We start from the raw sequence: 178,081 nt of genomic DNA on the forward strand, positions 1-178,081 counted from the left end.
GGGCGGCATCGGCCAGGGTGTGCCCCGAGGCGCGCAGCGCGGCGGAAAGCTGCGCGGCGGACGGGGCCTGCAGGTAAGCGGTAGCGCGCACGGTGCCTTCGCCGGCGCGGGTCAGCGCGGCCAGCGTGGTGGGCGCGCCGAAGCCGGCAAACTCGCTGCGCCAGGCCGCTTCCAGCTGCCCGGAACTGGTTTCCAACTGGGCCAGCCACTGGAGATACCCCGTCATCGGGCGTGATTCGGGCAACCGGCCACCTGCTAGCAGGGTGTCCAGTTCCTCGGTGAGCAGCGAGGTGGACCAGCCATCCACCAGCAGGTGGTGCAGGCAGAGGACAAGTTCCCAAGCAGTGTCCGAGATGCGCAACAATCGTCCGCTGGCCAGCGGCCCGGTGGCCAGGTCCATCGGCTCGGCGCGCAGGGCCTCCTCGACCCGCCCCACCGCTGCGGCCATATCCGGCTCCGACCGCAAATCCTCGGTCTGCAGCGTCCAACGCATCCTATCCAAAATGGCCAGGCGCGGGGCGGGCAGGTCGTGCTGGAAGATCACGCCGCGCAGCTGGGGATGGCGTGCGGCCAGCGTATCCAGTGCGCGGGCGACCTGCTCGTCATCTGGCAACCGGGTTTCATCCGCTGCGGCCAGGCGCCAGCGGGTGGTGGTCTGGTAGGTTCCGTCGGTTTCGCGCTCGTGGTGCAGCACCATGCCCAGCTGGGTGGCGGTCAGCTCCCACACGTCCACCGCGACGGCGCCCAGGCTTGCCGCCCGGTCCGCCAGCACCGCGGAGCGTTCAGTGCCCAGGGCTGCCAGCCGGCCGGCCGCGCCGGTGCCGTCAGGCTCGGTCCCGGCAGCCGCGGGCTCGGGCTGCCGGGCTTCGAGTTCGCGGGCCATGTCCGCCAGCGTTCCGGCGGCCAGCAACTTCGCCACGGAGTAGCCGTAGCCCTCACGGTGCAGCCCGGCGATGACCTGGATCGCGGCGATCGAGTCTCCGCCCAGGGCCATGAATCGCTGCCCCGGGGACGGTTCGTCGGATAGCCCCAGCACCCGGGTGACCACCGCGGTCACCGCGGCCAGCTCGGCCTCCGATGCCCCGGCTACCGCGCCGGATTCCGCTGGCTTGGCCGGGTCAGCGACGCCGAAGTCGGGGGCTGGCAGAGCACGGGAATCCAGCTTGCCGCTGCCGGTCACCGGCAGCGACTCCAGCAGCACCACCGCGGCCGGCACCATGGCGCGCGGCAGCCCGCCGGCGCAGGCGGCGCGCAGCTCGGCGGCCAGCCGCGGATCGCCCACGGCGGACGGGTCGGACGGGTCGGACGGGACCACCCAGGCCACCAGGCGTTCGCCCAGCCGCGGGTCCGTGGCTTTCAGCACCGCGGCACGGCGCACGGTGCACTGTCCGGCCAGGAAGGCTTCGATTTCCCCGGGTTCGATGCGCACGCCGTGCAGGGAGATCTGCGCGTCGGTGCGGCCGAGCAGCGCCAGCTGCCCGTCCGGACGCCAGGCCGCGGCGTCGCCGGTGCGGTACAGGCGCTCCCCCGGGGCGAAGGGGTGGGCGGTGAAACGGGCGGCGGTCAGCGCGCTGCGCGAAAGGTAGCCTTCGGCCAGCTGCGGGCCTGCGAGGTAGAGTTCGCCCACAGTGCCCGGGGCGACGCGGCGCAACTGGGAATCCAGGACCAGCGCGCCGGTGGCGCCGACCGGGCGGCCGACCACCGGTTCCGGCGCGTCAGTCACGGCCGCGGCCAGCGCATCCACGGTGGCTTCGGTAGGGCCATACAGGTTGTAGACGACGGAACCGGATTCCCGGGCCAGCTGCCCCATGCGCTGCCAGAGCGCGGCGGGGAAGCTTTCGCCACCTGCCACGCAGATTTCCGGCAGCCGGGTCATCGCCCCGCTGGAGATCACCGCGTTCCACAGGGTCGGGGTGAAGTCCAGGTAGCCGATGCGGTGCGCGGCGACGTAGTCGGCCAGCGCGAACGGGTCCAGGTACTCGTCCTCGGTCAGCAGGTGCAGGGTATGCCCGGTGAACAACGACAGGAAGGCGTCCCAGTGCGCGTCGAAGTGGAAGGCGGAGGTGTGCGCCACCTGCAGGGTGCGGCCCTCCGGGTAGAGCTCGCGCTGTTGGCGGGCGGCGAGGTGGGCCAGTGCGCGGTGCGGCACGGCCACTGCCTTGGGCTCGCCGGTGGAGCCGGAAGTGAACACGATGCCGGCGGTGTCCGCGGCCTGAGGGGCGATCGGTGTGGGGGCCGGGTGCGATCCGATCCCGGTGGCGCGCAGGCCCTCGCCGTCCCAGACCAGCGCCGGGCTGGTGAGCTGAAGCGCGCGCTCGACGCGGGCGGCGGGCCACCCGTTATCCAGCACCACCAGGGTCACCGCGCTGCGCAGGGCAGCCAGGTGGGCCACCACGATGTCCAGTCCCCGGGGCAGCCGCACGGCCAGACTCCGGTGGCCGGTGGCGGTTGTCAGCAGTCCGGCCAGGCGGTCGGCGGCTTGCTGCGCCAGCACGTCGAGTTCGGCGTAGTTGTAGCTGGTGCCGCCGACGACCAGGGCGGTGGCCTGCGGCGCGGCGGCGACCTGGCGGGCAAAGAGCTCGGGCAGCAGCGGCTAGCTTCCGGCGTAATCGCGGCCGGAGGTCTCGAATCCGTTGACCCGGGCCGGGTCCATGAGCTCGATTGCGGCGATGCGGGACTCCGTATCCAGTGCCAGCGCGGTGAGCCCGCGGACCAAGGCCTCGGCCAAGGTAGCGGCCACGTGCGCGGGGACACGCGCGTCGTAGTCCAGTTCGATCTGCCAGCGCTCGCCGGCCCGCACGTGCACGTTGACCGGGTAGTGGCTGGAGTCGCCGGTGGCCTTCAACGTGGCCTGAAGCCCGTCCAGCGCGAAGCGGTCCGGTGCGCCGCCGGCGTCGAAGCTGAGCAGCGACCACGCCAGCTCGCCGGTGGCGGACAGCGCGCGCTCGATGCCCGGAACACCAAGGTGCTGGTGCTCCAGGCTGCGGTTCCACCACTGCTGCTGGCGCACCACGGAGTCCAGCAGGGAATCCCCGGGCTGGTAGTCGCCGGAGGCGAGCACAGTCTCGGTGAGCATGCCGCAGACGGTGTCGGCGTCCGGGCGGGAGGGATCGCGCAGGGCCACAGGCAGGGCGAAGGCGGTGCCGGTGGTACCGGCCGCGAAGTCCGCGGCCAAGGCCCAGGCGGTCCGCAGCGCGGTGGCCGGCGTGAATCCATGGGTGCGGGCGGCGGCGTTCAGCGCCGTGACGGTGGCTGCAGGCAGTTCGCGGGTTTCGCTCGCCTGGCCGGTGCCGGCCAGCGCGGGTGCGCCGAGGAAGTGCGGGCGCGGCCCGGTGTCGGCATGGGCCAGGGTCTGTGCGAAGAACGCGGCGGCGGCCTCGCGATCAGCGGAGGCGATCCAGCCCAGGTGCTCGGCGTAGCTGCCGGTGGCGGCGGGCAGGTCGGACGGGGCGCGGGTGCCGCGCACGGCGGCCAGCTCCCGCAGCCACTGGCCCAGCAGCAGCGGCATGGACCAGCCGTCGAGGACGAGATGGTGCGCGGTGATGACCAGCTCATGGGCCGATGATGATTCCGAGGCCAGGGCGAAGCGCAGCAGCGGCGGGTCCTGCAGGTCGAACCCGGCCGCGGACTGCGCGCCGGCCAGCGCCTCGACGTCCGGTCCGGTGGTGAACGCCCGGGCCGCCAGCTCCTCGTTCCATGGCTCCACGAAGGAAACCGGGTCACCGGTCTCGTCCAGCAGGAAGCCGGCACGCAGGTTTTCCACCCGGCGCAGCAGGCCCAGCGTGGCGGCGCGGGCCTCGTCAGGGTCAAGCGGACCAGCCAACCGGACACGGGTCTGGCCGACGTACGGGTCGGACGCCTGCTCTTGGTCGTGGAGCATCAGCGTGTGGGCCACCAGACCGCGCTGCAAGGCGGTGGTCGGCCACCAGGCCAGCTGCGCGTCCAGCGGGTCGGGGGCTTGCCCGGTGTCGGGCAGGCCGTGGGAATTTTCGACGTCGTGTCGGGTCAGCTCGGTCATGGGGTCCTTTGGGCTGCGGTTCATAAAGCAACGAAGTCTGAAAGCAATGAAGTCTGAAAATGCGCAGGGGATGGCTGCGCGTTTAGCGGCGGCGACGGGTCAGCATGGCCGAAAGCCGGCTGCGCGCCGCGTCATCCAGCTGCACCAGGTCGGCAGTGCCGGCAGGCGCTGCCGCTGCGGTCGAATCCGCGGCCAGCGCGGTGGTCTTGGCGGCGATTCCCGCGACGGTGCGCTCGGCGAAGACCGACCCCACCGAGGAGGAGTAGCCGGCCTGGCGCAACGCGGAGACCACCGCGATCGCGGTGATCGAGTCCCCGCCTTCGGCGAAGAAATCCGATGCGGCGCCCAGCGCCTGCACCTGGATGCCCAGCGCCGCGGCCATGGCGGCGGCCACCGCCTGTTGGGCCGGTCCGTTCACCGGGGCGCCCCCGGGGACGTTAGCGGGCCGGGGATCTGGCAGCTGGTTTTCATCCAGCTTGCCCGTGGTGCCCAGCGGCAGCCGGTCGATGGTGGTCAGCGCATGCGGAATCATCTGCGGCGGCAAGACCCGGATCAGCGCCGCGCGCCACTGTTCGGCGTCGGCAACCAGCGCGGCTCCCTCGGAATTCGCGGGAACCACCCATGCCAGCAGCTGCGCGGCCCGGGCCCGGACCACGGCGTGGGCAACCCCGGGCAGCGCTGCCAGTGCCGTTTCCACTTCGCCCACGTCGATTCGGTAGCCGCGGATCTTCACCTGGCCGTCATCGCGGCCCAGGAAGCGCAGCAGCCCGTCGTGGCCGAGCACCGCCCGGTCCCCGGTGCGGTACATGCGGGTGCCGTCGCCGGCTGGATCTGCCACGAAACGGGAGGCGGTCAGGGCGCCCTGCCCCAGGTATCCGTGGGCTTCCTGCGGTCCTGACAAATACAGTTCCCCGGGCAGGCCGGGCGGCAGCGGGCGCAGCGCTGGGTCCAGCACCGCGGCCTTCAGCCCGGCCAGCGGGCGGCCGACCACTACGTCGGGGCTCTGCGCCACGTTGGCGACCAGCGCGTCCACGGTGAATTCGGTGGGCCCATAGAGGTTTTCGACCACGAGGCGGCCCAGATCCCGCAATTTCTCCCAGAGCACCTGGCTGCAACCCTCGCCGCCCACGGACAGCCGGCGTACCGGGGTTCCGGGAGCGAACAGTCCCGTATCCAGCAGCGGGGCGGCCAGCGAAGGGGTCATGTCCATCCAGGTCATGGCGTGTTCACGCACCTGGACCGCGAGGGCTTCGGGATCGCGGGCCACTTCGTGACTGATCAGGTGCACATGGTGGCCCAGCGCCACCCCGAGCAAGGTGCACCAGGCGCCGTCGAAGTGCAGCGGCAGCGACTGGGCAATCTTTTCCCCCGCCGTGCCCAGGAAACCTGCATGCCGGTGGTATCCGGCCCAGTGCGCGAAGGCTTCGCGGGAAACCACCACGGCCTTGGGCTCCCCGGTGGAACCGGAAGTATGCAGCAGGTAACTAGGCGTCGAACGGGGGACGTCAGCTACCGGGATCGGGCCGGTCGGCGCGGGCACGGAGGACGGATCCAACACCGGATAGCCGGCCCACCCCTGCGCGTCGGCGGACAGCACGAGCGGGGTGCGCAGATCCTGGCCGGCCAGCCGTGCGGCGATGCGCTGGTTGCGCTGCGCTGGCGCGTTCGGGTCCAGCGGGACACTGGTGGCACCGGCCTTGGCGATGCCGAGGATCGCGGCCACGTAGTCCAGGCCGCGCTCCAGGTCGATCAGCACATAGCGCCCGGTTGCCGCGCCACCATCCTGCGCCAGCACGGCGGCGGCGATCGCGTCGGCCCGGGCTGCCAGCGCCCGGTAGCTGAGCGTGACCCCCTCGCAGGTGATCGCCGCGGCTTCCGGGGCGGCGGCTGTGCTGGCCGCGAACAGTACTTCGAGCACCGGCGGGGCGGTTTCGGCCGCGGCCTCTCCGGCCAGCGGGGCCAGCGCGCTGTCCGGGGCCAGGGAAAATTCGGCGTGCCGGGTGGAAGGGTCCGCCGTGGCGAGCCGTTCCAGCAGCAGCCCGTAGGTTTCCAGCAGCACCACGGCGTCCGCGGCGGCCAGGGTCCCGGCCGGCGCGGTGAGCACGGCGACGACTCCGCCAGTACCGGGCTCCGGCAGCAGATTCAGGCAGATGTCATCCACCGGCCCCTCGCACAGGGCGTGCAGCGACACGGTGCCGCCGGGCACGCTCAGCGGCAAGTCAAAGGCCTTGATGTTGATCTCGGTGCCGGTCAGCGTGGTGTCGGAGCCGACCAGGCGCAGATCGCGCATGAGCTGCTCGGAGCGGTACCTGCCGTGCCGGGACAGCTCGGCGCGGGCGGCGGCCACCGACTCCAGCAGCTGCCCCACGGTGCCAGCGGGGTCCACATCCAGCACCAGCGGCAGCACGTTGATGGTCGGGATCGCGCAGAGGGCCGCGGCCCCGGTGCGGTTCATGGCCGGCAGGCCGATAATTGTGTGGCTGGCGCCGGTCAGCCGAGCAGCCAACAGGGCGTGCGCGGCGATCGCGGCGTCGGCCCAAGTCGCCCGGGAGGCGTCCGAGCCCGTCGGGGCCGTGCCGGAGAAACGGCCCAGGGACAGCGGGCGTCCGGTCAGGCGCAGCCGTACGACGGCGGAGGCGTCCGGACGCTGTCCGGCGGCGCCGAGCAGCCCGGCCAGCCGTGTGGGCCGATGGTCCTGCCCGTCCAGCCGGGCCTGCCAGTAGCCGCGGTCCCTTTCCTCCGCGGCAGACCCGTGGTACCGGGCTTCCGCGGCAAGCACCTGACCCGGTGATGTGAAGGGGGTTTCCGGGACCGGGCTCCCGGCGACCAGGGCGGTGTAGTGCTCGGTCACGCGGCGGGCGAGCAGCGTGATGCCGTAGCCATCGAAAAGCACGTGGTGGGCGGCCAGCACCCACACCGCGACCGGCTGCACGTCAGTATCCAGGCTAGTGAGCAGCAGTTGTTCGCGCAGTAGCCGCGATTCCAGGGTAATGCGCGGCAGATACTCGGCGCGCAGCTGCTCGGCCAGCTGGCGGTCCGAGTTGCCGGTGAGCTCCCCGCGCAGCACCCCCGGAGGCAGCAGCCGCGGCGCGGACGGGACGGCCGGGCCTTCACCAGATACCAGCGCCATGAGCTGCGCATCAAAGCGATATCCGAGCCACGGAATCTCCGCCAGGGTGCGTTGCACCGCCTCGGCCAGGGTGGCGGCGGAGATGCGGCCACGGAAAACCACGGCGTCACCGACGGAAAAGTCCGCGGAGCCGGGGGCGGCGAGTTCTGCGTGGACCATACCGGCCTGGGCGTCGGTCAACGGCACGGTGCGCACGGTGTCGGGGGCGAGAGTCATGATCGGTCCTTCGAAAAGCTGCGGCGGGGAGGTGGGCGTTAACGTACCGGGGCTGCGTCCAGCACGGTCGCGATCAGGGCTTCGATGTTTTCGCTGGCGGCCAGTCGCGGGAAGTCGACATTCGCGCCGGCGGCACGCCAAGTCTCCACCAGGTTCATCAGGCGGATCGAGTCGATGCCCAGGTCCGCCAGGGCATCACCGGGTTCGACCTCTTCCGCCAACAGGCCCGCGCAGGCTGAAAGGTCGGCCAAGATGCGCGCTTCGGTGAGTTCTGCGGTGCTCATGCGTGGGCCTTTCGGTGTTCGGACGGCTGGGCGGTGTCGGTGCCCGCGGCGAGGATGGAGTCGAGAATTTCGCCTGCGCGCACTGCCACGTTGGACAGCAGCGTCGCAGAGATCCCGTGCTGGTGTTCGGTCTGCCCCACCAAGAAGAGCTTCGCGTCGTCAGGCAGGACCGTGTGCGCACTGTAGTCGCGGCGGGCCGTGGGACGCCCGAGGTCGTCCCGCACCAGCATTCCGGCATGGCTGCCCAGCAGCGTGGTCGGGTCCAGGGCGCGGTATCCGGTGGCGAAGATCGCCACATCAACCTCGAGCGTCCCGTCGCCGTCGCCCAGCCCCTCGTCCAGGCCCAGCTGCACCCCGGGGGTCCCGTAGTCTTCGCGCACCGAGTCCACCCGTGCCGCCCGGTGCCAATTCAGCCGCTGCGCACCCAGCCACTTGTCGCGGTACTCCAGATCGTAGAGCGCGGCAATGGTGTTGGGGTTGACCACGGAATTGTTGGTGTTCCGGTGAGCCTCGGTGAGCTCCTGGCGCACCTGGGGGTCTGCCGCATACAGCTCGTCCACGGCCAGCGGATCGAAAATCCGGTTGGCGTAGGCCGACGCGTCCGAGGGAATCAGGCCGAATCGGGAGATCACCGAATGGATCTGCGCTTGCGGGCAGCGGTGGTACATCTGCTCGATGACCTCGGCCGCGCTCTGCCCGCCGCCAATCACCGCGACGGAACGGACGGCCGCGGTATCCAGTACGGCGGCGCGTTCCAGGAACTCGGCGCTGTGCCAGACACGCGCACCGGAGCGCACGCCGGAGGGAAAGACCGGTTGCAGCCCTCCGGCGAGCACCACATGCCGGGCAGCCACCGTGCGCACTCCCGACTCATCGGCGATATCCACTTCATAGCCGGTGATGCGCCCGCCGCTGGTGCGCGGCACCACTCGGACCACTTCGGACGAGTACCGCACGTAGTCCGACAGCTGCTCGGCGGCCCATCGCAGATAGGCCACGAACTCGATGCGCAGCGGTGCCATGGAGCCGCGATTGAAGAAGTCCTCCAGCCGTCCCTGGGTGTGCAAGAAATTCATGAAGGTCAGCTCGCTGGTGGGATTGCGGAAGCTGGCCAGGTCCTTGGCGAATGCCACCTGCATGCTGGCATCCTCGAACAGCAGGTTCTTGTGCCAGCCGGGCTCGCTGGCACGGTCGAGGAACAGTGCTTTCAGACTGGGCTCGGTCCCGACAGCGCGGTTGTGCTCGTGGATGGCGGTGGCCAGGGCCATGTTGCTCGGTCCGAATCCCAGGCCCACAACGTCGTAACTCTGGTCGGCGGTTATCTCGGGGCGGCTCATGCTTCTCCTTGCGATGGGTTGGCGCCGGGGCGCAGGGTATTGCGGCTGATCTTGCCAATATGGGTCTTGGGCAGTTCGTCGACTACGGTGATGACATCCGGTATATGGTGTTCTGCGAGATGCTCGGTGCGCATCCAGGCCCGCAATGTCTTGGCACGGGTAGGGGTGGTATGGTCGCGCGGCACCACGTAGGCGTGCGTTCGTTCGCCCAGCGCCTCGTCCGGTACTCCGATGACCGACACATCGTGCACTGCGGGGTTTCGCAGCAGCACGGCCTCGATCTGCTCCGGGCTGATCTTCTCGCCGCCGCGGTTGATAACGTCCTTGGTCCGTCCCACCACGCTCAGGTAGCCGCGGGCGTCTTTCACCACGATGTCACCGGAGCCGTAGAAGCCGTCCGGGGTGAAGGACTGGGCGTTGGCCTGCGGGTTGTTGTAGTAGCCGCGGAAGGTGTACGGACCGCGCACCCAGAGGTTGCCGGGGGTGCCGTCCGGCACCGGATTCCCCTCGGAGTCAAGCACCAGCACTTCGTCGGCCACGCTCATCGGCTTGCCCTGGGTGGAAACGACGGTCTCCAGGTCGTCGTCCAACCGGGTATAGCAGACCAGGCCCTCCGCCATCCCGAAGACCTGTTGCAGTGCGCAGCCTAGTTCCGGGGTCACTCGTTCGGCGACACCGCGGGCCAGCTTGGCGCCTCCCACCTGCAGCAACTGCCAGCTGGACAGATCGTAGCGATGCTTCTGGGAGGAGTTCAGCCAAGCCAGGGCCAGCGGCGGCACTGCCGCCACCACGGTGACCCGGTGCTCAGCCACGAGGCTGAAAATCCTCTCGGCACTGCCGTCCACGGCGCAGATCACTGTCCCGCCGGTGGCGAATACTCCCATGTAGCCTGGCGAGCTAGCGGCGAAATTGTGGGCCAGCGGAATCCCGGAAAGGTAAACGGTGTCATCGTCCAGGTGGCAGATCTGCGCGGATCGTTCGAAAGAATAGGCGTAGTCGCGGTGTGTTTTCGGGATCAGCTTCGGCCGGCCAGTGGTGCCACCAGACAGTTGCAGGAATGCCACGGCATGCGCGGGGCGGGGGCAGCCCGCGCGTGAGACTTCCCAGCCGTCGGCCAGCAGATCCAGGCCTTGCTCGTACAAGGCCTCAGCGTGCAGGAGCGACAATGAGGGCAGCCGGCTGGTAATCTCTGCGGAGAGTTCCTGCGGATCCATTCCAGGGATTTGCTTGCTGGTGATCAGCATTTGCGCCTGCGAGGAACGGACAAGATGCTCCAACTCGCTCGCGCGGTGCGAGTGCACGGCGAAGACCGGGATGGCCCCCACTGAGATGACCGCGTACACGGCATCAAAGAATTCAAGCACATTGGGCACGTGGATGATGACTCGATCGCCCGCGTTGATTCCCCGGGCAGAGAGCGTGGCCTGCGAAACATCAACGCGACTGATCAGTTCGGCGTAGCTGGCTACTCGTTCCCCGTCGATCACCGCGGGGTGGTCTCCCCTGCGCAGGGCAGTTTCACGCAGCACGCGGTCCAGCGTCCGACCGCCCCAGAAGCCGGCGGCAATATACCGCTCGGCGAAATCGGAAGGGTAGGGAATGACGCCCTGCAGCATCGGATCATCGACGACTAGTGGTTGTTTCATCGGTTGCTTCCTTCGCGGTCAACGCCCAAGGCGCAAAGCATGGTTCGGAATTTCGCTGCTGTTTCGCTGTGTTCATCGAATGGGTCCGAATCCGCGACGATGCCCGCGCCGGCATGCAATTTCGCCCGGTTGCCGGTGAGCATGGCGCTGCGCAGCAGCAACGCCCATTCGCCTTCACCGTCTTGGTTCATCCATCCCACCAATCCGCCGTAAAATCCCCGGTCCTCTGGTTCCAACTCTGAAATCAGTGCTTGGGCGACAGCAGTAGGAGACCCGCAGATGGCAGGCGTCGGATGGATGGCCAGCGCGGCGTCCAGGGATCCGAGCCCTTTATACAGGGAGGCGCGAATCAGGGTGCCGAGGTGCCACATTTGCCCGGTGGGCAGTAGATCCGGGAGGGAAGGCACGATCAAGTCCTTGGCGACGCTGCGCAACGCCTGAGAAATATGTTGAACAACAAACGCGTGTTCCGCCAGATTTTTCGCGGATCCGGCTAGAACTGCCGCAGCCATCTGGTCCTCGGTCCGGTTCGCGAGTCGCGGAGCTGATCCAGCCAACGGATGGCTGGTCAACTGGCCGCGGCGCACTCCCGCGATGAGTTCCGGACTGTTACCGACGATGCTTGTCTCATCCTGAGGCAGGCTGATCGTGAAACTGTGCCCGGCGGGATTCTGCTGGTACAGCTGCTGCCAGACCGCTTCGGGCTTCCAGTCTTCGTCGGCGAAAACTTCCAGCGACCGAGCGAGTACGACTTTTTCCACGCCGCCTGTTTTGATCTGGTCAATGGCAGCGCCAGCTGCGCAGATAAAGGTTGGGTTGTACTCGCCAACGACTTCGGTGACCGTCGACGTGTCATTCCCATAGTGCATTAATCCACGCATCGGCAGGTCTTCCACGTTCTGCGGGACAAAGAGATAAGGGTCGGCAGAGCGGTCGAACGGCACAACCCCTGCCAGGATGCTTCCCTGAGGTTGCTCGGCAAGCAATTGGCGTGCGGCCGGCCCGAGACCCAAGCGTCGTGCCCTCTCAACGTCCAGGATCGCCTTGGTGCCATGACCGATCAAGGCACGGCCGTAGGAGGCAAACCTGAATGTAGCGGCCTCGGTTCGTGGTGCAGGAGCCGACGGATCTTCGTTTGCGATTACTTCGTGATGGCTTTCCAGCAGCTGGGTCTTCATGCTCTTGCGTCCTTGGAGGGTAGAGAAGTTGATTCGTGAAACTGCAGCGGTTCTAGGAAAGTGTTGCTCCGCCATCGACTGTCAGTTCAATTCCAGTCAGGTGCTTGGCATTCGCCGATAGGAGGAATGCCACCGAATCGGCGATATCTTCTGGATCGGCAATCCGGCCGAGCGGGATACCGTTCCTGAATTGAGCCGGATTTCCGGCAACCGATGCCCGGTTCATTTCCGCTTCACCGTTCATGCCGAGCAGCATGGCCGTCCGAGTGGATCCCGGGCTGACAACATTGGCGCGGATGCCGTGGGCAGCAAGTTCCAAGGAGAAACAACGCGTGACCATCGTCGCGGCCGCTTTGGAGGCGCAATACCCAGCCATGCCGTAGCGGGGCGTACGTCCTGCGTTGGAACTGACTGTCACGATACTGCGGCTGTTGCCGGGATCCTGGTCTCGCTGGTCGATCATGAGACGAGCAACCAGCTGTGTCATTCGGAATACCGATTGCGCGTTAACTGATTGCATGTGCTCCCACTGCTCCGGCTGGAGGTCGAGGAGTTTCCCCGGGTGCAGTACCCCAGCCACATTGACCAGGCCTTCCAGAACCTGCCCACGTTCAATCCGGTGTTCGATGGCGGCTTCGAGTTCGCTAATTCCCTCCGGTGAACTGATATCGGCGGTCAATACATCGTCACCGGCCCGGTCGGTGGCAAGCACCGAGTAGCCGGAGTCCCCGAGCTTGGCAGCCACCGCACTTCCAATTCCGCCGGAGGCGCCGGTGACCACGATCAGCGGTTTCGCGACCACGTCGTTCATCGAGTCGCAACCAATGCGGCCTGCATCTGTTTAAGAACCGTCGCCGAGTTGACTACAGAGGCACAACGCCCGTAGCCGTAGTTGATAGCCATTTGATGTTCTTCCAAGGAAAAGTCCGCTTGCGCATCAGCAATGAAAAATGGCTGAATATCGCGCATGAAAGCGTCCAGAGCGGTTGTCAGGCAACCGATATGCGCATACACACCGGTGATAAGCAATTGGTCTCGACCGGCTTGGCGCATCCATTCCTGGAGTTCGGTCTTGGCGAATGCGCTGTAGCGCCATTTCGTGAGGACCAGGTCCCCGGTTCGCGGTGCAAGCTCCTGGGTAATTTCTTCCCGACCGTCATTGGTCAACCCCGTACCCCAAAAATCGGTGAGCAGAGCCCGATCCGCGGGCTTTTGATTCGGCGGCTGAGCTGTGTAGACCACTGGCACGCCAGCATCATCAGCAGCATCGCGAAGAGCCCGAATATTTTTCAGCGTAACTCGGATTTGCGACCGCGGATCTTCGTGGTCGAAAGCCTCGATAAAGTAGCGTTGCATGTCATGAATTAGCAAGACCGCACGTTGCGCGTCCGCCTTCCAAGTCACTCGTGGTTCCGGCAACTGTCCGTCCGGTAGTCGATATCCCGGAATCGTGGGAAGTCCCACTTCGTCACCTTTCGCGTATGTACTCGGTTGTGGTCTGAGCGACCACGATTCGCAACCTTACATGAGGCTAACCTAATTAAGCAACGAGAACGTAACCTATGATCACGTCGATCAAGAATTTCCCATCCCTTGATAGCGCAAAAGTTTCCATTCAAAGTAATGCAATATTCAGTTCTTACTAAGTACATCAACCGACGTTTTGAAAAATATACTGACGATCAATAGTGTGTCGGCGGACTCAATCGGCTACAACAACCCCGAATAGCATTAGGTTGATATGTTGTAATTACTCTACAAAGTCGTGGATTCCGAGATTCTTCAGCGCCTCGGCAACTCGGAGCAGGGGCGCCGAGCACCCGCAAAAGAATGGCTTCGACCCCTACGAAAAACCACGGCCTAGGCGGCGCGCGATCAAGCCCTCGTCAGCCCCGCGGCAACAGGAAGCCCGCCCCGCGACACGCAACACGCGCAACGTGCGACAGCCGGGAATATCTCCCCGCAACAGGGCCGCGCATACGCATACAGTTAGGCCGACCAGGCCTCACCATCACGCGCCGGCATTTCACGCGACCCCTTGCCCAAAAAGCCGCACGGTGGCGCAAGGAGGTTCGGACGCACCGCCGGGAATGCTGAATCATTGAACGGTAGTTAATTTTCTAGAAGCTTGAAATACCCTGATTTATACTAAATGAATGATTAAACTTAGAGGGATCGCAAAAGTCGCAATCGGCGCCGTCGCTGCCGCGGCGCTCACCGTACCGCTTGCCGCTCCAGCCTCAGCCGAAACGCCACCTCCTGAAGCACCGGCCGGCCTGACATGCTTCGCCGACATGACCCGGGCAGACACAGAGTTTCCGGGAACCTTGCGCGGAGTCCAATACGGCTCCTTGCCGGGATCGAGTGCAGGCGGCCCGGGCATCGACGCTTTCGTCAACGTCAATCCGGTGCAGCACACTGGACTTGGCTTCAACCCGAAAGCGATCGTCAAGAAAAACGGTCACGACTCGGTGCTATATGCGACCAGCCCATCCGGCACCCTCTATGTGGTGGACGGGGACGACTCAACCGCGGTCAATAAAACGTGGGGCGGCATCCGCACGATGACCGACGTTGTCGTCACCGACAAGTTCGACACCGCCACCGGCGTCACCTATACCTATGCGATCACCGACCAGGGCGCCCTCATGCGCTACACCCAGTCGAAGGGCGTCGCGAACATGTACGGAACAGTTCAGGTGTCCCCGCGCGGATGGTGGCCGCTCAAGGGCTTCAGCTACTGGATGACGAAGCCTCTATCCAACGGCGACCAGGCAGACGTCTTTCTCGCGAATGCCGCCGACGGCCGCCTGCTGGAGTACACGATCCCCCGGGCGACGCCGACGAAATGGAGCTCAAAGGTAGTCCGATCCGCCACGTGGCAGAACTTCGTATCCTTCTCCACTGGAAACTGCACCGACAAAACGGGCAACCGAATCCGGACCGCCCCGTTGCTCGCAACGACAAAGACCGGCGACGTGTGGCTCTACTATGTCAGCAAGTCGTCCCCGGATGCCCTGCCCACGGTCACCCAGGGCACACGCGTCCTGACCGGATTCACCAACTCCTACTCCGGCTAGGGATTCCCGCAGCTTGCTTCGCAGGAAAAAGCCGGAGCCGTTCCTTCGATGCTTGCGCACCAAGGAAACGACTCCGGCTTCCGTGCAGGCGGACTAGTGTGTCAGCGCCCGCGCTTTATGAAGGCGTTGACGTCGTCGCTGTTGAACAGGTCCGGAACGGTCCAGCCATCCAGGTTGTATTCGCCCATGCACTGTTCGACCATGCCGTTCATCAGGGGGACGGCGCCGGACTGCTTGGCGTGCATCAGCATCTCGATGCGCACGTTCTCGTGGTTGCCCGAGTAGTTGCGCTCGTAGAGCTCGCGGCGGCCGCCGAATTCGGAGCCGGCTAGCGGGAGAGGAAGCCCAGCAGCAGGTCGTTGACCTCCTTGGCATGGGTCCACAGCAGCCCGTGCGGCGCGCCCTCGACCTCGTGGTACTCGGCGGCCGGCAGCGCCGCGGCGAAGCGCCGTCCGGTGACGTCGATCGGCAGGATCTGGTCCGCGGTGCCGTGCACGATCAGCGCCGGCACGTCGATCTTGGGGATGTCTTCGCGGAAGTCGGTGACCCAGGTCAGCTGGGCGGCGACCGAGGCGTAGGGCGAGGCCGCGTAGGCCAGCGCCTTGTTCGCGGCCAGCCCATCCTCGCTCAGCCGGCTGCCCAGGAACGTCTCGGTGTTGAAGAAGTTCTGGAAGAAGCCGGTGAAGAACGCATAGCGGTCCTTCTTCACTGCCTCCAGCATCGGGTCGAAGACCTCCTGCGGCACCCCCTCGGGGTTGTCCGCGGTCTGCAGGATGAACGGTTCCAGCGACCCCAGGAACGCGGCCTTGGCGATGCGCCCGGAACCGTAGGTGGACAGGTAGCGCGCCACCTCGCCGGTGCCCATGGAAAAGCCCACCAGCACGGCATCCTGCACGTCGAGGGTTTCCAGCAGCGTGTTCAGGTCGGCGGCGAAGGTGTCGTAGTCATAACCCGTGGTGGTTTTGGAGCTCTTGCCGAAGCCCCGGCGGTCGTAGGTGATGACCCGGTAGCCGGCACCGAGCAGCGCCGCGGTCTGCAGTTCCCAGGAGGATCCGTCCAGCGGATAGCCGTGGATCAGCACCACCGGCTGCCCGGAACCGTGGTCCTCGTAGTACAGCTCGATGTCGGTGGTGTTCTCTGCTGCCACTTTCACGGTTGCCATGCTGGCCCTTTCGCCGACGGGGTGTGCGGCGGTTTGCCGCGCTGCCTCCCACGCTAGGCATCGGCGGGTCCGGCTGGCAAGGGTTTGGCGCGAAGCGCCAGCGGGGCCTCAGTTCAGATAGGTGCACGCGACGCTGAAGGCGGTGCGCTCCAGCAGCGTCAGCGCGGCAGCGTCAGCTGCCGTCGGCGGGAAGAATCCGAGGAGGCTGATGCCGCTCGGGACCTGGAGGTCTTCGACGACGGGCCGGGCCTGGCCGACAGCGATTCCGTGGTTGAACAAAAATTCGGCGAAGCACTGGAGCAGGCATGAAGCAGCCTGGCCCGGGCAGGGCAGCGACAGGTCCGATGCAACGGGCCGCACCGGGGTGCGGCCCGTTGCAGGCAAGGTCTAGAGCAGCACCGCACCCAGCACCAGCACGGTGCCAAAGGCCGCCGTGCCCTGGATCGCGGTCGCCACGCTCAGGGTCTTGTACGCGGTGATGACCGGAATCCGGCTGAGTTGCGAAACAACCCAGAAGTACGAGTCGTTTGCATGCGAAACAACCATTGCACCGGCACCGACAGCCAGCACGGTAAGCACCATGCCCAGCTGCGAATCCAAGCCAAGCGAACCGAGCATCGGGGCGACCAGAGCAGAAGTGGTCACCATTGAAACGGTGGACGAGCCCTGCGCGGACTTCAGCGCAGCAGCGATCAAGAATGGCACGGCCAGGCCCAAGCCCAGTCCGCTGAGTGAATCGGAAAGGATCGTGGTCAGGTCCGAAGCGGCCAGTACCGCGCCGAAGCCAGCGCCGGCGCCTGTGATCAGCAAGATCGGAGCGGCGGTGCGCACCGCTTCATTCATCTGCTCATTGAAGACCGGCAGCTTGTTGCCACCGCGCAACAGGAAGGTCGCGGCAAACAGGCCGAAGATCAGCGCGATAACCGGAGTACCAAGGAAGGAAAGGATCTCAAGTGCCGTTCCCTCGCCAATAGGGTGCGATGGCAGCTTTGCAATGGAGGCGGCACAGATCAGTACCAGGGGAACAAGGATCGGCATGAATGCCATCGCCGGGCTAGGCAATTTGCCGAAGCTTGCACGCAGCTGCTCGTAGTCGAGTTCGGCGATGTCATTCTCGTCGTCGCTGGGCAGCGGGGTCCACTTGGACTTGTTGAACCGGCTGGCGTAGGCCAAGCCTGCAAGGGCCGAGATCGCGGCAACTGGCAGTCCGACTGCAATGATCAAACCCAGATTCTCGGCAATGCCGATGCTTTCTGCAGCAGCCAACGGGCCCGGAGTTGGCGGCACCATCGTGTGGGTGGCATACAGGCCGGTCATCAGCGCGATAGAAGTCGCCAGCGCCGAGACACCGGTGCGCAAGGTGATGGCTTTGCGAAGGGAGTTGAGGACCACGTAGCCCGAGTCGCAGAAAACCGGAATGGAAACGATGTAGCCGATGATCGACAGGGTCAGGTTGGGGAATCGTGTACCCAGAACCTTGATCAGTGCATCTGCCATGGAGATCGCAGCACCGGATTTCTCCAGAATGACGCCGATCATCGTGCCGAAAAGGATCACCAAGCCGATATTGCCCATGGTGCTGCCGAAGGCCGTGGTGACCGTCGATGCTACTTCAGCCAGCGGGATGCGGTAGGCAAAGGCGGCAAGGATCGCGGCGCCTATGAGGGCAAGGAAGGGGCTGATCTTGAAGCGTGCGGTGACCATCACGATGGCCACTACAAGGATCAGCAGAACAAGTAGTTCATACACGGTAAGTTGGCTCCTTTGCCAATATCGGTAGTTCTCTGCGCCCGGCCCACCTTGGCGCAACCGGCGGATCAGCCCTGTCGGCAAAGCTGCTCAAAGCTTTGCCCATTGGTTTAGATACCGCCGTGCCTCCACGGATTTCAGGCGCAAAAATCGATCATCCTGCCAATATTAGGAAAAACTGTACATAATACCTATGGGCGCAAGACCATATTTTCCCAGAATCGATAGCGGCTGATGTGTGCAAATAGCCCGCTAAGTGCAGTCCAGAGGCCACCACCGCGGTTCTCGGGAACTAGAAAATATGCAGTTGGCCCAAGGCCACTCTCGCGTAAATCGCGTGCTGGACTTTCAGGGACTCGCTGGAATGCCGGATGTCCACACCGCTGACCTGGCTGATCCGTTCCAGCCGCTGCACCAGAGTGTTGCGGTGGATATGCAGATCCTTGGCCGCTTGGCTCATCGACGCAGCCGTCGAAACTACCAAGAGGGTCTTGGCCTGTTCCTCATTTAGCTGTTGGGCTGGAGCAGCCGCATGTTCCAGGCTGCGCGCTGGGGTGCGGGCGATAGCCACCGCTATTTCCCGGCTCCACATCCGGCGTTGGGCCTTGCGCGGCACGAGCGCCGGATAGCCCAGCAGCACGCGCAGCGCTTCGGTCTCGGCCATGAGATCCGCTGCCTTCTCCACCGGCATGGACACGAGGAACCGTTCTCCGTCCATGAGTTCTGCAGCGAAAGCCGGACCTTGGGCTGTGCAAATCCTCCAGTACGCACCGGAAAGGCTGATCCAAGACGTGCGGTGATGTTCCTTGGCTGGTTCTTCAAGCAACGGATTCTCGGAACTTCGCGGGAGCCAGGCTTCGATGCGTTTCGGCCCGCGCAAGCCGTTGGCCGCCAGCGAGCGGTCGATGACTTCGGGGGCAACGCGGCCTGCGATCAGCGCAGAAATGATGTCGCGGGCTTCGGTCTCGCGGCGCGCACTGCGCGAGTGCTCGTAGTCCTGTGCGAAGAGCAATTGCACTGTCAATGCAATCAGGCCGGCCAGCGGCTCCACCTCATGCGGAACACCGGTCACGCCGACAACTCCGCACAGCTGGCCGTTCAGCGTCAGAGGGACATTGACCCCTGGCTGCATTCCAGCGGAACCGTCAGCCAGGCTGACCCGGATGATGCCGTTGCGGCTGATCGCCTCGGCGCTGCCTTCGTGGCGGGTACCGATTCGCGCGGCATCGGTCGAAGCAATGATGACTCCGTGCGCATTCATGATGTTCACGTTGCGGTTGATGGTTGGAGCGATCGTGTCGACGACCTTTTGCGCCAACGCGCTGGCCAGCCGGGGTTGCTCCTTTTGATTCATGACTTCATCCTAGCCGCCGGCTTCAACGCATACGCGGATGCCCAAAACAACTACGAAAGGTCTTAGCCTCCCATACGTCGAGATGCTAGGCTCACTGAAGCAAGTTCTGCCCACGGAAGGTTAATCATGAGTTCAGCTATCAGCTATCTGACCGGAGGATTTTTGGTAGCGCTGCTCGTGACGTTAAATATGACCTGGAGCCAGCAACTGCCCGGCCTACTCGGTTTCGTTGCAGTTCTGCTCAGCTTCCTCGGGCTGGCCAGCTGCATTGCGTATGCAACACGTTTGAGTCCGAATACCAATAATTAAAAAGTAACGCTCGAAACGCGAAATCGCAGGCCACCCTCAAATTCAGAGTCGAGGTGGCCTGCAGATCATGGCTTGCCAATAGAAAGCTACTTGCTGTTCTCGGCCGCCGCGCGCTCTTTCTCTATTGCCTGCACCTGGGCGACCAAGTCAGGGGCAAAGGCATAGAGCTTTCCGTCGGCTTGGTGGACCCAGAATCGTCCGCAGAGATCAGTAGTGCGCTCTTGGGCATTGTCTGGCCACCACTCTGCATCCAGGGTTCTCGTTGTGGATATTTCTTCTGCTTCCAGATCCTTGGTACGCGGGTCGGAAGCGTAGGCCCGAGCCAATTCTTCATCGGTTGGATCTCCGACTTGGCTCAAAGTTGTGCACTGGCCATCGCTGAGTTTGCCTTCATAATCCATTACGAAAATACGTTCGTTGCCTGTGTTGCGTTGCACCAGCTCGATATTGGTTCCGCCGTCTGGAACCCAGTTCGGCAAGAGGCCATTTGCAACAGCTTCGCTGGAGGATTCCGCTGTTCTAGTGGTGGATTCATCCAGCTTGTCCGACAACAGATCGCTGACACTGCATCCAGATAGCAGTAGTGCAGAAATGATGCTCAGTGAGCCAACGGCGAGGTACCTATTCTTGTTCATGATTCAATCGTAGAAATTCACCCGCAACTGAACATCGGCATGCTGGGGTAACTCCGCGCAGCCGGTCTCAACCTCTCGGCTGAGACCTCAGCCAGCGGCATGGTTCCAGAGCCGGGGCATCGGATGGGGTCCAGCGCGCCTAGGCTGGCACTGGCCATTGCACCAGAAGGGAATCGAGCAGCCATGAGATCCACGCCAAGCATTGCAGTCACCGGCTCCAACGGAGCGCTCGGATCCCTGGTGGCCCGGGATCTCGCCCATCTCGGGATCGCCCAGCGCCTGCTGGCGCGCACGCCGTCGAAGGCCCCGGATCTGCCCGATGCCGAGGTACGGCAGTTCGATTATGGCGACCAGTCCGCCAGCGCCGAGGTCCTTGACGGCGTTGAGGTGCTCTTCATGGTCTCCGCCCCCGAGGGCCCGCGGCGGATGGATCTGCACCGTGCCTTCATCGACGCGGCCAGCAAGGCCGGGGTGAAGCATGTTGTCTATACGTCCTTTTCCGCCGCGTCGCCCGATGCGCAGTTCACCCTGGCCCGCGAGCACCACGCCACCGAGCAATATCTGGAGGACTCCGGGGTGCGCTGGACCTTCCTGCGCGACAGCTTCTACCAGGACCTCATGCCGGACCTTGCCGGGCAAGACGGGATCATCCGCGGACCGGCAGGCGAGGGACGCTTCGTCCCGGTCGCCCGGGCCGACGTGGCGCGGACTGCGGCCGCCGTGCTCGCGGATCCGGCGGATCGTGTTCCACAATGAAACCATCGAAGAAGCCTACGCCTCGCGGGCTGCTTTTGGGGCACCGGTCTGGCAGTTGGGCGCCTGGGTCAGCACCTACACGGCCATAGCCAGCAATGCGATGTCAAAGGTGAGCAACCACGTCGAAATCATCACCGGCACCCCGCCAATCTCTCTCGAGGAGTACCTGCGCACCGCCGGCTGATGCTGAACGTACCGGCTACCTCAGGTACGTGCGCGCCACGCTGAATGCGGTGCGCTCCACCAGCGACAAGGTCTGCGCGGAGAGCTCTGCCAGGGTTGCCGGCCCCGGGGCGATGGAATGGGCGGCCAGGATCCCGGACTCCTCCAGCTGCTCGTCCGGCAGGTCCACTGAGCCGGCGACCACGATCACCTCGGCGTTCTCGCCGGCTGCCTGCAGCACCCCGGAGACCACCTTTCCGTCCAGCGACTGCGAATCCAGGCGCCCTTCCCCGGTCAGTACCAGATCCGCGCCCTGCAGGATGTCGTGGGCGCCAAGCACTTTCGCCACCAAATCCCATCCGGGGACCAGATCCACCTGGTAGTAGGATCCGAGGCTGATGGCCAAGCCGCCGGCCGCGCCCATGCCCGGCTGCTCGCGCAGCTTGCGCCCGGTATCGGCCTCCAGCACATCGGCCAGCCGGGCCAGGCCGGCATCCAGGAGCTGCACCTGCTCCTGACTGGCGCCCTTCTGCGGACCGAAAACCGCGGCCGCGCCCTTGGCGCCGAGCAGCGGGTTGGTGACATCGCAGGCGATCTGCCATTGGACGTTCGCCGCCCGTGGGTCAAGCCCCGAAGCGTCGATGGCGGCCAGGTTCTGCAGCGTTCCGCCCCCGACGGGCAGCTTCGCGCCGTCGGCGTCCAGGAAGCTGGCACCGAGGGCAGCGAGCAGCCCGGTGCCGCCGTCGGTGGTGGCCGAGCCGCCCAAGCACAAGATGATCTGCGAAACGCCCAGTTCCAGGGCCCGGGAGACCAGCGCTCCCAGGCCGTAGGTCGTTGCCTCCAGCGGCCGGCGTTCGACGTCGCTGACCTGCGGCAGGCCGGCGGCTTCGGCTGCTTCGACCACGGCGATCTTCCCGTCGGCCGATAGCCCCAGCCTGGACTCGACAGGGCGGCCTAGGGCGTCGGTGGTCTGCACGCTGATTGCTTCGGTGCCCCAGGCATCGATCAACGCTTCGAGGGTGCCTTCTCCGCCATCGGCGAAGGGCACTGCGGTGATCTCGACGTCGCGCTTGCGGCTGGCCGCTCCCTTGGCGAAGCCGTCGGCAAGGGCCGCGGCCACTTCGCTGGCCCGCGCGCTGCCCTTGAAGGAATCAGGCACGATGGCCACGTTCAACGGACGGGTAGCTGCGGGCGCTGGCTTCTGCTTTGGAGTCATGCTTCCCAGCATAGGGAGAACCGGATGGCGAGCCTATGGAGATTTGACCAAATTTCGCTCGGGGCCACCCGTGGATCTATGTGCATTTCGCCCAACCGCGTTCTGTGCGGCCTGCCTGTGCCGAAGCATCGAATATGCGTAGCTGAGCCAAAGGGCCGGCACAGAAACCGCCAGTAGTGTTGTAAACACCTCTTGAAGGTGCGAGTGATGATCGTAGGAGTTCCCGTTGGAGATTGCCCAACGGGAACTTCTCTTTAAGCTATTTTGGCTTCGCTGCACTCTTCGATCGAGCTGTTGAAGCGATTCAGGTACTTGACGAACTGCTCGATGCCCGCAGGGCGCCAATCCCCAGGGTTTGTTCCAGCGAGGCGATGGACAGCGCACGGGAATCCGGCAACCGCTCAGCGCCATGGCGGTCAGACAGATCTTGCGGGCAACATTTCCCTGGGGATCTGCAATGCGTTCCAAATATCCGTCCTTGATGGCCGCAGTCGCTTGGCGCTGCAGGGTTGAATGATCCAGGCGCAGGGCATTGCTCAGTTCACCAGCCGGAGTTGCTGGCTAACAACAAGCATCCTGCCCGATGCATGGCCTACGCGCAGTGCATGCTTATAGCATCCACAGACTGCCGCTCTAGAGTTATAAGTACCTCATGAAGGTGCGAGTGATGACGCGGAAACTGGCACTGTCGGTCTTGCGACAGTGCCAGTTCCTGTATCCAAAACCATTTGCCTGCTTCCGGCAATTCTCGAAACCGCGAACTGCACGAGGGCCGTTGAAATTATTTCCGGCACCCTGCGACCTGCGACTCACGACAAGGAACTCTTCCTGGAGGCAAACGGCAGCACGATCCTCCCCAAATCTGCAGTCGGCGCTCAGCACCGGCATAGCTTTGCCTCCTATATTTGTAAGTACCTCATGAAGGTGCGAGTGATGATCGAGAAATCCCGGCGAAGCAATTCGCCGGGATTTCTAATTTAAAATGGCGCGACTTACTATGCTGGTGCGTATGTTCCTGTACAGAATGGGGGATCCATGCCGCCTCTGAGCAGCATCCTGCCAAGCATCAAGAATCGCCTTAGCCCGAAATATGCAGAGGAACTGTCGGTCTACGTTGTCTATGGCAAACAACCCAGCCCATTTCCAGAGCTGGAACAAATAGAGCCAATAATTGCGGTCGTGGCCAGTGAGCGTGAATGCTTTGAGATCCAGGAAAATTACCCGGAAACTGAAGTCAGCTGGGAAGCCCGAACGGTGAAGAACGCTGAAGGCATGGACGTGGCAACAGGCAGCATTCTGTATCTCACGCACACTACTTTGTTGCCGTACGACGAGGATGTCGATGGGAATCCAGTCTTCGGGATCATGGAGTCTCCGCAGCCTACGGCCCTGTATTGCAGTTGGGACAGCGCTGAACAAGAAGCACCAGATCAATATCTGCACAGAGTCACCGTCGGTGAAATCAACCTTCGCGGCGTCGGAGAGCTTCTGGACACTGGCCACTGACCAATCTCCTCTTCTGCCTACCGGCGAGCGCGTACCTCCCGAATGACGGTCAGCGCCTGCGTCCGATCTGCAGCCCTGAGCCCGATTGGGCGTAGGTGCGATAACGTAGACGGGTTCCCACTTTTCTTTCCCTGGGATACCTGACGAAACGGAGCCCCGGTGAGTGCCGCGATCGCTGAACTGACACCCCTGCAACGACAGTCGGTGCTGCGCACCCTGAAGTCCCCGCGGCTGCTCAAAACCGAGCTGCTTGCCGGCCTGGTGGTCTCCCTGGCGCTGATCCCCGAGGTCATCGCCTTCACCGTGATCGCCGGCGTGGATCCGCGCGTGGGCATCTTCGCCTCGTTCACGATGTCCGTGGTTATCGCCATTACCGGCGGGCGACCGGCGATGATTTCGGCGGCAGCTGGCGCGGTGGCCCTGGTAGTCGCCCCGCTGGTGCGCGCCCACGGCGTGGAGTACCTCTTCGCTACCGTGGTCCTGGCCGGCGTCATCCAGGTGAGTCTGGCGCTGCTGGGCGTGGCCAAGCTGCTGCGCTTCATCCCGCGCCAGGTGATGATCGGCTTCGTCAACGGCCTGGCCATCTCGATCTTCTGGGCGCAGATGCCCGAGCTGCGCAACGTGCCGTGGATGGTCTATCCGCTGGTGATCCTCGGCGTGGCCATCGTCTGCTTCTTCCCGAAGATCACCAAGGCGGTGCCAGCCCCGCTGATCGCCATCGTGGTGCTCACCGCGATCACCATCTTCGCCAAGGTTGCCGTTCCCACCGTGGGAGAGAAGGGCGAACTGCCCGATTCGCTGCCGCTCTTCCACCTACCCGGCGTGCCGCTGGATCTGCAAACCCTCAAGATCATCGCACCCTACGCGATCGCCGTGGCCTTCGTGGGCCTGCTCGAATCGCTGCTGACCGCCAAACTGGTCGATGACATCACCGATACCCCTTCGAGCAAGACCCGCGAGTCCTGGGCGCAGGGCACCGCGAACATCGTCACCGGATTCTTCGGCGGCATCTGCGGCTGCGCGATGATCGGCCAGACCATGGTGGGAGTGAAGGTCTCCGGCGGGCGCACCCGCATCTCCACCGCCTTCGCCGGCATCTTCATGCTGCTGCTGGCGGTGCTGCTCGGCGACATCGTCGCGCAGATTCCGATGGCCGCGCTGGTCGCGGTGATGATCGTGGTTTCGGCGACGACCTTCGATTGGCACTCCATCCGACCGAGCACGCTGAAGATGATGCCCAAGAGCGAAACCTTCGTCATGGCCATCACCGTGCTGCTGACTGTGATCACCAGCAATCTGGCCATCGGCGTGGGCGCGGGCATCCTTTCGGCCATGGTGCTCTTCGCCAATCGCGTGGCCCATCTGGTCACCGTGGAACGGACCCCCGAGGGCGAAACGATGATCTACAAGGTCAACGGCGAGTTGTTCTTCGCCTCCTCCAACGATCTGTACACCCAGTTCGACTACGCGCAGGATCCCGAGCGCGTTGTGATCGACATGTCCGATTCGCACCTCTGGGACGCCTCAACCGTTGCGGCGCTGGATTCGATCCGCATCAAGTACGAGAAGTACGGAAAATCCGTGGAAATCCGCGGCTTGAATGAAGCCAGCCAGAAGATGCAGGACCGCTTGGGCGGCAAGCTGTCCTAGGTGTATTAGCCACGGAGGTTAGGAACACGGTCCGCTGGCGCCAGACCCTTCAGCGAAGCATGTCCACGACGGTGGTTGTAATAGTCTAACCACTGCGGGAATGCAGCCACCCCCTCGGCCTCAGAACGGTAAGGCCGGGCATAAGCCCACTCCTCGATCATGGTGCGATTGAACCGCTCGACCTTGCCATTGGTTTGCGGCCGGTAGGGCCGGGTGCGCTTATGCTTGACCTCCGGACCCAGCGCGTCGGCCAAGGTATGCGAGCGGTAGCAGGATCCGTTATCTGTGAGTACGCGTTTCACGGTGATCCCTGCACCTTGGAAGTAGGCGTTGGCCCGTTCCCAGAATCCTGCGGCGGTTTCCTTCTGATCATCTGAGAGGATTTCGGTGTAGGCCAGCGGCGAGTAGTCATCCACGGCGTTGTGCAGGTACGCGTAGCCCGGACGGCGGTCCTGGGGTGTCTTGGTCTTGTTGCGCCGCCCCGCGGCCCGGTCCATGACCCGGTGCCCGCCACCGTCAGGGATTCGTCCGAGTTTCTTGATGTCCACGTGGATCAGGTCCCCGGGTGCCTCGTGCTCGTAACGGCGGATGACCTGTCCGGTGGCACGGTCCTGCCATGCCAGCCTGGAGAGCCCTACCCGGGAGAGGACCTTGTGCACGGTGGAGGGGTGCAGTCCCAGCAGGAAAGCGATCTGGGCCGGTCCCCATCTGCGGTTTACGCGCACTGCGATGATCCGCCGTTCGGTGCGCACGCTGGTGCGGCGCGGTGAATGGTGTGGCCGGCTGGAGCGGTCCTGCATCCCTGCCTCGCCTTGCACCCGGTAGCGGGAAGCCCAGCGGGAGGCGGTGGACACGGAGACTTGGAACCGCTCGGCGGCGCGGCGCAGTGGCCAGCGGTCTTCCACGATGCACCGTGCCAGCAGCAACCGGCCTTTGGGCGCAAGGATGGCATTAGAATGGGACATGAAGACCTCCGGGATGTCGTAGATGTTGTCGCAAACACCACTTCACTCGGAGGTCTTCTTTTTGTCACTCAGCCACGCCGCATGTTCCTAACGTCCGTGGTTAATACAACTAGCCCACGGGATTGCCAATGCCGGTCTGGAGCTACAGCGACCTAGCTGCATCCTCGCGCAACTGGTTCTTGCGGATTTTGCCGGTCACCGTGGTGGGGAATTCTTCCAGGATCCGCACGTAGGCCGGGACCTTGTAATGCGCCAGCTGCCCGGCGGAATATTCGCGGATCGCATCCACGGTGAGCGGCTGGCGCCCGGCCTTCATGCGGATGCAGGCGCAGACCACTTCTCCGAATTTTGAATCGGGCACGCCGATGACAGAAACATCCTCGATATCAGGGTGCTTATAGAGGAATTCCTCGATTTCCGCGGGGTAGATATTTTCGCCGCCGCGGATCACCATGTCCTTGATGCGCCCGACGATGGTGCAGTAGCCGTCCTCGCGCATCACCGCCAAATCCCCGGTGTGCATCCAGCCCTCGTCGTCGATGGCCGCTCGGGTCTTCTCCTCATCGTTCCAGTAGCCGAGCATCACCGAATAGCCGCGGGTGCAGTATTCGCCGGTTTCCCCGCGTTCCAGGGTTTCGCCGCTGACCGGATCCACCACCTTGATCTCCACATGCGGGTGCACCCGGCCGATGGTGGAGGTGCGGCGCTCGAGATCGTCATCGCTGCGGGTCTGGCAGGAAACCGGGGAGGTTTCGGTCATCCCGTAGGCGATGGACACCGCACTCATGCCCATCTCCTCGACGCAGCGGCGCATCACCTCCACGGGGCAGATGGATCCGGCCATGATGCCGGTGCGCAGCGCGGAGAGGTCGTAGTCCTTGAAATTCGGGTGGTTCTGCATGGCGATGAACATCGTGGGCACCCCATACAAGCCCGTGCAGTGCTCCTCTGCCACCACGCGTAGCGTGGTTTCGGCGTCGAAGCCCGGGGCCGGGATGACGATCGTGGTTCCGCGGCTGGTGCAGCCCAAGTTGCCCATGACCATGCCGAAGCAGTGGTAGAACGGGACCGGGATGCACAGCCGGTCATGCTCGTCCAGGTCGATCATGCCGGTGACCTGGTAGCCGTTGTTCAGGATGTTGCGGTGGCTGAGCACCGCGCCCTTGGGGTAGCCGGTGGTGCCCGAGGTGTACTGGATGTTGATCGGGTCTTCCGGCTTGGTGGCAGCCAAGCGCCGGGCCAGCGCCTCATCGCTGATCCGCTCGCCTTCGGCCAGCAGCTGCGCATAGTCATCGGTGTCCACGTAGGCCACGCGCTCCAGGCCGGGGGTATCGGTGCGCGTTTGCTCGATCATCGCCCGGTAGTTGCTGGTCTTGAATTCGGTGACTGCCAGCAGCAGGCGCATCTGGCTGTGGTTGACCGCATAGGCGTATTCGTGGGTGCGGTAGGCCGGGTTGACATTGACCAGGATGACGCCGATTTTGGCGGTGGCGTACTGGGTAAAAACCCATTCTGCGCAGTTCGGTGCCCAGATGCCTACCCGGTCTCCGGGCTGCAATCCTGCGGCCAGCAGGCCCTTGGCCAGGCGATTGATCTGCGCGTCCAGCTCGTTCCAGCTCCAGCGCCGTCCGGTGGCTGATTCGACCAGGGCTTCTGCCGGGCCGAAGCTGGCTACGGTGCTTTCGAAGTTGGAGCCAATGGTCTCTTCCAGCAGTCGCGGTTCACTCTCGCCCTTGGCATAAGCCTTCATCTGCGCACCCCTTCGTGGATCGCTTCGTCGGAATCTGCGCGGGCATAAAAAGTGTGTCCAGCGCCACATTCACACACTAGCCGTGGACTGACCCGCTGCCAAGCAACGGCGCGACGTGCGCCGCCAGGACTGCAACCGGTCGCTTAATTCGGCGGACAGCTCCGTAAGGTACAGCAAGCTTTTCTCCTCCAGCCCGCCTTTGCTGAATTAATGCACGCCGCAAGAACGTTAGAGACTCGGGTTCATAGCCGCGATCTCATTCATACTTGTAGACTCTCAATCGACCCAGAATAAGTATTTCACCCTCTTGGATTGCCGCGTTAGAGTTGCCAGCAAGCGTCTTCTGCGCATTCGACGCGCGGTCCGACGATCGGAGCACCATGGACACCAGACTAATCCGCTACTTCGTCGCGGTCGCCGAAGAGCGCCACTTCGGCCGCGCGGCGGCGCGCCTGCATATAGCGCAGCCTCCGCTCTCCCAGCAGATCAAGCAGCTCGAGGAGACGCTTAATACCCAGCTGCTGATCCGCACCACCCGCAAGGTGGAACTGACCAACGCCGGAGAGCTGCTGCTGACCCGCGGACGCATCCTGCTCGAAGAGCTCGAACAGCTCTCCCGCGACGTGCGTACCGTGGGCGATGGCGCCCTGGGCGTGCTGCGCCTGGGCTCGACCGGCAGCGCCACCTCGCGCATCATGCCCAAGCTCATCGAGAGCAGCTCGCAGCAGATGCCCGGACTGCAGCTGAATGTGCAAGGCGAAATGCTCACCCCGCAGATGGTCGAAGGCCTGGTCGAAGGCCGGCTGGATCTGGCCATCTTGCGCCCACCGGTGCGCGGCACCGAGGTGGACTACATGCTGCTGGACCGCGACCACCTGGCCGTGGCGCTGCCGCTGGACCACCCGCTGTGCGCCTACGAGGAGCTGGACCTGGAACAGCTGGCTGGCGAGAAGTTCATCTGCTACCCGCCTTCTTCCGCAGTGAACAGCATCATCGTGGATTCCTGCCGCCGCGTGGGCTTCGTCCCGCGGGTCGCGCAGGTGGCCAGCGAGACCTCTACCCTGCTCACCTTCGTCGCCGCTGGACTGGGCATCGGACTGCTGCCGACCACGCACTATCTGCCGCACAGCAACCGGATCACCTTCCGGCCGCTGCGCAATGCCCCTGCCGTCGATCTGGCGATCGCCTGGCGAGCGGGCAACGAATCTGCGCTGGTGCGCAACTTCTTGGAACTTTGCAAAGAACTATTCCCCGCGAAAAATACCGTCGAAGAAAGGCTGGAACCCCTTGAGAATCCAGCGGATTGAATCAATCCCCTACGCCATTCCGTACAACCACCCGCTGCGCTTTGCCAGCGGCGAGGTGCACACCGCGGACCACGTGCTCATCCGCGTGCACACCGATGAGGGCGTGATCGGCACCGCCGACGCGCCACCGCGCCCGTACACCTACGGCGAAACCCAGAAGTCCATCGTCGCGATCGTGCAGGACGTTTTCGCCCCGCAGCTGATCGGCGTGGACATCATGGACCGCGCGAAGATCCGTCAGGTGCTGGATCGGACCATCCACAACCAGGTGGCCAAGGGCGCGCTGGACATCGCCGTCTGGGATGCCATCGGCCAGGCGCTGGGCACCCCGGCGCACAAGCTGCTCGGCGGCTTCACCGACTCGATGCGCGTGAGCCACATGCTCGGCTTCAAGCCGGCCCGGGAACTGCTCGACGAGGCCCTGCGCTTCGGTGAGCAGTACGGCATCACCACCTTCAAGCTCAAGGTCGGCCGCCGCCCGCTCGCCCTGGACATCGAGGCCTGTCGCGTGCTGCGCGAAGGGCTGGGCGAGGACGTGGAGCTCTACCTGGACGCCAACCGCGGCTGGAGCGCGAACGAGTCCATGGAGGTGCTGCGCCAGACCGAGGGCCTGGGCCTGAGCCTGCTCGAAGAGCCGTGCGATGCCAAGGAAGCGATGAGCCGACGCCGTCTGGTCGAACGCTCCCCGATCCCGATCGTCGCCGACGAGTCCGCGCCCACCGCGGGCGATGCCTCGCGCGAGCTGCTCTCCGGCGGCGCCAACGCGATCTGCATCAAGACCGCCCGTTCGGGCTTCACCGAAGCCACCGAGATCCTGGGCCTGTGCACCGGACTGGGCGTGGATGTCACCATGGGCAATCAGATCGACACCCAGGTCGGCTCGCTGGCCACCGTCACCTTCGGCGCCGCCTTCGAAGCCACCAGCCGCCGCGCCGGCGAACTGTCCAACTTCCTGGACATGGCCGATGACCTGCTGGCCGAACCACTGCAGATCGTCAACGGCCGCATTTCGGTACGCACCGTGCCCGGCGTGGGAGCGGCGATCGACGAATCCAAGCTGGCGCGTTACCGCCAGGACCACGTACTTTCCACCTCGAACTAAAGGAGATGCACCATGTTGTTCCTTGCCCGTATGGACGTTGTTTTCCCAGATCACTTGACCGCCGAGCAGGTCGCCGATTTCCAGGCTCGAGAGAAGGAATACTCCGCGAGCCTGCAGCGCAGCGGCAAGATGCAGGGCATCTGGCGCGTGGTCGGCGAGTACGCGAACCACTCGCTGTACAACGTCGAGTCCAACGACGAGCTGCACGAAATCCTCAGCGGATTCCCGATGTATCCATACATGAAGATCAAGGTCACCCCACTGGCCAAGCACCCTAATTCGCTGGTCTAGAACGCATCCAGGGCGCCGGCGCCAGACCGTGTCCCAGCCCACAAGTATTGATATTCAAAACGTGTCAATTGGTGGCAAATAAGTATTTCACTCATCAAGAACACTGCATTACATTGAATATCAATCACCCAAGATGGCGGGGGTCACACTATGGATCCCCGTACGTCACACCACAGAATTTAGGGGAGTCACCATGACCATCGAAACTCCAGCAGACGCAACTGCAGCCAAGTCCGGCAACGCCGCCACCGACAGCTTCCGCAACTCCGGCAAGCTCGCCAAGGTCGATGCTTCAACCGAACGCGTGAACCTGCTTGCTTCCAAGCTCGTCAAGGCCGCCAATGACATCATCCTCGAAGAGCGCGTGAGCTACGACGAGTTCAACGCCCTGAAAGCATGGTTGATCAAGGTCGGCGACGACGGCGAATGGCCACTGTTCCTGGACGTTTGGCTGGAACACTCGGTGGAAGAGGTCGCTACCGACCACCGCGAAGGCAACAAGGGCTCGATCGAAGGCCCTTACTACGTGCCCGAAGCTCCTTCCCAGAACTCCCCTGCCACCATCTCGATGCGCGAAGACGAGAAGGGCACCAACCTGCTCTTCCAGGGCCAGGTCCGCTCGACCGACGGCTCTGCATTGAAGAACGCCAAGATCGAGCTGTGGCACGCAGACGAAGAGGGCTTCTACTCGCAGTTCGCTCCCGGCATCCCGGAGTGGAACCTGCGCGGCACCTTCATCGCCGACGAGGAAGGCAACTTCCAGATCAACACCATGCAGCCAGCTCCGTACCAGATCCCAACCGACGGTGCCTGCGGCCAGCTGATCGCCGCTGCCGGCTGGCACGCATGGCGACCAGCCCATCTGCACCTGAAGGTTTCAGCCGAGGGCCACGAGCTGCTCACCGCCCAGCTGTACTTCCCGGGCGACGAGCACAACGATGACGACATCGCAAGCGCCGTGAAGCCGGAACTGCTGCTGGACGTCCAGCCAGCCGAGTCGGGCAACGGCAAGCAGGTCACCTACGACTTCGTACTTGACCCAGTGAAGTAAATCCGAAGCAGAAGAAGCACCGCATCACGCGCAACGAGGGGCGTGAGGCGGTGCTTGCTTCATTTAATGCCTCGGTTGACCAGCGCGAGGTTAGGCTACTGACATGCGTAAACTTCTAGCCATCAGCGGATTCGCCATAATTGCGGCTTACGCTGTTTATGGCGCCCTGCTCGCGAACAACTGGGCAGTGGAAGCCGCCAGCGGAATTCCTTTGGATGAAACCATCGTGGCGATGTCAGCCGCGGGGCAGGGCTACAGCTCGCGCGGCGGCTGGGTCTTCGCCTGCGCTGGAATCATCCTCGCGATTTCATGGCTACTCGTGACGCTTACCCCGAAATTCCAGCTGCCCGGCTGGGTCGCCGCCGGACTCTGGGGCCTGATTGTCGCGCTAGGAGCACCCACGTACTTCTTCACTGCTTTCGGCAACATAAATTCAGTGGGCGATACCTTTGAGGACTGGAATGCTGGTGCAGCCTTCGCCCTTGAAGCACCGCTATACACTGCCAGCATCCTCGCCGGCGTTCTGCTCGCTACTATGGCGGCCATTGGAACCTGGTCCGCATTTTCCGGTACTTCACGGCCCCTTCGTCCAACCGGCAGCTAGACTTTCAGGCTGCGCCACCTGACTCGAAACGCTGATTTACCCCAAGGCGCCAGCTGAAATTACGGTCGAATAAACTTTCTATGAGTTACCCACAATTCGACTTGAATCAGAACAAAACGTCGGTGCTTAGCAGGAAAATTAACTATGAGTATTCCTGCATATCTAGAAGACCGCGACGGAGAACACCGTCTTCCACTGCGCCCACCGGGCACCCGTGAAGAGTCGCATAGGACTTCCGCTGAGGAGGCCGAACGCGAACACCAAACGTTCTTAGGGACGCTTAAGCAGACCGCCCTTGAGCTTTTCGATGCCGGGCCCATTAACGGCCCTACCGACGCGCTGGAGGCCCTGAAGAAAATCCAGCGGCTGCAGAGCAGTACCGAAGCCGCTATCGCCTACATCATGGCCGACGGAGTGGAACACGTCAGCGAATCGTTCAATGACCTGATATCGACCGAACACCCGCACTCCGCCGATGAAGAAACAGCAGCCGCGAAAAGCGCCGCATGCTACGGCGTGGACCGCGGCAGCGAGCAGATCATCAACTCCAACTTCATCGCCGAATCCTCCGTCGCACTGCGCGAGAGCAACCGCAAGGTATCCAAACGGATGTTCCATGCCAAGGGCTTGCGGCATGTCTGCAAGAACACCCTCGCGGCTCTGGCTGCAGGCGAGATCACCGTCAAGGCGGCCCACGATATCGTCAAATTCTGCCAAGATCTCTCTCCCGAGCAGATCTCGCTCATGGAACAAATTCTGCTGCCCATGGCGAAGACGGCCCCGGATGAAGCCATCTACCAACGGGCTCGACGCCTGCACGACCGCCTTAATCCCGATTCAGCGGAGAACCGGCAGAGGAACGCGTTAGCTGCCCGCAACGTCCGGATGTGGAACGACGAGGATGGCATGGCCACCTTGCAACTTCATCACAGCGCTGATGTCATCCATTCAATCAACAACTCCATCAAACACGTGGCCAGCCAGATCACTGATCCTAAGGACTCACGCACCCAGGCCCAGGTTGAAGCCGATGCTTTCGCGGACGTCTATCTCAATGGTTGGCCCGGAACGGAAGCGATGCCGCTGAAACCACGGGTCTCCATCACTATTCCTGCTTTAGAAATGCTGGCCAATCCCTCTCGCGGCCTTGCTGAATTGGAAGGCTACGGACCGATCCCCCTAGGCGTGGCTCTAAAGATCGCAGCTGATGCTCCGTCATTCCAACGGGTCCTGACAGACCCTTGGACCGGGGCTGCGATTGACGTGGAACCCAAAAGGTACCGACCTTCCCAAGGACTGCGGGATTTGCTGCGCCACCGCGACCAGCATTGCGGCTTCCCCGGATGTCGTCGTCCGGCAGATAGCTCAGAAATTGATCATATAGAAGCGTATGGGCAGGGCGGGCACACCACCCGGCAGAATACGCATCTCTTATGCAAACAGCATCAGATGTTCAAGCACGCTCTGGGCTGGAAGGTCCTTGCTTGTCCTGACGGTTCCAAAACATGGATTTCACCGCATGGCCTGCGTTCAATCACGATTCCTGAGAGCGTGAGCAACGTGGAGAACTTTGACCATCTCAATGATCACTGCCCTCAGCGTCCTGAAGATGAAACAACACCCGTAGTTCGGTTGACTCCGGAAACACGACGAGTTCTGAGCCTCGACCAGGATGAAGATCTTCCCGACACCGGAACCGGATAGCCCCTTCGCGAAGCTTGAATCTTGAGTGACAAATTTTTTCAGTCACTAGAACCACCACACCACCTATAGACCCGACGGAAGCAGCCTCATCGAAGCTACTCGCGTGGCAGGCTACGGCCAGAATCCGGTTCCCGACGCTTAACACTTTTCCCGGTGGTGCTGAATGAAAATAAATTGCAGTCAGAAGCTTCTAACTCCTCCGGATGCGGTTGGCGCGGGCCTGATCGGATTCGCCCACCGGTGCGAAGCAGTAGATGGTGACCTCGGTCTTGTCCACGGCGACCGGGCGGAAGACGCGGATCTGCGAGCCGAACTGGTCCATCAGGTACACGTTCGGGTACAGACACAAGTTGCGGGAGATGCCGATCATCCAGTCGGCCTGGCCTCGCCGTGCTTGGCGACCAGCTCGTCGCGCTTTTCAGCCAGCGGACGGTTGGCCGGGTCCAGCCATTCGGTCCAGAGCAGCAGGTGGCCGTTCTCGAACGAGTAGTAGCCGCCCTTCTGCTTGTCCCAGCCACCGGCGTCCATGATCTTGGTGTCGTTCGAGGATTCGCCGTTGGCGCGGCGGGCCTGGGTGGCGGCGTAGTTCCAGTGGGTTGCAGAGACGTGGTAGCCGTCGGCGCCGTTTTCGGCCTGCAGCTTCCAGTTGCCGTCATAGGTGTAGGTCGAGGCGCCGCGCAGCACTTCCAAGCCTACTTCGGACTGGTCAACCACCATGTCGAGGATCTTGGTGGCCTCGCCCAGGTGCTCCTCCAGGGGCAGCACATCTTCCTTCAGCGAGCCGAAGAGGAAGCCGCGGTAATTCTCGAAGCGGGCGACCTTGGTCAGGTCATGCGAGCCGTCCTTGTTGAACTGCTCGGGCTAGCCGGCACCGCGCGAGTCCTTGACCTTGAGCAGCCTGCCGGAGTATGTTGAAGGTCCAGCCGTGGAACGGGCAGGTGAAGGTGGTGCGGCTATCAGTCTTGCGGCGGCACACCATGGCACCGCGGTGGCTGCAGGCATTGATCAGCGCGTTCAGTTCACCCTGCTAGTTGCGCGAGATGATGATCGGCTGGCGGCCGATGTTGGTGGTGTAGTAGTCACCGATGTTGGGGATCTGGGACTCGTGGGCCAGGTAAACCCAGTTGCCCTCCCAGATGTGCCTCATTTCCATCTCGAAGATCTCTTCATCGGTGAAGATATTTCGATTGGCGCGGAACTCTCCGGTTTCCGGGCTGTCGACCAGTGCGTTATCCAGCAGGCTGGATACCTCATTCAGGGTTTCAGTCATGGCGTGGTGTGCTCCGTCCATTCAAGGCTCGTTTTAAGGGGAAAACCGCTGCAGCCGGTTTGCATGGATTCAACCTTGGCAGAAAGTGAGGGCGGTCACACTAGGGTTATGCCTAGGCTTGGACTAGGCATCTGATCACTATGTTTTCAAGCATCTGAATCCACACCTGTCGCCTATGAATTCGGCGGAGTATCCTTTTGCTACGACCTCCCGCCCACCTTTAGAAGCAGCCTTGCCCATGCGCGAAGAAGAAGCCCCGGACCTTCCCGCGGCCCGCAGCCAGAACCCCGAAGTTCCGCGGCAGGGCCAGCGCTCCTTCCTGCACATCCTGGCCAATACCGCCGTCGCAAACCTCACCACCAGCTACCTGTGGTTCGCGCTGACCTTCTGGGTGTATCTGGAAACCGAAAACGTCATGGCCACCGGCATCATCGGCGGCGCCTTCATGCTGCTGATCGCCGGATTCTCCATGATTTTCGGAACCATCGTGGATAATCACCGCAAGAAGTCGGTGTTCGTGTTCTCCGCACTGGTCACCGCGGTGGCCTTTGCCCTGGCCGGGCTGATCTACCTCTGGCTGCCCACCGAGGACATCTTGAATATCGGCGGCTGGCAGTTCTGGATCTTCTGCCTGGTCATCCTGTTCGGTGCGATCGTTGAGCAGATGCGCGGCATCGCGCTGTCCACCACCGTCACCCTGCTGATCCCGGTGGAGCGCCACGCCAATGCCAACGGACTGGTCGGCACCGTCCAGGGCATCGCTTTCATCATCACCAGCGTGTTTTCCGGGCTGTCCATCGGCCTGCTGGGGATGGGGTGGACACTGGTCATCGCAATTGCGATGGTCGTGATTACATTGCTGCACCTTCTGGGAATTTCCATCCCCGAGCAGGAGCCAGAAAAGGAAGAAGGCCTCACAAAGACCAGCGACCTGCGCCTGGGCTTCACGACGGTCATGGCGATCCCAGGCCTGTTCGCGCTGATCATCTTCTCGATGTTCAACAATTTCATCGGCGGCATCTACATGGCTTTGATGGACCCCTACGGGCTGACCATCATGTCGGTCGAAGCCTGGGGCATCACCTTCGGGTTGGCCTCCACCGGCTTCATCATCGGAGGACTGGCCATTGCCAAATTCGGGCTTGGGCCCAATCCGATCCGCACCATGCTCTTATTGGTGGCCATCATGGGATTCCTCGGAGCGGTCTTCACCATCCGGGAATGGACCTGGCTCTATGTGCTGGGGATCTGGCTCTACATGATGCTCATCCCGGCGGTGGAAGCCTCGGAGCAAACGGTGATCCAGAAGGTGGTCGCCTTCCGCCGCCAGGGCCGGGTGTTCGGCTTCGCCCAGATGATGGAAGCCGCCGCGGCTCCGATTACCGCCTTCCTGGTTGCCCCATTGGCCCAGTACCTGGTCATCCCCTATATGCGCTCGACGCAGGGAGATGAGCGCTTCGGCTGGCTGGTGGGACAGGGGCAGGCACGTGGAATCGCCTTGATCTTCTTGGTCGGCGGGTTGATCATGGTTGTAGCGGCACTGCTAGCCATGGGCACCGGCCAGTACCGCAAGCTTTCTGCAATTTTCCAGGCCGAATCGCCCGCAACGCCCCAGGAGGCATCAGTTGCCAACGAGTCAGAAGACCCTTCCAAATAGCGCGAGCGTTGAGGACTTCATCGAAGCTGCCACCCCGGAAAAACGCCGGATTGACGGGCACGAGCTGGATCGGATATTCCGCGAGGCCACCGGAGAGCAACCGGTGATGTGGGGGCCGAGCATCGTGGGCTACGGCAGCTACACCTACATCTCCCCTGCTAATGCGCGCACTACCGGCATCTGGCCCAAGACCGGCTTCTCGCCTCGCAAGGCCCAGCTCTCACTCTATGGTTTGAAGGACCTTCCCCAAGGAGCGTCGCTGCTGCCCCAGTTGGGAAAGTACACCGAGGGTGCCGGTTGCGTGTACGTGAAGAAGCTGGAGGACATTGATCTGGCGGTGCTGCGCGAGCTGATCGCCATTGCGGCCTCGCGGCAGGATGACCAGCCTCGCTAGTAACTGGGGTTTTCACCCCAGCGTCTAATTCGCAGCGGCAGGCCGGGATTTGGCCAAATGCCTGAAAATTGCACGTCCGCCTGCAACTGGGCCCAACACCATTAGCGTGGCACCGGCGCAGAGCGAAACGGCCACGGGTATCTGCGGGCTGGCGGAATCCGGGAAGGCGTCAAAGAGCAGAAGCGTCCAGAAAAAGCCGGGAATTACACCGACCGCCAAGACAATGAAACTGAAAACCAGCGCGTGCAGCCAGCTCGTAGCTGCGCTGCCCAGCCAGGCCATGGCCCCGGCGACACCCAGCCATGGCAGCAATGGGAAAGCCAATGGCACCCAGAGCCCAGGTTCGGCCCACCATGGGGTTCCCGCGATCAGCGGATCCACGATGAGCATCAGCGCTGCGAAGAGCAGTCCACTGGATGCGGCAAGCCACGTCAATGGCGATCTGTTTTCCCTGCCCACTGCTGATCACCTGTCTGCTGCTGGAGAAGATGCTATTAGGTTGGTGTTGCCCGCAGCGCAATGCAGCTACGGGCAACATCCGCGTTGGCTATTCGGCTTCTTCGAAGAAGGCTTCAACCTCGGAGATACCAGCGGAAATGATCGGGACAAGGCGCTCGTCAATACTGTAGTGCTCGCCGTCCTTGGTGATCAGACCGTAGTCAGCCAGTGAATCCATGGCGAGCTTCGCCTCGGGAAGAACTGCATCGTAGACCTTCGGACCGCAGTTTCGGCGCAGTCCTTCCAAGTCGCCTTCGCGGCCGGTGGATGCGGTAACCAGCAAGTTGCGCAGCACCAGGTAATGGGCCTCATCGCGCAGGGCGACATCGAAGGTCGGGTTCAGGTGCGCCTGCACGCAGCCAACGGCCATTTCGAAGAGCAGCTGCGCACTGGCAGCCTCTTCGCCGGCAACCAGCAGGTCGTAAGCATCCTGGTCGGTGCGCAGGACAGAGCCCTCGGACTCGACAACGGACATGCGCCCGGCACTCCAGATGTAGTTGAAGGCCAGCGGAGCCGGGCCTTCTGGGTCGAAGGTTTGCGCATCCAGGCCAACGGCCTGCATGACCTTGGCGCGCGGCTCCTGCGCTTCTGGGCTGAAGTCTTCCATGTCAACGCCCTCAACCAGCGTCCCAGCGTAGGCCTTGACCTGGGTGAACAGCTTGGTTGCGCGCAGCAGTTCGCACAGTTCCGCATCGCCTTCGGCAAAGCCGTTCAGGGTATCTTCGAGCATCTCGCTCAAAGCTTCGAGATTTTCCTCAGGGCCTTCCCAGAGCTGGCGGTCCTGGGCGAAGCTGAAGAAATCGAGCCACGTGGTGAAGATCGGCTCCGGGGCCAGGGATTCGGGCAGGTTGCCCAGATGCTCGGCAAGGGACTGCCCGAAGACGTCTACGTCCAGGTCGAACAGGTTCGAGCTGCGCGCGTTTTCGGCGTACTGCCCGGCGACCTGGCCGATGACATCCAACTCCATGCCCGCTGCCTGAGCTGCTTGTTCAGGCGAGAACGCTGGAACCTGGTTGGCTACCCAAGCAGTGAAATCATGGCGAAGGGCATCAACCTGCGCTTCAGCTTGGATGCGGAAAACGCTGCGTCCACGCGCCGCTGCCTTGGCAGGGTTGCCTGCGCCTGAGTTCTTTTTTCCTTGACGCTTTTTGCTGGCCATGAGCCGTCCTTTGATTCCGAAATTGATCGCTGGCTTAAAGCCTACGGTGCACCGCGAAGAGCCGACGAATAGCGCGATGCGACTCACCTGCCGGCATGCAGTTGCAGTTAACCACGCCAAACTGAAGACCTTTTGTTCTTCGAGCTGTTCAATTGCTGTTTTCTTGTCTGCTTTCATTGAAAAATGGCTTGAAATCCGACAAGATGAACACCAAAGAGACATGTAGCCTGCGACACATTACCTACGGCACTTTGGGAGGACTGCGCGGTGGCCTATTAATGAACTTGGATTTCCTAGTATTTTTGCCGGGGTCCAAATCATTGGCCACCAAAGCCCGGGATCAATGCGGCTTCCGAGCAGCGCAACCCCAGTCAACAGCTACTCCGATATGAGGGAGAAAATAATGAAGATCGCGGTCCTGATCAAGGAAGTCCCCGACACCGGAGAGGACCGGCTCCTGAATCTGGAGACCGGCCTGGCTGATCGAGCGGCTACGGAAGTGGTGCTCGATGAAATCAGCGAGCGCACCTTGGAAGTAGCACTCAAGCACGCTGATGCGAATCCAGATACGGAGATCACCGTATTGACCATGGGACCGGGTTCGGCCCAAGCCACTTTGCGCAAGGGCCTGGCCATGGGCGCTTCCAGCGCGGTGCACATCAGCGATGAAGAATTGCTTGGCGCCGATCTGGTGCTGACCGCCGAGGTTCTGGCTGCAGCCTTGCGCCGCGGCAACTACGACCTGATTCTTACCGGCAACATGTCCACAGATGGTTCGGCAGGCGTACTGCCGGTAATGCTGGCAGAGCTGCTGGATCTTCCCGCGGCGACTTCCCTGTCCTCGGTAGAAATTTCCGACGGCACGATCAGCGGTTCACGCGAACTCGAAGGCGCCAGCACCAAGGTCAGTGCTCCGCTGCCGGCGATTGCTTCGATTGCCGAGGCGCTGCCGGACGCGCGCTTCCCTAATTTCAAGGGCATTATGGCGGCCAAGAAGAAGCCGATTGAAACTTTGTCGCTGGCGGACTTGGGTGTTGAGCCTCTGCCTGCTGATACCGCGCGTTCCATCATGGTTTCGGTGGCGCAGCGCCCGGCGCGCACCGCCGGAACGGTCGTGACCGATGACGGCGAGGCCGGGAACGCACTGGCCGAATTCCTGATCAAGAACAACCTGGCGTGAGCGGAAAGACGACCATGACTACTTTTGCTACTGACTCAATTCTTGTCTTCCTCGAAACCACGGCAGCCGGCACGCTGGCGAAGAACCACGCCGAACTCCTAGGTGCCGCAGCTGGCGTCGGCACGCCGGTCGCGCTGGTCACCGGCTCTTCGGACGCGCTGGAAGCACTCGCCGCCCAAGCTAGCGAGGCAGGGGCCGCCCAGGTCCTGACCGCCGCCGTGGATTCCCCGGTGCAAACCGCACCGCTGGCGGATGCGCTTCAGGCCGCTTTCGCGCAGGTTCAGCCACAGGCCGTTTTGCTGGGCCACTCGCTGACCTCCCGCGAAGTGGCAGCACGCTTTGCGGTGCGCAGCAAACTGGCATTGAGCGTCGACGCGCTCGAAGTTTCACGCGATGATCAAGGCATCATCGCCACCCACTCGATCTACGGCGGAGCCTACTCAACGCACAGCGCCCCGACTTTCGGAGCACCGGTAATCACCGTGCGCGTGGGAAGCATCGAGGAACGCGCCGAAGCCCAGCCGGCGAACAGCACCGCGCTTGAGGTTGCGCCAAGCGGCAAGCCAGAGGTCGAAGTCAAGGAACTTGTAGCCGCCCAGACGACTTCGACGCGCCCCGAGCTGCGTTCGGCTACCCACGTGGTTTCCGGAGGCCGCGGCCTGGGCAGCGCCGAGCAGTTCGATCTGGTCCACCAGCTGGCTGACGCATTGGGTGCGGCCGTGGGTGCTTCGCGTGCCGCAGTGGATGCCGGCTACATCGAGCATGCCGCCCAGGTGGGGCAGACCGGTGTTGCAGTTTCCCCGCAGCTCTACGTTGCTCTGGGCATCTCCGGGGCAATCCAGCACAAGGCCGGCATGCAAACCGCCAAGACCATCGTCGCGATCAACAAGGACGCGGATGCCCCGATCTTCGAGATCGCCGACTTCGGCGTGGTTGGAGACGTCTTCAAGGTTGTGCCGCAGCTGATCTCCGCACTGGAAGCACGCAAGGCCTAATCACCATGAGCGCACCCAATCAATCCATCCGCCAGGGGCTGCCCCGTGTAGCCGGTGGCGACCCGTGGCCACCGGCGGAACTCTTCGCTGCCGTAGCGGACACGGCCCTCCCGGCTGATCCTGTTGCCGATCACGCCGCCGAGCAGCCCGTACCTGAACAGGCAGCACCTAGCCAGGCACCTGCTAGTGCCGAACCAGAGCCAGCGGCAGTCCACGAAGCGCCGGCCCAAGCAGAGGTTGCCGAAGAAGCAGCAGCTCCGCTCCCGGGCGCCCGTACGCTTCGACAGGGCCTGCCGCGTGTTGCCGGCGGCTCTGCGTGGCCGCCTGCGTCAATTGCTGCTGCCAGCAGTGTTCCGGAAGCAGCGCCAAGTGCTGTTTCCGCGCCGGTTTCTGAACCGGTGCCTGAGCCGGTTATCGCAGCGTCCGCGACTCCCGTTGATTCGGCGAGCGCAGCACCAGAACCGGTGGTTGCCAGTGGCGATGCTCCAGTGGTTCGCCGTGGTCTTCCACGAACTGTTGGAGCTGAAGCTTGGCCGCCGGCCTCGTTCATCGCGACTCCTGCCCTCTTGGTAGCTGCCCCGGCCGTGAAGGCAGCAGTAGCGCCAGCAGAGGCGGAACCAGCTGCGGAACCAGTTGCGGCCAAAACCGCCGCCACTGCCCCGGTGGAAAAACCAGCCCCCGTGGAAAAACCTGTGGAAAAGCCGGCAGAGCAGCCAGCGCCCGCCACAAAGGCGCCAGTTGCGGCCAAAACCGCCGCCACTGCCCCGGTGGAAAAACCAGCCCCCGTGGAAAAACCTGTGGAAAAGCCGGCAGAGCAGCCAGCGCCCGCCACAAAGGCGCCAGTTGCTTCGGCAACCGCAGCAGCCCCTGTCCGCACCCGGATGGGCACGCCGCAACCATCGGCTCCCGCAGCGGCAAATACTGCTTCGAAGGCCAAGCCTGCAACTGCCCCCTCCGCACAGGCGGCCCCATCGGCGGCAAAGACCAAGAAGGAACCGGTCAAGCATGGCCCGCTGACAACCAAGCAGTGGGTGCTGGCGGGAATCCTTGGCGCATTCTGCGCCTTGGGCATCGCCACCGCCGTAGTGCTCGTTGCCCGTGGCATCGCCGGCATCGATGCGGTCGAATCCTTCATGAAACGCTACCCAGGCGAATACCACCTGCCGGACTCGGCACCTATCGGGTTCCCGGCATGGCTGGCCTGGAACCACTTCTTCAACGTCTTCCTCATGGTCCTGATCATTCGTTCGGGCTTGCTGGTCAGGCATCAGAAGAAACCGCCTGCCTACTGGTCCTCGAAGCGCAGCCCGAAGGTGAGCATCAACCTCTGGCTGCATCAGGGCCTTGACCTGCTGTGGGTCATCAATGGCCTGGTGTTCCTCGTGCTGCTGTTCGCCACCGGCCACTGGATGCGCATCGTCCCAACCTCCTGGGAAGTCTTCCCGAACGCGATTTCCGCGGCGTTGCAATACCTGACGCTGGATTGGCCTACGGAAAATGGCTGGGTGAACTACAACTCGCTGCAGCAGCTGGCCTACTTCACGACCGTGTTCATTGCGGCCCCATTGGCTGCGATTACCGGTGTCCGACTCAGCGCCTTCTGGCCAAAGAACATGCCTGCGCTGACCAAGAAGTACCCGATCGAGGTTGCCCGCGCACTGCACTTCCCGACCATGCTGTACTTCGTGCTGTTCATCCTCGTGCATGTGATCTTGGTGTTCTCCACCGGGGCGTTGCGCAACCTGAACCACATGTACGCGGCGCAGGGTTCTACGGATCCGGCGCAATACGCGGACAACTGGGCTGGATTGCTCTTCTTCGCGCTCTCGCTGCTGGTGATTGCCGGCGCTTGGTTCGCCTGCCGTCCGATGATCTTGGCTTCCATTGCCCGGCTCTTCGGCAAGGTCAGCGCGAGGTAGCAGCGCAGTTTTTGCCGCCTGCGCAAATTCGATCGCGCACGGAGCCCGTTCGCCAGTAAGGTCTAAGGCAAAGGCCGTACTGACGAATGGGGAACCCCGAAGATGAGCCACCACCACGAACACGCGCAGGAAGTACTTGACGGCGTTGCCTTCTGGGAAAACCACTACGGCCAGTCCGAACGGGTCTGGTCCGGCAAGGTCAACCAGGTCCTGGAGAACATCGTTGCCCCGCTGGATCCGGGCACTTGTCTGGACATCGGCAGCGGTGAAGGCGGCGACGTCCTCTGGCTGGCCTCCCATGGTTGGAAAGCCACCGGCCTAGACATCTCGCCAACCGCAGTGAAGCGCGCCCAGGAAGAAGCCGCCAAGCATGGGCTGGACGCGGGACAGACCCGCTTCATCGCCTCTGATCTGGCTGCGTGGAACACCGATGAAACCTTTGATCTGGTCACCTTGAGCTTCTTCCAGGCACCCTTCGCATTCCCGCGCGCAGACTTCCTGCGCAAGGCGGCCACCTTGGTAGCACCGGGCGGCCACTTGCTGGTCCTGTCCCATGCCGCCATGCCGTCCTTCGCAGACAAACCCGAACACCAGATGCCTGCATTCCCCACCCCCGAAGAGGAACTGGAAGCGTTGGCCCTGGACCCGGAGCAGTGGGACGTGCTGTGTGCCGAAGTGCGCGAACGCACCATCACCGGTCCGGACGGGAACCCGGCAACTTTAGAAGATGCGGTGGTCTTCGTGCAGCGCAAGGCGCCGTCCCTAGGCTAGCGCTGTAGAACTGACTGAAGCGCACTGAGGATTTCCTTACAGCTTCCTGAAAAGCTGGTCCTCCAGCTGTCGGGACGGAAGCGTCCTTGCTAGGTTGGCAGTCCGACCAACGAAAGGGATGGATTGATGAACGAGAAAAACCCTGAAGCTTTCTTGAACAAGAATGAAGCCGAAGAGCCCGATGTCATTTCCGACCCTGCATTGAATGATGAAGTCGGCCAGGACTGGACCGGCGAGGGCGGTGCAACGCCAAATGGTGCCGCACTAGATAACGAATAGGATCGCTGCCCAAACCTTCAAGATCTAGAACGCCGGTGGGTTAACGAGCATCCATGCTCGTTAACCCACCGGCGTTCTCTATGGCCTTGGCCCAGGCCTAGAACTCAAGATCCAGGTTCGCGTTGATTTCTTCCTTGCTGAAGTAAGCAGGGTCGATTTCCTCGCCATCATCAAGTCCGAAGTCCTCGCACCACTCCGCGACTTCCTCGTATTCAGGATCATCCGGGTCATTCAGAATTTCCAGCTTGGCTTCCCAGCCGCCGATTCCGCCACTGTCTTCCATTGGAGCCATGCGGCGCCCGCCGGTGCAGCGCGGCAGCTGACCGCCGTCAGCGTCCAGGATCTTCTCCACATCGATGCGGACTTCCCAGTTGTCTCCGAAATCATAAACGTAATCCAGGCGGTCTTTTTCCTTCTTCAACACCGAAGAAACCAAGGTTTCCGCTTCATTCTTCTGGTAGTCCATCTCGGCAATTGCCGGACCGTAGGTGGTCCCGCCGAAACCATTTTCGTAGAAGCTGTGCAGATGCCCGTCGTACCAGTCGAAGCTGGCCTGGATGATGTCATGCAGGTCGCCGAGGTTCAGGTCCATCGGAACCAGCACGCGGCGCCAGATGGGCGGCTTGGAGTCCTTGAGCGTCAGCTTCAGCTGCAGTACCTCACCGGTGTACGGTGTTTCGCGCTTCAGGCGCTTGGGCTCATCCACATCGTCCGGACCGAAGATCGCATCGAGCGTCTCATCGTCGAGTTCGTCATCCTCCTCGAAGATGTCGTCGTCGACATCGGTAACCGCCAAGCGCACGATATTGGGCAGCGAGTACGCCTCACCGGATTCAAGCAAACCCAAAACGCGTAGCTCGTGCATTCGCACCTGGGCGGTTTTCCAAACTTCCGAAGACCACTGCTCATCACGCGGGGCAGCGGCATGCTGCGGATTGCCGTCCGCTGCTTCCACGATCCACAAGGCAGCCAAGCCCCAGGCTTCAAGGGCTGCCTGGTCATTTTCGCCAGGCTGCTCCAAAAGCATGTCCAGGCAGGCTTGGATGAAGTAGAAGTTCACATCGAAAGAATCCGCGTCTTCAGGCTCAAGAATGTCTTGGCTTCTCACACCGCGTTCCGGCGCTGCCTGCGGGTTCAGAGTTACGGCATTGACGGCCTCCAAGGCCTGGAGCACGAGCGCAACCGCCAGGCCCTTGCGCGTCTCTTCCAGCCCTGCGGGCAGGTCGTTCTCGACAGCTTTTGCGGCAGTTTCGACGAACTGGTCAATCGGCAGGCTGGTCCAGAGGCTGCTGCCACCGGCAAGCACCCAGGACAGGACCGCTCGACCCATCGTGCTGATCGGCATGGCGGTGATTTCGGCCAAGGCCGCTATCGAGGCTTCCTCTGAATCCAGAATCGCGTCAAGTTCATCGTCTGCTTCGACCTCGTCCTCACCAGCGAACGGATCTTGGGCTTCCAGGGTCTTCTGGAACCAGTCCAGGCTTTCGAACTCGCGCTCCCACTGGTTGGTATCACGCAGGAACTCAACGTAGTCCACCCACGCCATGTAGATCATGGTGCCAAGTTCATTAGAAGCGGCCTCGGGATTTTCGGTTTCTTCGAATTCAATCATCGAGTTAAGCACCGCGAGCAACTTCGGCGGATCAAAATCGGTGACCTTGTTCAGTCCGACTACTTCTGCGTAGACGCCCAGAGTCTCACGCACCGCAGCTAGCACCATTAACGCCAGTTCAGGGTCATCGCGATATTCGGCGTACCACTGCACGAATTGCCCGGTCAGCGCATCCAACCCGCGTCCGACCTTGACGCGATCCATGGAGACTACGCCTTGTTGCAAGCGTGCAGGGTGCCCCTGCTTGGGCTTCTGCTTCTTCTTTTTCTTCGCCACTGGACTGCTTTCCTTGGTCGCTTGTCTTCTACTCCTAGGCTACGTGCCAGCTGGCTGCTGATGGAACAGGCCCCGCGCATGTTCGAAGAGTCGATCCCGGGCATTCCTTCCTACGGGAATCCGCGTCATCCACGGACATAAAAAACTTTTCCCCGTGGCACACATTGGCCCAAGACGCACGCACAAGGCTGGGCGCAAGGCAAGGAGAAGAATCCCATGATCCACATATCAGATTCCGGTGAAGCGCCACTGCCCTTTGGCGACCTCACCTTCAAGTACGCCATGACCGACCTCCGTCACGGGCTTGGCGTGAAGGTTTTCGCTGACACCCGCGCGGAGCTGGTGGCCTACCTCATCACCGGCCGACCCATAGATGACGCTGAGCTGAGCGCAACCCAGTTGCTCCGCTTCGCGGAAATCACGGCGGTTCACTTGCAGGGAGAGTTCCTTGACCAGCTGCTGGGCCCGGCCGATGAACTTCATCTCAGCAAACAGCTCGCTGCGGTTCTGGATGGACAGAACATCCCGCTGCAGCATTCTCTCTGGCCCGATGACGCGCAGGGACCGATAGTTCCACTGAGCGCCAGCTTCGCGCCGCACACCGCGATTCCGGTCCCGGAAGGCGGCAACGTCATCTTGTTGGATCCAACAAATGAAAAGACGCTTCTTGACAGCATGGAACAAGCCGGATTGATCGAAGTCGAAGTCGGCCAAGCACGTCTTGGTGGGAATACTGACTACGACTACACCTATGAAGGTGATGTCTGGGGCAATCCGCTGATCGAGGGGCTGATTGATTGGAGCTGGCTGGATGACACCCAGTGGCTCGACGAGGAATAACGCCAATGGGTTCGCATATGAATCAATTCCTATTCGATATGTATTGCGTAATCCTTATTCTTGAGGACTTCGCGTTGGTAGGGTGGCACCATGATCAACACTGCCCGCTTGCACTCGGACCTCTCACGACTCAGCCGCGAAACCGCGATGATGTCAGCGACGATCGAGACCCTGTCCACCGAGGAACTGGCCGCCGCTTCGCTGTGCGAGGGGTGGAGCCGGTCGCATGTCATCGCGCACCTGGCCTCGAACGGACGCACCCTGGTCAAGCTGATCGACTGGGCCACCACCGGTGAGCCGCAGCAGCTGTATGCGTCGCGTGAAGCCCGCGATGCAGAGATCGACCAGCTGGCCGCGCTGCCGCGCGAAGAATTGGTCAAGGCCTTCAACGAGGCAGCCGCGTTCTTCGCCGAGCAGTGCGACCGGCTATCCGGTGACTTGGCCGTTGAAGAAGTGGACCTGCATGGCAAGGTCATCCCAGCGACCTCCATCGTTGCATTGCGCATTTCAGAGGTAGTCATCCACCACCACGACCTGGATACCGCTTGGACCATCGAGGAAGCCGATCCTGACTCCCAGGAGAACGCCGTCGAGGCCGCGGTGCGCACCATGCGCGCCAAGAACGCTCCGGGCATGACCATCAACAGCGAAGAAGGCGATGAGTGGATCATCGGCGACGGCGCATTGAAGGTGCGTTCGGACCGCGAAGGCCTGATTGAGTGGCTGGCCCGTGGACAGGCACGCCACATCGAAGCCGATGGCCCGATTCCCGAGCTTCCTGTCTGGTAAACCAGCGTCCAGCATGCGTGTCAGCATTCGTTGATACCTGGCGCAACGGGGAGAATGGAAGCGGTCTGCCTGTCGAAGTGAAAAGGAGCCGGCATTGATCCCCGTCATCGTGCTCACCGGTTATCTGGGTGCCGGAAAGACCAGCCTGCTCAACTGCTTGCTGAACCGCCCTGGCACCCGCGTCGGCGTCATCATCAATGACATCGGCAAGGTCAATGTGGATACCGGTCTGATTACCGGGCAGATCGACGCGGCCGAATCCATCGCCGGCGGCTGCGTGTGCTGCCTGTCCGATAGCAGTCCGCTCGATGAACTGCTCGAAAAGCTGGCTCAGCCGCGCCTGTGCCTGGACGCGATCATCGTGGAAGCCAGCGGGGCGGCCGACCCGTTGAACGTGGATCGGCTGCTGCGCTTCGGCAAGGCAGACGGGGTGCGTTTCGGCGGCATTATCGACGTGATCGACGCCGTGGAGCATGAGCACACCGTGGATACCTCGGCGATGGCGCCGGCACGCTTCAACGCCACCAGCATGGTGGTGGTCAACAAGCTGGACCGCATTGCCCCAGAGGACCGTGACATGGTCCTGGCCCGGATCAGCGGACGAATCCGCGAAATCAACCCGCAGGTGGCCATCGTTCCGGCATCGCACGCCGCCATAGATCCCGAGCTGGTCTTCGACATCGCCATGGATGAAGACCCTGTCAACGAGTTGCCCCTGGCCGCCGCCTCGCGCACGCACCATGATCACGCTCATGCTGCGCACGCCAACGCGGTGACGGTGCGCTGCCCCGAAGCAGCAGATGCAGGAGCCGTTTTGGACCTGCTTGAGCACCCGCCGGGCGCGGCCTACCGGATCAAAGGGCATGTGAAGCTTCGCACCGATCGAGGCACGCAACGCTACCTGGTCAACATGGTGGGACGGCAGATCCATTTCGCGGAAGCCACAGCCCACAGCGACCCGGCCGATGACGCGTTGGTCGCCGTCGGCATGGGACTGGATGAAACGGTGGTCGGCGCGGCATTGGCTACGGCCTTGGAACCTGCGCGCCAAGATCCTTCTCCGCGCAATCTCACCCGCTTGGAACGGCGGCTGATTCTAAGCAGCAATGCTGGCGATGAGACCAAAGACAACGAGTTTGCCTAAGGAACTCTTGTCTCCGAGAACAGCCGGATCAAGCTTCTTTCAGCGTGGCGTTCTTCAGCAGCTTCACGACGGCAAACCCAGCCAGAGAAGCTGTTCCGGCCCAAATTGCCAAGCCTTCTTTCAAAGCACTGGGGTCAGGGAATAGTGCAGGCACAGTCAGGATGACGGTTATTGCGCCGAGTACCATCGTGGCGAACGCGGCATAGAAAGCTATTTTCATTTGCCCTTCCTCCAATGCATCTCGAACCTGCTTCCATCCAATCACAGGCTCCGGGCAACACTCTAGTCCCAGGCCTGACCTCGCTTCTTTTCGCGCCATCGCCTACAAAGTGATCTGACGGTTCTGATCCTTGTAGAGCAGGTAGCGGAAGTTCTCCGGACCGCCGGAGTAGCAAGCCTGCGGGCAGAAGACACGCAGGGACATGTAATCCCCCGTCTCGACCTCGACCCAGCGCCATTCATCCGGTACACGCCCTTGTCTGGGTGCGAGGTGTTGCAACGAAGGGCTGGACTCGCTCCACCCTGACACTGTGAGACTTGGTGCAGCTGGTCTGGGACTGGCTGGCAGGATAGGGACTGGCCGTCCCGCCTCGTGATTGTGACTCACCTGACACGTGACCCATTGGTGTCTTTCCTACGACTTGTCCAACCATGGGGCGGCCGGCCGGTACCCGTCCGGCCCACCTCGGTGACTTGATCAGAAGGTTGTCCGCCTCAGGGCGTGGCTCATCACAGTGTTGTTCCGAAGTGACCTCTACCCGGACTGGTATCGGCCGGCAGTGGCCATGCCCATATCCGTGAAGAGGAAAGGAACAATGACCGCCATGTCTATCGTCGCGCATTCACATGCGTTTGTCGTCGGTGTCGACACCCACGCCCGCAACCACGTTTACGCCATCATCACCGCCACGACCGGTGAACTCGTCGATACCCGGGACTTCCCCACGACCGGCGCCGGCATCAACCGAGCCACCGCGTGGGTGGCACGCCGCACGGGTGCTGATCTCGCCGTGCTCTGGGTGATCGAGGGCGCAGCCTCCTACGGGGCCATACTCGCCGGAACCGTGGTTACAAAGGGATACTCGGTTGTCGAGGCAGCACGGATGGACGCCAAATCCCACCACGGCGTAGGCAAATCCGACGTGCTCGATGCCCAACGAATCGCCCGGGCCGTGCTCCCGATGCAGGAGAAGCAACTGCGCCGGCCGCGGCTGAATGAAGGCGTCCGTGCTGCCCTGAGGGTTTTGGTATCTGCGCGTCATTCCATGACCGGGGAGCGGACACGGGCGGTGAACGGGCTGACTGCCTTGGTGCGCGTCAATGAGCTCGGCCTGGACGCCCGCAAGGCCCTGACCGGAGCGCAGATTACCGAGGTCTCCCGGTGGCGTGAGCAGGACGAGGAACTGGCGCTTTCCGTGGCCCGCACCGAAGCGGTCCGGTTGGCCAAGCGGATCGGTGACCTCGACAAAGACGTGGCGGGCAACACCCAGCAGATCACCGAGCTGGTCAAGGTCAGCGAGGCGGCACCGCTCTTGGATGTGAAGGGCTTCGGCGCCATCACGGCCGCCACATGCCTGACAGTCTGGTCCCATCAGGGCCGGGTGCATTCGGAAGCCGCATACGCCTCCCTCGCCGGGGTAAACCCGATCCCGGCCTCATCGGGGAACACCGTCCGTCACCGACTCAACCGCGGCGGCGACCGGTCTCTGAACAGCGCGCTTCACATGGTCGCCATCACGCGGATGACTCACGACGAGGAAACCCGCGAATACGTGCAGAAGCGGGAAGCGGAAGGACTTAGCACGAAGGAAATCCGACGATGCATCAAACGCTATCTCGCCCGGCGCGTCTACCGCATTTTCAACTCACAAGCGGAGGCTTTGATCGCCGGTTGACAGACATAGAAGGGTCGTAGACCGCGTTAGAAGAGTATTTCCGGAAACATCCATCACGGTTCCATGTTCGTCCTGTGACGCCGTCGCCTGCTGGGATTGTCGGGATTAACCTGCCCTCAACGAGGGACGAGACCGTGTTGCAAACGGCTTAGTGACTCCACACAGCTTGACATTCTTCGTAATAGTGAGTGTTGAGACAACTGTCGCCATTCCGTGCATCGACCCGCCTTGTGCCATGCGCAACGATTGAAAAGGAAGTGGTCCAGCAATTTTCAACTGCTGTTAAACAAAGACCGGAACATACCAGAAACGGGTAGGTGCCGAACGACGAGTTAACTCAGTAGGCACGCATTAAAGCGATCCGACTGCCCCTATTCTTATGTAGCAGGGCACTGACGTTCTCCGGACAGAATGCACGCAATGACACGTAGTCGCCGGACTCAACCTCATCCAAGTACCGTTCAACCGCAACACCCCTTGTCTTTCAAAATGTAGAGGCAAACTCCATGATATGAGTTTGAGCGAACGACTCGGAAATGCTCGGGTCGAACGCCACGATGTTTACGTCGAAGCCGAAAGCGACAAAATTAGGGCTCTACTGACTCTTCCGTGGGTCATCCCCGTCCCGGGAGTACCGGTTTCCGGCCTCCGAGGCTGAGCATCGCCAGGCCGATGAGGGCTTCGGGTGCTTTGAATCCGAAGGCCACCCGGGTGATGAGCCTGATTTTGGTATTCATGGATTCGATCCGCCCATTGCTCAATCCGTGCTCGATCGATGCCAGAATGGCTTCGCGGTGCTTGACGATGCTCTTTTGCAGCTTCACGAACGCGGGAATCCGGCAGCGCCTGGCCCAAGAAACCCACTTGTCCAGGGCCACCACCGCGTCCGCATGTGGCAGCCTGAAGATGGTCCGCAGCCCCTCTTTGAGGTAGTACGCGCGGCCCAGCCTCGGGTCGGTCTGAACGATCCAATCGAGCTTCACCTTTTGCTTCACGGTGAGGTCCTCGGGGTTCTTCCAGAGCGCGTAGCGGGAGTTTTTCAGCTTCGTCGCCTTCTGGCTATCGGGCCGTTCCGGGGCATCCTTGGGCGGCCGTCCCCTGCCCCTGGCCGGCTCATTTTCTTCGGCCGCTTTCCGGGCCCGATTCCAGGATGCGCGGCGTTCCTCATCCAGGGCCCCGGTAGCCCATTGGACCACATGGAACGGGTCGGCCACACGGACGGCCTGGGGGCAGCGTTCGGCCACGACGGTGGCGATCCAGTTCGCGGCATCGGCGGAAACATGCGTGATCTGGGCGGATCGTTCCTCCCCGAGTGCGTCAAAGAACTTCCGCAGCGTGGCCTTGTCACGGCCCGGCGAGGCCCAAATCAGGCGGCCCGAATCGTGGTCCACGACCACGGTGATGTACTTGTGTCCGCGTTTGTAGGAGATCTCGTCGATGCCGATCCGCTTGAGGTCCGCGAACGGGTCGAAGGTCTTGGCGGTGTCCTTCCAGACCCGGTTGATGATGGAGCCCACGGTGCGCCAGGCAATGCGCATCAGCACGGTGACCGCGCTCTTGGAGCATTGGGTGGCCAGCCAGGAGACCTGCTGGTCAAAGTCCCGGGTGTGTCCGGCCTGGTGGCGGGCCCAGGGAACGGCGGCGACGATGACTCCGTGCTCCGGGCAGCGCACACGAGGCGCGTGGGCCACGAGATAGGTTTCGGTGGTTCCCAGATCCAGGGTGCGCCACCGTCGGGGGCCTTCACCGCGGTCGTACCGGGAGCACCGCCTGGAGCAGATTCCGCATCTGTTCCGCAAGGACTTGTGCGGTGTCACCCGGGCCAGCAGGACCCCGGTTTCCGGGCAGGTATCCACGTGGTGGACGGTCGTTTTTTCGACACCCAGCAGGGCGGCCCATATGCTTGTTTTCTGCACGCCGTTTTCAGTCCCTAGATTTTTGTACCTTAGTCAGTCAAAAATCCTAGGCAGGAAGCGGCGTGTGGACGTTAAGGCTCGCGGCTCACGCCCACGGATATGTCAGTAGAGCCAAAATTAGGGTTAGGCATACGATTAGTGCGACATTCGCATGGAACCAGGCTCAGCGTCAGGCAGTTTTTTCGGCCGACCCTTCGCCATGCACACCGTGCCTTCCGCCAAACCGGTTAACGATTTCTATGATCCTGTCGACACTTTTATCCGGGAAGAGATCCTCCGGGCCATGCGGAGCAAGATCAGTGTAGGGGCTCTCGTAAAGTGCCCCAGCGTCCATCCTGCCGCCCCGGGTCAGCTGCGCAACAATCATGTTGATCAGTTGAAGCTGACGGGTGTTCAGCGTTGTCTCGGAGATGAACTCGGAGAAAGCTTCCTGCACCGCTTCCGGTTCGAGTCCCACGAGGGAGCGGATGAAGCCGGCAAGGTCACCTTCCGAGGCGCGCTCAAGGTCCTCCTTAGAACCGGCACCCGATTCAAGAAGCAGCCCTTCGAGCGCTTCGAGGTCTTCTTCGGTCAGAGCGCGACCACGGCGCAGGCGCTGGATCGAGATATGGTCAAGATGCCCGCGCAGGTGGATTTCCACACGCTCGCGGAAGTACGAAACATCGAAAATCTGCTCGTGCACGCCACCAAGTGTGACCTCAGAGATGTCCCCCATCGTGTCGACGAAATTGGAGTAGACGATATTTCGTTTCTTCTTTTCGATTAGGGGAATCAGCTCGCGCAGTTTCCGCCTGACAGATTCCAACCACAACGGGTCGGCACTATCCCACGCTCCGGACTCGGTACCCGTCTCCACCACCGATTCGATGAGCGGAAGGTGGGCAGCAATGCGTGGAATGTTGCCTTGTTCTTGCAGTGCTTGAGCGATCTTGACCAGTTGCGCGCCGAGGCGTGAAAGCGCCTGCGTATCGCCGCAGAGCGCGGCAAGTTCCGCTTGCAGCACCAGAAGATCAAATCGTTTGGATTCTTCTTCTCCCTCGCCTGGCGTGACGGATGCCAAGTTGGCAAGCTCCTGCTCGGCTGTCGCAGCGTCTGAGTCGGTAAGGTTCTTCCAAACATCATCGTTTGCGAAACGTTCAACGGCGGCCATGTGAGGCCGGACCAGGAAGTTAGAGCGCGGCAATTCACGCACTCCCCCGCCTAGCCGCGAAACAAGGTCTGTACGGAATCCCTCGTCGTATTGGGACTCAATGGCAGCGCGCAGCAATCGCACCCGGGTAGCGAATGTCCGCGCCGCCAGGGATAGGCCTAGTCGTACGTCACCAGCGTCGAGCCCGGCGTTGAAGTACTCGGCGTTGCCGCACACGTCGAAGATCAGGAAGTCCTCTTTCGGCGCGTCGGGCCCGTACAGATCGGGGCGCAGTCGGGTTCCACGTCCGACCATTTGCCAGAACTTCGACTTGGAGCGCACGGGCTTGAAGAACACCAGGTTCACCACATCCGGCACGTCGATGCCAGTGTCGAGCATGTCGACGCTGACCGCGATGTGTGGTTCCTTGGCCGGGTCGGAAAAGTCGTCGATGAGCTGCTGGGCGTAGTTCACGCTGTGGGTGATGACCCGTGCGAAGCGCCCCGCATATGCCGGATAGTTTGCGTCGAAGCGCTTGGCAATGAAGTCTGCGTGTTCCTGGTTCCTGGCAAAGATGATGGTCTTGCCGAGGCGATCCCCTCCGGCAACCCTATGCCCGCGTTCCATGAGCACGGCCAATACCTTGTCAACGGTGTCCGCGTTGAAGAGCCAGCGGTTAAGCTCGGGAGCTGCGATCTCGTCAGGGATCAGGCCGTCCTCGTCCCAGTCCTTCTCATCCCATTCATCCTGTTCCTCGGGTGTGAGATCGGCATAGCGCACTCCGGTACGCATGAAGCCCACCGGGACATCTATGACCCGGGGCGGTACCAGGTAGCCTTCGGCAACCGCCTCGGAGAGCTCATAGGCGTTAGTGGGGTTGTTGTTCTCGATGTCGAACAGGGCGTAGGTGTTTCGGTCCACTTCGCTGTGCGGGGTCGCTGTGAGCCCAATCAACAAGGAATCGAAGTAGGCGAAGATGTGCCGGTACTTTTGGTACACCGAGCGGTGGGCCTCGTCAACAATGACCAGGTCGTAGTAGCCGACCCCGCGGCGCTCGGCACCGATCAGCGTTCCCTCGCTCGAAGCGTTGATGATGTTCATCATGGTCGGGTAGGTGGCCAGGTGGATGCGGCTGCCGGCAGCGTCGTCGGTTCCCAGCCGGGCCGGGGAGGACCCTGGAATGAGGTTCTTGAAGGCGCGAGCTGCCTGGGTGACCAGCGCGTTGCGGTCCGCGAGGAACAAGACGCGTTTGATCCACCGGTTCTCGCTGAGCATTTTCGTCAAGGCGACAATGGTGCGCGTCTTGCCGGTGCCGGTGGCCATCACCAGCAGTGCGCGGCGGCGGGCCTCGGTATCGAAGGCCTCGGCCACGGCACGGATTGCCTTGTGCTGGTACGGGCGGTCAGCCAAGCCGGCCGGAATAGCCGCCTTGGCCAGCGGTTTGCGCTGGGAGCGCCGGTCAACAAGCAGCTGCAGTTCGTCCCGGCTGTGGAATCCCAGAACCTCACGCTCCGGGTAGCGGGTGTCTTCCCAGAGCCAATGCCGGTACCCGTTGGAGTAATAGATGACCGGCCGTTGCCCGTAAGCACGTTCAAGGCAATCCGCGTAGAGCTTTGCCTGCTGCTTGCCCATGTGCGGATCGTTGCTGCTGCGCTTGGCTTCCAAGACGGCCAGCGGTTTTCCGTCCACACCCCACAGGACGTAATCCACAAAACCGGATCCGGCGAGCGTGCCGGCAAGCGTGGGCATGGTGTGCACCGGGAATTCGCGGACGTGGGGATCCTCGACATTCCAGCCCGCCTCGGTGAGGTACAGGTCGATATAGACGCGGGTCCCGACTTCGGTGTAGTCGTGCTCGTCGGGGATCTTGGCGTTGGCCTTCTTGGCAGCCTCGATCTCTTCCTGCAGGGCACGGATCCGGGCTTCGTAGTCGGATTCCTTTTCGGCGGCGGCCTTGAGCGCGTTGTCCTTGGCCTCCAGATCGGCAGCCAGTTTCTCGGCCTCCGCCTTGCTCAGCCGCACGACACCCGTTGCCGGCTTGGGACCCAGGACTTGCGGATTGAATTTGCTTGTTGGCACCGGGCGCAGGGACGGGTCCTTGGCGTAGAACGTTGCCAGCCAGATGGCGGTGTGGAATAGCTCAGCCAGCGCAAAGAGGGATATCTGCGTGCTGACCGGCTGGTTGCCGTGGACGCCGTTGTTGGACAGCTTGCGGATGACATGCATCTTGTCGCGCACCATCGACGGCACGACGACCTGGAAATCTGCGGTGGTCAGCCGGTTGTTCAGATCGTCCTTGAGCGGCATGCGCAACGACACGTCGGCTTGGTAAAGCCAGTCGACCACCTGTTCCAGGGTGCGCCGGCAATACAGCAGACTCCCGCGCGGATCAAGCAGGGCATAGTCCTCGGCCCTCAGCGCCTCGGCGAAGATGTGGGGCCATTGGGCGGCAAGGAACGCGAAGTTCGACGGACGTTGTGGCGCCTTGTCTGCCTGGACCATGCGCATTTCCCCCTGTGTTAGCCCAACGACTTTCTTACATCCTAGTCAGAGGACGAAGGAACGCGCACGAAATGACTCCGCCACGCACCCTGATGTTCTGAAAGCCTCCTTCTCCCTTGAAGCTTTCGGCCAGCCCCAGAAGCACGTCCTCTTAGCCTTTACCCCTTTGCTTCATTTGTGAAGCCGGTAGTCGGCGCCGGCGATCTTCTTCAACCAAGTGGAAATCAGCTCAATTTCGTAATTACGCTCTGGGTCAGATAGTTCTCTATTCAGTGAAGTCGCATGGTCCTACGATCGATTTTCCGAAGCATGATCCAACATTTGGTGCATATCGGTCTAGGTCGTGAAATGACTCCTGCCAGCGTCCTGCACCTACATGTCTCAACGGGTTGCGGAATGATCAGCACCCGCCTTATACGCCCAGGCTCCTTCACGGCTCGTAGCGCGCTCGGCGACACAATCCGCGGAAAGGTCTCTGGTATCGACTGAGCTCTGGGAGCCGGCGAATTCTGCTGCCGCTGCTGCAAGGCCGTCTACAACTCGGCACGCATGTCCTGTTGGATGCGACGGTCCAGGTCATCAAGTTCGGCCATCACTTCTGCAGCTGCCCAGACGCGGGCCTTTTTCCTCCCGGTAATCTCTTCGATGAAGCCCGCCTTCTCAAGCTGGTCAATCACCCGGTAGGTTTGGCTGGTAGCTCCGGCGCCGGCGGCCCGGTCAACTTCCTGAGTAGACATGACCGGGTGGTCAAGGAACGCGCCGATGAGGCGACTGGCTACTGAGCCGGTGCGAGGACGAAGCTCTGCACTCCACTGCACGGGCATTGACTTCAGGCGCGCAATCGTCTCGCGTGAGGCCAGGGCCGCGGCACGCGCTGACTGCGCGAACAGCAGGATCAACGGGGACGGCTGGCCTTGACGGTAGGACCCAAGTGCAGCGAAATAGTCTTCGCGGCGGGCTAGCAACCCACTGGCGAGTGGGACGACCGCGTTACGAGTGACTCCCCGTCGACGAAGCACCGCAGAAACCAGTGCGCGGCCAATACGTCCGTTCCCGTCCGTGAAGGCGTGAATCGATTCGAATTGGGCATGTCCTATCGCCGCCTGGACCAATACAGGCACATCATCCCTGTTGAGGTAGGTGATCAGGTCATTCATCAGCTCGTTGACTCGCTCGGGAGCCGGGGGCACGTGCAAGGCTCCACGCGGGGAATAATCACTGCCGCCGATCCAGTTCTGCATGTCACGGAAACGTCCGGCATAGTCTGACTCCTCTTGATCGTCGACCATGAGTGCCCGGTGTGCGCTCGTGAATTGATCGATAAGGAACTCGCCTCGCAATCCCACGGCGGTAATCAATTCATGCAACGCCGTAGAGGCAGCGACCATGCTCGTTGCAGAGATGTTGGCCCTGTGCCCTGCCATGGCCTTGGCATAATCACGTGCCGAAGCGCTGATGCGTTCAATCTTCGAAGAAGCCACCGACTCGCTTCGAACCATGAAACGGCTCAGTGCCGCAGAATGGCCTTCGGCATCCGTGTCGGCCTGAGCTACGGTGAGCAGTGCCTGTTCGGAAGCTAGAGTTTCTGGCAAGGACGGGGCGTAGTCCAGCCGCGCGATCAAGGGCGGGATGGTGGTCTCGACGCTGGAAAATATCCGGTCTTCACGGGTTCCGCCACGAACCTTTTGGCTCCACGGCAGCGTCTCAACCCTATGTGCGGGCCACCGGCTCGCTCCCTGATTACTCATACATGCGACTCTACCAACTAAAATTCGCGTTTAAGAACGATAAATGCGAATTTGGTTGGGACGATTCGCGTTCTTCTCACGAGCATCGGTCTATGCAACTTTGCCCTGCGGTTTTTGTACCGCAATGCAGATGAGCGGACCATTTGGGGAGCTGAGTCCATCCATTAATGGGTAGAATCGCGGCCCGGTTTCAGAAAGTGCATCCGTCAGCGACGCCCAAGATACTATCCATCATCATTTGAGCTTTCGTTCTTCCTCAATTGCCAAGATGAGTCTCACCAACTATTCGAAGAAGTCCTCGTCGATGTCCACCACGTCATAGCTCTGCTTGACTTGTACACCGACGCGATACTTGATCATCAAGGACACCAGTCGCTTGCCATCTATCAGCACGATCCTGGTCGGGATGCTTGCAGCATACTCGCGGGCATGCTGGGTAAAGCTGCTGGTGGTGATGAAGACGCCCCTGCTGGCTCCGAATCCATGGAGGGCACCGATGAATGCTTGGATGCTCTCGCGGCCAACAGTGTTGCCTTCGGAATAGCGCTTGGCCTGGACATAGATTTGTTCCAAGCCCAACGCGTCCTGGTCAATGACACCGTCCACTCCGCCGTCGCCGGAGCCGCCAATCCGCCGTCCGCGCTGTTCGGCTCCGCCGTAGCCCATGCCAATCAGCAGCTTGACGACTGCCTCCTCAAAGAAGTCTGGGTGGCTCTCGCGTAGGCGGGCCAGCAAGGTCGCGCCGACCTCTGCCTCTATGCGGTCAATCGCCGCATCAATCATGTCCTGCGGATCTTCCTCAGTGTCGTCGGCTGCCTCGGGCGCAACGACTGTGGCGCCGTCCCTGCGAGCTACTTTGATGGCTTTCTGGTGCGCTCTGTATGCGGGCACTTCGCGTAGCTCGGCCTGCGCCATCCTCTCCGGGTGGCGTTCCAACAGGGCCAGGCCCTCTGCGGTGATCTTGTACAGCGCGCCCTCAGGACGTTCTAGGGCTTGTGCTGCAATGAGATGGGAAATGGCCCACCCTACGCGCCCCTTCGCTTGGCTCCCGCCCGAACGGACCCGCACGTTGCGCTGCTCTTCATTTACCTCGGCAATATCCAAGGCAGATTCGATCAGGTCAGCCCGTGTGCGGGACCGCCCGTCGGCGAGGACACGAAGGATAGGAGTCAGGAATCCGTGCCACTTCGGGATTTCGGCAACTGCGCCCATCACAGTTCCCCCTTGAATGCGCGGTCCTGTAGCGACAGGAAGAGAGCATCAAGGTCGGCAAGTTGGGCCCGGTACGTCATCTTGAGGCTCTCAATAGCGGCCATCCGGTCAGCGAAGGCCTGCTGGCTTTCAATTGGTGGAAGAACCAGCTGAAAATCGAGCAGTTTCGCCTGCGAAATGTTACTGACACCAGCGGCTCCACTGGCAGCGTTAGAAACGTACTTGCGGTAAGTCGTCGATCTGGTTAGGAATCGGAAGTACTCGGCAAGAAGCAATCGAGGGTTAACGACCGCCTTCCAGAGCTTGTCTGGCAAGTATGTTTCACTCGGGACGGAATCAACCAACGTCGCCACACCAATTAAGTCCTTGGTCCCGCTCGCTCTCGTGACGATGAGATCTCCGACCTCAACCCTATGTGCGGCTGGCGGGTCATAGTTCATCGGTAATGGCTTTACTTGGCTTCCATCAAACTCTCCACTCGAAGCTGCGTTGACTTTGAGTACTTTTTTTGTCGGATGAGCATTGACGCCGGTACCCACCATGTTACGGCCACTCACGAAACGAAGAGATGCATCGCGGAGGGTCAAAGCATCTCCTGACAGTCCAGCAAACATCTCGTGAAAAATAGACTGTCCTAGAACATCGAGGTGGGCGATGGCTTTGCGGCGCTTGCCGCGGAGAGCATCAGCTTTGTCAAGGATTCCGGCGATACGACGCTGCTCTTCAAGCTGCGGGAGTGCTATTTCGATAGATTTGAGGTTCTTCACAGAAATGCTTGCTTGATTTACCGCTTGATTGATGAATTTACGCAACTGGGCACGAAACGCCGGTGTGCGGAAATAGCGAACCGCGTAAGAACTATCGACCAAAGACTTGTTTGGCTCAAGTCGCAACAGATTCATTCCATGCACCATCTCGGGCAAGTCATTCGTATAAAGTGCACACTTTCCCACGTGCACTGGGCTGTTGATGTGACTCATCAAGATGTCACCATCACGGAGAATCCATTTCTCATTGTCAGAATGCTCGAGGCCGGCATAGCCAACCCTCGTTGGGTCCACTATCCCCATAGATATGGTCTCAATTCGGGTAATCCTGATACCGCCATCGGTTTCGTTCTGACGAACGTTCTTCCCGTTTGTGATTCGTTCGAAGACATCTCCGAGCGTCGCGCCCCTCACGGCAGGAGCCCCTTCAACTCCGCAAGTCCCGTCGCAATGTCGGCATCCAACTGCTCGATGTCTGCGATGATCTCCGCCGGCGTACGGTGCTCGACTTCTTCGTACTCAATCTCCTTGTACCTATTGATCGACAGGTCGTATCCGTTCTCGGCGATCTCACTCTTCGGCACAACAAAGGACCGCTCTGTGCGCGCCCTTTCAAGTTCTGCCGCAGCGCGTTCCTCGCTCAGTTCTCCGCGCACTGCTTTCCAGCGCTCAAGCACGTCGGGCAGATCTGAGCTTTCCAGCGGGTTGCGCTTGTCATCCAGGCTGAAGCCATCGGCGGTTACATCATAGAACCAGACGTTCTCGGTACCGCCTGAGTTGGTGCGGGTGAAGAACAAGACAGCAGTGGACACTCCGGCGTAGGGCTTGAAGACACCGGAAGGCAGCTTGACGACCGCTTCCAGCTGCTGGTCTTCAACCAACTGCTTGCGCAGGTCTTTATGAGCCTTGGAAGAGCCAAAAAGCACGCCATCAGGCACGATCACCGCTGCGCGGCCACCAGGCTTAAGCAGTCTCAAGAAAAGAGCAAGGAACAGCAGCTCAGTCTTCTTGGTCTTGACAGTCTTGAGCAGTTCTTTGGAGACATTCTCTGAATCCAGGCTGCCGGCGAACGGCGGATTGGCGAGGATGACATCATATTTTTCCTCGTCCGCAGAGTGCAGATCCGCGAGCGAATCGCGGTTCTCAATGACAGGGTTCTCGATGCCGTGCAGCAACAGGTTCATGGCGCCGATGCGCAGCATGGTGGAGTCGAAATCGAACCCATGGAACTGCTGGTTGTTGAAGAACGCCCGCTGTTCCGGATCAAACATTAGTTCCGGGTTGTTGTCTCGGAGGTATTCGCCGGAGGCCATGAGAAAACCGCAAGTACCTGAGGCCGGGTCGCAGATGGCCTCCATCGGCTGCGGGTTGCGCATGGCCACCAGCAGTTCAATGATGTGGCGCGGGGTGCGGAACTGCCCATTGGTGCCGGCCGTGGCGATCTTGGAGAGCATGTACTCATAAAGATCACCCTTGGTGTCCCGGTCATCCATCGGGATCTCATCGATCAGGTCCACTGCCTTCTGCAGGAGGTGATCCTTGGTGATGGTGAAGCGCGCATCCTTCATGTGGTGCGTGTAGGAGGAATCACTGCCGTCGGACTGGCGAGTCAGTTCCTCGCGCAGGAACGGGAAGATGCTCTCGTTGAAGACAGCAAACATTTCGGATTTATCGAAGTTCTTGAACTTCGACCACCGCATGTCCTGGTATGAACGCCCGAACTTGTCGACACCTTCGGGGAACACCGGGTTCTCAAGCGGCTTGCCGATGCGCGAGGCCTTGCGTTCTGCGGCAATCTGGTTGTCGTCAAGCCGCTTGAGGAACAGCAAGTAAGTGATCTGCTCGATAACCTCCAACGGGTTGGAGATGCCTCCGGTCCAAAAAGCATTCCACACGCTGTCTACTTGCGACTTCAATTCCCCGGTAATCATGCTTTCCATCTTAGTGGCGGGAACAGACACCTTGGTTCAGTACCTGCACGGCCGCACTGAAGGATTAGTCCGCCCAGACCCGTCGCAAAAGTTGAAGTAGCTATTCCAACGAACAGTTAGCTATCTGAGCCAAGTTAACCAATCTACGAAGGCTGCATTGCGTCACATCCCTCGAATTCGTGAACAGGCTGGCGTCGGCAATCACTTGGCCGGCCCAATCCAGGAGTTCTCACTACACTCGCACCAACAGCAGGAAGGACTAGAAGGGTTTGTGGGAACTTGCTATGGTCTCAATCCAGCATGCGTGGAAGGAGCCGTACATGAGATAGATCCCAGACGTAAGCGGTCCACTCGACGAATCCGTCGCTGCCGACGTGGTATCGGATCCCGCACTCTCGGACAAGATCGGCTATGACTGGACCGATGAAGGTGGAGCTACGCCTACCGGACCAGCTACGGGAAGCCCCCGGTGATCACATAGGTCCAAGCCAGCCATTGAGCAGTTGCACGACCGAGGTCTGACACACAAGTACGTATCGGTGCGGGGCCCGCGGAAAAGTGGGCCCCGCATCGCGTTGGATACCAAACGTAGCGGTCAATCAATCGGGTCCTGAACGCCTCTATCGCGGTTTGCTGGCTAGGCGGTTAGTCGCTTTGTTCGGGTGAAATCAGAAGATGTCCTCGAAAGCTTCATTGATGAAGTCCCCGCTGAATTCACTAGGATCTGGCCCGTACTCCGGGTCAAGCCCCATGTCCTCCAGCCAGCCACGCACCTCTTCGTGCTCAGGGTGCGTTGGATCTGCCAGGATTTCCAATTTCGACTCCCAGCCATACATGCCGCCGCTGTCTTCTAGCGGTGCCATACGGCGCCCACCGGTGCAGCGTGGCAGGTAGCCACCATCGGCTTCCACAACCTTTTCCACGTCAATTCGCACTCGCCAGTCGTCGCCGAAGTCGTAGCTGTAATCCAGCTTGTCCTTTTCCTTGGACAACACCTCGGAGATCAAGACGTCGCCTTCGAAGTGGTCCACTTCCGAGTAAGGGTTAGCCGGCCCGTATGTGGTCCCCCGACGGCCGCCAGTTCGGAATTCGTGCAGGTGCGCATCGGCCCAGTCAAAGCTGATCTGAATAATCTCGTGCAGGTCGGCCAAGGTCAGGTCCGTGGGGATCAGGACGCGACGCCAAATGGGTGGTTTGCTATCGCGCAGTCCGAGCTTCAGTTGCAGCACTGGCCCGCTGTAAGGCTCGGTGCGATGTGGGCGTTGGTTTTCCTCGTCATTGAGACCGCCGAGCCAATCTAGATCGAGGTCGTCATGGCCATCATTGGTATCGAGGTCTGCGGTCAATAGCGCAGACACCACTTTGGGCAGCGAGTAGCGTTCTCCTTCGTGGACCAGACCCAGTCCACGCAATATCTGCATGTAATGGTGTGCAGTTTCCCATGTATCGGCGTCGAACTCTTCATAACGCGGCGTGTTGACTTCCTCGGAGGCACCGGACAGAGCCCCAACGACCCACAGGTTCACCAACGTCCAGGCCCCGTCAAGTTCTGTGCCCGGGGTACTGGCCGGCGCTAAATACTTCTCGAGAAACGCATCGAGGACATCAAACTGTGCGTCAGCGCTTCCCGCCCCGTCGCTCGCTTGAAATTCCTTGGCGCGAGTTGTTGGCTGCGCGGGTTGGCCGGGCAGCAACTGCACGATCCCACCCTCCTCGAGTGCGACCAGCAACGCGTTAATGAGGCGCGATGCTTGCTCAGCGCTCAAGTTCTCCGGCAGGTCTGCGGCCACCGCAACGCATGCCTGTTCCAAGAAAGCCGAATCCAGCGGCTGGGGCCAGTTCCGGCGTTCCTCGGCCGTGCACCATCCCAACACGCTACGTGCCAGTCGCAAGAACGGCATCTCCAAGAGTTCAAGCTGAAGTTCGCGTCGGAAGATCGCAGGGAAACCCTCGAATCCGTCGTCATTGCGAGCGTCAAAGAGACCCTCAAAAGGGTCATCTTCCAGCAACTGCTCGCGCAGCCGCACCAGTTCTTCCGGATCCTGGGTCCAGCGTCCAGTTTCTTCGAGGAAATCCGTGAAGTCCACCCACGCGGCCGACAAGAAGGTGCGCAACTCCTTCATGTCCTGTGCAGTCACATCAACGTCTTCGGGAACTCCCAAGGATTCTAGGAGTGCAACCAAGATATCCACCTGAATGTCGGAGATCGATTCCAAATCAACCAGTGAGCTGTAGCTGGTCAGCGTATCGCTCACGACTCGCAACACCAGAATCGCCGATTCAAGCTCTCCATGTCCTTCGCCATACCAGCGCGTAAATTCGGGGGTCAGCGCATCTAGGCCCCGCTGAATTTTCACCTGATTCAGGGAAACTACCGATGACTGGTTTCGAGCCGGATGTCCGCTCCTGGGCTTTTCTGCCTTTTTCTTGGCCACGGCCGCTTTCCTCTACGCACGACTTCATTTTCTAGCTCAAGGCTACGCGTCGGACATTTACCGCGAAAGCGCAGTCCCCGCGACGCGTCACAGACCGGCCACTGAGCTATCCCGTCGGTCAAGGCCGATAGGCTTGTAGGCATGTCTGCAGTCTACGCCGCTCTCACCGCTCAGCGGCTCCTAGGCGAAAGTCCTGCGTGGGCGCTGCTGCGCGCCGACAATGCCCCGGTGGCATTCGGGATTCTCGGCGCCAGGTTTTCCCGCCAGCGCCGCCAGGTTCCCGCACCGGAGCTCATGGAAGCAGTTGATGCGGATCTCGACCTGCTGCGCGACCGCGGATTCGACCTGCCCCAATCTGCACAGAATTATGTGCGCACCTGGCTGGCCGGTGGATACCTGGTGCGCCGGCCCGGCGAGGCCCGCGAAGAACTGTACGAACTCAGCGACGGCGCCCTGACGGCGCTGCGTTTCATCGAAGACCTGGCCACCCCGCGCACCTCGGTGACCGAATCACGGCTGGCCACCATCGTGCAGCGCGTGCGCGCATTGAACGTGGACACCGACCCGGATATTTCCCGGCGGGTGGCGGCCTTGACAGCCGAACGCGATGCCATCGATGCCCGCATCCAGGCGCTCACCGCGGGCGAACTCACCGAGGTCGATGAGCAGCGTTCGGTGGATGCGGCCGCGGACATCCTGTCTTTGGCCAGCGCACTGCCCGAAGATTTCGCCCGGGTGCGTGCCGAGCTGGAGATGATCAACCGCTCGCTGCGCAGCCAGCTGATCGAGGAGCCCGAATCCCGCGGCAGCGTGCTAGATGACATCTTCCGCGGCGTGGACCTGCTCTCCGAATCCGATGCCGGGCGGTCCTTCGCCGCCTTCCACGCCCTGCTGCTGGATCCGGAACGGACCGTGGCGGTGGATGACGACATCGACCAGCTGCTCGCCCGGCCCTTCGCGCGCAAGCTGAGGGACTCCCAGCGGCTGTCCCTGCGCGACCTGCTGCCTGACATACAGCGCTCCAGCGCAGACATCAGCGACGTCATGACCGCACTGGGACGCAGCCTGCGCCGCTTCGTCCAATCCGAGGAATTGGCCGAGGAACGCGCGGTGCACCGCCAGCTGCGCGGCACCATGGCCGCGGCCGTCCAGGCGGCGAAAACGCTGCGCCCGTTCACCAAGCTTGATCTGGAACTGGAGCTGACCGGACTGCAGATCGCCTCGCCCAGCGCGATAAAACTGCACAACCCCAGCGAATCGCAGACCGCGCAGCCGCTGCACATCCATGACACCGGGACCGCGGATCTCGCTGCCCTGCGCGAGGCGGTGCGCGCCTCGGAAATCGACTTTGCCGAACTGGGCGAGAACGTCAATGCGGTGCTCGCCCAGCAGGGCGCCGCGACCATTGCCGAGGTTCTGGAAAAGTTTCCCGCCACCCAGGGCATCGCCTCCGTAGTGGGATTGCTGGTGCTCGCCGAAAACCACGGCGTGCGTGCCGGCGGCGAACCCGAACCGGTGCACTGGGCCAGCGACGGGCAGACCCGCCAGGCCACCGTCCCCCGTTTCCTCTTCCAGGAGAAGATTTCATGACCGAGAATCCTGCACCGACGGACCAGGCAGTGGATGACAGCGCCAACCGGGATGCCAGCCTGTGGTCCGGGGACTTGGGCGAACTGGCCGCCGGATCGCGCCGCGTGCTCGTGCAACTGGTCAAGGGGCCCTACCTGTCGGCAGAACGCCACTCGGAGGCCTGGAAAATCCTGCTGACCGACACCGCCGCGCTGCGTTCGCGGTTGGCCGACCTGTTCCTGGACCTGGTGCTCGATGAATCCCTCGGGGTGGCGTTCGTGCGCAATGCCCCGCAGGCAGCGATCGAGGCGCCGCAGGTGGTGCGCACCATGCCGCTGACGTTCATGGATAGCGCCCTGCTATTGTTCCTGCGCCGCGAGCTGCTGCGCGGATCGGGTGCCACGCGCGTGTTCATCGGCCGCGACGAGGTCTACGACCATCTGAACAGCTACCGTGCATCGGACACCACCGACGAGGCAGGGTTCCGCAAGCGCGTGGATTCAGCGTGGACCAAGATGCTCAAGCATTCGCTGCTGGTGCGCACCGACACCGAGGACCGGGTGGAAATCTCGCCCATCCTGCGTCTGGTGTTCTCCACCGAGCAGATCCAGGCTGTGCAGGAGGAATACCAGCGGCTGGCGGGTAACACGCGGGTCATTGCGCAGCTGGAGCAGGACGAGGCTGAGGAGACTAAATGAGCGCGGCGATACACCCAGGGCAGTGGCGCCTGGAACACATTGAACTGGCCAACTGGGGCACCTTTAGCGGGCTGCACTCGGTTCAGGTGCCGCGCAAGGGCTTCTTGCTAACCGGCGAATCCGGCTCCGGCAAGTCCTCGCTGGTCGATGCGATCAGCGCCGTGCTGACCCCGCGCGGCAAGACCCGGTTCAACGCGGCAGCGGCGGACACCGGCACGCGCGGCTCCGACCGTTCGGTGCTCACCTACGTGCGCGGCGCCTGGCGGCGCAGCGCGGATGGCGAAACCGGCGAAATCACCAGCCAGTATCTGCGTCCCAAGGCCACCTGGTCCGGTATCCTGCTGCGCTATGCCAACGGCCGCGGGCAACGTCACACGCTGGTCAAGCTCTTCCACCTGAAAGCCGGGGAAAACACCCCGGCCGACGTCAAGGACCTCTCCCTGCTGACCGGCGCCAGCCTGTCACTGGCCGATCTGGAGCCCTTCGCCGCTAACGGGCTGAAGATGCGCGAGCTGAAGGCCGCGTTCCCGGACGCCACGGTGGATGCAGAACACTCCCGCTTTGCCCGGCGCATCGCCCGCACCCTGGGGCTGACCGGCGAGCGCGCCGCGCTGCTGCTGCACAAGACCCAATCGGCCAAGAACCTCGGTTCGCTCGATGAGCTGTTCCGCAAATTCATGCTGGATGAACCGGAGACCTTCGCCAAGGCCGACGCGGCGGTGGACCAATTCACCGAGCTGAATGCAGCCCACGCCGCGGTGCTGCGTGCACGCCGGCAGGTCGAGCATCTGTCCCCGTTGCGCGATCAGGACCGCGACTATGCCGCGGCTAGCACCCAGGCCGAGCGCACCTCGTTGCTGCTGGAGAGCCTGGATGACTACACCCACGCCCGCCGCCGCGAATTGACAGTGCAGGCGATCAACGAAGCCGAACGGCTGGCCGAAAAGCGCGAACGCGAACTGCGCGAAGCCTCCGAGGCGCTGCACAGCGCCAGGGAACACTCCGAGAACTACCGGGCCGCGGTGGCGCAGCAGGGCGGGGCGCAGCTGGCGCTGATCGAAGCGCAGCTGGACGCCGCCCGCCGGGACCTGAACCGGGTGCAGGCCGACAGCACGGATTTGGAACGCAAGCTGGGCTCGGTGGACTTGGCGATGCCCGCCGATGCCGCCCAGTACGCCGAGCTGGTGCGCGAGTGCACCCGCCTGCTCGAAGGCAACTCATCCGAGCAGCAGCAATTGGAGCTGCAGGCCTCCGCCGCGGCCGAAGACGTGTTGAAGGCGCGCGAAGCGCATACGGAAATCGAGCGCGACATGCAGGCGCTCCAACCTGCCGCGCGACCTGCTGGCCGCGCGTGCGATGATCTGCCAGGACACCGGACTGTCCCCGGACACGCTTCGCTTTGCCGGCGAGCTGCTCCAGGTCGAAGCATCCCACGCCGAATGGACCGGCGCCATCGAACGCGTGCTGCGCCCGCTGGCGCTGGTGATGCTGGTGCCATCCGCGCACACCCTCGCGGTCTCGCGGGCGGTCAACGCCCGCCACCTGAACGCCTCGCTGAAATTCGAGACGATCGGCCCGCAGGCCCCGGCTCAACGCCGCCCCTCGGCGCAGAACTCCCTGGTGTACCGGGTGCAGGTGGCCACCTCGCCCATGCATGACTGGCTGCAGGCGCGTCTGGCCGAACGCTACGACTACGCCTGCGTGAATGACGCTGATCAGTTGGCCCAGGTGGCCCGCGGCGTCACCCTGGCGGGCCAGGTCAAGCGCGGGCCGACCTCTTTTGAGAAGAATGACAAGCGCCGGGTGGATGACCGCCGCCACTGGGTGCTGGGCTTCGACACCGACGCCAAGCTGGAACAGCTCCAGCTGGATCTCAAGTCCGCAGCGTCGCTGCTGGAACGCTGCCAGCGCGCCGATTCCCAGGCCAAGACACAACTGGCGTTGCTGGCCAAGCGCCGCTTCGTGGCCGAAGACCTCATCCGCCTGCCCTGGGAGCACATCGACCTGGCGCGCCAGCAGCGGCGGGTCGCGGACCTTGAAGGCAGCCGGGCCGAATTGTTGGCCGACGACGGGGATTTGCGCGCCGCGCAGCACCAGCTGGAGCTCGCGCTGGGGCGCGAAGCGAGCGCCGATACCGCGCACCAGGCGACCCAAAAAGCCCAGCTCGGTGCCCAAAGCCGGCTCGAAGACCTGCGCGCGGCACTTGAACGCCTGGATGAGCTGCCGGCCTCCCCGGTGCCGGCACCCATCGCGGCCGCGTTGCGCGAGGTCTTCGAAAAGGTCAAAACCCAGCGCACCACCACGCACGAGTCCATCGAGGCCGATGCCCGCAAGGCGCAGAGCTCCCTGTCCAAGTCCAAGGACGAGCTGCGCAATCGCATGGCCGAGTTGCAGCAGCAGATGTTCCAGGCCATCTCCGCGTTCAAGCACTCCTGGCCGGAAGCCTCTGCGGACCTGGCCGAATCCGTGGAGGACCGCGCCGGCTACCTGCGCCTGCTCGGCGCGCTGGAAGCCGACCGGCTTCCCGAATTCGAGAACCGCTTCTTCGAAATGCTGCGGACCCAGACGCAACAGAACATCGCCGCGCTGCGCGAAGTGATCCAGCGGGCGGTGCGCGAGATCCGCCGGCGCATCGAACCGATCAACTCCTCGCTGCTGCGCAGCCAGTACTCCCCCGGCCGCTACCTGCAGATCCGGGTGGAGGATTCCCGTCCCGCAATGGCCACCCAGTTCCTGCGCGATTTGAATACCGTCACCACCGGGGCGCTGGCCCCGGAGGAAGACCGTGCCGAGGCAGAGGCGCGGTTTGCGGTGCTTGCCCGGCTGATGACCCAGCTGGGCTCCTCGGAGGCGGCCCACCGCTCCTGGCGGCAGCAGGTGCTGGATGTGCGCAACCACGTGCGCTTCACCGCCATCGAGGTGGACACCGAACACCAGGTCCTGGACGTCTACGACTCCGGCGCGGGCCGTTCGGGCGGGCAGAAGCAGAAGCTGGTGGTGTTCTGCCTGGCCGCGGCGCTGCGCTACCAGCTGGCCGGCGAGTCCAAGCTGCCGGCCTACGCCTCGATCGTCATGGATGAGGCTTTCGACAAGGCGGACAGCAATTTCACCCGCACCGCGATGGACATCTTCACCGAGTTCGGGTTCCACATGATCCTGGCCACCCCGATGAAGTTGCTGCGCACCCTGGAGGACTATGTGGGCGGGGTGGCGCTGGTGACTTGCGAAGACTCCAAGGCCTCGCATATTGCCCAGGTGCCCTTCGAGCTTGCCGACGGCGAGCAGGAACAGGAGGAGGCCGCACCTGAGCAGAAAGCCGCCCCTGCCGTCGAGGCGTTGTTCGACTTCGGCGCTGAAATCGACGGGTCCCCGGCATGATCACCGTGGCCGAGGCCCGCGAACGCCTGTCCACGCTGTACCGGCGCAAGCTGGCGGCCTGGTCGGTGCGGCCCTTTGACGCCACCTCCCCGGTAGCGCTGGGGCTGAAGCCGCCCACCGATAAGAAAGCCGCCGCCGACATGTCCGCGGTGGCCGGGTGGCTGAAGCAGTGGAGCGCGGTGGCCGTTGACGGGCTGCAGATCGACTGGGAGCAGCGGCGCTGGCCGAACACCGGGACGCAAAGCATCCCCGTCCGGCTGTCCGCACAGTCGCCCGCGGCGCTGGCCCGTTTCCTGAACCGTGGCAAGGAGTGGGAGCTATACCGTGCCCGGGCGTTGCGCCTGCAGTCGCTGGCACCGCGGGATTCCGGGGCACGGGAGGATTTCGACCGTGCCCTGGCCCGGATCATCGGCAAGGCAGCAGCCCTGCCGCACCAGGATTTCGAGCGGGTCTTCCATGTCCTCGCCTGGCTGACCGCACACCCGGACTCGGGTCTTTATCCGCGCCAGCTTCCGGTTCAGGGCATTGACTCCAAGTGGCTCGAACGCCATGCAGATATTGTGCGCACCCTGCACGTTGCCACCGGAGGCGATCCCGGCCTGGGGCTGCTGGCCCCGGCCAAGCTCTACCGCGTCAGGTTCCTGGACCCGCGCTTGGCTCCCGCGGGAATGGGAGAGCTCATGGCAAGCCCGGATACGCTCAGCCGGCTCGATCTGTCGGCCCGGACCGTGCTCATCGTGGAAAACTTGCAGACCCTGCTGTCTCTGCCCGAACTGCCCGGGGTGGTTGCACTGCACGGGGGTGGTTATGACGTGCGCTGGTGCGCGCCGATCCCCTGGGTGGCGGCCGCAAACTTGCTGTATTGGGGCGATCTGGATCTGGATGGGCTGGCAATCCTGGCGTCATTGCGCAGCGTGCGGCCCGATGCCCGCTCGGTGATGATGGACCCTAGCACGCTTCAGCGCTTCGCGCAGCTGGCGGTGCCCCATGCCAAGGGACTAACCCGGGCAGCGCCCTCCGGTTTGCAGCCCAAGGAGGTCGAGGCCTACAAATTATTGCGCGCCCAAGGCGGACTGCGCTTTGAGCAGGAACGCATTCCCTGGGACCACGCGCTGGCTACGCTGCGCACCGAACTGGGGCGTTGAGATGCTCCTCGGGGCTTCCGCCCCTGCGACACAGAAGCGCGAGGCTGAAACTGCAAACCATCTCTCACCGCACTGCACGCACACGTGGCGGCTGATCTTCAGCGGATAGCCGGAACATTGCTTGCTTTGAAGTGGCGAATCGCCGGCCCGGCACGCTTAGACTGGGCAGTGGATAGTCACCACAACAGTGCGTATCACGGTTGGAGTCGTGATCATTGCGGAGCAACATTCAACTGATAACAATTAACTGGCTCGTTTTCAACAATTACGAACGACTACCTTCGATCCCTCGAATCACGCGGATTCTCAGATCGTCGAAGAACTCAACAATTACATATTGCAGTTTCAGCAATTACAAGCAGAGGTTGTTTTTCTCCGATTGCAGGTCCACAAATGGACCATCCGGATGCCCTGTCCACGGACGAACGCTTGGGTCGGGTCATCGATATGGTCGGGCATCAACTCATGATCTCGGCGGAACCGTATCGCCTGCCCGGATTTGCACGAAAAGACGCGAACCCGTATCCACTAACTTTCCTGCGGAAACAACTAAAGTGCTGCCTGCGCTTTTCGGGCTTGATCCCCACTTTGAAATCGACCAACGTTGGTCGATTTCACTCTCCCACGGGTACAGGGTCGCAACCCACTTCCAGATCAACCAACGTTGGTCGATTTGGTGGGGCCCGCGATTTCAGGGGATGGGACCGGTATTGCCGATGTGTGTGATGAAGAGTTCCGAATGATGGTTTAGCCCTCACGAAACAACCCCGGGATTCCAAAGCCGAAGGCCGTATCCCGCGCGACCCTGCCGTCAGCCCACCACGTCCGAGCAAAGGAAACATCACTGGAACATGAAAAGGACACGGTGTGCCGATAATCGGCGGGTCAGCGCGGGGTGCGGCCCCGGCAGTCTCTGGAAATGAACGCTTACAACGCGATCTGGCGGTTCTGGTCCTTGTAGAGCAGGTAGCGGAAGTTCTCCGGGCCACCGGCGTAGCAAGCCTGCGGGCAGAAGGCGCGCAGGGACATGTAATCCCCTGCCTCGACCTCGACCCAGTCGCCATTCATCCGGTACACGCCCTTGCCTTCAAGCACGTACAAGCCGTGCTCCATGACGTGGGTTTCGGCGAACGGAATGGATGCGCCTGGTTCGAAGGTCACGATGTTCACGCCGAAGTCGAAGGCGACGTCGTTGGGATCCAGCATGCGGGTGGTGCGCCACTTGCCATCGGTGCCCGGCATCGGGCCAGGTTCGATATCGCGCTCGTTGCCCACCACGGGAGCCGGTGCGGCCACTCCTTCGAGCGCTTCGTAGCGCTTGCGCAGCCAGTGGAAGCTGGTCAGCTCGGTGCCATCGTTGCGGGCTGACCAGGTGGCGCCGGCTGGCAGGTAGGCGAAACCGCCGTCCACCAGCACATGCTCGGTGCCTTCGATGAGAAGGGTCAGCTGGCCGGTGAGCACGAAGATGAATCCCTGCACCTGAGCCTGCGGTTCCGGCTTGGTGGCGCCGCCACCCGGGGCAACTTCTACAATGGCTTGGGAGAAGGTGGTGGCCGCACCGGCAACCGGACGGTTGAGCACCCAGGCGCGGGTGTTGGTCCACTCGGGGAAGACGCTGGTGACGATGTCGCGCAGCACGCCCTTGGGGATGACGGTGTAGGCCTCGGTGACGATGGCGCGGTCGGTGAGCAGGTCGCTCTGCGGCGGGTGGCCGCCGAAGTTCGAGTAATAGGACGAGGAGTTCTGGATGGCTGGAACAGTCATGGTGCAGTCCTTAGGCGTGGGAGCGGTTCAAGGCGATCGCCTCGAGTTCGGGCAGCGTGATCTGGGCCAGTTCGGTGACCTCGTCGGCGGTGACCGCACCGCAGGCGACCCCGCGGTGGATGTAGCGGGCCAGGGCGCATGCGGTGGCTGGCTCGTCCATGATGGCCGAGTTGATCTGGTGGACGTAGTTGCGCAACCGGGTGCCAGCTGCCTGCAAGCCTTCGCGGAAGAATGCGAAGGTGGCCAGGTAGCGGGTGACCAGCTGGTTCTCGTGCATATCCCAGCCCTGGTAGATGCCGCGGGCCAGATGGCGGGACACCAGACGGGCGTGCAGCTCCCAGACGGCCGCGATGTTCTCCGGGTCGCCGGCCGGGATGATGTTGGTGGAGCCGTCGGACAGTTCCACGCCGGTGCCGGCCACGGCTACCTGCATGACGTCCTTGGCGAAGTCTGCCACCGGGTGCTCCATGGACTGGTAGCCGGCGGCCACGCCCAGCGAGGCGGAGTAGTCGTAGGTGCCGTAGTGCAGCGAGGAGACCCGGCCCTTGCCCGAGGCGATCAGCTGGGCTACCGGATGGGTTCCGTTGGCGGCCAGGATGACCTGCGGGGTTTCCACCTGCACCTCGAAACGGATCCGTCCAGCTTCCAGACCATGGACCCGTTCGACCTGCTCGGCAAGGTGCACCATGGCCTCGACCTGCGCCACCGTGGTGACCTTCGGAAGGGTCAGGCGCAGGCCTTCGGGCAGCGGGCCGTTGGCCAGCAAGCGGCTGAGGAACAGGTCCAAGGTGCGGATGCCCCGGCCCCGGGTCGGGGCTTCGAAGCACTTGAAGCGGATGCCGATGCAGGCCGGGGCCTTGCCGGCGGCCACCGCCGCGGTCACCGAGTCGGCCGCGGCAAGCACTGCGGCGTCCTCCTCGGCATCCGTGCGGTTGCCGTAGCCGTCCTCGAAATCGAGGCGCAGATCTTCGATGGGTTCGCTTGCCAGCTTCGCGGCCACCAGTTCGCCCAGGCGGTCCGGTTCGGCCAGGTTCAACTTGGCTGCCAGCTTGGCCAGCCCGACGGCGTTGCCCGCGGTGGCCAGGGCGTTGGCGCCCCAAGCGGCAGGCAGATCCGCGTTGTACTTGTCCCCTGGGACGTACACGGTGTGGATCGGCTGGCGGGCTCCGGTTTCTCCCGGGTAGGAGTTTTCCAGCAGCCGGTCGGTGGCTGCCAGCTTGGCTTCTATGCTGGCAAGCGTGGACTCATCGAAGGTGTTGCTCATGGCTTGGTCACGTACTCCTTTTCCAAGAGTTCGTAGGCACCGGTGGTGAGGAAGTCTGCGAAGTCCTCGTCCTTGCCGCTGGTCAGTTTCGCGATTAGTTCCGCTGCCGGCTGGTAGTAGGCGTTGAAGTGCTCTTCATTGTCGACCTCCGAGCGCAGGCGTTCAACCTCTTCGGTGAGAATGCCAGCAACCAGTTCGGCGGTGATGGTGTTTCCGGTGTCGGCGGCGACCACCTTGTTGCGGATCTGCTGCCAGATCTGCGAGCGGGAGATCTCCGCGGTGGCGGCATCTTCCATCAGGTTGTGGATGGCGACCGCACCGTTGCCCGAAAGCCACACGGCCACGTAGTTGACCGCCACGTAGAGGTTCGCGCGCACGCCGGCCTCGGTGACATCGCCGGGGGCGCTGGCCACGTCCAGCAGCTGGGCTGCGGTGACCTCGACCTCCGGGCGCTGGCGATCGAGCTGGTTCGGCTTTTCGCCCAGCTTCGCGTCGAAGATCTCCTTGCACAGTTCCACCAGATCCGGGTGTGCCACCCAGGAGCCGTCGAAACCGTCATTGGCCTCGCGGGTCTTGTCCTCGCGGACCTTGTCGAAGGCGGCAGTGGTGACATCCGGTTCGCGGCGGTTCGGGATGAAGGCGGCCATGCCGCCCATGGCGAAGGCCCCGCGCTTGTGGCAGGTCTTGACCAGCAGCTCGGTGTAGGCGCGCATCATCGGCGCGGTCATCGACACGGCCGAGCGGTCCGGCATGATGAATGCTTCGCCGGCTTCGCGGAAGGTCTTGATGATCGAGAACAGGTAGTCCCAGCGTCCGGCGTTCAGGCCCGCGGCGTGATCGCGCAGTTCGTAGAGGAACTCGTCCATCTGGAAGGCCGCCGGAATGGTCTCGATGAGCATGGTGGCGCGCACGGTGCCGTGGGCGATGCCCAGCTCGGCCTGGGCGAAGGTGAAGATCTCGTTCCACAGGCGCGATTCCAGGTAGTGCTCCATTTTGGGCAGGTAGTAGAACGGTCCCTGGCCGGATTCGGCAAGCACCTTCGCGTTATGGAAGAAGTGCAGGCCGAAGTCCACCAATGCGCCAACGGCAGGCTTGCCGTCGATGCGCACATTGTTCTCCGGCAGGTGCCAGCCGCGCGGGCGGACCACGACGACCGCACGTGGCGCGTCGGTGCGCAGCGCGTAGGACTTTCCGCTCTTCGCATCGGTGAAGGCCAAGGTGCCGCGGGCGGCGGCCGAGAGGTTGGAAATCGCGTCGATGACGTTGAACCAGCTCGGGGTCGAGGCATCTTCCAGGTCGGCCAGCCAGACCTTGGCACCGGAGTTCAGCGCGTTGATGGCCATCTTGGCCGGGGAGGCCGGGCCTGTGATCTCCACGCGGCGGTCGCGCAGCGCCTCAGGGGCTTCGGCGACCTTCCAGTCGCCGGTGCGCACGGAATCTGTTTCCGGATCGAAGTCGATGGACTTGGCGGCGGAGAATTGCTGGCGGCGTACAGCTCGGGCGGCGAGCAGCTCGTCGCGGGTGCCGGCGAACTTCTGGTGCAGCTTCTCGATGAACGCCAGGGCTTCGTTCGAGAGGATCTGCTGCGCATCGGCGACGTCGGGGATGGCGGTGATTTCAATACTCATGGATTGCTCCTTGCTTCTTGTGCTCTGTTCCAATGATCGGTGCGTTGACGTGCACCTTGAAGGTCTTGCGCGCGGGGCCTACTTGCCGGCCGCCGCTTCTTGCACCGCTGTAGCGACATCGGCAGCGACCTGTGGGTCGAACACCGACGGGATGATGAATCCAGGGTTCAGCTCTGATGCGCTGACCCGAGCGGCAATGGCATCCGCTGCGGCTAGGAGCATGGCGTCGGTGATCTCGATGACCCCTGCATCCAGCAGCCCGCGGAAAAAACCTGGGAATGCCAGGACGTTGTTGATCTGGTTGGGGAAGTCGCTGCGGCCGGTGGCGACGACCTCCGCATGGCGGCCGGCAATCTCCGGGTCCACCTCGGGATCCGGGTTAGCCATGGCGAACACGATTGCGCGCTCGTTCATGGCGGCAATGTCGTTCTCATCGAGCACATTCGGTGCCGAAACGCCGATGAAGACATCCGCGCCGACCATGGCTTCCTTGAGGGATCCGGTGAAGTTTTCCGGATTGGTGTGCTGCGCCAGCCAGCTGCGATGCGCATCGGCATAGCTTTCGCTGCGGTTGATCGCCCCAGCCCGTCCGCAGGCGATGATGTTCTTCGCCCCGCGGGCCATCAGCAGCTGGATAATCGCGTTGCCGGCGGCGCCCACGCCGGAGACGACGATGCGCAGGTCGGCGATCTTCTTCTCCACGACCTTCACCGCATTGAGCAGGGCAGCCAGGGTAACGATGGCGGTGCCGTGCTGGTCGTCATGGAAGACCGGGATGTCCAGTTCTTCGCGCAGCCGGGCTTCGATCTCGAAGCAGCGCGGTGCGGCGATGTCCTCGAGATTCACCCCTCCGTAGACCGGGGCCAGAGCCTTGACGATCTTCACGATCTCATCGGTGTCCTGGGTGTCCAGGCAGACCGGCCAGGCATCGACGTCGGCGAACTGCTTGAACAGCGCGGCCTTGCCTTCCATGACCGGCAGGGCGGCGGCTGGGCCGATATTTCCCAGGCCAAGGACGGCTGAACCATCGGTGACCACGGCGATGGTGTTGCGCTTGATGGTCAGGTTGCGTGCATCGGCGGGGTTCTCGGCGATGGCCAAGCACACGCGGGCAACACCAGGGGTGTAGGCGCGGGAGAGGTCATCGCGGTTGCGCAGGGCCACCTTGGGGGTGACCGAGAGCTTTCCGCCCAGGTGCATCAGGAAGGTGCGGTCCGAAATGTTGCGCACGGTCACGCCATCGAGCTTGTTCAGCGCATCGCGCACGATTTCGCTGTGGGAGACGTCGGTGGTGTTGCAGGAAACGTCGACCACCATGTGGGTGTGGTGCGATTCAGTGACGTCCAAGGCGGTGATGTGGGCGCCGGCCGAGCCAACAGCACTGGCCAGTTCGCTGGTCGCGGTGATCGAAGCTGGCGTCTGTACGCGAAGCGTCAATGAATACCCCGGGCTTGGTGCTGCCATCAGTTCCTCCTGTAAAAAGTTTCCGTATAGTGGATACTATTATCCTCAAAATGAAAATGCAAGAGTGTCTTGTGGCCCCGGGCACTATTTTTTGCTCGGTTAATTTCGGATCGTGGAAGGAATGGCTGATTTTGCGCTATTCTTGGGACTAGGATTTCGCATTGCAGAAGTAATGCACAGAGCACTTCCAAAAACCAGTGCCTTTATGAGGAGCAAAGATGACGCAGGTTTCCAGCAAGTCCACCACCGGCGGTGTCCAATCCGTCGAACGCGCATTCGAGCTCCTGGAAGTCATCGCCCGCGCCGGCGGCGAGGCTGCGCTCAGTGAACTTGCCGCTGACACTCCCCTGCCATTGCCGACCATCCACCGCCTGCTGCGCACCCTGGTGGGCGTGGGCTACGTGCGACAGTTGCCCAACCGCCGCTATTCGCTGGGCCCGCGGCTGATCCGGCTTGGCGAGGTGGCGAACCGCCAACTGGGCGCCCTTGCTTCCCCTGCCCTGAAGGACCTGGTCTCGAAGCTGGGAGAATCGGCGAATATCGCGGTGCTCGATGGCGATATGGTCACCTACATCGCACAGGTGCAATCAGCCCACTCGATGCGCATGATCACCGAAGTCGGACGCCGCGCCATGCTGCACAATTCCGGGGTCGGCAAGGCAGTGCTCTCGGTGCTCGATGACGAGCGCGTGCAGCGTTTGGTCTCGCAGGCGGGCATGCCTCCGAAGACCGCGAACACCATCACCACCTTGGGCAAGCTGTTCACCGATGTCGAAGCCACCCGCGAACGCGGCTACGCCATCGACGAGGAAGAGCAGGAGCTGGGGGTCCGCTGCATTGCCGTCCCCGTACCCGGCGCCCCGACCCCGATGGCTATTTCGGTCTCCGGGCCGGTCACCCGCGTCGACGAGGCATTCATCGCCAGCGCCGTCCCAGAACTTCAGGAGGCCGCCGAAAAGCTGGGCCGCCAGCTGGTCGCCGCGGTGGACTAGCCCGCCGCAGCCCTACTGGGCGAACTGGGTTTCGTACAGTTCGCTGTAGCGTCCGCCCGAGGCCAGCAATTCGCTGTGCGTTCCGCGTTCGATGATGCGCCCGCCTTCGACCACCAGGATCTGGTTGGCCGAGCGGATGGTGGATAAGCGGTGCGCAATAATCAGCGCCGTACGGTTTTCCAAGGCTTCGCCCAGCGCGGCCTGGACCGCAGCTTCATTGGCCGAGTCCAGCGCGGCGGTGGCTTCATCGAGGATCACTACCTGCGGAGCGGCCAGCAACAGGCGCGCAATGGTCATGCGCTGGCGTTCGCCGCCCGACAGCCGGTAGCCGCGTTCACCCACTACGGTATCCAGGCCGTCGGGCAGCGACTGGATGACCGGCTTGAGCCGGGCACGTTCCAGCGCTTCCCAAATCTGCTCTTCGGTAGCTTCGGGCCTGGCCAAGGTGAGGTTGGAGCGGATGCTCTCGTGGAACAGGTGGCCATCTTGGGTCACCATGGACACCGTGGACCGCAGCGATCCGAGTTTCAGCTGGCGGATATCCACGCCAGCCAATTCCACGCTGCCCGAATCCACGTCATACAGGCGTGCCAGCAGCGAAGCGATGGTGGACTTACCCGCGCCCGAGGAGCCGACCAGCGCAAAGGTCTGCCCGGCAGGAATCTCGAAATTAATGTCGTGCAGCACTTCTTCGCCGCCGCGAGTATCCAAGACCGCCACTTCTTCCAACGAAGCCAGCGAAACCTTATCCGCACTCGGGTAGGAGAAATTGACCTGGTTGAACTTCACGCTGACCGGGCCTGCGTCCAAGGCGCGGGCATTGGGCGCATCGGCAATCAGCGGCTCAAGGTCAAGCACCTCGAAGACGCGGTCGAAGCTGACCAGCGCACTGGTGATTTCCACGCGGGCGTTGGCCAGCGCGGTCAGCGGAGTGTAGAGCCGAGTGAGCAGCATGCCCAGCACCACCACATCGCCGGCGGCCAAATCCCCGCGCACCGCGTACATGCCGCCCAGACCATAGACCAAGGCCAGGGCCAGCGCGGCAACGAGGGTCAGCGCTGCCACGAAGTAGAACTGGCGCATGGCCATCTTCACGCCGATGTCGCGGACCTTGCCCGCACGCAGGGCAAACTGCTCGGACTCGTCCTTGGGGCGGCCGAAGAGTTTGATCAAGGTGGCGCCGGGAGCGGAGAAGCGTTCGGTCATCTGGTTGCCCATGGTTGCATTCAGTTCCGCAGATTCACGGCGAAGCAGTGCCACGGACTTGCCGAAGTGGCGGGCTGGAAGCAAGAAGATCGGCAAGAGCACCAGCGCGATGAGCGTGACCTGCCAGGAGGTGGTGAACATGACCGCCGCGGTGAGAATCAGCGCCACGGTATTGGACACCAAACCCGAAAGTGTTCCGGCGAAAGCGGACTGCGCACCGATGACATCGTTGTTCAAGCGGCTGACCAGTGCACCGGTACGGGTTCTGGAAAAGAATGCGACCGGCATCTTCTGCACATGTTCGAAGACCGCGGTACGCAGGTCGTAGATGATTCCCTCGCCCAATCGCGAAGAGAACCAGCGGACCACCACGGAAACCACTGAGTCCAGGATCGCGATGACCGCCATGATCAGCGCGAGATTGATGATGATCCGAATCCCGGACTGGGCCACGATTTCATCGACTACCCGGCCGGCGAGCACCGGCGTGATGACGGCGAGCACTGCGGCCAGGATGGAGAAGAGCACGAATACCAGCAAGCGTGATTTGTAGCCGGCGGCGAAGCCGAGCACTCGTTTAGGCGTGGTGGACGCGTAGGCCTTGCCCTTGTCACCTGACAGTTTCCAAAGGGAATGCCAAGCGGCACTTTCCATGCTCATTCGTTGGTGCTCTCTATCTTGCTTGGGAACTCGGTGGGATCCACCTCTGATCATAATCCCAGCAAGCCACCTGCGACTTCTAGGTAGGTTCAGCTTACGTGCGCAAGGTACCCGAGCACAGCGATCTTGCCTAGGGCGCAAGATCCGATCATCAACCGTTTGTTCGGCGGACTTTCAGATGCCTCAGGTCATGCCCAGCTGAGGATTCTCAACGGCCTACCACTTTCCCGAACGCCTTGGAAGTACTGCGCTTGCCTCGCTAAGCGTGCAGGATCAGGACTTCACGGCCCACTTGTCGTCAATCATCGCAGCGAAATCGAAGGCCTCATCCAAGACCTCGCGCAGGGTGCGCTGCGGAGAATCAAGCCAGCGTACAAGCGCATGATCGAACAAGGTCAGAGCCAGAAGGGCCGAAGTTTCGGCCAGTCGGTGATTCGCGCAAAAGGGCGAAAGCGCCTGGGCCAAGGACATCTGCTGTTCACGCCGGGATTCCTGCCAGCTGGATCGCAGCGCAGGGGTGCTCCAGACCAATTCGATACGGTCACGCATGCTTTGCGGATCTTGCTCCGCAGCCACGACGGTTGCTTCGAAACTACGGCGCAGCAGTTCGAGCAGGCTTTCACCCGAGACGGAGGACATGGAGGCTACCATGCCGGAAAAGTGGACGTTCATCGAACGCAAGGCAGTTACTACGGCATCTTCCTTCGAGGAGAAGTACCGGAAGAAAGTCGCCCGGGAAATGCCGATTGCCTGGGCGGCCTGCTGTGCGGTCACATTCTCCATGCCGCGTTCGGCGAACACGGCGTATGCCTGTTGCGCCAACTCGGCTTTCATCTTCTCGCGCACCCGATCGCGAACCACATTGCCCATGGGCAAAATTTTACGCTGAGATCATCACACCAAACTGAGACACCGTCTCTTACGCCATGTCAGAAGTTATTCAAGCACGGCGTGTCGCCAGGGTTAATGTTCATGAAGCTAAATAGTTTCGCAGATTAGTGCCATGTGTCCGCCCCTTCGCTAGGCTCGACTTCGGACTGAAATGACAACGAGAAGGATCCTCATGACCAATCAGCAGATCGCAACTCGCATCGACCTCGGCCAAGGGTTGAACGTCAACGCCCAGGGTTTTGGCTGCATGTCGCTGAGCGGACCCTACGGTTCTGCAGATGACCAAGAGTCCTTGCGCACGCTGAACCACGTGTTGGATCGCGGGGTCGCCTTCCTTGATACTGCCAATATCTACGGGGAGGGCCACAACGAGAAACTGCTCTCGCAGGTACTGAAGACCCGATGCGAGGAAGTCACGCTGGCCACCAAAGCGGGAATCATCAGGCCAAAGAATCCGGGTGATCCCCGCGCCAACGGCGATCCGGAATTCATCAAGAACTGCGTTGACGAAAGCCTGCAGCGGTTGGGTACAGAGCACATCGACCTCTACTACTACCACCGGGTGGATTCGCGCGTGCCGATCGAAGACACTGTCGGCGCATACAAGGAATTGGTTGAAGCTGGCAAGATCCGCCATATCGGCTTGTCCGAGGTGACTTCCAATGAACTGCGCCGCGCCCACCAAGTCCACCCGATTACCGCGATCCAGATGGAGTACTCGATCTTCAGCCGCGATATCGAACGCTGGTTGCTGCCGACCGCCAGCGAGCTCGGTGTGGGGCTGGTGTCCTATGCATCGCTAGGTCGCGGATACTTCACCGGCGAAGTGGATTCCCTCGAGCAGCTCGAAGCCCATGACATCCGGAGGAACTTCCCGCGTTTTGAAGCTGCCCGCATGGAGCAGAACGAACCCTTGCGCCAGGTAATCCGTGATGTCGCGCAGCGCGAGCAGATCACTGCCGCACAGGTGTCGCTGGCGTGGGTCTACGAGCAGGCCCGCCAGTATCAGGTCGCCGTTTCCCCGATCCCGGGTACGCGCTTCATTGAGCATTTTGATGAGAATCTGCAGGCCTTGGACATCCGGTTGTCCAACGAATCAATGGGGCAGCTGAATGATCTGGCCGCCAAGGTTGACGGCGAGCGCCAGCAGGATGTCATGTCGGTGTCCAAGGGTCGTGAAGAACAGCAAATGGCCCAAATGTAGCTTCGCGCACCGCTACTGCGTAAAGTCGACAAGTGGGTGCATATCCCCTTATTAGCCGCAGGAAAGGAACCCACCATGAGAATCGCTTTGGCACAGGTGCTTAGCACCGCAGACCCGCAGCGCAATCTGGTGACGGTACGCGACTACGCACGCCAGGCCAAGGAGGTTGGTGCTTCACTGGTGGTCTTCCCCGAGGCGATGCAGGTGTCCTTTGCCCACGATATTTCCAAATACGCCCAGCCGCTGGATGGCCCGTGGGCAACCCTGCTGCGGCAGCAGGCCCGCGAAATCGGCATTACCATCGCGGCAGGAATGTTCACTCCCGGAGTTGATCAGCGGGTACGCAATACCCTGCTGGTTGCCGGCTCGCAGGTAGATACGCACTACGACAAGATCCATCTCTACGATGCGTTCGGCTACCTGGAATCGGACTCGGTAACCCCCGGGGATGCTCCGGTGCAGTTCGAGCATGAGGGCGCGAGCATCGGCCTGGCCACGTGCTACGACCTGCGTTTCCCGCAGCTTTTCGTGCATCATGCCAAGGCCGGAGCTAGTGTATGCATTGTCAGTGCATCGTGGGGTCAGGGCGACGGCAAGGTCCAGCAGTGGACCACGCTGGCCCAGGCCCGCGCCCTGGACTCGACGACGTTCGTGCTGGCGGTAGACCAGGCGGATCCAGAAAGCGTGGGACGCAAGATCAGCGGTGCCGCGCCGCTGGGCGTGGGGCACTCCATCGCAGTGGATCCGCTGGGCCGGGTCATTGCCCAGGCTGGCACGCAGCCCGAGTTGCTGCTGGTTGATCTGGATCTGGATTTGATCGATACCGCGCGCAAGCAACTGCCGGTGCTGGCTAACGCGGTGCAGTTCTAGAAGCTACTGTGCCTTCTGGCTTGCATCCTGCAGCCAGGCAAGAATTTCATCCCATGCTCCGGTGCCGACGCCTCGGCGCATCAGTCCGTGATGGCCGATGCTCTTGACCGAAAGACCTGCCGGCGTATAGGTCTTCCGCTCTACCTTCGCTGCGCTGAGCTGGGCGGTGAGAAGATCCATTTGCCGCGGTGAAGCCCACAGGTCATCGCTGGCCCCTGCGGCGAGAATCGGAACGGTAGTCCGCGCGGCCCGTTGGGCAGCGTTCATGCTCGGATCATCGAAGAAGTAGTTCTTCTTGAGCGCCCACCCAGACCATTCCATCATCGCCGCACGGGGCATGTCCTCGCCCAGTCCCAGCTTGGTACCGGGCATGTAGCCGAATATCGTGCTGAGTACCGGGCCAAGCACTTTCAGCACCATGATGACGCGCAGCCGTTCCTGCCATGGCTTGATGGTGCGGATTGACATGGCTGGAAATGATGGCCGCTGCATCCAGGTGCTCGGTGCCGAAGCCCAGCACCAGCGCGTGTCCGCCGAGGCTGTGCCCGATAGCGTAGTGCGGCAGGTCCGGGTACCGGTCTTTGGCCCAGTGCGCCACCGCCGGCGCGTCCTGCTGGATCCAGTCGCGCATTTTGAAGCGGCTGTTCTGCTTGGGCGGACCCGAGCGCCCGGTACCGCGGTAGTCATAGGTAATGGCCACCAGCCCGTTGGCCGCCGCATGCTGCGCGAAGGCGCGGTAGAAACCCTGCGGGGTGGCGGTGGCCGAGTGCACAACCAGCACCGCCTTGGGAGCAACCGCGGGGGCATAAACCGTGGCTTGGACAGTGTCCTTGGCGGTGATCAGGATGCGCACCATTTCGGCGCTGGAGTACTGGGCCTGCATGCAGCCATCCTAGCCACAAGTTACCGACCGGTAAATAGTTAATCGGCGTTCAAAATCCCCTTTCCCGCAGGGGCTGGCTGAACTAGTCTGAGTAGTAGTCACCCTGCTTTTCCTGCCATCGGAGATCCCCCGTGAGCCTAGCGCTGCCCCAGTCCGTTCTGCCCCATCCTTCTACGGCGCCGGCGCTGAACTGGGGGATCCTGGGGCCAGGCTGGATCGCCTCGCAGTTCGCCACGTCGCTCAAGGAGCTGACCAAGAGCAAGCTTGCCGCCATCGGATCGCGCACCCTGGCACGCTCGGAGGATTTCGCCCGCACCTACGGGGATGATGGCACGCGCGCCTACGGCTCCTACGCCCAGGTGCTCGAAGACCCGGCAGTAGATGTGCTCTACATTGCGGTCCCGCACAGCGGGCATGCAGAACTTGCACTTCAGGCGATCGCGGCGGGCAAGCACGTGCTGGTGGAGAAGCCGTTGAGCCTGAACGCCCAGCAAAGTGCCCAGATCGTCCAGGCCGCCAAGGCCGCTGGGGTGTTTGCCATGGAAGCCATGTGGTCGCGCCTGCTGCCCATCGGCAATGTAGTTTCCCAGGTGATCGCCTCCGGGATGCTGGGGCAGATCATCACCGTGCAAGCCGACTTCGGCGCCAAGTTCCCGGTTGACTACGAGTCACGGATCTACGACCCGGCGCTGGGCGGCGGGGCCTTGCTGGATATGGGCATCTACCCCATCGCCTTCAGCGCCATGGTCTCCCCCGCCAAGCAGCTCCTGCATGCCTCGGGGCGCCTAGCCAAAACCGGCGTTGATGCGTCCTTCACCGCGGTCCTTGCCAATGAAGACGGTTCGACGGCCACCGTGTTCAGCAGCATCGAAACGGAATCGCCGCAGAGCGCATGGATTGCCGGAACCGAGGGAACCTTGGAACTGCAGCGTCCGATTTGCTGCGGATCAGGTTTGGTCCTGCGAAGTGCCGACGGGAATATCGTAGATAGCCGCGAGTTCACCGAAACTTCCCCTGCCGCAGGCCTGGGCTGGGAGGCGGCCCACGTGGCCCAGTGCATTGCCGATGGCCTGGCCGAGTCCCCGGTCATGCCATTGGCTCAGTCTCTGGCCATCGCGCAGACCATGGATGAGATCGCCGCACGGCTGCGCGCCTAGGCCCAAGCAGGGCCCAGACGCGTCAGCCTCGTGCTGGGTGCGTCAGCGGCGGGCCGAAGCCTTCCACGCGCTGTGCACCATCTGCTCAAGGCTATGGCGCATCTTCCAGTCCAGGTCGCGGGCGGCCAATGTGCCATCGGCAACGATGCGCGCCGGATCCCCGGGGCGGCGGGCCTCTTCGAGGGCGCTGAACTCGATGCCGGTCACCTTGGCCACCGCGTCCATGATCTGGCGCACCGAAACGCCATCGCCGGAACCCAGGTTGTAGACCGGCTCCAGCGGCGCATCCGCCTCAAGCTTCTTCGCGGCCTCGACATGGGCCAGCGCGAGGTCTGCCACGTGCACATAATCGCGCACGCAGGTGCCATCGGCAGTGCCGTAGTCGGTGCCGAAGATCTTCGGAGTCTTCCCCGCATTCAATGCCTGGAAGACCAGCGGGAACAGGTTGTGCGGGCTGGCGTCGTAGAGCTCGTCGCTGCCCGAACCGACCACATTGAAGTAGCGCAGCGAGGTGTGCTTCAGCCCGGCGGCAACGCCCTGATCACGAATCAGCCATTCGCCCACCAGCTTGCTCTGCCCGTACGGGGATTCGGGGAAGGTGCCGGTGGCTTCGGTAACCAGGTCCTCATTCGGGGTGCCGTATACGGCGGCCGAAGAAGAGAAGACCATATTGTGCACGCGGGAGCTCTCCATGGCTTCCAGCAGATGCGCGGTGCCCGTGACGTTCTGCTCGAAGGCCAGCAACGGGTGCTTCACCGATTCGCCCGCGTACTTGTAGCCGGCCAGGTGGATGACCCCGGAAACGTCATGGCGCTTCATGATTTCCACGAGCTTTTCGGTCTGCAGGATGTTCAGCTGGTAGAACGGAACCTGATCGGGCACGAAGCCGCGCACGCCACTGGCCATCGAGTCCACGACCACCGGGTCAAGGCCCGCAGCGGACAGCGAGCGAACCACATGCGATCCGATATACCCGGCTCCGCCGGTCACTAGCCAACTCATGCTTTTCCTGCTCCCTCGTCTGCGATCACGGTGAAAATAGCCGGTTCAACATAGCCGGCCTGGTCAAATGCTTCACGCACCGCCTGGCTAACCTTATCGATGTGCTCGCGCTTGATCAATGCGATGGCGCTGCCGCCAAAACCTCCACCGGTCATGCGCGCGCCAATGGCTCCGGCGGCCATCGCAGCTTCCACGGCAACGTCCAGTTCCTCACTGGAGATCTCATAGTCATCGCGCATGGATTCGTGGGACTGGTACAGCAGTTTGCCCACGGCGTCCAGGTCCCCTTCGCGCAGTGCGAAGACGGTGTCCAGCACGCGGCGGTTCTCGGTCACGATGTGCATGGCCCTCCGCTTGGCTACCGGATCCTCGATGGCTTCAAGCTCGGCCACGACGGTGACTTCGCGCAGCGACTGGACTTCCAAGGCGGCGGCGGCCTGCTCGCAGCTGGCTCGCCGGGCGGCGTACCCGCCATCAACATGCGAATGCTCCACCCGGGTGTCCATCACCAGCACCACCGCATCGTGCTGTGCCAGCGGCAGTGGCACCGCCTGGGTTTCCATGGAACGGCAGTCCAGGAACAGGGCGTGCTGGGCGTGGGACATCAGCGAGGCGCTCTGGTCCATGATGCCTGTCGGGGCGCCGACGAACTCATTCTCGGCGCGCTGGGTCAACTGCGCCATCTGCACCTTGGACAGGCCCAACTCGTAGAGGTCATCCAACGCCACGATGGTTGCCACTTCCAGGGCGTGCGAGGAGGACAGTCCCGAACCCACCGGAACATCGGAGTCCACCAGCAGCTGGATCCCGCCGAGTTCCACCCCTTCGAGCTGGTTCAGCGCCCAGAGCACGGCCGCCGGGTACGCTGCCCAGCCGGGAACCGCGCGCGGCACCAGCTCATCGAAGGTGATGGAGGTGATCGGCGGGTGTTCCCCTGACCCGTAGGTAGACGCAAAATCCAGTGTCTGGCGATCCGCGTCAAGCTGCGTCTTGCGGCGCACAGCCACCAGCGCATTCTTGTCGATGGCGAAGGGCAGCACAAAACCCATGTTGTAGTCGGTGTGCTCGCCGATCAGGTTAACCCGTCCCGGGGCGCGCCAGATGCCTTCTGGCTGGTGCCCGTAGATCTTGGCGAACTTCTGGTGCAAAGCGGCCATGCGCTGCGTGGTTTCCTTGGAGTTGCTGATGCTCATGGCATGACCTCGCGCAGTCGTGCCGCGGTCTGCTCGGCTGGAACGTCGTTGATGAATGCACCCATGGCCGCTTCGGAGCCGGCCAGGAACTTGAGCTTGTCGGCGGCCCGGCGCGGGCTGGTCAGCTGCAGGTGCAGGCGGGAAGCTTCACGTTCCTTGCCTGCCACCGGCGCCTGGTGCCAGGCGGAAATGTACGGGGTGGGAGTCTCATAGAGGGCATCGAATCCGCGCAACAGATCGCGGTACATCACGGCCAGCTCGTCTTTCTCCGCCTCATTGAGCGCGGCAAAGTCCGGCACGTGGCGATGCGGCACCAGGTGCGCTTCCAACGGCCAGCGTGCAGCGAAGGGCACGAACACGGAGAAGTGCTCGCCGGCAGCAACCATGCGCGTACCTTCCTTGCGTTCGAAGTCCAGGATCTCGCCCATCAGGGTGCGTCCGGTCTTCTCCAGGTGGCCCACCGCTTGGGCGGCCATCTTGGTGGCGGTCGGGGTCAGGTAGGGGTAGGCGTAGATCTGTCCGTGCGGGTGGTGCAGGGTCACGCCGATATCCTGGCCTCGGTTCTCGAATGGGAACACCTGGGCAATGCCTTCCATCGCCGACAGGGCCGCGGTACGCTGCGCCCACGCGTCGATGACGGTGCGCGCCCGGGCATCATCCAGCGAGGCGAAGGAACCCTCGTGCTCCGGGGTGAACACCACGACTTCGCAGCGGCCATAGGCCGGGGCAGGAACCTGCACCGGAGCAGCGGCCGGGATCCGGCCCAGATCCGGTCCCAGCGAGGGGAAGCGGTTCTCGAAAACCACCACGTGGAAATCCTCGGCCGGAATTTCGCTGTGGCGGCCCTGGGTACTAGGGCACAGCGGGCATTCTTCCTTGGGCGGAAGGTAGGTGCGCGACTGCCGGTGGGCCGCGACGGCTACCCAGTCTCCGGTCAACCGGTCGTAGCGCAGCTGTCCAGGTTCCCCACGCGGATCCAGCGCCCTGGCGTCGGGTGCCGGTTCGGGGGCGATGGCATTGGCATCGGCGAAGAAGATCGCCTCGCGGCCATCGGCCAGGTGATGGACCCGGTGTGATATCAGGCCAGAAGGGATCCTGCCGGTAACGCTCATGATTCGACCACCTTTTCAATTTTCAAGTTCTCGATGTGCTGGCGGAGTTCCTCGACGGCCGTCTCGTCCAAGCCGTCGTCGCTGACGAGTGTGTCGATTTCGTGCAATGGAGCACTGGAGTACAAACCGGCCAAGCACCATTTGCTGGAATCCGCGACGACCACGCGGCTGTCACAGCGTTCCAGGAAAAGTCGATTGACTTCCACCTCGAGCATGTTCGGTGTCGTGATTCCGTCCTGGACGCTGAACCCGTGGACCCCCATGAAGCATCGGTCGACGTGCAGTGTCCGCAGGGCCGCAGTGGCCAGTGGACCGACCAACGCGTCGGATACCGTTCGCAGGCCACCGGTGAGCTGCACGGTCTGGCCTGCAGCCGGGGCATCTTGTAGGAGGTCGGCGATGCGCGGAGAGTTGGTCACAATCGTGAGGCCGGGGACTGCCCGCAGCAGACGGGCCACCTCATAGGTCGTAGTCCCCGACGTAAGGGAGATGGACATTCCTGGTTCAACCATTTGCGCCGCCGCACGGGCAATGGCCGCCTTCTGCGGCAACTGCAGAGTTGACTTGCGCTGGAATCCCGGCTCTTCAGCAGACGCAGATTCCTGGAGCAGTGCGCCTCCGTGGACCTTATGCAATTCGCCGTCCTTGACCAGGCGGTCCAGGTCACGGCGCACTGTCATGTGCGAAACGCCAAATTCCTCAGCCAACTGGGCTACCTTGACGGCACCGTTGGCACGAACTCTATCCAGAATCCGCCGTCGACGCTGGGTTGGGAAGTTCTCGCTCATCGGGACTCCTTGGCAGACAGGTTGAAATAACACGCTTCGTAAAGCGATACATCCCTAATTCAAACACACTCAAACATATTTGAACACATTTGAACATATTTTCAACCAGACCCGTCCACTTGCCGGGCAGCCCGAGAACGTAGATATCAGCCCCGGAAATACTTCGGGACCATCGCTCCGGCGTGCCGCTGCAAGTGCTTCGCCCTGCTTGCGCCAAGTCCGCGCGCAGTGGGGAGCTGGATTTTCGCGCGGCTACGGCGCCCCGGAGCCAATTTCGGCAAACACCCCTCATGATTCAGGCAAAATGACCAGGTCCAGATACGCCTTGAGGGTGCCAGCCATGTCAACATCGTCGGGAGACAAGAGCCACTGCACTTGGATCCCGTCCCACAGGGCCAGCAGCGACGCTCCCGCCACATGCGGGTCCACCCCGGGGCGCAGCCGACCAATGCTCTTCATGAATTCGAATTCAGCGCCGTACTCGCCGCGCAAGCGCTCGAAGCGGGCCTCGAAATACGAGCGCGCCGGATGATCGGAAGTGGTTGATTCCCCGCAAAGGGCTGCGTAGAGCTCGATCAACTCCGCGGCACCCTCGTTGAATTGCGCTTGCTCGACAATGGACTGGGCAAAGCACTCACCAGTGCCCGGCGTGCCGTCGGTGACGGCGTCGCGGCGCTTGAGAGCGGCAATGAGAAGTTCCTGCTTGTTCGGATAGTGGTGCAAAACGCTGGTTTGGCTCATGCCTGCCGCGTCGGCAACATCCTGCACAGTTCCGCCGCGATACCCCCGCGCGCCGAATACCTGGAGGGCAGCCTGGGCGATCTGTTCCCTTCGGGCTGCAGATTTGGCATATGGACCGCGCCGGCGGCGGCCGGATTCATTGCTCGTCACAGTTACTCAGTGTAGGTAGGCCCAGCAGTATTCGAAAATGATGCATCGGCCTAGCAAGCCAGCATGATCGGCAAACAAGAAATTTGACCAAAACTGAGTAATCACTCTATTTTTGCAGTAACCTATTTCACATGCCCTCGTCCCGGGCACCATAAAGAAAACTACTTTTAAGTGAGCACGGATGCCATTGACAACAAGACGCCGCCTTCTCAAGGCCGGCCTGGGCGCCGCCGCCCTGGGCGTAATGACTGCATGCGGCACCGCAGGCCCCCGGTCTGCAGATGCCATGCCAACCATTGCGCCGGCCGCCCCAGGAGAAAAAGTCAGGCTGACATATTGGAGCTGGCTCAAGGATATCCAGCGAGTCGCAGATGCTTTCAACGCCATGCATCCGAATATCCATGTTGAGGCGGTTTGGATCCCCAGTGGAAATCAAGGCGGATACCCAAAGCTCTACTCTGCTCTCGCAGCAGGCGGAGGACCCGATCTGGCCCAAATCGAATTCCGCACCCTCCCGGAGTTCATGCTCGTCAATGGCGTCGTGGATCTCGCGGCGTACGGTGCGCAGCAGTACGCTCACCGATATGATCCGTCACTGTGGGGCCAGGTCAGTTTTCCCAACGGAATATTCGGCATGCCTCAGGATTCCGGGCCGATGGCAATGTTCTACCAGCCAGAAACTCTGGACAAAGTCGGCGCCGTCGCCCCGGAAACATGGGCGCAATGGGCCGAGATCGGGTCAGAACTGCGTCAAGCCAACAGCTACATCGACTGCTTCTCCCTCAGTGATGCCTCCTACTTCGTGTCCTACGCGGCACAAGCAGGAGCCCAATGGCTTCGGCCATCCGACGACGGCTGGGTCATTAATATGACCGACGACGCAACACTGGAAGTCGCCAGGTTCTTCGACCGGGCCATCGACGAAGATGTCGTAACTACCGCGATCTCGCCCTTCAGCCCGTCTTGGTATGCTGCGGCTGCATCCGGCCAGCTCGCCTCTGTCACCAGTGGGAACTGGGCTGATGCGCTTGTCAGCTCTGTCGCTGGCGGACAGGGCAAATGGAGGGTCGCATCGATGCCGAAGTGGACCCCGGGCGGATACGGCTCCAGCTACCTGGGCGGATCGACGGTTGCGGTTCTGGCTAATAGCCGCCATCCGCATGAGGCCTTGGAGTTCGCCGCCTGGATGACGTCCACGGAAGCCGGGATCAGCAACGAAATCGCGCACAGCGGCATTGGCTGGTCACCGGTTCCGGGCATCATCGGCGAGTCGCGCGAAGGCCCCTCCGAATTCTTCGGCGGGCAATCGTACAACAAGCAAGTCATTGTCCCAGCCAGCAAATCGCAGAATCCCAATTGGAGCTGGTGGCCGGTCACCCAGCAATCCTTCAATATCCTTTCCGACGGATTCCGCCGGAAAGCCGCCGGAACCAGCTTGGTCGATTCGGTGGTATCCGCAGAGCAGGAAATCATTGCGGCATTCCGCAACAAGGGCCTGAAGATCCGCAAGGAGGCATCATGAGCACGCCGACCATCACCCGAGGCACCCGGAGAAAACGTGGTCCCTCACCAAGCAGGTTTGAGCTCGCCCCGTGGCTGTTGCTCGCGCCTTTCCTCGCGCTCTTCACCCTGACTTTCATCTTGCCCATCATTGCAGCCATACAAGCCAGCTTCACCCGTATCACACGGCGCGGATTGTTCGGAGAAGCCGGCGTGCACAGCGAATTCGCTGGATTCGGCAATTACGCGCAAGCCCTGGGAGACGAAGCCTTCGTTGCTTCGATTGGCCGCATGATCGTGTTCGGCATCGTGCAGGTTCCCATCATGATCCTTCTTTGCACGGTCCTGGCTCTGCTGCTTGAGTCGGCGAGCGCCAAATGGCCGGCCTTTTTCCGGGCGGCGTACTTCCTGCCCTACGGCGTGCCGGGGGTCATTGCCACTATCCTCTGGTCATTCCTCTATGTTCCCGGCCTGAGCCCGATCATCGATGCCGCCTCAGCCGTCGGCTTGGAAGTCGATTTCCTCGGGCCACAGAGCATCTTGTGGTCCATCGCCAACATCGTGACATGGAGCTACACGGGCTACAACATGCTGATCGTCATCGCGCAGCTCAAGGCAATTCCCGGCGAGATCTACGAAGCCGCACGCTTGGACGGGGCGGGTCCACTGCGTGTGGCATGGCATATCCAGCTGCCGCTCATCAGCCCGGCACTGGTCTTGACCACGGTCTTCTCCATCATTGGCACCTTGCAGCTTTTCGCCGAAGCGCAAGTTCTCATGAGTGTCGCACCCGCCATCGACAGCCAATACACCCCTAACCTTTCCGCCTACACAACCGCGTTCGCCTACAACGACTACAATGTTGCGGCTGCGCAATCCGTTCTCATTGCCTTGGCCGCATTCGCGCTCTCATTCGCCTTCCTGCGCCTGACCAATAGGAAGTCCTCATGACTCTGATCCGCCGCCAGTCCTTCGAAAAGCCCTCCTCTTCAAAACCAGCGGCTCTGATTGTCACGGCCTTGCTGACCATAGCCGCATTGTATTTCCTGGTCCCGGTCTACTGGGTCGTCGTTGCAGCAACGAAAACGACCCAGGACTTGTTTAGCACAAATGGTTTCCTCCTCTCCGGTGACTTCGTCCTATGGAAAAATCTGGGCCAGGTTCTGGCCTATGACGGCGGAATTTTCCTGCGCTGGTTCATGAACTCGTTGCTATACGCGGGGGCAGGGGCGCTGATTGCCGCTTACCTTGCTGCAGCTGGCGGATACGCCCTGGCCAAGTACCGTTTCCGCGGAAGCAATCTGGTCTTCGGTGTGGTCTTGGGAGGCGTTCTCGTGCCTGGAACCGCAACCGCCTTGCCCCTATTCCTGTTGTTCAGCGAAATGGGGCTGTCCAATACCTATTGGAGTGTCCTGCTGCCATCATTGGTGTCCCCGTTCGGCCTGTTCCTCTGCCGCGTTTACGCTTCCAGCACCGTGGATAGCGCGTTACTCGAAGCCGCGCGCCTGGATGGCGCAAGCGAACTGCGGATCTTCCACACGATAGGACTCAGAGTCCTGTCCCCTGCTCTGGTGACGGTATTCCTGTTCCAGCTTGTCGGAATCTGGAATAACTATTTCCTTCCCCTGGTGATGCTGTCCGATTCGGATCTCTATCCAATTACCCTGGGCCTGAACACCTGGCTGGGACAGGTTGACCGCCTGCCAGAATTCTACGAGCTGACCACCGGCGGCGTCTTGCTGTCCACTATTCCCTTGGCCATTGCCATGATCGTCCTGCAGCGCTTCTGGCGCGGGGGCCTGACCGAAGGATCCGTTAAATGACTTCCCCAACAGCCTATCTGTCCGATACCGCCCCGGGCGGAGGCCGGCGCCTGCCGGCAACGTCCTGGACCCACAGTGATGCCCCTGAACTGAGCCTCGATGGACAGTGGAAGTTCCGCTGGCTCCCTGGCGTACCGGGCACGCCCGGAGGGCGCGGACTGCTGCCGGCAGGCGAGCTTCCCGAGTCCATGGCAGATGCTGGCTATGACGACTCGAGCTGGGACAGCATCGCAGTCCCTGGGCACTGGGTATTGCAGGCCGATGGCGCCTACGGACGCCCTTCGTACACGAACGTCCAATTTCCCTTCCCTTGCGACCCGCCCTATCCACCGGATGAGAATCCTACCGGCGACTACCGGCGGACCTTCGAAGTGCCCCAGAGCTGGACTTCTGGAATGGAGCGGCTGGTGCTGCGCTTCGACGGCGTTGAATCCCGATACAAGGTATGGGTCAATGGGCAAATGATTGGCTGGGGTACCGGTAGCCGCCTTGCCCAGGAATTCGATGTGAGCTCGGCCGTAGCCGCCGGTGAAAATACAATCGTTGTCCGCGTGCACCAATTCTCCGCTTCGAGCTACGTCGAGGACCAGGACCAGTGGTGGCTCCCGGGAATTTTCCGATCGGTAACGCTCAAGGCCCGTCCGCACGGCAGCATTGACGACCTCTGGATAAAAACCGGCTATTCCTCCGGTACCGGAATCATTACACCGGAAATCATGGCTGCTGACGATGCGTTCCCGCTACGTTTCGTTGTTCCCGAACTGGAAATCGACGAAGTGTGGCAAAGCCGCGAGGATATCCGAGAGGTGGAAGTGCCCGCCGTTTCCCCATGGAGCGCTGAGCGGCCAAAACTCTATGGAGCAACCGTTTCCAGCACTGGCGAGACCATCAGCCTGCGGCTAGGTTTCCGCACGGTAAGAATTGCAGGCGACCAGTTCTTGGTCAACGATCGCAAAGTGGTCTTCAACGGGGTGAACAGGCATGAAACCCACCCGCTCCTCGGCCGGGCGTTCGATGAGCAATTCGCACGAGAAGACCTGATGCTAATGAAGCGCTTCAATGTCAACGCCATTCGCACCAGCCACTATCCGCCGCATCCGCGGCTCCTGGACTTGGCCGACGAGCTCGGTTTCTGGGTCATACTCGAAAACGATCTGGAAACCCACGGATTTGAACGTCACGGCTGGCAGGGCAATCCCAGTGACGACCCGGCCTGGCGAAGTGCCTATCTTGATCGGATGGAGCGGACTTTCGAACGGGACAAGAACCATCCCTCAATCATCATGTGGTCGCTTGGCAACGAGTCCGGCACCGGGGCCAACCTTGCCGCGATGTCCGCATGGATCCATGCGCGGGATAGCAGCCGCCCGGTGCATTATGAAGGCGACTACACCGGAGAATACACCGATGTGTATTCGCGAATGTACGCTTCGTTCCCCGAAGTGCAGACAATTGGAGAGGACCGGATGACCGCTCCGCTGCTGGGATGCACCACCGCAGAGGCCGCGCGCCAGCGGACCAGGCCCTTCCTGTTGTGCGAGTATGCGCACGCCATGGGCAATGGGCCCGGAGGATTGCAACGGTATGCGGATCTGGTGGACCGCTATCCCCGGTTGCATGGAGGCTTCGTCTGGGAATGGCGTGACCACGGGCTGCAGGCCAGCACACCGGATGGCAAGAGCTTCTATGCTTACGGCGGCGATTTCGGCGAGGAGCTCCACGATGGCACCTTCGTCATGGACGGACTGGTCCTCTCCGATTCCACTGCCTCACCGGGGCTCCATGAGTTCAAGCATGTAGTCGCCCCGATCAAGTTCTCCCTGTCCTCCGTGGACGGGCACCGGGTGCGCTTGGGCATCCGGAATGACCGCCACAGTGCCGACAGCGGCGACCTCGCATTCAGCTGGCGCTTGGAAGCGGCCGGGCGTCCGGTCGCTAGTGCAGAATTCTTGGTATCCGGCTCTGACGACGCGCTGGAAGCTGGCGAAACTGCCACGGTTGAACTCGCCTTGCCGTACCCCCTGCCCGCAGGCGAAAACTGGTTAACCGTGGAGGCGCGGCTGGCCGAGGATGCAGCGTGGGCGGCCGCGGGCCATGAGGTGGCCAGCGCCCAATGGCCGATAGCTGCTCCATCCACCGCAATGCCGGGGCCGCGACCCGCACGGTTGCCCTCTTCGGCTGATGCGGGCGGAGCATCGATCCCTCTGGACAATGGCCGGATGCAGCTTGGTGCCGCAGTTTTTGCCGAGGGCAAGCTCATGGAGTTGGCCGGGCAGCCGGTGCATGGGCCGCGGCTGGAGTTGTTCCGCGCACCCACCGACAATGACCGTGGCGCACACTTCGGCAGCTATAACCATTCTGATCCCTGGCAGGAAGATGAGCACGGAGTCCCGGGCAATGGAGAACCCGGTCCGTCAAATGCGGACCTCTGGACGGCGGCCGGATTGGACCGGCTGAAGGCGCGGGTGCTCAGTGTCGCTACCGGTCCGGGCCGTGTGCAGGTGGCGACCAGGTATTCAGCAGCGGACCAGGCCTGCTCCATCCGAGTCGACGAGCAATGGAGCCTGGACGAGTCCGGCCTGTGGCTTCGCATCGATATGGTTCCAAGCCGAGGCTGGACATCGGTGTGGCCCCGATTCGGCGTGCGTTTCCAGCTGGGCAAGGAGGTCGATTCGGCATCCTGGTACGGCTTGGGCCCGCACGAATCCTACCCGGACAGCCGTCTGGCGGCACGAGTAGGCCGCTACAGTGCAAGCATTGACGATTTGCCGGTCGAATACGCACGTCCGCAGGAAACAGGGCACCGCAGCGATTTGCGCGAATTGGAGCTCGGCGTGGGCGGTGCGCCGTGGCTGCGCATCGAGGCCTGGCCCGACGGATTGGACCGCCGCCCCGGTTTCACGCTCAGCCGCCACACGGCACAGCAGCTTGCCGGCGCTGCCCATCCGCACGAGCTGCCGGAACCAACCAACTCCTGGCTGTACCTGGATGCGGCCCAGCATGGCGTAGGTTCCCGGGCCTGTGGTCCCGATGTCTGGCCGGAAGACGCGCTGCGCCCCGAGGCGCGCTCCTTGCTCCTGCGGATCACCGGATTGACAGGGAACGAAACCTCGCGGAGCGGGTAGCGCCGCGAACTTCCCTGCCGCTCATCGCGGCTGGACCGGGCCAATCAGCCAGCTGGCTTCATGGCTGGCGCCCGGGGCCAGCGCGATGACGTCCTGGCCGGAGTTGAAGCCGCCGGGCGGGCAGGTCATCGGCTCGATGGCCAGCCCGGTGCGGTCAAGCGCCGGATCATCGCGGTCTGCGGTGTGGATCTGGACCCACGGGCAGGCTTCGTCCCAGGTGATCTGCGACCCGAGGCCCTTGGTGTCGGTGATCGACGCGCTGAACAAGCCGTCCGCGCCGGCGGCCAACCCGGTGTAGGCATGATCGATGAAGAGGTCCCCGATCGGCTTCGGGGTGCGGAAATCCAGCTCGGTGCCGGACACCTCCACCACTTCCTTCGGCAGCAGGCGCGCGCCGTCGGTGAGCTGCACCTTGCCGGCTGGCAGGGTGAAAGTCCATTCATCCGCCTTCTTGCCCGGTGCGACCAGGTAGGCGTGCGAACCCCAGGCGAAGGGCGCGGTGCCCTGCCCGAGGTTGGTGGCGGTGGCGATGGTGCGCAGCCCGCCGGCTTCCAGCCGGTAGTCGATCACCAGCTGCACCTCATAGGGGTAGCCGGGGTTCGGGACGATCACGGTGCGCAACTGGGCGGAGCTGCCGCGGCGCCCGGTGATCTCGAAGGCGGTATCGGCCACCATGCCGTGCAGCGCGTGGCCGCGCTCCGGCTCGGTGATCGGCAACTGCAGCTCCTGGCCTTCCCAGTGGTAGGCCCCGTCGATCACCCGGTTGGGCCAGGGGGCCAGGATGGCGCCGGAGAACACCGGGCGCGCGCCATGCGGATCGAAGGCGCGCACCAGCGGGCGGCCACCGTAGTCCAGGGACACCAGTGTGGCGCCCACCGTGGCCAGCTGCGCGGTGAAGCCGTGGGCTCGCAGCGTGAGCACCGTTCCGTTGGCGGTGTCCTGTTGCGGCATTGCTTGGCGATCCATTTCGTTATCCTTCTGCTGTGCTGGGAAACCATCGGGCATGGGCGGGCCCTCCCGCCATCGCGTGCGGGAGGGCCGTGGCAGCAAGCCGCAGGCTAGCTGCCGGCGCCTGCGCGGCGCTTGTTGTAGATGTCGAAGGCCACTGCCAACAGCAGTACGATACCCTTGACGATCTGCTGGGTGGAAGCGCCCACGCCCATCAGCTGCATTCCATTGGAAAGTACCGCCATCACCAGGCCGCCGACAATGGCGCCTGTCACACGGCCCACGCCGCCGGTGGTCGACGCGCCGCCGATGAAGCAGGCCGCGATGGCGTCGAGCTCGAACATGTTGCCCGCACCTGGCTGGGCGCCGTTGGAACGCGAGGAGAAGACCACGCCGGCCACGCCGGAGAGCAGGCCCATGTTGATGAAGATCCACATGTTGATGCGCTTCACGTTCACGCCTGAGAGCTTGGCTGCCGACAGGTTGCCGCCGATGGCGTAGACGTGGCGGCCGAAGACGGTCTTGGTGGTCAGCACGTGGTAGCCCAGGATCAGGGCGGCCAGGATGATCAGCACGATCGGCATGCCTCGGCTGGTGGCGATCTGCCAGAAGAACCAGAGGATGATGATGCCCGTGATGATGTTCTTGGCCAGGAACATGGCCATGGATTCAACGCTCTGGCCGTACTTCGCGCGGCCGGCGCGGTTGCGCCACTGCGAGACGATCAGGCCGGCTACGGCGATCACGCCGATGATCACGGTGAACAGGTCAAAACCGTTGCCGCCCAGCAACCCGTTGAGGAAACCGCCGGCGATCTGGCCGTATTCGCCAGGGAATGGCGAGAGCGAAACGTTGCTCAGCACTTCATAGGTCAGACCGCGGAAGAGCAGCATTCCGGCCAGGGTCACGATGAACGCGGGGATCCCCACGTACGCCACCCAGAAGCCCTGCCACACACCGCACAATGCGCCGGTGGCGATGCCGGCAAGCATGCCGACCCACCAAGGCATGTCGCCCTTGATCACCAGTACCGCGGAGACCGCACCGGTCAGTGCCACCAGCGAGCCAACGGACAAGTCGATATGCCCGGCGACGATCACGATGATCATGCCCAGGGCCAGGATCAGCACGTAGGAGTACTGCAAGATGATGTTGGTGATGTTGATCGGGCTGAGCAGCAACCCGTTGGTCAGGATGGTGAACAGCACCACGATGAGCACGAAGGCAATGTAGATGCCAGAGGTGCGCAGGTTCTTGGTGAAGATATCCTTCAGCTCGTTTGTGATGGTCATCGGGTGCTTTCCTTCTCGATGGTCATGAGTTCCATGAGGCGTTCCTGGGTGGCTTCACTGCTTGGTAGCTGGCCGGTCATCCGGCCGTAGGCCAGGGTGTAGATGCGATCGCAAATACCCAGCAGTTCGGGTAGTTCTGAGGAGATCACCAGGACCGCTTTGCCGGCCGCGGCCAGCTCATTGATGATGGTGTAGATTTCGTATTTGGCGCCGACGTCGATGCCGCGGGTGGGCTCGTCGAGGATCAGCAGCTCCGGAGCGGTGTGCAGCCATTTGCCCAGCACGACCTTCTGCTGGTTGCCGCCCGAGAGGTTTCCGACCTTCGCCATCACATTCGGGGTCTTGATGCGCATGGACTTGCGGTAGTGCTCGGCAATCTGGATTTCCTTGTTGCCGTCCACGAAGCCCTTGGAGGAGATCTTGTCCAGGCCGGCCGCCGTGGTGTTCACGCGGATGTCCTCGATCAGATTCAGGCCGAACTTCTTGCGGTCCTCGGAGACGTAGGCGATGCCGGCGGCAATGGCCTTGCCCACCGTGGAGGTATCCACTGGCTTGCCGTCCATCTTGACGGTGCCGGTGATATTCCGGCCGTAGCTGTGCCCGAACACGCTCATCGCCAGTTCGGTGCGTCCAGCGCCCATCAACCCTGCGATGCCAACGATTTCGCCTGCACGGACGGTGAGGCTGGCGTTGTCCACCACGGTGCGCTCTTGCTGCACCGGGTGCTGGACCGACCAGTTTTCGACCTCGAAGACCACGTCGCCGATATCCGGTTCGCGTGCCGGGTAGCGGGCGGAGAGTTCGCGGCCCACCATGCCGCGGATGATGCGGTTCTGGTTGGAGGCCGGATCCGCCATGTCCAGGGCTTCGATGGACTGGCCATCGCGGATGATCGTGGTGGTGTTGGCGATATCTTCGATTTCGCCGAGCTTGTGCGAAATGATGATCGAGGTGATGCCCTGTTCGCGCAGTTCGCGCAGCAGGTTCAGCAGGTGCTCGGAGTCATCATCGTTCAGCGCCGCGGTTGGCTCGTCAAGGATCAGCAGCTTCACGTTCTTGCTCAGTGCCTTGGCGATTTCCACCAGCTGCTGCTTGCCCACGCCCAGCTGTCCTACCGGGGTGATCGGCAGTTCGTCAAGGCCCACGCGGGCCAGCAGCTGCGCGGCACGGTGGTTGGTGCTGTTCCAATCAATGAAGCCGCCGCGTGCGGTTTCATTGCCAAGGAAAATGTTCTCGGCCACCGACAGGTAGGGCACCAAGGCCAGTTCCTGGTGGATGATCACGATGCCTTGGGCTTCGGAATCCTTGATGCTCGAGGCCTTGAGTTCTTCGCCCTCGAAAATGATCTTGCCCTCGTAGCTGCCGTGCGGGTAGACCCCGGAGAGCACCTTCATGAGGGTGGATTTGCCGGCGCCGTTTTCGCCGCAGATCGCGTGGATTTCGCCCTGTCGGACCGAAAGGCTGACGCCGTCCAGCGCCTTGACCCCGGGGAAAGTCTTGGTGATGTCCTGCATGTGCAGGATCGTGGTGTCCATAGTGCAGACGTCCTTGGTGTTTGCTTGAGCTGGGCATCAAGCCGGCGGGAGCGAAAGTGCGCCCCCGCCGACTTGATAGCGGCCTGGACTACTTGGTCTGGCCGGCCTTGACTTCCTCGGCGGTGTAGTAGCCGGAGTCCACCAGCAGCGAGGTGATGTTGTCCTTGACTATGATGTCCGAGTCCAGCAGGTAGGAAGGAACAACCTTCTTGCCGTTGTCGTAGGTCTCGGTGTCGTTGGCTTCCGGCTCGCCGCCGCCGGCGTAGGCCTTCACGGCCTCTACTGCCTGGGTGGCCAGCTTGCGGGTGTCCTTGAAGATGGTTGCGTACTGCACGCCATCGTCGATCAGCTTCACCGAAGCGATTTCTGCGTCCTGGCCGGAGATGATCGGCAGGCCATCTTCGATGGACTTGCCGTAGCCGGCGTTGGACAGTGCGGTGATGATGCCGCGCGAGATGCCGTCGAATGGCGAGAGGATGCCGTCGATCTGGGTCTTGCCGCCCTTGTAGTGGGCGGTGATCAGGTCTTCCATGCGCGACTGGGCTTCTTCCTGGCTCCAGCGCAGGGTGGCTGCCTGCTCGATCTTGGTCTGGCCGGACTTGACCGTCAGGGTGCCGTCGTCCAGGAATGGCTTCAGGGTATCCATGGCGCCCTTCCAGAAGAAGTGCGCGTTGTTGTCGTCGATCGAACCGGCGAACAGCTCGATGTTGAACTTGCCCTTCTTGTCGGTGCGCTTGCCCTCTTCGTCAGCCAGGCCCATGCCGGTCAGCAGCGAGGTAGCCTGCTGCACGCCGACGTTGTAGTTGTCGAACGTGACATAGAAGTCGACGTTCTCGGTGCCGTTGATCAAGCGGTCGTAGGAGATGATGGGGATGCCCTGGTCCGCTGCGGCCTGCAGCTGGGTGGACAGTGCGGTGCCATCGATGGAGGCGACTACCAGGATGTCATCACCCTTGGTAATCATCTGGTCGATCTGCTGCTGCTGGGTTGGGATGTCGTCATTGGCGAACTGCAGGTCGACTTCGAAGCCAGCTTCTTCCAGCTGGGACTTGACGGCTTCACCGTCAGCGATCCAACGCTCCGAAGTTTCGGTTGGCATAGCCACACCGACCTGGATGTCCTCTGGGGCAGTCGACTCTTCGCCGCCAGCACCTGCTCCACCGCCGGCGCCACCGCCACTGCAAGCCGCCAATGCGCCAACCAGCGCCAGTGATCCTACCGTTGCCGCAGCTTTGCGGGTCCAGTTATTCCATGCCATCTTTTCCTCCTTGAAAGGTTGCCATATCTGATAATGAGACTGAGCTCACATCATGTTAGCGCTAACACAGCGATTTGAGCCACCCCAAATGTAAATAAATTAAGATTCCTTACTCATTGGTTATGCACGCGCATTGCAGCACGTGCATAACCATGGGAAAGGGCCTTGTGAGCTGTTAGAAACCCTGAGCCAAGCGATAGTAGCTCTGGTTCACGCGAATCTGCTGCGCGAAGTTCCGGCGGGTGGTTTCCTCATCGATGACCAGCAGCTCGGTGCCCGCGATTTCAGCGAACACCTCGAATGCCTCCAGCCCTGCGGCGGTGGACATCACGGTGTGGTGCGCGCCGCCGGCGGCCAGCCAGGACTCGGACGAAGTGTTGAAGTCCGGACGCGGGCTCCACACGGCACGGGCTACCGGAAGGTTGGGAAGGTCTGCCGGCGGGGTGACCACGTCGACGACATTTGCGGTCAAGCGGAAACGCTCGCGCATATCGGCCATGGAGACCACGACCGCACCTTCGGTGGCGTCGGCATTGAAGACCATGCGTACTGGATCCTCGCGGCCTCCAATACCCAGCGGGTGGATTTCCACGCGCGGCTTGGAGGTGGTTAGCGACGGGCAGATCTCCAGCATGTGGGCGCCGAGAATCAGTTCCTTGCCCGGGGTCAGATCGTAGGTGTAATCCTCCATCAGCGAGGCGCCGCCGGGCAGGCCTTCGCCCATGACCTTGGCCGCACGCACCAGCACCGCGGTCTTCCAGTCACCCTCGGCACCGAAGCCGTAGCCCTTGCCCATCAGGCGCTGCACGGCCAGGCCTGGCAGCTGCTTCAACCCGCCCAGATCTTCGAAGTTGGTGGTGAAGGCCTTGGCGTGCGCTGCGCCAAGGAAGGTCTCCAAAGCGATTTCCTGGCGCGCTACGTAGCGCAACGACTCATGGCGGGCACCGGAAGCGCGCAGTTCTTCGACAACGTCGTATTCACGCTCGTATTCGGCGACCAGTGCGTCGACCTCGGTTTCGGACACGGCTTCTACGGCTTCGACCAGGTCGTTGACCGCCCAGGTGTTCACCGAAACGCCGAAGCGGATTTCGGCTTCGGTCTTATCTCCCTCGGTGACTGCGACATTGCGCATGTTGTCGCCGAAGCGGACCAGATTCAGGTTCTGCACGGCGTGGAAACCGGCAGCGCCGCGGATCCAGGTGCCTATGCGCTTGGCAACGGCAGGGTTGGACACGTGCCCCACCACGGTGGTGCGCGCAGCGCCCAGGCGGGTAGCCAGGTAAGCGTATTCGCGGTCGCCGTGCGCGGCCTGGTTCAGGTTCATGAAGTCGAAGTCGATTGAGTCCCATGGCAGTTCTACGTTCGCCTGAGTGTGCAGGTGCAGCAGCGGCTTGGTCAGGGCCTTGAGGCCGTTGATCCACATCTTGGCCGGGCTGAAGGTGTGCATCCAGGTGATGACACCCAGCACGTTCTCATCCGAGTTGGCCGCCAGCATGGCGCGGCGGATCGACTCGGAGTCCTTGAGCACTGGCTTCCAGATGATCTTTGCCGGAACCTGCTCCGAAGCGTCCAGTGCTCGGGCCACCTCGGTGGATTGCTCGGCAACCTGGCGCAGGGTTTCTTCGCCGTACAGGTCCTGGCTTCCGGTGAAGAACCAGATTTCTTTGTCGTTATATGCCTTGGCCATGATGTCCTTACTGTCCGTAAACGTTCTTGTAGCGCTCGTAGAGCGAGTCGATATGCTGCTGGTCGATGGCCGCTGGGTCTCCCAGCTGGCGCGAGATGTGCACGGTGCGCGCTACTTCCTCGCACATCACTGCGGCCTTGACCGAGGCCTTGGCATCCTTGCCGATCGTGAATGGCCCGTGATTGCGCATCAGCACCGCAGGGCTGCGCGATTCGCTCAAGGTAGAGACGATGCCGCGTCCAATGGAGTCATCGCCGATGATCGCAAACGGGCCAACCGGGATCGGGCCGCCGAATTCATCGGCCATCATGGTCAGCACGCAAGGAATTTCTTCGCCGCGGGCCGCCCAGGCGGTGGCGTAGGTGGAGTGGGTATGCACCACGCCGCCGACTTCTGGCATGTGCTCGTAGGTGTAGGCGTGGGCCGCGGTATCCGAGGAAGGTGCACGGGTGCCATCCAGGAGCTTGCCGTCCAAGGTGCAGACCACCATGGACTGTGCGGTCAGCTCGTCGTAGGCGACGCCCGATGGCTTGATCACGAACAGATCCGCGCTGCCGTCGGTGATTTCCGGGTGGCGTACGCGCTGGGAGACGTTGCCAGCGGTCCAGACCACCAGCTCGTAGCGCGGCAATTCGGCGTGCAGGTCGGCGACGATCTGGCGGACCTTGGACACCTCGTCCTGCATCGACTGCGGGTAATCCGCGAGGGACTTGAGCTCACTCATGGTTTCTTGGCTTTCTTCTCGAAAATTACAAGGCTGCGATGGCTGCGCGCTGAATGGCCAAACCGGATTCATAGTTCGCCAGCCAGGCGCTGTAGCCGGCAACATCCTCCGGCAGTGGCGATGCCTCCTGGGTTTTGGCCGACGCGAAGACCTGTCCGTTGAGGAAGGCATCCAGGCTGGTGTCCGGGTTGGATTCCAGGTACTTCCGGAAGCTGGCAAGCACCGCAATTCCCCACGGACCACCGTGGCCGGCGGTTTGCGAAACGCTCACCGGGGTATCCAGTGCTGCGGCGAGGAAACGCTGGGCCACACCGGCAGTACGGAATATGCCGCCATGGGCATGCATCTTTTCCGCCCTCACGCCTTCGGCAGCCAGCACCTTCATGCCCAGGCTCAGGGTGGCGAACATGCCGTAGACCTGTGCGCGCATCAGGTTGGCCAGGTTCAGCGAGGAATCCGGGGTGCGGATGATCAACGGGCGCCCCTGCTCCAAGCCGGTGACCGGCTCTCCGGAAAGGTTGTTGTAGGCCAGCAGCCCGGCGCCATCGGCCGCGCCTTCCAATGCGGAGCCGAGCAAGGCCCCGAAGACCTCATCGCTGGAGGCGGTAGCGCCCAAAGCGCGGGCGAAGTCGCCGAACACCCCGGCCCAAACACCGATTTCGCTTGCTCCGTTGTTGCAGTGGACCATGGCAACGCTATCGCCTGCCGGGGTGGTCACCACATCGATTTCGTGGTGCAAGCCTGCCAGGGGCTGATCGAGCACCAGCATGGCGAAGATCGAGGTTCCTGCCGAGACGTTGCCGGTGCGCACGGCCACCGAGTTGGTGGCCACCATGCCGGTTCCGGCATCGCCCTCTGGCGGGCAGAAGGGCACTCCTGTTTGCAAGGTTCCGGTGGGATCCAGCAGCCGGGCACCTGATTCGCTGAGCTTGCCGGCCGCAGCGCCAGCTGGCAGCACGGCAGGAAGCAGTTCTTCCAACCGGTGCGGGGCTGGGTAGGAAGCAGCTAGTTGCGCGAAGGTTTCAAGCATTGCGGCATCGTAATTGCCGGTGGCAGTGTCGATCGGGAACATGCCCGAGGCATCGCCTACACCCAGCACCTTTTCGCCGGTGAGCTGTTCATGGACGTACCCGGCCAGGGTGGTCAGGTGCGCAACCTTGGCCACATGCGCTTCACGGTCCAGCATGGCTTGGAAGTAGTGGGCCACCGACCAGCGCAGCGGAATATTGAACCCGAAGGCTTCGGTGAGCTTCGCGGCGGCGGCCGAGGTGTTGGTGTTGCGCCACGTGCGGAAAGGTACCAGCAGTTCACCGGATTCATCGAAGGCCATGTAGCCGTGCATCATGGCCGAGATGCCAACCGAGGCGAAGCTGGCGGGGGTTATGCCGTAGCGCTGGCGGCAGTCGGCAAGCAGGGCTGCGAAGCAGTCCTGCAGGCCGGCGTGGATGGACTCGATCGAGTAGGTCCACAGCTGGTCGGAGAACTGGTTCTCCCACTGATGGCTGCCGCTGGAGAGTTGCTGGAAGTCCGGGCCAATCAGGCTGGCCTTGATGTTGGTCGATCCCAATTCGATGCCAAGGACGGCGTTTCCTTCAGCAATCAGCTGGGCCGCGGGTGCAGTCGGGTGCACGTTCTCCATGGATTCTCCGTCCTGAAGCCCGCCTGTTGCGGACTGCGTCTTTGCATTGCCAGCGATCGCCAAGGGCTTCACCACGATTAGCTGGCTGAACTTCGACTCAATGTTAGCGCTAACAAAATGCGATGCGCAACACCCATGCCATTGACCAACGGCACAGTGGAGTTTTTATCTACCCCAGCGCGGCAGTGCTGTCCCGAACCACCAGCACAGGGACGATGACCTTTGGCAGAGTATGGCCAGGTTTGCCCTCCAGCAATTCAGCCAGGGCGGTCCGGCCAATTTCCTGGAAGGGCTGGCGCACTGTTGAGAGCGTTGGAATCAAGTACTCAGCAACCTGCAAGTCATCAAAGCCAATGACCGACACATCCTGCGGAATCTTCAATCCCGCCTCCCAGAAGGCGCGCATCAGACCGATGGCAAGGTAGTCATTAGCGGCAAAGACCGCAGTAACTTCGCCCGAACGCACGTGCTCGACCAGGCGCTTTCCGGCTTCGTAGCCTCCTGGCGACATCCACGAACCCCCCGGCACCTCCAGTGGAGAGTCATCGAAGTGGGCCATGGCCTCTAACCAGCCCACCTTGCGTTCGGCGGCGTCGAACCAGCCGGTGGGACCCGAAACATGGGCAATCTTCCGGTGCCCCAGCTCCAACAGGTGGTTTACCGCCTGATGCGCGCCGGCACGCTGATCGACATAGACATAATGCGCCGGGTCATCAGCGGGAACATCGGTGCGGGCAGCAACAACCACCACCGGAATCTTCAAGGCCGCAGCATCCAAGGCGTCTGTGACCTCGTTGAAGGAAGCGACCACGACCACACCGTCAACGCCTTGGTCAATCAAATGGCTCAGGGCTTTGGCGGAGGAATGAACGTCATAATCTTCCATCGCGGTTACCGTTACGAAATAGCCCTCGGCCCGGGCCGCCGCCTCGACACCGAGCACCGTGGATTGCGGTCCGAAGAACTCGCTGCCGATAGTCAGGATGCCGATAGTGCTTGATGACGCTGTGGCCAGTTCGCGTGCGGCTCGATTGCGCCGGTATCCGAGTTGGCGGATCGCGTCCATCACCTGTTCACGGGTTCGGGCCCTGACATTTGGATGGTCATTGAGCACGCGGGAGACCGTCTGATGGGACACCCCTGCCATGACCGCCACGTCTGCCATCGACGGTGGTCGGTTTCCTGGGCGCCCTTCACCGGGCTGAGCAATGTTCACAACCGTCATTATTGCAAACACTTTCCATCAGGCGGGCATGGATCAGCTGGGGCGAGGGTCTAAAATCTTGCTAAATCGCCTATCCCGCCAGCTAACCAGGTGAAGAGTGCAGCGCTGCTAATCGATGGACTTCCCGCAATGCCGGTTGCTTTGCCAGCACATATGGGAAAGTGCCGGCAAGCCTTAATCTGCCGACACTTTTCACCTTTGGGAGCTCTCGCTTCCACACCCTGATTCGGGTTCACCGCGCACCGCTTCGGCTCATTCAGTGCCCGGAAAGGTTGGTGGGCTTGGGCACCGGCATCTGAATGGCTCCGGTCTGGATCTTCTCGAATTCATCGGGTGTGACTACCGGAATTTCGTAGCCTTCCTTGTCGATGAGCTTGCCGCCCACGTAGTGGTCGCCCTCGAGCAATCCGCAGATCTCTTCGGTCTTGACCATGCGCGGTGGAGCGGCGGAGAAGACCGAGCTGTTCTTTGTATTCCCGAATTGGAATTCATTGAAAAGCAGGTTCAACAGCACCGCCATGACGGCTGCCGAGGAGATTCCGGAGTGGAAGATCGTCTCAAACCAGGTTGGGAATCCGGCATAGAAGTCAGGCTTCACAATCGGAATGCATCCGAAGGCAATTGATGCCGCAACAATGACCAGGTTCATGCCGTCGTACTTGACCTTGGAGAGCGTGCGAATCCCAGAGGCCGCGACCGTACCGAAGAGCACGATACCGGCACCGCCGAGCACCGGGGTGGGGATGGCGGCCACGACCCGTCCGAGGATCGGGAGCAGGCCGAGCACCACTAGGATGCCACCGCCGGCAGCGACGACGAAACGGCTGGTAATCCCGGTAATTGCCACAAGTCCGACATTCTGCGCAAACGCCGACTGCGTAAAGGTGTTGAAAATCGGGGCCACCGCAGAAGAAGCCATATCAGCACGAAGGCCGTTCGCGATGCGTTTGGAATCGACCTTGGATCCGGCGATCTCCCCCACTGCCAGAATATCTGCGGTCGTCTCGGTGAGAATCACCAGCACCACGATGGTCATGGAGATGATGCCGCCGATCTCGAAAACCGGCATGCCAAAAGCCAGCGGCTGCGGGAACGCGAAGATGGCGCCATGCCCGACCTGGGAGAAATCTGCCATGCCAAGCAGTGCGGCCGCGACGGTGCCGAATACGATGGCCAGCAAGATCGACATCCGTGAAATCGCCGCGTTGCCGACCTTGGAAAGCAGCAGCACAACCAGCAGCGTACCCGCGGCCAGGCCGATATTGGCCAGCGACCCGTAGTCTGGGGCCGCCGCATCCCCGCCCATCGCCCAGTTGGCGGCGACCGGGGTCAGCGAAATGCCGATCATGGTAATCACCACGCCGGTGACAACCGGCGGGAAGAATCGGATGATCCTGGCGAAGAAAGGAGCAATGAGGAATCCAATGAGCGCTGCGGCCAGCACGGCGCCAAACACCGCCTGGATTCCCCCGCTGCCGTTGACGATTGCCACCATGGTGGCGACCGAGGCAAAGGAGGTGCCCTGGACCAGCGGCAATTGGGCCCCGAAGAATGGGATGCCGATGGTCTGCAGGATCGTTGCCAAGCCGCCGACAAATAGGCAGCAGGCGACCAGCAGTCCAACTTCATCTGGCGCCATCCCCGCGGCGTTGCCGATGATCAGCGGCGGTGCAATGATGCCGCCGTACATGGTCAATACATGCTGCAGCCCATAGGCGAAGGTCTTCCCAAAAGGAAGGCGCATGTCTTCAGGCCGGGGGCTTTTGATAGATTCATTGTGCGTAGCGCTCAAGGCTGACCTCCTACGTCAGTCGCTGCCAAAGTGATGCCGGCGTTGCCGCGCCGGCATCACTTCAACGCCGTCAGGTTAGGCAAATGCCGGGATATTGGACCAGATTGGGTGATTCGACTCGGTCTCCTCGCGGGTGATGGTCGCTTCGATCAGCCCATAGGGGCGGTCAGCGGCGAAGAAGACTTCGTTCGGGTTATCCTGCCCGAAAGCGTCCAAATCAACGAGGAAATGGTGCTTGTTCGGCAGTGACATCCTGATCTCGGCTATTTCCGGATGTGCTTCGAGTACCGCCTTGCCCATCTGGAACATGCTCTGCTGCAGTGCGTATGAATGGGTGCTGGCGAAGCGCGTGAGCAAGAGGTTGCGCACCGAGGCGTAGACTCCATCGAAGTCGATGCCCGCTTCGAGGCCCTGATCGGTGTAGCGCCAGCGGGCAGTCACGTCGGTGGCCAGGATGCGGTCTGTGGTTTCCTTCAGGACCGTATATTTGTCCACCGGGAAACCGTGGAATTCGCTGCCCGTGGATTTGAGCACGGTGAGGTCCTCCAAGCCGGCCACAATGGACTTTTTGCCGTCGTCGCCGATTTCCAGCACCGCTGTGCGGACCTCCGACTTGTTCTGCGAGAACGCATGGTCATGGTCGTTGATGCGATCCCAGAAGAATTGCTGGGCTGCCCAGCGACCTCCGGTGACCCAATCGAACGAGCCGGTGAAGTGCTCACCGAGCTGGAGAAGGAATTCCTCCACGGTGCCAACGCCATTGCGGGCCAGTCCGTAGACGGTGTTTTTCTGGGTGTCGGTGGCAACGACATGTGAGTTGTCGCCATCGATGTGGGCCGCGGTGAAGTCGCCATGCAGCTGGCTGGTGACGTTCAGGTCCTGGATCTGATGACGAGGGGTGTCGCGGGTGATCTTGACCAGGCGGACTTCAGCCTTGCCGTATTGATTGGATCCGAGCACGATCTTGGTGTCGGTTGGGGCGGTGGTTTCGATAGTCATTTTCTAACTCCCTCGGTACGTGGAATATGCGAACGGGCTGATAAGAAGGGGTACGTGGTAATGCTCGGCGACATCATTGACGAAGAAGTCGATTGTTACCGCGGGGAAGAAGGTTTCCGTTCCCTGCTTCCCGAAGTAGGCTCCGGTTTCAAAGGAAATCCGGTAGTGGCCGGCTTCAACCTGCACCGGTCCGAGGTTCTTGATGCGGCCGTCCGCATCGGTGGAACCTGAACCGATTTCTTGCCAGCCGGATGCGCTCTTGGCTTCCAGCATGGCCTTGACACCGGAGGCAGGCCTCCCGGTCCCGGTGTCGAGAATATGGGTAGTGATCTGGCTGCGTTCTTCGTTGGCAGCTGGCATGATTTCATCTCCTAGATTTTTGGAGGGCATTGAGGCGTGCACGGGGATGGTCTTGGCACCGGTCTAGTCCTGAACGGAGTCCTTGAGGCGCAGGACAGCAATCTGGCGCAACTGCTCGCCTACTTCGCGAAGTTCATTTTCTTCGTCATTCCCCAGACGGCGTTCGCATTCGGCCAGGATTTCTTCAGTGCTTCGCCCGGCGGCTCGGATGAGGAAGACTCTGTTGAAGCGCTGTTCGTAAGCGCGGTTAGCGGCTTCCAGGCGTTCGGAGGCATCGCCGTCCAGCTTGAGGCTGGCTTGCTCGCCACGGGAGAGGTCCGCCTCCCTGCTCGCTCCAGGGGCCCGTTCTCCGATCCGCGGATGATGGGCCAGTGCCGCGGAAATTTCGCCGGGGCTGAAGGCCGAAACATGCTGGAGCGCGAATGAGGACAGCGCGTGAAGGCTGTGGAAGGGGCGGGCAGAAACAAGTGTGTCGATCCAGCGATCGAGGTCAACGCAGGGGCGCAAGAAGTTGGCGGCCTCGCCTGCGGGCAATTCATTGAATACGTCTAAGCGCATCGGGTGATCAGCTCTTTTCAAACGGTCGTTCTTTCCACGGACCTTGGCTGAACACCCTTAACCACCGAATAATCATCTCGGCTTCGACTCGATGCTGGTTTCGTGGAACCTTGTGACACCACTGTAATCCAGCTCACAGCATGGTAGTCAAGGGGAATTGGAAAAATTTTTAACAAGTGCGACTTTAGGCAGGATTCCGTATCGCGGATAAAGAATTTTGCGCATTACTATTGCCAACATCACCATCCGGCATCCATACTGGTTTCACAAAACAGAAGATGCCTTCCGCAATACGAAAACTTTGAACTGCAAAGGAGGGTCGCAATGACTGCCCTGAACCCGGCGAAAAACAGCTGTCCACCGGAAGGACACCGCCTCATTGCCACCACGGACGCCCTGCGTACCGGACTTTTCCAGTCCATCGAGGGCCTGGATCCGGATATCGTCCGCCAGCCGCGGATTTCCACCGGCTCAGCCTCGCTGTGGAATCGGCTCTTCGGCCAGCATTCAGATCGCTGAGCGATCTTTCCTAGACCGCGTAGAGGCCAACCCCCTGAGGCATCGGGACTTGGCCTCTACGTCTATGCAACTCACCTGCCCACTGTCCGGGCCCAGCCCTCGTTGAAATCCATGGAGTCGACAGGAGCGGTGCTCGGCGCCGCGAGCATGCCGACAATTGAATCCACCAGGCAATTCCCCGGTGATTCCCAATTGCCCTGCTGCGCATCATCATTAACCATGCATTCGTACTGGGCGCAGATACCCAGGACCATCGGCCCGAGGATCATGGCGCGCGAGCGCAGTACGACCTGAGGGATCCCGGCGAGTTCAGCGCGCAACCAGGCCCGCGCCATTTCATCGCTCAGGCCTTCACCCAATTTTCCCATCCGCTAGCGATCGATTTTGGCGACCGTAAGCAGCACGCTGGAGTCCTCATTGGCGCTGATCTGCAGCCGTCCATCGGGAAGAGCAATGAGGTCCTGGTTGCGGCCCTCCCACTGCTGCCCATTGGATGAAACCGTGACCCGGCCTTGCAGAACCAGCAGTGTCGCTTCGCCGGGGTTCAGGTGCTCCTGCAGCTGCGTTCCGGCCTTCAGACCAATGACGGTTTGGCGCAGCGTGTGCTCATGCCCGCCGAAAACCGTGCTAGCTGCTCTGCCGTTGGCGGTTTCGCCTGCTTCACGCAGCTGGGCGCGGGCGATGGCGGTCAGCGAAAACTTCTTCATCGAATCCCTGCTTCTCGTCTCAGGCCCGGTGAAAAGCTCCGGGCCGCATGGCATGTGGTGCTTCAAGACTGTCCGCAGCCAGCATAAAGGTCAAGGGAACTGGGGCGCTACTTCAGCACCAGCTGAGCGATCACCGGTAGGGCGATGACCGACAGGACGCAGGTAATGACAATGGCCACCGCGGTCGGCTCACCGTCGCCGGTGTCATTCTGCGCCATGATATAGGCAGTCGCGCTGACCGGCATGGCTGCCATGAGCACCGCTGCGTTGAACCAGATGCGATCCAGATCCGGGGCGAAAGCAAGCAGCATGGCCACCGTGAGCAATGGCAATGCCACCAGCTTTCCCAGCACCATGACCGCGATTGATGTCTTGGCCCACTTCACGGTGCCTGCCACCCCGACAGGATCAACCGGCGTATTCCGCTTGGCACGAGAACGCGCAATGGTCCTCTTCAGCGACATCCCGATCACAAAGAGGGCACCAGGGGCGGCGGCGGCCGAAAGCAAGTCGACGGTGTCCTCCACCGGCTGGGGTACCGGAACGGCAAAGAGGACTACCGCAGCGCCCGCGAGCATGGCCCAGGTGACCGGACTTTGAATCAGCGCATTTCGGATGGTTCGAGCAATGCGCGCTGGGCTTGATTGGTGCTGGCCTCCAGCTCCACTGGGCAGCAGGATTTGGGCCAGGACAGGGAATCCGAGCATGAAGATGACGTTGTGAACCAGCTGGCCCATGCCGGCAGCGAAGCCAGCCTGCGGGCCCATCACGCCCAGGATAATGGGAATCCCAAGATAGGAGACGTTGCCGAAGCTCGTGCTGAGCATTCCTGCCAGCGCCCGCGCACGGCCAACACGCAGCAGGTAGCGGAACCCCAACCAGAAAAGCGCTGCGAACGCCAACGTCGAGGCGACGCTGATCCACAAGAAGGACCCTGGAATACCGTCGCTGATGTCAGCGCGTGCCACTACTTTGTAAAGCAGGGCCGGCAGTGCGACATAGAAGACGAACACGTTGAGCGCCGGCTCCACACCGGGCGGGAACTTGGGCGCATAACTCGCCGCGTAGCCGATGAGCATGACGAAAAACAGCGGCAGCACACCGTAGAACACGTCGAGGAACACAAGACTCCTTATCAAGTCGCTGGTCCCAGTCGAAGGACGAGCTCTTCAAGACTAGTAGTTTGCGCCGAGTAACCAGTAAATCCGTTGTCTGCTGGGGCGCAACATCCAGAAGAAAACTGGGGTTTACTCCCCCAGCTTCCTAGGATGGGACCACGCGCCTCATTTCCTTTTGCCTCAGAATTTTCCGAGGAGAATTAATGTCCCACGCATCCGAAGTTCCTGCCAGCACACCTACCATCGTGGTTACCGGGGCCGGTTCGGGAATTGGCCGTGCCGCAACCCGGTTGCTGCTGGCGCAGGGATGGAATGTAGTGCTTGCCGGACGCACAGAGGCAAGCTTGCTGGAAACCGCGCAGGAGCACAGCCGCGCCTTGGTGGTGACCGCAGATGTTTCGGATCCCGAGGCTGTCCAGCAGGTATTCCTCGCAGCCCAGTCGCACTTCGGTTCGGTAGATGTCCTGTTCAATAATGCAGGGATTTTCGGGCCTTCGGTGGCGATCGACGAGCTGACGCCCCAGCAGTGGGACGAGGTCTGCCGGATCAACCTCACCGGTGCCATCAATGCCGCCCGCGCTGCCTTCGCGCATTTCAAGGTCCACGGCGGCGGGCGCATCATCAACAACGGGTCAATTTCCGCCCAAACTCCTCGGGTGAACTCGGTGGCATACACCGTCACCAAGCATGGCATCGCCGGGCTGACCAAATGCTTGGAACTCGATGGCCGCCCCTACCGGATCCGCGCCACCCAGCTGGATATCGGAAATACCGCCAGCGACCTGCTCAATGATTTCGGCGCCACGCAAGGTGCGCTGCAGCCTAATGGCGAACGGATGGTCGAGCCGACCTTCCCGCTTCAGCAGGCAGCCGAAGCCATTGCCTATATCGCAGGGGTTCCCTTGTCAGCTTCGGTCAACCAGCTCACCATCACCGCAGGAGGCATGCCGCACATCGGCCGTGGCTAGACTGGGCGTACACCGGAAGGAGGGAACGCCATGCAGGTAGATATCCCGGGGAATTGCGGAAACGCTCCTCGCCACCAGATCATCATTGGGATCATCGAAGCCCTCCACGCCAAGGACCTCCAAGCGCTGCACGAGCGATGCGCTGAGGACGTCCGGTGGGAGATTGCCGGCTCAGGCAAGATTACCGGTTTCGAAGCCATTGCGCAGTGGGCAAAATCAGGAACGCCAACCGATTCCCTGAAGTTCTCCAGCGTCCTTACCCACGGCAAGGAAGGCAGCGTCGACGGGATTTCCACCGATGATTCGGGAGCCTCGACGCATTTCAGCCACGTCTTCCAGTTCGCTTCAGCTGGCAAGAACGCAAAGCTGAAGGCAGTGCGCAGCTACTTCATCCCAGCTGCTTCCTAGCAGCAGTTATTTAGAAGAACTCGGCGAGCAGGGTTTCGAGCTTGGCGAAAGCGGAGTTCCAGGCCTTGGTGCTTGTTTCGATGACATCGTGAGGCAGCGGGCTCTGGGTAAGGGTGAGCATGGTCTGGCCGGCGAATTCCTTGAATTCAATGCGGGTTTCGATGACCAGGTCCAAGGTCATTTCATGCGGCCCGTCGGCACTGGCCAAGCACTCGTACTCATCGAAGGTGGTGAACACTGCCTTGAGCGGAACGACCGATTCGGGATTCGCGTCCTGGACCATGTGCAGCTCGTGGCGTCCACCGATCTTCGGTTCAAGGACTACGGAATCCTCTGGGACATTCCAGCCGTGCGGACCCCACCATTGGGCGATAATTTCCGGTTCAACAAAGGCAGCCCACACTGCGGTCTTCGGCGCTGAAAATTGTCGGGCGACTACGAGCTCAGTCATGGAATCCATGGGTTCAATATTATCGCGACTCCCCTTGGCAGCCTACGTGAGATTGGCTACCGCGAAGGACGGCGAGGCTCCATGCGGCTCACGGTGTACAGGGTTTGGTCATCAGGCTGCGTACCGGCAGCCTCATGCGCGCGCATCACCTTTACGGCACGGTCCCACTTAATGCGCTCGCGCGGACTGGCAAGGACGCGGCGCTCGGCAGGACCGAAGATGCTCAGCCCAAGGTACTTCAATCGCCAGAAGGCACGATAGCGAGCGCTCAGGCCTGTGGTATCTGAAATGATAGGTAATGGGGATTCATCCATGATCGTCGTCCTCTGCGGTCACAGCTGCTTGCGGTCATCTACGGTTCCATCATACGTCATTAGTTGGTGCACCAACTAAATCTGCAGCTACTCTTTCGGTGCATTTGCTCCCGAGGCGATCATCCGGTCCAGGATGCTGCGCAATTCCAAAACGTCGTTTTCCGATAAAGCCAAACGATCCATCATTTCGCGCGGCACCTTCATTGCCTTTAATCTCAATTCCTGGCCCTTGGGGGTGGGCTGGATGACTACAGCGCGTTCATCGGCCGGGTTTTTCGTCTTCGCCACCAGGCCGGCAACTTCAAGGCGTTTGACCAGAGGGGAGAGCGTACCAGGGTCAAGATGCAGGTGGCCGCTGAGTTCTCGTGCACTCATCGGGCCCTTGTCCCACAGGGCAAGCATCACCAGGTACTGGGGATGCGTCAGGCCCAGCGGATCCAGCACTGGCTTGTACGCGGAAATCACCGAGCGCGAGGCCACAGCCAGCCCAAAGCAAACCTGTTTTTCCAGCTTGAGAAGATCTTCGTCGCGAAGAATAGTCCTGTCCACGTTGCTGCAAACTCCTTGAAAGACGCCGATAACGCTTTAACGATCGTACCCCGGGTGAATCTGGCGTATTCCGGTGGGCTAACGGGAGTGGTCACAGCCCTCGAACATGAATAACCTTAGGCCATGAGCAATCTTGAGCACACGCCTGCAGAAATTGATTGCAGGTCTGAACAGTCCCAGGGCGAGGTCGAGATCCTGGAGCCACGCGAAGTGCCGCTGGGCGGCCCGCGAGCCATGACCGTCTTCCGCACCCTGCCCCAGAAGCAACGCAGTCTGATCGGCGCCTGGTGCTTCTTGGATCATTATGGGCCCGATGACGTCAAGGTCACCGGAGGAATGAATGTTCCGCGCCACCCGCATACTGGGCTGCAGACTGTCTCATGGCTTTTCACCGGCCAGATCGACCATATGGATTCGGCAGGATTCAAGGCAACAGTGCGTCCCGGCGAGGTTAATCTGATGACCGCCGGGCACGGTATCAGCCACTCGGAAATCCTGACCGAAGACACCACGATCCTGCACGGAGCGCAGCTTTGGACCGCGCTGCCGGATCACGCCCGCGACATGGAACATACTTTTGAGAATTACCGCCCCGAGCCGCTGGCCGGAGCAGGCTGGCGCATGGCCGTATTCATGGGAACCTATGGGATTTCCGGGCAGAGTTCCACCTCGCCGGTAAAGACCCAGACCGAGCTTGGCGGTGCTGAACTGCGCCTGGAACCGAATACCGAAATTGAGATTGCCGTCCCGGCACATCATGAACACGGCATCTTGGTGGATTCTGGAAGCTTGAGTGTGAACGAACACCAGCTCTCTGCCCGGGATCTCGGCTTCGTGCGTGCCGGTTGCAAAACTTTGCGGCTGTCAGCAGGCGATGAGCCGGTGCTGGCGCTGTTGATTGGCGGTGAACCGCTGAATGAAGAAATCCTGATGTGGTGGAACTTCGTGGGCCGCACCCACGAAGAAGTCCTCGCTTTCCGTGCTCAGTGGCAGGCCGAGATCGGAGCGGAACCCGGGGATGCTTCCGAGGATCGGTTTGGCCCCTTCCCGCCGAATACTCCCGCGGCCTTGCCCGCTCCAGCACTTCCTACTGTTCGCCTGCGCCCGCGCGTGAACCCATCCTAGAAAGCAAGGTAAAGACAATGAGCGAGATCAAGCCAGTTTTCCTGCCAGAACGACAGCGCTTCGCCCTGGATGACGAGGGAAAAATCATCGGTGCCGCGCATTTCCACGACTTCGATGGCGCTGCCGGTACCGAACGCATCTTCTTCCACACCACCGTGGATGAAGAATATGGCGGACAGGGCCTAGCAGGCATCATGGTGAAGTTCGCTTTGGAGAACACCATTGCCAGCGGCGCCAAGATTGTTCCGGTCTGCCCGTACGTGAAGTCCTACGTTGCCAAGCACACCGAATACGACCAGCACCTTGTACAGCCAACCAAGGCCCATCTGGAGATCCTGCCGCGAGGCTAATCCTGCACCGCGGGCGCGATTCCCTTGGTTCGCGGCGAGATCACGATCAGTATCAGGATCAGGATCATGCTGAAGCCGAAGACCGAGATGAACCCCATCCCCGTGGCTGCCATTGCAAAAATCACTCCGCCGATGGCGGTGGCGCCGGCATTTCCCAACGAGTCCGCCACCGTCATGGCCGAGGAATTGAACCCCTGCTCGCTCTTGGCCGACAGGGCCAGCATGTTCACGTTCTGGCGCGGGAAGATCATGCCCATGCCGAACCCGCCCACAGCCCAGCCGCACACCAGAACGATCACCGGAGGGTGGAAGATAGCGGTGGCCAGCGCAGTGCCAATTGCCACGCTGCCGGCGAGCGCACCCACGGTGATGCACCGCGAGTTAGAGACCTTCTCCCCCAGCTTTCCTTGCAGCCAGGAGCCGATGGACCAGCACAACGCGGATGCTGTCAGGATCAGGCCAGCACGGTCCGGAGTCAGCTGGTAATCCTCGCGCAGCAGGTAGGGAAGATAGACCTCCACCCCGAAGAATGCGCCGGTCACGAAGATTCGAGTCATCATCGTAGCCGGCAGGCCCTTGCGAATGGTGAACGTGCCTTTGGGCAGCAGCGGTCGGATCGCTACCAGCGCCACGACCAAGGCAAGCAGCAAGCCTGCCAGCGACCAGCTGCTATGCAAATTGCCCAACAAGTTCATGGAAATAACGGCCAGGCCGGTGAGCCCGGCCAGCGCCAGGCGCTTCACTGAAATCGGACCCAATTCGGGATCGCGTTCAGAGCTCATGGATCTGAGACTGGGGATGATTCCGGCGAAAGCGGCGATCACCAGGATGGCCACACCGGAAAAAACCCAGCGCCAGCCGATATGCACGGCAATCAGCCCGGCCAGCCACGGACCGACCATGGCCGGAATAACCCAGGCGGTAGCAAAGAGGGCAAAGATTTTTGAATGCAGGTGCCCAGGGTACGCGCGGGCAATGAGCACATAGAGGGCCACGGTAATTGCACCGCCGCCGACTCCCTGCAAGATCCGCCCGCCAATCAGCATCTGCATAGTCATCGCTGAACCGCAGATCACCAAACCGATGCAGAACACGGCTACCGCAATGTGCAGCAGATGCTTAGGCCCCCAGCGGTCGGTGATCTCACCTGCAGCGACCATGCCCAGCATGCCACTGGCAATGGGCGCTGCGAAGGCCAAGGCGAAGTAGCGTTCACCCTCCAGCAGTTCGCTGACCATTGGCATCACGGTGGTAACAGCCATGGATTCAAAGGCAACTAGGAATACGAGCACGAACATGCCAAGGGTGGTGGCAAGGTATGGCGGTGCGTAGATTGTCTGGGTTTCAGACGCAGAAGAGCTGCTGCTTTTCAGTGGCATTGAACCATGATCTCAGGTTTGCTCAGCCTCCGGTAACGTGCAGGCTGAAGGCGGCGAGGAATCCCGTGGTGACCAGCAGTCCGGTGTAGTCGTGCTCCGCGGCATAGGCTTCGGGAATCATGGTGTCGGCAATCATCGTCAAGATGCCGCCGGCGGCCCAATTCTCTGGCAGGTAACGGTTAGTGTCGTCGACAAAAATCAACGCAACCCTGCACCCAACATCCAGGGGTTCGCAACCTAATTGGGAATGGCCCCAATGAATCACTCGGGCATCGGGGGAATCACCCATTGATAACGTTCCTGTAACTTTCAACCATTAATGTCCAGACCGTCGCAAGCTGGTGATTCACTGAAAGAAAGCGCAAATTAGTCTTAGGAAGAATCACAGGAAACGCTATGAACATGGACTTCACGGCAATCGATTTTGAAACCGCGAACGGCAAGCGTGCATCAGTTTGCGCCGTTGGTATGACCAAAGTTCGAAATGGAAAGATCATTGACCAGGCTTCCTGGCTAATCAAACCTCCTCATGGGTTCACAACCTTCGCAGATCGAAACATAGCGATACATAAAATCACAGAAGCAGACGTGGTCAACGCACCCTCATGGACCGAGTCAGCTGCCCGCATCCGTGATTTTGTCGGCAACGATATCGTTGTCGCCCACTATGCAACATTCGATAAGTCTGTGTGGCGTCAGGCCTGCGAATGGTCAGGCGTGGACTTCGGCGATTTCCACTGGCTTTGCTCTCGTGATTTAGCCAGAGCACATCTGGGTCTCCAGGATTGCAGCTTGCCGACCGTGGCAGATTCGCTAGGAATCAAAGGCCTGGATCATCACAACGCCGCATCTGACGCTTCTGTCTGCGCACAGATAGTCTTAGCCATCGCTCAACGAGCAGGTGTCTCCACATGGGTCGATCTTGACACAGTCACACCCCAGAAATCCGCCATATCGCGATCCGGTCGACCATACTCATCAGAACCTTCGATCAGAAAAAGCGACCTACCAGAACCTAATTTGAACGCAGATCCGGAACATGAACTATTTGGTCAAGGCCTTACCATTACAGGAGGCTTTGAACTACTTGGTCGGCGCGAGGCATTCCAATTGGCTGCCAGCTTTGGGGCAAGTGTCCAGTTGAGCACTACCCGCAAGACCACGATCCTAGTGATTTGCGATGAAAATCCGCACGCACCAGGCTTTGACCTGCGTCACGGCACGACTAAGGCCAGAAAAGCTCACGAATACATCACGGAGCGAGCACAACAGATCCGTATCATGAGCGAGACGGAATTCTACGTCGCTGTAGGAATGGCGCCCGCCTCAATGCTGGAAGCTAATCGCACTAAACCTCAGCGCACGTCGCCCTTGCTATCACAATTCATAGCACCTTCCCTAGAATCCGCAGAGATCAACTCCGTTGAGGCAGTCAGAGCCGAAGCTTCATCTACTACCCACGTCGCCGAACCAACAATCCCCAACGATCCGCTTCCAGCCTCTCAAAATGCAGACCTCCCATCACTACCGTCACACCCTTTCGACAACGCGCACCTTCCCGTCGCAACACACTCCAGAGTCAGCTCTTCGAGACCACCGCGCACCCCAAATTCGCGCCGCCAGACGATCCGCCGCATTACTTTTATGGTGACGGCGTGGATCCTCGCGATAGCCACAGGATTCTCGCTGCTATGTACCGCTGTCGGATACAGCTTTGACGCAGTTGCTGGGACAACTTTCCTCACCTTCTCAGTGCTGCTCGGGACAGGTTGTTTCTTTGCATTCCGAACCGCGAGAAAGAGATAGTCAACAGCGATCCGCATTACTCTTTACGCTGGTTTTCTATTTACTGAATCTTCGACGCAAAATATCTCTTCAAGGTTTTCCCCAAGTTTGAGCTACTAGTGACTGCGTATCTGGTTTCTGCTAATCACCTATCACGTGCAGGCTGAAGGCGGCGAGGAATCCCGTGGTGACCAGCAGTCCGGTGTAGTCGTGCTCCGCGGCATAGGCTTCGGGAATCATGGTGTCGGCAATCATCGTCAAGATGCCGCCGGCGGCCACGGCGGTGGCGAAAGCCAGAACCTCTCCGGGCATGGATTCGAGCAGCAGCGCGCCAAGGAACGCGGAGATGCCGCAGCAGATCGCGATCGATCCCCACAGGGCCGCCACCGAGGAGCCTTTGCGCCCCGCGTCTTTCATCTGCGCGGTGCTGGCTAGTCCTTCCGGGACGTTGGAAATGAAGATCGCGATGAGCATGGCCGGGTTGATCGCCGAGCTGGCCACCACGGTCAAGCCCAACGCTACCGATTCAGGAATCCCGTCAATCAGCGCACCGACAGCCAGATCGCTTCCAGCGGATTCATCAGCACCGCCCGTGCCCTTCTTTGCCCGGCGCCGCTTGGTCCGCCAGTCAAGGAGCCGGTTGGCCCCGAAGTACAGCAGGGCACCAGCGATGACTCCGATGAGCGTAGCGACCAGGCCACCGGTCGTGTAGGCCTCCAGCACCAGCTCGAAGGTCAACGCGCTGATTAGCACGCCTGCGCCGAAAGCCATGATGGCGCTGACCCAGATCTTGGGAATCTTCAGCCACCACGCCGCCGCCGAGCCCAGCAACAGGGCCGAGCCGGCCACCGTTCCCCACAGCAAAGCCTGCATAGAATCGAACATGGCACCCACTATAGCCAGCAATCAGCTGGCTATAGTGGGTGCCATGCAAGTCCTGACTGGGATTAACCCTCGTTGGACATGTTGTTGAAGCGCGAGTAGTGGCCCTGGAAGGCCACCGTAATGGTCTTAGTCGGACCTGCACGGTGCTTAGCGATAATTACGTCTGCTTCGCCCGGACGGTTTTCCTTGTCGTAGACGTCGTCGCGGTGCAGCAAGATCACCATGTCGGCGTCCTGCTCGATCGAGCCCGATTCACGAAGGTCCGAGATCATCGGCTTCTTATCAGTCCGCTGTTCCGAGCCACGGTTCAACTGCGAAAGTGCAATCAGCGGAACGTCGAGTTCCTTGGCCAGCAGCTTGAGGTTACGCGAGAATTCGGAAACTTCCTGCTGGCGTGATTCCACGCGCTTGCCCGAGCTCATCAGCTGCAAGTAGTCCAAGACAATCATGCGCAACTCATTGCGCTGCTTCAGGCGACGGCACTTGGCGCGGATTTCCATCATGGACATATTCGGAGAATCATCGATGAACAACGGGGCTTCGTTCAATCGACCCATCGTGGTGGCAATTTTGGTCCACTGGGCATCCTCGACAGAACCCTTGCGCAGATCTTGGAGCTGGATAGATGCTTCGGCGGAGAGCAAGCGCATCGCAATTTCATTGCGGCCCATTTCCAAGGAGAAGAAGACGGTAGCCATATTGTGCCTGATGGCAGCCGAACGGGCGAAGTCCAAGGCGAAGGTCGACTTGCCCACTGCAGGACGTGCGGCGATGATGATCATCTGGCCGCCCTTAAGTCCCTGGGTCAGTTCATCGAATTCGTAGAATCCGGTAGGTACGCCGGTAATGCCGTCACCAGCATTCGCCGCATTCTCAATTTCATCGACCGTATCTTCGATGATGTCCGAGAGGCGCACGTAGTCTTCACTGTTGCGGTTTTCGGCAACCTTGTAAACCTCTGCCTGGGCTTCGTTGACGATGGCGTCAACTTCACCATCTGGCGAATAACCCATCTGGACAATGCGGGTACCTGCGTCGACCAATCGGCGCAGCACAGCACGTTCACGCACGATTTCTGCGTAGTACCCTGCGTTGGCTGCAGTTGGAACCTGCTGGATGAGGTTATGCAGGTATGCTGCACCGCCAATGCGTGAAATCTCTCCGCGCTTGGTCAGCAAGTCGGCAACTGTCACCGCATCAGCTGGTTCGCCGCGACCATAGAGGTCAACAATCGCCTCATAGATGGATTCGTGGGCCGGGCGATAGAAGTCGGTGCCACGGATGGCTTCGACCACATCAGCAATGGCGTCCTTGGAGAGCATCATGCCGCCGAGGACCGACATTTCGGCCTCAACATCCTGTGGCGGCTTACGCCCTGCGTCGGATTCTCGTCCTTCATAAACCGGCTCAGCACTCATTGCAGACACTTCCATCCCTATTGACCCGCTGAGAAAAATTCTCCCTGCCTCATGGCAACGCTCCATCATGTCAGTCGACACGGACATTTGGATATTAAGCGCCTGTGGATATTTCTCTCCCAAAGCCAACAGTAGGGGTGTTATTAACAGGCGTAAACCTCATTATCCACAGAATATGTGGATAACCACGCTGTACCTGTGGACGTCCCTGTTCACTGTCTGGGGAGAACTCTGTGGATTACCCCACTTTGTACCTATCAAACTGGATGTGACTAGGCTTTTTCGGTTTACACACCTGTGGACAGAAAGTATATTCATTGAAGGTCACGGCATCACGCCCAGAGTTATCAACACCCAAAATCACCCAGTTTCCGGGGTTTTTCGCTCCTTGTGCACATTTCCCCACCCCCAGTCCACAGTTCTGTGGATATCCTTGTGGATACTCGAAGTTTCACAAAACCCTTAGTCATCCCGGATTAAATTCATCCGAATACGTCAAAACCGTGAATAGTCCACAATCGGCGGCCCTCGTACCCCAGGGTCCGGTGGATAACTTATTGTGCGTAACGGTGAGGCGAACAGGCGCGCGCTTAAAACAAACAGCGCCGACTGGATCAACTAAATGAACCAGCCGGCGCTGAAAGCTAAGAGGGTTTTATACCAGTTCAGGAACTGGCAGCGAGTGGAACTGCGAATCATGGAAGATCTGTGGCAGGTGCCCTGAGGTGCGATGCCCATGAACTTCCAAAAGAACTACCCAGTGATCGCCTGCTTCGACTTCGTTGTAGATTGAGGTCTCCAGCCAAAGCGTGGAATCGTCAACAAAGAGCGCACCCTGATCTGTGCCGGTGGTTTCGATACCGCGGAATCGATCGCCATTCTTCGAAGCAATCTGCGCGCAAACACCGTCATTGCGTTCACTGAGCACCGAGACACCAATGCGACCAGCGTCGCGCAGCTTGGGCCAGGTGTTCGAGGATTTCTGCACCGCGAACATTACCAATGCAGGTTCAAGGGAAACGCCAACGGTAAACGATGAAGCGACAATGCCGGTCTTCTCGCCGTCCAATTCAGCACAAAGGGCGGCTACGCCCGAGGGGTGCTGAGCGAATACCTTGCGTAGGGTCAACGGGTCAAGTTCAAGATTCAATGACATGGCTCGATTCCTTCGGTCTTGCCCACCGCGCAGTAGCTCGCAAGCTAAGGCTTCTTGTTACCCGAAGCCGCTTGAGCTGAAATCCCGCGCCGTGTGCGGTACTTGTTCCAGCACATTTGTGTGGAACCGAATCCTCACCTGGAGCACCCCACTACCGTTGAGAGGGTTGCCGATCAGCAAGCCAGGGCTTATAGCTGATGCTCTTGATTCTGATTAAAACGATATGGCCCATGACGAAGAAGCGTCAAACATTTCACTTCGCAAATCGCAATATTTAAAGAAATGTTCGATTCAACCCGTCACTAGCGCGCATTTGGCAGTCTTTTATTCGTTGAATGACGTTGTCGCTAGAACCTTCCGGCCGACGAGCGCAGCAAGGCCCCGCGACCGCCGAATCGGCATGAGATCAGCATTCTTCCGGAAACTAGAGCCCTGCCGCGAATTCCCTACCGCCCACCGTAATGAAACTTGGTTTCTCCGCATGACGCCGAGGTTCATGCCATTATTGGTCACAGAGTGCGTTGAGTCACACTCCTGCTTAATGTTGACCGTACCCGCGATGACGATTGAGGAATAGCCACACCATGGTAGAGATTCAGGCCAACCATTCAGAATTGACCCCACTGCGCTTCCTGGAACGCACCGCCGAGGTCTACCCGAATAAAAGCGCCGTCATCCATGGAACCCGCAGCTATTCCTATAACGAGTTCGAAGCACGAGTGCACCGCTTTGCCCAAGCGCTCAAAGCACGCATTGAGCCCGGTGACCGCGTCGCCGTACTGGCGCCGAACACTCCAGAGATGCTCATGGCGCACTACGCCGTGCCGCTGGCCGGTGGCGTGCTCATTGCCCTGAACACCCGGCTTTCGGCCCACGAACTGCAGTACATCGTTGATCATTCTGAGGCGAAGCTGATGCTCGCCGATACCGAACTGCTGGAAAACGCCGAGACCCTGCGCCGGGAGAACCCGACGCTGGATGCCCTCATCGAGATCACCGATGACCAATATGACGGAGCACGCCCAAACGTCCAGGTCGATGCCACCCTGGATGAGCTGCTGGCCGAAGCCTCCGATGAAAAGCTTCCCTACGCGATCGCTGACGAACGGGCTCCGATCACCCTGAACTACACCTCGGGCACCACCGGCAAGCCCAAGGGCGTGCTCTACTCGCACCGCGGCAGCTACCTGAACTCCTTGGGCGAAGCGCACCACCAGGGCTTCACCGCACAAACCCGCTACTTGTGGACTCTGCCGATGTTCCACTGCAATGGCTGGTGCACCCCGTGGGCGGTCACGGCGGCCGGTGGCACCCACCTGAGCCTGCGCGGGGTGCGAGAAGATGCTGTTTGGGATGCCATCGAGAATCTGGGGACCACCCACCTGTGCGGCGCCCCGACCGTCTGCTCCATCATCGCCGACTCCACCCGCGCCCACCAGCTCGATTCCCCGCTGCGCATCACCACCGCAGGCGCTCCCCCGTCACCGGCAATCATCTCCAAGCTGCAGAAGCTGGGCATCGAGGTCGTCCACGTCTATGGGCTCACCGAGGTCTACGGGCCGTACACGGTCTGCGAGTACCAGGATGAATGGGATGAGCTCGATGGCCCGGGCCGGGCCGCGAAACTGGCACGCCAAGGCGTTGGCATGATCACCGCCGAGTCCGCGCGCATTGTTGATGAGAACATGAACAATGTGCCGGCGGATGGGCAGACCATGGGTGAAATCGTGCTGCGCGGCAATAACGTCATGATCGGCTACTACCGCGACGAAGCGGCCACCGCCCAAGCTTTCCATGGCGGCTGGTTCCACACCGGCGACCTCGGCGTCATGCACCCGGACGGCTACATCCAGGTGCGCGACCGGGCCAAGGACATCATCATTTCCGGCGGCGAGAACATCTCCACCATCGAGGTGGAACAGGCCCTCGCGTCGCATCCAGAGGTGCTGGATCTTGCAGTCATCGGCGTCGCCGATGAGAAATGGGGTGAGCGTCCGGTGGCTTATGTCATCCGCGCCAGCGGATCCACCCTGGATGCCGAAACCCTGATCGGCTTCGCCCGCGAAAAGCTGGCCGGATTCAAGGTGCCGCGCACCATCGTCTTCCCGCAGGATCTGCCGCGCACCTCCACTGGTAAGGTGCAGAAGAATGTCCTGCGCGCCCAGGCGCTCGAAGACAGCACAACGAACTAGCCCGAGGACCAGTAATTGGATAAGCCAGCACCACGGATTCCCGACAAGACCAGCCGATTCAGCGCAAGCATCGGATTGGAATTCGATGAAATCACTGCCACTGAAGTACGTGCCCACGCGACGTTGGACGAGAACCACCACACCCCGTGGGGCGTGGTCCATGGCGGCGTGTACGCCTCGATGATCGAGAGCGCAGGGTCGGTTGGCGCCAGCTATGCGGTGGCCGAACGCGGGCAATTCGCCGTCGGAGTGCATAACGCAACCGATTTCCTGCGCCCATCCACCGGGGCGCGGGTCCAGGTGGTCGCCACCGCGCTGTTCCAAGGGCGCACCCAGCAGCTCTGGGAGGTCATCATCACCGATGAAGCCACCGGCAAGCAGCTCTCCCGTGGCCAACTGCGTACCCAGAATGTGGATCTGCCCAAGGGCTAAGGCATCCCTGCAGATGGGATTCGACTACGCGGCGTTCAAGGCACCAGTTCCGACACCACAAGGTTTAAGGAACGACGTAGAAGCCTGCCTCTGCACCTAGTTTCTCTTGCCGTAGCTTTCGAACGTTCAATCACACGTTAGGTTTACCCGTCAGCCCCTAAGTAGCAGCAACGGTGCCTCACGAAACCCAAACACCCAACAACGTATCGACGAAGGCGTGGCTTCGACACCTGGGTACACGACAAGAATGCCTTGGGTTTGCGAATAGAAACGGCGACGGACGCATGCCCGTTTGGGTTAATTAGGTGCGGTCCATGACATGGGATCGTTCAAACTGCAGTCGCCTTGGATCCATTTCGTCATTCGAACAATGGGAACTACGGTTCGCGAGGATGCTTGGCATGCTCTTGCGAGCATGCCCTGCTCAAGGGCTTCATGCAGAACGCATATAAGATGCGGACCAAAGGAACCCCGACCTTGGACGGGCTAGTGAGCAGGCACCAATTCAGTCACTTCGTTCGTCAGCGTACCGACCGTTGGTTTTAATGCCCCGTGCAACGTCACCGGCTTTCTAGTACTGAGGCTCACCGAGCACCATACTTAAGTATGATTCTTTTGAAAATACCCTTTTGCTAGTATGAATATAAGAAATCATCAAGATGTTCAGTTTCCGCTTGGTGAAGTATGAGGTGCGCGCAGCACCAAGATCTACAACCGCTACACGAGCTGCACGGGAGAAGAATGCTGAAATACCTCGGTCTTTCTAACAACGACCCTGGCGATACTTTGCCCATGTGGCACGGAGTCGACAAGAAGAAACGAGCTTTGGCGTTATTAGCATCAGTCCTCCTTGCCTCGGCGATGTTCTTCCTAACGTCTTGGCTACTCTCGGATGCCCCTAAGACCAGCTTCACAAAGTATGTTCCTGTCATGTTTGCTGCATTAACTCTCTCGCTCTCAACTGTGATTGCGGAACGTTCGCTTGTGCGCGCTCCGGGAAAATCTGAGCAAGACCAGCTTGAACAGTGGAAAAATTAGGTTCATTCTTTAGTTCTAGTCAGACCGTATTTCAGTGTTCTTGAAGAGCGTTGCATTGCGGCGCGGCTTCGCAGCTGCTCTAACTGACTCACAGAGGAACAGAACGCACCATGGCCAGTTCCGTGAGCTTTTGGTTCACATGCTGTTTCTGCAATCCACTGAAGTAGTCCGAACAACATAGGAAGAAGTTGCGCAAATGAATGTCTCCGCAGGCAAACTCGTCGGCAAATGTCCGCTATGGACTTGGGTAATGATGGGATTGGCGCTTGCTTCTGCCCTGGCCCTTATTGACTGGGAAAATACGGGGGCAGCAAAGCCATTCTGGATGTTCCTCCTGCCCACTGCCTTTGGATTATTGGGCGGCATCATCGCTGCGCTAAAGAAGAGCTATGGTTGGGCCCTGATCTCCTTGGCATTCGGCTTGCTGGCTGTGCAACTGCTCTCCGTCGTGGTCACATTGGTCCAGGGTCCATAGCGGTTCCCTGAGAATCCCGAGTAACTGCTTTTCTCGCTGCGAGCACGGGCGTACGGTAGGTGGCATCTACCGCCCGAACTTCAGGAGGTTCGCCGTGAGTGCGACCTATACCTTCGATGTATTCAGCAGCCTTGATGGCTTCGGCAGTGCCGGAAGCGATTGGGGCGGCTATTGGGGAAAGCAAGGACCGGAGCTGCTGGCCCATCGGCTCGAACAATATACGCAGCCATGCCGCATGGTGTTCGGGGCCAACACTTTCCGCCTGTTCAGCCTCTTCTGGGAAGAAATCGAAGCGAATCCCGAGGTTGAAGACGCGTGGGGCGTGGCCTTGCACGACAAGCCTGCCACCGTCATCTCCACCACCTTGGAAGAGCCGCTGAAGTGGCCCAATCCCACACTGGAGCGCGCTGATGCGCTGGAGGTCGTCGCGCGGCTGAAGGAAACCTCGGATGTGCCCCTGCGCTCCCACGGAAGTTTGGCCATGAACCATTCCCTGCTCGCTGCAGGCTTGGTGGACTTCATCCAGGTGACCATCTTCCCGGTGCTGACCGGCCACAGCGGCTCCGCTCCAGTACTTGGCGGGGTGGACGACTATGACTTGGAACTTGTCAATTCCAAGTTGCTGGATGGCCGGATACAGGAATTGACCTACCGCCCGTCACGCCATCAACCGGCACACAGCTAGCAGCACCATGCGGCGCAAACTCGTTCCTTGGGTAGTCGCCGGCATGCTCATGCTCAATGGGTGTACTGCACCGACGGCCAGCGACCAGCCGGGCAGCTCGCCAGCTCCCCTGGCCACGGGACTGGAGGCGCCCTGGTCAATGGTCTATGCCCAAGGCAGCTTGCTGGTCAGCGAGCGGGATTCGGGACGGATCCTGGAAATCCTGGATTCCGGGCAGCATCGCGAAGTAGCTCGGGTCGATGGGGTGGCAGCCCAGGGCGAGTGCGGGTTGCTCGGCTTGGCCTTCCTCGCCCCCGATCAGTTGTATGCCTACTCCACTACGGAATCAGGCAACCGCATCCAGCAGTTCACCGTGCAGGGCAGCGCTGGAAGCCTTTCGCTCTCATCCCCGCGCACGCTGCTCGACACCTTGCCGTCGGCGAGCATCCACAATGGCGGGCGGCTGGCTATCGGCCCCGATGGCATGCTCTATGCCTCCGTCGGGGACGCGGCGGATCCCGAGCAGGCACAGGACCTCCAGCAATTGGGCGGCAAGATACTGCGCATGGCACCGGAAGGCAGCATCCCGGACGATAACCCGTTCGCAGGTTCCTATGTCTACAGCTACGGGCACCGCAATGTGCAGGGCATGGCGTGGAGCTCGGACGGGACCATGTATGCCAGCGAGTTCGGGCAGAACACCTGGGATGAGCTGAACATGATCGAGGCCGGAGGCAATTACGGCTGGCCTCTGGTCGAGGGATCCGCCGGCACGACGGATCAGTACACTGATCCGATCGCGCAGTGGGCGCCGTCCGAGGCGAGCCCCAGCGGCATCGCGATTGTCGACGATACCTTGTACCTCGCAAACCTGCGCGGAGCGCTCCTGCGCAGCGTCAGTCTGGATTCACCCGATAGCCAATCAGAATTGCTGGTGGGCGAGCATGGGAGGCTTCGCGATGCCTTGCTGTCCGAGAATGGGGACCTGCTGGTCTTGACCAGCAATACCGACGGCCGCGGCAACCCCACCCCGCAGGATGACCAGATCCTGGGCATCAAGCTCGCACCGCAGTCACCCACTGGATAAGCTCCGCCAAGCCGTCCCTGCGGCTGCGATCCCACGGAAATGGCGGAGGGCCGGCACCATGATGCCGGCCCTCCGCAAATGAATCCTTGCCAGCCTAGTTTGCTGGGCGCATGTCTCCGGTCTGGCGGAAACGCTCATGCCAGGACAGCGCCTCGCCCAGCAGGTGCGGGGTGTGCTTTCCGTAGCTCTCCTTGCAGGCGCGGTCGAAGTAGTCCTGCAGCATCGGGCGGTACTCCGGGTGGGCGCAGTTGTCGATGACAATCTGCGCACGCTGCTTGGGCGAGTGCCCGCGCAGGTCGGCCAGGCCCTGTTCGGTAATCAGGATCATGGTGTCGTGCTCTGTGTGGTCCACGTGGGAGGCCATCGGAACGATGCCCGAGATCTTCCCGCCCTTGGCGGTGGATGGGGACATGAACACCGACAGGTAGCCGTTGCGGGCGAAGTCGCCCGAACCGCCGATGCCGTTCATCACGTGCGAGCCGAGCACGTTGGTGGAGTTCACGTTGCCGTAGATGTCGGCTTCGATCATGCCGTTCAGGGCAATGCAGCCCAAACGGCGGATGATCTCCGGGTGGTTGGAGATCTCCTGGGCACGCAGCAGGATGCGCTTGCGGTAGTGGTCGACGTTCCGGTTGAATTCCTCGATGCCCTCCGAGGACAGCGAGAAGCTGGTAGCGGAGGCGAACTCGATGGTACCGTCCTTGATCAGCTCCAGCATGCCATCCTGGATGACCTCGGTGTAGGCGGTCAGGCCCTTGTAGCCGCCGCGGGACAGACCGGCCAGCACGGCGTTGGCGATATTGCCCACGCCCGACTGCAGCGGCAGCAGCTTCTCGGACAGGCGTCCGGCGCGGATCTCGGAATCCAGGAAGGTCAGCAGGTGGTCCGCGATCTTCTCGCTGGTCTCGTCCACTGGCGCGAAGGGGCTCAGTCGGTCAGGTGCGTCGGTTTCCACGACGGCGACGATCTTGTTCACGTCGACGTCCATGTACTGCTGGCCGATGCGGTCGCGCACGGTAGTCAGGTCGATCGGTTTGCGGTGCGGAGGAAGCGCGGTGCCGTAGTAGATATCGTGCATGCCTTCCATGGCGGCGGACTGCTGGGAGTTGACCTCGATGATGATCTTGTCGGCCATCTCCAGCCAGGTCTTGTTGTTGCCTACCGAGCTGGACGGGATCAGGTCGCCCTCGGCGGTCACGCCGACAACTTCTACGATGGCCACGTCGATCTTGCCGTAGAAGCCGAACCAGGCGTGCTGGGCCACATGGGACAGGTGGATGTCCATGTATTCCATGTTGCCGTCATTGATCCGGCGGCGCAGCTCGGGGTCGGACATGTACGGCAGGCGCAGGTTCATGCCTTCGGCCTTGGCCAGCACGCCGTCCAGCTCAGGGGCGGTGGATGCACCGGTGAGCACGTTGATCTTGAAGTCCTTGCCTGCTGCATGCTGGCGTTCCATCTGGGCGGCCAATGCCCCGGGAACGGACTTCGGGTATCCGGCACCGGTGAAGCCGCTCATTGCGACGGTCATGCCCGGCTTGATGAATTCTGCTGCCTGCTCGGCACTCATCAAACGATCGGTAAAGGCCCGGTGGTGAATACGCTCGTGCAAAATAACCCCTTCTAGACTTCCTTGTGACACGGGTCTGTAACCTGCATCTCACCGGAACACTTTAGCCGGTCATTGGCGTGAGTCAGACCTCACTGTGCACATCTGCGCGATAGGTGGCGCATTTCTCGATGAGGTGGGTTCTATTTGCGTTGACCGGTCGGTCAGGAATGCTATTGACGTAGGATTTAGCCTTCAAATAACTGCCGCAGCGCCGTTAGCCTAGTTCCGCATGAGAATCGTCGCGGATCGCCTTGACCTGCAAGCGCGCGCCCAGCGATTCTGCATAGCGACGCAGGGTGGACAGCTGGACGCGGTCAAGGTCCCCGGTCTCCATGCGGGCGATGCGGTCCACGCTCAGCTTCATGACGCTTGCAACTTGCACCTGGCTCAGCTCTGCTTCTTCGCGCAGTGCGCGCAGCGAGAGCCTGCGCGACTCATGCTGCACATGGCGTCGATGCTCGGCAACGGCCTCGCGTTGCTGCTGCGTCAATACTTCCGGATCGGCATACGCAAAACCCATTTGTTCCACCGTTTCTCTCGATCGTTCTGGCTGAGCACATTCTCTTCTCTGAGGCTATTGCTGCAAAGTGGACAAGCCAATGATTATGACGCATTGGATGCAAGACGATCTGGTGAATTATGGGCCAAGTCCCGGTTACGCCATGAAGGGCCAGACGGAATCGCCTTGGAGTCTGCGCGCTCGTTGATCCGGCGGCCCAAAGAAATCCGGTTAATCGCCAAGAGGTGGCGTGCTCTCCTTGCGGAGTGCACGCCACCTCTTGGTCAGAAGCTGTGTCTAGAAGACTTACTTCTTTGCAGCAGCTACAACCTGCAGACGCAGGTTTGCAACAACGTCAGCGTGAACGCGAACGGTTGCGGTGTAGTTGCCAGTCGACTTGATCTGGTCGTTGACCTCGATGTTGCGCTTGTCGATCTTACCCAGACCGGCAGCCTCTACGGCAGCAGCAATTTCGGTGGTCTTGACGGTGCCGAACAGGCGACCGTTCGAGCCAGCCTTCATGGTGATCTTCACCGGCTGGGACTTCAGCTTAGCTGCAAGTGCCTGAGCATCCTCAAGGTTTGCAACGGCGCGAGCAGCACGTGCAGCCTTGATCGACTCCACCTGCTTCTCACCGCCCTGGGTCCAGACGATTGCGAAGCCGCGTGGCAGCAGGTAGTTACGGGCGTAGCCGTTCTTTACCTCGACAATATCGCCAGCAGCACCGAGACCGGATACTTCGTGAGTCAAAATGATCTTTGCCATGTTGTTATATCCCCTCTTCCTTAGCCGCGGCCAGCGCCGGAGTAAGGCAGCAGGGCTACTTCACGTGCGTTCTTGATTGCCTGTGCGATCTTGCGCTGTTCCTGAACGGAAACGCCGGTCACGCGACGAGCGCGGATCTTACCGCGGTCGGAGATGAACTTGCGCAGCAGTGCGGTGTCCTTGTAGTCGATGACAGTGATGTCAGCGGCCTTCAATGGGTTGGACTTTGGTTTGGGCTTACGGATTTCAGCCTTAGCCATCGTGGAGCTCCTTAGTTTTGGAGCCCGCAGAATGATCTGCGGGATGGTGAATAAATATTGTTTAGAAAGGTGGTTCGTCTGCGCCTGGGTTGCCCCAGCCGCCACCGTTGTTTCCGCCGGTGCTCCATGGGTCTGCGGCTGGAGCATTCCATCCGCCACCCTGCTGAGGCTGCTGCTGACGCGGCGCCTGAGCTGGAGCACTTTGCTGTGGTGCGTTGGAGAAGCCTCCACCACCATTGCCGAAGCCACCGTTGCCACCGCCGGAGCGCTGGGTACGGGTGACCTTGGCGGACGCGAAACGGAGCGATGGGCCGATTTCATCGACTTCAAGCTCCATGACGGTGCGACGTTCGCCTTCCTTGGTGTCGTAAGAACGTGAACGCAACCGACCCTGGGCAATGACACGCATGCCCTTGGTCAGCGTTTCAGCAACGTTCTCTGCAGCCTCACGCCAAACCGATGCGCGCAAGAACAGGGCTTCCCCGTCCTTCCACTCATTGGACTGGCGATCAAAGGTGCGAGGAGTCGAAGCGATCGTAAAGTTCGCTACGGCTGAACCGGATGGCGTGAAACGCAGCTCCGGATCGGCGGTCAGGTTGCCGATAACGGTAATAACAGTCTCGCCTGCCATTGACTCTCCTTAGAAAGATTGAACGTTAATTCCTACGACGGAAGGTTGCGCGTAATTAAACGCGTGCCTCTTCCGGACGGGTGACCTTGTGGCGCAGGATCAGTTCGTTGATCTTCAGCTGACGCTCAAGTTCAGCCGAAGCAGCTGGTTCTGCGGTGTAGTTCACCACTACGTAAGTGGCTTCTGCCTTCTTCTGGATCTCGTAAGACATCTTGCGACGTCCCCAGATATCAACCTTGTCGATCGTTCCACCATTTGAGCGAACAACTTCGAGGTACTTCTCGAGAGTTGGCTCTACGGTGCGGTCATCGACCTCTGGATCGATGAGGACCATAAGTTCATAAGCACGCATGTGAACCCACCTCCTTTGGGCTAAACGGTCGCGGTATTTCCGCAACAGGAGGTTCTTGCGTTATCCATGCTCCGCGGCACCCAAGTTTCGGGCGTGCAGTAGCACAGACCTTCCAATCCTACCCGAGAGACCCCAAGTTGCATAAGCCTAGGTGTCCTAAATCATGCCGGGCTAGTTGGCAGCGAGCGCCTTTTCGATCCTTTGGCCGAAGACCGGCGCCAAGGTGCCCATATAGGTGTCGCTGATGTGGTGCTTGTCGCGGTAGACCAGGACGTTTCCCACCACGGCAGGGCAGGTTCCCTCCATGCAGAAGTGGTCGCTGAAGTCGAGTACCTCGACGCGCGGTTCCAGTTCGGCAGCACGCTCGGTGGCATCGCCCTTTTCGTAAGCACCCTTTTCCGGGAACGCGCATTTCTCCGGGTCTTGCGCGTTTTCTTCCACGCAATCACGTGCATAGGAGTCCTGTGGAGGCCGCGGGGTGTCCACAATGGCATAGACCGGAAGGCCGGCGTCTTCGAGTTCGGACCAGATCGCGGCTTGGCCCTTCGCTGCGTCAGTGGTGAAGGTGGCTCCACCCCAGTTCGCTGTGATCACCGCGTTGATGTCATCGCGCGTCTTCAAGGCCTGGAGGCTCTGGCCGATTGCTTCTTCGCAGTTGATGCTGCCATCTTGATCCGCTTTGCGCTGAGCCGCTGAGAATGGACAGGAATTTTTCAGATAAGTCACTACTTTCCAGCCCTTGCTTTGGGCGTATCCATGCACGGCTTCGAACCAATGCGCCGCATGTGAATCTCCCACCAGCGCCACGGTATAGGTGGCGTCCTTGCTGCCGAATTCGCATTCCTTGATCTGCATGGACTTTGGTTCCTGGACGCAGTCACCCAGATCCGGCTGGTCCTCAGCTGCCGTGGCAGGCAACGGGACGACCTGCTGATGGCCTGCTACAAAAGCGGGGGCACCCTGGGCAACGGACGCAGCACCAAAACCATCGGGAGGGCTTTGCATCATCGTGGCCAGCTCTTGCCGCTCCTGGTCAACAAGCCGTTTTTGCATGGTGCCTGGCAGCGTCGCGAGCGAAGCCGCGAGCCCGACCATCACCGCCCCGGCAACCAAGGACCGGGCAGGGGAACTGGCCAGCGGGCGGAAACTGCGCAAGGGAGCTTCAACCCACTTCAGGCTGGCCCAGGCCAGCAGCAGCGACCCAGCCAGCAACGCTACTGACTGCCACGGCGAAGGCTCGCCGCCAGCAAGCTCAATGAAGAACACGATCAACGGCCAATGCCACAGGTACAGCGAATACGAGGCCAGGCCAACCCACTGAACCGGAGCCCAATTCACCAATGGATGCAAGGATCCGGGCCCGCGAGTGTTGCCTGCAGCAATCACCACGGCGCAGCCAAGAACCGGAATGGCCGCAGCAATGCCGGGGAAGACGGTTTGGGCGTTGTAGCTGAACGCCGCGAAGCAGATCGCCGCTAACGCTGCAAGCACCGCCAGATTCCTCAGCTGCCAGCTCATCGCCCACGCTGGCAGCGCCAAGGAGCCATTGGCGTGCGCCTGAACCACCAAGGCGAGAAGTCCGCCGACCGCCAATTCCCAAACACGGGTGGTGGTAATGAAGTATCCGGCGGCATTTCCGGAGTAGCCGGCATACGCCGAGTAACACAGCGAAACCACTGCGATGCCGGCGAAGATCATCCAGAGCATGCGGCGCCGAGAGGCGAACCCATCGCCACGAGGATCAGCATTCGGCTTGGCCATCAAGCACACTGCTAGAACCAGCAACGGCCAAAACAGATAGAACTGCTCCTCAACACCCAGCGACCAGAAGTGCTGCAACGGCCCAGGAACTTGATCTGCAGCCAGGTAATCGACCGAGTCCGCGGCGAGCACCCAGTTCTGCACCGAGAATGCCGAAGCAATCGCTTGGGTACCCAGAGTTTCCCATTGCGTTTTGGGCAGGATCAAGAAGCTTGCCGCGACAACCACCAGGATCACCAGCATGGCAGCAGGAAGGATTCTTCGCGCTCTCCCGGCAAAAAAGGCCGCGAGCTTGACCCGACCGGTGCGTTCGGCTTCACGCAGCAGGTGCGAGGTAATCAGGAAACCGGAAATGACGAAGAAGATATCGACGCCGATGTAGCCGCCGGGAACTACCGACGGTTCGAGGTGATAGGCAACGACCAGCAGCACCGCCAGGGCACGGAGGGCCTGGATCTCCGGACGGAAATTCTTGACCTGCGGGGAATTCGAACTCATAGTCATTGATCAGACCAGCACGGGGTAAACAGCAGGTTATAAATGAGCAACTGGCGGTCTAACGACCCGTGGGAACCCCATGAGTGGTCCCGCGGCTAGGGCTTCGCGACTTGGGCTCTAACCCAGTAGTTTCCTATTTGGCGTGGACAGTGGATATTTGGCATCAAGTTTGGAATCGAGACTCAACCGGAAAACTGCTTCGAGCAACAGGTTCCCGACGCCCCAGTATGCCGGGATCAGCAGCCAGATGTACCAGCCAAAGTTGCCGGTGGTTGCCAGGATGACTGTGCCGAAGGTGACCAGGATGCCCAGCCCGCGGAACACTAGCAGGATCCCCTTGATTACTGAATCCCGGCGTTCCTGGTCCGCTTGGGTTCTGGCTTCGAGTCCATCTACGGCCTCGGAGAATTTTGGAGTTTGAACGCTTTTGAAAAGATCACCAACCTGCACATCCAAGGCTTTGGCGACCAGCGAGATAGTTTCCAGGCTCGCGTCGTTGCCTGCTTCAAGACGTTGGACCGTCCTGACCGTAATGCCGCTTTCCGTGGCCAGTCGCTCTTGCGTCCAGCCCTTAACACGACGAAGTTCTGCAATCCGTGATTCATTCATGCTCCTCACGCTAGCCAATAGCACACCGAAAACACCACGACATCCAAGCGACAGTTACCCGACAACAGCACGTCAGACAGCCGAAAGACCGCTTGACCTGCTGTGGAGAAGTATTCCCAGCGACGACTATTCCAGGGTGTTACGAGTTCCGCTGCTGCTTCTCACGGATCAAGTCCAGTGCCAGCACCGAGCCGATCACCGCTTGGCGTTGCTGTATGGTGAGATTTTCCGCCAATCGCAGGGCGTAGGTTGATTTGCCGAGCAAGGCGTTGCCCATCCCGGACCACTCCCGGGTCACGGTTCCCAGGACTCCGCCGGGGCCAGTGATCTGGAAGTCGAAGTCCCAGATGCTTCCCAATAATTCGAGCTCTTCCCCCAGCATCGAGATGGCGACCCGGGTCTTGAAGAAGGTGATTTTCTTGACCAAGCTGGCTAATGGGCCCGCGTTGCCATCGAGGATCTCAAAACGATCGCGGCCGACGGTCATCGTATCTTTGACAATGATGACCGGATTGCCTGGTCCGTCAAAGACCGTAAGCTCTCTGGCTCCGGCAAACATGCGACCCAACGTACTTCCGCCGGTATCCACATGGGCAATCTGCTGTCCGGTCTGATCACGGATCGCGAAGTCGTTCTTGGAGAAATTCTTCGTCTGCTGGAAAATCAACATGTCCTGGTTGAAGATCGTCATGGTGCCGATTATGCCACCGTTTGGGCGTATCCGGAGCCGACGCCTGGGGAAAGCGAAGAGCCAGCCTAGCGGCTGGCTCTTCGCGTTGGCCTAACTAGGCTCCGAAGAATTCGCGCGAAACCTTGGACAGGTACCAAGGATCATCCACGCCGCACATCTCGCGAGCGGAGTGCATGGACAGCAGCGCTACGCCCACGTCCAGGGTGCGAATGCCGATTCGGGTCGCGGTCAGCGGACCGATGGTTGAGCCGCAAGGCACGCGGTTGTTGGAAACGAATTCCTGGTACGGAACACCGGCAGCCTCGCACCAGTTGGCGAATGCGGCGGCACCGACAGCGTCGGTGGCATAGCGCTGGTTGGCGTTGATCTTCAGCAACGGGCCTGCGTTCAACTGCGGACGGTTGGCTGGGTCGTGGCGCTCGGGGTAGTTCGGGTGCACGGCATGGCCGGCATCTGCAGACAAGCACACCGAGTTCGACAGCGCACGGGCATTGTCTTCAACATTGCCGCCCAGGGATGCCTGGATGCGGTTGATCAGCTCTTCCAAGAACGGTCCGCAGGCACCCGATCGCGACGATGAACCTAGTTCTTCATGATCAAAAGCCGCCAGCATCGCAATGTGATTGCCTGCTGGCTTGCGGGAATGATCAGCCAATGCGATCAGGCCAGCGTGCACCGAAGAAAGGTTGTCCAATCGCGAGCTGGCGAAGAAGTTCTTGCCTTCGCCGAAGACTTCGCCACGCTGGGCAGGAGCGGTCAGGATGTCGTAGCCAGCTACCTGCGACGGGTCGACCCCTGCAGATTTCGCTAGGATCGCCAGAATGTCAGCATCCGCCAAATCGCCTGCGCCGAAGACTGGGTTGGTGTGGGTCTGTTTGTCCAGGGCCAACCCTTCGTTGACTTGGCGGTCAAGGTGAATAGCCAACTGCGGGATGCGCAGGATCGGTTCGGTCTGGGCTAGATGTTCGGAACCGTCCTTGAGAACCAAACGGCCGGCGAGCACCAGTTCGCGGTCCAACCAGGAATTGAGCAGAGGTCCGCCGTAAACTTCAACGCCTGCTTGCCACCAGCCGTTGGAACCGATGGTTGGCTTTGGCTTGAGCTTGAAACCGGGGGAATCGGTGTGGGCACCAAGGATATGGAAGCCGCTGGTCGCGGTAGCTGCTTCTGGCTGCACCCAGGCAATGATCGCTCCGTCGCGGATGACGTAGTAAGAGCCGGGACCCAAGTTCCAGGCCTGCTTTTCGTCCAAAGCGTTGAATCCAACGGCATCCAGGCGTTTCGCGGCCGAAGCTGCAGCGTGGTAGCTCGATGGAGAGGTTGCGACGTATTCGGCCAGGTCTGCAATGTGGGCCATTGCTGCGGCTTGTGCCATAGCTGGTTACTCACTTCTTTCTGTCAAGAGATATTTGTCAGACGGTTTTCCAGGTTTCGGTTCCCGCCTGAAAAGTCGAGTTGCCCTCCAGCTTAGTAGCCCAAAGCACATTTTCCGGTGTCCTGCTGAACCTCGGAGCTCTCTGGCAACCTGAGATATACCCATATCTTTAGCTTGACTTGGGGCCTAGCTCTCGAGGATGCTGAAAGCAGTCCCGGAGACGAGGAAAGCGAGTTCATCATGGCTACAGCCGATCGAATACCAGAACAAAACGAGATTCCAGCAAACTCACCCGCAGGCGAGCTGGAGACTACCTTGCCGATGGATTCCAAGGTCCAGCAGTCCGAACCTGCCGGCACAAACAAGCTTCCAGCCACAAAGCTGGGGCGCATCTGGACCGCTACGATCTTCGGCCTGGTCGTCCTGATCTTGCTGATTGTCTTCATCGCCCAGAACCAGGATCAGGTGACGCTGAACTACTTCGCTTATCAGGGACAGGTCAACCTTGGACTGGCGTTATTCTTTGCCGCCGTTGGCGGTGCCCTGGTGGTTGCGATCGCCGGAGTGGCCCGCGTAATCCAGCTGCGCGCTACTGCCAAGAAACGGCGCAAGGCCAACAAGCGCTAAAAGAATTCATGGCCACCGCAGGAAACCTCCAGGTTTCCTGCGGTGGCCATTTTTGCGTTTATGGTTCCTAGTAGTCCAAGCCTTGGGACGGGATCACCAGTCCGGTCTCGTAGGCGTACACCACCGCTTGCACTCGATCGCGCAGATGCAATTTGGTCAGGATCCTCCGTACATGGGTTTTCACCGTCGCTTCAGAAAGGAAGAAACGGTGCGCAATCTCGGCATTGGACAAGCCCTCGGCGAGCGCACGCAGCACTTCTTGTTCTCGTGGGGTCAGATCATCGAGCAACGGGTCTCGCTTGGGTTCGGCAGCTTGGCCCGGAACACCATGTCCGGCGTTGCGCACGTAGGTTTCCAGCAGTCGCGCGGTTACGCGCGGCGCCACGACCGCATCACCGGAAGCGACCAAGCGCACCGCGTGGACCAGTTCCTCCGGGGCCACATCTTTGAGCAGGAACGCGCTGGCTCCGGCTTGGAGGCCGGAGAATGCGTACTCGTCCAGGTCAAAGGTGGTCAGGATGATGATCTTGGTTTCCGGATGCTCTTTGGCGATGCGTTCGGTCGCTTCAAGACCGTCCATCTTGGGCATGCGCACGTCCATTAGCACCACGTCTGGCTTCAGTGCGGCGGTCTGCGCCAGGGCGTCGAGACCGTCAGCTGCTTCACCGGCGATGACAATATCGTCTTCGCCTTCGAGGATGAGGCGGAATCCCATGCGTAAGAGGGGCTGGTCATCGACCAGCAGGACCTTGATTTTATCGTCCACGCTCATTCGTTCACTGCCTTCTTAGTTTCGTTCTGCAAGCTGCATTCGGGAAGTTTCAGAACCGCTTTGACGATCCACCCGCCGCTGGCCAGCGGCCCGGCGTCAACGGTTCCGTCAAAGAGTGCGGCTCGTTCGCGCATGCCACGCAGTCCCCGCCCACTGCCGATACTCGGAACTCTGGTCGCATCGCCGTTATCCATAATTTCCATGCGAAGTTCATCCCGGCGCCGTTCCAGACGGACCTGCACATCACTTACGTTACGGGCATAGCGCAGGGAATTCGTCAGGGACTCTTGAATAATACGGAAGACAGTCAGTTGGAAGGTGGTGTCTTCTGGCAACGGGTCGCCGGTATGCGTGAAGGAAACCGGAAGGCCTGCGGTGCGGAACCCTTCAAGCAACTGCTCCACGTTGCCGCCAGTTGGCTGCGGGGCCAGGTCTCCGGATTCTTCTTGCCGCAGCACCCCAAGCATGCGGCGCATATCGGCCAAGGCGGCACGGCCAGTTCCGGACAGTTCGTTGAGCACTTCATCTGCCCGGGTCTGATCACGCTTAGCCACCACCCGCGCGCCCTCGGACAAGGCGATCATCACCGAGAGCGAGTGGGCCACTACATCGTGCATTTCGCGGGCAATGCGGTTGCGTTCTTGCACCTGGGCGAGTCTGGATACCTGCGACGCCCAGTGATTGAGTTCAGCTTCGTGGATGCGCGAATTGCGCACGTTCATGCCTACGGCCGCTGCGGCAATGTAGAACCCGATGACGAAGCTTCCCGAAACGGCAATGATGACGCGGGTGAAGATCATTTCGTCAATTCCAGCTTGCGGATCGAATTCCATGCCCTCCATATCGGGGAAGCCCATGAGAACCATCAAGACGGTTTGGAAACTACCGGCCAGGATTGCCAATGGGATGGTGCGTTTGGCCGAGTAGCTGGTGGCAACCGTATACAGGGCGATGACCATCCCCACCCCGCCAAGGCCGCCTTGCGAACCGGCGATCACCAAAGCCAGGCATTCAAAAATGAAGACCAGGATAATCACCGTCATCGGAGCCCTGCGCCGGTACAACAGGGCAGCGCTGATGGCGAGAGTGACTACCAGCAGTCCGGTGGCGTTGGCATCTGGCATTGCGGCGAACACCAAAACACCGGGCAAGGTCAGCAGCAGGTAGATGACCACCGCGCCGATGACCACCAAGCGGGGGTGGGTACGCAAATAGCGCCGTACCCGGCCCATTCGTTTGGCGGCCAGTTCATCGAAGGAAACCACGGTTTCCTGCAGCGTCGGTTGACTCATATTCCCAGTCTAGGTTTCTCGTGCACTCGGCGAGCTATTTGATGTCCCGCTTGGCCAGCAAGACAGCTCCCAGTGCCAGGGGAAGCACTATCCAGCCTGCCACGCCCAACAGCTGCTGCCATTGCTCCAGATCCGTGGAAACGCTGGCTGGAGTGGCCAAGCCGATACCCAGCTGATCTGGCATGAACTTGGCAACGTACTGTGCCCAGTCGGTGAAAGCAGTCAGCAGGGCAACGATGATCGGCAGTACGAAGAACAAACCTGCCAGGCTGGTGATTCCGCCGGCAGAATTGCGCAGCAACACCCCGAGCGCCAATCCGATCAATGCCGCCATGATCACGGCCAGTGCCCCGAACCAGAGCACCTTCTGGAAGGACTCGCTGCCGAATTCCAGACCTAAGTTGTATGCATCGGAAATCGGCTTGCAAAGCGCGAAGGCGGCCAGGGTGGCGGCAATCTGGACGATACCGGTCAGCAGCGTAATCAGGATCGTCTTGGCCGCCAGCACGCGGAAGCGCTGCGGGCTGGCCAAGAAGGTGCTCACTGCAGAGCCAGTGGTGAATTCACCGCTGAAAAGCAGCACGCCGAGCACGCCGAGGATCAGCTGGCTGAAGACCAGCCCTGAGCCGATCAGCTGGGCGGCCATGTTGGGGTCTGTCATCATCTCCATCCCCTGCACTTCCCCCATGCCGGCCATGTCGCTGTTATTCAACGACCCGACTCCCCAGGTCGCAATGGCTGCGATGCCCAGGTAGACCACGAAGGCGACAGCGATCAAGATACGCGTGGAGTTCAGTGCGAAGAAACGGATGGCTTCACTGCGCAGCACGCCCCAGAGGGTGACTTTGCCGGCAGGTGCGGTTGCGAGATGGGTAGTCATGTCCTTACTTCCCGCCGCTTGGTTCGGCAACGATAGTCGAGTGGTATTCAACGGCATCACGGGTCAGCTCCATATAAGCGTCTTCCAAGGTGCGCTGCAGCGGACGTAATTCGCTCAGTGCCACCCCGTGCTCCAAGGCACGACGGCCAATGGCCGCAGAATCGGGACCGGTAACTTCCAGGGCGTGCTCATCAATCCGCCGCAGCTGAACACCGTCGGCGCTGAGCACATTCATCAGAACTTCGATGTCTGCTGCTCGCACAATCGTTTGGTCCAGACCGTTATCGATGAATTCGCTGATTGGTGCGTCGGCCATGATCCGGCCGCGGCCAATCACGATCAGGTGATCAGCGGTCTGAGCCATTTCGCTCATCAAGTGCGAAGAAATGAACACGGTTTTACCTGCAGCTGCCTGCTGGCGGGCCAGGTGGCGGACCCATGCCACGCCTTCAGGATCCAGGCCGTTGACCGGCTCATCGAGGATCAGCACCTGCGGATCTCCTAACAGGGCTGTCGCGATGCCCAAGCGCTGTCCCATGCCCAGCGAGAAACCTCCGACTTTCTTACGCCGCACGCTACTCAGGCCGGTGAGCTCGAGTACTTCATCCACCCTGGCTGCCGGCAGTCCTGCAGTTGCAGCCATTGCCCGCAAATGCGCCAGCGGAGTCAGTGACTTATGGACCGATTTGGCTTCCAGCAAGGTGCCAACCTGGGTCAGCGGGTGGCGCGATTTCCTGAAATCGCTTCCGTTGACCAGAACCTCGCCACTGGTAGGTTTGGCCAGCCCTACGATCATGCGCATGGTGGTGGATTTACCGGCGCCATTCGGGCCCAGGAATCCGGTCACCATTCCTTCTTGGACTGCGAACGATGCATTATCGACCACGGTCTTTCCACCGTATTTCTTCGTCAACTGCTGTGCCTGGATCATGTTTCCAGCCTAGAGAATTCCGGTTCCCAGCTCACCGCCCCCAGTGCTGATTTATTGCTCAACCAAAAGAGTGATAGCAGGCAAAAGACGCCGGGGCCCATGCACCAGATGGTGCATGGGCCCCGGCGTCCAAGCGCGTTAGATCAATACTGCGGGCAGCACAAACATCATCCCTGCGATGGCCAAGGCGAAGGGCAAGGCCAGCAAGATCATCAGTTTCTTTTGATCCCGCACGATCGCTACGCATTCTCGCAGGAAAGCACTGGGCCGGTAGTACGCAGCGGTCTTCCCGCCGAAAGCACGGGCGTCCAGGCCCAGCTGGCGGGAAGCCATCGCTACCCGCAGCGCGTGATAGTCGCTGGTGACCAGCCACAGCTGGCCATCCGGGCGCTGTTCGCGGATCAGGGCGTTGGAGAACCTCAGGTTCTCCATAGTGTCCTTGGCCCGGTCTTCGATCAGGATCTGCGCCTCGTCGATCCCTTGCTCTTGCAGGTACTTAGCCATGCTCACGCCTTCTGGCTCCACCTCATCATGGCCTTGTCCCCCAGTGGGAACCATGAAGGGACGAGGCGAGTGCTGAAGCTGCTGCAGCTCAATGCCCTTATCCAAGCGACCGCGCAGCAACGGGGTGACCTTGCCTTTGATGGTTCGAGCGCCTAGGACCACCACAGCTGCGCTGTCAGCTTTCGACGGGAATCTGCCGTGCACCCACGCATACAGCAGCAGCATCGCAAATAGGCTCGCGGTAAAGAGCGAGGCCATGAACAAGAAGAATGCCAGCGCATAGGTCCACCAGGATTCGATGCGGATCAGCAGTACGGCGATGACCGGCAAGGCAAAGACCGCGAGCCCGGCGCCCAGGGACAACAGATTTGCGGGTTTAGCTCCTTCACGCCGGCACATCAAGATCCCGTTGTAGACCAGGGCCGCGCCGAACACCACGACCATCAGCGGGGTAAGAACTAAGAGAATGGAGAACAGGAACCCGAATCCGGGAAGCACCGCAGTTAGCAGATCAACAATCGCCGAAATGGAAAACAGCACCAACGGCAATAGCAGCACCGCCAGGATCAAGCGTCGCGGGTCCTTGCGGTATTGCCGGACAAAAACCCACCAGAGCGCTGCCAAAAAGATCCAGCCGACAAGCTGCGCTAATGCTGCTTCCATTGTTTCTCAGTTCACCGATTTCCAGTTTGTAATTCCGTATTCTCGTTTCAGCATCGATTGAGCCCCGAGGAATCCGCCCATGCCATGCACCGATGGGCCCGGAGGAGCAGCTGAGGAAACCAGGTACAGCCCCTTGGACTGCAGGTACCACGGATCGGTGGAGATCCGCGGGCGTTTGATGCTGCCCAGCAGGTCCATGGTTCCCCCGGAAAGGTCCCCTCCGACCAGCGCCGAGTTCTGTGCTTCCAATTCCTTGGCAGTCACTACATGTGCTTCAAGGATGGCATCGCTGAACCCCGGGGCCGCCTGTTCAATCATGTCCTTGATTTCCCGGCTCATGTCGACCGGAGAATCCAGTGGCACGTGGCAGTAAGCCCAGATCACATGCTGGCCCCGCGGTGCCCTTGAATTATCGAATTGCGATGGCTGGGCCACGATCATGTACGGCTTAGCCGATCCCCTGCGTATCGCGGTGCGTTCGGCCTTCCCCACTTGGAGGGCTGTGCCGCCCAGGTGCACCGTCCCGGCCTTGCCCAGCGTCGCATCGCGCCACGGAACCGGTTCGGAAAGCACATAGTGCACCAAGCAGCTTCCCGGCGAGCGCCGGGTATTGAGCATTGCGTGGGAAAGCTGTGCTGGCAGATGGCCATTGGAGAGTTTGGCGGCGTCTTCTGCCGACGTATCAAACAGGACGTTCTGCGCAGAGAGCTCATCAATATGGTTGATGCGAACCCCGGTGTGGATTTTTGCTCCGTAAGCCATTGCCTCTTCGGCCAATGCGTTGCTGATGGCTTGGGAGCCGCCACGCGGAATAGCCCATCCCTTGCCATGTGCGGTTGCCGCGAGGAACAAGCCTGCCCCGGCATTAGCCGGGCCGCGCGAACCGCCTGCGACGTGCGCGGCGCAGCCTGCATATAGCGCGGCAGCGCGTTCAAATTTTCCAGAAAAGAGGTTTTTGAGACCCATCCCGGCTACCGTACCCAAAGCAAAAGTCGCCAAGGCTAACGGGTTCGAAGGGACCTTGAGCAGGGGATTGAGCAGGGTCTGGCTGACCCCGTCGATCTGGTTGACCAGTGGACCGAGCAGCCGCGTGTACATTTCACCGTCTGCCCCGCCAAGTTCTTCTCCGGTGCGTTCCAGGTCCTTATAGGCATAGGCCGTTCTGCGATCCAGCACGTGAGCAAAGGAAATCTCCGGAACGATGAAATCCACCTTGTCGTGGACGCCCAGTTCATGCATGGCCTGGGATTGCATCGCCATTGGATGCACCGCACTGCCCAAATCAAACTTCGCCTGGGAACCGTTGAGCATTTGCGTACGCGCGGCCCCGCCAATGCTGTCATTGGCCTCGTAAACCGTGACTTCTAATCCGGCACGGGCAGCTACTGCTGCGGCCGCCAGCCCGTTGGGTCCTGCTCCGACAACGGCAACGTCAATCATGATTTATTTTCCGCCACTTCGTTCGTGTTCTTGGATCCAGCCAGCAGACCTCGCAGGGTCCAGCGATCGGGTGCACCGGCGTACGGTCCGGCCAATGGATCGTCTTGGCCCACTGCTCGAATCGGATCGTGGCGCGGGTCAAGGATGGAACGTGCAACCAGGAACATCAGGTATCCCAGCATCACCATATGCGCCAGCACCAGCACTACGTAGCCGGTCTCCGGGAAGGCTTTCTGCGCTTCTTCGGCAGACAGGGAATCAAGATAGAACCAAACACCGTAGAAGTGCGCCACCTCCACCAGCATCCAGATCACGAATTCACGCCATCGCGGCAAGGCCAGGGCAAATAGCGGAATCAACCAGACGATGAACTGCGGCGAATACACCTTATTGACCATGACAAATGAGGCGATGATCAAGAAGGCCATGGAAGCCAGTCGCGGGGTGCGTTTAGCCGTCAGCCCCAGCACCGCTACACCCACGCAGCACAGGAAGAAGAGAATCAGGCCGTAACGGGAAATCTGTTCCGCTTCAAATTGCGCGATGCCCTCCCGGTTATCGGCAATGACATTGAATGCGTGCCAGAAGCTGGAGAAGCCTGCCCCGCGTTCAGAGGAAAAGTTGAAGAAGTGCATGAAGGATGTGGGGAACGCCAGCGCATAGGGAAGGTTCACCAGTACCCAGGTTGCCGCGGCAGTACCGGCGGTGACCCAGAAGGTCTTGAACTTTCCGGTGCGGATAGCCAAGACCAGCACCGCGCCGAGGATGAAGAACGGATAGATCTTCATCGCGGTGCCCAAACCGATCAGCACTCCGGCTAAAACGGTGTGCTTGCGGGCGAAGGCCAACATGCCCAGGGCCAGCAAGGCCACAGCCCACATATCCCAGTTGATGCTGCCGGCCAGGATGATGCCCGGCGCGATTGCTACCATCGCCGCATCCCAGGGGCGCCGCCCAGTCATGCGCAGGGTGGCGATGACCGTGACCATCCACAAGATCGCTACCAGCAAGAGATTGATATCGAAGTACAGCAGGGAACGGTTCTCGATCCCGGTGGGGATGATCGAAGCGACAGCCGAGGCGACCGTGCTCATCAACACCGGATATTCGAACTGGGCCGCGGCGCTGAAAGGCGCCCACGGGTTTTCCGCGAAACCACGAGCGGAAAAGAGCGGGACCCAGTCGCTATAGCAGGCGTAGGCGTAAGGGTTGTTACCAGTCCACCCGTTGATCCGGCACGGGTTCTTTGCCAACAGCATCAGCAGTGCACCGACGGTAGTCATCAAGATGATGACGCGTTCAACGCTGAAGAATCCCGGGTCGATTCGACCCGGTTCGCTATGCCGGCCCAAAGGTCCGCCGATCAGTGCAGTGAACTGTCGAAGGAACCCGTCAGCGCGTGATGGCACGGTAATCCGCACAGGTCCACGCGCGGGCTGGGGCTGGTTTGGCTCATTCATACCTCCCAGCCTAAATGTTCTGCCCCCGAGCACCGTCTTACACGCTCATGTTTCATTATTCGCTTTGATCATTTACGCACTTCCGGTTCACCTGAACCCTGTTCTAATCCCCCGAACACTAACGTAAAACGCTTGCTGACCTCACATTCAGCAAATAGTCAGGTGATTACATCGGCACTTCACCGTGCGTTCACCCAGATACCCCCTCTTGGTTAACTTGTGCCCATAGCGTCTTACTCGTGAGCAAAACCAATCAGCCAAAAGCCATGGCCATCATCCCCGCTCGGGGAGGATCCAAGGGCATCCGGCTCAAGAACCTGCGTGAGATCGGCGGCAAGTCGCTGCTGGGACGCGCAATCGAATCAGCCAAGGCCGCGACGGCAGTCAGCGACGTCGTAGTCAGCACCGACCATGAGCAAATCAAGGCCGAAGCACTGCGCTACGGAGCTACCGTCATTGATCGACCGGCAGAGATCGCCGGCGATACGGCCAGCAGCGAATCGGTTCTGCTTCACGCATTGGACAATGCGCCAACCCAGCCAGAGGTCACCGTATTCATCCAGTGCACCAGCCCGATGATCGATCCGAAGGACCTGGACGCAGCTATCGCAACCGTGTCTTCCGGGCGATCAGATGTGTGCTTAGCAGCGGTTGCCGATCACGGTTTCCACTGGGCACTCGATGCCCAGGGCGAAGCGGCCGCCGTGGGGCATGACAAAATGCACCGCCCGCGCCGCCAGGACCGCGAACCCCGCTTCCGCGAAACCGGAGCCTTCTATGCCATGGAAACCACCGGGTTCCGTGAAGCAGGGCATCGCTTCTTCGGACAGGTCCGGATTCAAGAAGTTCCCGCAGAGCACGGCATCGACATTGATACCGAAGCCGACCTGCAGCTGGCAGAACTGACCGTTCCCGCCAGCCAGGAACCAATTGAAGTGGATGCGGTCATCACTGATTTCGACGGGGTGCACACCCCGGACACCGCGTATGTCGATGAGCACGGGACAGAAACCGTGCGCGTCTCCCGCTCCGATGGAATGGGAGTGGCCCGGCTACGGGCCGCCGGAGTGAAGTTCCTGATTCTCTCCAAGGAAACCAACCCTGTTGTCGCTGCCCGCGCCGCCAAGCTGAAGGTGGAAGTGGCCCACGGCATCGAGAACAAAGCCGAATATCTGGCGCGCTGGCTTGCCGACGAATCCATCAACCCGGCTCGTGTTGCCTACGTAGGCAACGACATCAACGACCTGGGTGCGATGGCACTGGTTGGCTGGCCGATCACCGTGGCCGACGCCCAAGACCAAGTACACCGGGCTGCACGCCACCGGCTGACCCGCAAAGGCGGGCATGGCGCGGTACGCGAACTAGCCGAACTAGTTCTCGCCGCCCGCTCAGCTACCAAAATTTCTCCAAGTTTCACCCACTGAAAGGCAATAACCATGACCTCCATGACTACTGACATCAAGCCAGTTGCAATCGGCGAATCGCTGCTCGGCGCAGGCCAGCAGGTCTATGTCATCGGCGAGATCGGCATCAACCACAATGGCGACATCGAGATTGCCAAGCAGCTGATCGACGTTTCGGCTGCTGCCGGCGCCAACGCAGTGAAGTTCCAGAAGCGCACCCCGGAAATCTCCACCCCGATGGACATGCGCGACAAGATCCGCTCCACCCCATGGGGCGACATGACCTACCTGGACTACCGCTACCGCGTCGAGTTCGACCAGGCCCAGTACAAAGAACTCATCTCCTACGCAGCTTCCAAGGGCCTGCACGCCTTCGCTTCGCCATGGGACGTTCCATCGGTTGAGTTCATGGAAGAACAGGGCGCAGTCACCCACAAGGTCGCTTCCGCATCGGTCACCGACATCGAGCTGCTCAAGGCTCTGGCCCAGACCGGCAAGCCAATCATCTTGTCCACCGGAATGTCCACCATCGAGCAGATCGACAAGGCCGTGGAAACCCTGGGCACCTCCAACCTGGTGATGATGCACGCAACTTCCACCTACCCGCTGCCTCCTGAGGAGGCCAACCTGCGCATGGTCGAGACCCTGCGCGACCGCTACCAGGTCCCAGTGGGCTACTCGGGCCACGAGCGCGGCCTGCAGATCTCGCTGGCTGCTGTCGCCCTGGGCGCAGTGACCGTCGAGCGCCACATCACCCTGGACCGCACCATGTGGGGCTCGGACCAGGCATCGTCCCTGGAGCCAAAGGGCTTCGAGTCGCTGATCCGCGACATCCGCATCCTGGAGCAGGCCATGGGTGACGGCGTGAAGAAGGTCTTCCCAGGCGAGCTGGCACCGCTGAGCCGCCTGCGCCGCGTCGACGCCTAAGCACGCCAACGTATCCGGCGGTTGGACTCACCGACGGGTCCAACCGCCGTTTATTTTTGTCTGCATGAGGAAGGCCGTGAAGAGCAAAATGACTTTGATCCCCGGGCGCATTTCCGTGGTTATCCCCGCCTATAACCAAGAAGCATATATTTGTGACGCCCTGTCATCACTAGTCCGGCAGAAGCTGGGACGCTGGGAGCTTGAAGTGCTCGTCGTCGACGACGCTTCTGAAGACCAGACCGCGGCCCTGGTCCGCAGCCACCAGGACCAGCTGCCTGGCCTGAAGCTGATTTCACTGACTGAGAATGCCGGTGTCTCGGCTGCCCGCAACGCCGGCTTGGAGCAGGCCACCGGCGAATACTTCACCTTCCTCGATCCAGATGACTGGTACTCCCCCGAGCACCTGGAAACGCTGGCCGAATCCTTGACGGAACTGCACGTGGACTTCGTGCGTTGCGATCATGTGCGGGTCACCGGCACCAACCGGGTCATCCACCGCGCCCCGCAGGCCTTGCGAGGCATGCCCCTGCATCCGGCCGATGACATTGAGCCGATCGATTCTCCCTCCATGGTGGACTACGCCTTTGTCTGGGCCGGGATGTACCGCACCGAGCTGATGAGCACCCGCGGGCTGATGTACTTCGATGCGCAGCTGCACAGTGCCGAGGATCGCCTGTGGCTGTGGAAGCTGCATCTGAATACCGAACGCTATGCCGTGGTCTCCTCGCCCGGGGTGTTCTACCGCCGTGGACTGCCAGGCTCGCTGACCCAGGTCTTCGACCATCGGCAGCTTGGATTCATTCAGGCCTACTCGCAAATCCTCACCGAAGTGCGCCTGCACCCGGACGCAGATCGCCACCTGCCCAAGGCGATGCGCCAGTTCTTCGCCATCGTGTGCCACCACGAGAAGCGCGCGAAGAACTACCCGCCTGAGGTCCGCCTGGAAATGAAGCAGAAGCTGCGCCAGGTCTTCACCACCATTGATGCCCCGATGGCCCGCCAAGTCGCCCTCGAGATGGACGTTGCCCGCCGCCGCCATATTCTCTCCTTCCTCCAGCCAGGCCAGATAGGGGCTGCCAAGTGATCGCACTGATTGAAGCCAGCAGCTACTTCCAGCTTGCTTCTCTGGCCGCCATGGCCGATGCAGGACTGCTCCCCGAAGCAGATGAACGGATCCTTGTCCTGGCCAACGGCTCGCAGGTACCGGAACTGACTACCGCGTTGGATGAAGTGCCGGGCTTTGACAAGCTTGCGGCCCGTTTTGACCGCGTCGTGGATTTCGCGGCGCTGAGCGCACCGCGCCGCCCGGCACAGTTCAACCCGCGTGAAGACGAACTGCATATCTTCGAACGCCTGTTGCGCAGCGCCTGGGATCTGGGTGATGAACCGCTGACCTTGGTATTGGAATCAATCCAGGTCAATCCGGCCCGGGCATTGGCACGGATTTTCTTCGATGCCCAGCTGTGGATTCATTCCGACGGTCTGATGTCCTATGGCCCCACACGCAACCGACTTCCCATGCCACTGCGCCAGCGCATCATGGGTACCATCCATGTGGATCTGGTTCCCGGATTGCAGCCTCATCTGCTCGCCGAGCTTCAGCCACGGCGCGAGGTCCTGTCCACCGAGAACCTGGCTGGGATCTTCAGCCAACTGGCCCATGGAGCAGAATTCGACCTGCCTTCTTCCAGCGCACTGATCCTCGGGCAATATCTGGGCTCTTTGGGCTTGATGGATGCCGAGGAAGAATTTGAGCTGCACTTGGAGATGCTCAACGAAGTATCGCGGCGCGAAATTTCCACCGTCTTATTCAAGGCCCACCCTTCGGCCAGCGCCACCTCGGCTGCCCGGCTGGCTGCCGCTGCGAAGGACATGGGATTGGATTTCCGGCTGCTGAACACCGACCACCTGGCCGAAACCGTCATTGCCGCGGTGCGCCCTGCTGTGGTAATCTCTTGCTTCTCCACCGGATTGGCCACCGCCAAATTCATCTTGGGCACCGAGGTCTACGCGGTGGGTACCGGCATGCTGTTGCAGGCCCTGGCACCCTATGAGAATTCAAACCGCATCCCGCTGTCCATCATCCACGCGCTGTTTGTCCAGGACTTGCCGGTTCCCGAGCACAGCGGTGCGGAGGATCGCCTGTCCGACCTGCTGCTTGCCGTCGCCTACTGCATGCAGGCTGCCCAGCTGCCTCATCTGCGTGAGCAGGCTGAATCCTTCCTGGCCGCGCACTACCCGGAGTTCTCGGCCCATTTCAAGCGCCGCCGCATCACCAAGCTCGAGCTGCCTCCGCGCTGGGCGCACATCAGCTCACGCCGTTCACTGCCTTCGAAGGTTCGTGGCGCATCGCGTCGTGTACTGCGCCATGGGTCTAAACGTCTTGATACGCTTTCCAAATCCCTGGGCCGACTGGCAAAATGACCCTCACCATGATGAAACTGACTCAACATGACACCAACGAGGTCCCGCGTCCCCGTTTCGGCACGGCACACGTTTGGGTCGAGTCGCCATTGCAGCTGCTTTCTGCGGTGGAAACGCACGCTGCCGGGCTGCTGGGCACCGACATCCGGATCATTCCCCGTCATGGGATGCCACTGGAAGCCACGACCGAAGCGATGCTGCGTCATGCCCCTGCCGGGGTGCAGTTCGAGCCGGCGGCGCGTAAACCACCACAGCCCAAAAGTGCTGCCGAACGGTACGTCACCGGCGACGCCTACTCAGGCAAGATCCAACGTGCCTTGCTCGCCGGAGTACGCGCCAAAGAAATAGTGATCATCGATGATGGCATGGCTACGCTGGCACTGATCAAGCAGCTGATTTCCGCTGATCCGACTCCGTTGGTGCGTGCCCGAACCAAGAATTCTGCTGCGCGAACGGCCATGGGGTTGGCCGCTTGGCATCGTTTGCGCCAGTTGGCCCGCGAAGATCGTTTGCTGATCGTTTCAGCGCTATATGTCGACCTCGAATCCCGGCAGAGGATGGCTGATCTGGGAATCAAATTCGCGCAGCACAAGTTCGAGTGGCTCGCGACGCAGCCGGTGGCTGAGAAGTTCACCGAATCTACCTTGCTCATTGGTTCTGCCATGGTCGCCGACAACCTGATTCATGAGCAGCCGTATTTGCAGTGGATCGAAGAGATCGCTGCAGAAGGTCCGGTTGCCTACTTCCCGCATCGCCGTGAAACTCCCGAATTATTGGCGAAGATTTCCACCATTGACCAGGTGGTGCTCAAGGAGCACACCATTCCCATTGAGATGCGTTTGCGAGTTTTGCGCCCGGGCCAGGAGATCCGCGCCTTGCCCTCCACGGTAATTCCTTCCCTGCGCCTGTTGCTGGGTCCTGATTCCCGTTTCCTCTATCCCCAGGCCGTTCCCGATGGCTGGTGGACTGCAAGTACTCCCATTGAGCTGCGCGAGCACCTATCTAGTTCACTGAAGGTGTGACTGCCCTGATGAAGCCTTCAATTCTTGCCATCGCCGACTCGGATTCCTATCTGAAACTGGCAACAAGTTTCTTGCACCGCTTAGGTCCCGGTTGGGACCGCAAGGTGTATCTGGCGCGCACCCCGGTGATGCCAACTGCCCAGCAGATCGCCGCTGCCTTTGAAGGCACCGATCTTGATCCTGCCGCCTTGCAGGTGGTTTCGGTATCGCAGTTGGAAGCTGACTCCGTCGATGAAGATATTATTTTTGCCTCGGCCACCGGTCCAGTTGTTGCCGAGATCTACTCGCGCATGCTGCGTACCGAACCGACAGATGGCCGCTGCACCGCACTGATCTCGGCACTGCCTGGCGTTGCCTTTCCCGCAACGCAGAAGGGTTGGAATTATCGTCGAGCCGGCGATGCTTTCATCTGCCACTCGCATGCTGAAGCACGGGATTTCTCATTCATGACCGAGGGCCAGCCCGGGCACCAGCCGACAATCATGGTCAGCAAGCTGCCGTTCTTGCATTCTGCAGGCTTTCCTCCAGAACAAAACCACGTGGTCGACCGCTTGGTGTTCGCCCCGCAGGCGAAGGTGCCCGCTGAACAGAGTGAACGCGAATCAATCTTGCTGGCTCTCGAGCAGGCCAGCAAACTGAATCCAGAGCTCGAGGTGGTAATCAAACTGCGCGCCAAGGCTGGCGAACCACAGACTCATCTTGAGGCCTTTCCCTACGACTCGCTGTTCACCAAGCTGCAGTCAGAGCATCGAATCAGCAAGGACTCGCAGCTTCGCTTTGATACCGGTTCAATGAGTGAAGCACTGGCAGCTGGTAGTGCTCTGGTCACGGTATCCTCAACTGCTGCACTCGAATCCCTGGATCGAGGTCTGCCGACTCTGATTCTCTCGGACTTTGGTGTCAGCGCTCAGATGATCAATACGGTCTTTACCGCTTCGGGCGTGATCGGCACCTTGGATGATGTCGTGGGCCTGAACTTCGGCGAACCCAACAAAGCATGGTTAAGGGAAAATTACTTCCACAGGGTTGACCACAGTTTCATCCATGCCCTCGAGTTGCTCGCGCAGCGAGCTCGAGCCGGGAAACTGCAAACTGATCCGCAGATGCTGGCTTTTATCCGTCGCCAGCCATTGCGCCATCGACTGAGAACCACTTTGCCTTCGCCTCTAGTCAAAGTATTGGTGAAGTTGCGACGCTATTTCAGGCAAGCACGCAGAAATGGTGCAAATTCATTGTCATGAGTAAAACTCACTTTATTCATGAAGGGCATTCTAACTTGCTGCAGCAGAATCAGTCATGAGTGTATTGGATCTAGCTCTCGTACGTTTTTGCAAACTTCGGCAGTGAACCGAAGTAAGAGCCCTGCCGCTTTGCCCTATCCAAGCACAGTTTCCCAAGAGTTATTCGGTGATAACGGGCACGATTGGGAATGTTTGGGCTCCATTAAGACTTACGATCAATATGGGTCATTTTGCGGGACACGCTTTCGCGCGCCCGAATGTCCAAAGGATTTATACATTTCAATAAGGAGTTCATGTGTCGGCGAACCCGATTCGCGTTGCCATCGTAGGCGTAGGCAACTGCGCCACTTCCCTTATCCAAGGTGTCGAGTACTACCGAAACGCCGATGCTGATGCCACCGTTCCCGGTCTCATGCACGTGCAGTTCGGCCAGTACCACGTTGGCGACGTTCAGTTCGTTGCTGCCTACGATGTCGACGCCAAGAAGGTCGGCCTCGACCTCTCGGAAGCCATTCTGGCCAGCGAGAACAACACCATCAAGATTGCCGACGTTCCAACCACCGGCGTGACCGTTCAGCGCGGCCACACCTTTGACGGACTGGGCAAGTATTACCGCGAGACCATCGAAGAGTCCGACGCGGCTCCAGTAGATATCGTGCAGTCCCTCAAGGACAACAAGGTCGACGTTCTGGTCTGCTACCTGCCAGTTGGCTCCGAGAAGGCTGCCAAGTTCTACGCGCAGTGCGCCATCGACGCCGGCGTTGCTTTCGTCAATGCACTGCCAGTATTCATTGCCGGAACCCCGGAGTGGGCCCAGAAGTTCACCGATGCCGGTGTGCCAATCGTTGGCGATGACATCAAGAGCCAGATCGGCGCAACCATCACCCACCGTGTGATGGCGAAGCTGTTCGAAGACCGCGGCGTGGTCCTGGACCGCACCTACCAGCTGAACGTCGGCGGCAACATGGACTTCAAGAACATGCTCGAGCGCGAGCGCTTGGAATCCAAGAAGATCTCCAAGACCCAGGCAGTCACCTCGAACACCTCGGCCGCCCTGGGCGAAGACGATGTTCACATCGGTCCAAGCGACTACGTTGCTTGGCTGGATGACCGCAAGTGGGCCTTCGTTCGCCTGGAAGGCCGCAACTTCGGCGACGCTCCAGTGAACCTGGAATACAAGCTGGAAGTTTGGGACTCGCCAAACTCGGCCGGCGTGATCATTGACGCTGTTCGTGCAGCGAAGATCGCCCTGGACCGCGGCATCGGTGGTCCGATCCTGTCGGCATCGAGTTACTTCATGAAGTCGCCACCAGAGCAGTACGACGATGAGAGCGCACGCAACAAGGTGGAAGCCTTCATCCGCGGTGACATCGAGCGCTAAGCCTTAGCAAGAGGCAAAGCGATGGCCAGGGCCGAAAGGTCCTGGCCATTGTTGCATCCAACCTTGCCGTGGATGCGGAAAGCCCGCCGGCTTGAAGGCCGGCGGGCCTCTTGGAAATACCTAGCGAGTTCATCTTGTGTACCTCAAATTCTAGTTAGCTGACAACGGTAATGGCGTTGTCGGCCTCAGCGAATCCGGAAGTACATTTCTGCTGGCACGTGGTTCTTCAGCTCACGCTGACGCATGCTGCGATGGAATTCAGTGCTATCGAGATTGGTGAACTTGCGCTTGCTTTGACGCTTTTTCATTTATTCTCCCTCCCTTCGGTCAGCGTCGAAGGGGCGGGAAGATCTTGGCGCGTAGTTGAAATTGCGCGAGCTTTCAGGCTTTCTGGACCTGCGAAGATTAATTCCGAGGTGCGAACTGCCCGTTGAGCGGACGAGGTGAACAGTGGGCTGGACATGAAAAAAGTTCCTAAGGGAGAGAGTCGAATACTGACCTGCAACCTCAGGAACTTAGGCGGGATTTACCTTGGGTTAAAAATCCGCTAGTCCGGAGGTTGGGGAAATGTACTTGCAAAGACGAGTCATACGAGAGAAGCCATTAAATCGCGCTCCGCGATGAGTCTCTGTGTACCAATTGGTATTAATCATTTCGCCACCTCCTAAAATCTGTTCTCGGCCTAACCATGTATTCCATGGGGCCTCTTTGGAAAAATTTCTCGATCCGCAAGTCTCATTGAGACTTCCCAATCACAGTATTCAGCATACATGGATTTAGCTGTTCGTGCTACAAATTAGCGCAAAATATTTAAGAACTTTTCCCGGGACGAGAAAAGCACCTGAATCCTTGCGGATTTCAGGTGCTTTTGCCTTGACGGTCAGGTCAAAGATTACTCTTCGGTAGTCAGATTTTGAGCTTCAGGCTGCTCTTTCCACCAGTTCCGCAAGCGCTCGGTGGCAATTTCTTCACCCAGTGGGCCTTCATCCAAACGCAGTTCCAAGAGGAACTTGTACGCGCGGCCAACGGCCTTGCTCGGCTTGATATCCAGCAGGCGCATGATCTGCTCGCCATCGAGGTCTGGACGAATGGACTGCAGTTCTTCTTGCTCGGCGATCTTCGCGATGCGCGCCTCGAGGTCGTCGTAGGCAAACCCCAGGCGGTCAGCCTTCTTACGATTGCGCGTGGTGACATCCGAACGGGTCAAGCGGTGCAGGTGCTCGAGCAGATCTCCCGCATCAGTGACGTAACGGCGTACTGCGGAGTCAGTCCAGCCAGCCTCGCCGTAGCCATAGAAGCGCATATGAAGCTCCACCAGGCGTGCTACGGCCTTGGTGGTGTCCTTGTCGAAACGCAGTGCGCGCATCCGTGCCTTGGTGAGCTTGGAGCCCACCATGTCGTGATGGCGGAAGGACACTGCGCCGCTTGGTTCAAATTTTCGGGTCGCAGGCTTGCCGATGTCATGCATCAGCGCAGCGAAGCGCAAAATGAAGTTCGGACCGGGGACCGGCCCGTCGTCATCGGTTTCCAAGGCGATCGCCTGTTCCAGCACGGTCAGCGAGTGCTGGTAGACATCCTTATGGCGGTGGTGCTCATCGATTTCCAAGCGCAGTGCCGAAACTTCGGGCAGCACCTTGTCCGCCAGACCCGATTCCACCAGCAGATTAATGCCAGCTCGCGGGTCGGCGCCGTTAATCAGCTTGATCAGCTCATCACGGACACGTTCAGCGGAAATGATGTCGATGCGATCGGTCATTTCGCTCATGGCTTTGCGAACTTCTGGGCTTACTTCGATTTTCAGCTGCGAAGCGAATCGAGCAGCTCGCATCATGCGCAGCGGATCATCAGAGAAGGAGATATCCGGAGCTCCAGGAGTGCGGATGGATCCATCTTCCAGGGAACTCACTCCGTCAAAGGGATCTACCAGCTCGAGCTGTGGCAAGCGAAGTGCCATGGAGTTCATGGTGAAGTCACGACGGAACAGATCGTCATGCAAGTTATCGCCAAAAGCGACGATCGGCTTACGTGATTCCTTGTCATAGGCATCAGCGCGGTAGGTCGTGACTTCTAAGGTGTGTTCGCCCTTTTTGAAAGCGATAGTTCCAAACTCGCGTCCCACATCCCAAATGTTATCGGCCCACCCTGAGATCACCTTGATGGTTTCTTCCGGACGTGCGCTAGTAGTGAAGTCCAGGTCCGGGGATACCCGTCCCAAGTACAGGTCGCGAACCGGTCCACCGACTAGAGACAACTCATGACCCGCCCGAACAAAACGGTCGGCCAAGTCGAAAATGACCGAGGGCAGGATTTGACGCAACGCGTCAGGCGAGGGAAGTGCATGCATAGTTACTTAAGCGTGCCAGAAATCTGGGAAGAATGCTTGAAATTTCGGCGAAATCCCCTGCGAGATAACTTACTCCTCCACGTCGATCAGGCGAGGAACGGTACTTTCTCGATAGAGTGGTTCCATGAAACGTCCGATCCCGTCTGCCCCAAAGCGCACCCCATTGACTGCGTCAATGGCTCATGCGCAGGCAACCGGCGGCCACACGAGCCTTCCCACCGTGGAAGAGGTCTCCTCCGGTGGCATCGTGATCGACTTCAATGACCCAAGTTTCCCCGTGGCAATTATTGCCCGGTACAACCGTGGCGGACGATTGGAATGGTGCCTGCCCAAGGGCCACCCGGAGGGCGTGGAAACCAATGAGGAAGCGGCAATCCGCGAAATCGAGGAAGAAACCGGCATCGCCGGGCGCATCCTCGCCCCGCTGGGCTCGGTTGACTACTGGTTCACCGTGACGAATTACCGTGTGCACAAGACCGTGCACCATTTTCTACTGGAAGCTACCGGCGGACATCTGACGATCGAGAATGATCCCGATCATGAGGCCGTCGATGTTGCCTGGGTGCCTCTGGGCTCCCTAGGCAAGCGCCTGTCCTTCCCTAATGAGCGCCGGATCGCTGATCTGGCACGCGAGGTCCTTACAAAGCATGTCTCAGGTTCCTAATTCATCTGCCGGCTCCGATCAGCCACACACCGGAGCCACGGACGTAGTCGCCGAACCTCCACAGCAACAGCACACAGCGCAACCAGCGGGTTCGCGCTCCAAAATTTATGCCCTGATGGCCTCCGGCACGATGGTTTCCCGCGTACTGGGCTTCGTGCGAACTGCCTTCCTGGCAATGGCCATTGGCTCGGTGACTTCGGTTGCGGACATCTTTGAAAAAGCCAATGTCATTCCAACCATCATCTACATGCTCTTGGCTGGCGGCATTTTCAATGTCGTGCTCATCCCGCAGTTGATCAAGGCTTCCAAAGCCAAAGACCGCGGTGCCGCGTACACCTCCAAATTAGTCACGCTGACCGTGGTGGGCATGGGAATCCTGACATTGATTCTCACCCTCTGCGCCAAGCCATTGATTACGGTGCTCACCAATAACTGGACCGAGCCGATGATCGCGTTGGGAACGGCCTTCGCCTACTGGTCGCTGCCGCAGATCTTCTTCTATGGGCTCTATGCTGTGCTGGGCCAGGTACTGAATGCCAATGGCCGTTTTGCCGCGTTCTTGTGGGCTCCTGCGGTCAACAACGTCATTCAGCTGATCGTCATTGGCGCCTTCATCCTGACCTTCGGAGCTTATTCTTCGGGTGATCCGATGCAGGACCGGAGCAGTGTCAAAACCATGTGGCTGGCCGGCGGCGCCACCTTGGGAATCGTATTGCAATCCGTAGTACTGTTCTGGCCATTGAAGAAGACCGGGCTGAAGCTCACCTTGGACTTCCAATGGCGCGGCATGGGGCTGCGCCACGTGGGCAAGCTGGCCATCTGGACCCTGGCGGCCATGGTGATCGGCAACCTCTCCTCACTGGTCTGTTCCAAGATCGTTTCTGGAGCTACTGCCGCTCGAACGCACCTGCCGGCCGAACAGGCTGCCTCGGTGGCCGGCGAGTATGCGTTGAATACCTCGCAGCTGATCACGGTGCTGCCGCATTCGCTGTTCGCGCTGACCGTTGCCACCGTGCTGTTCAATGACTTCGCCCGTGCTTTCACTGAGAACCGCCGCAAAGACGTTGGCAAGCTGCTGAATCAAGGCATGCGCTCCACCGCCATTCCTATCGTGTTCTGCACCCTGGTCTTCATCGTGCTCGCTGGTCCACTGGGCCGTTTGTTCGCAGGCAGTTCCGAAAATGCAGCACAGGCGGCCGGAGCCCTTGGCCAATTGCTGGTGCTCACCGCGCTTGGCCTGCCATTCAAGTCCCTGCAGTTCTTCATGCTGCGTGTTTTCTATGCAGAGGAAGACACGCGCACCCCGATGCTGATCCAGTCGGCCACAGCGGCTGTGGGACTGGTCCTGGCATTCCTAGCTGCTGCCTTGATCGATCCGCTTCATATCGCCGCCGCGATTGCCTTCATCTACGGGTTGACCAACGTTCTAACCTGCATCGGCACCCACTATCTGATCAAGCGTCGCTACGGAAACTATGGTGTTTCCTCGGTTATCGACACCTACATCCGCGTTGGATGGATGGCCACGCTCTCCGCCGGCATTGGCGTTGTGGCGCTTTGGTTGCTGGGTGGATTCAACTTCGGATTCGCCTACGACTCGGTGTTTACCGCTCTGATTTCGGTGGCTATCGTGGCCTTTGTAATGGGTATTGTCTTCATTGGCCTGCTCTACAAAACCAAGGTTCCCGAGCTCCATGGCTTCCTCGGTCCGATCCTTCGCAGAATCCCAGGGCTCAAAGGCAAATAATCCACGGAAACTTGCCAGTGATTCTGGGCAAATGGGCACCAAATAGCCTGTTCCGACCGGTAACATGGCAGGTGGTAGTCTGCGGACTGCCACCGAACCAAAACCAACCCCTTGGAGATGCACGTGTCGCAGCCAATTGATGTCGGCTCAGTCCTCAGCGGTCGCTACCAGGTCACCGAGAGCGTCCTTTCATCAGCTGAAGGAGACTTGGTACTCGGTGGCGTGGATCAGGTACTGAACCGCACGGTCAGCATCATGGTGGCTTCCGTGGAGAACTCTTCGCAGTTGGCAACGAGCGCACGTGAAATCGCCATGGGCGAGCGTGCTTCCAACGTACAGGTTCTGGATCTGGGCATCACTGACTCCAACCAGACCTACCTCGTGGCCAACACCGCGCGTTCCTCAGATCTATTGGATCTGGTGTTGGAAACCGACGACGCTCCATACGTAGAACCGTTCTTCACCGACACCTTGGGCACCGAGATCTTCGGCGAGTCCCGTCAGGCCGTCCCAGAGACCTACGAAGACGACAACGAGTACTACGAACAGCTTCAGTACGATGACGAGCCGGAACACCAAGGCAAGATCGGTTCGGCCTTGGCTGGTGGCTTCGCTGGTCTGAAGAACCGCTTCGGCAAGAAGAATCAGGAACAGCCTGGCGAAGAAGAGCAGTTCGACCAGACCGCACCTAATGAGCAGGTTCCTGCAACCGTGGCTACACCGGTTGCACCTGTAGAAAAGCCAAAGCCACAAGACAAGCCAAAGGTCTCCCGTCTGGAAGACGAGGACGAACCAAATGTCACGGCAACTGCAGCTTTGGCGGCTGCGGCCCAGTCCAAGGGCAATTCGCCGGCTAAGCCTTCAAAGGAGCCTGCTGAAGCCAATAAGGCTGCGCAGGAAGAAGAGAAGCCAGCCAAGAAGAAGGGCGCCGCTGTTGCCGGTGCCGCCACTGGCGCTGCTGCGGGTGCAGGAGCTACTGCGGGTGCTGCAGCTGCCGCTCCAAAGGCTTCCACATTCCCAGCTGCTGCCAAGAATGCTCCTGCCCAGGATCCACAGGTTGATGAGCAGGACGAGGAAGAGAGCGGTTCGAAGGGTACCCGCCTGCTGGTAGGTGCCGTATTGCTCATCGTGCTGGTAGTTGCCGTAGTCTTCGCCTTCAACTTCCTTGGTGGCGACAAGAACACCACTGCCGATAGCACTTCGCCAACTTCCGTGGAATCCTCGGAAGAGCCATCTGAGTCGGACAAGGAAAAAGAATCCTCTGAGCCGTCTTTGCCTGCCCCTGAGATCGCTGACGTATCCCGTCTGGTTCCTGGAAATCAGCAGCTGAATTCCGAAACCGATGACAGGTTGAGCAAGATGACCGACGGCAATGCCTCGAGCGCCTACGCCACCTACTCCTTCACCACCGCTGACTTCGGCGGCTTCGCTTCAAACATGGTCTTCATTTTGGAGTTGGAAGAGAAGGCAAAGGTCTCCGAGGTCAATCTCGAAGGCCTGAACGGCACCGGCGGAGACTACGAAATCCTCGTAGGCGAATCCGCTGATCTAGGCGACGCCAAGTCCGTAGCCAAGGGTTCGTTCTCCGGCCCTTCGGTCTCGGTCACCGTCAAGGGCGACGACAAGGATCATATGGAAGGGAACCACGTGTTCCTGAACATCACCGAGCTGCCTCGCAAGGCATCCGGTGGCAATGATTCGCGTCCATTCGGTCTCCAGATCGGTGAATTCTCCGCCAAGTAATAGAAGCGGAATTTTTTACGAAAGCAATGCGTTGAGGTGGATAGTGAGGTAAGACCTTGCTATCCACCTCGCATTATTAGAACGAAAGGGTTCTACCCCCGTGATTTCAGCACAGAACGAAGAAATCCGCGATGTCATCATTGTCGGCTCGGGTCCTGCCGGTTACACCGCCGCGATTTACACCGCCCGTGCAAATCTGAACCCGCTGGTTATCGCTGGCTCCGTCACTGCTGGCGGCGAACTGATGAATACCACCGATGTGGAAAACTTCCCTGGATTCCCTGAAGGCATCATGGGTCCAGATCTCATGGACAACATGCAGAAGCAGGCAGAACGCTTCGGCGCTGAAATTCTCTTCGATGATGTCACCGAGATGAACCTCGAAGGCGAGATCAAGACCCTATCCCTCGCAGATGGTACTGTCTACCGCGCGCGCTCCATCATCGTCTCGACCGGCTCCGCCTACCGCGAGCTCGGCCTGGAAGACGAGAAGCGCCTCTCCGGACACGGCGTCTCGTGGTGCGCGACTTGCGACGGTTTCTTCTTCCGCGAGCAGACCATTGCTGTGATCGGTGGTGGCGACTCAGCCATGGAAGAAGCCCTCTTCCTGACCAAATTCGCTGCCAAGGTCATCGTGGTGCACCGCCGCAATGAGCTGCGCGCCTCGAAGATCATGGCAGACCGCGCCCTGGCCCACGAGAAAATTGAGTTCATCTGGGACTCCGAAGTTATCGGCATCAACGGCGCCGACAAGGTCGACGGCCTGGTCGTGAAGAACCGCAACAGCGGCGAAGAAACCACTGTAAATGTCACCGGCATCTTCGTAGCCATCGGCAATGACCCACGCGTGGATCTGGTCAAGGACCAGCTGGAGCTCACTGCCGAAGGCACCATCGCCGTCGATGGACGTACCTCGAAAACCTCGCTTCCTGGCGTATTCGCTGCCGGAGACGTCATCGATTCCACCTACCGCCAGGCCATCACCGCGGCAGGCTCGGGCTGCGCCGCAGCCCAGGACGTGGAGCACTACCTGGCCAACGTGTCCGAAACCCTCGCTACCGCCTAATAGTTTTCTCAGAAAGGGGTTGTCTCTCATGAGCAACGCAAAAGCAGTAACTGAAGCAACCTTCCAGGCTGAAGTCCTGGATGCCGACAAGCCAGTCATCGTCGATTTCTGGGCTGAATGGTGCGGCCCTTGCCGCCAGCTCGGTCCAATCCTGGATCAGATCGCAGAAGAGCACGCTGCGAAGGTTGACGTCGTGAAGGTCAACGTTGATGAGAACCAGGCCATCGCCGCAAAGTACGGAATCACCAGCATTCCTGCTGTATACGTATTCAAGGGTGGCGAGCACGTCGCGACCTCGATCGGTGCTAAGCCAAAGGCAGTTATCGAGAAGGACTTCGCCGAATACCTCTAAGTCGAAGAACTGATTGAAGTGAGGATCCACCTAGCGGTTGATCCTCACTTCTTTTTTAACCAAATATTTTCAGCAGTGGCTTAACGCGGGCCCTTTTACACCCTTACCCCAGTCCAGGTTAGGCAGTTTCTGATTCGAAGGCTGTCTTGGCAACTGGCAGCAACTATACAAATTAAAGACTTTGTTTTTGAATTCATTCACGATGAAAAAGCTGTAAAGATCCCAAAATCAGATATTTTTGGCCCCCCAACCCGTTCCCTAGTTTCGAGCCTCACGCATGTATGGTTGCACGTCTTCGTTTCTTCTCGAGCAAGAATCATACTCACGTCGATCCATCACTGATTCTGGGTTTCTGATTTGCCGTGTTCCTTAAGATCAAGAATTTCGTTGTTCTGATGCCATGAGTCTAAACGGCAAGCGTCTCTTGTTTTGAAAAGGCCCTACGATCGCTTCTTGTTGTTCAGTTCCAAGTAACTCAGTTTCGACGCTACAAGTGGTGGCCGCCGGCTCCATGTTTCCTAGGTCGAACACAAGATTTTTTACTCAGCCAATGATTGCCAGAGTATGTCTCTTGAACGAGCTACCGGCTGCTCGTGGTGGTAGACGCTCTTCCTATGGTGGCGATTCTAAGAGATATTGCAGGAATCGATCATCTTTGCGTACGCCGATACCTACGGATTTTACTGCCCACTTTTCCCCGGCATTCAGTGTCCAGGTCCATGCGAGGGTACATTGAATCAGAGTTCCCAAGCTGCGATGCCGAGAGAATGTATATCTTCCCTAATATTCTTCGCCTTTATCGTGTGGCCTGTCCATGGCTCTCTCCTCCACCTCGACGCATAGAATCAGCGGTTCAAAGTTGTCCCACGGACCCTCGCCTGGAGCCCAGTACACTTATCGGTCGTCAGCGTGAAGAATCCACTGGACCATACTCTGCAACTTCACTAATGATTGAACTGACGATTCAGGAACGGCCACGATCGGTCCCACATTGCAGGCTAAAACTCCGAATCTCGGATTTGAGTGGCTGCAAGGATTTGATTCGTCCTTTCCTTGAACCTCAAAATCCATAGATCTCTGACAGTGCTGAACACACCGGGAAGTTCCCATCATCCCTGGACAATGTAGGTGGTTTCCTCATGACGATTTCCTGCCGGCAATACGGCCCAGCATAGGTTACTCAGACTGCCCGGAACACGATGGTGCGCATGAATGAATATTTGACTCTTTGAGAGCCACCAATATTGCGATTCAGAGCCGCCCCGTCGAAATGACGTTATTGTCCGTCAGAGCCACCCAATATTCTCCTTCAGAGCCACCCTGTATAAACTCCTCCCACTACGCAACAGCCTGCGTGGTGGAAGGAGCCATTTTCAATGGTACGAAAGATCAAAGCGAAGCGAATACTGCAGCTTCGCGCCGAGGGCTTGTCAGGACGCACCATCGCGTCCACCCAAGGCGTTTCCCGCAATAGCGTCGCAGAAGTCCTCAACGCTGCCGCCGCCAACTCCAGCAGCTGGGACGAACTCAAGGACCTCACCGAAGACAAAGTCTACGAACTCCTGTTCCCTGGCCGCAGCGAGCACGAAAGCGTGTTCGCCCAACCGGACTGGCCCACCGTGCATAAGGAACTGGCCAAAGTCGGCACCAACCTCAAGCTCCTGCACGGCGAATACTCCGATCAGGCCAAAGCCACCGGCGCAGCATTCATGGGTTACGACCGGTTCTGCAAGTCCTACCAACGCTACGTCCTGGAACACGGGGCCACCTCACGAGTGGAGCATAAATCCGGTGTCAGCGTCGAAGTGGACTGGTCAGGTCCAACCATGGCCCTGCATGACCCGGTCACTGGCCGACGATCCACGGTGTATTTGTTCGTCGCCTGCCTGCCGTTCAGCCGGTACGCGTTCGTTGAGCCCTGCCTCGATATGAAGCAGGAATCCTGGATGCTATGCCACGCAGCGATGTTCAACGCTTTCGGCGGCAGCGTGCCGCGGATCGTGTGCGACAACCTGAAAACCGGGGTGATCAAGCACCCGGCGGAAGGGGAGATTATCCTCAACGATGCCTACCGTCACCTCGCCGAGCACTATTCTTCCGCGATCCTGCCAGGCAGAGTCCGCAGGCCAAAAGACAAATCCAGCGTGGAAAATACCGTGGGTCATGTGGCTACGTGGGTGATCGCTTCACTACGCCATGAAAAGTTCACCACGCTTGATTCCCTGCGTGCGGCCATCTATCGGCAGGCAGAAGCCTATAACGCGCAACCCTTCCAGAAGCGTGCCGGCTCCCGCCAGAGTGTTTTCCGCGAGGAAGAGCAGCCACTGCTGCGTCCGCTCCCAGTGGTGCCCTACGAGATCAGCACGTGGGTCCACGGACGCAAGGTCGCCAGGAATAGCTACGTGACGTGGAAGAAGAACTTCTACTCCGTGCCGCTCAAACACGTCGGCGCCACCGTCGACCTGAGGATCACGTCCAAGACCCTGGAAGTCTATCTTCAGTCCCAACGGCTGAGCAGTCACCTCTTGTGCAATGCGGCCACGGTGAATCAGTACCGGACCAATGATTCCGATATCCCACCAGAACGCAAATACCGCTCGTGGGACCCCAAACGGCTCCGCGGATGGGCTCACCGCATCGGCCCGAACACGGTGCAGGTGATCGATAAGATCTTCATTTCCGTGCCGGTTGCCGAGCAAGGAATCAACCCCGCCCTGGCGGTGCTGCGCTTGTCTTCAAAATACAGTCCACAACGACTGGAGGACGCGTGCTTCGTCGCATTGCAGTCACGGATCCGCTCCCCACGCTACGGGCATTTGCATCCGATTTTGCATAACAGGCAGGACGAGAACTGGAAAGAAGCGACCCTCCCACCAGCAGCTGAAGACAGCACTGGATACGTACGAGGCAGCGACTACTACGCAAGGAAGACCCGATGAACCTGAACGCCGAAACCAAGCGCAAACTCCGTGAGATGGCCGCAGGTGACCTGCTCACGGCATTCGAATCCCAGGACGATGTGGTGAGCATGTCATTAAGTATCGAAGCACGGATCGAGCTGGCCGTGGACCAAGCCCACGGGCTATTTCTGAATACGAAGTCCCACGGTCTAATACGTCGGGCTAAGCTCCGTTATCCGCAGGCTGACTTGCGAAAAGTGGACCGGGTGGAAGAGCGGGGCCTGAACCAGCCGCTGCTGGCCCAGTTGGCGACCTGCCATTTCATTGAGCTCAACAGGAATCTGGTTTTCCAGGGTTTTACGGGGTCAGGCAAGTCGTATCTGGCGTGCGCCGTGGCGAAGCAGGCCCGTGTTCACAGCTACCGTACCGGATACGTGCGGATGCCGGACCTCGAAGAAGAATGGCAGCAGGCCGCCAACAAGCCGTTGGGCGTGCAAAAGCTGTTGCGCAGGTATGCCAATTACAGTGCTCTGGTATTGGACGAATGGCTTTTGGAGCCACCGAGTGGAGAGTTCCTGAGTTTCATCTTCGAGCTCATGGAGCGAAGGTACGACGCCGCGTCGACTATTTTCTGCACTCAGTACAAGCAGGCCGATTGGCATGCCCGGTTGGGTGCTGGTGCGTTGGCCGACGCAATCATGGACCGCATCGTGCACAACACGATCTGGATTGAGACCGGTGGGTTCAACATGCGCGAGGCGAACATGAGTGCTGGGCACTAAGCGCATCAAGCGTCCACGGTGAGATTCCTTGTTCAGAGCCGCCGGTCAACCGTCAAGGCTGGACGGTGGCTCTGAACGAGAATATTGGGTGGCTCCGAACCGCAATAACGGGTGGCTCTGCGTGGGAATATTGGTGGCTCTCAAAGAGTCAAATATTCATGAAGAACCAAAATCTGAGTATGAGTACTATCCTTCGCGTATATCTAACGATTCACCGGCAACATGCGACCCTGGTAGAAAACTAAACATGTTGATCCATTTCATTCGAGGAGCACCCCTAAAGTACCTGCGTTATATCTCGCAGTGGAGTGTTTCTATGAGATCTGGTTCCTGCGAGCTAACACCCTTAGCGCAGCATTCCCCCTGGAATACCCGACGTGCGAGCTTCCACGAAGCCATTGGCAGAGTAGATGCTCTTGTAAATGACACTTCTGAAAGTTCGTATTGCGTCTAAAAACGTACCGCTCATAAACCCCTGTCAATAAGCTTGGTTCCTCAATCCAGCTTCACGACCCGCACTGGTTGCACTGAACACTCGTCATAGCTAATTCCTTCTGGGAGTTATCGACAAACCAGCTACATCCTCTAGTCCCCCAGTAGACCTACGGCAGCCTGCATAAAGGTCTGTATCTAGGCAGCGACAGTTCGCATCGTGCGCTTGGAAATAGCCGCTCCATTAACGTGGGGGGAAGCTGACAACTGTGCGAACTGAGGTAGGCGACCTCTACGCCCCCTGAGGCGACCTATCAGAGTCCGAAATGCCCAATGTCACTCCGGAGGCCGTTCAGGTACGCATTCCAGGCCCTTGTGAGGATTCTAGCAAGCTTCGGGGTCATTAGCCTGTGGTTTGTTGGCCTACTGACGGCTCATCAACGCTTGCGGGTGCTCGGTTCTCGACGCTCCAGACTGCTCCAGTCACCCTGGTCGGTTACATGACTATCTGATTCCTTGAGCGCTCACCCAATGGCATTTTCTAGATCTCAGTCTTCCCAGTGAACCTGTGGCTACTAGGATCTGTTCTTATTCTGACTCGCGAAGTTGTCCACCGCTCCCCTTTTTTCCCTGGTCTCAGCTGCACTAACTATGTTTCGGGGTGGGTTCTAGAATTTGCCGTCTACTTCAAGGTCAAACCGACAAGCCTGACGCCTAATCTACGTTCGAACCTTCGCGGGGATAAATTTCAGTATCTTTGCAAACGATCAGTTTGTTTCACGTGAAACAAGGATCGAATCATCTTTCGTTCAATGATGCGTCGTTGAACGGACTAATGTTTCACGTGAAACGAAGCTACTAACCAAGTTCAAGGGAGAGTAAGTTCGAGGTTATTGCTTTATACCTATTAATGGTTGACCAAGTCTAAGAAGCGTTAGGTACATCAGAACGAATTCAGGTGTCTTCTTCCTTCTGTCTTTTGGACCCGGCAGAATCACGAACGACATGGAGAACAATACGTCGGTACATATTTGTCGGCCATGTTCGCACTAGTTCGAACCCAGGAGTCCAACCTTCGTTGGCTAAACAAATGATCGCAGCCAAAGAAAGACTAGAGATATTCTGCCAATTCTGAAGCGGGTAATCAGTAAACTGCAAACAGTCCGTGTTCAACTTTTTGACGACTGTTGTCGAACGATTGACGACAAGACGTCGACCTTCTGGTCCTCCGTCTTACGTCAATGGCGGGCTAGCGTACCTTCAGGCATATGGTGCCGTAGGGCTATACACAAATGTGTCGTTCGGCAGAAGTGCGATTACAAGATTCCCGCAGCAACCGCTATGAGCTCCGGCCTCAAACCATTACTATCCACAAACTAGGCGCCAACGACCTATTGCACCAAGATATGTAGAACGCTCCTACTAAACCCTTGAAACTGGATACGAGGTATTCGTTCTCGGTAACTGTGGCTTACGAGAGGGGGAGCTTTATATACGTATATGACGGTCACAATGACAGAAGACGAGACGTTTCACGTGAAACATTAGACTCTCGATTCCCGCTTCGCGGTCTTGGCCGTGTAATCCGGTAAAACTATATTGGCTACTATTGGCCTTATACGGAGTCAATGCCGAAAAAGAAATCCAGAAGTACGCAACCTTCCTCCACAGAGCACATGGCTCAATTAATCCATTGCGCGGCAACGTGAACATATGAATCAACTTCAGTGCGACGAGACTGGAATAGACAAACGATGTCCACAATCTTCCTTTCAGCGAAACGGGGTTAGCTACACTCCCCCGCATACAAGGACGATGGTTGTCCTGAAGGTCGCCGGCGATCTTCCAACAACACGTGTGGAACAGATGCAATGACATCATATGTTCCACTTCGAGGTCCTCATGCTCGGCAAACCTATGACAAGCTCTACCGCCATTTTTATCAGGAGTTGGACTCATAGTTGCTTGTTGGACGTTCGTACCAGTGCGAGTTCACCAAGATTAAAAATGATCGTTGTAGCCCAGTCGGGCGATAAGAATTGCAGTCATCCTAAAGCGACGTACAACTATATTAATTTGAGTGCCTGGGCGTTGAGGTGCTTCGTGTACTTTATCTCGATGTATTCAAGATAAGTTCGCGTTTCATTCTTAACTTCCGCACACTTTGCCCCATTTCTTTGTTGGGCTTCCATAACCGGGTAAGCGCTGTTGCACTTCATTACCGGTATCTACCAGCATCCAAGTCATCACCAAACCAGTTATCCGAGAATCTTCATAGGATCAAAGGTTCCGCCGCAGAAGGATACCGTGGTTTCTCCTCTTCTGCGCCGAAACCAATCATCGATGAAAATGCTGCATGGATGTTCATCTGTCGTATCAGAATAAATAATTGACTCATTCAGAGCCACTCCGCCTAAACTCCTCCCAGCATGCATCAGCTTGTGCGGTGGACTGAGCCACTTTCAGTGATGCGAAAGTTCAAAACGAAGCGAAAACTCCAGTTTCTCTCCGACGATTTCATTGCACACGCCATCGCGTCGATGCAAGGCGTCTACCGCAACAGCGCTTATTCGTGGATCCGGTTACCACCAGAAATGGTCATTGCGGACCATAAATATTGTCATTGGGATCCAGTACGTCTCCAAGTGGGAATGACTAGCCTCCAAGTGATGCAACTATTCCTGAACGGCGCCGATCTTCACGCGTATATATGAGCTTCCGGTCTCGATCCAAATGATGTTGTGGACGATCCGGCCCGAGATAGGGCCTGACTGGATAATGGAGCAGGAGACAAACCATCCCACACCTAAATCTAGCTCAAAGGTCTGAACGAAGAGCAGGTTTACCAATTGTTGTTCCCCTGACGCGGCGAACTCTGGGCCGTGGCCAGGTTGGCTCGCCCCAAAAAGAAACTGGCAACAGTCGGTACGAACTTCAAGCTGATGCACGCCGACAACGACCAACTGACAGGGGCCGCATTAATGGGCTACGACTGGTTCTGCAACTCCTACCAGCGCTGATCAGCTGTTTGCTGCGGCCCTTTAAGACCACAATCGATGGTCTCTCTGAACGACAATATTCGGTGGTTTCCCAGAGAATATCGGTGGCTCTAATAGAGTCAAATGTTCAAGGAGCATTCGATCTCATGCTTCACCTTAAATCCAATGGCAGGACGCTCCCCCGGATCGATGTATCAATTAGTTCTGGAACTCGCGTCGCTGCCTAGCCAATCATGTTGAGGGTGACGACTATGGAATTACGAATCCCTGGAATCGTCCCAAGCCCAACGGTCTTGCTGCTGGGATGAGATTCTCTCTTTCATTATGAAATGACCTGATGCTCAGCAGTTCTGTCGCAGCCAGACACGGCCAAGGGCGACACCAGGAGCATGGATTTTTAGGGCCCACTAATCCACTGCCAGATCAAGGGAAGTGACTTAGCAGTTTACTTGTAGCTGTGGATGCGGATGCCCGCAGCAAGTTGTTTGTCAGTCTTCCTGCTAAGGATTGTCCCCGCGGCATTGTCCAGCGGACATTCCATTTCGATTAATCGATACACTCTGCCCGATGCTCTGCTTTCGACGAGAGACTCTGGTCGTCTTGAAACGCTGTCGTAATGGCTTCAGCTCCACCTGAAGTGCGTCTATCCGCCACGGGCAATAAGTCGGCTCATGATAGGCGCTCAGAACGCCTCAGGCTTGCCCATGGCCTTCTGAGTGCATAGATGGCGTCTCGTCCACACCTAAGTCTTCAGGGAGGCATGCAAGGACACCTGGGGCCTTGTTTCTCGCGCAAAACATGATGCCCCCCTGTTGTTCGTGCGAGTTCAAATCTTTGCATCGTTTCTATACCTATGGCCCCGCTCTCGTGCTACCTGGACAGCTACGTGGACATCCCCTTAGATCATTCTTTGGTTCAAAGTGGTTTCACTGCTATCGCATCTTTCCGGGCACGTTCTTATACGGCTCGCAAATTACGTGAGCTAACCCTTGATTCTCCCCAGCTGTTTCACGTGAAACATAAATTTGGATATGAGAAAGGCGCATGTTTCACGTGAAACATGCGCCTAGTCCCGGATTTAGGAATTCATCGTTGGATCAATGACATGCATGATCCTGTTCAGGTCGTCAACTGATGCAAATTCGATGCTGACTTTGCCCTTACGGCTCCCCAGCTGTATCTTCACGTTGGTGTCCAACCGATCAGACAGCGAGGTTGCCAAGAAATCTAGTCTCTCATTCCGCTGAGTTTCACGTGCCTTCTTGGCTGGCTTGCGTGGTTTGTCATCACTGAGCGCAACTGCTTCTTCGGTTGCACGGACCGACAATCCCTCGTTGATGATTCGCTGCGCAAGCTGTTCAATGGCCTCATTGTTGGACAGTCCAAGCAATGCTCTGGCATGTCCTGCAGAGAGAACACCCGCGGCAACACGACGCTGAACTAGCGGTGGTAGCTTCATCAAGCGGATTGTATTCGAAATCTGCGATCGTGACCGACCAATTCTGTCGGACAGTACTTCTTGAGTACATTCGAACTCTTCTAAGAGCTGCTGGTATGCAGCAGCCTCTTCCAAAGGGTTCAGTTGCGAGCGATGCAGGTTTTCAAGCAAGGCATCGCGCAACAGATCCGTGTCTTGGGTATCGCGGATGATCGCTGGGATCGTGGATAGACCGGCCGCTTGTGTCGCACGCCAACGGCGTTCACCCATGACCAGTTCGTATGGAACGTCGTCCTTCTCACGAGACGGACGAACGACGATAGGCTGTAGCAGCCCGATTTCTCGGATCGAATGGATGAGCTCATCCATATGTTCCTGATCAAAGTTAGAACGCGGTTGCTTGCGATTAGGATGGATCAGCGTTACATCGAGCTCAGCGAACTGCGCGCCTGGAACTTCTACCAGTTCAGGAGAGGTAGCAGCCACCTCCTGCGAGTCAGCCTTCTCTATAGCCTGCTTCTCCGTCTGCAAATCATCGTGCTGAACAGTAGCGCTCTTGCTTCCCAGGGTAGTGCTCAGTCCCGGCATAGTTGCCCGAGCTCGTTTAGTTGGCTTGCTCGGTGCAACCGGTGCCTTCGGAGCAGAAGACTTACGCCCTGGCTCAAAGAACATGTCGACGGGACGAGTAGCGCGTGTTTTTGACGCTTCTGCGGCAGATTCTATTGGCTTTGTTTCACGTGAAACATCTTGCTTTTCCTCAGGAACAGCCGCAGATGGCGAACTGGAAATCAGGGCTCCCAGTCCTCTGCCTAGGCCCCTCTTCTTGTCTGCCATTGTCTACGCACACCCTTTCATCAGAAATCTCAGCCCGAGACTAGTCTACTGTTTATTACCATCGAACCGGGGACGCGAACAGCTCGACATCCTAAGGTGTTCAATACATGAAACGAAGATTTGATGCATGGAGATGCTTTAAACAATCTAAAATAATAGTTTTAGGGAAAAATACGTGTAAATCGCTTTAAGTAGACCTCAACTACATCTCCTGCTACTTATGAGGGTCCCCATCGGGTCTACAGACTTCGTTCTATGCCTGCTCTAGTGAGTATTCATCACCAGTCTGTTTCACACCACTCTTCGTGGCAATTCAAAAAAACTCGACAGAACGCTACTGTCCGCTCGCCTACCGATCATAGCTGCGTCAAGCGGAAAACGTCAGGAACTATACGGATGCCATCCAGCCATCCCCCCACTACATATTTTCAATGACTGCGAACGAAACGAACCCATTACCAGCGGCAGGCGGCGCACGCTTGATGCATGTCTGGAGCTACAAATGATAGAAACGGTTCAGTTGTTCCTGGCAGTCAACTCGCACCACGCTTCACCGACTGGATCCCAAGATAATTAGCGGAAGCAAAAGAAGCGCCACTGAACGATAAATCGTAGCCACCGACCGGGCGAACAACGACTACATCTTTATACGCCGCGTTCAGCCATCTCTAGTGCTGCTTCCGAGTACGAAAGTGCGCCAGTCGAATTCGGATCGTATGTGATTACGGTCTGCTGGTAGCTCGGCGCTTCGGAGATACGCACCGAACGTGGAATAACAGCCTTAAGAACTTGCTCTGGGAAGTGTTCGCGAACTTCATTAGCTACCTGTGCAGCCAAATTCGTGCGCCCGTCGTACATGGTCAGTAGTATCGTCGATACAGTCAGCTTGGAGTTCAGGTGCTTCTGAATCATTTCAATGTTCTTCAGCAGCTGGCTAAGTCCTTCAAGAGCGTAGTACTCACACTGGATCGGGATGAGGACTTCACGTGCGGCAACGAATGCGTTGACAGTGAGCAGTCCCAAGCTCGGTGGACAGTCAATGAAGACATAGTCTAGGCGCGGCAATCCCTTGCGTTGGCGGGTGCGCGCGTAGTCGTCCAAGGCGCGTTGCAAACGCTGTTCGCGGGCTACCAGGGAGACTAGTTCGATTTCTGCGCCGGCCAAGTGAATGGTCGCCGGAGCAACTTCCAAAGATGGCAAGTCTGGGCACGTCGCAACTACGTCAGCCAACGGCAGGTCATTGATTAGCACGTCGTAAATACTGTCCACTTCAGCGTGGTGTTCAATGCCCAATGCAGTGGATGCGTTTCCCTGCGGGTCGATGTCGATAACCAGAACATTCAGTCCACCCTTCGCCAGAGCGGCTGCAAGGTTGACGGTGGTCGTGGTCTTGCCGACTCCACCCTTCTGATTGGAAATGGTGAAATAGCGGGTCTTCTCAGGCGCGGGCACCTTGCGGGCCTCCAAAGCTTCACGACGACGATGTTCACTAGCTATCTGAGTAGCCAAAGGCGAGGACGAGTCGTTGAAATCAAACGCGCTATTCGATGAATCCTTAGTCTTAGACAAAGGTAAAACTCCTCCTCGTGACTTGATGCACTCTTAGAACGTGACGTGCACCGACAATGTTTCACGTGAAACATTCAAAACAAGTCATATAGACTGCGAAATGGCTTCACCCTTGAAACTTCTAAGGATGAGAGCCATTTCGCTTCTATAACTCTTTAATAGACTATCGTGTCAGCCTTAGCCAACCTTGATGCGAACCACCGTAGTCGGCTCTGCCAGGATGCTTTCGCCCACAGTAAGCACCTCGGTTTCCTTACCGCCAAGCTTGCGGATGGCCTTGGTTGCCTTCGAAATCTCTTCGGCAGCGGAGCGGCCCTTGATAGCGATGAGCTCGCCGTGGCCATGCAGCAGAGGAATGGTTAAACCGGCCAGGTTGGTCAGCGCTGACACTGCACGGGCAGTGACATAGCGTGCATTGACCACATCAACCATCTGCTCTGCGCGTCCGCGCATCACGGTGACGTTGGTCAGTCCCAGGTCATCGATAACCTCGGAGAGCCAGATGCAACGGCGCTCCAAAGGCTCAATCAGGGTCAGCTTGAGGTCAGCGCGAGCGATGGCCAAGCAAAGGCCTGGGAGGCCCGCTCCGGAGCCTACGTCGGCTACCTCGGCGTCCTTTTCCATGACTTCTTCAATCACGGCGCAATTCAGAACGTGACGGGACCACAGACGCGGTACTTCACGTGGCCCGAGCAGGCCGCGTTCGATACCGGAGGTCGCCAGGTGCTCTACATAGCGCTTGGCGAGATCCAGGCGATCGCCGAAGATCTTTTCGGCGGCTAGGGTCTCTTCTGCAGTAAGGCTGAGGTCCTCAGTCATGGCGTTGGTCCTTAGGTCGATCAGCACGCTTTCGCGTGATGGGTCTTAGCTGTCCAGTACCGAAATGACGATATGGCGTCGGGTCGATTCGCCCTCAGATTCCGAGTGCAATCCTGCATCGGCGATTACGTCGTGGACGAGCTTACGCTCGTAGGCGCTCATTGGATCCAAATGGACCTTCTCGCCGGTTTCACGAACGGTGGCCACAGCATCTTCAGCGATCTTGCGAAGCTCCTCAGCGCGGTCTGCGCGGTAGCCGCCGATATCCAGGATCAAGCGTGAGCGTTCACCAGTGGCCGTGAGTACCGCCAGGCGGGTGAGTTCCTGCAATGCATCCAGAACTTCACCGTCCTTGCCTACAAGGCTTTCGAGCGAGGCGTCATCGTCCTCGGTAAGGATCGAGATGTAGGTGCGTCCGCCGCGGATTTCGATGTCAATGTCGCCATCGAGATCAGCGATATCCAGAAGTTCTTCAAGGTAGTCGGCAGCGACGTCACCCTCATCTAGAACTTCCTGATCATCATCGATCTGGTTTTCCAGCTCTGGGATGTCGATGTTCTCCGTTGCAGTCATGGCTACTTCTTCTTTCGACGGTTCTTGCGCTGTGGCTGTGTACGCTGGCCCTTGGCGGCCTGCTCTGCTGCGGCCTGCTCTGCTGCTTCAGCGTCTTCCTTCTTTACGCCTACTGGAGGCAGACCCTTGGCTGCACGGCGGGCGTTCAATTCGCGCTCTGCTTCAGAACCAGGGGTTGGGTTGTTGCGGATAACCCAGAACTGCTGGCCCAAGGTCCAGAGGTTCGAAGCGGTCCAGTAAATCAGCACACCGATTGGGAAGTTGATGCCACCGATACCGAAGACCAGAGGCAGGATGTAAAGCATCATCTTCTGCTGCTGCATGAATGGGCCCTGCAGGGCTTCGGCGCTCATGTTCTTGGTCATCAGCTGGCGCTGGGTGAAGAACTGCGATGCGGTCATGGCAAGGATCATGACCACGGCAACGATGATTACTGCCCAGTTGACGGCACCGGAGTTGATGGTGCCCAAGAAGGTCTCGGACAGTGGAGCACCGAGAATCGAAGACTGGTCGAAGCTGCGGATATGTTCAGCGGAGAGGGCACCGATCGAACGGCCGTCATCACTGGCGCGCGAAGCTTCGTTGAGAACTCGGAACAGTGCGAAGAAGAATGGCATCTGCACGAGCAGGGGCAAGCAGGAAGACAGCGGGTTGGTCTTATGCTTCTTGAACAGCGCCTGCTGTTCCTGAACCATAGCCTGACGCGACATCTGGTCGGTCTTGCCCTTGTACTTGGCCTGGAGCTTGCGCAGGTCCGGCTGCAATGCCTGCATCGCACGCTGGGACTTGATCTGCTTGACGAAGACTGGGATCAGCAAAGTACGGATCAGCAGCACGAGGAAGATGATCGACAAGGTCCAGGTAACACCCGAATCCGCGTTCATTCCAATCGTGGTGAACAGTTCGTGGAATGCCCACAGAACCCACGAGACTACGTATGTAAACGGAGTCAGTATCGTGTCTAGGAAGTTGTTCATCAGTGGTCGAGCTCCTTGCGGCCGCTATCCGCGGCGTCTTCATCGTCGGGAATCACAGGATGATTCAGAACTATGATCCTCGGCAGTTTGCCTTCTGGCCAAATCCTCGGTCCCTCGGGAACGTGGTCGACGCCTCCGTCGGACCACGGATTGCACCGCAGGATCCGCCAAGTGGTCAGTCCAGCGCCTTTAACAACGCCATGCTGAGTCACTGCTTCGAGCCCATAGGCAGAACAGCTAGGAAAGTATCGGCATACATCGCCATATAGGGGCGAGATGAGTTTGCGGTAAGCCTTCAGCAACCCGATAACGATATTGCGTGGGATATCAATGATGAACCACAGCAAACCAGTACGCGGGGCTAAGTCTTTACGCATCAGCGCGCCTCAATCTTGCGCAAAACAGCGGCTAACGCTGAATTGATCTGGGAGTTCAGTTCTTCCCAGGAGAGTTCGGCGGCACCTGGAAGCGCACGAACGACAAAATCGACATCGCCATCCACGCGCCGCAGCACCTGGGCGATCTCTCGCATTCGTCGTTTAGTGAGGTTCCTTTTAACGGCAATACCTACAGCCTTGGAAACAATGAATCCAAACCTGTCACCTTGGAACTCTTCGGTTTCGCGGTGTCGTGCATATAGCACGACGTTCCGGCGTCCGCTTCGGACGCCGGAACGTACAGTGGCTGTAAGGTCTTGCGCTAGGCGCAATCGCTGGTTCTTAGGCAACATGGCTTTTATGTAGCTCTTTAGTCGAGCTCGATGAAATTATGCTGCCAAGAGCTGGTTCGCAAATTTATGCGGACAGCTCGGCACGGTTCTTGCCACGGCGTGCCGACAGGATGGCACGGCCTGCACGGGTACGCATGCGAAGGCGGAAGCCATGCTTCTTCGAACGACGACGGTTGTTAGGCTGAAAAGTCCGCTTGCTCACGGTGACACTCCAAAACGTTTTAGATGAGGCGCTTTACCCGTTACTAGCTAGCTGGATAACAACAGGATGGCGCTCGAGATTTCTTATAAAAATGCGCTTTTCTCACGGGCTCTTCTAAAAATGAGCAAGTCGCGAAAAAGATGCGCATAGGACTGAATAACAATAG

At 60.2% G+C, this 178,081-nt stretch carries 158 protein-coding genes, 2 pseudogenes and 1 riboswitch (1 of these 161 running past the window's edge); of the genes and pseudogenes, 64 read left to right on the forward strand and 96 right to left on the reverse strand.

The genetic code is table 11. From position 1 onward, the window contains the following. The 9 genes from AARI_RS17545 to AARI_RS17585 all read right to left on the reverse strand — a co-directional run. On the reverse strand, window positions 1-2,590 hold the 5' end (the start) of the coding sequence (locus tag AARI_RS17545; RefSeq protein WP_322786116.1) for a condensation domain-containing protein. 4,028 nt of this gene lie to the left of the window's left edge; only the first 2,590 of its 6,618 coding nucleotides appear in the window; the start codon lies at window positions 2,588-2,590; its stop codon lies off the left edge, out of view. Between the two features lie 3 nt (window positions 2,591-2,593). Then, entirely contained in the window at window positions 2,594-4,018 is a 1,425-nt protein-coding gene (locus tag AARI_RS17550; RefSeq protein WP_013350579.1) for a condensation domain-containing protein, read from the reverse strand. Between the two features lie 82 nt (window positions 4,019-4,100). Further along, the gene (locus AARI_RS17555; RefSeq protein WP_013350580.1) at window positions 4,101-7,364 is read right to left on the reverse strand and encodes an AMP-binding protein; all 3,264 of its coding nucleotides are present in this window, start codon (window positions 7,362-7,364) and stop codon (window positions 4,101-4,103) included. A gap of 38 nt (window positions 7,365-7,402) precedes the next feature. Continuing rightward, entirely contained in the window at window positions 7,403-7,648 is a 246-nt protein-coding gene (locus AARI_RS17560) for a phosphopantetheine-binding protein (protein ID WP_013350581.1), read from the reverse strand. Further along, window positions 7,645-8,985, reverse strand: coding sequence for a lysine N(6)-hydroxylase/L-ornithine N(5)-oxygenase family protein (locus tag AARI_RS17565; protein WP_013350582.1), 1,341 nt, complete (start codon window positions 8,983-8,985; stop codon window positions 7,645-7,647). Before AARI_RS17565 ends, AARI_RS17560 begins: the two co-directional genes overlap by 4 nt. Next, window positions 8,982-10,631 carry a (2,3-dihydroxybenzoyl)adenylate synthase gene (locus AARI_RS17570; RefSeq protein ID WP_013350583.1) on the reverse strand — a complete coding sequence of 550 codons (1,650 nt, stop codon included), beginning with the start codon at window positions 10,629-10,631 and terminating at the stop codon, window positions 8,982-8,984. Before AARI_RS17570 ends, AARI_RS17565 begins: the two co-directional genes overlap by 4 nt. Continuing rightward, window positions 10,628-11,809: an isochorismate synthase gene (locus AARI_RS17575; protein WP_013350584.1), complete on the reverse strand. Its 1,182-nt coding sequence runs from the start codon at window positions 11,807-11,809 to the stop codon at window positions 10,628-10,630. The genes AARI_RS17570 and AARI_RS17575 overlap by 4 nt, the downstream gene beginning before the upstream one ends. Window positions 11,810-11,861: 52 nt before the next feature. Next, window positions 11,862-12,620 carry an SDR family oxidoreductase gene (locus tag AARI_RS17580; protein ID WP_013350585.1) on the reverse strand — a complete coding sequence of 253 codons (759 nt, stop codon included), beginning with the start codon at window positions 12,618-12,620 and terminating at the stop codon, window positions 11,862-11,864. Next, a complete protein-coding gene (locus AARI_RS17585) occupies window positions 12,617-13,213 on the reverse strand; it encodes an isochorismatase family protein (protein ID WP_231849411.1) in 597 nt (198 codons plus the stop codon). Before AARI_RS17585 ends, AARI_RS17580 begins: the two co-directional genes overlap by 4 nt. Window positions 13,214-13,965: 752 nt before the next feature. On the opposite strand from AARI_RS17585, the gene AARI_RS17590 reads away from it, so the two are divergent. After that, window positions 13,966-14,889, forward strand: coding sequence for a hypothetical protein (locus AARI_RS17590; protein WP_013350587.1), 924 nt, complete (start codon window positions 13,966-13,968; stop codon window positions 14,887-14,889). A gap of 101 nt (window positions 14,890-14,990) precedes the next feature. On the opposite strand, the gene AARI_RS19455 is transcribed toward AARI_RS17590, so the two are convergent. Continuing rightward, window positions 14,991-15,272 carry a 4-hydroxyphenylacetate 3-hydroxylase C-terminal domain-containing protein gene (locus AARI_RS19455; protein ID WP_081461196.1) on the reverse strand — a complete coding sequence of 94 codons (282 nt, stop codon included), beginning with the start codon at window positions 15,270-15,272 and terminating at the stop codon, window positions 14,991-14,993. After that, window positions 15,218-16,051: an alpha/beta fold hydrolase gene (locus AARI_RS17595; protein WP_013350588.1), complete on the reverse strand. Its 834-nt coding sequence runs from the start codon at window positions 16,049-16,051 to the stop codon at window positions 15,218-15,220. The genes AARI_RS19455 and AARI_RS17595 overlap by 55 nt, the downstream gene beginning before the upstream one ends. Window positions 16,052-16,135: 84 nt before the next feature. On the opposite strand from AARI_RS17595, the gene AARI_RS19820 reads away from it, so the two are divergent. Then, window positions 16,136-16,360, forward strand: coding sequence for a hypothetical protein (locus AARI_RS19820; protein ID WP_146041059.1), 225 nt, complete (start codon window positions 16,136-16,138; stop codon window positions 16,358-16,360). A 78-nt stretch (window positions 16,361-16,438) separates the two neighbouring features. On the opposite strand, the gene AARI_RS17605 is transcribed toward AARI_RS19820, so the two are convergent. After that, on the reverse strand, window positions 16,439-17,800 hold the full coding sequence (locus tag AARI_RS17605) for a GntP family permease (protein WP_013350590.1): 1,362 nt from the start codon (window positions 17,798-17,800) through the stop codon (window positions 16,439-16,441). A 292-nt stretch (window positions 17,801-18,092) separates the two neighbouring features. Further along, the gene (locus AARI_RS17610; RefSeq protein WP_013350591.1) at window positions 18,093-19,154 is read right to left on the reverse strand and encodes a CdaR family transcriptional regulator; all 1,062 of its coding nucleotides are present in this window, start codon (window positions 19,152-19,154) and stop codon (window positions 18,093-18,095) included. A gap of 126 nt (window positions 19,155-19,280) precedes the next feature. On the opposite strand from AARI_RS17610, the gene AARI_RS19825 reads away from it, so the two are divergent. Continuing rightward, window positions 19,281-19,463 (forward strand): hypothetical protein, encoded by a 183-nt coding sequence (locus tag AARI_RS19825; protein WP_013350592.1) that lies wholly within the window; start codon window positions 19,281-19,283, stop codon window positions 19,461-19,463. Between the two features lie 86 nt (window positions 19,464-19,549). Here the strand turns inward: AARI_RS19825 and AARI_RS17615 are convergent, their stop codons facing one another. Beyond that, window positions 19,550-20,098, reverse strand: coding sequence for a hypothetical protein (locus tag AARI_RS17615; RefSeq protein WP_013350593.1), 549 nt, complete (start codon window positions 20,096-20,098; stop codon window positions 19,550-19,552). Window positions 20,099-20,221: 123 nt separating this feature from the next. Between AARI_RS17615 and AARI_RS17620 the strand changes: the two genes are divergently transcribed. Both AARI_RS17620 and AARI_RS20380 read left to right on the forward strand, forming a co-directional pair. Next, window positions 20,222-20,854, forward strand: a complete 633-nt coding sequence (locus tag AARI_RS17620; RefSeq protein ID WP_319022641.1) for an NAD(P)H-binding protein — start codon at window positions 20,222-20,224, stop codon at window positions 20,852-20,854. Beyond that, complete coding sequence (locus AARI_RS20380) at window positions 20,841-21,038, forward strand: hypothetical protein (protein WP_322786092.1); 198 nt, start codon at window positions 20,841-20,843, stop codon at window positions 21,036-21,038. The genes AARI_RS17620 and AARI_RS20380 overlap by 14 nt, the downstream gene beginning before the upstream one ends. Window positions 21,039-21,053: 15 nt before the next feature. Here the strand turns inward: AARI_RS20380 and AARI_RS17625 are convergent, their stop codons facing one another. Further along, complete coding sequence (locus AARI_RS17625) at window positions 21,054-22,232, reverse strand: glycerate kinase (protein ID WP_013350594.1); 1,179 nt, start codon at window positions 22,230-22,232, stop codon at window positions 21,054-21,056. A 1,035-nt stretch (window positions 22,233-23,267) separates the two neighbouring features. On the opposite strand from AARI_RS17625, the gene AARI_RS19460 reads away from it, so the two are divergent. Next, on the forward strand, window positions 23,268-23,738 hold the full coding sequence (locus AARI_RS19460; RefSeq protein ID WP_013350595.1) for a hypothetical protein: 471 nt from the start codon (window positions 23,268-23,270) through the stop codon (window positions 23,736-23,738). 159 nt (window positions 23,739-23,897) lie between these two features. Continuing rightward, window positions 23,898-25,388: a SulP family inorganic anion transporter gene (locus tag AARI_RS17640; RefSeq protein ID WP_013350596.1), complete on the forward strand. Its 1,491-nt coding sequence runs from the start codon at window positions 23,898-23,900 to the stop codon at window positions 25,386-25,388. A 5-nt stretch (window positions 25,389-25,393) separates the two neighbouring features. On the opposite strand, the gene AARI_RS17645 is transcribed toward AARI_RS17640, so the two are convergent. After that, on the reverse strand, window positions 25,394-26,353 hold the full coding sequence (locus AARI_RS17645; RefSeq protein WP_013350597.1) for an IS481-like element ISAar35 family transposase: 960 nt from the start codon (window positions 26,351-26,353) through the stop codon (window positions 25,394-25,396). Window positions 26,354-26,495: 142 nt separating this feature from the next. Further along, on the reverse strand, window positions 26,496-28,103 hold the full coding sequence (locus AARI_RS17650; protein ID WP_013350598.1) for an AMP-binding protein: 1,608 nt from the start codon (window positions 28,101-28,103) through the stop codon (window positions 26,496-26,498). A gap of 380 nt (window positions 28,104-28,483) precedes the next feature. Here AARI_RS17650 and AARI_RS17655 point away from each other — a divergent pair, with 380 nt between their 5' ends. The 6 genes from AARI_RS17655 to AARI_RS17680 all read left to right on the forward strand — a co-directional run bounded on the left by AARI_RS17655 (window position 28,484) and on the right by AARI_RS17680 (window position 34,162). Beyond that, the gene (locus AARI_RS17655; protein ID WP_013350599.1) at window positions 28,484-29,410 is read left to right on the forward strand and encodes a LysR substrate-binding domain-containing protein; all 927 of its coding nucleotides are present in this window, start codon (window positions 28,484-28,486) and stop codon (window positions 29,408-29,410) included. Beyond that, window positions 29,391-30,512: an enolase C-terminal domain-like protein gene (locus tag AARI_RS17660; RefSeq protein WP_013350600.1), complete on the forward strand. Its 1,122-nt coding sequence runs from the start codon at window positions 29,391-29,393 to the stop codon at window positions 30,510-30,512. The genes AARI_RS17655 and AARI_RS17660 overlap by 20 nt, the downstream gene beginning before the upstream one ends. 12 nt (window positions 30,513-30,524) lie before the next feature. Then, a complete protein-coding gene (gene catC / locus AARI_RS17665; RefSeq protein WP_013350601.1) occupies window positions 30,525-30,803 on the forward strand; it encodes a muconolactone Delta-isomerase in 279 nt (92 codons plus the stop codon). 193 nt (window positions 30,804-30,996) lie between these two features. Then, window positions 30,997-31,854, forward strand: a complete 858-nt coding sequence (gene catA, locus AARI_RS17670; RefSeq protein ID WP_013350602.1) for a catechol 1,2-dioxygenase — start codon at window positions 30,997-30,999, stop codon at window positions 31,852-31,854. Window positions 31,855-31,957: 103 nt separating this feature from the next. Beyond that, the gene (locus tag AARI_RS17675) at window positions 31,958-32,458 is read left to right on the forward strand and encodes a hypothetical protein (RefSeq protein WP_013350603.1); all 501 of its coding nucleotides are present in this window, start codon (window positions 31,958-31,960) and stop codon (window positions 32,456-32,458) included. Between the two features lie 144 nt (window positions 32,459-32,602). Further along, on the forward strand, window positions 32,603-34,162 hold the full coding sequence (locus AARI_RS17680) for an HNH endonuclease signature motif containing protein (RefSeq protein WP_013350604.1): 1,560 nt from the start codon (window positions 32,603-32,605) through the stop codon (window positions 34,160-34,162). Window positions 34,163-34,352: 190 nt separating this feature from the next. Here AARI_RS17680 and AARI_RS20315 read toward each other — a convergent pair whose 3' ends face one another. The 4 genes from AARI_RS20315 to AARI_RS20330 all read right to left on the reverse strand — a co-directional run bounded on the left by AARI_RS20315 (window position 34,353) and on the right by AARI_RS20330 (window position 35,432). Continuing rightward, window positions 34,353-34,532 carry an SRPBCC family protein gene (locus AARI_RS20315; RefSeq protein ID WP_269446602.1) on the reverse strand — a complete coding sequence of 60 codons (180 nt, stop codon included), beginning with the start codon at window positions 34,530-34,532 and terminating at the stop codon, window positions 34,353-34,355. Beyond that, complete coding sequence (locus AARI_RS20320; protein ID WP_269446603.1) at window positions 34,529-34,927, reverse strand: SRPBCC family protein; 399 nt, start codon at window positions 34,925-34,927, stop codon at window positions 34,529-34,531. Before AARI_RS20320 ends, AARI_RS20315 begins: the two co-directional genes overlap by 4 nt. 64 nt (window positions 34,928-34,991) lie before the next feature. Further along, window positions 34,992-35,180, reverse strand: coding sequence for a Rieske 2Fe-2S domain-containing protein (locus AARI_RS20325; RefSeq protein ID WP_269446622.1), 189 nt, complete (start codon window positions 35,178-35,180; stop codon window positions 34,992-34,994). 9 nt (window positions 35,181-35,189) lie between these two features. After that, window positions 35,190-35,432, reverse strand: coding sequence for a Rieske (2Fe-2S) protein (locus tag AARI_RS20330; RefSeq protein ID WP_269446604.1), 243 nt, complete (start codon window positions 35,430-35,432; stop codon window positions 35,190-35,192). A 238-nt stretch (window positions 35,433-35,670) separates the two neighbouring features. On the opposite strand from AARI_RS20330, the gene AARI_RS17690 reads away from it, so the two are divergent. Next, window positions 35,671-37,089 (forward strand): MFS transporter, encoded by a 1,419-nt coding sequence (locus tag AARI_RS17690; RefSeq protein ID WP_013350605.1) that lies wholly within the window; start codon window positions 35,671-35,673, stop codon window positions 37,087-37,089. Further along, window positions 37,058-37,483, forward strand: coding sequence for a DUF1801 domain-containing protein (locus AARI_RS17695; RefSeq protein ID WP_041649164.1), 426 nt, complete (start codon window positions 37,058-37,060; stop codon window positions 37,481-37,483). Before AARI_RS17690 ends, AARI_RS17695 begins: the two co-directional genes overlap by 32 nt. Before the next feature lie 24 nt (window positions 37,484-37,507). Here AARI_RS17695 and AARI_RS17700 read toward each other — a convergent pair whose 3' ends face one another. Together AARI_RS17700 and AARI_RS17705 are read right to left on the reverse strand one after the other, a co-directional pair. Then, a complete protein-coding gene (locus AARI_RS17700; protein WP_013350606.1) occupies window positions 37,508-37,918 on the reverse strand; it encodes a hypothetical protein in 411 nt (136 codons plus the stop codon). Window positions 37,919-38,030: 112 nt separating this feature from the next. Further along, window positions 38,031-39,140: a hypothetical protein gene (locus AARI_RS17705; RefSeq protein WP_013350607.1), complete on the reverse strand. Its 1,110-nt coding sequence runs from the start codon at window positions 39,138-39,140 to the stop codon at window positions 38,031-38,033. A 403-nt stretch (window positions 39,141-39,543) separates the two neighbouring features. On the opposite strand from AARI_RS17705, the gene AARI_RS17710 reads away from it, so the two are divergent. The 5 genes from AARI_RS17710 (at window position 39,544) to AARI_RS19910 (ending at window position 44,284) form a co-directional block, all read left to right on the forward strand. Then, window positions 39,544-40,320: an electron transfer flavoprotein subunit beta/FixA family protein gene (locus AARI_RS17710; protein ID WP_013350608.1), complete on the forward strand. Its 777-nt coding sequence runs from the start codon at window positions 39,544-39,546 to the stop codon at window positions 40,318-40,320. Window positions 40,321-40,334: 14 nt separating this feature from the next. Beyond that, the gene (locus AARI_RS17715) at window positions 40,335-41,315 is read left to right on the forward strand and encodes an electron transfer flavoprotein subunit alpha/FixB family protein (protein WP_041649166.1); all 981 of its coding nucleotides are present in this window, start codon (window positions 40,335-40,337) and stop codon (window positions 41,313-41,315) included. A gap of 5 nt (window positions 41,316-41,320) precedes the next feature. Continuing rightward, the gene (locus AARI_RS17720; protein ID WP_013350610.1) at window positions 41,321-43,234 is read left to right on the forward strand and encodes a cytochrome b/b6 domain-containing protein; all 1,914 of its coding nucleotides are present in this window, start codon (window positions 41,321-41,323) and stop codon (window positions 43,232-43,234) included. Window positions 43,235-43,336: 102 nt separating this feature from the next. Then, complete coding sequence (locus AARI_RS17725) at window positions 43,337-44,005, forward strand: class I SAM-dependent methyltransferase (RefSeq protein WP_013350611.1); 669 nt, start codon at window positions 43,337-43,339, stop codon at window positions 44,003-44,005. A 126-nt stretch (window positions 44,006-44,131) separates the two neighbouring features. Then, window positions 44,132-44,284 (forward strand): hypothetical protein, encoded by a 153-nt coding sequence (locus tag AARI_RS19910; protein ID WP_173362799.1) that lies wholly within the window; start codon window positions 44,132-44,134, stop codon window positions 44,282-44,284. A gap of 97 nt (window positions 44,285-44,381) precedes the next feature. Here the strand turns inward: AARI_RS19910 and AARI_RS19465 are convergent, their stop codons facing one another. Next, window positions 44,382-46,172, reverse strand: a complete 1,791-nt coding sequence (locus AARI_RS19465; RefSeq protein WP_013350612.1) for a plasmid pRiA4b ORF-3 family protein — start codon at window positions 46,170-46,172, stop codon at window positions 44,382-44,384. A 216-nt stretch (window positions 46,173-46,388) separates the two neighbouring features. Between AARI_RS19465 and AARI_RS17735 the strand changes: the two genes are divergently transcribed. The 3 genes from AARI_RS17735 to AARI_RS17745 all read left to right on the forward strand — a co-directional run bounded on the left by AARI_RS17735 (window position 46,389) and on the right by AARI_RS17745 (window position 48,945). Beyond that, window positions 46,389-47,012 (forward strand): hypothetical protein, encoded by a 624-nt coding sequence (locus AARI_RS17735; protein WP_013350613.1) that lies wholly within the window; start codon window positions 46,389-46,391, stop codon window positions 47,010-47,012. 90 nt (window positions 47,013-47,102) lie between these two features. After that, window positions 47,103-47,801, forward strand: a complete 699-nt coding sequence (locus AARI_RS17740) for a maleylpyruvate isomerase family mycothiol-dependent enzyme (protein ID WP_013350614.1) — start codon at window positions 47,103-47,105, stop codon at window positions 47,799-47,801. Between the two features lie 94 nt (window positions 47,802-47,895). Continuing rightward, window positions 47,896-48,945 (forward strand): CobW family GTP-binding protein, encoded by a 1,050-nt coding sequence (locus AARI_RS17745; RefSeq protein ID WP_013350615.1) that lies wholly within the window; start codon window positions 47,896-47,898, stop codon window positions 48,943-48,945. Between the two features lie 28 nt (window positions 48,946-48,973). On the opposite strand, the gene AARI_RS17750 is transcribed toward AARI_RS17745, so the two are convergent. Both AARI_RS17750 and AARI_RS20205 read right to left on the reverse strand, forming a co-directional pair. Next, window positions 48,974-49,165 (reverse strand): hypothetical protein, encoded by a 192-nt coding sequence (locus tag AARI_RS17750; protein ID WP_013350616.1) that lies wholly within the window; start codon window positions 49,163-49,165, stop codon window positions 48,974-48,976. 102 nt (window positions 49,166-49,267) lie between these two features. After that, window positions 49,268-49,396, reverse strand: a pseudogene (locus AARI_RS20205) ((S)-ureidoglycine aminohydrolase); the annotation flags it as partial. 364 nt (window positions 49,397-49,760) lie between these two features. Between AARI_RS20205 and AARI_RS17755 the strand changes: the two are divergent. Next, window positions 49,761-50,840 carry an IS110-like element ISAar29 family transposase gene (locus tag AARI_RS17755; RefSeq protein ID WP_013350617.1) on the forward strand — a complete coding sequence of 360 codons (1,080 nt, stop codon included), beginning with the start codon at window positions 49,761-49,763 and terminating at the stop codon, window positions 50,838-50,840. 614 nt (window positions 50,841-51,454) lie between these two features. Here the strand turns inward: AARI_RS17755 and AARI_RS17760 are convergent. The 7 genes from AARI_RS17760 to AARI_RS18870 form a co-directional block, all read right to left on the reverse strand. Next, entirely contained in the window at window positions 51,455-52,756 is a 1,302-nt protein-coding gene (locus AARI_RS17760; RefSeq protein WP_013350618.1) for an ISL3-like element ISAar34 family transposase, read from the reverse strand. A 169-nt stretch (window positions 52,757-52,925) separates the two neighbouring features. Then, window positions 52,926-56,387: a DEAD/DEAH box helicase family protein gene (locus AARI_RS17765; RefSeq protein WP_013350619.1), complete on the reverse strand. Its 3,462-nt coding sequence runs from the start codon at window positions 56,385-56,387 to the stop codon at window positions 52,926-52,928. Between the two features lie 533 nt (window positions 56,388-56,920). Beyond that, window positions 56,921-58,135, reverse strand: a complete 1,215-nt coding sequence (locus AARI_RS17770; RefSeq protein ID WP_013350620.1) for a Fic family protein — start codon at window positions 58,133-58,135, stop codon at window positions 56,921-56,923. 282 nt (window positions 58,136-58,417) lie between these two features. Next, complete coding sequence (locus tag AARI_RS17775) at window positions 58,418-59,347, reverse strand: restriction endonuclease (RefSeq protein WP_013350621.1); 930 nt, start codon at window positions 59,345-59,347, stop codon at window positions 58,418-58,420. Further along, on the reverse strand, window positions 59,347-60,528 hold the full coding sequence (locus AARI_RS18865; RefSeq protein ID WP_013350622.1) for a restriction endonuclease subunit S: 1,182 nt from the start codon (window positions 60,526-60,528) through the stop codon (window positions 59,347-59,349). The genes AARI_RS17775 and AARI_RS18865 overlap by 1 nt, the downstream gene beginning before the upstream one ends. Further along, window positions 60,525-62,045: a type I restriction-modification system subunit M gene (locus AARI_RS17785; RefSeq protein WP_013350623.1), complete on the reverse strand. Its 1,521-nt coding sequence runs from the start codon at window positions 62,043-62,045 to the stop codon at window positions 60,525-60,527. Before AARI_RS17785 ends, AARI_RS18865 begins: the two co-directional genes overlap by 4 nt. A 668-nt stretch (window positions 62,046-62,713) precedes the next feature. Next, entirely contained in the window at window positions 62,714-64,480 is a 1,767-nt protein-coding gene (locus AARI_RS18870) for a plasmid pRiA4b ORF-3 family protein (protein ID WP_013350624.1), read from the reverse strand. 141 nt (window positions 64,481-64,621) lie between these two features. On the opposite strand from AARI_RS18870, the gene AARI_RS17795 reads away from it, so the two are divergent. From AARI_RS17795 to AARI_RS17810, 5 genes are all read left to right on the forward strand, one after another. Continuing rightward, window positions 64,622-66,070 carry a DUF3375 domain-containing protein gene (locus AARI_RS17795; protein WP_013350625.1) on the forward strand — a complete coding sequence of 483 codons (1,449 nt, stop codon included), beginning with the start codon at window positions 64,622-64,624 and terminating at the stop codon, window positions 66,068-66,070. Beyond that, on the forward strand, window positions 66,067-66,747 hold the full coding sequence (locus AARI_RS17800; protein ID WP_013350626.1) for a DUF4194 domain-containing protein: 681 nt from the start codon (window positions 66,067-66,069) through the stop codon (window positions 66,745-66,747). The genes AARI_RS17795 and AARI_RS17800 overlap by 4 nt, the downstream gene beginning before the upstream one ends. Beyond that, window positions 66,744-68,405, forward strand: coding sequence for an ATP-binding protein (locus AARI_RS20210; protein ID WP_049862694.1), 1,662 nt, complete (start codon window positions 66,744-66,746; stop codon window positions 68,403-68,405). Before AARI_RS17800 ends, AARI_RS20210 begins: the two co-directional genes overlap by 4 nt. Window positions 68,406-69,573: 1,168 nt before the next feature. Further along, window positions 69,574-70,125 carry an SbcC/MukB-like Walker B domain-containing protein gene (locus tag AARI_RS20215; RefSeq protein WP_231849494.1) on the forward strand — a complete coding sequence of 184 codons (552 nt, stop codon included), beginning with the start codon at window positions 69,574-69,576 and terminating at the stop codon, window positions 70,123-70,125. Further along, window positions 70,122-71,270 (forward strand): DUF3322 domain-containing protein, encoded by a 1,149-nt coding sequence (locus AARI_RS17810; protein WP_013350627.1) that lies wholly within the window; start codon window positions 70,122-70,124, stop codon window positions 71,268-71,270. The genes AARI_RS20215 and AARI_RS17810 overlap by 4 nt, the downstream gene beginning before the upstream one ends. A 927-nt stretch (window positions 71,271-72,197) precedes the next feature. Here AARI_RS17810 and AARI_RS17815 read toward each other — a convergent pair. From AARI_RS17815 to AARI_RS17830, 4 genes are all read right to left on the reverse strand, one after another. Next, on the reverse strand, window positions 72,198-73,034 hold the full coding sequence (locus tag AARI_RS17815) for a bifunctional allantoicase/(S)-ureidoglycine aminohydrolase (RefSeq protein ID WP_013350628.1): 837 nt from the start codon (window positions 73,032-73,034) through the stop codon (window positions 72,198-72,200). A 10-nt stretch (window positions 73,035-73,044) separates the two neighbouring features. Beyond that, the gene (locus AARI_RS17820) at window positions 73,045-74,298 is read right to left on the reverse strand and encodes a DUF6986 family protein (RefSeq protein ID WP_013350629.1); all 1,254 of its coding nucleotides are present in this window, start codon (window positions 74,296-74,298) and stop codon (window positions 73,045-73,047) included. Beyond that, window positions 74,295-75,926, reverse strand: a complete 1,632-nt coding sequence (gene aceB, locus AARI_RS17825) for a malate synthase A (RefSeq protein WP_013350630.1) — start codon at window positions 75,924-75,926, stop codon at window positions 74,295-74,297. Before aceB ends, AARI_RS17820 begins: the two co-directional genes overlap by 4 nt. A 78-nt stretch (window positions 75,927-76,004) precedes the next feature. Beyond that, window positions 76,005-77,390, reverse strand: a complete 1,386-nt coding sequence (locus AARI_RS17830; protein WP_013350631.1) for an NAD-dependent malic enzyme — start codon at window positions 77,388-77,390, stop codon at window positions 76,005-76,007. A gap of 218 nt (window positions 77,391-77,608) precedes the next feature. Here AARI_RS17830 and AARI_RS17835 point away from each other — a divergent pair, with 218 nt between their 5' ends. Then, window positions 77,609-78,382, forward strand: a complete 774-nt coding sequence (locus AARI_RS17835) for an IclR family transcriptional regulator (protein WP_013350632.1) — start codon at window positions 77,609-77,611, stop codon at window positions 78,380-78,382. 12 nt (window positions 78,383-78,394) lie between these two features. Here AARI_RS17835 and AARI_RS17840 read toward each other — a convergent pair whose 3' ends face one another. Further along, on the reverse strand, window positions 78,395-80,248 hold the full coding sequence (locus tag AARI_RS17840) for an ABC transporter ATP-binding protein (protein WP_013350633.1): 1,854 nt from the start codon (window positions 80,246-80,248) through the stop codon (window positions 78,395-78,397). 273 nt (window positions 80,249-80,521) lie between these two features. Further along, window positions 80,522-81,118, reverse strand: coding sequence for a TetR family transcriptional regulator (locus AARI_RS18885; protein WP_013350634.1), 597 nt, complete (start codon window positions 81,116-81,118; stop codon window positions 80,522-80,524). Window positions 81,119-81,311: 193 nt separating this feature from the next. Between AARI_RS18885 and AARI_RS17850 the strand changes: the two genes are divergently transcribed. Together AARI_RS17850 and AARI_RS17855 are read left to right on the forward strand one after the other, a co-directional pair. Then, on the forward strand, window positions 81,312-82,343 hold the full coding sequence (locus AARI_RS17850; RefSeq protein WP_013350635.1) for an aldo/keto reductase: 1,032 nt from the start codon (window positions 81,312-81,314) through the stop codon (window positions 82,341-82,343). Between the two features lie 75 nt (window positions 82,344-82,418). Beyond that, complete coding sequence (locus AARI_RS17855; RefSeq protein ID WP_013350636.1) at window positions 82,419-83,213, forward strand: carbon-nitrogen hydrolase family protein; 795 nt, start codon at window positions 82,419-82,421, stop codon at window positions 83,211-83,213. A gap of 3 nt (window positions 83,214-83,216) precedes the next feature. Here the strand turns inward: AARI_RS17855 and AARI_RS20220 are convergent, their stop codons facing one another. Both AARI_RS20220 and AARI_RS17860 read right to left on the reverse strand, forming a co-directional pair. Beyond that, window positions 83,217-83,585, reverse strand: a complete 369-nt coding sequence (locus AARI_RS20220; protein WP_231849495.1) for a hypothetical protein — start codon at window positions 83,583-83,585, stop codon at window positions 83,217-83,219. Next, on the reverse strand, window positions 83,488-84,096 hold the full coding sequence (locus tag AARI_RS17860) for an alpha/beta fold hydrolase (RefSeq protein WP_231849412.1): 609 nt from the start codon (window positions 84,094-84,096) through the stop codon (window positions 83,488-83,490). The genes AARI_RS20220 and AARI_RS17860 overlap by 98 nt, the downstream gene beginning before the upstream one ends. Before the next feature lie 131 nt (window positions 84,097-84,227). Between AARI_RS17860 and AARI_RS17865 the strand changes: the two genes are divergently transcribed. Further along, complete coding sequence (locus tag AARI_RS17865) at window positions 84,228-85,253, forward strand: Gfo/Idh/MocA family protein (RefSeq protein ID WP_013350637.1); 1,026 nt, start codon at window positions 84,228-84,230, stop codon at window positions 85,251-85,253. A gap of 42 nt (window positions 85,254-85,295) precedes the next feature. On the opposite strand, the gene galE is transcribed toward AARI_RS17865, so the two are convergent. The 5 genes from galE to AARI_RS17890 form a co-directional block, all read right to left on the reverse strand. Continuing rightward, window positions 85,296-86,255, reverse strand: a complete 960-nt coding sequence (galE, locus tag AARI_RS17870; RefSeq protein ID WP_013350638.1) for a UDP-glucose 4-epimerase GalE — start codon at window positions 86,253-86,255, stop codon at window positions 85,296-85,298. Further along, on the reverse strand, window positions 86,252-87,448 hold the full coding sequence (gene galK / locus AARI_RS17875; RefSeq protein WP_013350639.1) for a galactokinase: 1,197 nt from the start codon (window positions 87,446-87,448) through the stop codon (window positions 86,252-86,254). Before galK ends, galE begins: the two co-directional genes overlap by 4 nt. Beyond that, window positions 87,445-88,560 (reverse strand): galactose-1-phosphate uridylyltransferase, encoded by a 1,116-nt coding sequence (gene galT, locus AARI_RS17880; protein ID WP_013350640.1) that lies wholly within the window; start codon window positions 88,558-88,560, stop codon window positions 87,445-87,447. Before galT ends, galK begins: the two co-directional genes overlap by 4 nt. Then, window positions 88,557-89,348, reverse strand: a complete 792-nt coding sequence (locus AARI_RS17885) for a DeoR/GlpR family DNA-binding transcription regulator (RefSeq protein WP_013350641.1) — start codon at window positions 89,346-89,348, stop codon at window positions 88,557-88,559. Before AARI_RS17885 ends, galT begins: the two co-directional genes overlap by 4 nt. A 288-nt stretch (window positions 89,349-89,636) precedes the next feature. After that, window positions 89,637-90,239, reverse strand: a complete 603-nt coding sequence (locus AARI_RS17890) for a TetR/AcrR family transcriptional regulator (RefSeq protein ID WP_013350642.1) — start codon at window positions 90,237-90,239, stop codon at window positions 89,637-89,639. Between the two features lie 181 nt (window positions 90,240-90,420). Here AARI_RS17890 and AARI_RS17895 point away from each other — a divergent pair, with 181 nt between their 5' ends. Genes AARI_RS17895 through AARI_RS17910 form a run of 4 tightly spaced genes read left to right on the forward strand, consistent with a single transcriptional unit; the run spans window position 90,421 to window position 96,687 of the window. Then, window positions 90,421-91,761 carry an ABC transporter substrate-binding protein gene (locus tag AARI_RS17895; RefSeq protein ID WP_013350643.1) on the forward strand — a complete coding sequence of 447 codons (1,341 nt, stop codon included), beginning with the start codon at window positions 90,421-90,423 and terminating at the stop codon, window positions 91,759-91,761. Then, the gene (locus AARI_RS17900; protein WP_013350644.1) at window positions 91,758-92,690 is read left to right on the forward strand and encodes a carbohydrate ABC transporter permease; all 933 of its coding nucleotides are present in this window, start codon (window positions 91,758-91,760) and stop codon (window positions 92,688-92,690) included. Before AARI_RS17895 ends, AARI_RS17900 begins: the two co-directional genes overlap by 4 nt. After that, complete coding sequence (locus AARI_RS17905) at window positions 92,687-93,562, forward strand: carbohydrate ABC transporter permease (protein WP_013350645.1); 876 nt, start codon at window positions 92,687-92,689, stop codon at window positions 93,560-93,562. Before AARI_RS17900 ends, AARI_RS17905 begins: the two co-directional genes overlap by 4 nt. Next, window positions 93,559-96,687 (forward strand): glycoside hydrolase family 2 TIM barrel-domain containing protein, encoded by a 3,129-nt coding sequence (locus AARI_RS17910; RefSeq protein WP_013350646.1) that lies wholly within the window; start codon window positions 93,559-93,561, stop codon window positions 96,685-96,687. The genes AARI_RS17905 and AARI_RS17910 overlap by 4 nt, the downstream gene beginning before the upstream one ends. Window positions 96,688-96,708: 21 nt before the next feature. Here the strand turns inward: AARI_RS17910 and AARI_RS17915 are convergent, their stop codons facing one another. The 12 genes from AARI_RS17915 to uraD form a co-directional block, all read right to left on the reverse strand. Continuing rightward, window positions 96,709-97,692, reverse strand: coding sequence for an aldose 1-epimerase family protein (locus AARI_RS17915; protein WP_013350647.1), 984 nt, complete (start codon window positions 97,690-97,692; stop codon window positions 96,709-96,711). A gap of 53 nt (window positions 97,693-97,745) precedes the next feature. After that, a complete protein-coding gene (gene mmsB / locus AARI_RS17920) occupies window positions 97,746-98,927 on the reverse strand; it encodes a multiple monosaccharide ABC transporter permease (protein WP_013350648.1) in 1,182 nt (393 codons plus the stop codon). Next, window positions 98,924-100,462, reverse strand: a complete 1,539-nt coding sequence (gene mmsA, locus AARI_RS17925; RefSeq protein WP_013350649.1) for a multiple monosaccharide ABC transporter ATP-binding protein — start codon at window positions 100,460-100,462, stop codon at window positions 98,924-98,926. The genes mmsB and mmsA overlap by 4 nt, the downstream gene beginning before the upstream one ends. Window positions 100,463-100,550: 88 nt before the next feature. Beyond that, entirely contained in the window at window positions 100,551-101,720 is a 1,170-nt protein-coding gene (gene chvE, locus AARI_RS17930) for a multiple monosaccharide ABC transporter substrate-binding protein (protein WP_013350650.1), read from the reverse strand. A gap of 175 nt (window positions 101,721-101,895) precedes the next feature. Further along, on the reverse strand, window positions 101,896-103,407 hold the full coding sequence (araA, locus tag AARI_RS17935) for an L-arabinose isomerase (protein ID WP_013350651.1): 1,512 nt from the start codon (window positions 103,405-103,407) through the stop codon (window positions 101,896-101,898). 7 nt (window positions 103,408-103,414) lie between these two features. After that, window positions 103,415-104,131, reverse strand: coding sequence for an L-ribulose-5-phosphate 4-epimerase (locus tag AARI_RS17940; RefSeq protein ID WP_013350652.1), 717 nt, complete (start codon window positions 104,129-104,131; stop codon window positions 103,415-103,417). Window positions 104,132-104,156: 25 nt separating this feature from the next. Then, window positions 104,157-105,770 carry a xylulokinase gene (locus AARI_RS17945; RefSeq protein WP_013350653.1) on the reverse strand — a complete coding sequence of 538 codons (1,614 nt, stop codon included), beginning with the start codon at window positions 105,768-105,770 and terminating at the stop codon, window positions 104,157-104,159. 169 nt (window positions 105,771-105,939) lie between these two features. Beyond that, window positions 105,940-106,995, reverse strand: a complete 1,056-nt coding sequence (locus tag AARI_RS17950; RefSeq protein ID WP_013350654.1) for a LacI family DNA-binding transcriptional regulator — start codon at window positions 106,993-106,995, stop codon at window positions 105,940-105,942. Between the two features lie 256 nt (window positions 106,996-107,251). Next, window positions 107,252-108,739 carry a nucleobase:cation symporter-2 family protein gene (locus tag AARI_RS17955; RefSeq protein ID WP_013350655.1) on the reverse strand — a complete coding sequence of 496 codons (1,488 nt, stop codon included), beginning with the start codon at window positions 108,737-108,739 and terminating at the stop codon, window positions 107,252-107,254. A gap of 123 nt (window positions 108,740-108,862) precedes the next feature. Next, a complete protein-coding gene (gene pucL, locus AARI_RS17960; protein ID WP_013350656.1) occupies window positions 108,863-109,786 on the reverse strand; it encodes a factor-independent urate hydroxylase in 924 nt (307 codons plus the stop codon). Window positions 109,787-109,789: 3 nt separating this feature from the next. Next, window positions 109,790-110,146, reverse strand: coding sequence for a hydroxyisourate hydrolase (uraH, locus tag AARI_RS17965; RefSeq protein WP_013350657.1), 357 nt, complete (start codon window positions 110,144-110,146; stop codon window positions 109,790-109,792). 63 nt (window positions 110,147-110,209) lie between these two features. Next, window positions 110,210-110,704 (reverse strand): 2-oxo-4-hydroxy-4-carboxy-5-ureidoimidazoline decarboxylase, encoded by a 495-nt coding sequence (uraD, locus tag AARI_RS17970; RefSeq protein ID WP_013350658.1) that lies wholly within the window; start codon window positions 110,702-110,704, stop codon window positions 110,210-110,212. A 324-nt stretch (window positions 110,705-111,028) separates the two neighbouring features. Here uraD and AARI_RS17975 point away from each other — a divergent pair, with 324 nt between their 5' ends. After that, on the forward strand, window positions 111,029-111,223 hold the full coding sequence (locus AARI_RS17975; RefSeq protein WP_013350659.1) for a hypothetical protein: 195 nt from the start codon (window positions 111,029-111,031) through the stop codon (window positions 111,221-111,223). A gap of 71 nt (window positions 111,224-111,294) precedes the next feature. Here AARI_RS17975 and AARI_RS17980 read toward each other — a convergent pair whose 3' ends face one another. From AARI_RS17980 to AARI_RS17990, 3 genes are all read right to left on the reverse strand, one after another. After that, window positions 111,295-111,591 (reverse strand): hypothetical protein, encoded by a 297-nt coding sequence (locus tag AARI_RS17980; protein ID WP_013350660.1) that lies wholly within the window; start codon window positions 111,589-111,591, stop codon window positions 111,295-111,297. A 3-nt stretch (window positions 111,592-111,594) separates the two neighbouring features. Further along, window positions 111,595-111,930: a cupin domain-containing protein gene (locus AARI_RS17985; protein WP_013350661.1), complete on the reverse strand. Its 336-nt coding sequence runs from the start codon at window positions 111,928-111,930 to the stop codon at window positions 111,595-111,597. A gap of 107 nt (window positions 111,931-112,037) precedes the next feature. Continuing rightward, window positions 112,038-113,054, reverse strand: coding sequence for an AEC family transporter (locus AARI_RS17990; protein WP_013350662.1), 1,017 nt, complete (start codon window positions 113,052-113,054; stop codon window positions 112,038-112,040). Between the two features lie 197 nt (window positions 113,055-113,251). Between AARI_RS17990 and AARI_RS17995 the strand changes: the two genes are divergently transcribed. Together AARI_RS17995 and AARI_RS18000 are read left to right on the forward strand one after the other, a co-directional pair. Beyond that, the gene (locus tag AARI_RS17995; RefSeq protein WP_013350663.1) at window positions 113,252-114,016 is read left to right on the forward strand and encodes an SDR family oxidoreductase; all 765 of its coding nucleotides are present in this window, start codon (window positions 113,252-113,254) and stop codon (window positions 114,014-114,016) included. Window positions 114,017-114,046: 30 nt separating this feature from the next. Beyond that, window positions 114,047-114,424, forward strand: coding sequence for a nuclear transport factor 2 family protein (locus AARI_RS18000; protein ID WP_041649168.1), 378 nt, complete (start codon window positions 114,047-114,049; stop codon window positions 114,422-114,424). Window positions 114,425-114,434: 10 nt separating this feature from the next. Here the strand turns inward: AARI_RS18000 and AARI_RS18005 are convergent, their stop codons facing one another. The 3 genes from AARI_RS18005 to AARI_RS18015 form a co-directional block, all read right to left on the reverse strand. Beyond that, a complete protein-coding gene (locus tag AARI_RS18005) occupies window positions 114,435-114,875 on the reverse strand; it encodes an SRPBCC family protein (protein ID WP_041649169.1) in 441 nt (146 codons plus the stop codon). Window positions 114,876-114,931: 56 nt separating this feature from the next. Continuing rightward, the gene (locus AARI_RS18010) at window positions 114,932-115,189 is read right to left on the reverse strand and encodes a hypothetical protein (RefSeq protein ID WP_013350665.1); all 258 of its coding nucleotides are present in this window, start codon (window positions 115,187-115,189) and stop codon (window positions 114,932-114,934) included. Window positions 115,190-115,276: 87 nt separating this feature from the next. After that, a complete protein-coding gene (locus tag AARI_RS18015) occupies window positions 115,277-115,738 on the reverse strand; it encodes a MarR family winged helix-turn-helix transcriptional regulator (RefSeq protein ID WP_013350666.1) in 462 nt (153 codons plus the stop codon). A 123-nt stretch (window positions 115,739-115,861) separates the two neighbouring features. Here AARI_RS18015 and AARI_RS18020 point away from each other — a divergent pair, with 123 nt between their 5' ends. After that, window positions 115,862-116,863 carry a pirin family protein gene (locus AARI_RS18020; protein WP_013350667.1) on the forward strand — a complete coding sequence of 334 codons (1,002 nt, stop codon included), beginning with the start codon at window positions 115,862-115,864 and terminating at the stop codon, window positions 116,861-116,863. A 17-nt stretch (window positions 116,864-116,880) separates the two neighbouring features. Then, complete coding sequence (locus AARI_RS18025; protein WP_013350668.1) at window positions 116,881-117,213, forward strand: GNAT family N-acetyltransferase; 333 nt, start codon at window positions 116,881-116,883, stop codon at window positions 117,211-117,213. Here the strand turns inward: AARI_RS18025 and AARI_RS18030 are convergent. Both AARI_RS18030 and AARI_RS20475 read right to left on the reverse strand, forming a co-directional pair. Beyond that, window positions 117,210-118,592 carry an MFS transporter gene (locus tag AARI_RS18030; RefSeq protein WP_013350669.1) on the reverse strand — a complete coding sequence of 461 codons (1,383 nt, stop codon included), beginning with the start codon at window positions 118,590-118,592 and terminating at the stop codon, window positions 117,210-117,212. The genes AARI_RS18025 and AARI_RS18030 overlap by 4 nt on opposite strands. Before the next feature lie 22 nt (window positions 118,593-118,614). Continuing rightward, window positions 118,615-118,749: pseudogene (locus AARI_RS20475) on the reverse strand (ZIP family zinc transporter); the annotation flags it as partial. Between the two features lie 239 nt (window positions 118,750-118,988). Here AARI_RS20475 and AARI_RS19475 point away from each other — a divergent pair. After that, entirely contained in the window at window positions 118,989-120,398 is a 1,410-nt protein-coding gene (locus AARI_RS19475; RefSeq protein ID WP_081461198.1) for an exonuclease domain-containing protein, read from the forward strand. Window positions 120,399-120,518: 120 nt separating this feature from the next. On the opposite strand, the gene AARI_RS18050 is transcribed toward AARI_RS19475, so the two are convergent. The 3 genes from AARI_RS18050 to AARI_RS18060 all read right to left on the reverse strand — a co-directional run bounded on the left by AARI_RS18050 (window position 120,519) and on the right by AARI_RS18060 (window position 123,836). Then, a complete protein-coding gene (locus tag AARI_RS18050) occupies window positions 120,519-121,262 on the reverse strand; it encodes a ZIP family metal transporter (RefSeq protein ID WP_013350671.1) in 744 nt (247 codons plus the stop codon). Between the two features lie 62 nt (window positions 121,263-121,324). Next, window positions 121,325-122,680, reverse strand: coding sequence for a replicative DNA helicase (gene dnaB / locus AARI_RS18055; RefSeq protein WP_013350672.1), 1,356 nt, complete (start codon window positions 122,678-122,680; stop codon window positions 121,325-121,327). A gap of 655 nt (window positions 122,681-123,335) precedes the next feature. Continuing rightward, window positions 123,336-123,836, reverse strand: coding sequence for a flavin reductase family protein (locus AARI_RS18060; RefSeq protein WP_013350673.1), 501 nt, complete (start codon window positions 123,834-123,836; stop codon window positions 123,336-123,338). Window positions 123,837-123,929: 93 nt separating this feature from the next. Then, window positions 123,930-124,045: riboswitch (SAM riboswitch) on the reverse strand. Window positions 124,046-124,420: 375 nt separating this feature from the next. Here AARI_RS18060 and AARI_RS18065 point away from each other — a divergent pair. The 6 genes from AARI_RS18065 (at window position 124,421) to AARI_RS18090 (ending at window position 129,724) form a co-directional block, all read left to right on the forward strand. Beyond that, window positions 124,421-126,028 (forward strand): long-chain-fatty-acid--CoA ligase, encoded by a 1,608-nt coding sequence (locus tag AARI_RS18065; RefSeq protein WP_013350674.1) that lies wholly within the window; start codon window positions 124,421-124,423, stop codon window positions 126,026-126,028. Between the two features lie 15 nt (window positions 126,029-126,043). After that, on the forward strand, window positions 126,044-126,460 hold the full coding sequence (locus tag AARI_RS18070) for a PaaI family thioesterase (protein ID WP_013350675.1): 417 nt from the start codon (window positions 126,044-126,046) through the stop codon (window positions 126,458-126,460). Between the two features lie 741 nt (window positions 126,461-127,201). Next, window positions 127,202-127,498, forward strand: a complete 297-nt coding sequence (locus AARI_RS18075) for a hypothetical protein (protein WP_013350676.1) — start codon at window positions 127,202-127,204, stop codon at window positions 127,496-127,498. 196 nt (window positions 127,499-127,694) lie between these two features. Then, entirely contained in the window at window positions 127,695-127,973 is a 279-nt protein-coding gene (locus AARI_RS18080) for a hypothetical protein (RefSeq protein ID WP_013350677.1), read from the forward strand. A 94-nt stretch (window positions 127,974-128,067) separates the two neighbouring features. Continuing rightward, complete coding sequence (locus AARI_RS18085; protein ID WP_013350678.1) at window positions 128,068-128,658, forward strand: dihydrofolate reductase family protein; 591 nt, start codon at window positions 128,068-128,070, stop codon at window positions 128,656-128,658. 7 nt (window positions 128,659-128,665) lie between these two features. After that, window positions 128,666-129,724 carry a PQQ-dependent sugar dehydrogenase gene (locus tag AARI_RS18090; RefSeq protein ID WP_013350679.1) on the forward strand — a complete coding sequence of 353 codons (1,059 nt, stop codon included), beginning with the start codon at window positions 128,666-128,668 and terminating at the stop codon, window positions 129,722-129,724. A gap of 94 nt (window positions 129,725-129,818) precedes the next feature. On the opposite strand, the gene AARI_RS18095 is transcribed toward AARI_RS18090, so the two are convergent. The 10 genes from AARI_RS18095 to AARI_RS18140 form a co-directional block, all read right to left on the reverse strand. Then, window positions 129,819-131,336, reverse strand: coding sequence for an acetyl-CoA hydrolase/transferase family protein (locus AARI_RS18095; RefSeq protein WP_013350680.1), 1,518 nt, complete (start codon window positions 131,334-131,336; stop codon window positions 129,819-129,821). A gap of 214 nt (window positions 131,337-131,550) precedes the next feature. Further along, window positions 131,551-131,856, reverse strand: coding sequence for a helix-turn-helix domain-containing protein (locus AARI_RS18100; RefSeq protein WP_013350681.1), 306 nt, complete (start codon window positions 131,854-131,856; stop codon window positions 131,551-131,553). Window positions 131,857-132,141: 285 nt separating this feature from the next. Further along, window positions 132,142-132,600 (reverse strand): 50S ribosomal protein L9, encoded by a 459-nt coding sequence (rplI, locus tag AARI_RS18105; RefSeq protein ID WP_013350682.1) that lies wholly within the window; start codon window positions 132,598-132,600, stop codon window positions 132,142-132,144. 20 nt (window positions 132,601-132,620) lie between these two features. Continuing rightward, the gene (gene rpsR, locus AARI_RS18110; RefSeq protein ID WP_013350683.1) at window positions 132,621-132,860 is read right to left on the reverse strand and encodes a 30S ribosomal protein S18; all 240 of its coding nucleotides are present in this window, start codon (window positions 132,858-132,860) and stop codon (window positions 132,621-132,623) included. A 61-nt stretch (window positions 132,861-132,921) separates the two neighbouring features. Beyond that, on the reverse strand, window positions 132,922-133,491 hold the full coding sequence (locus tag AARI_RS18115) for a single-stranded DNA-binding protein (RefSeq protein ID WP_013350684.1): 570 nt from the start codon (window positions 133,489-133,491) through the stop codon (window positions 132,922-132,924). Window positions 133,492-133,546: 55 nt separating this feature from the next. Beyond that, on the reverse strand, window positions 133,547-133,843 hold the full coding sequence (gene rpsF / locus AARI_RS18120) for a 30S ribosomal protein S6 (RefSeq protein WP_013350685.1): 297 nt from the start codon (window positions 133,841-133,843) through the stop codon (window positions 133,547-133,549). Window positions 133,844-134,014: 171 nt separating this feature from the next. Continuing rightward, entirely contained in the window at window positions 134,015-136,108 is a 2,094-nt protein-coding gene (locus tag AARI_RS18125; RefSeq protein ID WP_231849413.1) for an acyltransferase family protein, read from the reverse strand. A 111-nt stretch (window positions 136,109-136,219) separates the two neighbouring features. Next, on the reverse strand, window positions 136,220-136,711 hold the full coding sequence (locus AARI_RS18130) for a helix-turn-helix domain-containing protein (protein WP_013350687.1): 492 nt from the start codon (window positions 136,709-136,711) through the stop codon (window positions 136,220-136,222). Between the two features lie 139 nt (window positions 136,712-136,850). After that, on the reverse strand, window positions 136,851-137,402 hold the full coding sequence (locus AARI_RS18135) for an LURP-one-related/scramblase family protein (RefSeq protein ID WP_013350688.1): 552 nt from the start codon (window positions 137,400-137,402) through the stop codon (window positions 136,851-136,853). 94 nt (window positions 137,403-137,496) lie between these two features. Next, entirely contained in the window at window positions 137,497-138,759 is a 1,263-nt protein-coding gene (locus AARI_RS18140; protein WP_231849414.1) for a M18 family aminopeptidase, read from the reverse strand. A 258-nt stretch (window positions 138,760-139,017) separates the two neighbouring features. On the opposite strand from AARI_RS18140, the gene AARI_RS18145 reads away from it, so the two are divergent. Beyond that, on the forward strand, window positions 139,018-139,404 hold the full coding sequence (locus tag AARI_RS18145) for a LapA family protein (RefSeq protein ID WP_013350690.1): 387 nt from the start codon (window positions 139,018-139,020) through the stop codon (window positions 139,402-139,404). Window positions 139,405-139,471: 67 nt separating this feature from the next. Here AARI_RS18145 and AARI_RS18150 read toward each other — a convergent pair whose 3' ends face one another. The 7 genes from AARI_RS18150 to AARI_RS18180 form a co-directional block, all read right to left on the reverse strand. Further along, on the reverse strand, window positions 139,472-140,176 hold the full coding sequence (locus tag AARI_RS18150) for a response regulator (protein ID WP_013350691.1): 705 nt from the start codon (window positions 140,174-140,176) through the stop codon (window positions 139,472-139,474). Then, a complete protein-coding gene (locus AARI_RS18155; RefSeq protein WP_013350692.1) occupies window positions 140,173-141,468 on the reverse strand; it encodes a sensor histidine kinase in 1,296 nt (431 codons plus the stop codon). The genes AARI_RS18150 and AARI_RS18155 overlap by 4 nt, the downstream gene beginning before the upstream one ends. Window positions 141,469-141,502: 34 nt before the next feature. Then, window positions 141,503-142,348: a drug ABC transporter inner membrane subunit gene (locus AARI_RS18160; protein ID WP_013350693.1), complete on the reverse strand. Its 846-nt coding sequence runs from the start codon at window positions 142,346-142,348 to the stop codon at window positions 141,503-141,505. A gap of 4 nt (window positions 142,349-142,352) precedes the next feature. After that, window positions 142,353-143,279: an ABC transporter ATP-binding protein gene (locus AARI_RS18165; RefSeq protein WP_013350694.1), complete on the reverse strand. Its 927-nt coding sequence runs from the start codon at window positions 143,277-143,279 to the stop codon at window positions 142,353-142,355. A 138-nt stretch (window positions 143,280-143,417) separates the two neighbouring features. Next, the gene (locus AARI_RS18170; protein ID WP_013350695.1) at window positions 143,418-144,446 is read right to left on the reverse strand and encodes a YdcF family protein; all 1,029 of its coding nucleotides are present in this window, start codon (window positions 144,444-144,446) and stop codon (window positions 143,418-143,420) included. A gap of 6 nt (window positions 144,447-144,452) precedes the next feature. Beyond that, entirely contained in the window at window positions 144,453-145,886 is a 1,434-nt protein-coding gene (locus tag AARI_RS18175) for a phytoene desaturase family protein (protein WP_013350696.1), read from the reverse strand. Further along, window positions 145,883-147,346 carry a glycosyltransferase family 87 protein gene (locus AARI_RS18180; RefSeq protein WP_013350697.1) on the reverse strand — a complete coding sequence of 488 codons (1,464 nt, stop codon included), beginning with the start codon at window positions 147,344-147,346 and terminating at the stop codon, window positions 145,883-145,885. Before AARI_RS18180 ends, AARI_RS18175 begins: the two co-directional genes overlap by 4 nt. 239 nt (window positions 147,347-147,585) lie before the next feature. Between AARI_RS18180 and AARI_RS18185 the strand changes: the two genes are divergently transcribed. The 7 genes from AARI_RS18185 to AARI_RS18215 all read left to right on the forward strand — a co-directional run bounded on the left by AARI_RS18185 (window position 147,586) and on the right by AARI_RS18215 (window position 155,744). Next, window positions 147,586-148,770, forward strand: coding sequence for an acylneuraminate cytidylyltransferase (locus AARI_RS18185; RefSeq protein ID WP_013350698.1), 1,185 nt, complete (start codon window positions 147,586-147,588; stop codon window positions 148,768-148,770). Window positions 148,771-148,782: 12 nt separating this feature from the next. Further along, complete coding sequence (locus AARI_RS18190) at window positions 148,783-149,676, forward strand: N-acetylneuraminate synthase family protein (RefSeq protein ID WP_013350699.1); 894 nt, start codon at window positions 148,783-148,785, stop codon at window positions 149,674-149,676. 76 nt (window positions 149,677-149,752) lie between these two features. Beyond that, window positions 149,753-150,760: a glycosyltransferase family 2 protein gene (locus AARI_RS18195; RefSeq protein ID WP_013350700.1), complete on the forward strand. Its 1,008-nt coding sequence runs from the start codon at window positions 149,753-149,755 to the stop codon at window positions 150,758-150,760. Then, window positions 150,757-152,100, forward strand: coding sequence for a polysialyltransferase family glycosyltransferase (locus tag AARI_RS18200; RefSeq protein WP_013350701.1), 1,344 nt, complete (start codon window positions 150,757-150,759; stop codon window positions 152,098-152,100). The genes AARI_RS18195 and AARI_RS18200 overlap by 4 nt, the downstream gene beginning before the upstream one ends. An 8-nt stretch (window positions 152,101-152,108) precedes the next feature. Then, on the forward strand, window positions 152,109-153,122 hold the full coding sequence (locus AARI_RS18205) for a hypothetical protein (protein WP_065763580.1): 1,014 nt from the start codon (window positions 152,109-152,111) through the stop codon (window positions 153,120-153,122). Between the two features lie 8 nt (window positions 153,123-153,130). Further along, window positions 153,131-154,363 carry a DUF6716 putative glycosyltransferase gene (locus tag AARI_RS18210; RefSeq protein ID WP_041650509.1) on the forward strand — a complete coding sequence of 411 codons (1,233 nt, stop codon included), beginning with the start codon at window positions 153,131-153,133 and terminating at the stop codon, window positions 154,361-154,363. A gap of 295 nt (window positions 154,364-154,658) precedes the next feature. Beyond that, on the forward strand, window positions 154,659-155,744 hold the full coding sequence (locus AARI_RS18215) for an inositol-3-phosphate synthase (RefSeq protein WP_013350704.1): 1,086 nt from the start codon (window positions 154,659-154,661) through the stop codon (window positions 155,742-155,744). A 185-nt stretch (window positions 155,745-155,929) separates the two neighbouring features. On the opposite strand, the gene AARI_RS20335 is transcribed toward AARI_RS18215, so the two are convergent. Both AARI_RS20335 and AARI_RS18220 read right to left on the reverse strand, forming a co-directional pair. Continuing rightward, window positions 155,930-156,052, reverse strand: coding sequence for a hypothetical protein (locus tag AARI_RS20335; protein WP_013350705.1), 123 nt, complete (start codon window positions 156,050-156,052; stop codon window positions 155,930-155,932). Window positions 156,053-156,636: 584 nt separating this feature from the next. After that, window positions 156,637-158,088: a CCA tRNA nucleotidyltransferase gene (locus AARI_RS18220; protein ID WP_013350706.1), complete on the reverse strand. Its 1,452-nt coding sequence runs from the start codon at window positions 158,086-158,088 to the stop codon at window positions 156,637-156,639. 124 nt (window positions 158,089-158,212) lie between these two features. Between AARI_RS18220 and AARI_RS18225 the strand changes: the two genes are divergently transcribed. From AARI_RS18225 to istB, 7 genes are all read left to right on the forward strand, one after another. After that, a complete protein-coding gene (locus tag AARI_RS18225; RefSeq protein WP_013350707.1) occupies window positions 158,213-158,752 on the forward strand; it encodes an NUDIX domain-containing protein in 540 nt (179 codons plus the stop codon). Then, window positions 158,736-160,499, forward strand: coding sequence for a murein biosynthesis integral membrane protein MurJ (gene murJ / locus AARI_RS18230; protein WP_102598868.1), 1,764 nt, complete (start codon window positions 158,736-158,738; stop codon window positions 160,497-160,499). Before AARI_RS18225 ends, murJ begins: the two co-directional genes overlap by 17 nt. A 123-nt stretch (window positions 160,500-160,622) precedes the next feature. Continuing rightward, window positions 160,623-162,242, forward strand: a complete 1,620-nt coding sequence (locus tag AARI_RS18235) for a hypothetical protein (protein WP_013350709.1) — start codon at window positions 160,623-160,625, stop codon at window positions 162,240-162,242. Window positions 162,243-162,342: 100 nt separating this feature from the next. Then, window positions 162,343-163,308, forward strand: a complete 966-nt coding sequence (gene trxB, locus AARI_RS18240; protein ID WP_013350710.1) for a thioredoxin-disulfide reductase — start codon at window positions 162,343-162,345, stop codon at window positions 163,306-163,308. Window positions 163,309-163,336: 28 nt separating this feature from the next. Next, window positions 163,337-163,660, forward strand: a complete 324-nt coding sequence (trxA, locus tag AARI_RS18245; protein WP_013350711.1) for a thioredoxin — start codon at window positions 163,337-163,339, stop codon at window positions 163,658-163,660. A gap of 1,376 nt (window positions 163,661-165,036) precedes the next feature. After that, entirely contained in the window at window positions 165,037-166,599 is a 1,563-nt protein-coding gene (gene istA, locus AARI_RS18250) for an IS21-like element ISAar33 family transposase (protein WP_013350712.1), read from the forward strand. After that, window positions 166,596-167,342 carry an IS21-like element ISAar33 family helper ATPase IstB gene (gene istB, locus AARI_RS18255; RefSeq protein ID WP_013350713.1) on the forward strand — a complete coding sequence of 249 codons (747 nt, stop codon included), beginning with the start codon at window positions 166,596-166,598 and terminating at the stop codon, window positions 167,340-167,342. The genes istA and istB overlap by 4 nt, the downstream gene beginning before the upstream one ends. Window positions 167,343-171,851: 4,509 nt before the next feature. Here istB and AARI_RS18265 read toward each other — a convergent pair. The 8 genes from AARI_RS18265 to rpmH all read right to left on the reverse strand — a co-directional run bounded on the left by AARI_RS18265 (window position 171,852) and on the right by rpmH (window position 177,915). Continuing rightward, the gene (locus AARI_RS18265; RefSeq protein ID WP_041649175.1) at window positions 171,852-173,045 is read right to left on the reverse strand and encodes a ParB/RepB/Spo0J family partition protein; all 1,194 of its coding nucleotides are present in this window, start codon (window positions 173,043-173,045) and stop codon (window positions 171,852-171,854) included. Between the two features lie 645 nt (window positions 173,046-173,690). Then, a complete protein-coding gene (locus AARI_RS18270) occupies window positions 173,691-174,614 on the reverse strand; it encodes a ParA family protein (protein WP_013350715.1) in 924 nt (307 codons plus the stop codon). A gap of 177 nt (window positions 174,615-174,791) precedes the next feature. After that, window positions 174,792-175,433, reverse strand: coding sequence for a 16S rRNA (guanine(527)-N(7))-methyltransferase RsmG (rsmG, locus tag AARI_RS18275; protein ID WP_013350716.1), 642 nt, complete (start codon window positions 175,431-175,433; stop codon window positions 174,792-174,794). 45 nt (window positions 175,434-175,478) lie between these two features. Further along, complete coding sequence (locus AARI_RS18280; protein WP_013350717.1) at window positions 175,479-176,006, reverse strand: Jag family protein; 528 nt, start codon at window positions 176,004-176,006, stop codon at window positions 175,479-175,481. A gap of 2 nt (window positions 176,007-176,008) precedes the next feature. Continuing rightward, entirely contained in the window at window positions 176,009-176,983 is a 975-nt protein-coding gene (gene yidC, locus AARI_RS18285) for a membrane protein insertase YidC (RefSeq protein WP_013350718.1), read from the reverse strand. Then, window positions 176,983-177,360, reverse strand: a complete 378-nt coding sequence (gene yidD, locus AARI_RS19480) for a membrane protein insertion efficiency factor YidD (protein ID WP_013350719.1) — start codon at window positions 177,358-177,360, stop codon at window positions 176,983-176,985. The genes yidC and yidD overlap by 1 nt, the downstream gene beginning before the upstream one ends. Next, window positions 177,360-177,713, reverse strand: coding sequence for a ribonuclease P protein component (gene rnpA, locus AARI_RS19485; protein WP_013350720.1), 354 nt, complete (start codon window positions 177,711-177,713; stop codon window positions 177,360-177,362). Before rnpA ends, yidD begins: the two co-directional genes overlap by 1 nt. Before the next feature lie 64 nt (window positions 177,714-177,777). Then, the gene (gene rpmH, locus AARI_RS18295; protein WP_013350721.1) at window positions 177,778-177,915 is read right to left on the reverse strand and encodes a 50S ribosomal protein L34; all 138 of its coding nucleotides are present in this window, start codon (window positions 177,913-177,915) and stop codon (window positions 177,778-177,780) included. Window positions 177,916-178,081 lie beyond the last annotated feature (166 nt).

The organism is Glutamicibacter arilaitensis Re117 (assembly GCF_000197735.1).
GTDB lineage: Bacteria > Actinomycetota > Actinomycetes > Actinomycetales > Micrococcaceae > Glutamicibacter > Glutamicibacter arilaitensis.

Coding starts and splice junctions, on each gene's coding strand:
- AARI_RS18025 (WP_013350668.1), top strand. CDS start 116,881: ATGAGCGAGATCAAGCCAGTTTTCCTGCCAGAACGACAGCGCTTCGCC.
- AARI_RS17735 (WP_013350613.1), top strand. CDS start 46,389: ATGATCCACATATCAGATTCCGGTGAAGCGCCACTGCCCTTTGGCGAC.
- AARI_RS17860 (WP_231849412.1), bottom strand. CDS start 84,096: ATGCAGGCCCAGTACTCCAGCGCCGAAATGGTGCGCATCCTGATCACC.
- AARI_RS18060 (WP_013350673.1), bottom strand. CDS start 123,836: ATGTCATTGAATCTTGAACTTGACCCGTTGACCCTACGCAAGGTATTC.
- AARI_RS17910 (WP_013350646.1), top strand. CDS start 93,559: ATGACTTCCCCAACAGCCTATCTGTCCGATACCGCCCCGGGCGGAGGC.
- AARI_RS17855 (WP_013350636.1), top strand. CDS start 82,419: ATGAGAATCGCTTTGGCACAGGTGCTTAGCACCGCAGACCCGCAGCGC.
- catC (WP_013350601.1), top strand. CDS start 30,525: ATGTTGTTCCTTGCCCGTATGGACGTTGTTTTCCCAGATCACTTGACC.
- AARI_RS18050 (WP_013350671.1), bottom strand. CDS start 121,262: ATGTTCGATTCTATGCAGGCTTTGCTGTGGGGAACGGTGGCCGGCTCG.
- AARI_RS18145 (WP_013350690.1), top strand. CDS start 139,018: ATGGCTACAGCCGATCGAATACCAGAACAAAACGAGATTCCAGCAAAC.
- AARI_RS17850 (WP_013350635.1), top strand. CDS start 81,312: ATGACCAATCAGCAGATCGCAACTCGCATCGACCTCGGCCAAGGGTTG.
- AARI_RS17800 (WP_013350626.1), top strand. CDS start 66,067: ATGACCGAGAATCCTGCACCGACGGACCAGGCAGTGGATGACAGCGCC.
- dnaB (WP_013350672.1), bottom strand. CDS start 122,680: ATGAGTGCTGAGCCGGTTTATGAAGGACGAGAATCCGACGCAGGGCGT.
- AARI_RS17995 (WP_013350663.1), top strand. CDS start 113,252: ATGTCCCACGCATCCGAAGTTCCTGCCAGCACACCTACCATCGTGGTT.
- aceB (WP_013350630.1), bottom strand. CDS start 75,926: ATGAGTATTGAAATCACCGCCATCCCCGACGTCGCCGATGCGCAGCAG.
- AARI_RS18005 (WP_041649169.1), bottom strand. CDS start 114,875: ATGACTGAGCTCGTAGTCGCCCGACAATTTTCAGCGCCGAAGACCGCA.
- AARI_RS17610 (WP_013350591.1), bottom strand. CDS start 19,154: ATGAATCAAAAGGAGCAACCCCGGCTGGCCAGCGCGTTGGCGCAAAAG.
- AARI_RS17835 (WP_013350632.1), top strand. CDS start 77,609: ATGACGCAGGTTTCCAGCAAGTCCACCACCGGCGGTGTCCAATCCGTC.
- mmsA (WP_013350649.1), bottom strand. CDS start 100,462: ATGGACACCACGATCCTGCACATGCAGGACATCACCAAGACTTTCCCC.
- rnpA (WP_013350720.1), bottom strand. CDS start 177,713: ATGTTGCCTAAGAACCAGCGATTGCGCCTAGCGCAAGACCTTACAGCC.
- AARI_RS17680 (WP_013350604.1), top strand. CDS start 32,603: ATGAGTATTCCTGCATATCTAGAAGACCGCGACGGAGAACACCGTCTT.
- AARI_RS18115 (WP_013350684.1), bottom strand. CDS start 133,491: ATGGCAGGCGAGACTGTTATTACCGTTATCGGCAACCTGACCGCCGAT.
- AARI_RS17720 (WP_013350610.1), top strand. CDS start 41,321: ATGAGCGCACCCAATCAATCCATCCGCCAGGGGCTGCCCCGTGTAGCC.
- AARI_RS17915 (WP_013350647.1), bottom strand. CDS start 97,692: ATGCCCGATGGTTTCCCAGCACAGCAGAAGGATAACGAAATGGATCGC.
- AARI_RS20210 (WP_049862694.1), top strand. CDS start 66,744: ATGAGCGCGGCGATACACCCAGGGCAGTGGCGCCTGGAACACATTGAA.
- AARI_RS18210 (WP_041650509.1), top strand. CDS start 153,131: ATGAAGCCTTCAATTCTTGCCATCGCCGACTCGGATTCCTATCTGAAA.
- AARI_RS17830 (WP_013350631.1), bottom strand. CDS start 77,390: ATGGCAGCACCAAGCCCGGGGTATTCATTGACGCTTCGCGTACAGACG.
- araA (WP_013350651.1), bottom strand. CDS start 103,407: ATGGCCAAGGCATATAACGACAAAGAAATCTGGTTCTTCACCGGAAGC.
- AARI_RS17775 (WP_013350621.1), bottom strand. CDS start 59,347: ATGGGCGCAGTTGCCGAAATCCCGAAGTGGCACGGATTCCTGACTCCT.
- chvE (WP_013350650.1), bottom strand. CDS start 101,720: ATGGCATGGAATAACTGGACCCGCAAAGCTGCGGCAACGGTAGGATCA.
- AARI_RS18125 (WP_231849413.1), bottom strand. CDS start 136,108: ATGACTATGAGTTCGAATTCCCCGCAGGTCAAGAATTTCCGTCCGGAG.
- AARI_RS18090 (WP_013350679.1), top strand. CDS start 128,666: ATGCGGCGCAAACTCGTTCCTTGGGTAGTCGCCGGCATGCTCATGCTC.
- AARI_RS17645 (WP_013350597.1), bottom strand. CDS start 26,353: ATGTCCCATTCTAATGCCATCCTTGCGCCCAAAGGCCGGTTGCTGCTG.
- AARI_RS17655 (WP_013350599.1), top strand. CDS start 28,484: ATGGACACCAGACTAATCCGCTACTTCGTCGCGGTCGCCGAAGAGCGC.
- AARI_RS17560 (WP_013350581.1), bottom strand. CDS start 7,648: ATGAGCACCGCAGAACTCACCGAAGCGCGCATCTTGGCCGACCTTTCA.
- AARI_RS20215 (WP_231849494.1), top strand. CDS start 69,574: ATGACCCAGCTGGGCTCCTCGGAGGCGGCCCACCGCTCCTGGCGGCAG.
- trxA (WP_013350711.1), top strand. CDS start 163,337: ATGAGCAACGCAAAAGCAGTAACTGAAGCAACCTTCCAGGCTGAAGTC.
- AARI_RS17840 (WP_013350633.1), bottom strand. CDS start 80,248: ATGAGCATGGAAAGTGCCGCTTGGCATTCCCTTTGGAAACTGTCAGGT.
- rpsR (WP_013350683.1), bottom strand. CDS start 132,860: ATGGCTAAGGCTGAAATCCGTAAGCCCAAACCAAAGTCCAACCCATTG.
- AARI_RS19910 (WP_173362799.1), top strand. CDS start 44,132: ATGAACGAGAAAAACCCTGAAGCTTTCTTGAACAAGAATGAAGCCGAA.
- AARI_RS17810 (WP_013350627.1), top strand. CDS start 70,122: ATGATCACCGTGGCCGAGGCCCGCGAACGCCTGTCCACGCTGTACCGG.
- AARI_RS18885 (WP_013350634.1), bottom strand. CDS start 81,118: ATGGGCAATGTGGTTCGCGATCGGGTGCGCGAGAAGATGAAAGCCGAG.
- AARI_RS18140 (WP_231849414.1), bottom strand. CDS start 138,759: ATGGCCCACATTGCAGACCTGGCCGAATACGTCGCAACCTCTCCATCG.
- AARI_RS17690 (WP_013350605.1), top strand. CDS start 35,671: ATGCGCGAAGAAGAAGCCCCGGACCTTCCCGCGGCCCGCAGCCAGAAC.
- AARI_RS17575 (WP_013350584.1), bottom strand. CDS start 11,809: ATGAAGACCCAGCTGCTGGAAAGCCATCACGAAGTAATCGCAAACGAA.
- AARI_RS17795 (WP_013350625.1), top strand. CDS start 64,622: ATGTCTGCAGTCTACGCCGCTCTCACCGCTCAGCGGCTCCTAGGCGAA.
- AARI_RS17895 (WP_013350643.1), top strand. CDS start 90,421: ATGCCATTGACAACAAGACGCCGCCTTCTCAAGGCCGGCCTGGGCGCC.
- AARI_RS18000 (WP_041649168.1), top strand. CDS start 114,047: ATGCAGGTAGATATCCCGGGGAATTGCGGAAACGCTCCTCGCCACCAG.
- pucL (WP_013350656.1), bottom strand. CDS start 109,786: ATGACTATCGAAACCACCGCCCCAACCGACACCAAGATCGTGCTCGGA.
- AARI_RS17705 (WP_013350607.1), bottom strand. CDS start 39,140: ATGGCCAGCAAAAAGCGTCAAGGAAAAAAGAACTCAGGCGCAGGCAAC.
- AARI_RS18175 (WP_013350696.1), bottom strand. CDS start 145,886: ATGATTGACGTTGCCGTTGTCGGAGCAGGACCCAACGGGCTGGCGGCC.
- AARI_RS17945 (WP_013350653.1), bottom strand. CDS start 105,770: ATGGAGAACGTGCACCCGACTGCACCCGCGGCCCAGCTGATTGCTGAA.
- AARI_RS20330 (WP_269446604.1), bottom strand. CDS start 35,432: ATGACTGAAACCCTGAATGAGGTATCCAGCCTGCTGGATAACGCACTG.
- AARI_RS18225 (WP_013350707.1), top strand. CDS start 158,213: ATGAAACGTCCGATCCCGTCTGCCCCAAAGCGCACCCCATTGACTGCG.
- murJ (WP_102598868.1), top strand. CDS start 158,736: ATGTCTCAGGTTCCTAATTCATCTGCCGGCTCCGATCAGCCACACACC.
- AARI_RS18010 (WP_013350665.1), bottom strand. CDS start 115,189: ATGGATGAATCCCCATTACCTATCATTTCAGATACCACAGGCCTGAGC.
- AARI_RS17815 (WP_013350628.1), bottom strand. CDS start 73,034: ATGACTGTTCCAGCCATCCAGAACTCCTCGTCCTATTACTCGAACTTC.
- AARI_RS17595 (WP_013350588.1), bottom strand. CDS start 16,051: ATGGCAACCGTGAAAGTGGCAGCAGAGAACACCACCGACATCGAGCTG.
- AARI_RS19475 (WP_081461198.1), top strand. CDS start 118,989: ATGAACATGGACTTCACGGCAATCGATTTTGAAACCGCGAACGGCAAG.
- AARI_RS20335 (WP_013350705.1), bottom strand. CDS start 156,052: ATGAAAAAGCGTCAAAGCAAGCGCAAGTTCACCAATCTCGATAGCACT.
- AARI_RS18020 (WP_013350667.1), top strand. CDS start 115,862: ATGAGCAATCTTGAGCACACGCCTGCAGAAATTGATTGCAGGTCTGAA.
- AARI_RS17625 (WP_013350594.1), bottom strand. CDS start 22,232: ATGACTCCAAAGCAGAAGCCAGCGCCCGCAGCTACCCGTCCGTTGAAC.
- galE (WP_013350638.1), bottom strand. CDS start 86,255: ATGAGTTGGCTAGTGACCGGCGGAGCCGGGTATATCGGATCGCATGTG.
- istB (WP_013350713.1), top strand. CDS start 166,596: ATGAACCTGAACGCCGAAACCAAGCGCAAACTCCGTGAGATGGCCGCA.
- rsmG (WP_013350716.1), bottom strand. CDS start 175,433: ATGACTGAGGACCTCAGCCTTACTGCAGAAGAGACCCTAGCCGCCGAA.
- istA (WP_013350712.1), top strand. CDS start 165,037: ATGGTACGAAAGATCAAAGCGAAGCGAATACTGCAGCTTCGCGCCGAG.
- AARI_RS17675 (WP_013350603.1), top strand. CDS start 31,958: ATGCGTAAACTTCTAGCCATCAGCGGATTCGCCATAATTGCGGCTTAC.
- yidD (WP_013350719.1), bottom strand. CDS start 177,360: ATGCGTAAAGACTTAGCCCCGCGTACTGGTTTGCTGTGGTTCATCATT.
- AARI_RS17985 (WP_013350661.1), bottom strand. CDS start 111,930: ATGAAGAAGTTTTCGCTGACCGCCATCGCCCGCGCCCAGCTGCGTGAA.
- galK (WP_013350639.1), bottom strand. CDS start 87,448: ATGAGCATCAGCAACTCCAAGGAAACCACGCAGCGCATGGCCGCTTTG.
- AARI_RS17715 (WP_041649166.1), top strand. CDS start 40,335: ATGACTACTTTTGCTACTGACTCAATTCTTGTCTTCCTCGAAACCACG.
- AARI_RS19460 (WP_013350595.1), top strand. CDS start 23,268: ATGCCGCCTCTGAGCAGCATCCTGCCAAGCATCAAGAATCGCCTTAGC.
- AARI_RS17650 (WP_013350598.1), bottom strand. CDS start 28,103: ATGAAGGCTTATGCCAAGGGCGAGAGTGAACCGCGACTGCTGGAAGAG.
- AARI_RS17750 (WP_013350616.1), bottom strand. CDS start 49,165: ATGAAAATAGCTTTCTATGCCGCGTTCGCCACGATGGTACTCGGCGCA.
- rplI (WP_013350682.1), bottom strand. CDS start 132,600: ATGGCAAAGATCATTTTGACTCACGAAGTATCCGGTCTCGGTGCTGCT.
- AARI_RS17590 (WP_013350587.1), top strand. CDS start 13,966: ATGATTAAACTTAGAGGGATCGCAAAAGTCGCAATCGGCGCCGTCGCT.
- AARI_RS18135 (WP_013350688.1), bottom strand. CDS start 137,402: ATGACGATCTTCAACCAGGACATGTTGATTTTCCAGCAGACGAAGAAT.
- AARI_RS17955 (WP_013350655.1), bottom strand. CDS start 108,739: ATGCGCCTTCCTTTTGGGAAGACCTTCGCCTATGGGCTGCAGCATGTA.
- AARI_RS18280 (WP_013350717.1), bottom strand. CDS start 176,006: ATGACTGCAACGGAGAACATCGACATCCCAGAGCTGGAAAACCAGATC.
- AARI_RS17940 (WP_013350652.1), bottom strand. CDS start 104,131: ATGAGTGAGCTCAAGTCCCTCGCGGATTACCCGCAGTCGATGCAGGAC.
- AARI_RS18165 (WP_013350694.1), bottom strand. CDS start 143,279: ATGATCCAGGCACAGCAGTTGACGAAGAAATACGGTGGAAAGACCGTG.
- AARI_RS20220 (WP_231849495.1), bottom strand. CDS start 83,585: ATGCCCGGTACCAAGCTGGGACTGGGCGAGGACATGCCCCGTGCGGCG.
- AARI_RS17570 (WP_013350583.1), bottom strand. CDS start 10,631: ATGAAACAACCACTAGTCGTCGATGATCCGATGCTGCAGGGCGTCATT.
- AARI_RS17565 (WP_013350582.1), bottom strand. CDS start 8,985: ATGAGCCGCCCCGAGATAACCGCCGACCAGAGTTACGACGTTGTGGGC.
- rpsF (WP_013350685.1), bottom strand. CDS start 133,843: ATGCGTGCTTATGAACTTATGGTCCTCATCGATCCAGAGGTCGATGAC.
- AARI_RS17770 (WP_013350620.1), bottom strand. CDS start 58,135: ATGAGTAATCAGGGAGCGAGCCGGTGGCCCGCACATAGGGTTGAGACG.
- AARI_RS18065 (WP_013350674.1), top strand. CDS start 124,421: ATGGTAGAGATTCAGGCCAACCATTCAGAATTGACCCCACTGCGCTTC.
- AARI_RS18190 (WP_013350699.1), top strand. CDS start 148,783: ATGACCTCCATGACTACTGACATCAAGCCAGTTGCAATCGGCGAATCG.
- AARI_RS17975 (WP_013350659.1), top strand. CDS start 111,029: ATGACTGCCCTGAACCCGGCGAAAAACAGCTGTCCACCGGAAGGACAC.
- AARI_RS17950 (WP_013350654.1), bottom strand. CDS start 106,995: ATGACGGTTGTGAACATTGCTCAGCCCGGTGAAGGGCGCCCAGGAAAC.
- AARI_RS17740 (WP_013350614.1), top strand. CDS start 47,103: ATGATCAACACTGCCCGCTTGCACTCGGACCTCTCACGACTCAGCCGC.
- AARI_RS17725 (WP_013350611.1), top strand. CDS start 43,337: ATGAGCCACCACCACGAACACGCGCAGGAAGTACTTGACGGCGTTGCC.
- AARI_RS17755 (WP_013350617.1), top strand. CDS start 49,761: ATGACCGCCATGTCTATCGTCGCGCATTCACATGCGTTTGTCGTCGGT.
- AARI_RS18100 (WP_013350681.1), bottom strand. CDS start 131,856: ATGGGTTTTGCGTATGCCGATCCGGAAGTATTGACGCAGCAGCAACGC.
- AARI_RS18170 (WP_013350695.1), bottom strand. CDS start 144,446: ATGGAAGCAGCATTAGCGCAGCTTGTCGGCTGGATCTTTTTGGCAGCG.
- AARI_RS18030 (WP_013350669.1), bottom strand. CDS start 118,592: ATGCCACTGAAAAGCAGCAGCTCTTCTGCGTCTGAAACCCAGACAATC.
- AARI_RS17710 (WP_013350608.1), top strand. CDS start 39,544: ATGAAGATCGCGGTCCTGATCAAGGAAGTCCCCGACACCGGAGAGGAC.
- AARI_RS17615 (WP_013350593.1), bottom strand. CDS start 20,098: ATGAACAAGAATAGGTACCTCGCCGTTGGCTCACTGAGCATCATTTCT.
- AARI_RS19825 (WP_013350592.1), top strand. CDS start 19,281: ATGAGTTCAGCTATCAGCTATCTGACCGGAGGATTTTTGGTAGCGCTG.
- AARI_RS18075 (WP_013350676.1), top strand. CDS start 127,202: ATGCTGAAATACCTCGGTCTTTCTAACAACGACCCTGGCGATACTTTG.
- AARI_RS18160 (WP_013350693.1), bottom strand. CDS start 142,348: ATGACTACCCATCTCGCAACCGCACCTGCCGGCAAAGTCACCCTCTGG.
- AARI_RS17555 (WP_013350580.1), bottom strand. CDS start 7,364: ATGACTCTCGCCCCCGACACCGTGCGCACCGTGCCGTTGACCGACGCC.
- AARI_RS18130 (WP_013350687.1), bottom strand. CDS start 136,711: ATGAATGAATCACGGATTGCAGAACTTCGTCGTGTTAAGGGCTGGACG.
- yidC (WP_013350718.1), bottom strand. CDS start 176,983: ATGAACAACTTCCTAGACACGATACTGACTCCGTTTACATACGTAGTC.
- AARI_RS17765 (WP_013350619.1), bottom strand. CDS start 56,387: ATGGTCCAGGCAGACAAGGCGCCACAACGTCCGTCGAACTTCGCGTTC.
- mmsB (WP_013350648.1), bottom strand. CDS start 98,927: ATGACCATCACAAACGAGCTGAAGGATATCTTCACCAAGAACCTGCGC.
- AARI_RS18205 (WP_065763580.1), top strand. CDS start 152,109: ATGATGAAACTGACTCAACATGACACCAACGAGGTCCCGCGTCCCCGT.
- AARI_RS18180 (WP_013350697.1), bottom strand. CDS start 147,346: ATGAATGAGCCAAACCAGCCCCAGCCCGCGCGTGGACCTGTGCGGATT.
- AARI_RS18080 (WP_013350677.1), top strand. CDS start 127,695: ATGAATGTCTCCGCAGGCAAACTCGTCGGCAAATGTCCGCTATGGACT.
- AARI_RS17900 (WP_013350644.1), top strand. CDS start 91,758: ATGAGCACGCCGACCATCACCCGAGGCACCCGGAGAAAACGTGGTCCC.
- AARI_RS18155 (WP_013350692.1), bottom strand. CDS start 141,468: ATGAGTCAACCGACGCTGCAGGAAACCGTGGTTTCCTTCGATGAACTG.
- AARI_RS17980 (WP_013350660.1), bottom strand. CDS start 111,591: ATGGGAAAATTGGGTGAAGGCCTGAGCGATGAAATGGCGCGGGCCTGG.
- AARI_RS17905 (WP_013350645.1), top strand. CDS start 92,687: ATGACTCTGATCCGCCGCCAGTCCTTCGAAAAGCCCTCCTCTTCAAAA.
- AARI_RS17550 (WP_013350579.1), bottom strand. CDS start 4,018: ATGACCGAGCTGACCCGACACGACGTCGAAAATTCCCACGGCCTGCCC.
- AARI_RS17580 (WP_013350585.1), bottom strand. CDS start 12,620: ATGAACGACGTGGTCGCGAAACCGCTGATCGTGGTCACCGGCGCCTCC.
- AARI_RS20315 (WP_269446602.1), bottom strand. CDS start 34,532: ATGATCGGCATCTCCCGCAACTTGTGTCTGTACCCGAACGTGTACCTG.
- AARI_RS18265 (WP_041649175.1), bottom strand. CDS start 173,045: ATGGCAGACAAGAAGAGGGGCCTAGGCAGAGGACTGGGAGCCCTGATT.
- uraH (WP_013350657.1), bottom strand. CDS start 110,146: ATGCCAGCTGCCAACGAAGAACGCAGCCAGATCACTACCCATATTCTC.
- AARI_RS18220 (WP_013350706.1), bottom strand. CDS start 158,088: ATGCATGCACTTCCCTCGCCTGACGCGTTGCGTCAAATCCTGCCCTCG.
- AARI_RS17820 (WP_013350629.1), bottom strand. CDS start 74,298: ATGAGCAACACCTTCGATGAGTCCACGCTTGCCAGCATAGAAGCCAAG.
- AARI_RS17620 (WP_319022641.1), top strand. CDS start 20,222: ATGGGGTCCAGCGCGCCTAGGCTGGCACTGGCCATTGCACCAGAAGGG.
- AARI_RS17885 (WP_013350641.1), bottom strand. CDS start 89,348: ATGAGCGAGAACTTCCCAACCCAGCGTCGACGGCGGATTCTGGATAGA.
- galT (WP_013350640.1), bottom strand. CDS start 88,560: ATGAGCGTTACCGGCAGGATCCCTTCTGGCCTGATATCACACCGGGTC.
- uraD (WP_013350658.1), bottom strand. CDS start 110,704: ATGCGCTTAGACGTATTCAATGAATTGCCCGCAGGCGAGGCCGCCAAC.
- catA (WP_013350602.1), top strand. CDS start 30,997: ATGACCATCGAAACTCCAGCAGACGCAACTGCAGCCAAGTCCGGCAAC.
- AARI_RS17785 (WP_013350623.1), bottom strand. CDS start 62,045: ATGATTACCGGGGAATTGAAGTCGCAAGTAGACAGCGTGTGGAATGCT.
- AARI_RS18150 (WP_013350691.1), bottom strand. CDS start 140,176: ATGAGCGTGGACGATAAAATCAAGGTCCTGCTGGTCGATGACCAGCCC.